This is a genomic window from Leclercia sp. TB492, from assembly GCF_049974505.2.
Lineage (GTDB): Bacteria > Pseudomonadota > Gammaproteobacteria > Enterobacterales > Enterobacteriaceae > Enterobacter > Enterobacter adecarboxylatus_C.
In genome coordinates, this window is sequence record NZ_CM127572.1 from 2,622,434 (window position 1) to 2,849,943 (window position 227,510).

Below are 227,510 nucleotides of genomic sequence, written 5' to 3' on the forward strand. Positions count from 1 at the left end.
TTCTGCCAGGCATCCTGAACCAGCTGTTGCAGGAGCGACACCATATTGGCGTGCTGATCCACCGTGACGTGATCCGCCTTGGTCGCGGCAAAGAGCAGTTTATCGATCACCGGGGAGAACAGACGGCGGAACAGCGTGCGCTGCCCGTAGTGGAAGCTCTGCATCAGTTGGGTAAGCGCGAGACGCATGTCATTGAAGGCCTGCGGGCCGCTGTTAAGCGGCTGCAGGCAATCCACCAGCACGATCTGGCGGTCGAAACGTAAAAAGTGGTTGGTGTAAAACCCCTTCACCACTTTTTCGCAGTAGTAGTTGAAACGCTCGCGCAGCATCCCGGCGTTAGTGTGTTTATCCGCCTGGGCCAACTTCGATTCCCCAAAGGCATCCACGTCCGGCCAGGGGAAGAATTGCAGCGCCGGGGCACCTGCCATATCTCCCGGGAGCACAAAGCGGCCCGGCTGGATAAAGTGCAGCCCCTCTTTTTTGCATTGATGCAGATAATCGGTCCATGCCTCCGAGATGGCCGCCAGCCGGTTTTCGTCGGCGGGTGCCAGCGGATCAAGCCCCTCGCACAGCGTGCGCCAGCGGGCTGACCACTCTGCGCGTTGCCCCTGCAGCAGGCCGGTCATCTGCCGCGACCAGCTGAGGTAATCCTGAGTCAGCATCGGCAGATCGAGCAGCCATTCGCCAGGATAATCGACGATCTCCAGATAGAGGGTGGAAGTCTCTTTAAAGTGGCGCAGCAGCGAATCGTTGGAGCGATAGCGCAGCGCCAGGCGGATCTCGCTCACCCCGCGGGTCGGCGTCGGCCAGGTGGGCGGCGAGCCATACAGCTGGGCCAGCCCTTCATCGTAAGTAAAACGAGGAATGCCAAAATCGCGCTGCGGCACGCGCTTCACGCCAAGCAGGCGCTCTTCGCGCACGGCGCTCAGCAGGGGTAAACGCGCCCCGGCATGCAGATTAAGCAGTTGGTTGACCATTGCCGTGATAAAGGCGGTTTTGCCGCTGCGGCTCAGTCCGGTGACCGCCAGGCGCAAATGACGGTCAACCCCACGATTAACCAGAGAATTGAGTTCATTTTTAAGTCGCTTCATCGCCATCCTGTTCTGCCTGAAGGAATTATTGTTCTGAGAAATATGACATGGGGACAAGGAGAAGGGAATAAAAGTGCCGCAACGGCACGTCCAGCGCTGTGCCGTTGCGGTCTATTTCAGTTTACCGGAAAGACGGTTGGCGAGCTTTTTCAGCATCGGCTCCAGCGCCACCGCAAGCAGCATGCGGACGGGTTTGCGGGCGACAGATTTGATCGCCCACCCCGCCACGCCCGCCGGGCCGTACCGCAGTGCGGTCAGTAAAACCAGCTTCCCTGCAAATTTCAGGCCCGGCTTAACCTGCTGCCCGGCACGTTGCCAGCGTTGATTCATATCAGGTCTCTCAGTTAAAGCTGACGAAAACGGCTTCGCAGCGAGAAGGTATCAGAGGTGACATACCGCTCCATCTCACGCAGGCGTTGTTCACCTGCCGACAGTTGGGCATCCACCGCGTCCAGCAGTTCACTGCTGGTGGGGGCATTTTCATCGCCCATCGCGCTGTCCGGCATCGGATCCAGCACGAAGGATAGAATGATGTAGGCCACCAGGGTAATAAACGCCAGGCCAAAGAAGATGGAGAGCACCGTTACCACGCGCACCAGCTTCACCGGCACGTCGAGGTAGTGCGCCAGCCCGGCGCAGACGCCGCGCACCATCCCCTGCTGGGGGATACGCCACAATTTTTTGTTCAGGTTCAGTCCGGCCATTAACGATCCCTCCAGTTCGGATGTTCCGCATCCAGGATGGCTTCCAGCGCCTGAATACGTTCACGCATTTTATTTGCGTCCTGGGTTAACTGCGCCAGGCGCTGTTGTTCACTTTGCGACAGCTCACTCCGGGAGGAACGGTTGCTGTAATGCAGCCACAGCCAGATCGGCAACACAAACAGCACGAAAATGGTCAGCGGAATGGCAAGAAAAAGCGCGCTCATGTCTACTCCTTGTCTTACGATGAGTGGCGGCGCCAGCCGGCGCCGCAGGTATTATTATTGATTGTCTTGTTTCATTCTGGCTTTCAGCGCGGCCAGTTGCTCGCTGATTTCATCATCGGCTTTCAGATCGGCAAACTGCTGATCCAGGGTCTTCTGTTTGCCAAAGCTGTGGCTTTCTGCTTCGGCTTCCATCTGATCGATACGGCGCTCAAACGACTCGAAACGGGCCATGGCTTCGTCAATCTTGCCGCTATCAAGCTGACGGCGCACGTCGCGTGAAGAGCTGGCGGCCTGGTGACGCAGCGCCAGAGCCTGCTGGCGGGCGCGGGTTTCGCTCAGTTTGTTCTCCAGCTCCGCAATCTCTTTTTTCATGCGGGCCAGGGTTTCGTCCACCAGCGTGACTTCCTGCTCCAGCGTGGCCACGATCTCGGTCAGCTTCTGCTTTTCGATCAGCGCAGAGCGGGCCAGATCGTCTTTGTCTTTACGCAGCGCCAGTTCGGCTTTTTCCTGCCATTCGTTCTGCTGGGCAGTGGCCTGTTCAATGCGGCGTGAGAGCTGCTTCTTCTCAGCCAGCGCACGGGCAGAGGTGGAGCGCACTTCGACCAGCGTATCTTCCATCTCCTGAATCATCAGACGCACCAGCTTCTGCGGATCTTCTGCCTTTTCCAGCAGCGAGTTGATGTTGGCGTTCACGATGTCGGCAAAACGAGAAAAAATACCCATAATTGAATCCTCACATTTTCTGTTATCGGGCTAAGCCCTGCTGCTTAGCTAATACAAATCCCGTGCCAACTTTTTATCTTATTGATTTTACGCAAGGTGATTGCTTTTTCGCCCGTTCCACCCTACTCTCGCTTAGTGAATCACACCAATAAATGGTTAATTTCATCATGGCTGAATTTAAAGATACCTTATTAGGGGAAGCCAACAGCTTTCTCGAAGTGCTGGAGCAGGTTTCAAGGCTGGCACCGCTGAACAAACCGGTGTTGATCATCGGCGAGCGCGGCACCGGGAAAGAGCTGATAGCCAACCGCCTGCACTATTTATCCGGGCGCTGGGACGGGCCTTTCATCTCCCTGAACTGCGCCGCGCTGAATGAAAATCTGCTCGATACCGAACTGTTCGGTCACGAGGCGGGCGCTTTTACCGGGGCGCAACGTCGTCATCCCGGGCGCTTCGAGCGCGCAGACGGCGGCACGCTGTTTCTTGATGAGCTGGCTACCGCCCCGATGCTGGTGCAGGAAAAGCTGCTGCGCGTCATAGAGTATGGCGAGCTGGAGCGCGTGGGCGGCAGTCAGCCGCTACAGGTAAATGTGCGGCTGGTGTGCGCTACCAACGCTAATTTGCCGGAGATGGTGGAGCAGGAGCGGTTTCGCGCCGACCTGCTGGATCGGCTGGCGTTTGACGTCGTCAACCTGCCCCCGCTGCGCGAGCGGCGCAGCGATATTATGCTGCTGGCGGAGCAGTTTGCCATCCAGATGTGTCGTGAGCTGGGGCTACCGCTGTTCCCTGGCTTTAGCCAGCGCGCCCGCGAAACGCTGCTCGATTACCGCTGGCCGGGCAATATCCGTGAGCTGAAGAACGTGGTTGAGCGTTCCGTCTATCGCCACGGCAGCAGCGAAACCGAGCTCGATGAGATTGTGCTCGATCCCTTCAATCGTTCCACACCATCCCCTGTCGCTCAGCCCCACGCCGCGGCTTCGCCCACCCTGCCGCTGGATTTGCGGCAGTTCCAGCAGACGCAGGAAAAGCAGCTGCTGGAGCAGAGCCTGCGGCAGGCAAAATTTAATCAGAAACGCGCGGCTGAGCTGCTGGGTCTTACCTACCATCAACTCAGGGCGTTGCTCAAAAAGCATCAAATGCGCTGACAATATCAGCACTTATCCGCAGACATTTTTACGAAGCAGGTGTAAGTGCGATACACTTTGCAGATCGTCACTAAAAACCTTAAAAATTATGCGTCTGGTTTTCTCGTCCCTGATTGCGCTCGGTCTGTTAAGTAGCCAGGCTTTTGCTGCCCCCGTGCCTGCGGATCGCGCCGATATTCGCGACAGCGGCTTTGTCTACTGCGTCAGTGGGCAGGTCAACACCTTCAACCCGCAAAAAGCGAGCAGCGGCCTGATCGTCGATACCCTCGCCGCGCAGCTGTATGATCGCCTGCTGGATGTCGATCCCTATACCTATCGCCTGGTGCCGGAGCTGGCCGAGAGCTGGGAAGTCTTAGACAACGGCGCGACCTACCGTTTTCGTCTGCGCGATGATGTGAACTTCCAGACCACGCCGTGGTTTAAACCCACCCGCAAACTCAATGCGGATGACGTGGTCTTTACCTTCCAGCGCATTTTTAACCGCGACCATGCGTGGCACTACGTCAACGGCGGCAGCTTCCCCTACTTCGACAGCCTGCAGTTTGCCGATACGGTGAAAAACGTACGCAAGCTGGATAACCGCACGGTGGAGTTCACCCTCGCCCGTCCGGATGCCTCCTTCCTGTGGCATCTGGCAACGCACTATGCGTCGGTGATGTCCTCCGAATATGCCACCCAGCTGACCCTGCAGGACAAACAGGAGCAGATGGACCGCCAGCCGGTGGGCACCGGACCGTTCCAGATCGCAGAATATCGCGCCGGGCAGTATGTGCGCCTGCAACGCCATGAGAAATTCTGGCGCGGCAAACCGCTGATGCCCCAGGTGGTGGTGGATTTAGGCTCCGGCGGAACAGGCCGTTTATCGAAGCTGCTCACCGGCGAGTGCGATGTGCTGGCCTGGCCCGCAGCCAGCCAGCTGACTATACTGCGCGACGATCCGCGTCTGCGCCTGACGCTGCGCCCGGGAATGAACATTGCCTATCTGGCGTTTAATACCAATAAGCCGCCGCTGAACAACCCGGCGGTGCGTCACGCCCTGGCGCTGGCGATCAATAACCAGCGTCTGATGCAGTCCATCTATTACGGTACCGCAGAGACCGCCGCATCAATCCTGCCCCGCGCCTCGTGGGCTTACGATAGCGAGGCTAAAATTACTGAATACAACCCGGATAAATCACGCGAGCAGCTCAAGGCGCTGGGGGCGGAGAACCTCACCCTGCAACTGTGGGTGCCCACCAGCTCCCAGGCATGGAACCCGAGTCCGCTGAAAACCGCCGAGCTGCTGCAGGCCGACCTCGCCCAGGTGGGGGTCAAGGTGGTGATTATCCCGGTGGAAGGCCGTTTTCAGGAGGCGCGCCTGATGGACATGAACCATGATTTAACCCTTGCCGGCTGGGCAACCGACAGTAACGACCCGGACAGTTTCTTCCGGCCGCTGCTGAGCTGCGCGGCGATCGATTCGCAGACCAACTACGCCCACTGGTGCCACCGCGAGTTTGACGACATTCTGCGCAAAGCGCTGTCTACTCAGCAGCTGGCGGCGCGAATCGATGCTTATGATGAAGCGCAAATGATTCTGGCTAAAGAGCTGCCGGTGCTGCCGCTGGCCTCTTCCCTGCGTCTGCAGGCGTACCGTTACGATATTAAAGGCCTGGTGCTCAGTCCGTTTGGTAACGCGTCCTTTGCCGGCGTTTCCCGTGAGAATCAAGAAGAGGTGAAAAAACCGTGATTATTTTTACCTTACGTCGGCTGCTGTTGTTGCTGATCACCCTCTTCTTTCTGACTTTTGTCGGCTTCAGCCTGAGCTATTTCACCCCCCATGCACCGCTGCAGGGAGCCTCTCTGTGGAATGCATGGTGGTTCTGGTTTGAAGGCGTGTTGCACTGGGACTTCGGTGTCTCCAGTATTAACGGCCAGCCGATCGCCGAGCAGCTGAAAGAGGTGTTCCCTGCGACCATGGAGCTGTGCATTCTGGCATTCGGCTTTGCGCTGGTGGTCGGGATCCCGGTCGGGATGCTGGCCGGTATCACCCGCAACAAGTGGCAGGATAAACTTATCAGCGCCATCGCCCTGCTCGGCTTTTCAGTACCGGTATTCTGGCTGGCGCTGTTGCTGACGCTCTTTTTCTCGCTCACGCTTGGCTGGTTGCCGGTGTCCGGGCGTTTCGACCTGCTGTATGCGGTGAAGACGGTCACCGGTTTCGCGATTATTGACGCCTGGCTCTCAGATTCGGTCTGGCGGCATGAGATGATTATCAGCGCCGTGCGCCACATGGTGTTGCCGGTGCTGGCGCTGGCCGTGGCGCCGACGACTGAGGTCATTCGCCTGATGCGCATCAGCACCATTGAGGTGTTTGATCAGAACTATGTTAAAGCCGCTGCCACGCGCGGGCTGTCGCGGCTGACGATTTTACGCCGCCATGTCCTGCATAACGCCCTGCCGCCGGTGATCCCGCGTCTTGGCCTGCAGTTCTCCACCATGTTGACGCTGGCGATGATTACCGAGATGGTCTTTAGCTGGCCGGGTCTGGGGCGCTGGCTGATCAACGCCATCCGCCAGCAGGACTACGCCGCCATCTCCGCTGGGGTGATGGTGATTGGCGCCCTGGTGATTATTGTTAACGTGATATCCGATATTTTGGGCGCTATGGCTAACCCGCTGAAACATAAGGAATGGTATGCCTTACGATAGCGTATACAGTGAAAAGCGCACGCCCGGCGCGTTGCGCACCGCATGGCGTAACTTCTACGGCGACGCCACGGCAATGATCGGCCTGTACGGCTGCGGCGGCCTGGTGCTGCTCTGCATCCTGGGCTCCTGGTTTGCCCCCTACGGCATCGACCAGCAGTTTCTTGGCTATCAGCTGTTACCCCCCTCCTGGTCGCGTTACGGCGAAGTCTCCTTCTTCCTCGGTACCGATGACCTCGGCCGCGATGTTTTAAGCCGCCTGCTGAGCGGCGCGGCACCCACGGTGGGCGGCGCCTTTGTGGTCACCCTGGCGGCCACCCTGTGCGGTCTGGGGCTGGGCATTGTCGCCGGGGCGACCCACGGCCTGCGTTCGGCGGTCACTAACCATATTCTCGATACCCTGCTGTCGATTCCGTCGCTGCTGCTGGCAATCATCGTGGTGGCGTTCTCGGGGCCACACCTGATCCACGCCATGTTTGCGGTGTGGCTGGCGCTGCTGCCGCGCATGGTGCGCTCGGTCTACAGCCTGGTTCACGATGAGCTGGAAAAAGAGTATGTGGTTGCCGCTCGTCTGGATGGCGCCACCACCTTAAACATTCTGTGGTTCGCAGTGCTGCCCAATATCGCCTCCGGGATGGTCACCGAGATCACTCGCGCCCTGTCGATGGCGATCCTCGATATCGCTGCGCTCGGGTTTCTCGATCTGGGCGCGCAGCTCCCTTCTCCGGAATGGGGGGCAATGCTGGGCGACGCGCTGGAGCTAATCTACGTAGCACCCTGGACGGTGATGCTGCCGGGCGCGGCGATCATGATTAGCGTGCTGCTGGTTAACCTGCTTGGCGACGGCATTCGTCGCGCCATTGTGGCGGGGGTGGAATAATGCCGTTACTGGATATTCGCAATCTGACGATTGAATTTAAAACCGGCGAAGGCTGGGTGAAAGCGGTGGATCGGGTCAGCATTACCCTGAGCGAAGGCGAGATCCGCGGCCTGGTGGGCGAGTCGGGTTCGGGCAAGAGCTTAATTGCCAAAGCGATCTGCGGCGTGGCGAAAGATAACTGGCGCGTCACCGCTGACCGCATGCGCTTTGACGATATCGACCTGCTGCGCCTCTCCGTTCGCGAGCGACGCAAGCTGGTAGGCCACAACGTGTCGATGATTTTTCAGGAGCCGCAATCCTGTCTCGATCCGTCGGAACGGGTAGGCAAACAGCTGATGCAGAACATTCCCGCCTGGACCTATAAAGGCCGCTGGTGGCAGCGTTTTGGCTGGCGTAAACGCCGGGCCATCGAGCTGCTGCACCGGGTGGGGATCAAGGATCATAAAGATGCCATGCGCAGCTTCCCCTATGAGCTGACCGACGGCGAGTGTCAGAAAGTGATGATCGCCATTGCGCTCGCCAACCAGCCGCGCCTGCTGATTGCTGACGAACCGACCAACGCGATGGAGCCCACCACCCAGGCGCAAATTTTCCGCCTGCTCACTCGGCTTAACCAGAACAACAACACCACCATTTTGCTGATCAGCCATGACCTGCAGATGCTGAGCAAATGGGCGGATAAGATTGACGTGATGTACTGCGGTCAGACCGTGGAAACCGCCGGTAGCGAGGAGCTGGTGACCATGCCGCATCACCCCTATACCCAGGCGCTGATCCGCGCGATCCCTGATTTCGGCAACTCCATGCCGCATAAAAGCCGCCTCAATACCCTGCCGGGGGCGATCCCGCTGCTGGAACATTTGCCGATCGGCTGTCGCCTCGGGCCGCGCTGCCCGTATGCGCAGCGGAAATGCATTGAAACCCCGCGCCTGGCCGGACCGAGGAACCATTTGTTTGCCTGCCATTTCCCGCTGAACATGGAGAAAGAGTGACATGGTCGAAACCTTGCTGGAAGTGCGCAACCTGAGTAAGACCTTTCGCTACCGTACCGGTTTGTTCCGCCGCCAGACCGTCGAAGCGGTGAAACCGCTGAGCTTTACCCTGCGGGAAAAGCAGACCCTGGCCATCATCGGTGAGAACGGTTCAGGGAAATCGACGCTGGCGAAAATGCTGGCCGGGATGATCGAACCCTCCGATGGTGAAGTATTGATTGACGACCATTTGCTGAAATTTGGTGATTACTCGTTCCGCAGTCAGCGGATCCGCATGATTTTTCAGGATCCGTCGACGTCGCTGAACCCGCGCCAGCGTATCTCGCAGATCCTCGATTTTCCGCTACGTCTGAATACCGATCTTGAGTTTGAAGCGCGGCGTAAGCAGATTATTGAAACCCTGCGAATGGTCGGGCTGCTGCCGGATCACGTCAGTTACTATCCACACATGCTGGCCCCGGGGCAGAAACAGCGTCTCGGCCTTGCCCGCGCGCTGATCCTGCGGCCAAAGGTGATCATCGCTGACGAAGCGCTGGCCTCGCTGGATATGTCGATGCGTTCACAGTTAATCAACCTGATGCTGGAGTTACAGGAGAAACAGGGTATTTCGTATATCTACGTGACCCAGCATCTGGGGATGATGAAGCACATCAGCGATCAGGTGCTGGTGATGCATGAAGGCTCGGTGGTGGAGCGCGGCAGTACCGCATCGGTGCTGGCCTCGCCGCTTCACGATCTGACAAAACGTTTAATTGCCGGCCATTTTGGCGAAGCCTTAACCGCCGATGCCTGGCGAAAAGATCGCTGACCTGCCCCTGTATGGAGTGGTCGGATTAACACTGTACGCGACACATGCTATTATCGCCGCGTTTTAACGACGGTTGTCCAACAGATGACAGCCGCCACAACAATGAATATAAGGATTAGAGCTATGGGTTTTCTTTCCGGTAAGCGCATTCTGGTGACTGGCGTTGCCAGCAAACTGTCCATCGCATACGGTATCGCACAGGCGATGCATCGCGAAGGCGCTGAGCTGGCATTCACCTACCAGAACGACAAGCTGAAAGGCCGCGTAGAAGAGTTTGCCGCGCAGCTGGGTTCCAGCATTATTCTGGAATGCGACGTTGCACAAGATGAAAGCATCGACGGCATGTTCGCTGAGCTGGCAAAAACCTGGCCGAAATTTGACGGTTTCGTTCACTCCATCGGTTTTGCACCGGGCGACCAGCTGGATGGCGACTACGTGAACGCGGTCACCCGTGAAGGCTTCAAAATTGCTCACGACATCAGCTCCTACAGCTTTGTGGCGATGGCAAAATCCTGCCGCACCATGCTGAACCCGGGCGCAGCCCTGCTGACGCTCTCCTACCTGGGTGCTGAGCGCGCTATCCCGAACTACAACGTAATGGGCCTGGCAAAAGCCTCTCTGGAAGCAAACGTGCGCTATATGGCGAACGCGATGGGTCCTGAAGGCGTGCGCGTGAATGGTATCTCTGCGGGTCCAATCCGTACCCTGGCCGCTTCCGGCATCAAAGACTTCCGTAAAATGCTGGCGCATTGCGAAGCGGTTACCCCAATCCGTCGCACCGTCACCATCGAAGACGTGGGTAACTCCGCGGCGTTCCTGTGCTCTGACCTCTCGGCTGGCATCTCCGGCGAAGTGGTTCACGTTGACGGCGGTTTCAACATCGCTGCAATGAACGAGCTGGAAATCAAATAAGTTCGTCACCTTCCCGCTGCGGCGGGAAGGTTTGCCTGCCGTTCCATCCCGTTTTCCTCCTCGTTATTCCGTTCCGCTATTTGTTATCACCTAACAATATTTTTCCGCTTATCCGCCTTACGCCAGGATATTGATCGCCATTTTGAGATCAAGGAACGCACATGGAACAACGCCGTATTTCTGGCAAAGGCCACTGGTATCACGAGACCCAGTCCAGTAGCAGCCCGACGGAAGTCCTGCCTTTGGTTCCCGAAGCCGCACAGGTCGCGGATCGTTTTTTGCTGAACCTCACTTTACCGACAACGCTGCTGGCGGCCTGCGAACGCTGGTTAATCCCGGCCCGGGCGCTGTGTGACCTCTTTTTCCCGCGCGCCGTGCCGGTAAATCGCCTGCGCACGCTCAGCGCGTACGACCGATTCAGCACCGCCCTGACCGTGGCGCAGGTGTGCGGCGTGCAGCGTCTGTGTAATCACTACGCTGCGCTTCTCGCCCCGCTCCCCGGCCCTGACTCCTCTCGTGAAAGTAATCGCCGCCTCGCCCAGATCACCCAGTATGCCCGCCAGCTTGCCAGCTCGCCTGACGTGATCGACGGCAAGGCGCAGCAGGAGCTCGATGAGGTGGGCCTGACGGTGTATGACATCGTGACCATCAACCAGATTATCGGCTTTGTCGGTTTTCAGGCGCGGGTTGTCGCAGTGTTTCAGGCCCTGCTCGGGCACCCTGTCCGCTGGCTACCCGGACACCACATCCCCCCGCATGCCCTGATTGATGATAATGAGCTGAACATGGACGCCTGGGAGTCTGTCGTGCCAGGCGTTGAGCAACGGAACGCCAGCGCGCAGCAGCTGGCATCCCTTGAACGCTGGCAGGCCGAGCCGCTATTGCAGCAGCTTACGCCGGTGCTGTGCCATGAACCGGCGATCCTCGATTACACGGGGGAAATTCTGGTCAGCGGCATCCATAACGCGCAACCAGCCGATGCGCCAGATGAGGCGGTAAAACGCGCCGTAGAACAGCTGGCGCGCTCCCCGGATCGGTTCAGCGCCGCGCAGTTTACCCCGCTGACGGATGAGGGTCTTCCCCCGGCTCAGGCTATCAACCTGCTGACCTGGAGCGCTTTTTGCGGCTGGCTGAACCGTCTGAAAATCGCCATTGGCAGAGGCGAATAACCCTACTCATTACCTAAAGAGCGCTTGCCGTAACAGTGAGATTCGCGTAAAACTGTCAGCCGCTCAATGGCTACGAAAATAGATCACTATGCTCCAGGACAACCCGCTGCTAGCGCAGCTTAAACAGCAACTGCATTCCCAGACGCCACGTGCTGAAGGGGTCGTAAAAGCCACGGAAAAAGGCTTTGGCTTCCTTGAAGTCGATGCACAGAAAAGTTACTTCATTCCGCCTCCGCAGATGAAGAAAGTGATGCACGGCGATCGTATTACTGCCGTGATCCATAGCGAAAAGGATCGTGAATCTGCCGAGCCTGAAGCGTTGATCGAACCGTTCCTGACCCGCTTTGTGGGTAAGGTGCTGCGTAAAGATGACCGTCTGTCCATCATTCCGGACCATCCCCTGCTGAAAGACGCCATCCCTTGCCGCGCCGAGCGCGGGGTCGCACATGATTTTAAAGAAGGTGACTGGGCCGTGGCTGAAATGCGCCGTCACCCTCTCAAGGGCGACCGCGGTTTTTATGCCGAGCTGACCCAGTTTATTACCTTCGGCGACGACCATTTCGTGCCATGGTGGGTCACGCTGGCACGCCATAATCTGGAAAAAGAAGCGCCAGAAGGTGCAGCGACGGAGATGCTGGACGAAGGTCTGACGCGTCGCGATCTCACCGCCCTCAATTTTGTGACCATCGACAGCGCCAGCACCGAAGATATGGACGATGCGCTGTATGTGGAAGAGCAGGCTGACGGCAAGCTGCTGTTAACCGTGGCCATTGCCGATCCTACGGCCTGGATTGCTGAAGGCACGCCGCTGGATGACTCTGCTAAAATTCGCGCCTTCACCAACTATCTGCCGGGCTTCAACATCCCGATGCTTCCGCGCGAATTGTCTGACGACTTGTGCTCACTGCGCGCTAACGAAGTCCGTCCGGTTCTCGCCTGCCGCATGACCATCGCCACCGATGGCACCATCGAAGAGAACATCGAATTCTTTGCAGCCACCATCGAGTCAAAAGCCAAGCTGGTGTATGACGAAGTGTCTGACTGGCTGGAAAATAGCGGTAGCTGGCAGCCTGCAAATGACGCCATTGCTGAACAGATCCGTCTGTTACAGCGCGTCTGCCTGAGCCGCAGCGAGTGGCGTAAGACCCACGCGCTTGTGTTCAAGGATCGCCCTGACTACCGCTTCATTCTCGGTGAAAAAGGTGAAGTGCTGAATATTGTTGCCGAACCGCGTCGCATTGCTAACCGCATTGTTGAAGAGTCGATGATTGCGGCCAACATCTGTGCAGCCCGCGTACTGCGCGACAAACTCGGTTTCGGTATTTATAACGTGCACACCGGCTTCGACCCGGCGAACAGCGAGGCGCTGGCCGCCCTGCTGAAGACTCATGACGTACACGTCGACCCGCAGGAAGTCCTGACGCTGAACGGCTTCTGCAAGCTGCGTCGTGAGCTGGATGCACAGCCGTCCGGCTTCCTCGATAGCCGCATCCGTCGTTTCCAGTCTTTCGCTGAGATCAGCACCGAACCTGGCCCGCATTTTGGCCTGGGTCTGGAAGCCTATGCGACCTGGACATCCCCGATCCGTAAGTATGGCGATATGGTTAACCACCGCCTGCTGAAAGCGATCGTCAAAGGGGAAACCATCGCCCGTCCGCAGGACGAAACCACCGTGCAGATGGCAGAGCGTCGTCGTCTTAACCGCATGGCGGAGCGCGACGTCGGTGACTGGCTGTATGCCCGCTTCCTGAAAGACAAAGCCGGGACTGATGCCCGTTTTGCGGCCGAAATCATCGATATCAGCCGCGGCGGCATGCGTGTTCGTCTGGTGGATAACGGCGCCGTGGCCTTTATTCCGGCCCCGTTCCTGCACGCCGTGCGTGACGAACTGGTTTGCAGCCAGGAAAACGGCACCGTTCAGATTAAAGGTGAAGTGGCCTATAAGGTGACTGAGGTTATCGACGTCACTATCGCTGAAGTACGCATGGAAACACGCAGCGTTATTGCCCGCCCTGCCGTCTGAATGTCGCCTGCTGAAAAGTCGGATCCACCCACGCCGGGTGATCCGACTTTTTTATTACCTCTAAAACCTCATACTCATCATTTTTACGTACCTTTCCCTCCCACAAATTGCAAAAAGCGATCACAATTATTAACGGCGGGCGGGTTCACGTCTTAATGCGCTACAGGAATATTCATTCGTCTGTATCCTTTTTCGCCATTCTCGTTCTAATATAAGAATACTGGGAAAAAACAATAGGTTTAGTTCGGGTTTACCGCCGTTTTATTGCGATTAAACCGACTGGAAATGCACAATCTGTGCAATTAAGTGCGCCTGGGAGAGAGCATGATTGACGATCTGGAGCAAAATTTGCTGTTTCGTTACATGGGCACCCACAGTCCCTGGTGGCGGCTGACGGCGGACAGTAATGCGCTCCATCTTGCGGCCAGTGAAAGCGCAGATACTACACAGGTTGTCGCGTTGACCGATGAACAGGCCAGTCATATTCGCCAGATGACGGTGATCACCTCCAGCATTACCATGACGCTCTCCCTGTACGGTACCGATGTGCCAGTGCACCTGGTAGGCCGCAAAATCAATAAAAAAGAGTGGGCCGGCACCGCCTCCGCCTGGCATGACACCTCCGCTGTCGCCCGCGATCTGGCGCAGGGTCTCTCCTTTGCCGAACAGGTGGTTTCTGAAGCCAACTCGGTCATCGTCATTCTCGATCGGCACGGCAATATTCAACGCTTCAACCGCCTGAGCGAAGAATACACCGGGATGAAAGAGCACGAAGTCATTGGTCAGAACGTTTTTAAGCTGTTTATGAGCCGCAGCGAAGCCGCTGCCTCCCGCCGTAATATCAGCGGTTTTTTCCGTGACGGTAGCTCTTATGAAGTGGAGCGCTGGATCAAAACCCGTAAAGGGCAACGTCTGTTCCTGTTTCGTAATAAATTTGTGCACAGCGGCAGCGGCAAAAACGAAATTTTCCTTATCTGCTCCGGTACGGATATCACTGAAGAGCGTCGTGCCCAGGAGCGGCTCCGGGTACTCGCCAATACCGATACCATTACCGGCCTGCCAAACCGCAATGCCATTCACGATATGATCAGCGAAGCGATCGATAAACGCGGCGACACTCAGGTGGGCGTGGTCTACCTTGACCTCGATAATTTCAAAAAAGTGAATGATGCCTACGGGCATATGTTTGGCGACCAACTTTTACAGGCCGTGGCGCTGGCGATCCTCAGCTGTCTGGAAGATGGCCAGGTACTGGCTCGTCTGGGCGGCGATGAGTTCATCGTGCTGGCCACCGGGACTTCCCAGGGTGCGCTGGAAGCGATGGCGTCGCGGATCCTGACCCGGCTGCGCCAGCCTTTCCGGATTGGTTTGATTGAAGTCTATACCGGCTGCTCGCTGGGCATCTCCCTTGCCCCGCAGCATGGGACCGATCGTGAAAGCGTGATCCGCAATGCCGACACCGCCATGTACACCGCCAAAGAGAACGGACGCGGCACGTTTTGCGTCTTCTCACCGGAGATGAATCAGCGCGTCTTTGAATATCTGTGGCTGGACACTAACCTGCGCAAGGCGCTGGATAATGATCAGCTGGTGATCCACTACCAGCCGAAGATCACCTGGCGAGGTGAGGTCAGAACCCTCGAAGCACTGGTTCGCTGGCAGTCGCCAGAGCGCGGCCTGATTCCGCCGCTGGAGTTTATCTCCTATGCCGAAGAGTCGGGGCTCATCGTGCCGCTGGGCCGTTGGGTGATGCTCGATGTGGTCCGCCAGGTCGCCAAATGGCGCGATAAAGGCATTAATTTACGCGTAGCGGTCAACGTCTCGGCCCGCCAGCTGGCGGATCAGACCATATTCAGCGATCTGAAACAGGCGCTGAAGGATCTCGATTTTGAGTACTGCCCGATAGATGTGGAGCTGACGGAAAGCTGCCTGATTGAAAACGAAGAGCTGGCGCTGTCGGTTATCCAGCAGTTCAGCCAGCTGGGGGCGCAGATCCATCTCGATGACTTCGGCACCGGTTATTCGTCGCTGTCGCAGCTGGCCCGCTTCCCCATCGATGCTATTAAGCTCGATCAGGCCTTTGTCCGGGATATCCATAAGCAGTCGGTATCGCAGTCACTGGTGCGGGCGATTGTTGCCGTCGCCCAGGCGCTGAATTTGCAGGTGATTGCCGAAGGGGTGGAGAGCGCGAAAGAAGACGCCTTTCTGACAAAGAATGGCGTCAACGAACGACAGGGTTTTCTCTTTGCTAAGCCCATGCCCGCTGTCGCATTCGAGCGATGGTTTAAACGATATCAGTCACGCAACGCGCGTTAGCTGGCTTTACGCAGGCCTGATGCGGTGTGGCGGTCCTGGAGCTGAACCAGCCGCTGCATATAGGCCACGTCCTTCTGCTGCAGACAAAATGCAGCATCCACCCAGTCTTCCGTGATATCCATAAGCTCGCTGCGCGGCAGCTGCAACACCCGCTGACGGGCGCGGAGCATGGCTCTGACGCCGTTCATTTTAGGCTGTAACGTGTCGATGAAGGTCCGTGTCGCAACGTAGCCCTGACCGGGTTCGAACAGCACGTCCACCAGCCCCTGCTGCTGATACCACTCTGCGGTGTGTGACTCTCCTTTGTAGATCAGCTCTTCTGCCAGTTTCATGCCTGAACGGCGTGCCACCAGCGAGTAGCCGCCCATGCCGGGAAAGAGATTGAAGGCGATCTCCGGGAAGCCTAAACGCGCATCCCGTTGTGCCAGCAGGAAGTGGTGCGCCAGCGCGGCCTCAAATCCGCCGCCAAGCGCACTGCCCTCCACCATCGACAGGGTGATTGCCCCGGTATCGAAGCCACGCGACGCAGCATGGACACAGTCCACGCACGCGCGGGCATACGCCCGAAGCGCTTCGCGACGTCCATTCTCGATGCACTCAACAAAGAAACGTAGATCGCCGCCGGTGTTGTACATATCTGGCACCAGCGATCCGGTCACCCAAAAATCGACCTCAAACCCGGACTGCCTTACCAGCCAGGACAGGTTCATGATCTCCTCAATCAGGGCATGATTGAAGCATGGGCGTGGCTGAGCTCGCAGCATCATCCACACGGTGCGTCTTTCCTCTTCGTAGTAAGCTGCGAGTTGGGTGAATCGTACAGAATCAGTGAACAGTTTACAGGTAGCCTGATTGATAATTGTCATAGTCTAATTCCTCATAGAAAAAAGCGCCTTGCGCGCAGAATTAGACTAATCCACTACCAAAGTCCTCTGTATAAAGATGTATGAAAATATCACTACTATTAATGTACTTTCGTTAGCACACTTTTTCCCTTCTCTTTTGCCGTTAATTTCTGCATCATTGAATTTATTCACTTTTCATTTAGGGATGAGATTATGTCTGATATCGATGCACTGAAAGTTGCCCAACGTATTGATACTGTGCTGGATATTCTGGTTGCAGGTGATGTGAACTCTGCTCTGCGTAATCTCGAGATATTAAAATCAGAATTACTGACCCAGGCGGGCGCGCAGAAAAACGGCGACGCCGCACAGCCTAAATCGCCGTGGGAAGTTTAAGGGTCGCAGCAGCTCCCGTGGTTATGTCAGTTTTCAACTAACGGCTCAGCCGTTTTAATATGGATGCTATGAATTCCCGACAACAAATAATATTACAGATGGTGATCGACACAGGACGTGTGAGCGTCGTTGATCTGGCTAAAAGTACCGGCGTGTCTGAAGTCACCATCCGCCAGGATCTCAATCTTCTGGAAAAAATGAGCTATCTGCGCCGCGCGCATGGCTATGCCGTGCCGCTCGACAGCGAAGATGTCGAAACGCGCATGATGAACAACTATGCCCTGAAACGTGAACTGGCGGAGTTTGCCGCTTCTCTGGTCAACAACGGCGAAACGGTGTTTATCGAGAACGGCAGCTGTAATGCCCTGCTGGCACGTACCCTGGCCGAGCAGAAAGAGGAAGTCACCATCGTGACGGTGAGCAGCTACATTGCTCATCTTCTGAAAGAGACGCGCAGCGAGGTTATTTTGTTGGGCGGAATCTATCAGAAAAAAAGCGAAAGCATGGTTGGCCCTCTTACACGTCAGTATGTTCAGCAGGTTCATTTCAGCAAGGCCTTTATCGGCATCGATGGCTGGCAACCTGAAACCGGCTTTACCGGGCGGGATATGATGCGTTCAGACGTGGTTAATGCGGTGCTTGAGAAAGGCGGTGAGGCTATTGTGCTGACCGACAGCACCAAATTTGGCGCGGTACATCCCTACACCATGGGCCCGGTCTCCCGCTTCAGCCGGGTTATTACTGACGAAGGCATCAAAGCGGCCCACAGCGAGAAGCTGCAGCACGACGGGCTCATCGTCGATATCGTCAAAAAGCCAGCCTGACTCCCCTCCAACGCCCGGTTCGCCGGGCGTTTACCTGCCCTTTCGCTCTGAGATTATTCTGACGCAGCCTTTAAGACTATTTACCTGTTGGATCAGTGATAAAGACGTAAAATTAATGTTAGCGATATAACAGGAAGTGACTATCACCTGCGTGATTTTGTAACGCCTGCGCGAACAGTTTCATGGAAAACACGCTTAATAGTTTTACACTTAATTAAGCAGAGTTATTTCCGTGGACCACTACTTCAGGAGAATGAGTTATGTCTATTAACAGCAAAAAATTATCCGCTGCTATGCTGGCCGTTACGCTGGCATTGTCCCTGAGCGCATGCTCCGGCATGAGCAGACAAGACCGTAATACCGCGATTGGTGCGGGTGCAGGCGCAATCGGTGGTTCCGTCTTAACTGACGGAAGCACGCTGGGGACCCTGGGTGGTGCCGCAGTGGGTGGTATCATCGGTCATCAGGTTAAATAACTAACCGATTTCCACCGCAGTCATTTGATAATGCCCTTTTGTTTCTGGCGCTATCTCAAAATAAAAATAATAAGCCACGGTCTCGACCGTGGTTTATTTGTTTCTGGCACGCGTCAACCACCCGCTAATTTCACTTTCATCCCTTTTGCTTCCAGCAGGGATTTAATCAGATCCCGCTTGTCGCCCTGGATCTCAATTACGCCATCCTTGACGGCCCCGCCGCAACCGCATTTTTTCTTCAGTTCAGCGGCAATGGCTGCCAGGGTGGCATCGTCAGCATCAATGCCGGTCACCAGGCATACGCCCTTTCCTTTACGCCCGCTGGTCTGGCGTTGAATTCGTACAATGCCGTCGCCTTTCGGACGCTCAGCTACCGCTTTCGGTTCATCTATGCGCCCGGTGTCGGTCGAATAGACCAGGCGACTGTTGTTATCGCGCATTACGCCCCCTTGTGAAGTGATGCGTTGATGGCTTTCAGAGTTTGTGCCGGGTCAGCAGATTGGGTTACCGGACGACCAATAACCATATAGTCTACGCCCGCCGCCAGCGCCTGCTCCGGGGTCATAATGCGGCGCTGGTCGCCGGCATCGCTGCCCTGAGGACGAATACCCGGCGTTACCAGCTTAAAGTCCTGGCCAATAGTGCTTTTGAAGCGCACGGCTTCCTGAGCTGAGCAAACCACCCCGTCCAGCCCGCAGCTGTGCGTCAGGCGCGCCAGACGCTCTGCATGCTCTGCTGGTGACAGTGTCACGCCAAGATCCAGCAGGTCGCTGGACTCCATGCTGGTCAACACGGTAACGGCAATCAGTAACGGCGCGTCTTTGCCAAAGGGCTGGAGAGCTTCACGAGCCGCGGTCATCATCCGCGCACCGCCTGAGGCGTGCACGTTAACCATCCAGACGCCCAGCTCGGCAGCAGCCGCTACCGCATGGGCAGTGGTGTTAGGAATATCGTGGAATTTCAGATCCAGAAAGACATCAAAACCGCGCTGCTGCATGTCACGCACAATTTGCGGGCCAAAGAGCGTAAACATCTCTTTGCCGATTTTCAGGCGGCAGTCGCGCGGGTCAATACAATCAACGAACGCAAGCGCGTTATCGCGATTGTTGTAATCCAGAGCGACAACAACAGGAGATTCAGTAACTGCGCGGGATGAAGAGGGAGCTACAGACGTCATGACCGGACCTTCTCGTCGATGGGCGCCGCATCGGCGCGGGAATGTTAAACGGCGTGCATTCTACCTGTGCATCACGAAAATGAACAGGTTCCATTTTCATTCCTGCCAGACTGCAGCGCGCACCGTTCAGACTGAAAAGGTGCCAAAAGTATGTTGTAACTAAAAAAGGATTTTTTTAAAAATTATTGCCCATCGAGGCCGCGAATCGGCTTAATGGTTGACCAGGCGCGACACGACGGACAGTGCCAGTACAGGGTGTAGGCAGTAAAACCGCACTTCTGGCAGCGATAGCGCGGCTTGCTGCGGATCTGTTCGCCGACCATGTCGCGCAGCACCATCAGGCTCTCTTTGGCGCGCCCCTCTTCCGCATCGTTGAGGTGGTAATCCATCAGCTTGTGGAACACGCGCATAGTGGGATGACGCTGCAGCTGACGGGTAATGTAAATCTGCGCGGTGTCGCTGCCCTCGTGCTCCTGGACGACATCCGCCAGCATCAGCTCGGCATAGGCCCCGGTGTTCTCTTCCACGCAACGGCGCAGGAAGGCCACCCACTCTTCGGCCATATCCAGTTGCTGATAGCAGGTTTGCAGCATCTCCAGGGTTTCGCTGACCAGCTCTTTATCCTGGTCGATGACCCGCAGCAGGCTCTCTACCGCTTTCTGGTAATCGCCTTTCGCCATGTACACGCGCCCCATCATGATAGAGACGCGCGCGCTGCTGCGATCCGCGGCAGCGCCCTTCCGGAGAAGCGCCATGGCTTTGTCCATGTCTTCATTGCCCATCTGCTGCAGGGCGAGTTCGCAATAGAAATGGGCGATTTCTACGCGCTGTTTGTCTTTACCCAGCTTCACCAGACGTTCCGCAACGTCAATCGCTTTCTGCCATTCGCTGGTGGCCTGGTAAATTTGCAGGAGTTGTTGCAGAGCGCTGATGCGAAAATCGGTTTCATCCACCAGCTGATTGAACATCTCTTCGGCGCGATCGTACAACCCTGCCGCCATGTAGTCGCGTCCCAACTGCTGTACGGCCAGCAGACGCTGCTCATAGGTTAATGAGGCGCTTTCCATTAAGGTCTGGTGGATGCGGATGGCGCGATCAACTTCGCCCCGGGAACGGAACAGATTGCCGAGAGTAAGGTGGGCCTCAACGGTGCCGGTATCCTCTTTCAACATCTCAAGGAACAGGTCTACCGCTTTATCCTGTTGATTGCTCAGAAGGAAGTTAACCCCGGCGACATAGTCGCGTGAAAGACGGTTGGCTTCATCCTGTTTTGTTTGTTGCGCACTTCTGCGGCCCATATACCAGCCATAGGCTGCGGCTACAGGCAAAAGCAGAAACAACAACTCCAGCATCTTCGATTATTCCTTCGCTACCGGCACACCTGAACTTACCGGAACGTCGGTCGTGGGCGCAATTTGGTATTCAAGACGTTTAATTTTACGTTCGGCGCGGGCAAGTGAAACCCGAACTTTTAGCCAGAACAGGCCGCAAATAAGCCAGCCGATCGCAAATCCTGCCGCAAAGAGTACCGCCAGCAGGCTGGAAATCCGATATTCGCCTTGCGCCAGCAGATAATTGAACGTTACCTGTTGATCGTTTTGCGCACCTAATGTGACGGAAATGACAAAAATCGCCAACACCAGTAAGAAAATGAGTAAATATTTCACATTACTTCCCGTTATGTGGTTTGAGCGAATAAAGAGTGTTCACCATAGCGTAACCAGCCTTATAAACTACCATTTTCAGGACGGGCGCGAAACGGAAAAAGCATCGCGCCACGACTGGATCTGCGGCTAAATATGAGAATTTCAACCGCAGTCAGCTTTCCTGGTCCCTGTCGGCTATTTCCCGCTTCTCTTCTGCCGGCGGCGTGAGCGGACCACAAACGCGCTGGGCAAGCCAGGTGGCGCAGGTGATCAGCAGCCACGACATCAGAGTGGCAACCACCAGATCCCGCGGCCAGTGCATGCCGAGCAGCAGGCGGCTGCCCATTACCCCCGTCGCCCAAACCAGCAGGAAGGCGATGGTCAGCGTGCGCCGGCGCGGCCACAGCAGCCCTACCCCCAGCAATGCCCAGCTTGCGGCGAACATCGTGTGTCCGGACGGGAAGGCAAATCCGGTCTCTTTTTGCCAGTGTTTCCGTAAAAATGTCGGGACAGCCTGTTGTTCAATAAGCTGTTCTTTCACCAGCTCACCGCGTTCTTTACGCTTTAAATTGTAGAAGTCGTTGACCGGGACATGGTGAGTTTTTTCCAGCCAGACGACAAACGGACGCGGCTCCTGAACCCGATCTTTCACCCAGGATTTAAGCCCCTGGCCGATAAGGATCACGCCGGCAAGAATGGCAAAGAGCATGATGGCGGCCCGCAGACGAAAACGCAGGCACCATAAAAACCAGCCGCATAGCAGCGCGTGCGTAATAATGCCCCAGGGTTGGGTGACCGTCTCCGTGATCCAGAACAGCGCTTTTAACCATCCGCTGTTAGTGCCAGGCTGCCACTGCCAGCCGGATATCCATACAGCCACAGGCATAATAAGCAATATCCCTGCGCCAACCGCCGTACGGCGGGCAATTGAAAGCATGTCGTCTCCTTTTTTCGATAAGCCTCACAATCATAACTGAAAAATGAGAGCTGCGTAAAAATGTCGGATTGTGCGTTTAACGTTCGTTAAGCTGGCGGTGATTAGGTGAACGTGTGGAGCTTGTGGCAAAATAAGACAATACCGACAGCCAAACAGGCAACAGACACAAGGCGTGTCAGCATTTTTTGGAGAATCACATGCAGCTTAAACGTGTGGCAGAAGCCAATCTGCCAACCCCCTGGGGCGATTTCCTGATGGTGGGTTTTGAAGAACTGGCAACCGGGCAGGATCACGTTGCGTTAGTGTTCGGGGATACCTCCGGGCAGACGCCAGTGCTTGCTCGCGTCCATTCCGAGTGTTTGACGGGTGACGCCCTGTTTAGCCTGCGCTGCGATTGTGGTTTTCAACTGGAAGCCGCCCTGTCGCACATCGCGGAAGAAGGCCGCGGCATCCTGCTGTATCACCGCCAGGAGGGGCGTAATATCGGCCTGCTGAACAAGATCCGCGCCTATGCCCTGCAGGATCAGGGATACGATACCGTGGAAGCGAACCATCAGTTAGGCTTTGCAGCAGACGAGCGTGATTTCACCCTGTGCGCCGATATGTTCAAGCTGCTGGGCGTGGATGAAGTGCGTTTGCTGACCAATAACCCGCGTAAGGTCGAGATCCTGACCGAAGCCGGCATCAACATCGTTGAACGTGTGCCGCTGATCGTTGGCCGTAACCCGAACAACGAACACTATCTGGATACCAAAGCGGCGAAGCTTGGACATCTGCTCAGCGAGTAAAAAAAACAGCCCGGCAGCGCAATGCGTGCCGGGCTGGTCAGAGTGTTTTAATTCAGCATATTACGGATCACATAGTGCAGGATACCGTCGTTCTTGTAGTAGGTCAGCTCGGTAGCGGTGTCAATTCGGCAGCGGCAGTCCACCACCTCGGTTTGTCCATCCGCTCGCGTCAGCTTGACCGGCACGGTGGCGCCAGGCGTCAGACTTTGCAGATCCGCAATATCAATGCGCTCCTCCCCGGTCAGCCCCAGCGTTTTACGCGATGTCCCCTGCGGGAACTCCAGCGGTAAAATCCCCATCCCGATCAGGTTTGAACGGTGAATACGTTCAAACGACTCTGCGATCACCACGCGTACGCCAAGCAGTCGTGGCCCTTTTGCTGCCCAGTCACGGCTGGAGCCGGAACCGTACTCTTTCCCGGCGATCACCGCCAGCGGCGTACCTTCCTGCTGATACTTCATGGCAGCATCGTAAATCGAGATCACTTCCGTACCCGGCAGATGTCGGGTCATCCCGCCCTCAACGCCAGGCACCATCTCGTTGCGGATGCGGATATTGGCGAAGGTGCCGCGCATCATCACCTCATGGTTACCGCGACGGGACCCGTAAGAGTTGAAGTCACGTCGCTCCACGCCACGACTCTGCAGATACCGCCCTGCCGGGCTATCCGCTTTAATGCTGCCCGCCGGAGAAATATGGTCGGTGGTGACCGAGTCGCCAAGGATGGCTAACACCCGTGCGCCGTGGATATCTTCCAGCGGTTTAGGCTCCGCCAGCATCTCGTCAAAGAAAGGCGACAGGCGGATGTAGGTGGAATCATCCTGCCAGCTGTAGGTATCCGAGCGCGCCACCTCAATGCTTTTCCACTCCGCCGTGCCTTCGAACACTTCGGCATACTCCTTGCGGAACATGTCGGTGGAGACTTTTTCTACCGCGAGGGCGATCTCCTGCGCTGACGGCCAGATATCTTTCAGATAAACCGGATCCCCTTTGCGGTCGTGCCCCAGCGGCTCGGTCGCGAGGTTAATATTCATATTCCCGGCCAGGGCATAGGCTACCACCAGCGGCGGTGAGGCCAGCCAGTTGGTTTTCACCAGCGGGTGGATACGGCCTTCGAAGTTGCGGTTGCCCGAGAGCACCGCCCCGACCGTCAGATCCCCCTGCTTGATCGCCGTCTCGATAGGTTCCGGTAGCGGCCCGGAGTTACCAATACAGGTGGTACACCCGTAGCCGACCAGGTTGAAACCCAATTCATCCAGGTACGGCGTCAGCCGGGCCTGGGCCAGGTAATCGGAGACCACTTTGGAGCCCGGAGCCAGCGAGGCTTTTACCCACGGCTGGCGTTTCAGGCCAAGGGTAACGGCTTTTTTCGCCAGTAGCCCCGCCGCCATCAGCACGCTGGGGTTTGAGGTGTTGGTACAGGAGGTGATGGCCGCGATCGCTACCGCGCCATCCGGAAGCTGATACTGATGGCCGTTCATGACGTAATCAATGGGTCGACGATCCTTCTGCGCGGTATTGACTTCCAGTTCATTGCTGGCAGCAAACGCCTTCGGCACATCCGCCAGCGCGACCCGATCCTGAGGACGCTTCGGCCCGGCGAGGCTGGCTTCGACCTCGCCCATATCCAGCGCCAGGGTGCTGGTAAACACCGGTTCATCTCCCGGGTTACGCCACATCCCTTGCGCTTTGGCATAGGCCTCAACCAGCTCAACCTGCTCGCTGCTGCGCCCGCTGAGGCGCATATACTCCAGCGTGACGCCGTCTATCGGGAAGAAGCCACAGGTCGCGCCGTATTCCGGCGCCATGTTGGCGATGGTGGCCCGGTCCGCCAGCGGCAATGAGTCGAGCCCGTCACCGTAGAATTCAACAAATTTGCCCACCACCCCGTGCTTACGTAGCATCTGGGTCACGGTGAGCACCAGATCGGTGGCGGTGATGCCTTCACGCAGTTTGCCGGTCAGCTTAAAACCGACCACGTCAGGGATCAGCATCGACACCGGCTGACCGAGCATAGCGGCCTCGGCTTCGATCCCCCCTACCCCCCAGCCCAGCACGCCAAGGCCGTTGATCATGGTGGTGTGCGAGTCGGTGCCGACCAGCGTATCCGGGTAGGCCACCCACTCTTTATCCTGCAGTTCACTCCACACCGCCTTGCCGAGGTATTCGAGATTGACCTGATGGCAGATGCCGGTGCCGGGTGGAACAACGCTGAAGCGGCTGAAGGCCTGCTGGCCCCATTTCAGAAACACATAACGCTCGTGGTTACGCTCCATCTCCAGGCGTACGTTCTCTTCAAACGCCTCATCGTCACCAAAGTGGTCCACGGTCACCGAGTGGTCAATCACCAGATCCACAGGGGAAAGCGGATTCACTTTGGCAGTATCGCCGCCAAGACGTTTGACGGCTTCGCGCATCGCCGCCAGATCGACCACCGCCGGAACGCCGGTAAAGTCCTGCATCAGGACCCTGGCCGGGCGATAGGCTATCTCCCGGTCGGCATGGGCATTTTGCAGCCACCCGGCGAGGGCGTGGATGTCTTCGGAGGTGACAGAGACCTCATCCTGCCAGCGCAGGAGATTTTCCAGTAACACTTTAAGCGACTTGGGTAAACGGTCGATGTCCCCAAGCTCCCTGGCGGCCAGCGGCAGGCTGTAGTAGTGATAGGTTTTGTTCTCGGCCTGCAGTGTGTCCTTACTGGCTTCGCGTAAGGTTAACGACATAAGCTCCTCCTTAATTACCGGGATTGCGATACCCTGACCTTTATCAGGGCCGTAATTAAAGATAACACATCGTCACCGTAACGATTTGATAACTACCCAAATGGACAAATTTGCAGAGAAAAGGAGAGGCCAAAAAGAAAAAGCCCCGCTTGAGCGAGGCTTTATTTTTTAGTGTAGGGAGAGCCAGATAAGCTGGGACCAGAAGAGAATCGACAGAGAGAACGCGGCGATCCACGACCAGTATTTGACTCCGGATATACTATTCATCATTGTGACACCCGTCTTTATTTATTTGTTTACGGCTGAGTCAGGCTCAGTTCGGTATTGCTGAAGTGTATTTATTAAAGAGTACAAAAGCGCACCGGATTATTAATGCACTACGCCTGAGCGGCAGAATTATTGTTTTTTGGCATCGTCTTCTGCGAACGAATCGATGAAGGCTTGCTGCTGCGGCGACAGCGTCCAGGAAGCAGGAACCTGGCTTGTCGCTTCTTTACGGACTTTGCGGCGAGTGTCACGTTGCTGACACATAGGTTTCACTGCTTCACTGCGCCCCTGTACCGTCATAGTTAACCCCAGAATTTCCAGACCAGTAACGCCACCACGAGCCAAAACAGCGTGGAACCGAGAAATACCGCCAGCCAGGCTTTGCGCTTGAGCCCTGGATCCCGTTGCGGCTCATGACTTCCTGACGGCATTGCTAACCTCGTACAATCGACTTTGCTTATCATTTGGCTACCAAACAATTGGTATAAGTAATCATCACTGAGATAAATCCTAAAGAAACTTTAGTTGAAAATCCAGTGAATTTACGAATCCTGTACGGTGAAATATTTAATCTTTTGAGCGGAAATATATAAATGAAACGTGGAGTTTGCGTAGCGGCTATTTATTTTCTATTTTTGTTGGCTTTTTGAGACAGGCGCGGACACAAAGCGCTGTAACCCTATGGTTACTGTGTTAAACGAATGGTTAAAAGAGAAGAATTCTAATTCAGATAAAAAACAGGAATAACGGTATCTTTCCCGCAGGAAAGATACCGCAGGGTATTATTTTTCTGGCAGCTTAATGTCTTTAAACATCGCTTCGATGTCTTCATTAGAACGCAGCGCAACCGCCGTATCCACCACGTCGCGGGTCAAATGTGGCGCGAATCGCTGAATAAAATCATACATATAGCTGCGCAGGAAGGTGCTGCGGCGGAAACCAATTTTGGTGGTGCTGTGGCCGAATACGCCCTGGGTATCCAGGCGGACTAAATCGGGATCGGCTATCGGATCTACCGCCATGCTGGCAATCACCCCTACCCCCAGCCCCAGCCGCACGTAGGTCTTGATCACGTCGGCATCGGTGGCGGTAAAGACGATCCGTGGCGTTAAACCTGCGCGATTGAATGCGGTGTCCAGTTCCGAACGGCCGGTAAAGCCAAAGGTGTAGGTCACTAGCGGATACTGGGCGAGTTCCTCGATCGATACCGAGGTTTTGGCCGCCAGCGGGTGTTCAGGCGTCACCACAATCGAGCGGTTCCAGTGATAGCAAGGCAGCATCACTAAATCGTCGTAAAGATGCAGCGCTTCGGTGGCGATGGCGAAATCTGCATTGCCTTTAGATACTGCTTCGGCAATCTGAGTCGGTGAGCCCTGATGCATATGCAACGAAACGCGAGGATAGCGCTCAATGAAGCCTTTAATCACGCCCGGCAGAGCGTAGCGCGCCTGGGTGTGGGTTGTGGCGATATACAGGGAGCCTTTGTCAGGCCATGTGTGCTCGCCCGCCACGGATTTAATGGCATCGACCTTCGACAGCACTTCGCGGGCAATACGGATAATTTCCTGCCCCGCCGGCGTAACCTGAGTAAGGTGTTTACCGCTGCGGGCGAAAATCTGGATCCCCAGCTCATCTTCAAGCATACGGACCTGCTTACTGATACCGGGTTGCGAGGTATAAAGACCTTCTGCGGTCGAGGAGACGTTAAGGTTGTGGTTGACCACCTCAACGATATAGCGAAGCTGCTGTAGTTTCATGCCGGACCATCCGATTGAGCGCACACGGGCAATCGCTTAAGACGATTTGATAATAAGAAAAGGGTTAACTATAACCACTATATCATTTATATCATTGCTGTATAGCCCGTAACAAAAAATAATAACCCGCCAATAAAAAAGGGCCGGAAGTCCGGCCCTTTCAAAGGTAAGTAACGGTAATTAAGGCTTATTTCTTGCCTTCAACCCATTTTCCGTCAACATAAAATGCTGACCAGCCGGTCGCTTTACCGTCTTTCTCAGAAGCAACATACTGCTGCTTGGTCTTACGGCTAAAACGCACGATCGTCTTATTACCTTCAGGATCCTGCTGTGGCGCATCGGCCAGATAGCGCAGCTTCTCAGCCAGGCGATCGCGGAAGCGGAACAGCTCTTCCACCAGCGGCGCACGGGTTTCACGTGATTTGGGGAAGGTGTTGGCCGCCAGGAAGACGCCCGCCGCACCGTCACGCAGGACGAAGTAAGCGTCGGACTTCTCGCACGGCAGCTCCGGCAACGGCACCGGATCTTCCTTCGGCGGTGCCACTTCACCGTTACGCAGGATCTTACGCGTGTTTTTACAGTCATCGTTGGTGCAGGCCATGTACTTACCAAAACGCCCCATCTTCAGGTGCATTTCAGAACCACATTTTTCACACTCCACGATCGGACCGTCATAGCCTTTAATGCGGAACTCACCCTCTTCGATCTCGTAACCGTCGCAGGTCGGGTTGTTACCGCAGACGTGCAGTTTACGTTTCGGATCGATCAGGTAGCTGTCCATCGCTGTGCCGCACTTATTACAGCGGCGCTTAGCGCGTAATGCGTTAGTTTCCGCATCGTCGCCTTCCAGCACGTTCAGCACTTCGTTTTCCGGCACCAGGTTGATGGTGGTTTTGCAGCGCTCTTTCGGCGACAGGGCATAACCTGAACAGCCGAGGAACACGCCGGTGGTGGCGGTACGGATCCCCATTTTGCGACCGCAGGTCGGACAGTCGATGCTGGTCAGCACCATCTGGTTCGGCTGCATGCCACCCTCTTCAGGGTCTTTTTCCGCTTTTTCCAGCTGGTTTGTGAAGTCGCCGAAGAAGCTGTCAAGTACCTTCTTCCACTCGGCTTCGTGGTTCGCCACCTGGTCAAGACTGTTTTCCATCTGCGCGGTAAAGTCGTAGTTCATCAGATCGCGGAAGTTAGCTTCCAGACGATCGGTGACGATTTCACCCATTTTTTCTGCATAGAAACGGCGGTTTTCCGTACGCACATAGCCGCGATCCTGAATGGTCGAAATGATCGACGCATAGGTAGACGGACGACCAATGCCGCGTTTTTCCAGCTCTTTCACCAGCGAGGCTTCGCTGAAGCGAGCCGGTGGCTTGGTGAAGTGCTGAGCCGGCGTCAGCTCAACCAGGGAAAGTTCATCCCCGGCGTTGACCGCTGGCAGGGTTTTGTCTTCATCACCCTTACGCAGCGCAGGCATTACTTTGGTCCAGCCATCGAAACGCAAAATACGACCACGCGCTTTCAGGCGGAAATCACCCGCACCGACGGTGAGCGTAGTGGAGTCGTATTGCGCAGGCGTCATCTGACAGGCGACAAACTGGCGCCAGATCAGCTGATACAGTTTCTGCGCGTCGGCTTCCATATCCTTCAGGGATTCAGCCAGAACAGCAACGTCAGAAGGACGAATCGCTTCGTGCGCTTCCTGAGAGTTCTCCTTGCTGTTGTACTGGTTGGCGCTCTCCGGCAGATACTTCTTACCAAAGTTATCGCCGATGTAATCACGCACCATGTTGACTGCGTCCTGGCTCAGGTTGGTGGAGTCAGTACGCATGTAGGTAATGTGACCCGCTTCATACAGACGCTGAGCCATCATCATGGTTTTCTTCACGCCGTAACCCAGTCGGGTACTTGCCGCCTGCTGCAGCGTGGAGGTGATAAACGGCGCGCCCGGCTTACTGCTGGTCGGCTTGTCTTCACGATCCAGCACCTGATAGCGGGCTTTCTCCAGCAGCGCGACCGCGGCCATCGTCTGATCGCGGTTTTCAGGGCGGAACGGCTTATCGTTCTGGTGCGACACTTCCAGCGGCAGCGTATCGCCGCCCGGCGTGGTCACGCTGGCGTCAATTTCCCAGAATTCTTCTGGCACAAACGCTTTGATTTCGCGTTCACGTTCAACCACCAGACGCACGGCAACAGACTGGACGCGGCCCGCTGACAGGCCACGGGCAATCTTTTTCCACAGCAGTGGAGAAACCATGTAACCCACGACGCGGTCCATAAAGCGGCGCGCCTGCTGAGCATTAACGCGGTCGATATTCAGCTCGCCCGGCTTTTCAAAGGCCTGACGGATCGCGTTTTTAGTAATTTCGTTAAACACCACGCGGCTGTAGCGGGTGTCATCTCCTCCGATCACTTCCCGCAGGTGCCATGCAATGGCCTCCCCTTCGCGGTCAAGGTCGGTTGCGAGATAGATGTGGTCGGCTTTTTCCGCCAGCTGTTTCAGCTCGGAGACGACTTTCTCTTTACCCGGCAGCACTTCGTACTGTGCCTGCCAGCTATCCCACGGGTTAACACCCATGCGATTTACGAGCGCGCTACGTTCATCCTTTTTAGGCTTTTTGGCCCCTTTGGTGGAGGTAGAGTCGGCGCTCTTCTTGGCTGAGCCACTGGTCGGCAGATCGCGGATATGACCGACGCTGGACTTAACCACGTAGTCACTACCCAGATACTTATTGATCGTTTTGGCTTTTGCCGGGGACTCAACGATAACGAGAGCTTTACCCATATTCACCTTTACCTAATTTGTTTCTTCCAGGAATACGTCGCGTGAGTTCACCTTCCACTGGCGACGAGACATCTATATAACGACGTCATCAGTGGATATCAACCCCCTTTCGGACCAGTCGCCAAAAACGACCTCACCCAGGTGGTTGAGTTTACGGGCTTTTTCTCGCTCCGGTGTGACTGCACGACGAGATTTAGGTCGAATGTCAAGCAAATCTATTGCCAGAATGACGAAAGCGCACACTCTACCTGATAAAATCCGTTACGCAACTTTATTAGCATGCAAAAGCAAATCACGCCAGCGCTGTCCGTCTTACCCTGCATGCCCGAAAACGGGGAAAATTTGCTCCCGGGACCGCGGCGGCGTAGACTAATGTCACTGTTTAAGGAGGGGATAATGCAGCAAACTACCCAACCAATTGACCGCGCAACCTTGCTTGCCGAAGCAAATAAACTCATTCGTGAACATGACGACACTCTGGCAGGGATCGAAGCCACAGGTGTGGAGCAGCGTAATGGCGTGCTGGTCTTCAGCGGCGATTACTTTCTCGATGAGCAGGGGTTACCTACCCCACGCAGCACCGCGGTATTTAACATGTTTAAATACCTGGCCCATGCCCTCTCGGATAAGTATCACCTGGTCGATTGATGCAAAACGCGAGGCACTGGCCTCGCGTTTTTATTTATAGCAGGGGTTTCTGTCCACGCTGCAGCCAGCGTAGCAACAGTCGGTCCGCACTCTCTGCGGCGCTGTTGGTAAACCGGTCCATCAGTTTTTTCCGCCGGGTATAGCGCACGCCGACCAGCTCGCGGCCCTCCATCAGCCCCAGCAGCAGATCGTCGCTGGTGCCCACCTGGTCCACAAGCCCTTTATCCAGCGCCTGAGTGCCGTACCAGTGTTCACCGGTCGCCACCTGCTCGATATCAAGCGAAGGGCGCATCTGCTGCACAAAGCTTTTAAACAGCTGATGGGTGTCATTGAGATCTTCGCGGAATTTCTGTCGACCCTCTTCGGTATTTTCACCCAGCAGCGTCAGGGTGCGCTTGTACTGACCCGCCGTATGCAACTCAACGTCAATGTCTTTGTTTTTCAGGAAACGATTGAAGTTGGGGATCTGCGCCACTACGCCAATCGAACCAATAATAGAGAAAGGTGCGGCGACGATTTTATCGGCCACGCAGGCCATCATATAGCCACCGCTGGCGGCGACCTTATCTACCGCCACCGTCAGCGGGATCTGCTTGTCGCGCAGGCGTTGCAGCTGCGAGGAGGCCAGCCCGTAGCCGTGGACCACCCCACCCGGACTTTCGAGACGCAGGACAACCTGGTCTTCGGGTCTGGCCACTGCCAGCACCGCGGTGATCTCTTCGCGCAGGGAGGTAACCTCATGCGCATCCATGCTGCCTTTAAAATCCAGAACATAGACCCGCGGTTTTGCCGCTTCCGGGCGCTGCTCCAGCTTTGCTTTTTGCTTAGCCGCTTTCGCGTCAAGCTTGTGCTTTTTCTTCTGCGCCTTGTGCCACAGTTTTTGCTGATGCGCGTCGAGCAACGCCACCGACATCTCTTCCTGCATCTCCGTGTACTGCTCGCTTAACCGGGTAATCCGCAACTCGCCGCGCTGACGTTTGCGCTGCGTCAGGTTGACAATCAGAACGGCGATCACCGCAATGGCAATCACCACCGTTGCAATTTTGGCCAGAAATAAACCGTATTCAGAAAGTAATTCCACGCGTCCACCTTGGTTTAACCACTTGTTTTCACACCCAGTGTACAACAGCCTTCGCCAGGCGTCTCGCACCTGACGATACCCTTGCGAGGCGTCTTCAGGAATTTGAATTTCACGGAAAAATATTTGCAAATTGTTAATTTTACAGTGAACTCTCCGGATGACTGATTGATATCCTGTTCACTTTCGGGCATAAAGCCGAAAAGAGAACGCACAGCATGGGCCGCGCCAACGCGCGCCAGAGGAGTGACTTTGCACTATCAACCCAAAAAAGATCTACTGCAAAACCGTATTATTCTGGTCACCGGCGCCAGCGACGGTATTGGCCGTGAGGCGGCGCTGACCTACGCCCGCCACGGCGCACGCGTCATTCTGTTAGGACGTAATGAAGGAAAACTGCACGACGTGGCGCAGGCGATTGCCAGCGAGGGTGGCGCACCGACGCACGAATATACGCTTGACCTGTTAACCTGCACCCCAGAGGAGTGCCAGCAGCTTGCCCGGCGTATCGCCGAGGATTATCCGCGTCTGGACGGGGTATTACATAATGCGGGTTTTCTCGGTGAAGTGCGCCCGATGGACGAGCAAAACCCGGAGATCTGGCAGCAGGTAATGCAGGTGAACGTCAATGGCACCTTTTTCCTCACTCAGGCATTGCTTCCTTTATTACTGCAGTCCGATTCCGGCTCGCTGGTATTCACCTCATCCAGCGTCGGGCGCCAGGGGCGAGCCAACTGGGGCGCCTATGCCGCTTCGAAGTTTGCCACCGAAGGGATGATGCAGGTGCTGGCGGAGGAGTATCAAAGCCGCCACCTGCGCGTAAACTGTATCAACCCCGGCGGCACACGCACCGGCATGCGCGCCAGCGCGTTCCCCACGGAAGATCCGCTTAAACTGAAAACCCCTGCCGACATCATGCCGCTCTATCTGTGGCTGATGGGCGACGACAGTCGCCGCAAAACCGGCATGACCTTTGATGCCCAACCCGGCCGTAAACCAGGAATATCGCAATGAGTGATGAACGTCATCAGCAGCGCCAGCAGCGCCTGAAAGAACAGGTCGACGCCCGCGTTGCCGCAGCTCAGGATGAACGCGGGATTATTATTGTCTTCACCGGCAACGGTAAAGGCAAAACCACTGCGGCCTTTGGTACGGCGACCCGCGCCGTCGGTCACGGACAAAAGGTGGGCGTGATCCAGTTCATCAAAGGAGAGTGGCCGAACGGCGAGCGTAATCTGCTCGAGCCTCACGGGGTGGAGTTTCAGGTAATGGCGACCGGGTTTACCTGGAATACCCAGAACCGCGATACCGACACCGCCGCCTGTCTGGCCGTCTGGGAGCAGGCGAAACGCATGCTGGCGGACCCTGCGCTCAACATGGTGCTGCTGGATGAGATCACCTACATGGTGGCCTACGACTATCTGCCCTTGCAGGAGGTCGTGGATGCGCTGAACAACCGTCCGGCGCACCAGACGGTGATCGTCACCGGGCGCGGCTGTCATCGGGATATTCTGGAGATGGCGGATACGGTCAGCGAGTTACGCCCGGTCAAACACGCCTTTGATGCCGGCGTTAAAGCGCAAATCGGTATCGACTATTAAGAAAAAACCCGGCGATGCCGGGTTTTGTTTTTTAGCCGTTGTTGTTACGGCTGCCAGAGCGACGATTATTGCCGCTGACCTGGCTGTGACGTTTGACCGCCCGGCGGATCTGGTTCGCTTTCATGCGACGACGATCTTTTTCCACCGCCACTTTCGAGGTGGTTTCCGGCGTCAGCTGCACCAGCTCACGCAGGTAGTTGGTCTGGGTTAAATCCAGCTCGGTATAGCCGCCACGCGGAAGCCCTTTCGGCAGCAGGATGTCACCGTAACGCACGCGGATCAGACGGCTAACCTGCACGCCAACGGCTTCCCACAGACGACGCACCTCGCGGTTACGGCCTTCGGTCAGGGTCACGTTGTACCACTGGTTAATGCCCTCACCACCGGTAAACTTGATGGTTTTAAAGGCGGCCGGGCCATCTTCGAGCTGTACGCCGCGGGACAGATCGCGGATTTTGTTCTCGTCAACTTCGCCAAACACGCGAACCGCGTATTCACGCTCCACTTCACGGCTTGGGTGCATCAGACGGTTTGCCAGCTCACCGTCGGTGGTGAACAGCAGCAGACCGCAGGTGTTCACATCCAGACGACCTACAGCGATCCAGCGCGCACCGCGCAGTTTTGGCAGGCGGTCGAACACGGTCGGACGGCCTTCCGGATCGTTACGGGTGCAGAGCTCGCCTTCCGGCTTGTAATAGGCCAGCACGCGGCAGATTTGCTCGGCAGACTCTTTCACCGAGATCAGGTGGCCGTCGATACGAATTTTCAGGCCTGGCACGATTTCCACACGGTCACCCAGGGTGGCGATTTTACCGTCCACACTGACACGACCTGCTTCGATAATGGTTTCGATTTCACGGCGTGAACCGTGGCCGGCGCGGGCCAGCACTTTCTGTAATTTCTCGCTCATTGAGCTTCCTTCAGGTGTCGCCTTCACAGGCGTCTGGGATACTTTCAAAAACAACGAGTTAAGTTTAATTAGACCTTAACTCACTGATCTGCAACTCTTTCATAGCACACATAATGGCGGACAATGTGTCACACCCAGTGATTCATGGCCGCACATACTACATGAATTTTAGACTAAATGATTCAACAAGTTTTGTGCAGCAGCGTTCTGGCATGGATAATCTGAAGCAAACCCATCGGATCGGCTCTCTCGTACAGATGGGGCCGTCAGATTTCGTTATGCTCTAGGGCGTTCATTCCAGGCGTCGGTATGCTGAATGTTGCCATCCACTATGCGCCAGGTGATCTTCTCATATTGGATACTGATGCTTTCTACATGATTCATTTTATCGTTGCCCGACAGTTTAACGTTAGGTACAGCGCTGCTTTATAAAGGTAGGGCGTAGAGCTATCCACTTCCTTTTCAATCATCATGGAGGAGTGCTGGCGCGTACCGGTAATTTTACCGTTGGCACTGTCTACAGGCAGGTTTATCTCGTGGCTTAACCCTATTATCTCTATGCTTCCTTCGCGATCCTCAACGTCAACAGATCCTTTAATATCTGCGCCGCCATCGTCTTTCAGCCACATATAGGGAGGGATTGGCATTTTATTAGCTCCTTAATTTTTTGAGTAACTTCATTGTTAAAATATACATAGGGATTGCTATTAATAGCATTATAGAAAAATCAATATCGGTAAAAGCATCATACATGGCTTCTGCGTCTTCCTTTCCATAGAAAAACAGCGCCCATCTTGTTGCAAAACTTTCATTAATATATAACTCTGCATATGGAAGACTGTGGGCTATACAAATCAACAAAAAGATGAAATAAATAAATTTACCTGTTTTACGCGCAAATTTTTTTAGTATAACCGCCATCGACCACCTCCACCCATCCCCGCGCCATCAAAGACCGCATACAGGGAACCTGTATTAGTGGCGTGCTCATAAGCGCATTACGGATCATCGCAAAGTCAGAATTATTGGCGATGGTTATACAGCCTTTTGAAACTGTACCAGGATGCAGCCGGAAGTTGCCGCGTTTGACACCTTCAATCCATGTGTCATCGTCGATTCCCCAATCATCGCGCCATAATGCAAACCAATCCGATTTGCCAAAGGCGCGTCGACCAAAAAGTCTATTGGCCTCATCGTGTGTTTCCGTTATTTTCTGAGACAAGTAGTTGCCTTCTTTGCGATCAACTATCCAATATTTACCGGGAGGGATGGGCCCTAGTTTTGCAATAGCAGCACAGTTCATATTGTTCCGATATGCTCCTAATCCCGAGTGCGCCATAAACACACCCACGCCGTACAGATTAAAAGGCGCATAGTCTGCCCCGTTCAGAATTAACGTTCCTTGTAACGCCATAGATAATCCGCTTTATCTGTAAATATGTGTTCTATTATCGTACATCCGCATATTCAGACAGGGTGAGACTATTCCGGCAAAAGAATAACTTTCAGATAATAATAAGATTTTTAATACAGAGGGGAAGAAACGAAGCGTTAATATCAGGGCCATTATATCAGCTAATAAAATGGCCCCATAAGAAAGGAAACTACATCATTACAGAAAAGGTTTAACGTCCCCCACCCCTTCACGCAACACAACCGGGGCATCTTCCGTTAAATCGATCACCGTGGTCGGCTGTTGACCGAGATAACCGCCGTGAATAATCAGCTCCACCTGTTTTTCCAGGCGGTCTTTGATCTCATCCGGATCGGATTCGGTAAAGTCGCTACCTGGTAGCATCAGTGAGGTCGAGAGCATCGGCTCGCCCAAGGTCTCCAGCAGCGCCTGAGCAATCGGGTTCGACGGTACGCGCATCCCGATGGTTTTGCGTTTTTCCTGTAGCAGGCGACGCGGCACCTCTTTCGTCCCTTTAAGGATAAAGGTGTAGTTGCCCGGGGTGTTATTTTTAATCAAGCGAAACGCCACGTTATCCACGTAGGAATAGGTCGATAACTCAGAGAGATCGCGGCACATCAGGGTGAAGTTATGCCCGTTGGGGATGTGACGGATCCGGCAAATGCGTTCCATCGCGTTTTTGTCTTCAATCTTACAGCCCAGCGCGTAACCCGAATCGGTTGGATAGACGATAACCCCGCCCTTACGCACGATCTCCACGGCCTGATTAATCAAACGCGGCTGCGGATTGTCAGGATGGATATAAAAAAATTGGCTCATACTTCCCTCTCTTCAATTGGCGTTGGCTGCTCCCAGAGTTGCCACACCGGCTCGACGCCTGCGGGTAACCAGAGCTTGCGTCCCAGCTCGATCCAGGGGCAAGGCTGATGAAAATCAGAACCCTGGGAGCCAAGGAGGCCGTACTGGCGGGCATACTCAGCCAGTTGACTGCGCTCGTTGGGCGCCTGCTGACACTGCGCGACTTCCATCGCGTCCCCGCCGTGTTCGGCAAAGTAGGCCAGCAGACGTTTCAGCCATTTGGCGGAAAGATCGTACCGCCCAGGATGGGCCAGCACCGCCTTACCGCCAGAATGATGAATGACATCAATAGCTTGTTCTATTGTACACCACTGGGGAGGAACGTATCCGGTTTTCCCCCGTGCAAGATATTTTTTAAACACATCCGCAATATTATTTGCCTTCCCGGCCTCAACCAGAAAACGGGCAAAGTGCGCCCGGGTCACCGCGCCGCCTTTGGCCAGACGCAGCGCGCCTTCCCAGGCACCGGGAATATGGGCTTTATCCAGCCTTTCGGCGATCAGTTCTGCGCGCAGCACGCGACGCGCCTTCTGTTCATCCAGAAACGTGCGCATAGCCGGGTTCTCAATATCGATATTCAGCCCGACAATATGGATCTCATGATTTTCCCAGACGGTAGAAATTTCCACACCTGCTATCAGTGTAAGCGGCAATTCACTGCGGGCAATTTCCGCCCGCGCGGCCGCAATGGCCTCGGTGGTATCGTGATCGGTGATTGCCAGCGTACCGACGCGCATCTCATGGGCGCGATGGACAAGATCTTCGGGCGTAAGCAGGCCGTCAGAGGCCTGGGTGTGGCTGTGTAAGTCGTAAATCACTGCGTAATTCGTGTCGCTCAAAGCGGCTCCCGTCACTCATCTTCAATATCTGCGCCGCCATAATAGCGGTATGTGGTGAAATTCTGAAATCCGGGGGTTGACATTACGCCATCGAACTAGTTAACTAGTACGCAAGTTCACTCAACGAGGTATCTGAAAATGACCGCACATTTTACTCTGCATGGCTGGTGGCGCACTTCCTGATTATCGGGCAGTGTCGTACGTCTGCGTCATGCAAACAGATACCTGGCCCGCCACTGAGCGGGCTTTTTTATGAACAGAATAAAGAGAACAACATAATGCAAACAGCCAAACCGACCCTCGAACTGCTGACCCGTGAGGCGGCGTATCGCCACAATCCTACCGCCCTGTTCCATCAGGTCTGCGGCGCGCGCCCTGCCACGCTGCTGCTGGAGTCTGCGGATATCGACAGTAAGGATGACCTGAAAAGCCTGCTGCTGGTCGACAGCGCGCTGCGCATCACCGCCCTGGGCAACACCGTCACCCTGCAGGCGCTCTCTGAAAACGGCGCAGCGCTGCTCTGTTTGCTGGATGACGTGCTGCCGGCAGGCATCGAGAATGAACATCGCCCGGACCAGCGGATCCTGCACTTTCCACCGGTCAGCCAGCTGCTGGACGAAGATGCCCGCCTCTGCTCGCTGTCGGTGTTTGATGCCTTCCGCCTGCTGCAAAATCTGGTGAACGTGCCGGAACACGAGCGCGAAGCGATGTTCTTCGGCGGGCTGTTTGCCTATGACCTGGTCGCCGGTTTCGAGGAGCTGCCGGAGCTTGAACAAGGCAACCGCTGCCCGGACTACTGCTTCTACCTGGCAGAAACCTTACTGGTGATCGACCACCAGAAAAAATACACCCGCATTCAGGCCAGCCTGTTTACGCCGTTACTGGCGGAGAAACAGCGCCTTGAACAGCGTATCGCCCAGCTGCAGGAGCAAATGAATGAAGCCCCACCGGAGCTGCCGGTGCAGCGCGTGGAGCAGATGCATTGTGATGTCAGCCAGACGGACGATGAGTACGGCTTGGTGGTTCGCCAGATGCAGAAAGCGATTCGCGCGGGTGAAATTTTCCAGGTGGTGCCCTCCCGTCGCTTCTCCCTGCCCTGCCCGTCCCCGCTGGCCGCCTACGACGTGCTGAAGAAGAGCAATCCCAGCCCGTACATGTTCTTTATGCAGGATAACGATTTTACGCTGTTCGGCGCTTCGCCGGAGAGCTCCCTGAAGTACGACGCCACCAGCCGCCAGATTGAAATCTATCCGATTGCCGGTACCCGCCCACGCGGTCGTCGCGCCGACGGTTCTCTGGATCGCGATCTCGACAGCCGTATCGAGCTGGAGATGCGCACCGACCAGAAAGAGATGTCCGAGCACCTGATGCTGGTGGATCTGGCGCGTAACGACCTGGCGCGCATCTGCACCCCGGGCAGTCGCTACGTAGCCGACTTAACCAAAGTGGACCGCTACTCCTTCGTGATGCACCTTGTCTCCCGCGTGGTCGGCGAGCTGCGTCAGGATTTGGATGTGCTGCACGCCTACCGCGCCTGCATGAACATGGGCACCCTCAGCGGGGCACCGAAAGTCCGCGCCATGCAGCTTATCGCCCAGGCCGAAGGTCGCCGTCGCGGCAGCTACGGCGGTGCGGTGGGTTACTTCACCGCCCACGGCGATCTGGATACCTGTATCGTGATCCGCTCCGCCTACGTTGAAGAAGGCATCGCCACCGTCCAGGCCGGCGCAGGCATTGTGCTCGACTCGGTTCCGCAGTCTGAAGCTGACGAAACCCGCAATAAGGCCCGCGCGGTACTGCGCGCGATTGCGACCGCCCATCACGCACAGGAGATTTTCTGATGGCTGACATTCTGCTGCTCGATAATATCGACTCATTTACCTATAACCTGGCGGATCAGCTGCGTGCTAACGGTCACAACGTGGTCATTTACCGTAACCATGTCCCGGCCCAGACCTTAATCGACCGTCTGGCCACCATGCAAAACCCGGTGCTGATGCTCTCCCCTGGCCCGGGTGCGCCGAGCGAAGCGGGCTGTATGCCGGAGCTGCTGACCCGTATGCGCGGCAAGCTGCCCATCATCGGCATCTGTCTGGGTCATCAGGCGATTGTTGAGGCCTACGGCGGTTACGTCGGCCAGGCCGGTGAGATCCTGCACGGGAAAGCTTCCAGCATTGAACATGACGGCCAGGCGATGTTTGCCGGGCTGATGAACCCGCTGCCGGTGGCGCGCTATCACTCGCTGGTGGGCAGCAATATCCCGGCGGGCCTGACCATCAATGCCCATTACAACGGGATGGTGATGGCGGTACGTCACGATGCAGACCGGGTGTGCGGCATGCAGTTCCACCCGGAATCCATTCTGACTTCCCAGGGTGCACGCCTGCTGGAACAGACACTCAACTGGGCGCTGCAGAAGCTGGAGCAGACCAACAGCCTGCAGCCGATTCTGGAAAAACTCTATCAGGCGCAGACCCTGAGCCAGCAGGAGAGCCACCAGCTGTTCTCCGCCGTGGTGCGCGGAGAGCTGAAGCCCGAGCAGCTGGCCGCCGCGCTGGTGAGCATGAAAGTGCGCGGCGAGCAGCCGCAGGAGATCGCCGGTGCCGCAACTGCCCTGCTGGAAAATGCCGCCCCCTTCCCGCGCCCGGACTATCTGTTCGCGGATATCGTCGGGACCGGCGGCGACGGCAGCAACAGTATCAATATCTCCACTGCCAGCGCTTTTGTGGCCGCAGCCTGTGGGCTGAAGGTGGCGAAGCACGGCAACCGCAGCGTCTCCAGCCGTTCCGGTTCGTCGGATCTGCTGGCCGCCTTCGGCATCAACCTGGACATGAACGCGGAGAAATCCCGTGATGCGCTGGACGAACTGGGCGTCTGCTTCCTCTTCGCGCCTAAGTATCACACCGGATTCCGTCACGCGATGCCGGTGCGTCAGCAGCTGAAAACCCGCACCCTGTTTAACGTGCTGGGCCCGCTGATCAATCCGGCGCATCCGCCGCTGGCGCTGATTGGTGTCTACAGCCCGGAGCTGGTGCTGCCGATTGCCGAAACCCTGCGCGTGCTCGGTTATCAGCGCGCCGCGGTGGTGCACAGTGGCGGGATGGATGAAGTCTCCCTGCATGCGCCAACGCTGGTGGCAGAGCTGAATAACGGCGAAATCAAAAGCTATCAGCTTGAAGCGGCAGACTTTGGCTTAACGCCGTATCACCAGGAGCAGCTGGCAGGCGGCACCCCGGAAGAAAACCGTGACATTCTGACGCGCCTGTTACAAGGTAAAGGTGAGCCTGCGCATGAGGCCGCTGTGGCCGCTAACGTCGCCATGCTGATGCGTCTGCACGGCGACGAAGATCTCCAGGTCAACGTGCAAAAAGTGATGGATGTGCTGCGCTCTGGCGCAGCCTACGACCGAGTGACCGCACTTGCGGCAAGAGGGTAAACAATGCAGACCGTATTAGCGAAAATCGTTGCCGATAAGGCCATCTGGGTTGAAGCCCGTAAAGAGAAGCAACCGCTCGCCAGTTTCCAGAATGAGGTGGTGCCGAGCAGCCGTCGTTTTTATGACGCCCTGCGGGGTGCGCGCACCGCGTTTATCCTGGAGTGCAAAAAGGCCTCCCCGTCGAAAGGGGTGATCCGCGATGATTTCGACCCGGCACAGATCGCCGCCATCTATAAGCACCACGCTTCGGCCATTTCGGTGCTGACCGATGAGAAATATTTTCAGGGCAGCTTTGATTTTCTGCCGATCGTCAGCGGGATCGCCCCGCAGCCGATTTTGTGCAAAGACTTTATTATCGACCCGTACCAAATCTGGCTGGCGCGCTTTTATCAGGCCGACGCCTGCCTGCTGATGCTCTCGGTGCTGGATGATGAGCAGTACCGTCAGCTTGCCGCGGTGGCGCACAGCCTGAACATGGGCGTGCTGACCGAAGTGAGCAACGAAGAGGAACTGGAGCGCGCCATCGCCCTGGAGGCGAAAGTGGTAGGTATAAATAACCGCGACCTGCGCGATCTCTCTATCGACCTCAACCGTACCCGCCAGCTCGCGCCGCGTCTGGAGGCTGGTGTGACGGTCATCAGCGAGTCCGGCATCAACAGTTATGCCCAGGTCCGCGAGCTGAGCCACTTCGCCAACGGCTTCCTGATTGGTTCGGCGATGATGGAGCAGGCCGATCTCGGCGCGGCGGTGCGTCGCGTCCTGCTGGGTGAGAACAAGGTCTGCGGCCTGACGCGTCCTCAGGATGCCGCTGCGGCCCATGAAGCGGGCGCGATTTACGGCGGGCTGATTTTCGTTGCGTCTTCCCCACGCAACGTCAGCGAAACCCAGGCGCGGGAGGTGATCGCCGCCGCGCCACTGCAATATGTGGGCGTATTCCGCAATGCGGCCATAGAGAATGTGGTAGCCCTTGCTGGTCAGCTTTCGCTCGCTGCCGTTCAGCTGCATGGCAGCGAAGATCAGAACTATATCGATGCCCTGCGTGAAACACTGAACCCGCAGGTGCAAATCTGGAAAGCGCTGAGTGTGGGCGAGACCCTGCCGCCACGCACGCTGCAACATATCGATAAATATGTTCTGGATAATGGCCAGGGCGGAACCGGGCAGCGCTTTGACTGGTCGCTGCTCAACGGCGAGAAGCTGGACAACGTCCTGCTCGCCGGGGGCTTAAGCCCGGATAACTGCGTTGAAGCCGCCAAATCAGGCTGCGCAGGTCTTGATTTCAATTCAGGCGTTGAGTCGCAGCCGGGCATCAAAGATGCTGGCAAGCTGGCTTCGGTGTTCAAAACGCTGCGTGCATATTAAGGAAGAGAAAATGACCACATTATTAAACCCTTACTTTGGCGAATTCGGCGGTATGTATGTGCCGCAGATCCTGATGCCCGCCCTGCGCCAGCTGGAAGAGGCGTTCGTGAGCGCGCAAAAAGATCCGCTCTTCCAGGCTGAATTTACCGACCTGCTGAAAAACTATGCCGGCCGTCCGACGGCCCTGACCAAATGCCGCAACCTGACCGAAGGCACGAACACCACGCTGTATCTGAAGCGTGAAGATCTGCTCCACGGCGGTGCGCATAAGACCAACCAGGTACTGGGTCAGGCCCTGCTGGCAAAACGCATGGGTAAAACCGAAATTATCGCCGAAACCGGTGCCGGCCAGCATGGGGTTGCCTCGGCCCTGGCCAGCGCCCTGCTCGGCCTGAAATGCCGCATCTACATGGGTGCCAAAGACGTTGAGCGTCAGTCGCCGAACGTCTTCCGTATGCGTCTGATGGGCGCGGAAGTGATCCCGGTGCACAGCGGCTCGGCGACTCTGAAAGATGCCTGTAATGAGGCGCTGCGCGACTGGTCCGGTAACTATGAAAATGCCCACTATATGCTGGGTACCGCCGCGGGCCCGCACCCGTTCCCGACCATCGTGCGCGAATTCCAGCGCATGATCGGCGAAGAGACCAAAGCGCAGATCCTTGAAAAAGAGGGACGTCTGCCGGATGCGGTGATCGCCTGCGTGGGCGGCGGCTCTAACGCCATCGGTATGTTTGCCGATTTCATCGACGACACCAGCGTAGGGCTGATTGGCGTTGAGCCTGCCGGTCATGGGATTGAAACTGGCGAGCACGGTGCGCCGCTGAAGCATGGCCGCGTGGGGATCTATTTCGGCATGAAAGCGCCGATGATGCAGACCGACGAAGGGCAGATTGAAGAGTCGTACTCCATCTCTGCCGGGCTGGATTTCCCGTCCGTCGGGCCACAGCATGCGTACCTGAACAGCATCGGTCGCGCCGAGTATGTGTCGATCACCGATGACGAAGCGCTGGAAGCATTCAAAACCCTGTGCCGTAAAGAGGGGATTATCCCGGCGCTGGAGTCCTCTCACGCGCTGGCCCATGCCCTGAAAATGATCAAAGACAACCCGGAAAAAGAGCAGCTGCTGGTGGTGAACCTTTCCGGTCGCGGTGATAAAGACATCTTTACCGTTCACGATATTCTGAAAGCACGAGGGGAAATTTGATGGAACGTTACGATAACGTGTTTGCTGAGCTGAAAGCCCGCAAGGAAGGCGCCTTTGTTCCCTTCGTCACCCTGGGGGATCCGTCTCCTGAGCAGTCGCTGAAAATTATCGACACCCTGATAGAAGCCGGTGCTGATGCGCTGGAGCTGGGCATTCCCTTCTCCGATCCGCTGGCCGATGGCCCGACCATCCAGGCCGCTACGCTGCGCGCCTTCGCCGCAGGCGTGACCCCGACCCAGTGCTTTGAGCTGCTGGCGACGATTCGCCAGAAATACCCGACCATTCCCATCGGCCTGCTGATGTACGCCAACCTGGTGTTTAACCGCGGCATCGACGAGTTCTACGCCGAGTGCGCGCGCGTGGGGGTGGATTCGGTGCTGGTGGCCGATGTGCCGGTCGAAGAGTCAGCCCCGTTCCGCCAGGCGGCGATGCGTCATAACGTCGCGCCAATTTTTATCTGCCCGCCGAACGCCGACGACGAACTGCTGCGCCAGATCGCCTCCCACGGTCGCGGGTATACCTACCTGCTGTCGCGCGCTGGAGTGACGGGTGCGGAGAACAAAGCCGCCCTGCCGCTGCATCATCTGGTGGAGAAGCTGGCGGAGTATAATGCTGCACCGCCGCTGCAGGGCTTTGGCATTTCGGCCCCGGAGCAGGTCTCTGCGGCGCTGGGTGCCGGTGCTGCCGGTGCGATTTCCGGTTCGGCGATCGTGAAAATTATCGAGAACAACGTCAATACGCCTGACAAAATGCTGAGCGAGCTGAAAAGCTTCGCCAGCGCCATGAAAGCGGCGACCCGTCCACAATAACAGTAACGCCGTCTGGTTTTGCCAGACGGCGTCCTGCGTAAATTGATCCCTTCGAGCTTTAGTGCATTTAACGCTGGTCAAATGTGTTTCCCGGCGTATTATCCCCACGTCCTGTAGTTCTTCCTTCTTAAACCTTCTGAGTTCAGAGGCTTATCTATGTCGTGGCAACACTTTAAACAGGCTTATTTAATTAAGTTCTGGTCTCCCGTTCCTGCGGTTATCGCAGCAGGTATTCTCTCCACCTACTATTTCGGCATCACCGGCACCTTCTGGGCCGTGACCGGCGAATTCACCCGCTGGGGCGGTCAGCTCCTCCAGCTGGCGGGGGTTCACACCGAAGAGTGGGGCTACTTTAAACTGATTCACCTTGAAGGGACCCCGCTCACCCGTATCGACGGCATGATGATCATTGGCATGTTCGGGGGCTGTTTTGCCGCGGCGCTGTGGGCCAATAACGTGAAACTGCGCATGCCGCAGAGCCGGATCCGCATCGCCCAGGCGGTTGTCGGGGGTATCATCGCCGGGTTTGGCGCGCGACTGGCGATGGGCTGTAATCTGGCCGCCTTTTTCACCGGCATTCCGCAGTTCTCACTCCACGCCTGGTTCTTTGCCCTGGCCACCGCCGTGGGCTCGTACTTTGGCGCACGCTTTACGCTGCTGCCCCTGTTCCGTATTCCGATCAAAATGCAAAAGGTAAGTTCCGCTTCGCCGCTGACCCAGAAGCCGGATCAGGCCCGCCGCCGCTTTCGCCTCGGGATGCTGGTCTTCTTCGGCATGCTGGCCTGGGCGCTCTGTACCGCGCTGGATCAGCCCAAACTCGGGCTGGCGATGCTGTTCGGCGTCGGCTTTGGCCTGCTGATTGAGCGGGCACAGATCTGTTTTACCTCGGCATTTCGCGACATGTGGATAACCGGACGCACGATGATGGCAAAAGCGATCATCGCCGGGATGGCGGTAAGCGCCATCGGCATTTTCAGCTACGTCCAGCTGGGCGTGGCGCCCAAAATCATGTGGGCAGGCCCGAACGCCATTATCGGCGGGCTGCTGTTTGGCTTCGGTATCGTGCTGGCGGGCGGTTGCGAAACGGGCTGGATGTACCGCGCGGTGGAAGGCCAGGTCCACTACTGGTGGGTCGGTCTGGGTAACGTGCTGGGCTCCACCCTGCTGGCTTACTACTGGGATGATTTTGCGCCAGCGCTGGCGACCAACTGGGACAAGGTCAATCTTCTCAACACCTTTGGTCCGCTCGGCGGGTTGCTGGTGACCTATCTGATGCTGTTAATCGCCTTTTTACTGGTACTGGCGCAGGAGAAACGCTTCTTCCGTCGCGCTGCCGTGAAAACTGAATTACGTGAGGAAGCCGCATGAAAGAGATCGTTCCCGATTACCGCCTCGATATGGTAGGTGAGCCTTGCCCCTACCCGGCTGTCGCTACCCTTGAAGCGATGCCGCAGCTGAAAAAAGGCGAGATCCTCGAGGTGGTGAGCGACTGTCCGCAATCCATCAACAATATTCCACTGGATGCCAAAAACCACGGTTATACGGTGCTGGATATTCAACAGGATGGGCCGACCATCCGTTATTTGATTCAAAAATAATAAGGGGGTGGCGACAGGCCACCCCTTTTTTTAAGTATTAATCCCATTTTCTTCAGGATATCCCCAAGGAGTCTATGCTTTACATTGACTACAAAAGGAGAACGTTATGTCAGACCAAAATCTTGATAATGATGCACAATATGCAGGTGAAAAAGCGAAGAACAAACTGGATGAATTCGCCGGTGCTGCACAGCAGCAGTTTGGCGAGGCCGTTGATTCGCCAAAACATCAGTTGAAGGGTGCCGGGCGTAAATATGCTGCTCAGGCCAGTGACGTTGTTACTGACGTTACCGACGCGGTTAAAAATAATCCCCTTACCGGCCTCATTGCCGCAGGTGCGGTGGGTATTGTCCTCGGCCTGTTGCTGGGTCGTAAATAAATAATGAAGGCCCTGCGGGGCCTTCTTCTTTTCAGAAACGATATCCCGCCGAGAACATAAACACCCACGGGTCCAGACGGGTGCTGATATTCTGCTGCTGATCGCCCGCCTTAAAGCGCACTTCGGTGTCAATGTCCATGTACCAGACCGACATGTTAATCAGCCAGTCGCGGTTGATGAGGTAATCCAACCCTACCTGCCCCGCCGCGCCCCATGAGTCTTTCAGGCTCAGGTCGGAAAGGCCCGCCGCTTTACCCGTGTCGTTAAACTTCTCATCAAAGAAGGTGGTGTAGTTAACCCCGGCGCCAACATAGGGGCGAACCTTACTACCGGCATCGCCGAAATACCACTGGGCCATCAGGGTGGGCGGCAGGTGGTGAACCGTGGCGATATTCCCGGTTGGGCCTGTACCTACCTTGTGGCGAAACGGCGTCGCCGCCAGCAGTTCAACGCCGACGTTGTCGGTAGCCATCCATGTAAAGGTCATCCCAGCCTGGGTATTGTTACTGACGTTAAAGCCGCCCAAACCCAGAACATTGTCCGAGCCTTCCGTCGGACGTACCGTGGCGGACCCCAGGCGGAAAAAGAACTCGCCTGCTTCGTGGGCAACTGCGCCGCCGGATAAACTGCTCAGAATCAGTGCTGCCACCGCTGCTTTTTTCATATCCATTCCCTCGTTATGGTTTTATTGGAGAACGGAATATACCCATAAATGATTACTAAGTGATCTCACTCAGATCACATTAGATTCAGTGATTTAACATTCATTGATCTAAATTAATTTTTTCAACTTCTGGCAAAAATTGGTAGTTAGTGCCTGGATCAATTTTGTCGTTTCAGGCGAATAAAGCGCAGCGCGATATCAACCGCGCAAAATTAGAGCGCCGCATTACGGGCGCTTTACAAAGATATGCTTTTCCATACAAGCCTTGATACTGCCACCGGGCAGTTATCCAGGGTACAATTGCCCGCTAATTAACACCTGCAATACTCAAGGAGAGTGCATGTCTATCACGGCGAAGTCTGTCTACCGTGACACGGGGAATTTCTTCCGCAATCAGTTCATTACCTTTTTACTGATCGCCTTGTTGTGCGCATTAATCACGGTGGTACTTGGTCACGCCTTTTCGCCGAGTGAGGAGCAGATTGCCAGCCTGAGTCAGGGCGATCAGATCGCCAGCAGCGTCGGGCTGTTTGAGATGGTGCAGAATATGACGCCAGAGCAGCAGCAGATCCTGTTGCGCGCCTCTGCCGCGACCACCTTTTCCGGTTTGATTGGCAATGCCATTCTCGCAGGTGGCGTACTCTTAATGATCCAGCTGGTCTCTGCCGGACAACGCGTCAGCGCCCTGCGGGCGATTGGTGCCAGCGCACCGCTGCTGCCAAAACTGTTTATCCTGATCTTTTTAACCACCATGCTGGTGCAATTAGGGATTATGCTGGTTGTGGTGCCGGGGGTGCTGTTAGCGATTGTGCTCGCCTTTGCGCCGATTATGGTGGTGCAGGACAGAATGGGCATTTTTGTCGCCATGCGTAGCAGCATTCGTCTGGCATGGTCTAATATGCGTCTGGTTGCTCCGGCGGTGATGAGCTGGCTGCTGGCTAAAACCTTGCTACTGCTGTTTGCCCCGAACCTGGCCGTACTGACCCCCAACGTCGGCGCTATAGTGGCAAATACGGTGAGCAACCTGATTTCAGCGGTATTGCTCGTCTACTTGTTCCGCCTGTATACGTTAATTCGCCAGTAATTTTTCTGACGGCCCGGGCAACACGCGCGGGCCGTCGCAGATGATGGAATCGAAGAATGAAGCAGTTTCTTGATTTTTTACCCCTGGTTGTCTTTTTTGCCTTCTACAAGCTGTATGACATCTATGCGGCAACCACCGCCCTGATCGTCGCCACCGCGATAGTGCTGATCTACAGCTGGGTGCGCTACCGCAAGGTCGAAAAGATGGCCTTGATCACCTTTGTGCTGGTGGCCTTTTTCGGCGGGTTGACCGTCTTTTTCCACAACGATGAGTTCATCAAGTGGAAAGTGACCGTCATCTACGTGCTGTTTGCCGGTGCCCTGCTGTTCAGCCAGTGGGTGATGAAAAAGCCGCTCATCCAGCGCATGCTGGGTAAAGAGCTGGCCCTGCCGCAGAGCGTCTGGTCGCGCCTGAATATCGCCTGGGCGGTATTCTTTATTCTCTGCGGTCTGGCGAATATCTATATCGCCTTCTGGCTGCCGCAGAATATCTGGGTCAACTTCAAAGTCTTTGGTCTAACCGCCTTAACGCTGATTTTCACCCTGTTGAGCGGTATCTACATCTATCGCCATATGCCGCAGGACGACAAGCAGTAATCCTCCCGCCAGGCTTTAACAGCCTGGCGTTTTCTTCTGTTCTCTCTGGCTGTAAATCATAGTAGCATCCCGCCTGAAGTCCTCCGTAATGAGTAGAGTCCATAATGACAACAACGAACGCCCCACAGGGCGAACTGGTTTTACGCACACTTGCAATGCCCGCCGACACCAATGCGAACGGCGATATTTTTGGCGGCTGGCTGATGTCGCAGATGGATATGGGTGGGGCGATCCTCGCCAAAGAGATTGCGCATGGCCGCGTGGTGACGGTCCGGGTCGATGGCATGACTTTTCTGCGTCCTGTGGCGGTCGGGGATGTCGTCTGCTGTTACGCGCGTTGCGTAAAACGTGGGAATACCTCGGTATCGATCAACATTGAGGTGTGGGTGAAAAAGGTCTCTTCTGAGCCTATCGGCCAGCGTTATAAAGCGACCGAAGCGCTGTTTATTTATGTCGCGGTGGATAACGACGGGAAACCACGTCCTCTGCCGCAGGTCTGACAATCAGGCCAAAAAAAGCCTCCGTCAGGAGGCTTTTTTATTTATTCCATCTGTGCCCCGCCGTTGAGGCGGAAAACGATATTCACGATCAGGCCGCTGCCTGGCTTACCGGTTTCGTAGCGCCATTTGCGCATCGCGGTTTTCACATCCCGTTCAAACATATTCGATGGCTGTGCGGAAAGGATTTGGACATTATCCACCCGCCCGTCTGCGGTCACGTCAAACTTCACGCGAACGCGTCCTTCAATGCGTAACGCCTGCGCCCGCGCCGGATATACCGGCTGATTACGGCTCAGCGCACGCGGGCCGGAAGGGGCCGTGGCGACCGGCTTAGCGGTAGCTGGCGAAGAATTCATCACCGGGCGAGCCGGAGCCGCGTTCGCCACCGGCTGGGTGGTGCGCGGTTCAACCGGGCGCTCTTCACGCTTCGGACGCTCTTCCACCTTTTTCACCGGTTTTGGTTTCGGCTTCGGTTTTGGTTTTGGCTTGGGTTCCGGCTTATGGATCACCACTGGCGCTTCTTTGGGCGGTTCAGGAACGATTTCCGGTTCCGGTTCCGGTTCCGGCTCGGGTTCTGCAACAGGTTCTGGTGGTGGTGCGACCTGCACGGGCTCCAGCTCCGCAGGTGTTACCATGGTCACAGAAATCGGCTGCGCGGGCGCTGGCATTTCAATAACCTGATGTACCGATGTGTAAAGCAGACCCGCCACGACGGCTCCGTGAATACCGACGGACAATAGCGTCGGCCAGGGAAAGCGGCGAGGGAGTTCAAGGGTCATTGAAGTCATAATCGTTTCAGTTAAAAAGCCAGGCCATGATTTTAAATGCAAATAGCAATCATATTCAATAAGCCAGTTAAACTTCGCCTGAATTAACCGTTCAGCTGGCGAAAAAAGGCACGTAGTGAGCAGGGTTTTAACAATGTCGCTATCTTTGCATTGCAGTCCCCTGCACTTTCACATAACGTAATTCACACTTTTATTGGTTTAGGAGCTCCGCCGTGCTTTATGTGATTTTTGCTGCAGATGTTGCTGATTCTCTTGAAAAACGTCTCTCCGTGCGCCCTGCCCATCTTGCGCGCTTACAGCTGCTGCATGACGAAGGCAGATTACTCACCGCAGGGCCGATGCCCGCTGTGGACAGCAACGATCCGGGTGCGGCCGGCTTTACCGGCTCGACGGTGATTGCCGAGTTTGAATCGCTGGAAGCAGCGCAGGCCTGGGCGCAGGACGATCCGTATGTGGCCGCTGGGGTGTACGATAACGTCGTGGTGAAGCCGTTTAAAAAAGTTTTCTAGGATAAAAAAGGCTCCCTATCAGGAGCCTTTTCTCGTTAGTGCAGCGATGCCAGCCGCGCCGCGAAGCCCACAAACAGCAAACCTATCAAGCCATTCCCCAGCTTCGCCAGTTTCTTTTTAGTCTTCAGGTAGCGGGTGACAAACGCCCCGGAGAAAATCAGGAAGCTCATGTAGATAAAGCTGATGACCTCCAGCGTGACCGCGAGGATCATAAAGGCGACACCGGTGTTTTTCGCCTGAACATCAATAAACTGCACAAAGAACGAGACATAAAACAGGATCGCTTTCGGGTTGGTCATACTTAGCACCAGCGAGCGTTTCATGATGGTTTTTGCCGGCTCGATACCACCGGCTTCGCCCTGCTGTTTATGCCGGATCACCGACCAGAGCATCTTGCTGCCCAGCCATAACAGATAGAATGCCCCGAGATAGCGCACGACATTAAACAGTACCGGGGTGGTCTGGATCAGTGCAGCAACCCCGGCCCATGCCAGGAACATCAGCACCGCATCGCCGATAAACACGCCGCTGGCGGCCAGATAGCCCTTTTTCACGCCGTGACCAATACCGGTTTTTAAGACGAATAAGGTATTTGGGCCCGGAACCAGAACGATAAAAATGGCTCCAACAACGTAGGTCCAGAAATTAAGCACACCAAAATCCGCAAACACTTCATCCTCCTTTTCGAAATAGCGAATCTTTAAAAAACATCGGGCACCTCAGAGGGTGCCCTTGTGTCGTTCAGTAATCCTGAACGGCGAACAGCAACGCATTGCGATGACGGTTCATACTGCATTTTCTGATGGCGTGGATACGCATATTACGGCGGGATTGTGCTTCCAGCCAACGCGCTTTGCGACGACCTGTCTGTCGCAACATGCGCCAGCGCCCTACTTCTGTTCTACTGCGCTTCATGTTAACAACTCTTCCCAAAACAGAGCGCTCATTATAGACCCTTGCCTGCGGCAAACCAGCGCTTTTATCTGCCGTTTTTATTTGCCAGAAAAATCCTGACGCGTAAACTCTTAACAATACGCTTTCAAAAGGATTTTTTTATTATGACAACCTTCTACACCGTGGTGAGTTGGCTGCTCATTCTGGGGTACTGGCTGATTATCGCAGGTGTAACATTACGCATCCTGATGAAGCGCAGAGCCGTCCCCTCCGCCATGGCATGGCTGTTGATTATTTTTATCCTCCCGCTGGTTGGCATTATTGCGTATTTATCCTTTGGCGAGCTGCACCTCGGTAAACGCCGGGCGGAACGCGCCCGCGCCATGTGGCCCTCAACGGCAAAATGGCTTAACGACCTGAAATCCTGCAAACATATCTTTGCCGAAGAGAACAGCGACGTCGCCGCCTCCCTGTTTCAGCTCTGCGAGCGCCGCCAGGGCATTGCCGGGGTCAAGGGCAATCAGCTGCAGCTGATGACCACCTCCGATGACGTTATGCATGCTTTGATCCGCGATATTCAGCTGGCGCGGCATAACATTGAGATGGTGTTTTATATCTGGCAGCCGGGTGGCATGGCCGACCAGGTTGCGGAATCCCTGATGGCCGCCGCGCGCCGGGGCATTCACTGCCGTCTGATGCTCGACTCCGCCGGCAGCGTGACGTTTTTCCGCAGCAACTGGGCGTCGATGATGCGCAATGCCGGGGTGGAGGTGGTTGAGGCGTTAAAGGTCAATCTGCTGCGTGTGTTCCTGCGCCGGATGGACCTGCGCCAGCACCGCAAAATGGTGCTGATCGACAACTACATCGCCTATACCGGCAGCATGAATATGGTTGACCCTCGCTTCTTTAAACAGGATGCCGGCGTGGGCCAGTGGGTGGATCTGATGGCGCGTATGGAGGGCCCGGTCGCCACCGCGATGGGGGTTGTCTACTCCTGCGACTGGGAGATCGAAACCGGCAAACGCATTCTGCCTCCGCCCCCGGATGCCAACATCATGCCGTTTGAGCAGGCCAGCGGGCATACCATCCATACCATTGCCTCCGGCCCGGGCTTCCCGGAAGATCTCATTCATCAGGCGCTGCTGACCGCGGCCTATTCCGCCCGCGAATACCTGATCATGACCACCCCCTACTTCGTGCCGAGCGACGATCTGCTGCACGCCATCTGTACCGCCGCCCAGCGTGGAGTCGACGTCAGCATCATCCTGCCGCGCAAGAACGATTCGGTGCTGGTGGGCTGGGCCAGCCGGGCCTTCTTTAGCGAACTGCTGGCCGCCGGGGTGAAGATTTACCAGTTCGAAGGTGGGCTGCTGCACACCAAAAGCGTGCTGGTGGATGGCGAACTTAGCCTGGTGGGGACGGTTAACCTGGATATGCGCAGCCTGTGGCTCAATTTTGAGATCACCCTGGTGATCGATGACGCCGGTTTTGGCGGCGATTTGGCCGCCGTCCAGGACGACTATATCTCCCGCTCCCGCTTGCTGGACGCGCGTTTGTGGGTGAAAAGACCGCTGTGGCAGCGAATTACCGAACGACTGTTTTACTTCTTTAGTCCGTTGCTGTAAAACGTGCCCAACCAACGATGTTAAACAGGTAGTCATCATGGAAATGGATCTGAACAATCGCCTGACCGAAGACGAAACGCTTGAGCAGGCCTACGATATCTTTCTTGAACTGGCCGTCGATAATCTCGACCCGGCAGATGTGATCCTCTTCAATCTACAGTTTGAAGAGCGCGGCGGCGCAGAGCTGTTCGACCCGTCTGAAGACTGGGAAGAGCACGTCGATTATGACCTGAACCCGGACTTCTTCGCTGAGGTGGTGATTGGCCTGGCTGATGAAGATGGCGGTGAGATTAACGACATCTTTGCCCGCGTTCTGCTGTGCCGCGAGAAAGACCATAAGCTGTGCCACATACTTTGGCGTGAATAAAATCTGGCGCGAATAAAAAAGGCTGCGAATGCAGCCTTTTTTAATACCTGTTATCCACTCAGAGCGGGTCGACCTTCAGGCACGAAACCGCATGGCGGAAGCTGCCTTCGAGCACCGGACGTGTTTTAGCGCACTCCGGCCCGGCAATAGGGCAGCGGGTACGGAACACACAGCCCGATGGCGGATTGATCGGCGACGGCAGTTCCCCTTCCAGAAGCTGAATAGTTTTATTCTTCTCCAGATCCGGATCCGGGACCGGCACCGCAGACATCAGGGCTTTGGTATAAGGGTGCAGCGGGTTGTGGTAGACCTCATCGTAGGTGCCCAGCTCTACCGCATGACCCAGATACATCACCAGCACGCGATCGGAGATGTGCTTCACCACCGCCAGATCGTGGGCGATAAAGATCAGCGACAGGCCCATCTCACGCTGCAGTTTTTGCAGCAGGTTAACCACCTGCGCCTGGATCGACACGTCCAGCGCCGAAACCGGTTCGTCACAGATAATCAGTTTCGGCTCGAGGATCAGCGCGCGGGCAATCCCGATACGCTGACACTGACCGCCTGAGAACTCGTGCGGATAGCGGTTGATAAGGTTCGGCAGCAGGCCCACTTTCATCATCATCGCTTTAACGCGGTCACGCACTTCAGTACGTGGCATTTTCGGATGATAGGTGCGCAGCGGCTCGGCGATGATCTCCCCGATGGTCATACGCGGGTTCAGGGATGCCAGCGGATCCTGGAAAATCATCTGAATGTCGCTACGCACGGCGCGCCACTCTTCAGGTTTCATCCCCAGCAGATCTTTGCCCAGCCAGGCCACCTTGCCGTCCGTCGCTTTCACCAGACCAATAATCGCGCGCGCGAAGGTAGATTTGCCGCAGCCCGATTCACCCACCACGCCCAGGGTCTCCCCTTCGTACAGACGCAGGGTGACACCATCCACCGCTTTCAGGGTTTTGGCTGGCTGCCAGAACCACTGCTTGCCATCTTTGATATCAAAGTGGACTTTCAGATCCGCGATTTCGAGCAGGACATTACGTTTTTCGTCAATGACAGTCATACCAGCTCCTCGTACGGCTTAAAGCAGGCACGCAGACGGCCTGGGGCAAACTCTTCCAGCGGTGGCGCGCTGTTGCAGATCTCCATCGCGTGCGGACAACGCGGCTGGAACGGACAGCCTTTCGGCAGACGCAGCAGGTTTGGCGGGTTGCCCGGAATAGTCAGCAGCGACTCCCCTTCCGCATCGAGACGCGGAACGGCGTTCAGCAGGCCGATAGAGTACGGGTGTGCCGGGTTGTAGAACACATCCCGCGCTTTGCCGTACTCCATGGTGCGACCGGCATACATCACCAGCACTTTGTCGCAGATCCCGGCGACCACGCCCAGATCGTGGGTAATCATGATGATCGCCGTATTGAACTCGCGCTTCAGCTCGTTCAGCAGGGTCATGATCTGCGCCTGAACGGTCACGTCCAGCGCGGTGGTCGGTTCATCGGCAATCAGCAGTTTTGGCCGGCACAGCAGGGCCATGGCGATCATCACACGCTGGCGCATCCCGCCGGAAAACTCATGCGGGAACATGCGCATACGCTTACGCGCTTCAGGCATTTTCACCGCATCCAGCATTTTCACCGACTCTTCAAAGGCTTCGGCTTTGCCCAGCCCTTTATGCAGCATCAGCACTTCCATCAGCTGCTCGCCCACCCGCATGTACGGGTTCAGGGAGGTCATCGGATCCTGGAAAATCATCGAGATCTGCTCGGCGCGCAGCTTGTTCAGCTCGTTTTCCGGCAGGTTGAGGATCTGTTTACCGTTAAAGGTGGCAGACCCCCCGATGACGCCATTTTGTGCCAGCAGCCCCATCAGCGCGAAGGCCGTCTGGGATTTACCGGAACCGGATTCACCCACGATCCCCAGCGTCTCACCCGCCCGCAGGCTGAAGTTGAGATCGTTTACCGCGGTGACATCGCCATCCGGCGTTTTAAAGGTGACGCGCAGATCTTTCACATCCAGCAGCGCATTGCCCTGCTGTTGGGTTTGTGGCGCAGATGCCGTTTCAATAATGGTCATGGCGGCGCTCCTTAACGGTCTTTCGGATCGAGGGCATCACGCAGGCCATCGCCGATAAAGTTGAAACAAAACAGTGTCACGACCAGGAAACCTGCCGGGAACAGCAGCAGCCACGGTGATACTTCCATCGAGTTCGCGCCATCGCTGAGCAATGCACCCCAGCTGCTCAGCGGCTCCTGAGTACCCAGACCCAGGAAGCTGAGGAAGGACTCAAACAGGATCATGCTCGGCACCAGCAGGGAGGCATACACCACCACCACGCCCAGCACGTTCGGGACGATATGACGGACCACGATATTGCCGGTAGAGACCCCACCCACCTGCGCCGCTTCGATAAACTCTTTGCGCTTCAGGCTCAGGGTCTGGCCGCGCACGATACGTGCCATGTCCAGCCAGGAGACCATGCCGATAGCAACGAAGATCAGCAGGATGTTCTGACCGAAGAAGGTCACCAGCAGGATCACAAAGAACATGAACGGGAAGGAGTTGAGGATCTCAAGGATACGCATCATCACCGAATCGACTTTACCGCCGAGATAGCCGGACAGCGATCCGTACAGAGTACCCAGAATCACCGCCACGAAGGCCGCGGCAATCCCCACCATCAGCGAGATACGCCCGCCGATGGCCACACGGACCAGCAGGTCACGCCCGGAGGAGTCGGTGCCGAAGTAGTGGCCCGATTCGCTATCCGGTGCGCTGGACATCATGCCCCAGTCGGTATCGAAGTAGGTGAACTGCGACAGCATCGGCGCTAAGGTCACAAACAGGGCGATAATCACCAGCACAATCAGGCTGGCAACCGCCGCGCGGTTGTGCATAAAGCGACGGCGGGCATCCTGCCAGAGACTGCGTCCTTCGACTTCCAGTTTTTCACTGAAGTTTTCCAGCGCCTCGCTATTTTTCTTACTTAACATCATGGCGAGCTCCAGTGTCAGTAGCGGATTTTCGGATCGATGACGGCATACAGCACATCAACAATCGCGTTAAAGAAAATGGTCAGCGCACCGACGAGGATGGTCAGACTCAATACCAGAGAGTAGTCGCGGTTAAGGGCGCCGTTAACGAACAGCTGGCCGATACCAGGCAGACCATAGATGGTCTCGATAACCATTGAACCGGTAATGATACCGACGAACGCTGGGCCTAAATAAGAGAGAACCGGCAATAACGCAGGTTTCAACGCATGACGGAAAATAATCCGGCGCATTGGCAGCCCTTTCGCGCGTGCGGTACGGATGAAGTTGGAGTGCAGGACTTCAATCATCGAACCACGGGTAATACGCGCAATGCTAGCAATATAGGCCAGTGACAGCGCCACCATCGGCAGAATCATGTACTGCAGCGCCCCGCCATTCCAGCCGCCGCCGGGCAACCATTTAAGGGTGATAGCGAATATCATGACCAGCAAGGGTGCGACGACAAAACTCGGTATGACGACCCCGGTCATTGCCACCCCCATTACGGCGTAGTCCCATTTGGTATTTTGATTCAGCGCGGCAATCACGCCCGCCGTGACGCCAAGAATAACGGCCAGTAAAAATGCCGCGGCGCCTAATTTAGCCGAAACGGGGAAGCTGGACGCCACCAGATCGTTTACGGAATAGTCTTTATATTTAAATGACGGTCCAAAATCGCCGTGCGCCAGCTGCTTCAGATAATTGAAATACTGGGTGGAGATCGGATCGTTTAAATGGTATTTCGCTTCGATATTCGCCATGACTTCAGGCGGCAGCGTACGTTCACCGGTAAATGGACTGCCCGGCGCGAGACGCATCATAAAGAAGGAGATCGTTATGAGAATAAAAAGCGTTGGGATCGCTTCAAGACAGCGACGTAGGATAAATTTCAACATTGCCCGTACCTTCTGGCGTGTGCCTATATAGTATTACGATGAGTAGACACCGTGGGGCAGGCATCGCCCGCCCCACTCATTGCCATTAATGCTTGATGATATACAAGTTTTTAACGTAGATATTATCCATCGGGTCTTTACCGGTATAACCACCTACCCACGGTTTCACCAGACGGGCGTTCACGTAGTAGTAAACCGGCACGATCGCAGAGTCTTTATCAAGCTGCTGTTCTGCTTTCGAATACAGCTCAGCGCGCTGCGCTTCGTCCGTGACTTTCAGGGTATCGCCGATCAGCTTATCGAACTCTGCGCTCTTATAGTGCGCGGTGTTGTTCGAGCTGTCGCTCAGCATGGTGTTCAGGAAGGAGGTTGGTTCGTTATAGTCCGCACACCAGCCTGCACGCGCCACATCAAAGGTGCCCTGATGACGGCTGTCCAGGAAGGTTTTCCACTCCTGGTTTTCCAGCTTCACGTTCGCACCCAGGTTTTTCTTCCAGATGGAGGAGACGGCGATAGCCAGTTTTTTATGCAGATCGGAGGTGTTGTACAGCAGGCTAAAGGTCAGCGGCTTGTCGGCGGTATAACCGGCTTCGGCCAGCAGTTTCTTCGCTTCAGCATTACGCTGTTCCTGGGTCATTTTGAACCATTCTGGCTCGGTCAGCTTCGCGCCATCGGTATACGGCGGGGTGTAGCTGTAAGCCGGCAGGTCGCCCTGGTTTTTCACTTTATTCACGATGATATCGCGGTCCAGTGCCAGCTTAAGCGCGGTACGCACGCGAACGTCGGTGAATGGCGCTTTCTGGTTGTTGATTTCGTAGTAATAGGTACACAGATACGGGTCAACGTGAACTTCAGCCGGGATCTCTTTTTTCAGCTTTTGGAACAGTTCGATCGGCATGTTGTTATAGGTCATGTCGATTTCGCCGCTGCGGTAGCGGTTAACGTCAGTCACTTCAGAAGAGATTGGCAGGTAGGTGACCTGATTGATAACGGTTTTCGCGTTATCCCAGTAATTGGTATTACGCTCCAGATCGATACGTTCGTTAACAACCCAGGCTTTCAGCTTGTAGGCGCCGTTGGTAACGATATTGGCAGGCTGGGTCCACTTCTCGCCGAATTTTTCAACCGCTGCTTTTGGAACAGGGGAAACGGACGGGTGAACCAGCAGTTTGTAGAAATACGGGACTGGCTCGCTCAGGGTCACTTCGAAGGTATTGTCATCGATTGCTTTTACGCCGAGGTCGGTAATCGGTTTTTTGCCGGTGATGATGTCATCGATATTGGCGATATGGCCATACTGCAGATAGCTCGCATACGGAGAGGCGGTATTTGGATCCGCCAGGCGCTGCCAGCTATATACGAAATCTTGTGCGGTAACCGGAGAACCGTCAGACCATTTTGCGTCTTTGCGCAGGTGGAAGGTCCAGACTTTAAAGTCTTTGTTTTCCCATTTTTCAGCAACCCCGGCAACCGGGTGACCGTCTACGTCAGTAACCAGCAGACCTTCGAACAGATCGCGGTTAATGTTAGACTCCGGTACACCTTCAATTTTGTGCGGATCCAGAGACTGAACCTCAGCACCGTTGTTACGCACCAGCGTTTGCTTTTCCGCCAGCTGAACCCCAGCAGGTACGTCAGCAGCCATTGCAACGTTGCCCGCGATTAGCGCAGTTAAGATCCCCGCCGCGACCAGACTTTTTTTTGTGATGTTGGACATTGTGTTGATACTCCACTCTTTATAATTACTGGTTTTTTACCAGCCTGTTTAATTCCCCTTTTTTGGGGTTCCCTGACAACGTAGGAGTTTATGCTGCTGTCAGGCGTTTTTACTTCTCGCTATCACCGACTTTACTATTACTAACGGCTCGTCTGGCCGCCTTGCGTCGATTCTTAACAGGCCTCCCCTGTCGAGGCCTGTCTTAATTCTTTTAGATCAGAATCGTTAATGAAAAAGATTCTCATCTAAAAGATTTCTGCGGAAAATATAAGGCCGGAAAGTACCAAATGGCTTTCCCGGGTGCCAATACATTTTGCAAATTTGTTAACCAATTCTCTTTTACGGAAGTTACCGTTAAGTTGTGGGCTACCCTGCCGCGCATCAAAAGCCCAGAAAACCTTCGCTTTTCAATGGGATGTAGAAAGTGTGCTCGACGGTGGCGTCGCAGTGCTGAAGACGAGGCGTTGTTTGTACAAAAAATTAACAACTGTCTATTATTTAGCACATTCATCTAATTCATTCATCAAATTACTAATATCATCTCAGTTATCCCGCAGCAAGCCCCAGAGTATCGTGTGAGTAAAATAACAGTCTTGTTGCGCGGAATGTGACCAGTACGGGGTCGGGGTGGGAGACAAGTGTTTGATATTTAACAAAACAAAATTATTAGTAAAATTTATTATAGTTAAAGCGATTTTCAACTTTCATTATATGATTTGCTGATAATGACAAAAAAAACGGCGCCACTGGCGCCGCGCTTTCATTTGAAATGGTTAACTCAATAAGCCCGGAAATATTGATTTCAGCCCGGTAACAATAAATTCAATCCCCAGCGCCATCAGCAGAAGACCCATAATACGGGTGATAACGTTAATGCCGGTCTGACCAAGCAGCCGCACCAGCCAGGGGGCAATACGGAATACGCCCCAACAGCAGAACGCAAACAGCGCAATGGCAATCGAGAAGCCAATCAGATGCATTAGATTGTGGTAGCGCGTTCCCCAGACGATGGTGGAACTGATGGCACCCGGCCCCGCCATTAAGGGCAACGCCAGCGGCACCACGCCAATACTTTCGCGGATAGCAGTCTCTGATTTTTCTTGTTTGTTTTGTTTGTCTTCACCCAATTTGCCGCTGATCATAGACATCGCGATGGTCACCACCAGGATCCCGCCGGCAATCCGGAACGAATCAATAGAGATGCCAAAAATCTGCAATATAGAGTCGCCAAGATAAAGAGAGGTCAGCAGGATGATCGCAACCGACAGGTTTGCCGTCAGGTTGGTCTTATTTCTGGCAAGCGCGGTCTGGTAGCTGGTCATACTGATAAAGACAGGAATAATGCCCACCGGGTTAACCAGCGCGAACAGACCGATAAAAAACTTAAAATAGGTAGGAAAATCAAAGAGCGATAGGCTCACAGTTAGCTCCGCTGATAAGCAAGACTCAAGATAAAGAGGTGGCAACACCAATAACCGCGCAGAAGATACGCTTTTTGCGCATGCACTTCATCACAATATTGCGAATTATAGTGGTTTGACGCTGTAAAATATTTGTGTACTAAATGCATTCCTGTGGTTCAATTGCTTTTGCAATTATTTAACATCTGATAAAACGCCCCAAAATACCCCTGCTGAAAGGTATCAGCTTATGGATAAATTGATACAGATCATGTTTTCCGTACTCAGAAGTGAGTAATCTTGATTACGCCACCACGGAGATTCAGTATCTGAACGTAGGCTACTGATGGGAGGCTCTTTTAGTAAATCAGGGGAACGATAAAAACGTTAACACCTTGTTTTTATGTAAGTTAAGCAAGTGGCAAAGGCGCTGACTATACTGTTTTCGTGTCGAGCAGCTGATTTACTAAAAGAGTTTAACATTATCAGGAGAGCATTATGGCTGTTACTAATGTCGCAGAGCTTAACGCACTTGTAGAGCGCGTAAAAAAAGCCCAGCGTGAATATGCCAATTTCACCCAAGAACAGGTTGATAAAATCTTCCGCGCCGCCGCTCTGGCTGCTGCAGATGCTCGAATCCCTCTCGCTAAAATGGCCGTTGCCGAATCCGGTATGGGTATCGTTGAAGATAAAGTGATTAAAAACCACTTCGCTTCTGAGTATATCTACAACGCCTATAAAGATGAGAAGACTTGCGGCGTCCTGTCTGAAGATGACACTTTCGGTACCATCACCATTGCAGAACCTATCGGTATCATCTGCGGTATCGTTCCGACAACCAACCCAACTTCTACTGCTATCTTCAAATCGCTCATCAGCCTGAAGACGCGTAACGCAATCATTTTCTCTCCACACCCACGTGCTAAAGATGCGACCAACAAAGCGGCCGATATCGTTCTGCAAGCGGCGATCGCTGCAGGTGCACCGAAAGATCTGATCGGCTGGATCGATCAACCTTCTGTGGAGCTGTCTAACGCACTGATGCACCACCCTGACATTAACCTGATCCTTGCGACCGGTGGTCCAGGCATGGTTAAAGCCGCGTATAGCTCCGGTAAACCGGCTATCGGCGTAGGTGCAGGTAACACCCCGGTTGTTATCGACGAAACCGCCGATATCAAACGTGCTGTTGCATCTGTACTGATGTCTAAAACCTTCGACAACGGCGTTATCTGTGCTTCCGAGCAATCCGTTGTGGTTGTTGACTCCGCATACGATGCCGTTCGCGAACGTTTCGCCAGCCACGGCGGCTACCTGCTGCAGGGCAAAGAGCTGAAAGCCGTTCAGGACATCATCCTGAAAAATGGCGCACTGAACGCCGCCATCGTAGGTCAGCCAGCGTACAAAATCGCTGAACTGGCAGGCTTCACCGTTCCGGCTACCACTAAGATCCTGATTGGTGAAGTGAGTGTCGTTGACGAGAGCGAGCCGTTTGCTCACGAAAAACTGTCTCCAACGCTGGCAATGTACCGCGCGAAAGATTTTGAAGACGCGGTCGTTAAAGCAGAGAAACTGGTTGCCATGGGCGGTATCGGTCATACCTCCTGCCTGTACACCGACCAGGATAACCAGCCTGAACGTGTCGCGCACTTCGGCCAGATGATGAAAACTGCACGTATCCTGATCAACACCCCTGCTTCTCAGGGTGGTATCGGTGACCTGTATAACTTTAAACTCGCGCCTTCCCTGACTCTGGGTTGTGGTTCATGGGGTGGTAACTCCATCTCTGAGAACGTTGGTCCTAAGCACCTGATCAACAAGAAAACCGTTGCTAAGCGAGCTGAAAACATGTTGTGGCATAAACTTCCGAAATCTATCTACTTCCGCCGCGGCTCTCTGCCAATCGCGCTGGATGAAGTGATTACTGATGGCCACAAACGTGCGCTCATCGTGACCGACCGTTTCCTGTTCAACAACGGCTACGCAGACCAGATCACCTCTGTGCTGAAAGCTGCTGGTGTGGAAACTGAAGTGTTCTTCGAAGTAGAAGCTGACCCAACCCTGACCGTTGTTCGCAAAGGTGCAGAGCTGGCAAACTCCTTCAAACCAGACGTGATCATCGCGCTGGGCGGCGGCTCCCCAATGGATGCAGCCAAAATCATGTGGGTCATGTACGAACACCCGGAAACGCACTTCGAAGAGCTGGCGCTGCGCTTTATGGATATCCGTAAACGTATCTACAAGTTCCCGAAAATGGGCGTGAAAGCGAAAATGATCGCCGTCACCACCACTTCCGGTACCGGTTCTGAAGTGACGCCGTTTGCCGTTGTAACCGACGATGCAACCGGTCAGAAATACCCACTGGCAGACTATGCGCTGACCCCGGATATGGCGATTGTTGACGCCAACCTGGTGATGGATATGCCGAAATCACTCTGTGCGTTCGGTGGTCTGGATGCAGTTACTCACGCCCTGGAAGCTTACGTTTCCGTGCTGGCCTCTGAGTTCTCTGACGGCCAGGCTCTGCAGGCGCTTAAACTGCTGAAAGAGAACCTGCCAGCGTCTTACAACGAAGGCTCTAAAAACCCGGTTGCCCGTGAGCGTGTGCACAGTGCTGCCACCATCGCCGGTATCGCGTTTGCTAACGCCTTCCTGGGTGTGTGTCACTCCATGGCGCACAAGCTGGGCTCTCAGTTCCACATTCCTCACGGTCTGGCGAACGCCCTGCTGATTTCTAACGTTATCCGTTACAACGCTAACGACAACCCGACTAAGCAGACCGCATTCAGCCAGTACGACCGTCCGCAGGCTCGTCGTCGCTATGCAGAAATCGCTGACCACCTGGGCCTGAGCGCGCCTGGTGACCGCACTGCTGCGAAGATCGAGAAGCTGCTGGCATGGCTGGATAGCATCAAAGCGGAACTGGGTATTCCTAAGTCTATCCGTGAAGCGGGCGTTCAGGAAGCTGACTTCCTGGCACACGTTGACAAGCTGTCTGAAGATGCCTTTGATGACCAGTGTACAGGTGCGAACCCGCGCTACCCACTGATCGCAGAGCTGAAACAGATCCTGCTGGATACTTACTACGGCCGTGAATACTCTGAAGGCGTAGCGGCATCAGCTGCACCTGCTGTAGACGTCGTAGTCAAAGCGGAAAAGAAAGCGAAGAAAAGCGCTTAATTAATCGCTAAATAAAAAACCCGCTCCGGCGGGTTTTTTTATGTCTGTGCTCCAGGGATAACAGAGAGATGAAATAGCATCGTTAACGACGACAGGCATCCTGAATGGCCGTCAGAGAGCCTACAACCAGCGCTTCTTTATAATGCTTACGGCATACGGAGACATAGCGCTCATTGCCGCCAATCACTACCTGCTCGCCTTCAGCATAGGGTTTGCCAGCCTGATCGAGACGCAGCACCATACTCGCTTTCCGGCCGCAGAAACAGATGGTTTTCAATTCAACCAGTTTATCCGACCAGGCCAGTAAATACTGACTGCCAATAAACAGCTCGCCGCGAAAATCAGTACGCAGGCCATAACAGAGCACTGGAATATCCAGTTCGTCGACCACTTCTGATAACTCATGCACCTGCTGGCGCGTTAAAAACTGGCTCTCATCCACCAGCACACAATGCACAGCCTGAGTAGCAACCTCTGCGCGGATCTCTTCCAGCAGATTGGTTTGTGGGTTATATAGCTTTGCCGGTGACGAGAGACCAATTCGCGAGCTAACCTTTCCGCTACCGAAACGATCGTCAATCTCTGCGGTGTAAACCAGGGTCTGCATCCCGCGCTCCTGGTAATTGTAGGAGGATTGCAGTAATGCGGTCGACTTACCTGCGTTCATTGCTGAATAGTAGAAATACAGTTGTGCCATTGGCCGTTAAACCCTAATCAATGTGTATTATTACCGATGCGCGATTGTACCATATTTTGTCTGGTCTTCCGTGCTACAGCGCGCTTTGTCGGCAGTTCGGGGCATTGTTTCCCTGCCTGGATATACAACAGGCAGCGGCAAAGGCAGGTTAAAACATCAAATGAATAACGGCTTTAAAATCGGTAAGTTCAGGAAAAATCTATTATTTTAATGGACTAACAGAGTCAAAAATGAGGCAGGAATAATTAACTGTTTCAGCGGTCAACCGTGTTTCCAGTACTAATACGAAAGGTTGATATTTATCCTGAGTAACAATAATCGCAGATAAAATTACCCACAAAAAAAGAGTTAGCCGTCAGGTTTACTACACATCTGTTGATAACGTAGCCCTCTTTTCGCCGCTGGAATTTAAGTTAACGATATTAATAATAGTGACAAATATTAGGTGTTTTTTGAATTCCTTACATTCTGACCTATTGCATATATCAATTTATGCCTCTATTATTACTTCAACAAACCCCCCACATTATAAGTTTGAGATTACTACAATGAGCGAAGCACTTAAAATTCTGAACAACATCCGTACTCTTCGTGCCCAGGCGAGAGAATGTACTCTGGAAACGCTTGAAGAAATGCTGGAGAAATTAGAAGTCGTGGTTAATGAGCGTCGTGAAGAAGAAAACGCCGCGGCTGCTGAGATCGAAGAACGTACTCGTAAACTGCAGCAATATCGTGAAATGCTGATCGCTGATGGTATTGATCCAAACGAATTGCTGAACAGCATGGCTGCCGCTAAAACAGGCACCAAAGCTAAACGTGCTGCACGCCCGGCTAAATATAGCTACATCGATGAGAACGGCGAATCTAAAACCTGGACTGGCCAGGGTCGTACTCCAGCTGTTATCAAAAAAGCCATGGACGAGCAAGGTAAACAACTGGACGACTTCCTGATTCAGGAATAAGTTAGCAAGTTATCCGAAAAATCCCGCTTAATGCGGGATTTTTTATGCCTGTATTTTATACGGTGTGACATTCGGTTACATGCTGTCATATAAATTTTAGCCTCTACTATTCCTCTGAGCCCGAGCCCCTTTCAAAAGCGCATAAAAAAACCGGTGTAGCCAGGCTATCACCGGTTTTTGCTTAGCGCATCAGCGCCTGGTTAGTTTTTAATGTCCAGCGTATCTTTCAGCCAGTCTTTAAATTCTTCACCCAGTGACTGGTGGCGAATACCATATTCAACAAAGGCCTGCATGTAACCGAGTTTATTACCGCAGTCATGGCTCTTACCTTTCATATGGTAGGCTTCAACGGTCTCTTTTTCGATCAGCATGTCGATGCCGTCGGTCAGCTGGATTTCATCTCCGGCGCCTGGAGGCGTTTTCGCCAGCAGCGGCCAAATCTCTGCGCTCAGGACATAACGCCCTACCACAGCCAGATTAGATGGCGCTACGTCGGCTTTTGGCTTCTCAACCACGCCCACCATAGGCACGCTGTCGCCCGGGTTCATCTCCACGCCTTTGCAGTCTACAACGCCGTATGCGGTCACATCTTCAACCGGCTCAACCATAATCTGGCTGCTGCCAGTTTCATCGAAACGCTTAATCATTTCTGCCAGGTTATCCTGAGACAGATCGGATTCAAACTCGTCGAGAATAACGTCTGGTAAAATAACCGCCACCGGCTCGTTACCTACAACCGGATGAGCACACAGCACCGCATGGCCCAGACCTTTTGCCAGCCCCTGACGAACCTGCATAATAGTAACGTGCGGCGGGCAAATAGACTGCACTTCCTGCAGAAGCTGACGCTTAACACGTTTTTCCAGCATGGCTTCGAGTTCAAAACTGGTATCGAAATGGTTTTCGATAGAGTTTTTGGATGAATGTGTTACCAGCACAATTTCAGTAATGCCGGCGGCAATACATTCGTTGACCACATACTGGATTAATGGCTTATCAACGAGTGGCAGCATCTCTTTTGGAATTGCCTTCGTTGCTGGCAGCATCCTGGTTCCCAACCCGGCAACCGGGATAACGGCCTTTGTCACTTTCGAATTTACGGCAGCCATTGAAACTCTCCTGAACTGTTCATGTTTTGAACTTTAGTCTGCATTAATAACGCGTTCAGTATATCAGTCGGAGGGTGAAGTCCGGGTCTGAAAAGGACGCGCTACCGCTTAATTAGGATAAATACGAATGATAACTTGCACCGATAGTAGCATTGCCAATGAAACGGCGGTAAAGCTATCTACCGTTTAAATTCCAACTGATTATTCCGTGGACAACATTAAGCGTAACCGCCCTCCTGTTCCCCAAATTTGACATTGCCATGAGGTGCAGCGGTGGCTTATTTGATTGAGATAGGTATTGCCTAAGGTTCCTAACGGAACGCCGTTGCTGACCTGAATATGATGTTCGCCAGTATTAAGCGTGGCATTAAGACCGGCAGAAACCAGAATCAAATTTTTCAGGCCGCTGTGGTAATAACCGACCAGTAACGGAAATTGTCCGGGTAAACTTGCCTGACGCAGCAGCTGGTTAACCTGTTTAAGTAAACTCCCCAACTCTGGCAGGCGTTGTCCCTGATGAGAAAGTTGTTCCTGGAGCAAGCCATTAAACAGGGCGCGTAATAATAACGCAGCCAGCACGCCATTATCCCCCGCCCGGGTAACATCCAGACAATAAAATGCCAGATCGTTATCGGATAACGGGGCGATATCCAGCACCAGTCCAGGTTGATCGGCGGCCATCAGCTGACGGTAATTCACTTTGCACCCGGAGATGTTCTGTTGCACCGGAGGCTGCAATTCCTGTAAAAGCTTTGCCGCCGCAGTGGGGTTATTAACCAGCGCATCCCAGTCCTGAAAGAGTCGCTCTTCTTCTTCTACCCGCGAATTAAACATATTGGGATAGAGGCACGCGAGGACAGTTTCACGCAGGCGATTAAGATCTTTCACCGGCTTGAGCAGGACATCCTGCACCCCCAGACGCAACGCTTTGGCGATGTCGGCCATATTCTCGGTCGCGGAAATAACGAGGATGGGGATCTGGTCCCCCGCGTTACGTAAATGTTCCACCAGCTTCAGGCCGTTCATCCGCGGCATGGCGATATCACAAATCATAAGATCAGGCTTCAGCCCTGCCATTTTTTCCAGGGCGTCGACGCCATCCCCTGCAAGTGCTGTTGTTGCTCCCAGTGATGAAAGCCACGAATCCAGTAGTGAGCGGAAAACAGGCTCGTCTTCAACTATAAGAATTTGTTTCCCGGCTAATGGTTGTGTCATGGTCTCTCCCGGCGCTGACAATAGATCAATAGTGGCATGCTATCGGTACTATCGCCTGTCAGATTTTGCTGAAGTAATCAAAAAAAGCGTGCTCAGGCAGAAGCCCGCACCAAAGGTAATAATTCATCCATTTTCTTTTCGACTGCCTGTGCGCCAGCGGTTATTGCCGCCTCTGCACGATGGAAATCGAGCGTTGAAATTTGTGGACAAAAAGGTTGAATCAATATATCCGGCGGGTCACCCGCCATTCGATTGCGTTTCAGGCGATTTTCCAGCACCTGAATCGAGGTGGTCATAATCTCCATCGCCGTCGGCGCAGCGACCCTTTTACGCGTCGCCACACGGCTCAGACGTCCGCGCAGGCGTTCATGCCAGGCGAGATCGTCAAGTGCACCATCATCCGTTTGGGTATTTACCGGCATCAGGTCCTGCTGCATCAGGTGAGCATCATGCTGGAGATCGACCGCAATCACGATGTCGGCCCCCATCGCGCGGGTCAGTGAAATCGGTACAGGATTAACAACGCCGCCGTCCACCAGCCAGTAGCCATTGTGCGGAACTGGCGCCATCAGGCCCGGCATGCTGCAGGAGGCGCGTACGGCAAGATGGATATCGCCTTCGGTGAACCAGATTTCACGGCCGGTGCTGAGGTTGGTCGCAACCGCACCGAAAGGCATTCGGCAGCTGGAGAATTCGGTCAGGGGCATAACCTGGCGGAAACGGTTGAAGACGCGCTCACCGCGTAATAACCCACCACGTTGCCAGGAGAGATCCATCAGGCGCAGGACGTCCCAGTAGCTAAAGGATCGTACCCAGGTTTCCAGCTCGGGGAGTTTGCCACACGAATAAGCGGCCCCCACCAGAGAACCTATTGAACAGCCTGCGACAATATCAATTTCGATACCTAAACGTTGTAAGGCGTTGATCACACCAATATGTGACCAGCCCCGGGCTGCTCCCGAGCCCAACGCCAGTCCGATTTTAACTTTTCTCATTAGCCCTGTTTAACGTCCCCTGGATTCCTGGCATAGCGTCATTGCAACCGCTCAGTTAACATAGTGCCACCCTGGCGTAATGCGCCATTCATTTTTAGTTTCAGGAAGAGCATCGTGTCTCAACTCTGTCCCTGCGGTAGCGCTCACGAGTATAGCCTATGTTGCCAGCGATATCTTACTGGTGAACAGGTTGCACCGGACCCGGCCTCACTTATGCGGTCCCGATATACCGCTTTTGTGATGCGGGACGCAGACTACCTGGTTAAGACCTGGCACCCATCGTGCCATGCTGTTGATTTTCGTGAGGAGATCGAGGCCGGTTTTGCGAATACGCAATGGGCCGGTCTGACCCAGTACGAAACGGCAGTAGGCAAGGACGAAAACGAGGGGTTTGTCAGTTTTGTTGCCCGCTTTACCGAGCAGGGGAAAGCGGGCGCCATCATCGAACGCTCGCGTTTCTTAAAGGAAGGCGGACGGTGGTACTATATTGACGGTACGCGTCCGCAGTTCGGTCGTAATGACCCCTGCCCCTGTGGTTCAGGTAAAAAATTTAAAAAGTGTTGCGGGCAATAAGGCCTGACGACACCGTTTCAGCAAACATGCAAAGGATTTTCCGGCAATGCAATCAACACAACGCAAAGTGCTGCGCACCATTTGTCCCGACCAGAAAGGGCTGATCGCCCGTATTACCAACATCTGCTATAAGCATGAACTTAACATCGTGCAGAACAACGAGTTTGTTGATCACCGTACCGGCCGCTTCTTTATGCGTACCGAGCTGGAAGGGATTTTCAATGACGTGACGCTGCTGGCCGATCTGGACGGCGCGCTGCCGGAAGGTTCCGTGCGCGAGCTGACTCCCGCCGGTCGTCGCCGTGTGGTGATTCTGGTCACTAAAGAGGCCCACTGTCTGGGCGATCTGCTGATGAAAGCCAACTACGGCGGTCTGGATGTGGAGATCGCCGCGGTCATTGGCAACCACGAGACGCTGCGCACCCTGGTTGAGCGCTTTGATATTCCGTTTGAGCTGGTCAGCCATGAGGGCCACACCCGCGAAGAGCATGACAATTTAATGGCGCAGGCCATCGAAGCGCATAACCCGGATTACGTGGTGCTGGCAAAATACATGCGCGTGCTGACGCCATCCTTCGTCGCGCGGTTCCCGAATAAGATCATCAATATTCACCACTCGTTCCTGCCGGCCTTTATTGGGGCGCGTCCTTATCACCAGGCGTATGAACGCGGCGTGAAGATCATTGGCGCCACGGCGCACTACGTGAATGACAACCTGGATGAAGGCCCAATCATCATGCAGGACGTGATTCATGTCGATCACACCTACACGGCAGAAGATATGATGCGTGCCGGACGCGACGTTGAGAAAAATGTGTTAAGCCGGGCGCTGTATCAGGTGCTGGCGCAGCGTGTCTTTGTGTACGGTAACAGAACGATAATTCTTTAATCCTTTATAAAATGAATTGATTAGCTTTGCGGCTTTATGCATAAAAATCAGGCAAACGATTCAATTTAGCAAAGGAAGTCTTTACAGGGGCGCGTCATTTGATATGATGCGCCCCGCTTCCCGCAAGGAAGCAGGCCAGTAAAAGCATTACCCCGTGGTGGGGTTCCCGAGCGGCCAAAGGGAGCAGACTGTAAATCTGCCGTCATCGACTTCGAAGGTTCGAATCCTTCCCCCACCACCATCTTCAAGCTTTACCTCAAAATGTGAATTGCCCCTGGTGGGGTTCCCGAGCGGCCAAAGGGAGCAGACTGTAAATCTGCCGTCATCGACTTCGAAGGTTCGAATCCTTCCCCCACCACCATCACCTTCACCTTCACCTTCAAAGCATACCGACTCTCAAACAAGCACATTGCCTTATATTCTTCCGATGCAGGGAAGGATGAGAAGCTTCGACCAAGGTTCGATTCGAGCGCAGCGAGAAAGCGTTGCCGCAGGCAACGACCCGAAGGGCGAGGCGCAGCCGAGTTATCCTTCCCCCACCACCATCACATCTCTGAAAAAAACCAAATCAACGGCATTATCCGGCTTCTGCGTACCTGTTTTCCCCGGTGGCGCTGCGCTTACCGGGGCTACAAAACCGAACCGTAGGCCGGGTAAGGCGCAGCCGCCACCCGGCGACATCCAACTACAACGGTGGCAACCGACGGGTGACCGGTGAACTCTTCACAATCGACGTATTGCACTGGGCATGTTCCGCCAGCCCATCCAGCAGCATATCCAGCTGCGCGATCGAGCGCACCACCAGCCTGATGACAAAACAGTCCTCGCCGGTCACTTTGTCGCTTTCAATACACTCCGGCATCGCCTGAATATATTTATCTACCTTATGCAATAACCCCGGCAACGGGCGCACGCGCACCAGCGCTTGCAGGGTATAGCCTAACGCCGCCAGGTTCACCCGGGCGCCGTATCCCTGAACGACGCCCCGCTCCTCCAGCCTTTTTAACCGCTCTGCCGTGCTGGGCGACGTGAGCCCCACCCGACCGCTCAACACCTTCAGCGACATGCGCGCATCCTCCACCAGACAGGCCAGAATCCGGCGGTCGATCTCATCGATAAGGTATTCCATAACTTCCACCTAATTTATAAAAGCAAATCACCCCTACCACCTTAATTCAGCGCTGTAAAACCGGACACGTTTTTTCAACAATAAGGGTATTAATCAGGAGGTGTATGATGCGTGACATTCAACAGGGCGTCTGGCAAATGAGCCTGGCGATGCTGATATCCGGCTCTATCGGCGCTTTTGTTTTACTCTCGGGCTTACCGGTGACGGAAGTGGTGTTCTGGCGCTGTCTGATTGGCGCCATTACGCTGTTTCTCTTTATTCGATTCAGTAAACAGCCTTTCAGCCCGTTAACCAAAGTCACGCTGGCCCTCGCCATTTTTGGCGGCGTCGCGCTGGTGGTGAACTGGCTGCTGCTGTTCGCCGCCTTTGAGCGTATCTCTATCGGCCTGTCGACGGTGGTTTATAACACCCAGCCCTTTATGCTGGTGCTGATGGGCATGCTGCTGGGCGAACGGGTGAGTCTGGTGAAGTGGGGTTGGTTATTCCTCGCCTTTGGCGGCGTGGTTATTCTGCTCTCCAGCGAACTGACCGGCGGGCATGAAGCGGGATGGCTGGCCGGAATCGGCCTGGCGCTGGGCGCAGCTTTCTTCTATGCCCTCACCGCCATCATCACGCGGAAGTTAAAGACTCTCGCGCCGCAGCATATCGCCTTTATTCAGGTCCTGACCGGCGTGGTGATGCTTCTGCCGCTGGCGCATATGCCGACCTTCTCCGCCGATTTCCCGTGGGGGATTTTATTGACGCTGGGTATTGTCCACACCGGGATCATGTATCAGCTGCTCTACAGCGCCATTCAGAAACTCCCTACCCCTGTTATCGGCTCGCTGTCGTTTATCTATCCGGTGGTTGCGCTGATTGTCGATAATCTGGTGTTTGGCCACTCGCTGAGCCTCACTCAGCTGGCCGGTGGGGCCTTGATTCTGCTTGCCGCCGCGGGCAACAACCTGGGTTGGGGCGAAAAAAAACCCCGCCAGAGCGGGGTTCAGATTAAAACAGCGGATTAGCGACGGGCACGCACAATCTGATATCTGCGCGTCAGGTACTCCACCGGCGCGCTCCAGATATGCACCAGACGGGAGAACGGGAACAGCAGGAACAGGGTCATACCCAGCACCAGGTGCACGCGGAAGACAAAGGCCACGCCGTCCAGATGCTCAGACGCACCGCCGTGGAAGGTCACCACCGACTGCGCCCAACCCACCAGCTTCAGCATTTCACTCCCGTCCATGTGTTGTGCGGAGAACGGAATAGTCAGCAGGCCCAGCGCACACTGCACCATCAGCAGGGAGAGGATCAGAATATCCGCCCCGGTAGTGGTGGCGCGCACGCGCGGGCTGAACAGACGACGCTTCAGCAGCATCAGGCCGCCCACCAGGGTCATCACGCCGCAGGCCCCCCCGGCAATCATCGCCATCTTCTGCTTCACGTCCATCGGCAGGAAGGATTCATACATCCAGTGCGGGGTCAGCATGCCCAGGAAGTGGCCGGCAAAGATACCCAGAATCCCGATGTGGAACAGGTTCGACGCCATGTTCATCCCTTTGCGATCCAGCATCTGGCTTGAGGCGGCGCGCCAGGTGTACTGGCCGTAGTCGTAACGCAGCCAGCTACCAATCAGAAATACCGAACCCGCAATGTACGGATAGATATCGAAGAAGAACATATTCAGGAAGTGCATTATTGCTGTCCTCCGTTAGAGATATTCAAATATTGCGGGGCAACGGCACCGGCAAAACGACGCTGGTGAGCAGAGATTTCCGACTCGCCGCAGCTCTGGTCAGCAAAGAACTTCACCTGCTCCTCTTCCCAGACCGCATCCAGCGCCTGCGGGGTGTCATCCCGGGCTTCATCCGCGATTTTCTCCGCCACTTTTTCACTGTCGACCGAGGCGTTGGCCAGCTTCACCAGCAGATCGAACAGCACCGCATAGCGGCTTTCACGCTGCTGAAGACGCGCACCCAGTAACGCCAGGATCGGCGCGATATCCTGCAAACCGCCCAGCGCCTCTTCTTTCGGCAACTGCGCCAGATATTCCAGATACAGCGGGAGGTGATCCGGCAGCTCGCGGCTGTCGAGATGCAAACCGTGCTGCTCGTACTGGGCCATCAGATCGACCATCGCCTGACCGCGATCGCGGGATTCGCCGTGTACATGTTCAAACAGCAGCAGCGACGTGGCACGGCCGCGATCGAACAGCTGGCTGTAGTCAGACTGGGCATCCAGAAGATCGCGCGCCAGCAGGTCGCGGAGGAAAACGCCCAGTGTCTGGGCATCCTCTTTATCCAGGTTTTCCGATGACGCGAGTGCATCGAAGAGTTCCTGTTGATGCTGCACAAGCGCAGCATCCGGGTACTCGAGCAGACGCGAAACAATGACGAGTTCAATCATTGGTGCGGCTCCGTTTTGCTGGTCACATCCATCGCATCGATGCGGCGGCTGTTGAACAGGTTGAATTTGTTGTCTGAACCGTGGCAACCATCGCCGAAGGTAAAGCCACACCCGCTTTTCTCCGGGAAGGCTTCACGCGCCAGCTCACGGTGGCTGCTTGGCACCACGAAACGATCTTCGTAGTTGGCAATTGCCAGGTAACGGTACATCTCCTGGGCCTGGGCTTCGCTCAGACCCACCTCTTCCAGCGCACGGGTATCAATCACGCCGTCAACGGTTTCGGTGCGTTTGAAGTGGCGCATCGCCAGCATGCGTTTCAGGGCCAGCAGTACCGGCTGGGTGTCACCTGCGGTCAGCAGGTTCGCCAGATACTGAACCGGGATACGCAGGCTTTCGACATCCGGCAGGATACCGTTGCTGCCCAGCTCGCCCGCGTCCGCCGCGGACTGAATTGGAGACAGCGGCGGCACGTACCAGACCATTGGCAATGTGCGGTATTCCGGGTGCAGCGGCAGGGCCAGCTTCCAGTCCATCGCCATTTTGTAGACCGGCGACTGCTGCGCCGCGTCGATCACGCTCTGCGGAATCCCGTCTGCCAGCGCCTGAGCGATCACTTTCGGATCGTTCGGATCGAGGAACACGTCCAGCTGACGCTGATAGAGATCTTTCTCGTTCTCGGTGCTCGCCGCGTTCTCAATCGCATCCGCGTCGTACAGCAGCACGCCGAGGTAGCGGATACGGCCTACGCAGCTTTCAGAACAGACGGTCGGCATCCCGGCTTCGATACGCGGGTAGCAGAAGATGCACTTCTCGGACTTACCGCTCTTCCAGTTGAAGTAGATCTTTTTGTACGGGCAGCCGGTGATGCACATACGCCAGCCGCGGCACTTGTCCTGGTCGATCAGCACGATGCCGTCTTCTTCACGCTTGTAGATGGCACCGCTCGGGCAGGTCGCCACGCACGCCGGGTTAAGGCAGTGTTCGCACAGGCGCGGCAGATACATCATGAAGGTGTTTTCGAACTGGCCGTACATCGCCTTCTGCATGTTGTCGAAGTTCTGGTCTTTGGCGCGTTTTTCGAACTCGCCGCCCAGAATCTCTTCCCAGTTTGGCCCGCTGGTGATTTTGTCCATGCGCTGACCGGTGATCAGCGAGCGTGGACGGGCAATCGGCTGGTGTTTACTCTCCGGCGCGTTGTGCAGGTTCTGGTAGTCAAAATCAAACGGCTCGTAGTAATCGTCGATGCCCGGCAGATGCGGGTTTGCGAAGATTTTACCCAGCAGCAACGCGCGGTTACCCATGCGTGGCTGCAGCTTACCGTTGATTTTACGGATCCAGCCGCCCTTCCACTTCTCCTGGTTTTCCCAGTCGGTCGGGAAGCCGGTGCCCGGCTTGCTTTCGACGTTGTTGAACCAGGCGTACTCCATACCTTCCCGGCTGGTCCAGACATTTTTACAGGTGACTGAGCAGGTATGACAGCCGATGCATTTATCCAGATTCAGCACCATGCCGACTTGTGAACGAATTTTCATTTTACGCTCTCCTGTACCTGGTCATTACCTTCGCCGTCTAACCAGTTAATATTCTTCATCTTACGTACCACCACGAACTCATCGCGGTTCGATCCTACGGTGCCGTAGTAGTTAAAGCCGTAGGCCAGCTGCGCATAGCCGCCGATCATGTGGGTCGGTTTCGGCGTAATACGGGTCACGGAGTTGTGGATCCCGCCGCGCTGCTCGGTGATCTCTGAACCCGGCAGGTTAACGATACGTTCCTGGGCGTGGTACATCATGGTCATCCCGGCCGGGACACGCTGGCTCACTACCGCACGCGCCGTCAGGGCACCGTTGCTGTTAAACACTTCGATCCAGTCGTTATCTTCAATACCCAGATCTTTGGCGTCCGCTTCGCTCATCCAGACAATCGGACCACCGCGCGACAGGGTCAGCATCAGCAGGTTGTCGCTGTAGGTGGAGTGGATACCCCACTTCTGGTGCGGCGTCAGGAAGTTCAGCGCCTTCTCAGGGTTTCCGTTGGATTTCGCGCCCATTACGGCTTTTACCGAACGGGTGTCGATTGGCGGACGGTACACCAGCAGACTTTCACCGAAGTCGCGCATCCACTGGTGATCCTGATACAGAGACTGACGACCGGTCAGGGTACGCCATGGGATCAGCTCGTGAACGTTGGTGTAGCCGGCGTTATAGGAGACGTGCTCATCTTCCAGACCAGACCAGGTCGGGCTGGAGATGATTTTGCGCGGCTGGGCCTGAATATCGCGGAAGCGGATTTTCTCTTCCTCTTTATTCGTCGCCAGATGCGTGTGGTCACGGCCGGTAAATTCACTCAGCGCTGCCCAGGCTTTCACGGCCACGTGGCCGTTGGTTTCCGGGGCCAGGGTCAGGATCATCTCTGCCGCATCAATCGCGGTGTTCAGCATTGGCTGACCTTTGGCCGGGCCGTCCGCTTTGGTGTAGTTGAGCTTACGCAGCAGGTCCATTTCGGTCTGGGTGTTCCAGCCAATCCCTTTCCCGCCGTTACCGATTTTTTCCATCAGCGGGCCGATAGAGGTAAAGCGCTCGTAGGTTGCCGGATAGTCACGTTCAACCGGAATGATGTGCGGCGCCGTTACGCCCGGGATCAGGTCACATTCGCCTTTTTTCCAGTCCTTCACGTCCAGCGGCTGCGCCAGTTCGGCAGCGGAATCGTGCTGGATGGGCAGCGTCACTACGTCAGTCTCTTTGCCGAGGTGCCCCACGCAGACTTCGGAGAATTTCTTCGCGATATCTTTGTAGATATCCCAGTCGCTTTTCGATTCCCAGGCCGGGTCAACGGCGGCAGACAGCGGATGAATAAACGGATGCATATCCGAGGTATTCATGTCGTCTTTTTCATACCAGGTGGCGGTTGGCAGCACGATGTCGGAATACAGGCAGGTGCTGGAGAGACGGAAGTCCAGGGTCACCACCAGATCCAGCTTGCCGTCGAGACCGTTGTCTTTCCACTCCACCTCTTCCGGCTTCACGCCGCCCTGCTTGCCGAGATCTTTACCCTGGATACCGTTTTCGGTACCGAGCAGGTATTTCAGCATGTACTCGTGGCCTTTACCGGACGAACCCAGCAGGTTTGAGCGCCAGATAAACAGGTTGCGCGGGTGGTTTTTACCGTTCTCAGGCTGTTCCGCCGCAAAGCGAATCGAGCCCTCTTTCAGGGATTTGACGGTGTAGTCCACCGGCGTCATGCCCGCCTTCTTCGCCTCTTCCGCGATACGCAGCGGGTTGGTTCCCAGCTGAGGTGCAGACGGTAGCCAGCCCATACGCTCTGCGCGCACGTTGAAGTCGATCAGGTGGCCGCTGTAGCGGGATTTATCCGCCATCGGGGAGAGCAGCTCCTGGGCAGTCACCGTCTCGTAGCGCCACTGGCTGGAGTGGTTATAGAAGTAAGAGGTGCTGTTCATGTGACGCGCCGGACGCTGCCAGTCGAGGGCAAACGCCAGCGGCTGCCAGCCGGTCTGCGGACGCAGTTTTTCCTGGCCGACATAGTGTGCCCAGCCGCCGCCGCTCTGACCGACGCAGCCGCAGAAGATCAGCATGTTGATCAGGCCGCGATAGTTCATATCGAGGTGATACCAGTGGTTCAGACCGGCACCGACGATGATCATTGAACGACCGTGAGTCTTGTCGGCGTTATCGGCAAATTCACGTGCGGTACGGATGATGTGCGCCCGTGGTACGCCGGTGATCTGCTCCGCCCATGCCGGGGTGTAAGCTTTTACGTCGTCATAGTGAGTGGCGCAGTTTTCATCATTCAGACCGCGCTCCAGGCCGTAGTTGGCCAGGGTCAGGTCGTAAACGGTGGTCACCAGCGCGGTAGTACCATCGGCCAGCTGCAGGCGTTTCACCGGCAGTTTGTGCATCAGGATGTTCTGCAGCTCAACCTTGTTGAAGTGCTCTGAACCTTCGCCGCCAAAGTACGGGAAGCCGACATCGGCGATCTCGTCCTGGCTGCCCAGCATGCTCAGGCGCAGTTCGGTCTCTTCGCCGGACGTGCCATCGCGCTGCTCAAGGTTCCATTTGCCCTTCTCGCCCCAGCGGAAACCGATAGAGCCGTTCGGCGCAATCATGTCGCCATTGCTGTTGTAGGCAACGGTTTTCCACTCCGGATTATTTTCCTGGCCCAGCGCATCCACCAGGTCGGCGGCACGCAGCATACGACCCGCGGCGTAATAACCGTCACGCTCTTCCAGCATCACCAGCATCGGCATGTCGGTATATTTGCGCACGTAGTCGGTGAAGTACTGGCTTGGCTTGTCGAGGTGGAACTCACGCAGCATCACGTGGCCCATCGCCAGCGCCATCGCGGCATCGGTACCCTGCTTCGGTGCCAGCCACAGGTCGCACAGCTTGGCGATTTCGGCGTAGTCCGGGGTCACGGCAACGGTTTTGGTGCCTTTGTAACGCACTTCGGTAAAGAAGTGGGCGTCCGGGGTACGGGTCTGCGGAACGTTAGAGCCCCAGGCGATGATGTAGCTGGAGTTGTACCAGTCGGCGGATTCTGGCACATCGGTCTGCTCGCCCCAGGTCTGTGGAGACGCAGGCGGCAGGTCGCAGTACCAGTCGTAGAAGCTCAGGCAGGTACCGCCAATCAGGGAGAGATAACGCGCGCCGGACGCATAGGAGACCATCGACATCGCCGGGATCGGCGAGAAGCCCGCGACACGGTCCGGGCCGTAGGTTTTAACGGTATAAACGTTAGAGGCGGCAATCAGCTCATTCACTTCCTGCCAGGAGGAGCGGACAAAACCGCCGCGACCGCGCGCCTGCTTGAAGCTTTTCGCTTTGTCGGCGTCTTCGATAATAGAGGCCCAGGCCTCAACCGGATCGCTGTGCTGCACTTTCGCTTCACGCCACATTTTCATCAGGCGTTTACGCATCAGCGGATATTTCAGGCGGTTAGCGCTGTAGAGATACCAGGAGTAGCTGGCGCCACGCGGGCAGCCACGCGGTTCGTGGTTTGGCATATCCGGGCGGGTGCGCGGGTAGTCGGTCTGCTGCATTTCCCAGGTCACCAGACCGTTTTTCACGAAAATCTTCCAGCTGCATGAGCCGGTGCAGTTTACGCCGTGGGTGGAACGGACAACTTTGTCATGCTGCCAGCGCTGACGGTAACCGTCTTCCCAGTCCCGGTTGGTCTCCAGAACCTGGCCGTGCCCATCGGCAAAAGTTTCACCCTTCTGTTTGAAGTAGCGAAACCGGTCCAAAAATTTGCTCATCGGGTATCTCCTGTGTGGAGCCTGTGGCTCTCTAAATCGACATTGCTGATTTGCAGCGAAGGTAACGCTATGAAAGATGGCGGGAATTGATAACGATCAAGAGGAACGGGGGATGTTTAGAGGGGCTAATTCTCTCCTACCCCTAAAGCGGTACAGAGGAAAACGCATCAAGTTGCTGTTTTATATGTCTATTTGTGATTTATCGTACAAAAGTATGCCTGGAAGTTTTACAGAGTGGTATTAAGGGGTAGAGCGTCCTGATTAGCGATGGCGATCACAGCGGCTGCCCGGCGGCAGAGGGTACCGCCTTTAGTATGTTGTAACTAAATACAGGATAAAAAAAGCGCGGCACCAGGCCGCGCAAACGGATAATCACTTACTTACTTTTTATTAGAATTGCGTCCATATACCAGCCAGGTGACAAACACGCAGACGATATAGAAAACGAGGAACACTTTCATGGCACCCGCCGGAGAGCCGGTCAGATCCAGCGAAATGCCGAACGCTTTAGGGATAAAGAACCCGCCAATCGCGCCAATCGCAGAGATGAAGCCCAGCGCGGCTGCGGTGTCGGTGGCCGCTTCACGCATCGCCTGCTGCTCGTTGCCGCCCTGCGCTTTTACGCGATCCATCGTCAGCTTACGGAAGATCACCGAAATCATCTGGAAGGTGGAAGCACTGCCCAGCCCGGCCGTCAGGAACAGCACCATAAACACCGCGAAGAAGGCGCCAAAATTACCGCCCACGCCGTTTACCGGCAGGGTCATGAACAGCAGGGCGCAGAAGATCGCCATCACCACAAAGTTCACCAGGGTGACGCGGGTACCACCCAGACGGTCGGAGATCATCCCCCCGGTGGAGCGCGCCAGTGCGCCAATGAACGGACCGAAGAAGGCGTAGTGCAGGATCTGCACGTCCGGGAACTGGGTTTTTGACAGCATCGCAAACCCGGCGGAGAAGCCGATAAAGGAGCCGAAGGTCGCCAGATAGAGCAGCGCCATGATCCACAGGTGGGCACGCTTCAGCACCGGCAGCTGTTCGCTGAGGGAGGCTTTCGACGCCGCCAGATCGTTCATGCCGAACCATGCGGCCAGGGTTAAGACCACCAGGAACGGCACCCAGATCCACGCGGCATTCTGCAGGAACAGGTAAGAGCCATCAGCCTGCTCAACGCCCGCACCGCCAAAGGCCGCAAAGATAGAGACCGAAATCGCCAGCGGCGCAATCAGCTGCATCACGCTGACGCCCATGTTGCCCAGACCGCCGTTGATCCCCAGCGCCCCGCCCTGCTTCTGTTTCGGGAAGAAGAAGCTGATGTTGGCCATGCTGGAGGCAAAGTTAGCCCCGGCAAAACCGCACAGCAGGGAGATAATCACAAAGACGCTAAACGGAGTAGAGGTATCCTGTACCGCAAAGCCCAGCCACACGCACGGAATAATCATGATCCCGGTACTGAACGCGGTCCAGCGGCGACCGCCGAACAGCGGCACCATAAAGGCATAAGGCACACGCAGCAGCGCACCGGAGAGTGCCGGCAGCGCCGTTAACATAAACAGCTGGTCGGTGGTAAATTTGAAGCCCACTTTTGGCAGGTTAACCGCGACGGCGCTGAACAACATCCAGACGCAAAACGCCAGCAGCAGGCAGGGAACGGAAATCCAAAGATTACGACTGGCTATACGTTGGCCGCGCTGTTGCCAGAACGCCGGATCTTCCGGACGCCACTCCGTAATAACCGGGCCAGAATCCCTTTCGGGGGTAGTTGAGTGACTCATAGACACCTCTGATTCTTAAAAGATGCTACAAAGATCAGGGTTTTAAGCTGGCGGTAAGTTGATATAAATCAAGGAGAAGGCGGGCAAATTACGCGAAGAAAAGTTGTGCTACTCCCTCGTGAGTAGCGCATTCCGCTAAAAAAGGTGTGGTTTTTCACGGTGCTGCTACTCCCGGCTTACCCCCTCCTCCCATTCGTCCGACAAATGGCAATTAGTAGGTAATCCTTTTTAGGTATGGGTATACTCCAGGGTATGCCTGAGAATAGAGCCCTTGCCGAGTCCAGGCATTGTCAGGAGCCAGACTGCCCTATGTTTAAACGCTGTTTTTCACCGCTGACGCTGATTAATCAACTGGTACTTATTGTCATGCTGTCTACCGCAATCGGGGTGACGGGAATGGCAATTTCCGGCTGGCTGGTTCAGGGCGTACAGGGCAGCGCGCACGCCATTAACAAGGCCGGTTCACTGCGCATGCAGAGCTACCGCCTGCTGGCGGCGATCCCGTTGGAAGCCAAAGACCAGACGTTACTCGATGAAATGAACGCCACGGCGTTCAGCCCGGAACTGCAAAGCGCGGCACAGCGCGATAACCAGCAGGCGCAGCTGAAAGCCCTGCAGGATTACTGGCAAAATCAGCTGGCCCCGGGGCTCCGTCAGGCGCAAAACCCCGACGCGGTCGCCAGTGATGTCTCCGGTTTTGTCAGCCGCCTCGATAATCTGGTCACCGCCTTCGACCGCAGCACTGAACAACGTATTGAGCGGGTGGTACTGATGCAGCGGCTGATGGTGCTGTTTATGGCGCTGCTGCTGATATTCACCATTCTCTGGCTACGCGCCAGGCTGCTGCACCCCTGGCGGCAACTGCTGGCGGTGGCCCGCGCCGTCACCCAGCGCGATTTTACCCAGCGCGCGCACATCAACGGGCGCAACGAAATGGCCATGCTCGGCGAAGCGCTGAACACTATGTCCGGCGAGCTGGCTGAAAGCTACGCGGTGCTGGAACAGCGGGTGCGGGAAAAAACCGCCGGGCTGGAGCAGAAAAACGAGATCCTCTCCTTCCTCTGGCAGGCTAACCGCCGTCTACACTCGCAGGTGCCGATGTGCGAGCGGCTCTCGCCGGTGCTCAACGGGTTGCAGAATCTGACCCTGTTGCACGATATCGAGCTGCGGGTGTATGACCTGGAAGATGAAGAGAATCATCAGGAATTTACCTGTCAGTCAGATATGAGCTGCGATGAAATCGGCTGCCATCTCTGTCCGCGCGGCCTGCCGCCGCTGACCACCAGCGGCACGACCTTGAAGTGGCGGCTGGCGGATAACCTGACGCAGTACGGCATTTTACTGGCGACCCTGCCCGCCGGACGCCATCTGAGCCACGATCAGCAGCAGCTGGTCGACACCCTTGTGGAGCAGCTGACCGCCACCCTGGCGCTCGATCGCCATCAGGAAAAACAGCAGCAGCTGATTGTGATGGAAGAGCGCGCCACCATTGCCCGGGAGCTGCACGACTCCATCGCCCAGTCGCTCTCCTGCATGAAGATGCAGGTCAGCTGTCTGCAGATGCAGGATACCGACCTGCCGGAGAGCAGCAAACAGCTGTTAAGCCAGATCCGCAACGAGCTGAACACCTCCTGGGTGCAGCTGCGTGAACTGCTGACCACCTTCCGCCTGCAGCTGACGGAGCCCGGATTGCGGCCTGCGCTGGAGGCCAGTTGCCAGGAGTTCAGCGCCCGACTCGGCTTTACCGTGTCGCTGGACTACCAGCTGCCGCCGCGGTTTGTGCCCTCGCACCAAGCCATCCATCTGCTGCAGATCGCCCGCGAAGCGTTGAGCAACGCGCTGAAGCATTCCGGAGCGACGGCGGTCTCACTCACCGTGAGCCAACACGATAATCAGGTCAAACTGGTGGTGCGCGACAACGGCTGCGGCATACCGGCAAACGCCGAAAGAAGTAACCACTACGGTCTGATTATTATGCGCGACCGCGCACAAAGTCTGCGTGGAGATTGTCAGGTTCGCCCAGGTGAATCTGGCGGAACGGACGTTATCGTCACTTTTATTCCCGAAAAGCCTCTTTTTACTGCCCAAGGAGAACACCATGTCTAATCAGGAGCCGGCAACAATCCTGTTGATCGACGACCATCCGATGCTGCGCACCGGCGTAAAACAACTTATCAGCATGGCGTCGGATATCACCGTCGTGGGCGAGGCCAGCAACGGGGAACAGGGCATTGAACTGGCCGAGGCTCTCGATCCTGATTTGATCCTGCTCGACCTCAATATGCCCGGCATGAACGGCCTCGAAACCCTGGACAGGCTGCGCGAAAAATCGCTCTCCGGGCGGGTGGTGGTGTTCAGCGTCTCCAACCATGAAGAGGACGTGGTCACCGCCCTGAAACGCGGCGCCGATGGCTACCTGTTAAAAGACATGGAGCCGGAAGAGTTGCTGAAATCCCTGCAGCAGGCGGCGGCCGGTGACATGGTGCTGAGCGAAGCCCTGACCCCGGTGCTGGCGGCCAGCCTGCGCGCCAACCGCGCCACCTCCGACCGCGACGTCAGCCAGCTGACCCCGCGTGAGCGCGATATCCTCAAGCTGATTGCTCAGGGTCTGCCGAACAAGATGATCGCCCGCCGTCTCGATATCACCGAAAGCACGGTCAAAGTGCACGTGAAACATATGCTGAAGAAGATGAAGCTGAAATCACGGGTGGAAGCTGCGGTGTGGGTACATCAGGAACGCATTTTCTGAGTTTACTCGTCCGGCAGCAGCGCCCAGCGCGGATCCTCTTCTGGCAGGGCCAGGAGCGGCTGCGTCAGTGCCAGCGTGATCTCATTGGAAGAGACACGCTGCCCGGCTTTATCTTCCACCACCACCGACAGTTTCCAGCGGTTGCTCGCCCCCTCGCGGTTATCCCACGCCGGCAGAATAATACTCCACCCGTCGCTATCACTGGCCTGCGCCGGTGAGGTCAGGCTCAGCGCCTGGGTATCCCCCTGCCAGTGCAGCGTCCGCACCCCGTGACGGCTGCGAATATCCAGCTTCAGCACCACCGTTTCACCCGGCTTGAGATCCCACGGCGGCGTCGCCAGCCAGACCGACAGCGTTTTCCGCTGGCGGAACTCCAGCACCGGCAGGCTCTCGCGTTCCGGCGGATCGTAACGACTGCCCCGCAGGGATCGGCTGTCCATCACTTCGCTGGCGGAGAGCTGTTTTTTCAGCGGCACCCCGAAGCGATAGTTGAGCTTCAGGCCGAGGTTATTCTGGCTCACCCCGCTCTCCCCCTGCTTGTGGGCGGCGGAGAAGGTCACCAGCGGCACCGGGGTGTAATCGAGCCCCAGATTAACCGCCAGCGGGTTGCGATAGCCGGTACCGGTGTGAAACAGATCGACGTTGTCGCCATAGTATTGTTCAAAACTGACGCTGGTATTGAGGTGATGATAAAACGGCAGCCAGGCTTTGGCGGTGACGTCGTAGCCGCGGGCCATGCGCTGCTCCTCCACCGCCGAGCTGTCACGCCAGCTGGCAAAGGGCTGATAGTAGTTGGCCGACAGGCGCAGGTATTCGCCCCAGGCTTCAGCGCCCAGCCCGGCACGCTGCAGGTTCTCATCCAGCAGATTGTCGTAAAAAGTGTTGTAACCCAGCAGCCATTTGCCCGCCACCCAGCGCTGGCCGATCCCCGCGTTGCTGACCAGGCCGTCTTCCTGCTGGGTGAGCCCAAGCTGGCTCCAGGTCAGGTAGTGATTGTTATCCTGCCAGGGAATAAACCAGCTGCCCTTGCTGCCGGTGAAGCGCCCCTCGTCGTTAACCAGCAGATCGACGCTGGCGTTTCCCCAGGGGGAGAGCCACGATTCGATATGCTGATTGACCTCCTGGCTGACCGCGTCCCGCACCTGGCCGAGGGCGAACTGCCGGGCCTGCTCCTCGGTGGTCAGGCCGTTGTCGGTCATACTGGCCTCACCGAAGGCTTTCGCCATCTCCGCCAGATGCTTTTCACCCTCGCCCGTCGGGGTCGCCATGCCTAAATCCGGCAGGCTGTCGCCGTTATTATCAAAGGGATTTTGCGCCTGCTGGAGAAAGGAATTCGGAGCAGCCTGAACGGCTCCGGCAGAACAGAGGAGGAAAAACAGCCAACGAATGCGGGGAGAAACAACCATCACCGTCGTGAAAGGGCGCCTGTGTTGATGGAAAACAGAGTTAACACCTTAGCGTGATTGAGGAAAAATTTCAGCCCTAAGGGAAATTTCAGGAATATCCTGAAGCTTGATTGCCGGGTGGCGCTGCGCTTACCGACCTGTGGGGCCTGCTTGCCGGGTGGCGCTGCGCTTACCCGGCCTACGGGACGTAGGCCTGATAAGCGTTAGCGCCATCAGGCGTTTACACCCGCACAGGACCCGTAGGCCTGATAAGCGTTAGCGCCATCAGGCATTTACACCCGCACAGGACCCGTAGGCCTGATAAGCGTTAGCGCCATCAGGCTTTTACACCCGCACAGAAAGCATCGCTTTCAGTTCCGGCACGCAGGAGCCGCAGTTGGTGCCGCAGCGCAGTTTTGCCCCCAGCGCCGCCGCGGAGTCGCATCCTTGCGCAATCGCCTCGCGGATCGCGTTTTCACCGATGCTGAAACAGCTGCAGATAATGCGCCCGGGATCAACGCGCTCGCCGGAATGCTGCCCGTTCAGCAGAGCGTGACGTTCGGCCAGCTGTACGGGCGCGATGCGAAACGCCTCTTCGATAAAGCTGTGCGCCAGCGCCGGCAACCCGGTGCCTTGCCAGAATCCCAGCATCAGTGTCCCGTCATGCCAGGCCAGCACGCTGCGGCGATCGCCGGTTTGCGCGATTTGCAGCTGCCAGCCCTGCCCGGTGCAGTAATGCATCAGCCATTCCAGCAGCGGTTTGTCCCCCGCCAGGGTCAGCCGTGTCACCCCGGCCGTCGCCTTGCGCCACCAGTGGACATGCACTGGCAGCGCAAGTTCCTCCCGGCTGTAAAGCTCCCCCTGCCAGGCGGGCTGCCACGGCATCAGCCGCACCGCGGTTTGCTTGCTCTCGGGCTGACCGGAATGGGGATCGCAGCGCCCCTCCACCAGCGCATTGACCTTGCCCTGGCGCGAAAAACAGCTGTTCCAGTGCATCGGGACGAACAGTTCCCCGGCGCGCTGCCCGTCACCGATCCGCGCCCGGGCCACCATCAGCCCGCGCGGGGCGCTGATGCGCGTCAGCTGTCCGTCCTGAACTCCCAGCCGGGCGGCATCCTGGGGGGAAATATCCACCGTCGGCTCGGCGCTGTGCTGCATCAGGCGCGGGACATAGCCGGTGCGGGTCATGGTATGCCACTGGTCGCGGAGTCGACCGCTGTTGAGCAGCAAGGGATAGAGCAGATTCGGCGCGGCGGCGTGCGGCTGTGGGGTGACCGGCACCCGCCGGGCGTGGGTTAACGCTTCCCGGTTAATCGGCCACTGCCAGGGGGTCAGTTGATCCCACTGCGTGCGGGTGAGCTGCGCCAGCGCCGCGAGGTTCAGCTGCCGCTCGCCCTGGTTTTCAAAGGCGGTCAGCGCGGCGTGTTCGGTAAAGATGGCGTGGGGATGATCCCAGGCAAAGGCCGCGCCGTAGCCCAGCTTTTCAGCGAGTCGGGCGATGATCCACCAGTCCGGTTTCGCCTCGCCGGGGGCGGGCAGAAAAGCGCGCTGGCGCGAGATGCGGCGTTCGGAGTTAGTCACCGTCCCCTCTTTCTCTCCCCAGCCGAGCGCCGGAAAGCGAATGTGGGCGAAGCGGCTGGTATCGGTGTCGCGCATCACTTCCGAGATCATCACCAACGGGCAGGCCGCCAGCGCCTGACAGACCGCATGGCTGTCCGGGAGCGACACTGCCGGGTTGGTGCCCATGATCCATACCGCCTTCACCTCGCCGCGGGCAATGGCGTCGAACAGCTCTACCGCCATCAGCCCTGGCGTCTGGGCCAGCCGCTCCGTCCCCCAGAAGCGCGCCACCCGGCTGAGATCGTCCGGCGTGAAGTTCATATGCGCCGCCAGCTGATTCGCCAGCCCGCCGACCTCGCGCCCGCCCATCGCATTGGGCTGACCGGTCAGCGAAAACGGCCCGCAGCCTTCGCGGCCTATTTTGCCGCTCGCCAGGTGGACATTGATAATGGCATTGCACTTGTCGCTGCCGCTGGTGGACTGGTTGATCCCCATGGTGTAGAGCGTCACCGCCCGCGGGGCGGCGATAAACCAGGCGTAAAAGGCAGCGACATGCTCGGGCGGCAGGCCGCAAAACGCCGCCACGCGTTCAGGCGGCCAGTCGCTGGCCTGCGCAGGGTCAATGGCGTTCAGCAGGCCGACAAACAGCCCGGCATCGCTCCCCGGCGTCAGGGCCAGATGCAGGTCGGCAATGTCGCAGGTCGCGGTGCGCCGGGGGTCGATCACCACCACCTTCAGCGCCGGATTATCAATTTTCGCCTGCACCAGGCGCTGATAGAGCACCGGATGGGTCCAGGCGGCGTTGGAGCCCACCAGCACCACCAGGTCGGTATGCTCAACGTCCTCGTAGCTGCACGGAACAATGTCCTCCCCGAAGGCGCGCTTGTAACCCACCACCGCCGAGGACATGCAGAGCCGGGAGTTGGTGTCGATATTGGCCGCCCCGATAAAGCCTTTCATCAGCTTGTTGGCGGCGTAGTAATCCTCGGTCAGCAGCTGGCCGGAGGCATAAAAGGCCACCGCCTGCGGCCCGTAGGTGTCGACGATCGCCTGGAGACGGCTACCCGCCGCCTCCAGCGCCTGCTCCCAGCTCACCGGCCGATCGTCCACCTCCGGATGCAGGAGTCGTCCCGCTAACCCGGTGGTCTCCCCGAGCGACGAACCTTTCACGCACAGCCGTCCAAAGTTGGCCGGATGGCTGTCGTCGCCGCGCACGCTCACCTCGCCGTTGTCGACGCGGGCGATTACGCCGCAGCCCACGCCGCAGTAAGGACAGGTCGTCTGGGTTTCACTCATGAGGCCTCCGCACGCATCACCAGCTCTTCGCTGCCTACCATGACCTGGTCGCCGTCAACCTTCACCGGCCAGGCGCGCACCGCCACTTCGCCGGTGTCGACCTGCCGCCCGTCGCGCAGGCGGATCCGCGTCTTAAACAGCGGGGAGATCACCACCGGCTCCCCCCCGGCATCGCCCAGAATACCGCGCGACAGCACGCTGACGCTGCCGCCCGGCTCCCTGTCCTCCAGGGCGTAGACCGACTTGCCGAAGCGGAACAGCGCAATGGGCTGCTCACCCAGACGGGCACCGATCCCGGCCTGCTCGGGGATCTCCTCCAGGGTACAGACCGCCTGCCAGCGCTTTGATGTCACCGGCGCAGCATCGAGGGTGCGGAACTGCGCCAGCCGACCCGGATCCTGCAGAGTGGTCTGCCATTCGCACTGGTACGTATCCACCACCCGCTGCATCTCCTGCTCCAGCTCGTCGGCAATGCCGAGGCTGTCATCGATGATCACCTCCCGCAGGTACTCCAGCCCGCCCTCGAGGTTATCCCGCCAGGTGCTGGTGCGCTGCAGGCGATCGGCGGTGCGGATGTAGAACATCAGGAAGCGATCGACGTAGCGCAGGAGGGTGACGTCATCGAGATCGCTGGCAAAAAGATCCGCGTGGCGCGGCTTCATCCCACCGTTGCCGCACAGATAGAGGTTCCAGCCCTTGTCGGTGGCGATCACCCCCACGTCCTTGCTCTGGGCTTCGGCGCACTCGCGGGTGCAGCCCGAGACGGCCATCTTGATTTTGTGCGGGGCGCGCAGCCCCTTGTAGCGGTTCTCCAGCGTCACCGCCAGGCCGGTGGAGTCCTGCACGCCGTAGCGGCACCAGGTGGAGCCGACGCAGGATTTCACGGTACGCAGGGATTTGCCGTAGGCGTGGCCGGTTTCAAACCCGGCGTCGATCAGCTGCTGCCAGATCTCCGGGAGCTGCTCCAGCCGGGCACCAAACAGGTCGATGCGCTGTCCGCCGGTGATTTTGCTGTACAGCTGGTAGCGTTTAGCGATCTGGCCGATGGCAATCAGCCCGTCGGCGGTCACCTCCCCGGCGGCCATCCTCGGCACAATCGAGTAAGTGCCGTCTTTCTGGATGTTGGCGAAGTAGCGGTCGTTGGTGTCCTGCAGCGGCAGATGGGCCGGTTTTAGCAGGTATTCGTTCCAGCAGGAGGCCAGCACCGAGCCCACCAGCGGCTTACAGATCTCGCACCCGTGGCCCTGGCCGTAGCGGCTGATGAGCTGGTCAAAAGTGTGGATGCGGTTGACGCGCACCAGGTGGTAGATCTCCTGGCGCGAGTACGCGAAGTGCTCGCAGATATCCTTCTTCACCTCCACGCCCTGGGCCGCCAGCTGGAACTCCATCACCTGCTTCACCAGCGCGCTGCACCCCCCGCAGCCGGTGGCCGCTTTGGTGCACTGTTTTACCGCCCCGATGTCGGTAGCACCGTTGCTCACCGCCTGGCAGATATCGCCCTTGCTGACGTTGTGGCAGGAGCAGATCTGCGCGCTCTCCGGCAGGGCCGCCACGCCAAGCGCTTTCGGGGCGCTGCCCGCCACCGCGGGCAGGATCAGGGTCTCGGGATCCTTCGGCAGGCGGATATCGTTGAGCATCATCTGCACCAGGGTGGCGTATTCGCTGGCATCCCCCACCAGCACCCCGCCGAGCAGGGTTTTGTTGTCGGCGCTGACCACGATCTTCTTGTAGATCTGCTGCGGGCCGTGGGTCCACTGGTAGCTCTGCGCTCCCGGCGTGCGGGCATGGGCATCGCCAAACGAGGCCACGTCCACCCCCAGCAGCTTGAGTTTGGTGCTCATATCCGCCCCGGTGAAGGCGTTCGCCTCCCCGGCCAGCGCGGCGCTCGCCACCCGCGCCATCTGATAGCCCGGGGCCACCAGGCCATAGATTTTCCCCTCCCAGAGGGCGCACTCCCCGATGGCGAAGATGTCCTCGTCAGAGGTGCGGCACTGGTTGTCGATATTGATCCCGCCGCGCTCCCCCAGCACCAGACCGCAGTCCCGGGCCAGCGCATCCTGCGGGCGGATCCCGGCAGAGAAGACCACCATGTCGGTGGCCAGCTCGCTGCCGTCGGCAAAGCGCAGCACCATCCCGTCGTCGGTTGGAGCAATCTCGGTGGTAGCTTTGCTGGTATGCACCCCCACACCGAGGGCTTCGATTTTGCGTCGCAGCATGGCGGCCCCGTCGTTATCCAGCTGCACCGCCATCAGGTTTGGTGCGAACTCCACCACGTGGGTCTCCAGCCCGAGCTGTTTCAGGGCATTGGCCGCCTCCAGCCCCAGCAGCCCGCCGCCAATCACTACCCCAGTGCGGGAGCCTTTGGCATGGGCAGCAATCTGGTCCAGATCGTCAAGGGTGCGGTAGACAAAGCAGCCCGGCAGGTCGCGTCCCGGTACCGGGGGTACAAACGGATAGGATCCGGTCGCCAGCACCAGTTTATCCCAGTGGGTTTCATGTCCACCTGCGGTGCGCACCACCCGGGCGTCGCGATCGATGGCGACAATCTGCTGGGACAGGCGCAGCTCGATGCCGTTATCGGCAAAGAAATCCCCGGCCACCATCGACAGCGAGTCGGCGCTGCGTCCGGCAAAGTATTCCGACAGATGGACGCGGTCATAGGCGGCATAGCGCTCTTCACCGAAGACCACAATCTGGTATTGCTGATGCAAACCGCGGTTCACGCAGTCTTCAAGAAAATGGTGGCCGACCATACCGTGCCCAACCACAATCAGAGTAGGTTTTGTCATCGCGTTTTGTCCTGCAACCTGCGGCTGCGTAGTGAATCGATCGAACAGCCAGTCCGCCTGGGCGGGTTCTGACGTAGCCAGTAAATCGGTGAGGGTGGCCGCGCTGCGACACTCTCCCATCAGCAGCACGCCTGCCAGCGTGCCGTTGCGAACCAGTAAGCGGCGGTAGTGGCGGGTCAGCGGATCCCAGCTGGTCCACACCGCATCATGTTGTTGCGCGGTCACCTCCCCGACGCTGAACAGCTCAACGCCGGTCACCTTCAGGCGCATGCCGTTTTGTATCGGGGTCAAGGGGGTGACGTTTTCCCCGGCCAGACGGGCGGCGAGGATCTCCGCCTGGGCCAGGCACGGGGCCACCAGCCCCCAGGTCTGGCCGTCAATTTCGCAGCACTCGCCGATGGCGCTGATGCCATCCAGGGCGGTGCGCATCTGGTCATCCACCAGAATGCCGCGCCCGCACGGCACGCCGCCTGCCTGCGCCAGGGCGATGTTGGGCGTCACGCCGGTCGCCAGCACCACCCGCGTGGCGGCCAGAGTGCGTCCGCTGCTGAGGGTGACGCTGTCGGCAGCAATCGCCGTCAGGCCGCCGTTAAGCTCGCAGCCGATGCCCCGCTCGCTCAGCGCCTGCTCCAGCAGCAGCCCGGCCTGCTGATCCAGCTGCTGCTCCATCAGCCAGGGGCCACGATGCACTAAAGTGACGTTGTCACCTCTCAGCCGTAACGCCGCAGCGGCTTCCACGCCGAGCACCCCGCCCCCCAACACCACCGCCGGGCCGGGGGTCGCCAGAATGGCGTTGACGTCATCGAGGGTGCGGAAGGTAAAGACGTGCGGCAGACCCACTCCGGGGATCGGCGGCACAAAGGGCTGGGATCCGGTGGCAAACACCAGCTCATCCCACCCCATCAGACGTTTATCGGTGCGCAACATCCGCGCCGCGCCCTCCACCGCCAGCACCCGCTCGCCGCAGAGCACCGTGACGCCGCGCGCACGATACCAGGCGTCATCGTGCAGCTGCGTGGCGGCAGCCTGTTTCTCGCCGCCGAGTACCGGGGAGAGCTGTATGCGGTTGTAGGCCAGTGCCTGCTCGTCACCGATGACCGTGATGACGAAGCGCCCGGGCGCGCGGTCGGTCAACGACTCAATCAGCCGCGTTGCCGCCATACCGTTACCAATGATGACCAGGCGCATAGTGGCGCTCCTCAGGCCGCTTTCGGCTGTTTTTCGTAGAGGAAATGGAGGATCTGCTGACGCATATGGTGATAGCGGCTCTCCTCCGCCAGCTGCACCCGATTACGCGGACGCGGCAGGTCAACGCGCAAAATCTCCCCCACCGTCGCCGCCGGGCCGTTGGTCATCATCAGGACCCGATCCGAGAGCAGCACCGCCTCGTCAACGTCGTGGGTGATCAACACGATGGTGGTGTTCAGCTCCTGCTGAATTTTCATCACCGAATCCTGCAGATGGGCGCGGGTCAGGGCGTCGAGGGCACCGAACGGCTCATCCATCAGCAGCACTTTCGGCTTCATCGCCAGCGCGCGGGCAATGCCGACCCGCTGCTTCATCCCGCCGGAGATCTCCCCCGGACGTTTGTGAATGGCGTGCCCCATCTGGACCCGATCGAGGTTGTGTTCGATCCACTCCCGGCGCTCGGCCTTGCTCATGCTGCGGCGAAACACCTGATCCACCGCCAGGGCCACGTTGTCGAAGCAGGTGAGCCAGGGCAGCAGGGAGTGGTTCTGGAACACCACCGCCCGCTCCGGGCCCGGCCCGGCGATCTCGCGGTTGTCGCAGATCAGCCCGCCTTCGGTGGGCAAGGTGATACCGGCGATCAGGTTCAGCAGCGTCGATTTACCGCAGCCGGAGTGGCCGATCAGGCTGACGGTCTCGCCCTCGTGAATATCAAAAGAGACGTTTTGCAGCGCCAGAAACTCGCCGCTGGCGGTGGAAAAACGCTGGCTGACGGCCTGGACCTGAATTAATGGTTTCATGTGCGCTCCTTATTTTTCCTGCCAGCTGAAACGACGGGCGATCAGCATCAGCCCCTGCTCCAGCAGCAAACCCACCACGCCGATAATGACGATGGCGATGAGAATGTTTTCGACGTTAAGGTTGTTCCACTCGTTCCAGATCCAGAAGCCGATCCCCAGTCCCCCGGTGAGCATCTCGGCGGCGACAATCACCAGCCAGGCGATGCCGATGGAGAGGCGGACCCCGGTCAGGACCGCAGGCAGCACGGCGGGAAACAGAATGCGGCGCATTACCGTCCACTCGGAGAGTTGCAGCACCCGCGCCACGTTGAGGTAATCCTCGGGAATGCGGCGCACCCCTTCGGCGGTGTTGATGACCATCGGCCAGATGGAGCAGATGAAAATGGTCCAGCTGGAGGCGGGCTCCGCCTTCTGGAACAGCAGCAGGCCAATCGGCAGCCAGGCCAGGGGGCTGACCGGGCGCAGCAGCGCGATCAGCGGGTTAAACATGCGCGCCAGAAAGGTAAAGCGGCCGATCATAAAGCCCAGCGGGATCCCCACCAGCGCCGCCAGGCCAAAGCCAATGGCGACGCGCTGCAGCGAGGCCAGCACGTTCCAGCCCACCCCCATGTCGTTCGGCCCGTCGCGGTAGAACGGGTCGGCAAACAGGGTGATGGCCGAATCCAGGGTGCTGAGCGGCGTCGGGAAGCCTTTGCTGTTGATGGCCGCCAGCTGCCAGGCGATGACCAGCAGCCCGAGGCCGAGCAGGGCCGGAATAAGGCGCTGCAGCAGGTCGTTGAACCGGCGGGCAAACGCAGGTGAGCGGCGGCGCACCTGCACCGGCGGCAGGGCAATCACTTCTCCGCTGACCGGCGCGGCGGGTGCCGCTTTGGTGTTAACTTTTTTCATATCAGGCCCCTGTACGGTGAATGGCGAAACGGTTGGCGTAACCCTGCGGATCGGTGCCGTTCCAGACGGTGCCGTCCATCAGGGTGCTGCTGCGCAGCGGTGACGATGGCGCGCGAATACCGCCCACCGCCGTGGCGGCATCCTGCCAGACGTCGGTGCGGTTGATGCGTTGAGCGATGGCGGCGTAGTCCGGGTCGGTTTTCAGCAACCCCCAGCGACGGAACTGGGTTAAGAACCACATCCCGTCGGAGTGCCACGGGTAGCTGACCGCCCCGTCCTCAAAAAAGCGGATCGGATGAGCGTCCTGCCAGCGTTGCCCCACCCCGTTGTCGTACTCACCCAGCATCCGGCCGGTGAGGTACTGCTCTTTGGTGTTGAGCCAGGCGCGACGGGCCAGCAGTCGGGCGGTCTCTTCTTTGTTCTGCGGCGAGGCATCGATCCAGCGCTGGGCCTCCAGCAATGCGCTGACCAGCGCCCGGGCGGTGTTGGGGTGGGCTTCAACCCACTCCCGGCGGGTGCCGAGGATCTTTTCCGGGTGTTCCGGCCAGATGGACTGGGAGGTGGCGGCGGTAAAGCCGATGCGATCGTTGATGGCGCGGGCGTTCCACGGCTCGCCGACGCAGAAGCCGACCATGTTGCCGATGCGCATGTTCATCACCATCTGCGGCGGCGGCACCACTACGGTGCGCACGTCGTCAAAGGGGTTAATGCCCGCGCTGGCCAGCCAGTAGTAGAGCCACATGGCGTGAGTGCCGGTGGGAAAGGTGTGGGCGAAGGTGTAACTGCCCGGCGCCTGTTGGCCGATCAGCTTCTTCAGCCCCTCGCCGTCACGCACGCCCTGCTGGGCCAGATCGCTCGACAGGGTGATCGCCTGTCCGTTCTGGTTGAGGGTCATCAGGTTAGCCATTGGCTTGGGCTTACCGGCGATGCCCAGCTCCAGGCCGTACAGCAGGCCATAGAGAATGTGCGCGGCATCCAGCTCTCCGGCCACCAGCTTGTCGCGCACCGCCGCCCAGCTGGCCTCTTTGGTGGGCACCAGGGTGAAGCCGTATTTTTTATCGAAGCCCTTATACGCCGCGATCGCCAGGGGCGCGCAGTCGGTGAGCGGGATGAAACCTACGCGCACCGTCTCGAGTTCCGGTTTATCGGAGCCTGCAGCCCATGCGCCCTGCATCACGCCCGGCAACATCAGCGCCCCGCCTGCCAGCGCGCTGGCCTGTAAAAAACGCCGCCTTGTCCATTCCACCATGCTCACTCCTGAAAAAAAGCCAAAAAAAAGCGCCCGGCAGTGCCGAAGCACTGCAGGACGCCTTTATCCTGAAGACCGTCGCACCGCCGTTGGCGCGTGGTCTCAAATTGTGATTTAACTAATGCAAAGGGGATGCCAGCTTTTAAGGCCCTGGTTTACGGGCCTTTTCCGCCATCCCGCAGCCAGAACGCACCTCAATCATGCACAGGTTGCCCGCCTGAGGTGCAGCTACTGCTGCCAGAGTGCCTTGACGGTGAGCAGCGCCCGGGCGATATCCACCATCCGCTGGTTCTTGTCCATCGCCATCTTGCGCAGCTGGCACCAGGCCTGCTCCTCGCTCATCTGCTGATGGGTCATCAGCACGCTTTTGGCTTTATCGATCACCTTGCGCTCCTCGAGAGTGTCGCGCATCGAGGCCAGCTGGCGGGAGAGTTGTTCGATCTCCCGCGCCTGCTGGCGCACCAGCGGCAGGAGCGGCTTTTGCGGATAAAGGGCCAGCGGCTCTTCGGAGGATGGCTCCTCCGGCAGGTCGTCGTCGGCCCGGCCAATCAGCGCCTCCACCGCCAGCATCAGATCGGCAATTTGCATCTCTTCCAGGGCGCGCAGGTGTTCGAGACGTTCGGTTTGCAGCGAGAACCAGTGCAGCGCCAGCACGCCTTTATCCGCTGCGGGCTGGCGGGTGCAGGCCAGGCGCCGCAGCTGTTCGGTTTCGGCTCCCGGCACGCTGAGGGTGAAATGGTCGTGCACGCTGGCGGGGGTCAGGGAGAGAAAGACCTCGAAGCAGGCCTGCTGCCCGTCGATGCGGTCCACCAGGGTCTGGCGCATCTCATCGCTGAAAAAGCCCTGGGTAAAGCCGATCGCCCCCAGCGCCCGCTCCTGGCCGACCAGCTCTTTACCCTGCATCAGGCTATAAAGTGCAACAAACCTGCCGGCGAGTTGCGGATCGTCAATGCTGTCGTTGAGCTGGGGTACGATACTGAGCAGGTTGCGCAAGGTGCGGCTGTAGCGCTCCATCGCCACGTCGGCGGGCAGCGTACAGGCGGTGATGACCTCGCGTAATGCGGGCAGCTGTTCCAGGCTCTGCAGGGCGTTCGCCACCCGCTCGCTAAGGGCGCCGCTGGCCATCAGCGGCGTGCCGAGCGCCTGGTGCAGCGCCTGGAGATGTTCGTCCACCAGCGCGCGGCTGGCTTTACATTCGAGGGCATACAGCGTGCCCCGGGAGCAGAGCCAGATGTTGGAAGCTCCGCGTTCGCACTGTAGCATGTGCGCAAGATGACTGATTCGGCTGACAAGCGTGCCCAGCTGCGCCAGTTTGCACAGCTGTTGTTTACGCATCAGCCTGGCGTGCTGAAACCATTCGGTGGCGCCGGTGATGTTCGTCATGCTTTCTCTCCCGGGTCAGTGTTTGACAGAGAGAAGCAATTTTCATGCCTTTTATACCTTTCAGGAGTCAAGATGCAGAAGATCGTGATTGTCGCCAACGGCGCGGCCTATGGCAGTGAATCCCTGTTTAACAGCCTGCGGCTGGCGATTGCCTTGCGCGAGCAGGAGAGCGGGCTGGATCTGCGCCTGTTTTTGATGTCCGACGCGGTGACCGCCGGGCTGCGCGGCCAGAAGCCTGCCGAGGGCTATAACATTCAGCAGATGCTGGAGATCCTCACCGCACAAAACGTGCCGGTGAAGCTGTGCAAGACCTGCACCGACGGCCGCGGTATCAGCGCCCTGCCGCTGATTGAGGGGGTGGAAATCGGCACTCTGGTGGAGCTGGCGCAGTGGACACTATCCGCAGATAAACTATTAACTTTCTAATAATGATTTAACTAAAATATTTTTTTCTTATGAGCGCGGTTCCAGCATCAAGTTTGCCTGCCCGATGCCGATAGGCTTCTTACAACAACACAGCAGGTATTACATTTATGTTCAGGTCAATTCGCGCTCGTATTATTGCGGCGACGGTCGGATGTCTGATCGCCGCGCTCCTTCTGAACACCGTGATTAATTTCCAGGTCACGCGTCAGGACAATCAACAGTCGCAACGCGACATGCTGGCCAGCACCAGCGCCAGCCACAGCCTGGCGATTGGTGACTGGGTCAACAGCAAAACCGCGGTAATCAACTCCCTGCAGAACGTCGCCCTGAGCGACGATCCGGTACCGATGTTCAAACAGCTGGCGCAGGCGGGCGGGTTTATCAACGTCTATGTAGGTTATGCCAGCAAAACCGCGAAGTTCTCCAATCCTGACGGCGTACCTGCCGACTACGATCCCACCATACGTCCCTGGTATCAGCAGGCGGTGAAAGAAGATCGTGCCATCGTCACCGCGCCTTATGTCGATACCGGCACCAAAAAGCTGGTGGTCACCTTTGCCGTGCCGGTGAAAGAGAACGGCGAGCTGAAAGGGGTGCTGGCGGGTGACGTAGCGATGGACAGCGTGATCGCCAACGTGCGCGGTATTCGTCCGACCCCGGCCAGCAGCGGGCTGTTGATTGACAGCGACGGGACGGTGATCGCCGCCAACGACCCTGCCCTGACCCTGAAAGCCTTTACCGATGTCATCAGCGGCGTCGATCTGAATGTCCTCAAGAGCGGTAAGAGCGCCGAAGGCCAGTTCAACGACGCGACCAAAACCTTTGCCGCCACCCCGATTGCCGGCACCCAGTGGCAGCTGATTGTCGCCCTCGACAGCAATGATGCCACCTCCGGGATGCGCACCCTGCTGAAGGCCTCCTCCCTGTCGCTGGTGATCCTGGTGCTGCTCAGCGCCGTCGTGGTTCACTTCGTGATCGCCCGTCTGCTTAAACGCCTGTCGGATATTCGCGATGCGATGCACGCCATCGCCAACGGCACCAACGATCTCTCTCAGCGTCTGCCGGAGAAAGGCGAGGATGAGGTGGCACAGATCGCCCATGCCTTTAACGCCTTCAGCGACAAACTTTCGGTGGTAATGGTACAGCTGCGCGACGCCAGCGCCTCGGTGAAAAACGCCGCCCAGGAGATCGCCGCCGGTAACCAGGATCTCTCTGGCCGCACCGAGCGGGCCGCCTCCAGCCTGCGCGAAACCGCCAGCGCCGTGGAGCAGATCACTGCCTCCGTCGCCCAGTCGACCGAATCGGCCGCCATCGCCAACGAGCAGGCGGGCAAAGCCTCAGAGGCAGCAACCCGCGGCGGCAGCGTCGTCTCCCAGGCGATCACCACCATGCAGTCCATCGAAGCCGCCTCGACTAAAATTGGCGATATCACCAGCGTGATCGACGGTATCGCCTTCCAGACCAATATCCTGGCATTGAATGCCTCGGTTGAAGCCGCGCGTGCAGGTGAACAGGGTCGTGGTTTTGCGGTGGTGGCAGGTGAAGTGCGTAATCTCGCCAGCCGCAGCGCCCAGGCGGCAAAAGAGATCAAAAGCCTGATCGACTCCACCACCGACAGCGTGGCGACCGGTTCACGCTATGTGCATCTGGCGGGACAGAGCATGGATGAGATCGTCACCAGCATCGGCAGTATGTCGGGGATCATGCGGGAGATCACCGTCGCTACCAGCGAGCAGATGAAAGGCATTCAGGAGATCAACCGGGCGGTGACGCATCTGGACAGCATGGTGCAGCAGAACGCCGAACTGGTGGTGCAGTCGGCCGCCGCGGCAAGCGCCCTGCAGGGTCAGGCAGGCGAGCTGGCTGAAACCGCCGGACATTTCCGCATTTAATGTTAATCCGCTGCCTGAAAGCGGTGTAAAGCGGTGTCCGCTGAAAGCTTTCAGGCATATTGTCATTTTTGTTTAAGGGTTATGCCATTTTTTGATCAAAATCAGCACCCCCGACCTTCCCCTTTGGTGTTATGCCATGAGTGAATTGTGAACAACATCACGCTCAGGATTGGCCGCAAGGAGAGCGTTGTTTTGAGATACGGGGTAAAAAATGGCACTGGTAAAAGCAAGTCTGAAGTTGTTTGGCGGGGATACGGTGGTGGTGCGCTGCTCGGAGCGCTGTCATATTCATCTGATGAGTAACAAAGCAGCACGTAAAACGCAGGCGGATATTCTGAGCGTGCAGAACAGGGACAGCGCCTGGCTCACGGTGCCCTACACCGGCACCTGGGAGGTGCTCATCGACAGCCACAGCCAGTCGCTTGAGCACTCCATCAGCTACGTCGCCGCCTGATGAGCAATCGCCCGGTACGCTGCAAAGCCACCGGGCGTTTTTTCAGGCGAAGCTCGCATTCAGCGGGTTATCGGGCTGGGCGCCATCAAGCAAGGCCCGCACGCGCGACACCAGCTCATTCAGACAGTCATCCCGCATGCCCAGCCGCGTCAGCTCCTGATCGAGCGAGAACAGGTACTGCGCGTTAGTGCCGAGCGGGCCGCTGGCCGCCGCAATCAGCGGGGCAATCACCTGCGCCCGGGTATCGGCTTCAAACAGCGGATGGCGCGGATCCATAATGAACACCAGCGCATTGACGGTGCGTCCGTCATCGAGTTCCAGCTTGCACCAGCTCGGCATATAGCAGCCGGTGATCATCTCGCGCTTCCACAGCAGGGCCAGCTCCTCTTCCAGCGTGGTATCCGGCAGGCGATAGGCCACCCCGGTGGTGCGTCCGCCCTCTTTCAGTGCAAGCATGCGCCCCGGCTGGCAGGCGCTACCGCGACCGGCGGTCAGGCGCAGACAGAAGGCGCGGTGCCAGCCCGGCAGGGTTCCGGTTGCCGATTCGACAAACTCCAGCGCCGGGTTCCACATCAGCGAGCCGTAGCCGAAGAGCCACACCGGACCGTTGTCGGGACGGCAGGCAAGCGTTGCTGCCAGCGATGCCGCCCGTTGTTCGGCTGACCACAGAAGCGATTCTTCAATCGCACCAAAGGCCGTTTTACAGTCGGCCTTCATAAGAAAATCACGCGTTAACATAGTGCACCTCCGCCACTGCCTGCTTCCCTGCCCACACTTTTATGAACCTTCCAGGTCTTTTTACTGCTCAATTAGAAAGCAGTACCGTGACGATATGCAATAATTTTGCCGGGTGCAACAGATGGACAGCGCAACCGCCTTAAAAGTCAAAGCGCAGGGTGCAAACTATTAAGCACAGGCAATCAGGCAGGCGCTATTTCTTCTTGTGCCACTTGTCATCATCGCCCTTCTCATAGTCATTCTTCACTGCCGCCCAGGCCACGCGGTGCGCGGTCTCCTCCCGACTGGCATCGCCCCGGCGGTCCTCTTCATCCTTGTATTGATCCCAGGCGCTGTTGAAAGCTTCTTTATAAATATCCTGCGCGTGGGCCGGCAGCACGTGCTGAACATTGTCCGGTAAATCAGTTTTCGATTTGTATGGCATATCAACCCCCTATTTTTAATCAATTAATAAGTGTGGTAGACAATGCCGGAGGCTTCCAGTCAAATTAATAATCGGATAATGATTTTATTTAATTTACTGTTATTAAGGATATATTTAACGGAAATATCTTATTATGTCGTTTTCGACTTAAAATCACCTCGAACCGTAAAATTAAGTAAAATATAATCAGTAACCTGCGGCAATCTGTTAATTTAACGTCCTCTTTTTCTATCTATAATGACAAGCACCTGCAACTCTGGAGAACTACATGACAACCGCACACGAGACGGTGAAAACCCGTCATAAGGAGACCTCTCTCATTTTCCCGGTGCTGGCACTGGCCGTGCTGCTCTTCTGGGGAAGTAGTCAGTCACTGCCAGTGGTTATCGGGATTAATGTCCTGGCACTTGTTGGTATTCTCAGTAGCGCCTTCAGCGTTGTTCGCCATGCCGACGTGCTGGCCCACCGTCTGGGAGAGCCCTACGGCTCGCTGATTTTAAGTCTTTCCGTCGTTATTCTCGAAGTGAGCCTCATTTCCGCACTGATGGCGACCGGTGATGCGGCTCCCACCCTGATGCGTGATACGCTCTACTCCATCATTATGATTGTGACCGGAGGGCTGGTCGGCTTCTCACTGCTGCTGGGCGGACGCAAATTCGCCACCCAGTACATGAATCTGTTTGGTATTAAGCAGTATCTGATCGCCCTCTTCCCGCTGGCGATTATCGTGCTGGTGTTCCCGATGGCGCTGCCGGGCGCTAACTTCACTACCGGCCAGGCCCTGCTGGTGGCGCTGATTTCTGCGGCGATGTACGGCGTTTTCCTTCTCATTCAGACCAAAACGCACCAGAGCCTGTTCGTCTATGAGCACGAAGACGAGAGCGACGACGACGATCCGCACCACGGCAAGCCGTCCGCACACAGCAGCCTGTGGCATACCGTCTGGCTGATCGTGCATCTGATTGCGGTTATCGCGGTCACCAAGATGAATGCGAACCCGCTGGAAACGCTGTTGACCGAGCTGAACGCGCCGGTAGCCTTTACCGGCTTCCTGGTGGCGCTGTTAATCCTCTCCCCGGAAGGGCTGGGAGCGCTGCGTGCGGTGCTGAACAATCAGGTGCAGCGCGCGATGAACCTGTTCTTTGGGTCGGTACTGGCGACCATCTCCCTGACGGTTCCGGTGGTGACGCTGATTGCCTTCATCACCGGCAATGACCTGGTGTTTAGCCTGGGGGCACCGGAGATGATTGTGATGGTGGCGTCGCTGTTGCTGTGCCAGATTTCGTTTTCAACCGGGCGCACCAATGTGCTCAACGGCGCGGCGCATATGGCGTTGTTTGCAGCCTATCTGATGACGATATTTGCGTGATGCGGTAATGCCGGGTGGCGGCTACGCCTTACCCGGCCTACAACTGAACCCGTAGGCCCGCGCAAGCGCAGCGCCGCTGGGCATAAAAAAACCCGCCGAAGCGGGTTTTTTTATTAGTTGCTGGTATCCAGCTCTTCAAAGTTCTTAACCAGGTCGTCAATCGCTTTGATCTGTTTCAGGAACGGCTCCAGCTTATCCAGCGGCAGTGCGGATGGGCCGTCGCATTTCGCGTTGGCTGGATCCGGGTGCGCTTCGATAAACAGACCCGCCAGACCGGTTGCCATACCGGCGCGCGCCAGTTCGGTCACCTGTGCACGACGGCCACCGGAGGCGGCGCCAAACGGGTCGCGGCACTGCAGAGCGTGGGTTACGTCGAAGATCACCGGCGACTGGTTAGAGACGTTCTTCATCACGCTGAAGCCCAGCATGTCGACCACCAGGTTGTCATAACCGAAGTTAGCGCCACGGTCGCACAGGATCACCTGATCGTTACCGCCTTCGATAAACTTGTCGACGATGTTCCCCATCTGGCCAGGGCTTACAAACTGCGGTTTTTTCACGTTGATGACCGCGCCGGTTTTCGCCATCGCTTCAACCAGGTCGGTCTGACGGGCGAGGAACGCCGGCAGCTGGATCACGTCAACAACGTCAGCCACAGGCTGCGCCTGGCTGGCTTCATGCACGTCGGTGATCACTTTCACGCCAAAAGTCTGCTTCAGCTCCTGGAAAATCTTCATCCCCTCTTCCAGGCCGGGGCCACGGTAAGAGTGAATAGAGGAGCGGTTGGCTTTGTCAAAAGAGGCTTTGAACACATACGGGATACCCAGCTTCTGGGTCACGGTCACGTAATGTTCGCAGATACGCATCGCGAGATCGCGGGATTCCAGAACGTTCATGCCGCCGAACAGCACGAACGGCAGGTCGTTCGCCACGTTGATATCGCCAATGCTAACCACTTTTTGTTTCATAGGATCGCCTTATTCAGGGTGAATCGGAGTTAAGATTAATGCAGTGTAATCTGTTTATGCGCGATGGAATTAATCTGCGCGCGGATCATCTCGCTGATCGGATCTTCCGGGCACTGCTCAACGAAATAACTCAAATCCGTCAGCGCGACGTGGTCGCACTCGAGCTGGACGTAGATCAGACCGCGATCGCGGATCTCATACGGGTCTTCCGGGTTAAACTGCAACAGCACCTCGCTGGCACGCAGCGCCAGCTCCATCTGCCGCTCTTCCATCAGCGCCGATTTTAAGGTGTCCAGCAGCTTGCGCACCACTTCAGCGTTATCCGCTTCGTCCAGATCTTCGTTGTACAGTTCGGCCATCGGGCTGATATTGCCCTTCAGCCAGACGTCCAGCGTGTGATCGTCAAGGGTGTCGCCGTTGAACGGGTTAATTAACCACATTTCACCGTCCAGCCACTCGGCGCGCAGCAGCATCTGCGTCGGGAAGATGACCGGCACCAGCGGGATATCCAGGCGGTGCGCCACCCATAATAAAATGGCCCCCAGGGAGACAGCGCTACCCTGACGGTTTTTCAGTACCTGATCGAGCCACAGCGCATCGGAGAGGCGATACACGCCACGCGTGTCGCTAAAGCCCCATTCGCCGTAGAACAGCTCAATCAGTTTCTCCAGTTGCCAGTCCTGCGGGCGCGCCTGACTTATCTCTTCACGCGCCAGACTCACCAGATTCTCCAGCTCGTCGTAGACGTATTGTGAAATGAAATCATCACGGATCATCTCTGATACTTTGATCATTCCATCGCACAACGGCACTTTGTTAAATTCGAAATCGGCCAAGGACTCCATGACTTACCCCAGTAACGGTATTCTTGTGGTGGCGAGTTTAATGATGATGTACAGCACCACCAGCCCCAGCAGAAAGGCGATAAACCCCACCTGCTGGCTGCGCGGACGATGACGTCCCAGCGCAATAAAACCCAAAACGATGTAGATGATAACGCCAAACAGCTTCTCAGTCAGCCATGCGCCGTCATCGGTGAACGGCAGATAGCCAGTCACCCACATCAGCCCCGCGCCCGACACAAAGAGTACGGTGTCGATGCAGTGCGGCAGCACCCGCACCCAGCGGGCGTTAATCAGCTGATTATTGCTGTAACGCCACCAGTAACGCAGCGCGAAAAAGCTGATGGTCAGGGTGACGGCGGTCAGATGCAGGGCGATCAGCACGGAGAAGCTATTCATGGCAGCTTGCCCACGGTCAGACGCTCATTGCTGCCATAATCGCGACAGGTTTCGACGCGTTCAAAACCGGCCTGCAGGAAGAGTGCCCGCACCGCTTCGCCCTGCGTCCAGCCGTGTTCCAGCAGAAGCCAGCCGCCGCTCACCAGATGCTGACGGGACTGAGTAATGATATGGCTGAGATCGGCCAGGCCATGATCGGCAGCGACCAGCGCGCTGCGCGGCTCGAAGCGCACATCGCCTTCAGCGAGATGCGGATCGGCTTCATCGATGTAGGGCGGGTTGCTGACGATGGTCTCAAACTGCCGATCGTCGAGCGCGGTGAACCAGCTGCTGTGCAGCACCGTGACGTTTGGCAGCGCCAGACGCGCAAGATTACGCTGTGCCAGCGCCACCGCATCGGGCATGACATCCACGGCGGTGACCTGACAATCCGGGCGCTCACTGGCCAGCGCCAGAGCGATGGCCCCGGTGCCGGTGCCTAAATCCAGAATGCGCGCGGGCGTGGCGGGCAGTCTCGCCAGTGCCTGCTCCACCAGACACTCGGTGTCGGGACGGGGGATAAGGGTCGCCGCGGAGACATACAGCGGCAGCGACCAGAACTCACGCTCACCCACCAGGTGGGCCACCGGCTCGCCGGCCTTGCGGCGGGCCAGGAGGTCGTCAAGCTGAGCCTGCTGATCGGCATTAAGCTGCGTTTCGCCAAAGGCGAGAATATACGTGCGTGCTTTGCCCGTCACATGCTCCAGCAGGATCTCCGCATCGCGACGGGGGCTCTCACCGCCCGCCAGCCCGCTAATCGCCTGCTGTAGCCAGTGCTGGAAATCCATTAATCCTGCTCTGCCAGCGCCGCCAGCTGATCGGCCTGGTACTCCTGCACGATAGGTTCGATCAGGGAATCCAGCTTGCCTTCCATGGTCTCATCCAGACGGTAGAGGGTCAGGTTGATGCGGTGATCGGTCACGCGGCCCTGCGGGAAGTTGTAGGTACGGTTGCGATCGCTGCGATCGCCGCTGCCCAGCAGGTTGCGACGGGTAGAGGCTTCGGCCTGCTGGCGTTTTGCCATCTCTGCCGCATGAATACGCGCCCCCAGCACCGACAGCGCTTTGGCTTTGTTTTTGTGCTGGGAACGCTCGTCCTGGCACTCAACCACAATGCCGGTTGGCAGGTGGGTAATACGGATCGCGGAATCGGTGGTGTTAACGTGCTGACCGCCGGCTCCGGAGGAGCGGAAGGTGTCGATACGCAGATCCGCCGGGTTGATGTCCGGCAGTTCGGCTTCCGGCAGCTCAGGCATCACCGCCACGGTGCAGGCGGAGGTGTGGATACGCCCCTGTGATTCGGTGGCCGGTACGCGCTGCACGCGGTGACCGCCGGATTCAAACTTCAGGCGACCGTATACGCCGTCACCGCTGATTTTAGCGATGACCTCTTTATAGCCGCCATGTTCGCCTTCGTTGGCGCTCATGATCTCCACGCGCCAGCGGCGGGATTCGGCATAGCGGCTGTACATGCGGAACAGATCCCCGGCAAACAGGGCCGCTTCATCCCCGCCGGTTCCGGCGCGGACTTCTACAAAGGCGTTGCGTTCATCGTCCGGATCTTTCGGCAGCAGCAGCACCTGCAGCTGTTGCTCCATCTCTTCCGCGCGGACTTTGGCGTCCTGCAACTCTTCCTGCGCCATCTCGCGCATTTCCGGATCGTCGAGCATCATCTGCGCGGTTTCGATATCTTCCTGAACCTGTTGCCAGTCGGTAAAGCATTTTGAAACATCGCTTAATTGCGCGTATTCACGCGACAGGGCGCGAAAACGTTCCTGGTCGGCAATGGTTGCGGCATCGCCAAGCAGCGCCTGAACTTCTTCATGGCGCTCGTGCAATGCTTCCAGTTTGGCGACGATAGAGGGCTTCATAGGCGTAAGTGCACCTTATAATAATAAAATGGGTATGGCGCGCTATTCCAGCCCGAGGCTGTCGCGCAGAATGTTCAGGCGTTCGTCGTCCCCGTCACGGGCGGCCTGTTGAAGTGATTTGGTTGGGGCATGGATCAGGCGATTGGTCAGTTTCCATGCCAGTTCCTGCATGATGACCTGCGGATCGCCGCCCTGCTCGAGGGCCGCCATCGCTTTGGCAGTCAGTTCATTACGGACCTGTTCCGCCTGACCGCGGTACTCGCGAATGGTCTCGCTGACGCTTTGCGCGCGCAGCCAGGCCATAAATTCGCTGGTTTCCTGCTCAACGATCGTTTCCGCCTGTACCGCTGCCGCTTTACGCTGGGCAAGGTTGTGCGAAATGATGCTTTGCAGATCGTCTACGCTGTACAGATAGGCATTCGCCAGCTTGCCGACGTCGGGCTCGACATCGCGCGGAACGGCGATATCCACCAGCAGCATCGGCTGATTACGGCGGGACTTCAGAGCGCGCTCCACCATGCCTTTACCGATGATCGGCAGCGGGCTGGCGGTGGAGCTGATGATGATATCCGCTTCGCTCAGACGGGCGTCGATGTCGCTGAGGGCGATCACTTCTGCCCCCACTTCATCCGCCAGCACCTGAGCGCGTTCGCGGGTGCGGTTGGCGATCATCATCTTTTTAACTTTGTGTTCACGCAGATGGCGCGCCACCAGCTCGATGGTTTCGCCCGCGCCCACCAGCAGCACAGAGACCGTGGAGAGCGATTCAAAGATTTGTCGCGCCAGGGTACAGGCGGCGAAAGCAACCGAAACGGCACTGGCGCCAATGTCGGTTTCGGTTCGCACTCGCTTGGCGACGGAGAAGGATTTCTGGAACATGCGTTCCAGCTCGCTGGCCTTAAGGTGGCCTTTTTGCGAATCGGCAAAGGCTTTTTTCACCTGACCGAGGATCTGCGGCTCGCCCAGCACCAGCGAATCGAGCCCGCTGGCCACGCGCATCAAATGGCTGACCGCATCGTTATCCTGATGCCAGTACAGGCTGTTGCGCAGCTCTTCTTCGTTCAGGTTGTGGTACTCGCATAACCAGCGGACCAGCGCTTCGTGCAGGTTGTCCTGCTCTTCAACGCTGAGATAGAGCTCAGTACGGTTGCACGTTGACAACACCACGCCCCCCTGCACCATCGGCTGGGCAAGCAGACTGTCCAGCGCCTGGTCGAGCGTGTCCGGCGAAAACGTCACACGTTCTCGCAGTGATACCGGGGCTGTTTTGTGGTTAATACCGAGTGCTAAAAGGGTCATATGAGCGGGAGTAGTACCAGCGTTAATAAGGTTAGCAGGCCGCATCATACAGGATGCGCGAGATCAATAAAAGAGACTGCACCCTTTCGGAGTAATAGGTTATTAGTTGTTATTAACCGTTAATTTGATGATTTAGGACAACTTGAGCGTAGACGCTCCCGCTACCGGGCGCTAGCATTAAGAACTATAACTGCCACGTATCTCAAGGATTTGTCCTCATTATGACCAGACTGATTCGCCTGCTGCCCCTGGCCGCGCTGGTGCTGACCGCATGTTCCATTACGCCGCCTAAAGGGCCAGGTAAAAGCCCGGACTCACCGCAGTGGCGCCAGCATCAACAGGAAGTGCGCACATTAAGCCAATATCAGACCCGCGGCGCCTTTGCTTATCTGTCGGATCAGCAGAAGGTCTACGCCCGCTTCTTCTGGCAGCAAACCGGCCAGGATCGCTATCGCCTGCTGCTGCTGAACCCGCTTGGCAGCACGGAGATGGAGCTGATTGCCCAGCCTGGCAGCGCCCAGGTCACCGACAATAAAGGGCAGAAATATACCGGTACCGATGCCGAAGAGATGATCGGCAAGCTGACCGGGATGCCGATTCCGATCACCAGCCTGCGCCAGTGGATCCTCGGCCTGCCGGGCGACGCCACCGACTATAAGCTCGACGACCAGTATCGCCTGAGCGAGGTGAACTACAGCCAGAACGGCAAAACCTGGAAAGTGGTGTACGGCGGCTACGACAGCAACAGCAAACCGGCCCTGCCGTCCAGCCTGGAACTGACCGAAGGCAGCCAGCGCATCAAGCTGAAAATGGATAACTGGATTGTCAAATGATGACCCACTGGCCTTCGCCCGCAAAACTGAACCTGTTTTTATACATTACCGGCCAGCGTGCTGACGGGTATCACACCCTGCAGACGCTGTTTCAGTTTGTTGACTATGGCGACACGATTTCCATTGAACTGCGTCAGGACGGAGAAATCTGTCTGCTGACGCCGGTCGAAGGCGTGGCCGATGAGGATAACCTGATCGTGCGCGCCGCCCGTCTGCTGATGCGCGCCGCGCAACAATCCGGACGTCTGCCAGCGGGCAGCGGCGCGGATATCAGCGTTGAGAAACGGCTGCCGATGGGCGGCGGGCTCGGCGGCGGATCATCTAACGCCGCCACCGTGCTGGTGGTGCTCAACCACCTGTGGGGCTGCGCTCTCACGGTGGATGAACTGGCCGCGCTCGGGCTGACGCTCGGGGCCGACGTGCCGGTGTTTGTCCGCGGACATGCGGCCTTTGCTGAAGGGGTGGGCGAGATCCTCTCCCCGGCAGAACCCGCGGAAAAATGGTATCTGGTGGCCCACCCGGGGGTCAGCATTCCGACCCCGGTTATCTTTAAAGATCCGGACCTTCCGCGCGATACGCCAATAAGGTCAATAGAAACGTTATTAAACTGTGAATTCAGCAACGATTGCGAGGATATCGCAAGAAAACGTTTTCGCGAGGTTGATGTCGCGCTTTCCTGGCTGTTAGAATACGCGCCGTCGCGCCTGACTGGCACAGGGGCCTGTGTCTTTGCTGAATTTGATACGGAATCCGCTGCACGTCAGGTGCTCGAGCTGGCTCCAGAGTGGCTGCATGGTTTCGTAGCGCGTGGTATGAACATCTCCCCGCTGCAGCAGGCCATTCTGGCGCAATCTGAGTTTCGGTGACAACGTCACCCTGTTCCAGACGTTGCATCGCGCTCTTTAATACACCGCCTGGATAGCATTCGCCTGGCCCGCACAGTTTACGGCGAACTATCCACCACTGGACGCATGCCTGAGGTTCTTCTCGTGCCTGATATGAAGCTTTTTGCTGGTAACGCCACCCCGGAACTAGCACAACGTATTGCCAACCGCCTGTACACTTCTCTTGGCGACGCCGCCGTAGGTCGCTTTAGCGATGGCGAAGTCAGCGTACAAATTAACGAAAATGTACGCGGTGGTGATATTTTCATCATCCAGTCCACCTGTGCTCCAACTAACGATAACCTGATGGAACTGGTTGTCATGGTCGATGCCCTGCGCCGTGCTTCCGCTGGCCGTATCACTGCTGTTATTCCTTACTTTGGTTATGCCCGTCAGGACCGTCGCGTCCGTTCCGCACGTGTGCCAATTACCGCTAAAGTTGTTGCTGACTTCCTCTCCAGTGTTGGCGTTGACCGCGTTCTGACGGTTGACCTGCATGCCGAGCAGATCCAGGGCTTCTTTGACGTTCCGGTTGATAACGTATTCGGCAGCCCAATCCTGCTGGAAGACATGCTGCAGCTGAACCTGGACAACCCGATTGTGGTTTCTCCGGACATCGGCGGCGTGGTTCGCGCACGCGCTATCGCCAAACTGCTTAACGATACCGACATGGCGATCATCGACAAACGTCGTCCACGCGCTAACGTTTCTCAGGTGATGCATATCATCGGTGACGTCGCTGGCCGTGACTGCGTGCTGGTTGACGACATGATCGACACCGGCGGCACTCTGTGCAAAGCCGCCGAAGCGCTGAAAGAGCGTGGTGCAAAACGCGTATTCGCTTACGCAACTCACCCGATCTTCTCCGGCAATGCAGTGAACAACCTGCGCAACTCCGTCATTGATGAAGTTGTGGTGTGTGACACCATCCCACTGAGCGACGAAATCAAAGCGCTGCCAAACGTGCGTACTTTGACCCTGTCCGGGATGCTGGCCGAAGCGATTCGTCGTATCAGCAACGAAGAATCCATCTCTGCAATGTTCGAACACTAATCGGACGCAGTCTGAAAACCCGCTACGGCGGGTTTTTTTGTCTGTGGTATTTATTTGTATGATTAATGCCTCCTTCACCTGCCATTGATATGACAGATGATGCGCACATGGATGATGATTGTGAAAAACGCTTCCTCTCATGTTCTGCCCTTCCGCGCCCTCATCGACGCCTGCTGGAAAGAGAAATACACCCTGTCACGCTTTACCCGTGACCTGATTGCCGGGATCACCGTTGGTATCATTGCCATTCCGCTGGCGATGGCGCTGGCGATTGGCAGCGGCGTGGCACCGCAATACGGCCTGTACACCGCTGCCGTCGCCGGGATTGTCATCGCCCTGACCGGCGGGTCGCGCTTCAGCGTCTCCGGACCGACCGCCGCCTTTGTGGTGATCCTCTATCCGGTTTCCCAGCAGTTTGGCCTCGCCGGGTTGCTGGTGGCGACCCTGATGTCCGGGGTATTTTTGATTTTGTTCGGCCTGGCGCGTTTTGGCAGGCTGATTGAGTACATTCCACTTTCCGTGACCCTGGGCTTTACCTCCGGGATCGGCATCACCATCGGTACCATGCAGATCAAGGATTTCCTCGGCCTGCAGATGGCCCACGTGCCGGAGCATTACCTGCAAAAAGTGGGGGCGCTCATCATGGCGCTGCCGACAGCAAACCTGGGCGATGCGGCGATCGGCGTGGTAACGCTGGGCACGCTGATCCTCTGGCCGCGACTGGGCATCCGCCTGCCGGGACATCTGCCCGCCCTGCTGCTGGGTTGTGCGGTTATGGGGGTAGTTAATCTGCTGGGCGGACACGTCGCCACCATCGGCTCGCAGTTCCACTATGTGCTGGCAGATGGCTCGCAGGGTAACGGTGTCCCGCAGCTTCTGCCGCAGCTAGTGCTGCCGTGGAATATGCCCGGCTCCAGCTTCACCCTGAGCTGGGACTCTCTGCGCGCCCTGCTGCCTGCCGCCTTTTCGATGGCGATGCTGGGGGCGATTGAGTCCCTGCTCTGCGCGGTCGTACTGGACGGCATGACCGGCACCAAACATAAAGCCAACAGCGAGCTGGTCGGCCAGGGGCTGGGCAATATCATCGCGCCGTTCTTCGGCGGGATCACCGCCACTGCAGCCATCGCCCGCTCGGCGGCGAACGTGCGCGCCGGCGCAACCTCCCCGGTCTCGGCGGTGATCCACTCGATACTGGTGATCCTCGCCCTGCTGGTGCTGGCTCCCCTGCTCTCGTGGCTGCCGCTGTCGGCGATGGCGGCCCTGCTGCTGATGGTGGCATGGAACATGAGCGAGGCGCATAAAGTGGTGAACCTGCTGCGCCGCGCGCCGAAGGACGACATCATCGTGATGCTCATCTGCATGTCGCTGACCGTGCTCTTTGACATGGTAATTGCGATAAGCGTCGGGATTGTGCTGGCCTCGCTGCTGTTTATGCGCCGCATTGCCCGTATGACCCGCCTGGCGACGGTCAACGTGACGGTGCCTGACGACGTGCTGGTATTGCGGGTGATCGGCCCACTGTTCTTTGCCGCCGCCGAGGGCCTGTTCAGCGATCTCGAGTCGCGCATCGCGGGGAAACGAATTGTGGTACTGAAATGGGATGCGGTTCCGGTACTGGATGCGGGCGGGCTGGACGCTTTCCAGCGGTTTGTGCAACGCCTGCCGGAAGGCTGTGAACTGCGGGTGAGCAATCTCGAGTTCCAGCCCCTGCGCACCATGGCGCGCGCAGGGGTGCAACCCATTGCCGGTCGTCTGGCGTTCTATCCGAACCGCGAGGCAGCGTTAGCGGATCTGTGACATCCGCCGCTGCATCATGATGCCAATCGCCTGCTGGAGCCACTCAAGCACAGCAGGCGTCATCCAGGTACCCTTCATCAGATGCGGCTCCTGCTGCATCGCCTGGCGGAATTTTTGCTGCGTCACTGGGTCAGTTCCGGCGTAAGACTGGAACAGCGCCAGCCAGTTTTCGGCCAGCTGTTGCGCGGCGTCGGATGCCGGATCTAACGCCTCCGACCGTGCCCGGTGCAGCTTCGCTACCAGCGGTGGCCACTCCATCATGCGATCAAAATAGTGCGCCCGGGTGAAGGCCATCTCCTCCGGCGTGAGATAGTTTTCCCAGATGATGAGCTTTGATTCGGCAAACGCCCGCGTAATGTAATCCGTCATCTCCGCCGTGATGCCCGTTTGTTCGCGCATCTGCGGCTCAACGCTGTGCATCTCGTTGAGACGGTTGAGAAACTCCGGTTTGCCCGCCGTATCCTGCTCGAGGCGAACCATCCAACGCGTAGCCAGATCCCTCGCCCGGGGATCGGAAACCGTAACGTCGTTCTCCAGCAGGTTTTTCACCTCCACAACCAGAGCGGCCCAGATATCCGCCAGCGCCTCCTTGTGTTGCGCAAACGGTAACTGCTGCAACTCGTCTTTGCTAAACCAGCGATCGTACATATTCATCAACTCCAGAGTCTGTAGCCAGGACTCCAGATCGAGATCCTCATGGGCATCGAGCCCGGTGCGCAACGCCACAAGCCGGTCGCGCAGCGTGGTGATGCTGCGCACCTGCTTGTCCAGCAGGTGGATTTGCGCCTCGAGCAGTTCCGATAGCGAGAGTGAATCTTTCTCCAGAAAGTCCCTGATTTCAGCAAGTTCCAGCCCTGCCTTTGCCAGCGCCTGAATCATATGCAGACGCTGAACATCGGCCAGATTGTAGAGCCGGTACCCTGCCGCGCTTCTGGCAGAAGGCAGCAACAACCCTGTTTGCTCATAATGGTGCAAGGTGCGCACGGTGATCCCGGCGCGTTTCGCCAGTTCCCCGACCTGAATTAACATAACGGCTCCTTCTTGTGCCAGTGGCGTCACTCTGGAGCCTTACGTTACGTGAGGGTCAATAGATGATGCAAAAAAAAACGACTCCAGAGGGAGCCGTTTCGGTATTCATTGGGTTCGCACATTAACTGTGCTTATGCTGATCGCGACGGCAGCGCTTATCGTAGTGGCGCACCCACCAGTATCTGTCGCAGACCTGCTCATGACCGCTGACGCGGGCACCCGCCAGCCACAATACAGCACCCAGAAAGATGCTCAGCACCGCACCATGTGCAAAATATTGCGGCAGGTCAAGTTGCGGCAGCTGGTTTAAAATGGAATAACCGACGCCAACAACCATGACCACCAATCCCAACCCCATTAGCACGTTACCGAGTAACGAAGCGTTGCTGCGTTTCATATGTCACCTCCGGAACTTTTGGGTTGCAGGGAAATAATCTCCCTAATCCTTGTGTGTAAAGTATAGACAACACCCCTTTTGCTGATTGCGTGAGGGATCACATTTACGCACATCGGAGCAACAAAACTTTACAAATAAGCCTTTGAGTAGCATGAAATTCTAATGGTTCAGAGACGGTATTATTCTGATTCACCGTGACGGCGCGCAGAATTTTGTCAAGCGACGCGGCAGACAGTACACTACGCGCCAGACTTAGCACTTTCAGGAACCAAAACGTGACGATTAAACTGATTGTCGGCCTGGCCAACCCCGGCGCGGAATATGCGGCCACCCGCCACAATGCGGGCGCCTGGTATGTTGATCTGCTGGCCGAGCGGTTGCGCGCTCCCCTGCGCGAGGAACCGAAATTCTTCGGCTATACCTCACGCGTGAATCTGGCCGGAGCCGATGTGCGTCTGCTGGTGCCGACCACGTTTATGAACTTAAGCGGCAAAGCCGTTGCCGCGCTGGCGACCTTCTACCGTATTAACCCGGATGAGATCCTGGTGGCCCACGACGAGCTGGATCTGCCGCCGGGCGTGGCGAAATTCAAACTCGGCGGCGGTCATGGCGGGCATAACGGCTTAAAAGACATCATCAGCAAACTGGGCAATAACCCCAATTTTCACCGTTTGCGCGTCGGTATTGGTCATCCGGGCGATAAAAACAAAGTTGTCGGCTTTGTCCTCGGTAAACCCCCGGCTTCAGAACAGAAGCTGATCGACGAGGCGGTAGACGAAGCGGTGCGTTGCACTGAAATCTGGCTGCAGGATGGCTTAACCAAGGCCACCAACCGTCTGCACGCTTTCAAAGCGCAATAACCGGCGCGAGACGCCTTTTTTGCCCCGCAGGCTGCGGGTTACGTGTATAATAGGCAAAGTTATTTACTTTTCTTCGACTCGTTAATGTTAACGTGTTGAATATCAAGATATTAAGGTGATTCAGAAATGGGATTCAAATGCGGTATCGTTGGTCTGCCTAACGTTGGCAAATCCACCCTGTTTAACGCGCTGACTAAAGCGGGCATCGAAGCAGCTAACTTCCCGTTCTGCACCATCGAGCCAAACACCGGTGTCGTGCCAATGCCCGATCCGCGTCTGGACCAGCTGGCTGAGATCGTTAAGCCGCAGCGCATTCTGCCAACCACCATGGAGTTCGTGGACATCGCTGGTCTGGTTAAAGGCGCATCCAAAGGTGAAGGCCTGGGCAACCAGTTCCTGACCAACATCCGTGAAACCGAAGCCATCGGTCACGTGGTGCGTTGCTTTGAAAACGACAACATCATCCACGTGAACAACAAAGTGGATCCCGCTGACGATATCGAAGTCATCAACACCGAGCTGGCGCTGTCTGACCTCGACACCTGCGAGCGCGCCCTGCACCGCGTGCAGAAGAAAGCCAAAGGCGGCGACAAAGACGCGAAAGCGGAACAGGCTGCGCTGGAAAAATGTCTGCCACAGCTGGAAAACGCCGGCATGCTGCGCGCGCTGAAAAACCTGACCGAAGAAGACAAAGCGGCGATCAAATACCTGAGCTTCCTGACCCTGAAGCCAACCATGTACATCGCTAACGTCAATGAAGACGGTTTCGAAAACAACCCATACCTCGACAAAGTGCGCGAAATCGCGGCGGCCGAAGGCTCTGTGGTTGTGGCTGTCTGTGCTGCGGTGGAATCTGATATCGCCGAGTTGGACGATGCCGACCGTGAAGAGTTCATGGCCGAGCTGGGTCTGGAAGAGCCAGGTCTGAACCGTGTGATCCGCGCCGGTTACGAACTGCTGAACCTGCAAACTTACTTCACCGCTGGCGTGAAAGAAGTGCGTGCATGGACTATCCCTGTTGGCGCGACCGCTCCTCAGGCTGCGGGTAAGATCCACACCGACTTCGAGAAGGGCTTTATCCGTGCGCAGACAATCGCGTTTGAAGACTTCATCACCTATAAGGGTGAGCAAGGCGCAAAAGAAGCCGGTAAGATGCGTGCTGAAGGGAAAGATTACATCGTTAAAGATGGCGATGTGATGAACTTCCTGTTTAACGTTTAATGGATAGAATGCTTTTATAGTTGCGTTAACAATGTATTGCATGCCCGCTGGCATAGTACAGCGAGTCAAATAATTAAAAAAACCATCTGGAAACAGATGGTTTTTTACTTTACCAGTCAGGTTTTAATTTACTGGTAACCTTTAACTTTATTGCATAATAGATAACATCTGGAGCTAACAACCTGGCTTTACCCAAGGTTATCTGCGAAAGATTATTTTAGCTAAGTCTTAACCAGACTGCTTCTTGTTCCAAAGCTTTACCCGTTGTTTGCATAAAATGAATAATTTGCTTTACGGGTATTTCAAAGTTATCTGAGCCAATATGTGATTGCATAGCCCTGAACTCGCGTTGAGTATCCTGCCAAAGTAATTCACAACCGAATTGAGATATGAGCTTTTGCCAATCGGGCATCAACCACATACGTACGGTACTGCCTAGCTTTGCTTTGATGCGAGCATAATTCAGTAAGCCCACGCCATCATAATCCGGGAAAAACCAGATCTCGGGGGCCCTCTGATAATGAGATAGCCAGTTAATGACACTATTAGGTAGCTGACCGCTGTAATAAGCTACGCTACATGGATCTTTTGAAGGAAGCCAGTCCAGTCGATCGAACAACATTTGGTTCTCCACCAGCCATAGTGGATAAGGTGTGTGCCACGAATTTCCTTGTTGAATGGCCAATGCAGCCGCGCCAAACTGATCTGTGCTATCACGTAAGTTAAGCGTCTGATTATCATCATTCTGCCAACTGACTTGCCCCGCTCCTGCTTTTAACAATAGATAAGAAATACGATGGCTATGCGCCGCACTTTTACTATTGCGTGTAGTTGCAATATTACGGGTTCGGGCAGGCAGAGTGAGGTCGACTTCATTTCTATCTACCGGAACCAACTGCCGCCATTGCTGTTCCACCACAATCGGTAAAGTTACTTCAAAAATAACCCCATTGCCCCTGGGTTTCATTAAAACACTGCCAGTTACCTGACCAAAACTTTCAAGAGCTCGCCGCTGACCAGGTGTTAACTGTGAACCCTGAAGCCCATTTCCCGTGGACTGCCGAAGCTTACCAAGTGCAGCAATAAGTGCCCGGCTCATGAGTTCAGCTCCCGGTGTGAGAAAATCTGCCAGTTTTTCCGATTAATATGATTTTTTCCCCCTCTGTGATAGATAGGCACACAGTAACGAGCAGTAATCAAGGGCGCAGGAGAAGCGCAAATCAGCGCGAAACCGAACTGCTCAGCAATATCAATTAAGCTTTTCTGATTACGTGAATCCAGAGCTAATGCTTCATCTAAATAACATACCGTGCGGATTTTTTTTACTTTATGTTGCATTAAATAAAGCATCGCAAGCCCAGTGACTAATTTGGCCATTAAGACAGTGCCGTGTGATGCGGCGCTGTCTATATCCTCAAAAGATTCTTCTGATAAGTCCTGCTTACCAATAACAAATTCAAGACAAAACAGATCTTCTACTCTCAATCCTTGCTGCCTGTTACCCACCTCAAAGAGATATTTTTTGGCACGATCCATGTCATCGTTGTCAAGGATGCTTTGCTGATTAAATAAGTCAAAATTCTCACCGCTATCCACTTGCGCTGCGGTACTGAGCAGCACATCAATAGCTTTGACTAGTTCAATATCGTCGCGTGCTTCAATTTTAAATACTTTTAGATCCGACAACTGACGTTGACTAATTAGCCGGTTGAAGTCGCGCATCCTCCCTTTAAACGCCTCCAGCCCTTGCTTGAGCTGCTTGAGACTGGCCACTACGCTTATCACCGCACTGCGTGCACGCTTCTCGAGTGCTTCCTTCTCTTTTGGCAATATCTGATGAAAATCGAGGATTTTTGTCCACTCCGCATCATCCCCTTCGCTGAACTGGAACTTAGTAAGACCGCCGCTATGTAACGATTGTAATCCAGCCTGTAGCGCATTATGCAATTCCTGCAACTGTCTACAGTCCGCCTGATAGTTCTGCAAACGCTCATCTAACTCCTCCAGTTTCCATGCGGATTCGCCAAACCAGGGATGATGAGGTAGTTCTTTCAAATTACTGAATATTCGGCCCTGATCTACACGACTGTTTCGTTCCGATTCAATCCGTTTGTGTTTCCAGGTAAGTTGATTTTGTTCCTGAATAAGCACATCAATTTTATTCTGTACCTTTTCCCCATAAGCTTGCGATTCTTCTAATTGAGCCTTAAGAAACTCCAGTTCCTTGTTGATTTGTTTTATCTGCGTGGCGCGATCGGTACTACCTGTCAGTAGCTGTTGCCAGATGTCATACTCCGCCAAATCTTGTTCCAGTTGCTTCTTATCCAATTCAAGTTTCTGCTTATACGCTTCGGCTTCATACCATTTTTCAGCAACCTTAAGCTGCTCATTCAGGCTGGCTATTTCTCTCTCCATATCGCTGATCCGCTCATCCAGCTCTGCTTCACTCTTTTGAAAAAACTGGGGGTCAAGACCCGCCAGATTCACTCGCAAACCGGGCAGCTCAATAACATCTTCAGGACTGTGCGCCAGGTTCTGTTGTAAGCGTACAATATCCAGCTCAAACGATTCGGGCCCTAAACTCATGACCCCGCGTTGTAATAATCTATTCAGCTGCGATAACACATGATGGGATAAATGATCCGACAACTGCCGATATAAATTGTTAGCCAATGTCTCCTTTTGCGTTCTCAGGTTCTGGCACTCACCATGCCTGTGCTCCAAATCGAGCCTGATGGCTTTCACGCCCCGACTCTTAGCCTGCCCCAGCAAGGTGATCTGTTGTTCAAGCCGCTCCTGAGAAGCAATGAGCTGCGTGGAGAGTTGTTCTCTGCCAGCATATAAAGCAAATCGCTGCCCCAGTTCTTCTTGCCGTTTGTTTTGCCTGATAAGCACATCAAGCTCCTGGAGCTTTGTATTCTCCTTAAGAATAAAATCTTTATAGCGATTGTGCTGTTGTCCCTTTTCTTCCTTACTCTGACGCACATTTTCCGCCAACTCATCAATCCTGTGTTGGTAATACGTTTGCCACTGCTGTAAACACGCTTCTATTCGTGGACGCCAGGCGACAATCTTGCCTCTTAGAGTCAGACGGGACTCAACCTGCTCAGCCAGCGTCTCAATCTGTTTAGATTGAGCCAAAGCGGCGTGGTACTGTTCCCTCTCCTTATTTACCTCACTAAAAGCCTTTTCCCACTCCTGCCTGAAATCAATGGAAGCATCAGTCAGATCACGCTTGAATATTTCAAGAAGATATTTTTTAACATGCGCAGAAGTGAGTTTGTCTAAACGCAGAGTTTGGGTGAGTACCCGACGATAGGCTTCAGCATCGGACTGATACTCAAGATGGAACAGCGTAAGATCGGGCTCGCTATCTGAGCGTTTTTTTCTGCTGCCATAGAGAGCATCACGAAATTCGCTGGGTTGTTTGTAGAGCGTGACCAACCTCTGGCGGCTGGCCAGATGAGTCACCAGCTGCGGCTCCGCCACCAGGCTGCCATCATCTAAACGATAATCATCAAGTTCCAATTCACCTTTATAGGCAAAATATTGGTAATCATGACTGACGCCTTTGCCTACGCATCCTAACACTATGGTACCCGTCTGTGGCAGGCAGGCTTGTAAAAGAATATAAGAGCTATTATTGGGGAAGTAAAACCGCCGTGATTTCTCACGATCGTAGGCACCAAAATCCATTGCCCGTTGATCTATAATCAAGAGAAACTGTAGCGCATTAATGAGGCTTGTTTTCCCGGTGTTATTCGGTGCGATAAGTGAGACTGATGCATCAAGAGGGAGTTCCGCTCGCTGATAGCCTGCACTTCCCAACAGAACTAAACGCTCAAACCCATACTTGATCATACATATTCCTCCTCATCCTCAGGCTGGTCATTTCCTTTCGCCGTTAACTGCTCAAGGGTATCGTCATTTAAAGACATCAAGGTTTCAAAGTGTTCCAGATAGCGATTAACGGCGGGAAGTAATTGCCAGTATCCGCTATGTGGCATAACAAAACCTAACCTGGTGGCACTTTCTAACACAGCGATAAGCTTCTCAGGATCGAGGCTTTCAGCTTCTAATAATTCCTGATGGTGCTCATATGCTTTAGTTAGTAATTCTTTATCAACACGCCAGTCCCCAAAGCGTGACAAAGGCTGCCCCGTATCAGCCTGTATATTGAACAAACACATAAATAACAGAGCGATCTGGCTGCTGGTTTTATTAACGGAATTGTTTGCTTCATCAGTATGGAACCAGGCGTAACCTCGCTGAGAAATCCGCAGATTAAATCCCAGCGCAGAAAACAGCGACTGATATATTTCCGACTCACGCTCCAACTCCGCCCAAAGAGCAGGCTCGGCTACTCGGTTAAGATGTTTACCACTGTGAAACCAGCGAAACAATTCACTCAACGCTGTCAGTGATTGCAAATGAGAGACAAAAGCATTCATGATGGTTCTATCCGATGAGGGTAATATTGGACCTGAATTTCATGCAGGTCAGTTTCGATACATTCTCTGTGGAATGTCGCTTTCAAGTCCGGCTCTCTGATTAACTCGTGATATAGCCGTATCAAAGTAGCATCACTATATTCACCATAGTGTTGCTGCAACCAGATCAGTAAGTTTTCCACTGGTATGCTTGATAAAAGATGGAGCCTTACTGCTTCTCCATCTACTGCGTCAACCAAAGCATCATCAAATTCAACTTCGTCCGGGAATGCAATTAACTGGGGTTTGTAGGCAAGGGCTTCAGCCATAAGTTGCCGAATCTCATAACCCGCAGCCGCTCTTCTCGGGCGCGCCAGTCGCCAGACCGGTAATCCTTCAGTGGTTTGACGTGAGGAAAGTCCCCTCGTCAGTCCCCGCTTGCGTACTTGCCCAAGCAGGTAGCTAATCGCAGCCGACAAACTATTGTGTTCTCTTAGTTCCTCCCGCAAAGGTAATAACGTACTGGCACATTGCTGTGCCACGATCCGTCCCAGCCGCTGCAATTCTTTGGCTTGATAAGCAACATGCCGAAGTTGCAGATGATGAGAATAAAGCCCGCCCTGGATATTTATTGTTTCAACAGCCTTATCAAGCACTTTTTCTGCTTGTTCCAGATAGACATAAAAGGTGCCTGAAATCCCGGCGTCCATCATTTCGTTCATCGGTTCAATATATTGTTCATAAGCCTCTAATACCGCGCGATAGCGATACTGAATAGGCTGAGCGGAATCACCAGACTTCGCTTGCTCGGCCAAATCCATGATGGCATGCCGATCAACCTCCAGTTGCAGAGTTATTTGTCGAAACAACTCAGACAAACGCGCTGCCCCTTGACGAATAAGTTCATAATTAAATGGGGATAAGCCTTCTGAAGTCTGCATAATCGCCTGCTTAATTCCCTCCACTCTGGCTTTTAGCACCGACGACAAGCCTAACTCATGTTCGCGAGTCAGATTTCTGACGAACTCAAGCACTACAGGATTTATCTGCAATGACGATGTACGATCTAAATGTTGAACTACGTCGTTTTTACATAAATCATGTAACACCTCCGAAGCCTTACTGAATTCGCCATCAGGAGCGCAATGAAGTTTTCTAATAATTCCAGTAATGGTCTCTTCTTCAAAGGTTACCCATTCCCGAGACAGGCGGGTCAACGCTTCAATAACCTCCCAATGTTTGTAAAGCTGGAGTATTAACCCCTTAGGTGTCGCCATTTTATTTATCCTGTCAGTGTGACAAAATCCTTCTTATACGATAAAGCTCAGATGCAAATTCTTCTTTGGAAACAGTTACAACCAGGTCAGTATATGTAGATCGAATAGTCATGCCGATACTGGTTACATACACATGTCGCATTTTGGAGCATATATGACCCACAAGGAGCTAACCTGGGATCAGACTCTTCGCTTTCATCTGCTGGAAATTGTTCTACAGTGGGAGGGACGTCTTACTACCAATCACCTGTGTACCGCTTTTAACATAGGCCGCCATCAGGCATCGCGTGATATCAATCTCTACATAAAACACTACTCACCCAAGGGAGTGATCTACGATAAGAGCCTGAAGGGATATAAGCCTACCGCTTATTTTGTACCCCGCTTTAGCGAGGGTAAGGTTGATGAGTATTTGATGCTGCTGCATCGGGAGAAACAGTACCAGCGCCAGCACGCTGCTGGGGTATTGAGCCTACCGCTGATGGATCTACGTTACGGTCATATTGAGACAATGGATGTACCCAACAGGCATATAGATCCTGTCATCGTACGTGGTCTTATGCAGGCTGCCCGGAGCCAGATGCGCGTGGATGTTGACTATGTCTCACTGAGTTCAGCAGAAAAGAGCGGCCGCAATATTGTTCCTCATACTCTGGTTTATGACGGTATTCGCTGGCATGTGCGGGCGTACTGTGAAAAAAAACGAGAGTTTCTGGACTTTGTTATGAGTCGTTTCAGGGGAGAACCTGAGCTACTGGATATCTCTCCCTATGGCCGCGCTCAGGATCTTGAGTGGAATGCGCATGTCACGGCAGAGGTTATTCCTAATCCTTATCTGGGGGCAGAGCAACGGTCAATTATTGCCAGTGACTATGCGATGAAAGATGATAAGTTGCTGATCAAAAACAGAATCCCATTAATGCACTATACACTGGAGCGGATGCAGGTGAGCTACAACGGTGAGCACAAGGACCACCCTCTTCTTCATCCTCTGGTGTTGAATAACCGGGATGAGCTTATCGAGCAAGGATGTATTTTCAAACTTAAAAGCGCAGATATAGTCAGAACATAGGCCTGAACCCAGGTTGTGATCAGAAACAACGGCGTCAGTTGTTTACGCCTGAGCAACTGATGCAATTTCAGGAAATTATTTAACAATACTTCCTGGGTCAACAACAGATCCAAACCCTGGGCGTGGATCTGTTGTGATAACGTAGGCAAATCAGATTATTAATTTCCCGCTAAAAACACCTCAACGCCGAACGCTGGCAGCGGGTAGTGGTACCCGTTAAGCACGTCGCCATTCAGTAACGGTTTCAGCGCCCGGCTTTCTTCCGTCAGATCCAGCGTAACGGCCTGGTCACCATAGTTCTGCACGAAAATGTAGGTCCTCTCCCCGCTTTGTCTTGCCGTGGCGACCACCCCCTCCGGCAGCTGCATCGCCGTGCTGGCGGTCACGCCATGTTGATACGCAATCATCTGGTAAAAATCCTGCAGGAAATCGCTTCCGGTTCTTGCCGCCAGATAATACGCCTGCCCTTTGCCCCAGGCATTACGGGTTACCGCGGGCCTTCCGGCGTAGAAATCATCCTGATAAACACCAAGTACCTCTGCCGTTTCCGCGTGAATAAGATCGCAGAGTTCCCGACATTCGTACCCATGCTCCGGACTGCTCCACCCTGATGACGTCATGCTGATATGATTGGTTTCGCTATCGTACAGAGCGTCAATCTCTTCCGACCAGATACCCAATACGTCGCGCAACGGTCCCGGGAAACCGGTTGTGAAGCACAGGTCATCCGGATTGACGATCCCCGTCCAGTAGGTCGCAATAAAAATGCCTCCTGCCGCGACAAACTGATTAACGCGTGTGGCAAAGGCTTCATCCACCATATAGAGCATCGGGGCGATGATGACCCGGTAGGCGCTGAGATCTGACTGCTGAGACACGATATCCACCGGGATACTCTGCTGCCAAAGCGCCTGATAATGCTTCTGCACTGTCTCTTCAAACTTAATGCCACAGTTGCGAGGCCCGGCAGCGTCGTTTACTGCCCAGCGATTATCCCAGTCATAGACTATCGCCACTTCAGCCTGGTAATCCGCTCCCGCCGCAGGTGCCAGTTTTTCCAGGGCTGCACCGACCTGCTTTACGTCCTGCCCGACGCGGGTATTGAGATGACCGACGTGATCTACCACTGCGCCGTGTAATTTTTCGACCGAACCGCGGCTTTTTCGCCACTGAAAATACTGCACCGAGTCAGACCCATGGGCCAACGCCTGCAGAGCCGAAAGCAGGTGCATTCCCGGCCGTTTCAGCTTGCTGACCGCCTGCCAGTTGGTGGTGCCGGGGGTGGACTCCATCAGCAGGAACGGCAGACCCGGTTTCAGGCTTCGCATCAGATCAAACGTAAAGGCCGTGTACGCGGCGACCTCCTGCTGCTGTCGGGGTTTGTGCCACTCCGGATAACTGTCCCAGGAGATAAAATCCACCTCCTGCGCCAGACGCCAGTAGTCGTAATCGCTGAATACGCCATGGAAGTTAGTGGTCGCGGGCAACGCAGGATTAAAGGCTTTCACCGCCTGTATTTCATGGCGGCAAAAGAGCGCGACCTGCTCGCTCACAAAACGTCGCCAGTCGAGATTCAGCCCATGAACGGACTGTTCACCCAGCGGCCCCGGCGAATGGATCTGGCTCCAGCTTGAATATTCGTGACTCCAGAATGCACTCCACCAGCGCTCATTCAGGTTCTTTAAGGTCTGGTACTTCTGCTTCAGCCAGTCGCGGAAGGCCTGCTGGCAAATATCACAGTGGCACTCGCCGCCATACTCATTAGAGATATGCCAGGCCAGAACTGCCGGGTGGTTCGCATAGCGTCTGGCAAGCTGCTGATTAATATTCCCTGTCAGCCGTAAATATTCCGGGGAAGAAACACAATGATTATGCCGCTCTCCATGCAGGTTCCTGGTCTGGTCTTTATTGGTCCGCAATACCTCCGGATATTTTTCTGATACCCATGCCGGCCTTGCCCCACTCGGAGTTGCCAGAAAAACAAAAATCCCGTTGGCATACAGTCTGTCCAGAACCGCATCCAGCCACTCAAACTGGTATTCACCTTCGGCGGGCTCCAGTGTAGACCAGCTGAATATCCCCACCGACATCACGTTGCATTTCGTCTCTTTCATCAGGGCAATATCTTTCTCAAGAATATCGGGCTGACTGAGCCACTGGTCAGGATTATAATCCGCACCGTGTAAGAAATTGAGTTGCGTAAATAACTTGCTCATAACCACCTCCCTTATGCTAAAGATTCTCTCTCTTGAGAAAGAGCAATAACTTTGTCTTTTTTGTTCCTCAGAGAGAACACCGAGAACAGCGTAAAGAGTCCTGAAATAACGCCAAGAATGATATAGGTATTGGCAAACCCAATGGTGTCATATAAATGGCCGACCACCGGGGAGTAGATCGTCGTGGCGATGGACGCCGCAAACAGCACCAGTAAATAGATCGTGGATGATAATTTATGGTCAAAATTCTGCGCAATAAACTTAAAGACAGAGATCAGGATTAAAGGTTTTTCTATGGCGTGCATCATCTTCACCGCAGCGATCCATACCGGACCCAGCGGAACCGCAGAGCCCAGAATACGCACCGACATAATGGTTCCGGCAATCACCAGCGCCCACTTCGCGCCGACACGGTTAACAAACCACGGCATCAGCCCAAGGAATAAGGTCTCGCCGCACACCTGAATCGACGCCAGGGTGCCGTACCATTTATTCCCTTCGTCAACGCTTGGGAACTGTAAAGAGAAGTACTGTGCGAACTGTTGATCGTAGGTGTCATAGATTTGCGTGACGAACAACGTAAAAATAATCAGCATCCAGAACTGCTTGTCTTTCATCAATTCAAAAACATGCCCCGCTTTTAATGACGAGGTCATTTTTTCTTCTTCCAGCGTGACCGTGATTTTCGTCAGCATAAAGCACACAGCCGCTAACACGATGGCAATGCTGGCCAGCCAAAATGAGAGATTTGGATTATCGTTAATATTACGCCCGACAATATACGCCGCAGCTGCCCATCCCAAAGAGCCCCACATTCTCACCCGTCCATATTCGAAAGAATAACGGCGCGATATTTTGTCGATATAGGAATCAATAACGCCACACCCGGAGTTAAAAATCACCCCCAGATAAATCCCGCCCAGAATCGCACCCAACCAGAAGGAGCTGACCAGCAAAGGCGCATAAATATAAATAAAGAAGGGTCCGACCGGCAGTAGCAGCGCAATAATTAAAAAGATGAGCGATTTTTTAGTGCCGAATTTATCAGAGATAAAACCGAAGAACGGCTGCATGGTTAGCGCAATAAAGGCATTTATGGCATACAACCACCCTGTTTTCGTCGCGCTGATCCCAAGATGTTGCGTCGTCCAGATAACAAAAAAGGCCATCGTCGAGGACCAGGCAAACAGATAGAGAAAATCGAAAATACTTAAAAGGATGTAGTTCCTTTTACCGGTAACCATATTTTTCTTCCTCATCAAGGAACAGGGTTGTTGCTTCGCTGAGCGTGCAGCGAATAGCGTTCTTTTGGGTCACGTTGGAACGGCTGGGCCAGGATAACTGTCCGCAGCCTGAAAATGTATGACGTTCACATCAATATGTTACATACAATACCTGACAAAAGTCGCAAACAACCCCCGCTGATGAAAACTGCAACCACCATCACAGAACACAATTTTTTAAGCGTAAAAAGGTGAGCAAGATCGCTAAATCCCAACATGTGAACGTATGACATTTTGATATAATGTTGCCTTCAGACTGCGGAGAAACGCGTATTTTTAGCCACGTGAAACAAAGGATCGAGGGTGAATAAAAACAGAAATGCGACGCTGGAAGATGTTGCTCGCCAGGCGGGCGTCTCCTACCAGACCGTCTCCCGGGTGCTCAATAAATCTGTGAATGTCGCCGAGAAAACGCGGATTCGCGTTGAGCAGGCGATTGAGGATCTGCGCTACGTTCCTAACCGTCTGGCGCAACAGCTGGTCGGGAAACGCACCCAGGCGCTGGGATTAATCACCACCTCCCTGGCGCTACACGCGCCGTCGCAAATCGCCGCATCGGTGAAAAAACATGCCCGTGAAGCGGGGTACCAGGTATTGATATCCATGATTGATGAGCGCGACGCCACGGCGATCCAGCAGTCGATCAACGACTTTAAATCCCAGTTTATCGAAAAAATCCTGATTAACGTCCCGCTGGAGACGCCCCTCGCCCGGGAGCTGGCGGAACACAACGCCGATGTGACCTGCCTGTTTCTCGACGTCGCCCCGGACAGCGACGTGTTTCACGTTATCTTCGACCCGGCTAACGGTACCCAGGAGAGCGTTAAGCGCTTATGTGACCAGGGGCATAACGACATCGCGCTGATGCCGGGTCCGCAGAATTCTGTTGCGGCAAAATTGCGCCTGGAAAACTGGTTAAGCAGCCTGGCCGCATTTGGCAAAATGCCCGCGGCGATCATCTATGGTACCTGGGATGCCCAAAGCGGTCACGACGGTGTACAACAGCTTATCGACAATAAGATAGAGTTTAGCGCCCTGTTAGTGGGTAACGACCAGATGGCGCTGGGCGCATTGAGCGCATTGAACAAAGCCGGCATCGCGGTACCCCGCCAGGTTTCCATTATTGGCTATGATGACAGTTATGAAAGCGCCTTCTTCATCCCTTCCCTTACCACGGTGCGCCTCGATTTAGACGCGCAGGGAAAGGAGGCGGTAGCCAGAGTGCTCGCAGCAGCACCGGAAAGCGCTCCCGACAGTTGCATTCTGCCTGCGGAATTTATTTTGCGTGATTCGATTGCGGTAAATTAAAAGGGATAACAAAGCCGCGCAAGCGGCTGTCCTCCTGAATGAATCACCGCGCTGGCTCCGCAAACCCTCTCCGGTACGCCGCAGGCGTGGTCGACAGCTGATTGCGGAAGTGATGGCGCATGGTCGCTACGCTGCCAAATCCCACCTGTTCAGCAATCCGCTCTATCGACAGCTGGGTGTTCTCCAGTAGATCCTGGCTACGAGTCAGGCGGGCATGAAGCAACCACTGGGCAGGCGTTTTGCCGGTGGTCGCCGCAAAACGGCGCAGAAAGGTACGGGGACTCATGCCGACAAATTTCGCCAGCGAATCGACGCTGTGCGGAGCGGCAAGGTTTTCAAGCAGGTAATCAAAGAGCGCGCCAAGCCGGTGGCCCTCATAGGCGACCGGTACCGCCTGCTGGATAAACTGCGCCTGGCCGCCATCACGATGCGGCGACACCACCAGCCGACGCGCCACCTGGTTAGCCGCCACGCTGCCATAATCCCGGCGCACCAGATGCAGACACAGGTCGATACCCGCGGCGCTGCCGGCGGAGGTCAGCACATCACCGCTGTCGATATACAGTACGTCAGGGGTCACCTGAATGGCGGGATAACGCTGCTGCAGCAGGTCGGTGTAACGCCAGTGGGTGGTGGCCTGACGATTATCGAGCAACCCTGCGGCGGCCAGCACAAAGACGCCAGAACAAATAGATAAAATTCTCGCCCCACGCTGATGGGCGGCGACGAGCTGCTCACACAGCGCGGCGGGTACCGGGACATCGGCGCCCCGCCAGCCAGGAATGATAATGGTCCCGGCCTCCGCCAGCAGCTCCAGCCCGCCGTCGACCACCAGCCGGATGCCGCCCGTAGCGCGCAGCTCCCCCGGCTCGACACTCGCCACCGCAAAGCGATACCAGTGATCCCCCATTTCAGGGCGGGCAAGGCCAAAAATTTCCACAGCGATGCCGAATTCAAACGTACACAAGCCGTCATAGGCCAGCGCAACCACCAGAGGATTTTTCATCACCGCACTCAGGGTATTTTTGTCATGATCTCGATGGTATATGGCATTTCTGCCAGCTGTCAAAACCGCGCTGCCGCCGTAGAGTAAAGTCTCAATTCTGGAGGAAATTATGAGCTATGTGACTGATTACCCTGCCGCGGCGGCAGAAAACGCGGTGAACCATTTTTTACAGCGACTGAGCGTGGAGACAGATTGTGCCGATGTCTGGAGTGCCTTCAAAGAGGGGGATACCGATTTTGTGTTGCTGCACGTGGTGGGCAGCCCGGAGATCTTTGCCCGACGCCATATTCCGGGCGCCCTGCATCTGCCCCATCGGGAGATCACCGCCCAGCGGATGGCGGAATGGCCAGCGGATACCCTGTTTGTGGTCTACTGCGCCGGGCCGCACTGCAACGGTGCCGATCGCGCGGCGCTGAAGCTGGCGCAGCTGGGTCGCCCGGTGAAAATTATGATTGGTGGCATGACCGGGTGGGCCGACGAAGGTTTTGCTTTTAACGACCGGTAAAACAACAGCGACCCCGTATCATCTATGGGGTCGCTGGCACTCCCCTTACCTGCCCGTCGCCGGATAGATGGTCTGCTCCGGCAGCACCCGGCGATCAAAACGTCTGAACGCATAGTACAGCGCCGCCGTACAGAACCAGCCGATGATCCACGACACGTCATTGTCGGCGAAGATCCACGTCAGGGAGCCGTGATAGAGCGGGTTTTCAATGAACGGCAGCTGGATCAGGACACCAACGGTATACACGCTAATCCCAAACATATTCCAGTATCCGTAGCGTTCACGCGGATCGAACAGCGCCGGAATATCCACCGCTTTACGGGAAATAATAAAGTAGTCGGTCAGGCTGATGGCGCTCCACGGCACGAAGAACGCCAGCAGGAACAGCAGGAAATGGGTGAAGTGTTTCAGGAATGCCGGTTCGCTGAGCAGTGCAATCACGCAGGAGATAGCCACCATCAGCACCACAAAGATCACCCGGCTTCTCTGGCTCAGCGTGGTCTGGTTGCGAAAACCCGACACGATGGTGGTCAACGACATAAAGCTGCCGTAGGCGTTCAGGGTGGTGAAGGTGATTTTGCCGAAGCAGATCGCAAAATAGATCACCATCGCCATCGCCTCGCTTTTGCCCAGCCCGACAATGTAGCTCACTTCATGCCCCTTGAAAGCGCTGCCGGCAATCGCTGCGGTGATCACCCCGAGGGTCATCGAGGCCTGGGTGCCCAGCACCGTGCCGCTGAAGACGGAGAAGAAGGTTTTCACCCCGGAGACGTCTCGCGGCAGATAGCGCGAGTAGTCCGACACGTAGGGGCAAAAGGCGATCTGCCAGGATGAAGAGAGCGACACCGCCAGCAGGAACATCGGCATCGAGAAGTGGTTGTTCTGCGCAATCGCCCCCAGATCGCTGGACATCAGCAGGGCGATAAACAGGTACACAAACGCCAGTACGCCCACCACGCTCGCCACCTTGCCGAGCTTGTGGATCACGCGATAGCCCAGCACCGCGATCACGATAATGATCGCGCTGAACAGGATCATCCCCGCCACGTTCGATACCGACAGCAGTTTCGCCATCGCCTGTCCGGCCAGCACCGTTCCGCTGGCGGAGAAGCCAACGTACATCACGCATACCAGCACCAGCGGGATCACCGCCCCCAACACGCCAAACTGAGCGCGGCTGATGATCATCTGCGGCAGGCCCAGACGTGGCCCCTGCAGGGCGTGGAATGACATCACCGTCGCCCCGAGCACCTGCCCCACCAGCAGACCAATGATGGACCACACCACATCGCCGCCCAGCACCACCGCCAGCGCGCCGGTCACAATGGCCGTGATCTGCAGGTTGCCGCCAAACCACAGCGTGAACTGACTGAAGGGGTGACCATGACGTTCATTATCCGGGATGTAATCGATGGAGCGCGTTTCCGACAACCGCGTCCCGTTTTTCTTTGACTGCGTTTCTGAAGACGAAAAAGACGACATAGCTTCCTCTCTGAATGGATAATGAATGACCGCCAGACACCCTGCCTGCGTCAGGGCAACGCCACATGACAGATCATGTATATACAACCATTGACATCTGCCGACACGAATCTGATGATGGATTTGTGAACTGAACTGTGAATAATTTGTAATTATTTTGAAAATTATCTGTAGCACATATGAATCATTAACCACCACAATCAGGGTCAGACGGACATGATTACCCCCTTTACGCTTGCTTCCCTGCCGGTCACCCCGTGGAAAAACGGGGCGGGCGAAACCCGGGAAATCGTCAGTATTCCCTCGGCGGATGCCCCCTTTCTGTGGCGAGCCAGCATCGCTACGCTCGGCCAGGATGGACCTTTCTCCCTCTTCCCCGGTGTCGACCGGGTGATTATGCTGCTCGGCGGTTCCGGGCTGTGGCTGCGCGGCGACGACCTGCTGCACCGCCTTGAGCCCGGCGTGCCCTGGGCCTTTCCTGGCGAGTGGCCGCTTGCCAGCGAGGGTGTCACCGGGCCGGGCCTGGATTTTAACGTCATGACCCAGCGCAGCCGGGCCCGCGCGCAGGTGACGATCGCAAGCCACGCCCTGCGACCCGGGGCGGAGGGCATCGCATATGTGCTGAACGGTCACTGGCAGTTAGCCGGAAATCATTGTTCGCCTGCCAGCGGGATCTGGTGGCAGGGGGAGACGCCGGGCGAGCTTGTGCCACACTCAGAGGAGGCGTCGCTGCTGCTGGCGGAGATCCGCCGTCATGATGAGAGAACAGACAGGAGTGCAGATGAGTAACAACAGACGAGCGGTTCCCGGGATCCGCCATTACGCCGGGCCGGCGGGCGGCTGGGGAGCCTTAAAAGCCACGGCCATTGCCGTGCGCACGCAGATGGATGCCTTTGACGCCCCTGCGACCCTGCTGCGCACCAACCAGCCCGACGGCTTTGATTGCCCTGGCTGCGCCTGGCCCGACAAAGAGCACAAGTCCACCTTTCAGTTTTGCGAGAACGGCGCCAAGGCGGTGACCTGGGAAGCGACCACGAAGCGCGTTACTCCTGAATTTTTCGCGGCGCACACCGTCAGCACCCTGTGGGCGAAAAGCGATTTTGAGCTGGAGGGCTATGGCCGTCTGACCCATCCCATGAAGTACGCTCCGCAGAGCGACACCTTTCGCCCGGTAGAGTGGGACGAGGCCTTTACCCGTATCGGGGAGGTGCTGCGCAGCCTGGCGCCGAATCAGGTGGAGTTTTACACCTCCGGGCGCGCCTCGAACGAAGCCGCGTTCCTGTATCAGCTGTTTGCCCGCGAACTGGGCACCAATAACTTCCCCGACTGCTCCAACATGTGCCATCAGGCCACCAGCGTCGGTCTGCCCCGCTCCATCGGCATTGGTAAAGGCACCGTCTCGCTGGAGGATTTTGACCACACCGAGCTGGTGATCTCCATCGGCCATAACCCGGGCACTAACCACCCGCGGATGATGGGTACCCTGCACGAGCTTGCCCGCCGTGGCGTGCCGATTATCGTCTTTAACCCGCTGCGCGAAACCGCCCTTGAGCGCTTCGCCGATCCGCAAAGCGTCCGCGAGATGGCGACGTACAGCGCCACCGATATCGCCTCAACCTACTATCAGGTGAAAGCCGGGGGTGACGCCGCCGCGTTAAAGGGGATCTCCAAACACTTGCTGGTGCTGGACGCGCTGGATCGCGACTTTATCGCCACCCAGACCCAGGGGTTCGCGGAGTTTGCCGCCGACATCGCCGCCACTACCTGGGAGGCCATCGAACGCGAGTCCGGGCTCAGCCGCGCCGATCTGGAGAACGTGGCGCAGATCTACGCCAAATCCCACGCCACCATCATCACCTACGGCATGGGGATCACCCAGCACAACAAGGGCACCGCCAACGTGCGCCTGATTGCCGACCTGCTGTTGCTGCGCGGCAATATCGGCAAGCCCGGAGCAGGTATTTGCCCGCTGCGCGGCCACTCCAACGTGCAGGGTAACCGCACGGTGGGGATCACCGAAAAACCGACCACCGCCTTCCTCAACCGGCTGGGCGAGGTGTTTGGCTTTACGCCGCCGGCCGCCCAAGGCCACGACGCGGTGCAGGCCGCCCAGGCGATGATCGACGGCGAGGCCAAAGCGCTGCTCTGCCTCGGGGGCAATTTTGCCGTAGCGATGCCCGATCATGACAAGGCTTTCCCGGCGTTAAAAAGCCTCGATCTCAGCGTGCATGTTGCCACCAAGCTGAACCGCACCCACCTGCTTGTCGGCAAAGAGACGTATCTGCTGCCCTGCCTCGGGCGCACCGAGCTGGACATACAGCGCAGCGGCCAGCAGTCGATCACCGTGGAAGATTCCATGTCGATGGAGCATGCCTCCAGCGGGAAGCTGAAACCGGCCTCGCCGTGGCTGCGCTCGGAGCCGGCCATTGTCGCCGGGATAGCCCACGCCACCCTGACGAACAGTAAAACCGACTGGCTGGCGCTGGTGGCCGATTACGATCGCATCCGCGACCGGATCGAACAGACTCTTCCCGGCTTTGAGAACTTCAATGAACGGATCCGTATTCCCGGCGGATTCCGCATGCCGCTGCCGCCTACCGAGCGCGTCTGGCCTACCGCCAGCGGCAAGGCGATGTTCTCCCTGTTTGACGGCGTAACGGAGAACAGCCCGGGGGAAGGTGAAAACGTGCTGCGCCTGGTCACCCTGCGCAGTCACGACCAGTACAACACCACCATCTACGCCCTGGACGATCGCTATCGTGGGGTGTTTGGTCGCCGCGACGTGTTGTTTATGAATGAAGAGGATATGCAGCAGCTGGGGCTGGAGCATGGCGACCGGGTGGATATCACCACCGCCCTGCCCGACAGTCGGCAGCGCCTCGACGACATCACCCTGGTGGCCTACAGCATTGCGCCGGGCACGGTGGCTGCCTACTACCCGGAGGCTAACGTGCTGGTTCCGCTCAATTATCTTGATAAGGAGAGCGGCACGCCATCGTATAAATCGGTGCCGGTACGTATCACCCTGCGTTCAAAAGAGATGAGGACGCTATAGCGCGCCATGCGCATTAATCAGGCAAAGGTGTCTTCGCGTAGACAGATTGTCTTATTTGGTTCATGCTAAGACTATATCAGTCACGCTGAGCTGAGGGAGCGATCACATGACGAAGCACCTGAACCTTAACTCTGAAGCCCGCGGCGATCGCGATCTCATCGCCATCAGAGCTGCAATGAACATTCTGGATAAATGGGGCTGCACGACAGAGCAACAGCAGAACATTCTGCAACTCTCCAGAGCGGCGCTCTACAAATACCGCCAGAAAGAGACGAAGACGGCCTCGCTGACTCACGATCAGTTAACCCGGATCAGCTACCTGCTGAATATGCACTCGGCGCTGCGGATCGTGTTCAGCAACCCCGAGAACGTCTACGGGTTTATGTCCATGGCAAATCACAATGCTTACTTCAATGGGGCAACGCCATTGTCCCTGATTGAGGGGGGGGAGTTCGGCAACCTGCATGAAGTCGCCAAGCGGGTTGATGTTCTGCGCGGAGGCCTGTCCGGATGATCCATCCTGAGATCCCCAGAACGGCACAAACTCCCATCAAAGGCTACCGCCTGCTCCATACCAAGTACCCTGCCATTTACGTGTTCGAGGACGTTGCCACCCCGGAAGAGTTTGACGTTCTCTATGACATCCAGAAATTAACCAATCCACGCCTGTCGCAGGAAGTGGGAAATCTGGCGCTACTGCCTCGCGAGGAGTGGGTGCTGGGGATCCGCGGCGCACATTATGCAATGGCGGCCTTCACCCATATCAACCCCGACGGCAGCCGCTTCTCGAATGGCGATTTTGGCGTCTACTATCTCGGGAACAGCCAGGAAACGGCGCTGGCCGAAGTGGTCTATCATTGCCAGCGCTACTGGCAGAACGTGCCTGAACTGAAGTTCGAAAGGTTCGAGTATCGTTGTCTGGAGACGGAGCTGAGCGGCTCGTCCTTTGCCGATATCTCCGGCCTGCCGGATACGCACCCCTGGTACCATCCAACGGACTACCGCGCACCGCAACAGCTGGGCGCAAGCCTGCGCGTCGCGGGTGAGACCGGCATAACATACCGCTCGGTTCGCCACCGGGAAGGTATTTGCTGGGCACTGCTAACCCCGAAACCTATCACCAGCATTATTCAGACCTCCCTGCACCAAATCATCTGGGACAAAGGCATGGTCAGCGTCGGGCTGGTGACGCCTACGTAAGAGCAATATTCAGGCATTATCACCATCTAAAAGCGAAGTGCCGTAAGAGTTGTCGATAGTGCAGAGCCAACGGTCATTTTCCAGGCGGAAGACATAGGTTGCCCGACGCGTTATCTCAGCGGTTCCACCCAGTTCATCCGGATAAAAAAGCTGGGTTTCCATGATCACCAGCGCATCTCCGCCGCCTTCGATGATCTGCATTTCGCCCTGTTTGACGATGAGCCGATCCTGAAAATAGTCCGAGATAGAGATAAACGCGCTGCGGATATTGTTTTTGCCCTTAACGATCGTACCGGGCTTAACCACCAGCACGGCGTCTTCAGCGTAATACTCCATCAACGAATCGAAATCTTTGGCTGTGATCGCCCTGTCACAGGCCTTAATGATCTGGCGAAGCGGATGTTCGTTCATGTGCTTTTCTCCTGGTGAGTGGCTGCCTGTATTCACTCTATCATCAGACGGCGCAATGTGTAGGCCGGGCAAGCGAAGCGCCCCCGGCATGCCTTTACTATTCAAAGATTAATGCGCCAATAAATACCCCGCCGCGCAAAACGCCACTACCCCGGCAATGACCGTGGCAAATAACCCGCGGGTCAGAATGCCCACCAGCGTGGCAAAACCCGCCGCCAGCAGCGAAATGCTGATCCCGGAATCGGTCATCGCAGGCTTGCTCAACAGTTCAGCGGCGACCAGGGCGGCCATGATGGCGGTGGGGATAAAGCTCAGCCACTGTAATAGCACATCCGGCAGACGGAAGCGGGACAGCAATAACACCGGCACGGTACGCATCAGGGCGGTGACCAGCGCCGAGGCGAGAATGGTCAGCAGAATATGTCGTTCCATCTTATTTTCCTTTCCGGGTGCGTAACAGCAGCGTCGCCAGGGTCGCGGCAAGGGAGGCGGCCACAATCACCACCAGACTGAGCGAGCCATTCCCGGCAGTTAACAGCGTAATGACCACCGCGACAGCGATATTGATGGTTTCGAGTACCTTTCTGCGGCTGGCGAACCACATCATCAGGATCAGGCCGATAAACATCGACACCAGGCTAAAGCCCAGCCCCTCCATCAGCGATGCAGGCAGCGTGGTCGCCAGCCAGGCACCGGTCACGCAGGCGATGATCCAGTTCAGCCAGGCAGTCACGTTCAGGCCCAGCATCCAGGCATAGCTGATGTTGCCCTGTGGGCTGGCGCGCTGAACCGCCACGCCAAAGGTTTCGTCCGTCAGCAGCAGCCCGCTGACCACTTTTTGCAGCGTGGTGTAGTCGCGAAAAAAGACGCTCATGGAGGAGCTCATCAGCAGGTAGCGCAGGTTCACCAGCAGCACGCTCAGCACCACGGATGCCATTTCGGCTCCCGCCGCCCACAGAGAGTAAAACAGAAACTGCGCCGACCCGGCGTAGAGGGCACTGGCCAGCAGGGCAATTTGTCCGGTGGTAAAACCCGAGAGCGTGCCGATCGCCCCGGCGGCAAAGCCAATGCTCCAGTAGCCCGCAATGGTCGGGATACAGGCGGCAATACCGGCCCGAAATTCGCCCGTCGCGGACGCGGGGTGCCCGGTATTTATCTTCGTTAACATTATTGCTTCCCTTGTATTGCTTAGTGCGATAACTATCTTAAGAATCAACACCAAAAGCCAGAGTAAAAATGAGATCTGGTTTGTAGGCCGGGCAAGCGAAGCGCCCCCGGCATTGCTCCACCCCGCCACGATGCGCACTATTTCAGACACTCAGTTTTAACGCGCGAAACACCGCCATCACCATGCCAATGATAATAATGGCGATCAGGATGCTGACAGAGCGCATGACCGCCTGAATCGGCTCGGTCAGCCACAACGACTCCTGGATATAAACGATGATCCAGGCCACGGTAAACTGCCGACCAAAATAACTGATGGACGGCTTTCCCTGTTGCAGGTGACACCCCAGCCATAACCCCGCGACCAGCGTGGCGATATAAACCGGGGGATAATGGTGCATGACGGGTAAAAGGATCAAACTCAGTAATGTAGCGGCCATGCAGCCGTATAAACGTTGCTGCATTCGCTGGCTGACCTGCTGCTGTACGGGCTGAGTCGAGGCCGGAAGAATAAAGACCGCCAGCACGGAAACCATCGCCTGCCAGAATCCCGTCAGCTGGAAAACAAGCAGTATCGGCGTCACCAGTAACAAGGTGATCCCGGCCTGCAGGGGCAACAGCGGTCGGCGGGGCGGCTCAGGGTGACTATTTTGCTGCGGCGTTGCAACCTGTCTGCAACGGTTCAACGGGTAAAAGAGTACAGCAATCGCAATACAGACTGCACAACCCAGCACCACCTCTTCGATGCGGTTAAACGTAAAACGTAGCAGATGGCGCAACTCACTGTTCTTCTGCGCTTCCGCCATCACCATCATGGATGTGACCGCCCCCAGTACCCAGGAGTATGACCAGCGGGAGACGTCCGCCCGCCATACCGCCAAGCCCCCGACAATTGCGCAGAACAGGACCAGAAACGCCGCGTCCTGGATGAGATAGGTGCTAAGCAGGAGTGCCAGCACACCGCCAAGTACCGTCCCCGTCACCCGGTTGAAAGCCCGGACCGTCGAGGCCTTGACTGACGTATTCATGACCGCGTAGCTACTGAGTGCTGCCCAGCCAGGGTAATCAAAACCCGCCAGATCGGACAACAGCACCGACACCAGCACGGCAGCGATAACCTGAATCGCGAATATCTCTTTCAGCGTTACTGCGACCAGACGATTTAGCCACTGTTTGAGTTGAGCGGTCGGTGAATGAAAGCTGATGTTCACGATCTTCTCCCTCTTTTTATTTGGCTAAAAGGGAGTGTAGTTAGCCGCGCAGGGCAAGCAAATCACCCGGTATGACCTTTCTGGAAGGCGCCTCGCAAAGCCTTAAGCAACCTTATGTAATTCGGGGTGAACTCTTTTTTTCAGAGGTTCGGCGTCATAGAGTGACGGCGTTGCGGCACATCCGCAATCGGGCCCAGGAACCCGTACTTTCACGCCACGGCAATATTTTTGTCGCGACAGCGCTCATCCCTTTAAAATCACGGTGGCGCTGGCGGAGCAGCCGCAAGGCTGGCCGTTTTCTTTGTGGGCGGTATTCCTACCTCCGTCAGCGCTACCACTTCGCTGCGCCGCGCTGATGAGCATGTTGCTTGAAACTGACGATAGCGAAACATGTACTGCGCTCTGTGAACGTCTGCTGCATGGTCTCCCCCAGCTGCGGGAACTCTGTGATGCCGACCTGCCGCCGTACCTGGTCGCGCAATTAATCGTGGGGTGAGAAAGCCACCTCCTGCGTACCGGAGTGCTGGCAGGAAACGGCATTACAGGTGGACTATGCGCAGGCGTTAACGCAGGCGCTGCTGAACGTCAGGATAGATAACCCGGTCACAAAGACCGGGTTTGTGCTGGTTATAGGTGCCTTTCTCTCATCCTGGTGACAGTGAAAATCAATAGTGTTTTGATTATTACTGACGCAGTGAGAACGGATAAAATGAATAAATCATTCCACGCCTGCTCGGTAATAAATCCAAACCGTTCGCTGAAGCGCTTGAAAAAATACACTTCAGGCAAGAGCAGGTAAAATTCTCAAAAAATCACGAGAAATGACAGGAACTGAATAAGCCATAGCCCTGCTTGTTTCGCTGGCATCATCGTTAATACACTTTAATAGTGTCGTAATCGGAAATCGTTACTGTAGAAATTGCAAAGCACATTTAACGAGTGTCCATGTAATAAAAGCAAGCATATATAACACCCTTATCATTGACATTCCTGATAATGGTTTAATTTTGTATGTTACTCTTTAGAGTAATACGTAAAAATAACAACCTGAGGTTTCATTGACAATAGTATGAAAAAAGAGACTAATTCGGAAGCTAAAATTATCGGAATTTACTTTGCTTAATGTTATTTTATCACTAAACCTTTTGGAGGATACCTCGGACCAATGTAAGGAAACAAGGTGATTTATGGCATTACATGGAAAACTGCTTCTGAACGGAGCTGATTATGCGCCCTTCAATTTGTATGGTGTTGGCGTATTTATGGCGCACTCAGGGAAAGGCGTATATCGAAACAAAGGTGCTTGTGGGGCAATTCCAAATGACGGCCCATTGCCACCGGGTAAATACTGGATTGTTGAACGTGGCTCGGGTGGTGCTGGATCATGGATTAAAGCAAAATCTCAGGATCTGGTTAACAGGGCTTTTTACGGCGCAGAATTTGATCGTGATGAATGGTTTGCCCTTTATCGGGATGACTGGGGTATTGATGATGGCACATGGGTTAATGGCGTAAAGCGTGGATTATTCCGTCTTCATCCAGGGACGATTTCTGAAGGCTGCATTACAATAGCTCATAATTCTGATTATGCCCTTATCCGAAACGCATTATTAAATACTTCGCCTGTACAGGTTCCCTGTCAGCGTTCTCTCATGGCTCTGGGTTGGGTTGAGGTGATAAATACCTATGGCAATACTTGTCCGTAGAGCGTTAAAAATCGCATTTTACCTTTTTGTTTCGGTGTGTGTAGGCCGTACGCTGGGGAGTCCTGAAATATGGATGAATCATAGCGTCGCTCAATGGATTGGACACTTATTATATGGACCTGGAGAAATAGGCGCAGATAATTTCCATGACCTTTACTTTTTTATCACGATAATGACAGTTTTCCCGATAACAACCGTTATCTATATTTTGACAATGAAGTTAATCAAAAGAGTAAGGAGTTTGTAAAATGCCAATCCCTCCCTATTTATGGCTAAAGGACGACGGCGGTGCTGACATTAAAGGTTCTGTTGATGTTAAGGACCGTGAAGGAAGTATAGAGATAATCGGAATGAGTCACGGGATTAACCTGCCTGTAGATAGTGCTAATGGCAAAATCACAGGTACACGCCAACACTCTTCTGTGAGGTTAGAAAAAGAGGTTGATAGCGCTACGCCTTATCTCTACAAGGCCGCAGCGACTGGTCAAACCCTTAAAAGTGCCGAGCTTCGTTTCTACCATATCAACGACGCAGGACAAGAAGTCTGTTATTACACTGTATTAATGGAAAATGTGAAAGTAACAGGAGTCAATTGCGGTGTTCCAAACGTGAAACTCTCCGGTAACGATAAAATGAATCATATTGAGAGCATAAGCTTACAATACGAAAAAATCACCTGGCGCATTGTAGACGGAAACATCATGTTTACCGACGCATGGAATGAGCGCCCGACGGCGTAAACAAAGAGGGCGCATTGCGCCCTCTGTTTTTCGTATTATTTAGTGAAGAAAAATCGTCCGGCCTGATAGGTTGCCGTGCCAACTTTAGACATTTAAGCACCGTGGAGGTTGACCATTGTGCTGACCGCTATCCAGTCCCGGCCCTTACAACCCTAAACAATCACTCCTTAACCCGCGCCCGCTTCCCTCTCTGCTCTTCATTACTTTCAGCAGTTTCCACCAGCGTAAAACTAAAATTCACCTCCGTATGCTCCCCGTCAAGATCCCGCTGTTTAGCTACGGCACTGTCCGTAATCTTCACCGGATCCGCAATCAGCTCCGCCCTCGTCGCAAAGGCAAAGTCATCCCACAGATACTCATCCCCGTTCAGGTTGATCTGCGTGGTCAGGTGCTTATACCCCGGTGCCGACACAAAGAAGTGCACGTGCGCCGGGCGGTTACCGTGGCGGCCAATGGCTGTCAGCAGCTTCTGGGTCGGGCCATCCGGCGGACAGCCGTAGCCGCACGGCACGATGCTGCGCACCGCATAGCGGCCATCTTCACCGGTACGGATGCGGCGGCGCAGGTTATATTCGCTCTGGGACTGGTCGAAGAACGAGTAGCCGCCGAGGGTGTTGGCGTGCCAGATATCGACAATCGCGCCCGCCACCGGCTTACCCTGCAGATCGGTCACCTGGCCCTGCAGCCACATGGTTTCCGCCTGCTCCTTGCCGTCGTCCATGCGGGCAAAGCCATCGCTCAGCGGCGCATTCGCCACGTACAGCGGGCCTTCGATGGTGCGCGGGGTTCCCTGGTTCTCGCCGGATGCCGCTTCTTTCTCGTCGGCACGCATATCCAGGTAGTGCTCCAGGCCCAGGCCAGCCGCCAGCAGCGCCGCCTCCTGGCGACCGCCCAGCTCGTTGAGGTAGTTCACCGCCACCCAGAACTCTTCGTCGGTGACGTCGAACTGCTTAATGGTTTTGCACAGGTCGCTCAGCAGCTGGTGCATGATGTTTTTCAGACGATCGTTACCGCCGGTGGCGTTTAAGCCGCTGCTGATCGCCAGTAAGGATTCCAGTTCGGTTTGATGTGCAGGATTCACGGACATTGCATCTTCCTCTTTGTAGGGTTCAGTTTGTTGTTATGTCGACGACTACTGTTCGTTATGAATGGAGGACGGATGCATGCACAGAGGCTGCACGCTGATGTCCATCCAGGGGTAGAGCGGCAGCGCGGTCAGGATGTCGTGCAGCTCCTGGTTGTCCGCCACGTCAAAAATGCTGACGTTGGCGTACTGCCCGACCACGCGCCAGATGTGCGGCCATTTGCCCTCCCGCTGTAAGCGCTGGGAGTAGGCTTTCTCTTTCGCTTTGATCGCTTCAACCTCTGCCGAAGGCAGCGACGACGGGATGTTGACCGTCATTTCCACTTTAAAAAGCATCGCGTTTTCCTTTTATTGACGTGCGTAATGGCGCAGCTTGTCTTCATCGATTTCAACGCCTAACCCCGGCCCCTGCGGTAACGTCACCTCTCCCTGGCTGAATTCCAGCGGACGTACCACGATGTCTTCCTTCAACAGCAGTGGGCCGAACATCTCGGTGCCCCACCGCATCTTTACCGTCGACCAGGCGTGCAGCGAGGCCAGGGTGCCGAGCGTCCCTTCCAGCATGGTGCCGCCGTACAGCGCCACGCCCGCCGCCTGCGCCACGTGCGCCAGCTTCAGGGCCTGCGCCGGGCCGCCCGCTTTGGCGATCTTCAGGGCATACGCGCCGGTAAAGCCGCCGCTTGCAAGGGCGTAGCCGTCATGGCTGGTTGCCACCGCTTCGTCGGCGAGGATCGGTACCGCGAAACGCTGGCTGAGAGTGATAAGCCCCTGTCGATCCCAGAGCGGGATCGGCTGTTCCACCAGGTCGATCCCGCCGTCCTGCAGCCGGGTCATCCCTTTGATGGCGGTGGTCAGATCCCAGGCCTGGTTAACGTCGACCCGCACGCTCACCTCATCCCCCAGCGCGGCTTTGATCGCCAGGGCGTGTCGAATGTCCACATCCAGCCCGCGGGCGCCAATCTTCAGCTTGAAGGTGTTGTGCCGCCCTTCCGCCAGCAGGCGTTTACCCTCTTCAATGTCTTTTTGCGTGTCGCCGCTCGCCAGGGTCCACAGCACCGGCAGGCGTTGCGTCAATGCCCCGCCCAGCAGGGAGCTCACCGGCAGACCCAGCGCTTTACCCTGGGCATCGAGAAACGCGGTTTCGAGGGCGGATTTAGCGAAGGTGTTGCCCTTCACGCTGGCGTTCATCTTCTCCGCCAGGTCGGCCACGCCGTGGAACGACTGGCCGCAAAGGAGTGGGGCCAGATAGGTTTCAATGGCGGATTTGATCGCCTCCGGGCTTTCGGCGCCGTAGCTCAGGCCGCCGATGGTGGTGGCTTCGCCCCAGCCGGTGATGCCGTTCGCGCACTCCATGCGGACAATGGTCAGCGTCTGGCAGCCCATGGTCGCCATCGACAGCTGGTGCGGGCGAATGATCGGGATATCCACCAGCCAGCAGGCCAGGGATTCAATGGTGATGGTCATGTACATCTCCTGCGGTTAAAAAGGTCACGACGTGGTGGTTGAACCCGGATGGGCAGGCCACGTTCGACAGGTGTGAGGCGGGCAAGGCGACGCATTCGGTCTGCTTCGCCTGGGCCGCGAGCCACTCCGCGTCCTGCGGGGTAGTGACCGGATCTTCAGCACCGGCAATCACCAGCATCGGGCGCAGCATGGCGGCGACCTCATCGCGCAGATCCGCCGTTGCCAGCGCTTCGCAGCAGGCGGCATAGCCTTCGGTTGGGGTATTGGCGAGATCGTCGATCAGCAGCTGGACCATCCCGGGGTTCTGCTGGCGATACGCCGGAGTAAACCAGCGCTCCGCCGCGGTGCTGGCGACCGGGGCCATCCCCTGCTGGCGCACGGTGGCCGCACGCTGCAACCAGCCTCTGGACTCGCCGATTTTTGCCGCGGTATTGGCGACCACGATGCGCGGGAAGCGCGATGGAGCATGGCGGTTGAGCCACATCCCGGTCATCCCGCCAAGGGAGATGCCGCAGAAGAAGGCGCGCTCAATATCCAGATGATCCAGCAGGGCAATCACGTCCTGCCCCAGCGAATCGAGGGTGATGCCCCCTGCCGACGCTGGGGAGCGACCGTGCCCGTGCGTGTTGTAGCGCAGCACGCGAAAATGGCGGGTAAAGTCGGCCATCTGCCCCTGCCACATCTGCCAGGTGGTGCCCAGCGAGTTAGAGAGCACCAGCACCGGGGCCTCTTCCGGGCCATCGAGGCGATATTCCAGATCCATTTACGCCTCCTCGGTTTCGGCGTTGAGGGCAAAGGTCAGCGCCACCGGGGTGACGGACTGGAGATACTCCGCCGTCACGTCGCCAAACAGCTCGCGTACCAGGATGCCCTGCGCAGTGATATCCATCACCGCCATATCGGTGTAGATCCGGTCGATGCAGGCCATCCCGGTCAGCGGATAGGTGCAGACCTGGACGATTTTGCACTCGCCCTGACGGGTCAGATGCTCGGTCATCACATAGACGCGCTTCGCGCCAATCGCCAGATCCATCGCCCCGCCGACGGCGGGAATGGAGGACGGTTCGCCGGTGCTCCAGTTGGCCAGGTCGCCGCGCTCGGAGACCTGATAGGCCCCCAGCACGCAGATATCGAGGTGGCCGCCGCGCATCATCATGAAGGAGTCGCCGTGGTGGAAATAGCAGCCGCCCTGAAGCAGGGTCACCGGCTGTTTCCCGGCGTTAATCAGCTCCGGATCTTCTTCTCCCGGCGCAGGCGCAGGCCCCATGCCGAGAATGCCGTTTTCGCTGTGCAGGAAGATCTCGCGATCCGCCGGGAGGTAGTTGGCGATCCGGGTCGGCAGGCCAATGCCGAGGTTCACGTAGGCCCCTTCCGGGATGTCCCGCGCAATGCGCTCGGCCAGCTGTTGATGGGTCAGTTTATTCACGGGATCTCCTTATGCCGTCTGCGGCAGGCGAACGGGTGCGACCGTCACCACGCGTTGAACAAAAATCCCCGGCGTCACCACCGCTTCCGGGTCGAGTTCGCCGAGGGCGACCATCTCGCTCACCTGGGCAATGGTGCAGCTGGCTGCCGCAGCCATGATCGGCCCGAAGTTGCGCCCGGTTTTGTCATACACCAGGTTGCCCCAGCGGTCGGCCTTCAGGGCTTTGATCAGGGCGAAATCGGCTTTGAGCGGGTACTCGAGGACATAATCTTTGCCGTCGATGTGACGAGTCTCTTTGCCCGCCGCCAGCTCTGTGCCAAATCCGGTGGGGGTGAAAATTGCCCCCAGGCCGCTGCCGCCCGCCTGAATGCGTGCCGCAAGGTTACCCTGCGGCACCAGTTCCAGCGCCACGTCGCCCCGGCGGTAGAGGTCGTCAAACACCCAGGAGTCGGTCTGGCGCGGGAAGGAGCAGATCACCTTCTTCACGCAGCCGGCCTTCAGCAGCGCCGCCAGGCCATAATCGCCGTTCCCGGCGTTGTTGCTGATCAGGGTCAGATCCCGCGGCTGGCGGCGGATCAGGGCATCCAGCAGTTCGGCGGGCTGCCCGGCCGCGCCAAATCCGCCCACCATCACCACCGCGCCGTCGAAAATGTCCGCCACAGCGGCATCGGCGGCGGCAATCCGTTTATCAATCATTTGCTTACCTCGTTGTTTTTATTCGTGGACGGCAGACTGCGCAGGGCGAACCACGCCAGCAACGCATAGGCCATCAGCAGCAGGGAGACCGGCCAGGAGGCGTCAAAATGCATCAGCAGCGCCACCGCCAGCATCGGTCCCAGACCGCCGGAGAAGATCGAGCCCACCTCATGCCCCAGCGCCAGGCCGGAGTAGCGCACGCGCACCGGGAACAGGTCGCTCATGATGCAGGGCTGAGTGCCGATCATCGCCCCGTGGCAGAACGGCAGGCCGAGCAGCATCGCCACCATGATCCAGCCGTAGTCCCCGGTGGAGAGCAGCCAGAAGAACGGGAAGGCCATCACCAGCAGGCCGATGACGCCGATGTAGTAGACCGGCTTCAGGCCGATGCGATCCGAGAGCGCGCCCCAGAACAGGATCGAGAAGAACTCCACCAGCATCGCCAGGGTCACGGCGCTGATGATCTCCCCGGTGCCAATGCCGATGTGTTTGGCGTAGACCACCGAGAAGGTAAAGAAGATATAGGAGGCCCCGTTCTCCGGCAGACGCAGGGCGATGGCCTGGAGCAGCGCCTTCGGGTGCTCGCGGATCAGCACCATCAGCGGGATCTTCTCGTGCTTCGCCTCCGGTTTTGCCTGGCTGAAAGCCTTGCTCTCGCGGATGTTTTTGCGGATATAGACCCCGACCAGGAAAATCACGATGCTGAGCAGGAAAGGCACGCGCCAGCCCCAGCTCATCAGGTCGTCTTCCGGCAGCTTCTGCACCAGATAAAAGGCGAAGGCGGAGAGGACAAACCCGCCGGACACCCCCATCTGGCTCCAGGCAGTAAAGTAGCCGCGACGCGACGCCGGGGCGTTCTCGCTCAACATCAGCACCCCGCCGCCCCACTCGCCGCCGGACGCCACGCCCTGTAAAAAGCGCAGGGTGATGAGCGAAATTGGCGCCCAGATGCCAATCTGGGCATAGACCGGCAGCAGGCCGATCACAAAGGTGGTGGCTCCCATCAGGGTCAGGGTCATGATCAGCGTCATCTTGCGGCTGTAACGATCCCCGATATGGCCGAAAACGATCCCGCCCAGCGGACGGGCAAGGAAACCCACCGCAAAGCCGGAGAAGGCCAGCAGCGTGCCCTGCATCGGGTCGCCGCCGACCGGGAAGAACAGCGGCCCGAAGACCAGCGCCGCGGCGGTGCCGTAGAGGAAGAAGTCATACCATTCCAGGGCATTGCCCAGCACCGAAGCGATCACCAGCTTGCGCAGCTGTCCGGCATCCTGTGCGCCCGCAGCCGGGGCAGCAGTTGTTTGAGTCTCAACATGGCTCATCCGCGTTACCTTTTATTGTGGGTGTTACGCTTCCAGGTCATGCCCGACGGCATGGTAGCGACGGTTAAAGTAAACGAGGCCGCGCGGCGTTTCGCTGATGCGTATCGCCTGCACCTGGCAGTAGAAAACCGAGTGGCTGCCCACTTCATGGCAGGTGTCGATCAGGCAGTCGAAGCTGGCGACGGATGAGCTGAGCACCGGTGCGCCGCTGGCCAGCACCTGCCAGGAGTCATACGCAAAGCGCTGCTCGGATCGCAGGCTGGCGTTGGCGAACACCCCGGAGAGATCCTGATGGTCGCTGGAGAGCACGTTGACGCAGAGGGCCCCGTTCTGCCTGAAGGGCGCGTGGGCAAAGGAGTTGCGGTTCATGCAGACCAGCAGCGTCGGCGGCGAGTCCGTAACGCTGCACACGGCGGAGGCGGTAAAGCCAAACTTGCCCGCCGGGCCGTCGGTGGTGATCACCGAGACCGCACTTCCCAGCTGTGCCATCGCATTACGAAATTCGGTTTGCAGTGTCATAAGGGTTTCCTCACAGATCGATAACTAAACGGGCACTTTTCGCCCGGGAACAACACAACAAAAGCTGGTCGCCGTCGGCTTTCTCTTCGTCGGTCAGGTAGCTGTCGCGATGGTCCGGCTCGCCCTCCAGCACGTCGGTCAGGCAGCTGCCGCAGATCCCCTGTTTGCAGGAGACGCACACCTTCAGCCCGGCAAGCGCCAGCGCCTCGACGATGGTCTGGTTCTCCAGCACCTGCACGGTGATGCCGCTGGCTGCCGCGAAGACTTCGAATGCCGCGCCGCCGGTTTCGACTTCGGCGCTGAAACACTCCAGATGCACCTGTTCCGGGCAGTAACCCAGGGCCGCGGCCTGTTCAGTAACGGCATCCATCAGCCGCGTCGGGCCGCAGGTGTAGACGTGGGTATTGGCCGGAACGTCGGTCAGCACTGCCGCCAGGTTCAGCCGCCGGGTGTCGCTGAAGTGCAGCTGAACGCGGTCGGCCCAGGCCGCCTGCTCCAGCTGCGTTATAAAGGCCGCCCCGTCGCGCGTTCGGGCGCAGTAGTGCAGGCTGAAGGAGCGCCCGCTGGCGTGTAGCTCGGCGGCCATCGCCAGCATCGGGGTGATGCCAATCCCTCCGCCAATCAGCAGGCTGTGACTGGCTGACGCATCCAGCGCAAACAGGTTGCGCGGTTCGCTGACCGGGATCCGATCCCCCACGTTGAGGGCGTGGGCGGCAAGGGAGCCCCCCTGGGATTGGGTATCTTTCAGAATGCCGAGCTGGTAGTGCTGGCGATCCTCAGGGTCGCCGCACAGGGAGTACGGACGCACCAGGTCGTCTGCCAGATGCAGATCGATATGCGCCCCCGCGCTGAAGGCCGGGAGGTCGATACCCTCACCATGCGCCAGCGTCAGCAGGACCACCTCGCCCTGCAACTCCCGCCTGATAACCTGTAATGTCAGCATGTTGACTCCTTAACGCATAAACAGACCGCCGTTGATGTCCCAGGTCGCCCCGGTGACAAACGACGCCTGTTCGGATGCCAGCAAGGCCACGGCCTGGGCGACAAACTCTGCTTCCCCTAGCTGGCCCACCGGGATCGTTTGCAGCAGCCCGGGCATCTTCTCTTCCGGCACCAGGGCGTGAACCATGGGCAGATCCAGCGGGCCCGGGGCGATGGCATTGACCGTTACGCCGGATTTGCTCAGCTCGCGGGCAAAGATTTTGGTCAGGGTCAGAATGCCGCCCTTCGAGGCCGCGTAGTGGGCCCCGGAGGCAGTGCCGCCGTTCTGCCCGGCCAGCGAGGCCAGATTAATGATGCGACCGTAGCCGCGGGTGGCGAAGTAGCGCCCAAAGGTCTGACAGCCGACAAAGGTGCCGCGCAGGTTGGTGGCGATCACCCGGTCGAACTCCTCGACGTCAATCTCCATCACCGGGGTGGCGAGGGTCAGGGCAGCATTGTTGACCAGCACCTCCAGGCTGCCGAAGCGTTCAACGCTGGCCTCCAGCGCCTGCGTAAAATCCTGCGGCTGGCAGATATCCAGCCCCAGCGCCAGCACCCTGCCCTGACCGTCATCGAGCCGATCTGCGGCCTCCCGGGCGCGATCCACATCGACATCGGTCAGCACCACCTGATAACCCTGCTTCAGCAGATGAGCGGCAATGGCGTTGCCCAGACCGGCGGCGGCGCCGGTCACTAATACGGTTTGCGTCATGGACGGTTCCTCAGAGGATGTAGCCGATGCTGTGCAGCACATCGTCGCTGTTAACCAGGCGGATCACCTTCTGCGTAATCAGCAACCTGCCCTCCTGCGGCTTGAGGTGCCAGGTGATGTCCGCCGCGTAGTGGCGGCTGTGGCCTTTGCGGTGCTCCCACAGGGATTGCGCCCCGCGCACCACGATCAGATCCTCGCTGGACTCCAGCAGGCGGAAGCGCGACAGGGTGCGCAGCGTTCTGGCCCGCGGCGTAGTGGAGATTGACTCCCCGCTGTAGAGGCGCTTCACCCGGCGCTCGCGCATGTGGTGATCGTCGCAGGCGTAGTTAAGGGTGTTTTTGAAATCGTTCTCGTTCGGGTCGATCGGCACCACGTACAGGCCGTCGCGCTGCCACAGAGCCAGCCAGGCGTTGAACTCGCCCTGGTCCAGCAGATCGCCTTCGAGGTTAATTACGGACATCGCCGCAAACAGCACAGAATCTGGCGTCATCATTTTTCGCTCTCCGTCATTAACTTTTTCCACTGCTGGTAGGCCGCACGCATCCCGGTTTCGGCGCTGACGTCGCTGCGCAGGCCGTCGTCAGTGCGGTACTCCCCGGCCAGGCCGCGATTAAGCATGATCCACAGGTCTTCTCCCGCGGTGGCCCCGCGCTGGACGCGTTCCCAGGCCTCGGAGTCATCCGGGGTGCCAAAGCCCATCGGGCCCTGGAAGTGTTCGTGCAGACGCAGACGCGCCTGGTTGGCAATCTCCGGCCCGCCGTCCATGGTGATCACCGCGTGGTGAATCTCGGTTTCCATCACCGAGATCGGCTGCAGAACGCGGAAGAAGGCCATCGAGCAGGCAATGTTCGGGAACAGGTTGAGGTTGAAGCCAGAGCCGCCCACCGCCCGCACGATGCGGCGGACCTGCTCTTCGTCGTGCTCTTTGCGCAGTTCGTCCGCCAGCCCGATAAAGCGTTCCGGGATCGGCGCATCGAGGTTGGCTTCCAGATCCACCAGCTCGGGGATCATCACCATCACGCTGTGGCCGTTGCCGAGATCTTCGACATAGCCGCTGCCGTCCACAAAATTGAGCATCTCTTCGGTCTGCTTATCGACCGAACTGAGGAAGGAGCGGTGCACCACCGGGAAGTGGTAGCCGTCGGTGGTGTTCTCCAGCTGGATCTTCCAGTTGCCCGGGAAGCGGAAGCGGTGCGCAGGCCCGGTCTTGACCGGGTAGCCCGCCCCCTGCTTCATAAACAGATCCATCCACTTCTTCGCCGCGCCGAGGAAATCCTCCAGGGGTTCGATCTGCTCGTTAAAAGTGGCGAACACCATGCCCGCGTACTGCTCGGTACGCAGCGACACCAGCCCCAGTTCGTTTTTCTCCAGCTGGTCGGCGTAGCTTTCCGGGTGCGGCACGCCGCGCAGGCTGCCGTCGAGGGCGTAGCCCCAGCCGTGGTACGGGCAGACGAAGCTGTTGGTTTTGCCGGTGCGGTGTTCGCAGACGGTGGCCGCGCGGTGTCGGCAGCGGTTCAGCAGAGTGTGGATGGTGCCTTTGCGGTCGCGCACCACAATCACCGGCTGGGTGCCGATCTCGGTGGTTTTAAAGCTGCCGGTCTCCGGGATCTCGCTGACGTGCGCCACCCAGACCCAGGTTTTCGTGAAAATACGGTCCAGCTCCAGCTGGAACAGCTCGTCTGAGGTATAGAGCGAGGTGTGGACGCGGTCCGCCTTCACCAGGGCCGCAATCTCTTCTCTGGTCGGGACGGGCTGCGCCGTGGTATCGATATTTTTGACATTGATGATGTGGTCACACTGCATAATCTGTCTCCTGCTCGTCGTCGGGGTTCTAATTGTTGTCGGGTACCGGGAGCGCATCCGCCGCCTGCCAGTGGCTTACCGGCCTGCTGAACAGGTTGCGGGTGGTAAAATGGTGGATGGTCATCTCCCCCGCCTCGCGACGGAAAATAATCTGCAACTCGGCCGCGTTCAGGTGCGCGCCGCCAGCGGTAAAGGCGGAGGTTTGCAGCATCAGCCAACGGCCGTGCAGCTCGCCGTCGGCATCCTGATACAGGGCTTCGGAACAGAGAAAGTGGGCATTGAGGGCGAAGTGCGCCGGGTGGCGGACGTAGCTCGCCATCATCGCCTCAATCGCCGCACGCCCCTGATGCCTGCCCAGCCGGGTGGCGTAGGGCTCCCCCACCCCTTCCCAGCAGGCGTCTGCGCTGAACAGCGCCCCGATGGCCTGTACCGTCTCCATGCTGTCCAGCCGATCGCACAGCCGCATGTAGTTGCTGATACAGACCCGGGCTGCCTGCTGATCCTCAAGCTGCTGTAAACGCAGCGCATCCTGTGGGCTCATGATGGGCTCCGTTACTGAATGATCAGTTCACGCCCGACGCGGGCTTCGATCTTGCAGTACTTCCACAGCTTGCTCTCGCCGTCGCCCACCGGGGTGGTGCGGAACAGGTTGCAGGCGGCCACCACGCTGTCGAGGTTGTCGGCATCGGCCAGCACGTAGGTGGTCCACGGGGAGGTCGTAGACGGGCCAACCATCAGACGGTCGTCGTCCATGTTGCCGATCACCCGGATGCCCTGGGTTTCGTCGATGCCTTTCATCATCACGCCGAACGCGCCCCACACCTGTTTGGCTTCCGCCGGGGTGGCATCAAAGAAGTTCTGGTTCACGCCGATGCAAAACAGCACGCGTAAGGTTGTTGTCTGGCTCATCTGTTGCTCCTTTCGTCAAAATTACAAATAACCCGGCAGAGGCTGGCCACCGAAATAGACCGTACCGGCGTTGAGATAAGAGAGGTCGCCCATAAAGGCGTGCTGGGTGATCACCATGGTGTCGCGCACGTAGCGTTGCAGCGGACTTTTCATGGTGATGCCGCCCATGCCGTTCAGCGCCAGCGCCTGGCGGGTGACCTCGGCGGCCACGCGGGTGACGTGGGTAGAGGAGAGCCGCAGGGCGTTGATCTGCTCGCTGACGGGCTCATCCCCGGCGAGAATGCACTGCCAGACATCGTCGATGGCGTCGTAGAACCAGGCCCGGGCGGAGCGCAGTTCCGCTTCGCAGCGGGCAATCTGCATCTGGGCCTGCGGGCGGTCGGCCAGCCGTGGGGCACCGGTCACTGACTGCTGACGATGGGCTATGGCATAGATTTCATTCAGGGCGGCGCGGGCCACGCCGAGCGCCACCACCGAGAGCACCTGAGTGGCGAGAGACAGCACCGGATAGCGATAGAGCGCCCCGTCGAGGTTAAGGGCGCCGCCGCGCACGAAGGTCCACTCCTGGGGCACAAAGGCATTGTTAACCACCAGATCGTGGCTGCCGGTTCCGGCCAGGCCGACGGTGTTCCACACCGGGTCGATCTGCACGCAATCACGCGGCAGAACCGCCATCCGCGGCAGAGGTTCGCCGCTTTCCGGCAGGATGCCGACGCCAAACACCGAGGCGCCCATGCTGCCGCTGGCAAAGCCCCAGCGTCCGCTGACCCGATAGCCGCCGTCGGCCAGCACCGCCTTCTGCGGCGGGAAGATACCGCCAGCGAAGACCACGTCCGGGCCGTCGCGGTAGAGCGCTTTCAGGGTGTCCTTTGGCAACGCCCCGAGATAAAACGGGCTCATGCCGAAGCTGGCGACCCAGCCTGCAGAGCCATCGGCGGTGGCGATCTGCTCGATCAGCTCACAGAACTGCGCCGGAGAGCACTCCTCGCCGCCATAGATTTTGGGGACCAGCGCGCGGTAGACGCCGACCTGCTTAAACCGGGCGATGATGTCGTCAGAGATATAACGCTGCTGCTCAAAATCGGCGCTGCGGGCCGCAACGTCATTCAGCAGTGGAACGAGCTCCTCACGAACATGAATGGCTGACATAGCTTCCTCCCGAAAAGAGTGTGCGGCCCGCAGAGAGACGAGCGCTGCCGCAATGAGTGGTACTCACTGAGTTATTGTTAAAACCGGGCGCGGTAAAACGGGATGGTTAGCGGCGTCGTCGTTCAGCCAGCCATTCGGCGGCCTGGATCAGCAGGCCCTCCTGCCCTTTGGCGGCGATCAGCTGCAACGCCACCGGACGGCCACCAAGCGTGCCCGCAGGCAGGGTCAGCGCCGGATGGCCGCTGAGGTTGAACGGGCGCACCAGCCGGGTGAGGTTGACCACGCTCAGCGGGTCTTTCGCCTCGTCCAGGGTCGGGGGCAGTTCCGGCAGGGTTGCCAGCGCCAGCAGCGGGGTTTTCGCCAGCCGGGCATCGACCTGGGCGGTGAATGCCCGGCGGATATCTTCAGCGCCATTCAGGGCGTCGGTATCAATGCTGGCTCCGGCGCGAATGCGGGTTGCCACGTCGGCAGACACTCTGTCGTCGCTCAGTAAGGGGTTAAAGGCCTGCCAGTTTTCGCAGCTGATGAGGGTCAGCCCGGCGCGATGAGCATCGCCCAGCAGGGGGAGATCAACCTGCTGCGGGCGCAGGTCCCACTGCGCGAGGAAATTCAGCAGCAGCGCGTCTATGTCGCTCGTGGCCGTCGGGATAAAGCCCATCGCGGGCAGCGTGGTCACGGGCGCGTCGACCGGAAGGGCAAGACGGGTCAGCACCTGGCGCAGGACGCTGCTGCTGCGGGCAAAGATGCCCACGCAGTCCAGCGAGCTGTGAGCGGGCATCACCCCTGCCCGGCTAAGCCGGCCGTAGGTGGGTTTTAAGCCGAGGATCCCGCAGCAGGCGGCGGGCATCCGCACCGAGCCGCCGGTATCGGTGCCGAGGGCGAAATCCACCCCTCCGGCAGCCACCACCGCGGCCGAGCCGCTGGAGGAGCCGCCGGGTATCAGGTCAGGGAAACGCGGGTTAACCGGCGTGCCGCCCCAGGGGTTGATCCCGGTGACGCCAAACGCCAGCTCATGCAGGGTGGTTTTTCCGGTCAGGACGCAGCCCTGTCCGAGCAGGGTCGCCACCACCTCGGCATGCTGTTCCGCCGCCGGGTTGGCCGCCAGTGCGGGACAGCCGGCGCGGGTCGGGAAGCCTGCGATGTCGAGGGTGTCTTTCACCGCGAAGCTGAGGTCGCCCTCGCCGAGGGTAAACCGTGCTACGTAACCATTGCTCTCAGTAACAGGCTGCATAATTCGCACCTTAGACAGAAAAAACGAATCATATTCGGGCGGGGCAGTCTTCGCTGCGATTCGACCCACGTGAACTCAGGTCAATGATGGAATATTTAGATGAATATTCAAGTAATTTTTCACGTTAATTTTACGTAAAAATAACATGGAAACATTTTTATAACACTTGCAGGCGAGTGGGGTATGATGATGATTAATAACAATTAAAACTGCACGGAAATGAAAAAAAAGCCGCGCTGGGACTCCGCGCGGCTTTTTATTAACTCATTGTTTTAAATTAGATTATCTGAAATTTTTAAGGCTGTCACAAATCCGCAATTCTCTCTGCGGCCGCTTCAAAGCTCGTTCAGGTTATCGAGTACCTTCGCCAGCGAGAGGTTCATTTTTTCCATTTGGGCGGCGGTCATCCCTTTAAAACCCTTCTCAAAAACCTTGCTGGTAAGGCGGTGCGCCTCGGCCACTTTTTCACGTCCGGCATCGGTGAGCATCACCTCGGTCACCCTGGCGTCCTGCACGCTGCTGGCGGTGGTCACCAGGCCGTCATCACGCAGGCGACCAACAATTTTGGTGACGGTCGGCATCTTGGTCATCGCATATTCGGAGATCTGCGAGATGCTGGCCTTACCGTACTGCTCGGTAATCATCAGCACCCGAAAGCGGGAAACATCGAGCTGCACCTTTTTCAGTGTGATTTCCATAACTTGCGTGTAGCGCGCATAGACATTAACGATCCAGTAGAACGGGAACTCTTCGCGATGAAAAGAGGAGCCGGTGTCTGACGATGGTGTGGTTTGACTCATGAAATGACGTTCCAGAAGTGATGCAATGGCCGCAATTATACCCGCTATTGTCCGCCCGCTATAGCCTCTTCACGCCCGGCAATGCCTTCTCTTATTACCTGCGCGCCACGAAAGCCGATCGATATCGCAATATGATTCGAAAACGCTACGTGATTAACAATTGCGTATCATTTTTCAAACATAACATTGACGTTTATGTGTGCGATTTCCTATACGTTAGCGCACGTGTTCAGGTTGCACGAAACAACAATACCTATAACCGCAATGTGGAGCTTTTCATGAACGAGAGTCCATCGCTGGAACAGACACGCGCTGACGTGCTGGCTCCACCTTCGCCTGCTGACGTCACGCTCGATCCGCGTCAACAGCGGGTGATCAAAAAGTTATTCCGCAGGCTAATCACTTTTTTGTTCATCCTGTTCGTCTTCTCGTATCTGGATCGCATCAACATCGGCTTTGCCGGGCTGACGATGGGCAAAGATCTGGGCCTCACCAGCACCATGTTTGGCCTGGCGACCACCCTGTTTTACGTGATGTATGTGATCTGCGGGATCCCCAGCAACGTGATGCTGAGTATCGTGGGCGCCCGGCGCTGGATCGCCATTCTGATGGTGGTCTGGGGGATTGCATCCACCGCCACCATGTTCGCCACCGGCCCTGGTAGCCTGTATGTGCTGCGTATGCTGGTTGGGATCGCCGAAGCCGGCTTCCTGCCGGGCCTGCTGCTCTATTTAACCTTCTGGTTCCCGGCGCACTACCGCGCCCGCGCTAACGCCCTGTTTATGATTGCCATGCCGGTGACGATGGCGCTGGGCTCGCTGGCCTCGGGGTACATTCTGAACCTCGATGGGGTGATGAACCTGAAGGGCTGGCAGTGGCTGTTCCTGCTGGAAGGCTTCCCGTCAGTGATTCTGGGCTTCGTGGTCTGGTTCTGGCTGGACGATAGCCCGGACAAAGCCCGCTGGCTGACCCAGGATGACAAGGCCTGCCTGAAGGAGATGCTGGAGGCGGATCGCCTGAATGCTGAGAGCACCCAGCAGCGGGAGCGGGCCGCGCTGGCGCCGAAACAGGGCAGCCTGATGCGGGAGCTGTTCACCCCGACCATCATGCTCTACACCCTCGCCTACTTCTGCCTGACCAACACCCTGAGCGCCCTCAGCGTCTGGACGCCGCTGATCCTGCGCAGCATCAGCGAGGAGAGCAGCAACGTGACCATCGGGATCCTGAGCGCCATCCCGCAGGTCTGTACCATAGTAGCGATGGTCTGGTGGAGTAAACGTTCCGATAAGCGCAACGAGCGTAAAGTTCACACCCTGCTGCCGTACCTGTTTGCCGCCGCAGGCTGGATCCTTACCGCCACCAGCAGCGATCCGATGCTGCAGTTCACCGGGATTGTGATGGCCTCTTCCGGTGCCTTTGCGGCGATGGTGATCTTCTGGACGACGCCGGACCGTTCTATTTCGCTGCGCGCCCGGGCCCTGGGGATTGCGGTGATCAACGCCACCGGGATGACCGGCGCCGCGCTGGGGCCGCTGCTGATGGGCTGGATGAAGGATGTCACCGGCAACTTCAACGCCGGGATCTTTATGGTGGCTGGTTTCCTGGTGCTGGGCGCGGTGGTGATTTCGTTGATTCCAATGAAAAATACCGCGCAGCAGTAGTGGCATCGCCGGGTGGCGGCTACGCCTTACCCGGCCTACGGTTTTTGTAGGCCCGGCAAGCGCAGCGCCGCCGGGCATGCAAACTTACTCCGCCGCGACCGGTTTCACCCGTACCCCGGCAAACACCATCACCATCGCCGCGACCAGAAGCACGCCGCTGGCGGTGAATACCCCGCTCGCGCCGTTGAGATCGAACACCGCCCCGCCCCCTGCCGCACCGGCGCCGATCGCCAGCTGGATCGCGGCGACCATGAGTCCGCCCGCGCTTTCAGCCTCGTCAGTGACGGTGGTCGCCAGCCAGGTTGACCAGCCCACCGGTACCAGACCGAAGGCGAAGCCCCACAGGCTCACCAGCAGGCCGTCGACCAGCGCCAGATGCCCAAAGGCTACCATCAGCAACGCCAGGATCCCCATCGCGAACGGCACCAGCGCCAGGGTAAGGCGCAGGTTGCGCGCCAGCAGATGCCCGGCAATAGAGGTGCCGACGAAGTTTGCCACGCCAAAGCCAAGCAGGATCAGGGAAATGGTTTCCACGCTCGCCTGCCCCACCGTCTCGAGGAACGGACGCAAATAGGTAAAGAAGGCGAAATGGCCGCTGAAGATCAGAATAGTCGCCAGCAGGCCACCGATCATCCCCGGACGACGCAGAACCCGCCACAGCGTGCTGAGGCTACCGCTGTTCTCCGGGCGCATCGACGGCAGTACCCACAGCTGCCACAGCAGGGCCAGCGCGCTGGGCACCACGCAGAGGATAAAGACGTTTCGCCAGCCGATCAGGCTGCCGAGATAGCTACCCAGCGGCGCGGCCACCACGGTGGCAATCGACACCCCGGAGAAGATAATGGCCAGCGCCTTTGGCACGTCGCTGGCGGGCACGAGGCGCATCGCGGTGGCGGTGGACATTGCCCAGAAGCCGCCAATCGCCACGCCGAGCAGCAAGCGGCCCATCAGCAGGACGTGCAGCGTCGGCGCGAAGGCGACCATCAGGCTGGAGATAATTTGCAGGACCGAGAAGAACATCAACACCCAGCGGCGGTCGATGCTTTTGGTGGCGGAGGTGATCAGCAGGCCGGTGACCAGCGCCACCAGCGCGGTGGCGGTCACTGACTGCCCGGCCACCCCTTCGCTGACGCCGAGACTGGCAGCCATGGGCGTCAGCAGGCTGGCAGGCAGAAACTCGGCGACAATCAGGCCGAATACCCCCAGCCCCAGCGACCAGACCGCGCGCCAGGCGGGTCTGGCCGGGGCGCTGGTCTCATTTGCGGCGATGGATGAATGCATGTGTACTACTCCCGTCAGGAAAATGTGATGTATGTCGCAAAGCATAGGCAGTTCACCGCGGACGATCTATGACATATAATCTCCACTTATTGATTATTCGTCCGGGAATCGAGAAATGACGCTCCAGTCGCCTGATTTGATCAGTGAGTTACTGCGCGGAATGCGCCTGTCGGGGGTGAAATACCGCCGGATTGAGGCCAGCATGCCCTTTGGCGTGGCCTTCAGCGCGGCCGCGGGAAAAGCCCAGTTCCACTTTATCAGCCGCGGTCCGGCGATCTTGCGGATGCACAGCGGAGCGCGCTTCGCGCTGAACAGCGGCGACGCGGTGTTTATCCCCAACGGCGATGCTCATGCCCTGCTCTCCGGAGACGACGCGACGGTGACCCCGGTCTCGGCCTTTCCCAGCGAGCCGATCTGCAACAGCGTCTGCGATATCCACTGCGAGCCCTGCCCGGACAGCGACAACGTGGTGATATTCAGCGGGTGTATGAATTTCGATCTCGGCGGGATGCAGCCGCTGATCAAGGCGATGCCGGAGGTGATGATGGTCAGCCGTTTGATGACCACCTGGCCGGAGATCCATCCTCTGCTGGAGGCGATGGAGCGCGAGTCGATGACCCGTCAGGTGGGATTTGCCGGGATCCTCGCCCGGCTGGCGGACGTGGTGGCGGCGCTGATTGTGCGCGGCTGGGTCGAGGCCGGGTGCGGAAAAGCCACCGGCTGGATCCAGGTGCTGCGCGATCCGCGCCTCAGCCGGGCGATCTACGCCATGCACCAGCAGCCGGGAGTTAACTGGAGCGTGGCGGAGCTGGCAAAAGAGGCAGGAACGTCGCGGTCGGTGTTTGCCGAGCGGTTTCTCTCGGCTACCGGCACGACCCCGGCGAAATACCTCACCGAGCTGCGGATGCGGCTGGCGATCCAGTATATCGGCCAGGAGAATCAGGCGATTGAGACCGTGGCCCTGCGCCTCGGCTACGGCTCGCTGGCGGCCTTCAGCCGGGCGTTTAAGCGGATTGTCGGCCAGTCGCCGGGGGCATTACGCGAAGCCGGCCAGACCCCACAGGAGATCTGACCGGTTCGATTAGCGGTTAAAGCCAGCTCTGCTGCGACGGTGTGCCTTCGCTGCGCTCCTCGCGGGGCAGTTCGATGGTGAGCGTGGAGAGATGTTTTGACCACAGATCGGCCACCCATTTCACGCCGCGCGCGGTAAAGCGCGCCTGAGACCAGGTGTGCTGGTTTTCGCCCACGCCGCTGTGCAGCGTAAAATAGCCTGCGTCGATATGGTGCTGCGGCGGCACCAGATTGCCGCCGACGCGCTGCATGATATTGCGCTCCAGCAGGAACTCGCGGAACTGCGGCTCTTTTGCCTTGAGCATCTTACAGAGCTGACGAAAACCCATCGCCTCTTTCACTCTGACGAACTGGTCAAAAAACACCGCCTTTGGAGCCCAGAGCGCAAGCTGCTCCTCCGCCCGGTGGCATTTTTCATACTGCTCGGCCCAGGCGCGTGCCGCCGCCGCCGGGTTGGTAAAGTCCGGGATATTGGCGTTTCTCTCACGCTCCTGCCAGCGATCCAGCATGGCAGCCGTGAAGCCCGGGGAGATGCGTGAAACCGTCAGCAGGGAGTCGCGTTTGTTCAGCAAAAACTCCTGCCGCGTTTCACCTTCGCGCTCGTACAGACTGGCCGTTACCGGCTGCGAAAGACGCTGCGCTGTTTCCAGACTCTTCACCATGCGCTTCACCTCGGTATGGGCAATGCCGGTCATTTTTGCGATCTCACGGCTGCTGATGGTGGCAAGCTGGTTGTTGGACTGGAAATTTTGAACAGGAATTACCATAGGTTTCACCCCTCACTCATACATTACTCGGGTAATTTGCTCTAATAGTATACAAATACCTGTTCAAATATCCAGTATAATTTTTAAGCGTATCCCCGCAAAAGCAGGCCACGCCTAAGTTCCGGTAATCAGGACGGTTTTGGCTGCGTCGCCAGACTTTCCAGCTCCCGCGCATCATGGCTACAGAAAAAAGTGATGTCGTGGGCATGGGTGCAGGAGAGCTCGCGCAGCCGCTGCTGGTTGCGCCGCCGGGCATCGTTGTCCATTGCCATCATCCACTGGTAAAAGCGCAGCCCGGGGGTACAGTGGCGCTGCGGCTGGCGCATCTCATCCCGGTAAAACCAGGCATCGCCGCCGTGGAGCAGCCACCCCTGCGGCTGCTGGATGGCAATCCCGGCGTGCCCCGGCGTGTGCCCGGCCAGCGGCACCAGCAGGATCTCCGGCGGCAGTCCGTTCAGGGCCGTTACCGCGTCGAAGCCAAACCAGCGCTCGCCCTGCACCTGATAGCCCTCCCAGCCAGAGGTGGCGCTCCACTGCCCGGGGCGATAGCGCTCCCGCTGCAGCCAGCTGTGGCGCTGCTGGGCGGTGTCGATCTCCTGCTGCATTAAGTGGATGCGCGCGTGGGGGAAATCGGTCAGCCCGCCCGCATGATCGAAATCCAGGTGCGTCAGAATAATATGGCGGACGTCCGCCACGCTGAAGCCCAGCGCCTCGACCCGGGCGCGGGCCGTGAGCGACTCCCGGCGCTGGATGTTATTCAGCACCCGGAAAAAGCCCGACAGCCTGGCGGGCTCGCGCACGTCCCCCTGGCCGAAGCCGGTATCCACCAGCACCAGCCCGTCGCGCTCGGTTTCGATCAGCAGGCAGTGGCAGACCAGGTGCGCATGCAGCCCCTTGCTGAAACCGTCGTAAAACGCGCCGCCCAGCGGGCACATGCACCCGCAGTTAAGGTGATGGATCTTCATATCGCCTCCTCATCAAGGTGATTGCGTCTGCTGATTCTGCTCTGACGTGCCAAAATGCGTAGTGTCGCCGTGACCGTGTTCACCGCTGCCCTGCACGCGCCGGAGCTGGATGACCTCGCCCTGCTGCCAGGCATTGGCGCCCTTCGCCACCGGGTGGGCAACGATATCGGCACGCTGGCGTTTAATCTCCTGCGTATCGATCCCCAGACGCCGATCGCGATCCGCCAGCAGCGCCGGGTCGAGCTGCCCTTCCCCGGTAAAGCCCATCATCAGGGCCGGGATGCCGAGCGGCAGGGTTTTGTCGCGATCCGTATGCCAGGTGTGCCAGGTTTTGCCGTAGGTGTTGACGATTTTGCTCATCAGCGCCTTGTCCGCCACCGCCGGCAGGCCGGGGGCCACCAGGCTGCCCGATTTCACTTCGTACTGATGGCTGTGCCAGAGCTTTTTCTCCTCCGGCGGCAGGGTATTAAACAGGCGCTCGCTGATGATGTACTCGACGCCCATCAGCCGGGCATCCTTCGTATTACCGTCATAAATAACCGCCTGCATCACGTCTTCATTGAGCACCGTCACGTAGTGATGGGCCTCCATCTGTCCGTTTTTATCCCCGCTGTAAAAATGAAAGCCGTCGAGATACGCGCTGATGGCCTCCACCGGCGGGCGGGACTGAATCACCTGGGCGCCCGTTTCCAGGGTGCGCATTTTGGCGGAGGTGCTTTCACCGGGGATGGGGGCCTGCGGCGGTGAGTTGTTTGCCCCGCAGCCGACAAGAAGCAGGATGGCTGGAACGATCAAAGGTAAAGATTTCATTGGCACTCCCTTTCACTTAGCCTGGTTATGAAGGTAGTGCAGATGTGGGGATTGTTCCGGCATATATGTGAAAAAACAGCGGCTTCGCTCCGATCCATCCGCAACGGTAAATTGTCTGGATATGCGCAAAATGCGCTATCCGACACGCGAAATGGCTAAGATTCGTCTAAGGTTTTCAGGTGATTGATGACAGCGGCCACGCTGCCCAGCGAACTTAGGAGAACAACCATGATGAGACCTCAACGCCCCGCCACACTGCGGCTGGCGATTGGCGGCATCCTGCTTGGGATCACCGCCTTCAGCTATGCGGACGACTCGTCCAGCGCCCAGAAACAATCCCCGGACATTTTGTTCGGGCCGCTGTTCAACGACGTGCAAAGCGCCAAACTCTTCCCCGATCAAAAAACCTTTGCCGATGCCGTACCGAAAAACGATCCCCAGGCGATCCTTGCCGATTACCACATGCAGCGCAAACAGTCCGGCTTCGACCTGCGTCACTTTGTTGACATGAACTTTACCCTGCCGACGGAAAAGGAAAAGTACGTTCCGCCTGCCGGACAGAGCCTGCGCGCGCATATCGACGGCCTGTGGCCGGTGCTGACGCGCACCACCTCCAGCGCCGGGAAGTGGGATTCGCTGCTGCCGCTGCCGAAACCTTACGTGGTGCCGGGCGGGCGTTTCCGCGAGATCTACTACTGGGACAGCTACTTCACCATGCTGGGTCTGGCCGAGAGCGGCCACTGGGACAAAGTCGCCGATATGGTGGCGAACTTCGCTTATGAGCTGGATAGCTGGGGCCACATTCCTAACGGTAACCGCAGCTACTACCTGAGCCGCTCCCAGCCGCCGTTCTTCTCGCTGATGGTTGAACTACTGGCCACGCACGACAGCGAGGCGCTGAAAAAATACCGTCCGCAGATGGAAAAAGAGTACGCCTACTGGATGGAAGGGGTGGATGCCCTCCAGCCGGGTCAGGCCAGCCAGCGGGTGGTGAAGCTGGACGATGGTGCCGTGCTGAACCGCTACTGGGACAATCGCGATACCCCACGCCCGGAATCCTGGCTGGATGATATCAACACGGCGAAAAAATACCCCAACCGCCCGGCGACCGAGATCTACCGCGATCTGCGTTCCGCCGCCGCCTCCGGCTGGGACTTTAGCTCACGCTGGATGGACGATCCGCAGCAGCTGGGGACGATCCGCACCACCAGCATCGTGCCGGTGGATCTGAATGCCCTGATGTTCAAGATGGAAAAACTGCTGGCGAAGGCCAGTCAGGACGGCGGGGACAGCGCGGCGGCCAGCCGTTACGAGGGTCTGGCAGCCGATCGCCAGAAAGCGATGGAGCGCTATCTGTGGAACGACAAACAGGGCTGGTATGCAGATTACGATCTGAAAACCAAACAGGTGCGCGATCAGCTGACCGCCGCGGCGCTGTTCCCGCTGTACGTGCAGGCAGCCTCGCAGGAGCGTGCGGACAAAACGGCCACGGCCGCCGAGGCCCAGCTGCTGAAAGCCGGCGGGATCGCGACGACCAACGTCAACAGCGGCCAGCAGTGGGATGCGCCAAACGGCTGGGCACCGCTGCAGTGGGTCGCCACCGAAGGCCTGCAGAACTACGGGCATAAAAAAGTGGCGATGGACGTTACCTGGCGCTTCCTTACCAACGTCCAGCACACCTACGATCGCGAGCAGAAGCTGGTGGAGAAATATGATGTGTCCACCACCGGTACGGGCGGCGGTGGCGGCGAATATCCGTTGCAGGACGGCTTTGGCTGGACTAACGGCGTAACGCTGAAGATGCTGGATCTGGTTTGCCCGCAGGCCAACCCTTGCGACAAACTGCCAGCCCAGCAGCCTGCGGCTAATGATGAACCGGCGGCCACCACCCCAGTGGCGACCGGTAATCAACCAGCAGCCACTCCCGCACCGGCCACCAGTAACCAACCTGCGGCAACAAGCGATCAACCCTCGGTAACGACGCCACCGGCGACCAGCGGCAACGCCACGTCGCAGCCAGCCGCTAACGATGAACCGGCGGAAACGCAGAAGAGTGTCGGGCAGTAAGGTGTCGTAGGCCGGGTAAGGCGTAGCCGCCACCCGGCGATGTGGCCCCGGTGCGGCCTGCTGCCCGGCGGCGCTACGCTTGCAGGGCCTACAAGGTCAAAGGCAGGGCGTAGGCCGGGTAAGGCGCAGCCGCCACCCGGCGATGTTGCAGGGAAAACCGCACAAAAAAACGGCTCTTACAAAAGAGCCGTTTTTACGTGTGTCAGGCGCGTCGTACCATCCTGTAAACCAGTAGCACGAGAATAGCGCCCACCACGGCGACCAGAAAACTTTGCAGGTTAAATCCGGATACATTGCCGCCGATGCCAAACATCGTTGCCAGCCAGCCGCCGACAACCGCACCTACGACCCCAAGGATACAGGTCACAATAAAACCGCCACCATCCCGTCCCGGCATGATGAATTTTGCGATAACACCAGCAATCAGACCAAATACAATCCAGGCGATAATACCCATAGTGATGCCCTCTTGCAGAGTTAAGCTTGCGCAGAACACCCGCCCGCGCAAGTCATATAAGTATAGGCAATAGCCGGAAAACCATATTGAGGACACTGACTTAATTGCGGCTGTGGCGAAAAAAATAATTGCTGGTTTGTATTAAGTTCCGCCGTTGCCTGCCGATAACGCAACCACAGACTGTCATTTATCGAGGAGCCCTGGGGCGTGAGTAATTACAGTGAGCAGTTCCTGAAAACTAATCCGCTGGCTGTATTAGGGGTATTACGCGATCTGCAAAAACAGAATGTTCCCGTGCGTATCAGCTGGGGGAACAACCAGTTCATCAGCAAAATTCTGGATGCAACGCCAGAGCGGCTGGTAATGGATTTAGGCAGCCAGGAGTACGAAAACCGTGCGGTGCTGCGCGCAGAAACCATCACCGTGGCCGCCGACACCCAGGGGGCGAAAGTGGAGTTCGAGCTGCCGCGGCTGGAACAGGGAACCTGGCAGGGGCTGCCCGCCTTTATCACCTCGCTGCCGGCATCGGTATGGTGTATCCAGCGACGAGAGTATTTCCGCATCAATGCTCCGCTGCATCCGGCCTACTTCTGTAAAGCCAAAATGCCGGACAAGAGCGTGATCCGTTTTCGCCTGCACGATCTCTCCCTGGGCGGCATGGGGGCATTGATGGATAGCGCTAAACCCGACGCTCTGGTCGAAGGGATGCGCTTCTCGCAAATCGAACTGGATATGGGCGGTTGGGGTCGTTTCTTCTTCGATGCGCAGCTGATCACGGTGAGCGAACGTAAGGTGGTGGACAGCAAAAACGAAACCATCACCACGCCGCGTCTGAGCTTCCGTTTTCTCAATGTCGGGCCAGGCCCGGAGCGGGAACTGCAGCGGATTATCTACTCGCTCGAGCGTGAAGCGCGGGAGCGCGCCAACAAGGTGCGTTAATCGCGGCCGGGCAGCGCGTGGCGGCCCGGCAACGGATTACATGGCGTCCATCGCCTTTTGCACCTTCCAGATATAGCGCGGCGCCTGCGGAGCGGGGTGATTGTTGACAACGTGCTCAAAGAACTCGTCTTTGTCCAGGTCGTTGATCTCGGCAATCGCCTTTTTGCGATCCGAGGAGAAGGTGCGCAGCAGCGCGCCTGCCCCGTTAACGTAGGAAACCACCAGCGCATACTGCATCACTTCCGGGTCCTCAATTCCCTGCAGGATCCCGTGCTCCAGAATACTCAGATAGGCAGTACCCATCGAAATATTGCGCTCCGGGTTCTTCAGCTCGCTGGTGGATGGCTGTCCGCTCCAGCCCATATGGCGGTAGACTTCCCGCCCTGCGGTGGAGGCTTTCAGCTGCATCAGGCCCACCGCGTTCGATTTACTGACCAGATTCGGGTTCCCGCCCGACTCAACCGCAATGATGGCGGTCACCAGACGCGGGCTGACGCCCCAGGCAGCACCGGCTTTTTCAGTGATCGGCATCCACTGCATCGCCCGTTTCACCGGGACTTCCGGGTTCCATTCCTGTTTTTTGTAATCCTGCTTTGAACTACAGCCTGCAAGCAACACAATCAAAAAAGCAAACCATCTCAATTTCACGTCATCTGTCCTTATGGTCATTCATCGCTGTTACCCTATCCTCCGCTTGATGAAGGACGCGCTCAGGCGGCATGATATATACATTTAGATTTATAAGTCAGCAAGGAAATGCCATGTCTCAGTTTCATCTCATCGCACCATCAGGTTACTGCATTAATCAGGAAGCGGCCCACCGGGGCGTTGCGCGTTTACTGGACGACGGGCATCAGGTGCAAAATCAGATAATTATACCCCGCCGTCAGCAGCGATTTGCCGGAACCGAGGCGCAGCGCCTGAGCGACATAAACGCCCTCGCTCGCCTGCCGGGTGCCAACCAGATTGTACTGGCGGTGCGCGGGGGGTACGGCGCCAGCCGCTTGCTGGAGCAGATCGACTGGCAGGGGCTGGCCGAACGCCAGCAGCAGGACCCGCTGCTGATTTGCGGCCACAGCGATTTCACCGTCATCCAGCTCGGCCTGCTGGCGTTGCATAACGTCATCACCTTCAGCGGCCCGATGCTGGCGGGCAACTTTGGCGCACCAGAGCTGAACGCTTTTACGCTGGATCACTTCTGGCGCGCGCTGCAAAACAGCACTTATTCCGTGGAGTGGCAGGGCGAGGGCCCGGCGTGTGAACGCGCAGGCCAGCTGTGGGGCGGCAATCTGGCGATGGTCGTGTCGCTGATCGGCACCCGCTGGCTGCCCGCCATTGAGAACGGCATTCTGGTGCTGGAAGATATCAACGAGCACCCGTTCCGCGTTGAGCGCATGCTGCTGCAGCTGCATCACGCGGGCATTCTCGACCGTCAGCAGGCGATTGTGCTCGGCAGTTTTAGCGGCGCGACTGCCAATGATTACGATGCCGGCTACGATCTGGCGACCATGATCGATTATCTGCGCGCCCGGGTGTCGGTGCCGATTATCAGCGGGCTCGATTTCGGCCACGAACAGAAGACCGTCACTCTGCCGCTGGGTGCGCAGGCTACGCTTGTTCATGCCGCAGGTAAGACCTGTTTAACCCTGAGCGGACATCCGGTGATTAAGGCATAAAAAAAGCCCCTTAAGCGCCGGATTAGCACGCTGTAAGGGGCATTAATATGTTAGGGTTTTAATAACAGTCATCGCGTCACGCAGGGAGTACGCACACATTGGATGCCGCAGCAATAATCAGTCTTTTTATCCTGGGTTCAGTTCTTGTAACCTGCAGTATATTATTGAGTTCGTTTTCTTCTCGTCTCGGCATCCCCATTCTGGTTATTTTCCTCGCCATCGGCATGCTGGCGGGCGTTGATGGCGTCGGGGGGATCCCCTTCGATAACTACCCCTTTGCCTACATGATCAGTAACCTCGCGCTGGCGGTGATCCTACTGGATGGCGGGATGCGCACCCAGGCCAGCTCGTTTCGCGTGGCGCTGGGGCCGGCCCTGTCGCTGGCGACGGTCGGGGTGCTCATCACCTCCGGCCTGACCGGGATGATGGCAGCGTGGCTGTTTAAGCTGGATATCATGGAAGGCCTGCTGATTGGCGCCATTGTCGGCTCGACCGATGCCGCGGCGGTCTTCTCGCTTCTGGGCGGCAAAGGGCTGAACGAACGTGTCGGCTCGACGCTGGAGATTGAGTCCGGCAGCAACGACCCGATGGCGGTGTTTCTTACCATCACCCTGATTGAGATGATCCAGCAGCATGAAACCAGCCTGAGCTGGATGTTCGCCTGGCACATCATTCAGCAGTTTGGCCTCGGGATCATCATTGGCCTCGCCGGCGGCTACCTGCTGCAACAGATGATCAACCGTATCTCACTGCCTGCCGGGCTCTACCCGCTGCTGGCGCTGAGCGGCGGGATTTTGATTTTCGCTCTCACCACCGCGATGGACGGCAGCGGCATTCTGGCGGTCTACCTGTGTGGCTTCCTCCTCGGGAACCGGCCGATCCGCAACCGCTTTGGCATTCTGCAGAACTTTGACGGCCTCGCCTGGCTGGCGCAAATCGGCATGTTCCTGGTGCTGGGGCTGCTGGTGACGCCGTCGGATCTGCTGCCGATTGCCATTCCGGCGCTGCTGCTGTCGATATGGATGATCTTCTTTGCCCGTCCGCTGTCGGTGTTTGCCGGCCTGCTGCCGTTTAAGGGATTTAACCTGCGCGAGCGGGTGTTTATCAGCTGGGTGGGGCTGCGCGGCGCGGTCCCTATCATCCTCGCGGTGTTCCCGATGATGGCCGGGCTGGACAACGCCCGCCTGTTCTTCAACGTGGCCTTCTTCGTGGTGCTGGTGTCGCTGCTGTTCCAGGGGACTTCCCTGTCGTGGGCAGCGAAAAAGGCCAAAGTGGTGATCCCGCCGGTGGGCTGGCCGGTCTCACGCGTGGGGCTGGATCTGCATCCGGAGAATCCGTGGGAACAGTTTGTCTACCAGCTCAGCGCCGACAAGTGGTGCGTGGGGGCTTCGCTGCGGGATCTGCATATGCCTGAAGAGACGCGCATTGCTGCCCTGTTCCGCGATAATGCCCTGCTGCACCCGACCGGGAGCACCCGGCTGCGCGAGGGGGATATTCTCTGCGTGATTGGCCGCGAGCGCGACCTCCCTGCCCTCGGTAAGCTGTTCAGCCAGTCACCGCCGGTGGCGCTGGATCAGCGCTTCTTTGGGGATTTTATTCTCGAAGCCAGCGCCAAATTTGCCGACGTGGCGTTGATCTACGGCCTGGATGAAGGGCTGGAGTATCGGGATAACCAGCAGACCCTGGGCGAAATTATCCAGAAGCTGCTCGGTGCCGCGCCGGTCGTGGGTGATCAGGTGGAGTTTGCCGGGATGATCTGGACGGTGGCGGAGAAAGAAGATAACAGGGTGCGGAAAGTGGGCGTGCGCGTGGCGGAGGATATCGAGGAGTAGGCCGGGTAAGCGTAAGCGCCACCCGGCGTTTGGCTCCGGCGTTCATGCCGGGTGGCGGCTACGCCTTACCCGGCCTACAACGACTTTACACCGTAATGACGGGCACCCGCGGGGCTAACGCGGTTAACAACTCGTACCCTATTGTGCCCGCCGCGGCGGCAACATCATCCACTTTCACCTCATTCCCCCACAGCTCAACCGGCGTGCCGATCCCGGCCTGCGGGCAGGGGGTGAGATCGATCGCCAGCATATCCATCGACACGGTGCCCACCGTGCCGGTGCGCACGCCGTCCACCCAGACCGGGGTACCGGAAGGGGCAATGCGCGGATAGCCGTCGGCATAGCCCCCGGCGACAATGCCGATGCGCTGCTCGCCCGAGGCACGATAGCGGCTGCCGTAGCCCACGGTATCCCCCGCTTTCAGGGTCTGGACGCCAATGATTTCACTGCGCAGGGTCATCACCGGCTTCAGGCCGCTGTTGGCGATATCCTGCCACTGGCCGGAAGGTGACGCGCCGTAGAGAATAATCCCCGGTCGCACCCAGTCAAAATGCGCTTCCGGGTGCCAGAGGGTCGCCGCTGAGTTAGAGAGCGACCGCGGACAGTTCAGCCCTTCCGCCGCCTGTTCAATGCGCATCATCGGCTCCGTGATGCCGTCCGGTTTTTCTGCATCGGCAAAATGGGCCATCAGCGTCATTTCGCCGACGTTTTTCACCGCCCGCAGCTGCTGCCAGACGCTGTGAACCCGATCCGGCTGGAAACCGAGACGGTTCATGCCGCTGTTCACTTTCAGGTAGATATCGAGCGGAGCGTGCAGCTTTGCATTCTGCAACGCCTTGACCTGCCAGTTGCTGTGCACGCTGGTGGTCAGGCGGTACTTATCAAACAGCGGCAGTTCATCGCTGTTAAAGAAGCCTTCGAGCATCAGGATCGGCCCTTTCCAGCCGCGCTCGCGCAGCAGGATCGCCTCTTCCAGATTCAGCATCGCAAAGCCATCGGTCGCGCTTAATGCGCTCCAGATGCGATCCAGACCGTGGCCGTAAGCATTGGCTTTGACCACCGCCCAGACCCGGGAAGCTGGCGCAGCGCGACGGACAATGTGCAGGTTATCTTTCAGGGCCTGCAGATCCAGCTGAGCCACAACAGGACGGGACATGACGACTCCTTGTTAGTTATGCGCGCCGTGTAAATGCTGTGGACGTGACGGAGTGAACCCCGGACGGTAGCGCGCGACGCTTAAATCATCAAACGGAATAGCCGGTGTGCGCCCGGAGATCAAATCACTGAGCAACTGCCCTGAACCGCAGGCCATCGTCCAGCCCAGCGTGCCGTGTCCGGTGTTGAGCCACAGGTTCTTAAACGGGGTGCGGCCCACCACCGGCGTACCGTCCGGGGTCATCGGGCGCAGCCCGGTCCAGAAGGTCGCCTGTTCGATATAACCGCCCCGCGGGAAGAGGTCGCCCACGACCATCTCCAGCGTTTCCCGACGCGGCTGCAGCAGCTCGGTGTTAAAGCCGACGATTTCCGCCATTCCTCCCACGCGGATCCGATTGTCAAAACGGGTGATCGCGATTTTGTATGTTTCATCAAGGATAGTTGAAACCGGGGCCCCGCTGTCCTCTTTCACCGGGATCGTCAGCGAGTAACCCTTCAGCGGGTAGACCGGAATATCGACGATGCCCTTCAGCATCGCCGTGGAGTAAGAGCCGAAGGCCATCACGTAGGCGTCGGCTTTTACCACCTCTTCGCCGCACAGCACGCCGTAGATATTCTCCCCTTCGTACAGCAGCTTATCGACTGAGGTGTTGTAGCGGAATTTGACCCCCGCCTGTTCGGCCATCTGGGCCAGATTCTGGGTGAAGAGCTGGCAGTCGCCGGTTTCGTCATTGGGCAGACGCAGGCCGCCGGTGAGCTTGTGGGCAACATCCGCCAGCGCCGGTTCGACCTGCGCCAGCTGGCTGGCTTCCAGCAGCTGATACGGCACCCCGGCATCCTCAAGAACGGCGATATCGCGGGTGGCGTTTTCGTACTGCTGGGCGGTGCGGAACAGCTGCAGCGTGCCCCCCTGGCGGCCTTCATACTGAATGCCGGTGGTGGCGCGCAGCGCTTTCAGGCAGTCGCGGCTGTACTCCGCCAGACGCACCATCCGCCCTTTGTTTTCCATATAGTGTGAGGTGTCGCAGTTGCGCAGCATCTGCCACATCCACTTGAGCTGAAACTGGGTGCCGTCGAGACTGATCGCCAGCGGCGCATGGCGCTGGAACATCCATTTAATCGCCTTCAGCGGCACACCCGGGGCCGCCCAGGGCGCCGCATAGCCCGGAGAAATTTGCCCGGCATTGGCGGCGCTGGTCTCCAGCGCCGGACCCGGCTCACGATCGATGACGGTCACGTCGTGCCCGGCCTGACTCAGGTACCAGGCGCTGGTTACGCCAACGACGCCACTTCCCAGTATGACAACACGCATAGCCACTCCCTTAATAAGCAAAAGAACAATCTTCTGATTACATATTGATAACCCAGCCGAAAATATTATTCAACATAGGCCTTTTTTATGGTGACTTACCTCACACCTTCCCCTGCTGACGGGGGTGGCGTGGTTTTGGCATCTCCTGCTGCGCGGCATTTTTAACCAGCATATTATTCTGAGAGGCACCCCTTTTTCGTCATGTGGAAAACGGGAAATCGCAAAGAAAAAAATAGCGTGCCAGCACGCTTTTGAATGGCGTGTTCTATGCTTGAAAAGAGGTTCTCCAGACAGAGAGAGCTACCAACAATGAGGGCGCGCTAATGGCTACTATTGATTCCATGAATAAGGACACCACACGTCTGAGCGATGGACCCGACTGGACATTCGAGCTGCTGGACACCTATCTGGCGGAAATTGACCGGGTGGCGAAACTCTACCGTCTGGATGCCTATCCCCATCAGATTGAAGTCATTACCTCCGAACAGATGATGGACGCTTACTCCAGCGTCGGGATGCCCATTAACTATACCCACTGGTCGTTTGGCAAAAAATTCATTGAAACCGAACGGCTGTATAAACACGGTCAGCAGGGGCTGGCGTATGAGATCGTTATCAACTCCAACCCCTGCATTGCCTACCTGATGGAAGAGAACACTATCACCATGCAGGCGCTGGTGATGGCCCACGCCTGCTACGGACATAACTCGTTTTTCAAAAATAACTACCTGTTCCGCAGCTGGACCGATGCCAGTTCGATTGTCGACTACCTGATCTTTGCCCGTAACTACATCACCCAGTGCGAAGAGCGCTACGGCGTGGATGAGGTCGAAAAACTGCTGGACTCCTGCCATGCGCTGATGAACTACGGCGTGGATCGCTACAAACGTCCGCAGAAGATCTCCCTGCAGGAGGAGAAAGCCCGGCAGAAAAGCCGCGAAGAGTATCTGCAAAGCCAGGTGAATACGCTGTGGCGTACCCTGCCGAAACGTGAAGAAGAGAAAACGGTTGTGGAAGCGCGCCGCTACCCTTCCGAGCCGCAGGAGAACCTGCTCTACTTTATGGAGAAGAACGCCCCGCTGCTGGAGCCGTGGCAGCGTGAGATCCTGCGCATCGTGCGTAAGGTGAGCCAGTACTTCTATCCGCAAAAACAGACTCAGGTGATGAACGAAGGCTGGGCGACCTTCTGGCACTACACCATCCTTAACCACCTGTATGACGAAGGCAAAGTGACAGAACGCTTTATGCTGGAGTTCCTGCACAGCCACACCAACGTGGTGTTCCAGCCGCCTTACAACAGCCCGTGGTACAGCGGCATTAACCCGTATGCGCTGGGCTTTGCCATGTTCCAGGACATCAAGCGTATCTGTCAGAACCCGACGGAAGAGGATAAATACTGGTTCCCGGATATCGCCGGGTCCGACTGGCTGGAGACGCTCCATTTCGCGATGCGCGACTTTAAGGATGAGAGCTTTATCAGCCAGTTCCTGTCGCCGAAGGTGATGCGTGATTTCCGCCTGTTTACGGTGCTGGATGACGATCACAACAACTACCTGGAGATTTCGGCGATCCACAATGAAGAGGGGTATCGTGAGATCCGCTCCCGCCTCTCGGCCCAGTACAACCTAAGCAATCTGGAGCCGAACATTCAGGTCTGGAATGTGGATCTGCGCGGGGATCGCTCCCTGACGCTGCGCTATATTCCGCACAACCGCGCGCCGCTGGATAAAGGGCGCAAGGAAGTGCTGAAGCATGTGCACCGCCTGTGGGGCTTTGACATTATGCTTGAGCAGCAGAACGAAGACGGCAGCGTGGAGCTGCTGGAACGTTGCCCGGTGAAAGGCAATATGTTGTAGTTCGGTGCGGCCTGTTTTGCCGGGTGGCGGCTACGCCTTACCCGGCCTACGAAATCCAGACATCGGGCGAAAAAAAACCTCTCAAGCGAGAGGTTTTTTATTTTAGCGCCCCTGAATCACCAGGTCGCCCGGCAGGGACTTCTGCATCCGGTGCCAGATCTCGCCGCTGTCACGACCGTAGCGACGCACGGTTTCGTACACCTGATCGTGCAATCCTTCAGAGCACAGCTCACTCAGCTTATGGTAGAAGCCGAGCGCCAGGCTCCGGGCTTCCGGGTTGGCGAAGTAGTGACGACCGATTCGGGTATAGAGCCCTTTCATGCCGTTGAGGATCAGGCCGTAGATCGGGTTGCCGGAGGCAAAAGCCAGGCCGCGGAAGACGTTGTAATCCAGCAGGGCGAAGGCATCGGCGTGATCTTCCACGGCGGTAGCACGGGCCAGCACTTCCAGCGCCTTATCCGGATGCTGGCGAAACGCCGTACGGATAAAGATGGTGGCGATGTTGGTACGCACTGAGAGCAGATTATCGATCAGCTGCGGTACGCTCTCGTGATCGAGGCGCGCCAGCGTTTCGAGAATATTCAGGCCCGACGTTTCCCAGAAGTTATTCACTTTGGTCGGTTTGCCGTGTTGGATCGTCAGCCAGCCATCGCGGGCCAGTCGCTGCAACACTTCACGTAAGGTGGTACGTGTGACGCCAATCAGTTCAGAGAGTTCGCGTTCTGCGGGAAGTATCGAGCCAGGGGGGAATCGGTTATTCCAGATGCTCTCGATAATGTACTCTTCCGCGAAACCCGCCGGGCTTTGCGCCTTTATGACCATAGTGAGTTTTCCATTAACTGCTTTTTACAAAATTCACTCATCATACCAGAGGCAGGCAGAGGCAGATAGCGCAGCGAGGCGAGAAAAAAGGGATCGCCGTTTTATTTTTATCATTTAAAAGTCAGGCCTGACGCCCCCTCCATGTGTCAGTTTGCGTATACTTAAAACGTAATTATGTGACGGGCAAGGAAATCTGTTGTGGAAATGTCTTATAGCCGCGCCTTCTGGCGCAATTTTTTAGGCCAGTCGCCTGACTGGTACAAACTGACCCTTATTATTTTTCTGGTTATCAATCCTCTTATCTTTCTCGTGAGCCCGTTTGCCGCAGGCTGGTTACTGGTGGCCGAGTTCATCTTTACCCTGGCGATGGCGCTGAAATGTTATCCCCTGCTGCCGGGCGGCCTGCTGGCCTTTGAGGCGGTGGCGATCGGCATGACCAGCGCAGAGCATGTGAAAGAGGAGCTGGCGTCGAATCTGGAAGTGCTCCTGCTGCTGATGTTTATGGTGGCCGGGATCTACTTTATGAAGCAGCTACTGCTGTTTATCTTCACCCGCCTGCTGCTGAGTATCCCCTCGAAAACGATGCTGTCGCTGGCCTTCTGCATCGCGGCCGCTTTTTTATCGGCCTTCCTCGATGCCCTGACGGTGGTGGCGGTGGTGATCAGCGTCGCCGTCGGCTTCTACGGGATCTATCACCGGGTGGCCTCCGCCCAGCCGGAAGATAACCTGCATGATGACAGCAAGGTTGATAACAAACAGCGCGAGGTGCTGGAGCAGTTTCGCGCCTTCCTGCGCAGCCTGATGATGCACGCCGGCGTGGGCACCGCGCTGGGTGGGGTGATGACCATGGTCGGCGAGCCGCAGAACCTGATCATCGCCAAAGCCGTGGGCTGGAACTTTACCGAGTTTTTCCTGCGGGTGGCCCCGGTCAGCGTGCCGGTGCTGGTGTGCGGCCTGCTGACCTGCTGGCTGGTGGAGAAATTCAGATGGTTTGGTTACGGCACCCTGCTCCCGACTCAGGTTCGCGAAGTATTGCAGCGTTACGATGATGAGAGCCGCAGCCAGCGGACCCGTCAACAGAAGCTGGCGTTGATTTTTCAGGGGATGATTGGCGTCTGGCTGATTATCGCCCTGGCATTTCATCTGGCGGAGGTGGGGTTGATTGGCCTGTCGGTGATCATCCTGGCGACCTCCTTTACCGGCGTGACGGACGAGCACGCTATCGGCAAAGCCTTTACCGAAGCGCTGCCCTTTACTGCCCTGCTGGCGGTCTTTTTCGCAGTGGTGGCGGTAATAGTCGACCAGCAGCTGTTTGCGCCGATCATCCGCTACGTGCTACAGGCCGAGCAAGATGCCCAGCTGTCGCTCTTCTATCTGTTTAACGGCCTGCTGTCGGCTATCTCCGACAACGTGTTTGTCGGCTCGGTCTATATCAATGAGGCCAAAACCGCGCTACAGAGCGGGGCGATAAATCAGCAACAGTTTGAACTGCTGGCGGTGGCGATCAACACCGGGACCAACCTGCCCTCCGTCGCCACGCCAAACGGCCAGGCGGCGTTCCTGTTCCTGCTCACCTCGGCGCTGGCGCCGCTGATAAGACTCTCTTATGGCCGGATGGTGTGGATGGCTCTGCCCTATACGGTGGTATTAACCTGCATCGGTTTGTTGTGCGTCAAAATTACCCTCATTCCTTTTACCCAATGGATGTTACAGACGGGTATACTGGCGACGCATTAAGTGAGTCAGCCGGGTAATTTATTACCCGGCTGCACTGACGAATGATAAATATCCGATTACGTTATATTTTGCGTGCCGAGGCTGGCGCGCAAATTGTTTTCGTTTACACTGCGCTTTCTATACCTGTTCCAGGGAAATGATTATGTTGAAATTTTTGAACCAGTGCTCGCGTGGACGCGGAGCGTGGTTGCTGTTGGCCCTGACCGCCTTCGCGCTCGAAATGGTGGCATTGTGGTTCCAGCATGTGATGTTGCTGAAGCCCTGTGTGTTGTGTATCTATGAACGCAGCGCGCTGTTTGGCGTGATGGGCGCAGGCCTGGTCGGCGCCATCGCGCCGAAAAGCCCGCTGCGCTACGGCGCGATTGCCATCTGGCTCTACAGCGCCGGAAAAGGCCTGCAGCTTGCCTGGGAGCACACCATGATCCAGCTGCATCCGTCGCCGTTTCAGACCTGCGATTTTGCCGCCCGCTTCCCGAGCTGGCTGCCGCTGGATAAGTGGCTGCCGCAGGTATTCGTGGCAAGCGGTGACTGCTCCGTGCGTCAGTGGGAGTTCCTGACCCTTGAGATGCCGCAGTGGCTGGTGGGCATTTTCGCCGCCTATCTGGTCGTGGCACTGCTGGTGCTGATTGCCCAGCCGTTTAAACCGAAAAAACGCGATCTGTTTGGGCGCTAATGCCCGGCGGCGCTTCGCTTGCGCGGGCCTACGGTGTTGTAGGCCGGGTAAGCGCAGCGCCACCCGGCAATAAAAAACCCGCCTCGGCGGGTTTTTTATTATGCGCGGTTTGGGTGATTCATAATATGGTCTTCCCAGTCGCGCACCTCTGATTCCCGCACCGCAATGTGGCGCACAGAAATTCGCTCGCCGTGCATCGCCGCTTTGGAACCGGCCAGCAGCGGGTGCCACTTCGGCAGGTCTTTCCCTTCCGCCAGCAGACGATAGGCGCAGGTCGGCGGCAGCCATTCAAAGGTCGGCAGGTTATCGCGGGTCAGCTTGATGCAGTCCGGCTCTAGCTCGAAGCGGCGCTCGTAGTTTCGGCACTGGCAGGTTTTGATGTTCAGCTGATTGCAGGCGACGTTGGTGAAATAGATTTCGTCCGAGTCCTCATCCATCAGCTTATGCAGACAGCACTGCCCGCAGCCATCGCACAGCGATTCCCACTCGGCGTCGGTCATGTTGTCGAGAGTTTTGCTTTGCCAGAAAGGGATTTCGCTCATAAGGATGTCCACACGTCAAAATAAAGCGCACCTTATAACCAGTCTGGCACCTCGATGCAAGTTTTGCCGCCCAAAAGGGGCGGCAAGCGGGGATTACAGCACGCGGGTTTTCAGCGACAGGCCGTTAACGGCCACTTCCAGCTCGTCGCCGCCGGAGAGTGGACCCACCCCTTCCGGGGTGCCGGTGAGGATCACATCGCCCGGTTTGAGGGTGAAATAACGACTCATATAGGCAATCAGCGGCACAATCTTATGGATCATGTCGGCGGTGGTGCCCTGCTGACGCACCTCGCCGTTCACCTTCAGGCTCAGGGTGGTGTTCTGCGGATCGTCCTGAAACTCCGACACCGGGACAAATCCGGAGATCGGGCACGAGTTATCAAAGCCTTTGGCTTTTTCCCACGGCTGGCCCGCTTTCTTCATTTTGCCCTGCACATCGCGCAGGGTCAGATCCAGCGCCACACCATAACCGGCAATCGCCTTCTGCACATGATCTTCAGAAGCCTGACGCAGCGTGGCGCCGATCAGCACCGCCAGCTCCACTTCGTGGTGAACCGAGCCAAGCCTCTGGGGTAATGCCAGCGGCTGGCGGATATCACAGAGCGCCGTTTCCGGTTTAATGAACAGCACCGGCTCGTCCGGAATCGCGCTTCCCATTTCCTGAATATGCTTTGCGTAATTACTTCCTACGCAGACGACTTTACTTACCGGATAATCCAGTAAGGCTCCTTGCCAGTTATGATGTTGATACATATACGTCCCCTGAACGGTTAATGTGACGCTGACAGATAATTCTTAAACTATTTTTTCCCCTGCGCCTCGAGATGCTGTTTGAGTAAATTCTCTTGCGGTGGAGGGAGTTGTAAATAATAGCCCTGTTCGGTCAATGCGGTTTTTACTTTTTCCAGATCGGCGTTGCTCAGCTGCTTACGCCCGTCGAGGGGCATGAGCATCACCAGCTGCGGCTTACCGAAGCTTTTCAGCAGTGCCTCAGGCACGCGGGAGAAATCGTCCTTTTTTTCGACATACAGGTAGGTCTGGTCGCGCTGGGTACTTCTGTAGATCACACAAAACATATATTTACTCTGAATTAAGCGGGAGGGTGACTTGCCTCAATATAATTGTGACTATAACATGCCTGATACTCTTCGGAATATCACGGCGCGCACGTCGTGGTAAAAGCAAATTGAGTAAGGCCAGGATGTCAAACACGCCCATCGAGCTTAAAGGCAGTAGCTTCACCTTATCAGTGGTTCATTTGCATGAAGCAAAACCCGAGGTTATTCGTCAGGCGTTAGAAGACAAAATCGCCCAGGCGCCCGCATTTCTGAAACATGCGCCCGTGGTCATCAACGTAAGCGGCCTCGAAGCGCCGGTTAACTGGCACCATTTGCAGCAGGCGGTCACCGCCACCGGCCTGCGAATTGTGGGCATCAGCGGCTGCAAAGACGCTGAACTGAAAGCCGAAATCGATCGGGCGGGTCTTCCGCTGCTGAACGAAGGCAAAGATAAAGCCCCACGCGCAGAGCCCCCTGCCCCACCTGAAGTCCCTGTTACTCCTGTCACAAAAACGCGATTGATTGATCTGCCGGTGCGTTCCGGTCAGCGCATTTATGCGCCAAACTGTGACCTGATTGTGACCAACCACGTCAGCGCGGGGGCGGAGCTGATTGCGGATGGCAATATCCATATTTATGGCTCAATGCGAGGCCGCGCGCTGGCGGGTGCCAGCGGCGATCGCGATGCGCAAATTTTTTGTACCCACCTGGAGGCGGAGCTGGTCTCCATCGCAGGTGTTTACTGGCTGAGTGATAACATCCCGGCCGAATTTTCTGGCAAAGCGGCACGTCTGCGCCTGGCAGACAACGCTTTGACCGTTCAACCGTTGAATTGATCCCTTTTTAACAAGGAATTTCTATGGCACGCATTATTGTTGTTACTTCGGGTAAAGGAGGCGTTGGCAAGACCACCTCCAGCGCGGCCATCGCTACTGGTTTGGCCCAGAAGGGAAAGAAAACCGTCGTTATTGATTTCGATATCGGCCTGCGTAACCTTGACCTGATTATGGGTTGTGAACGCCGCGTGGTGTACGATTTTGTGAACGTGATTCAGGGTGACGCCACGCTGAATCAGGCGATGATTAAAGATAAACGTACCGACAACCTTTATATTCTTCCCGCTTCGCAGACGCGCGACAAGGATGCGCTGACCCGTGAAGGCGTGGAAAAAGTGCTCGATGAGCTGAAAAAAATGGAGTTCGATTTCGTGGTCTGCGATTCACCGGCGGGCATCGAAACCGGCGCGCTGATGGCGCTCTACTTCGCCGATGAAGCCATCATCACCACCAACCCGGAAGTGTCGTCCGTGCGCGACTCCGACCGTATTTTAGGGATCCTCGCCTCGAAATCCCGCCGTGCGGAAAATGGCGAAGAACCGATTAAAGAGCACCTGTTGCTGACCCGTTATAATCCGGGTCGTGTCAATAAAGGTGATATGCTGAGTATGGAAGACGTGCTGGAGATCCTGCGCATCAAACTGGTTGGCGTCATCCCGGAAGATCAATCCGTGCTGCGCGCGTCTAACCAGGGTGAACCGGTTATCCTCGACGCTAACGCAGACGCTGGTAAAGCGTATGCGGACACGGTAGATCGTCTGCTCGGAGAAGAACGTCCTTTCCGCTTCATAGAAGAAGAGAAGAAAGGTTTCCTCAAACGCCTGTTCGGAGGATAAGTTATGGCATTACTGGACTTTTTTCTCTCGCGGAAAAAAAGCACCGCTAACATCGCAAAAGAGCGTCTGCAGATCATCGTGGCAGAACGCCGCCGCAGCGACGCGGAACCGCACTATCTGCCGCAGCTGCGTAAAGACATTCTGGAAGTGATCTGCAAGTATGTGCAGATTGACCCGGAAATGGTGACCGTACAGCTGGAGCAAAAGGACGGGGATATCTCGATTCTGGAGCTCAACGTGACCCTGCCGGAAGCGGAAGAGTCGCGTTCTTAACCGTAGCCCTGGCAAGCATTGCGCTGTCGGGGAGATTGCCGGGCGGCACGGTGTTTGCCCGGCCTACGGATTTGTAGCCCCGGCAAGCATCGCGCCGCCGGGGGTTACAGAGCCCAGTTACTGCGGATATTCTTCCAGCAACGCATTCAGGCGATCGGCCATCAGTTCCCCGCGCCAGCCTGCTATCAATTCCGGCGTACCGTTCTGCGGTTTCAGCTTCCAGTGCGCATTCAGCAGCTGGTTGATCTGACGACGTGAGGCCAGCAGCTCGGCGCTGACTTTACTTTCCGCCGCCACTTCCTGCACCAGGGCTTTGATCGCCTTAAACGCTTTGCGATAACCCGGCATATCCATCAGGTTTAACAGCGGCTGCGGCAATGCCTCTTCCGGCAACGCCTGCGCCTTCTCCACCAGCGCCAGCAGGGTTTTACCGTGGAAGCGGATCTCGGAACCGGAAAGCCCGATGCTGTCCAGCTCGCCCAGGCTACCCGGCATGTAACGCGCCACGGCCCACAGATGCTCTTCACGCACCACAAAGTTCACCGCCAGATCGCGCTCGCGCGCCTTACGCAGACGCCAGTCGGCCAGCAGCTGCAGACAGGCCAGCTGGCGGGTGCGCAGCTGCCAGGCGTTGCTGATGTCGCGCCACGCCTCTTTCGGATCGGTGATCTCCTGACGACGCAGCTGCGTCATCCGGCACTCATTCAGGGCGGCAGGTAGCCAGCCGGAGGCTTCGGCCTCTTTCATCAGCTGACCGGCGATCGGCAGCAGGTAGAACACATCCGCCGCCGCGTAGTCGAGCTGGCGTTCCGTCAGCGGGCGCGCCAGCCAGTCGGTGCGGGACTCGCTCTTGTCGATCGCCAGCCCGGTGTACTCTTCCACCATGGCGGCAAAGCCCCAGGACAGCGGACGACCGGCAAAGGCGGCGAGGATCTGGGTGTCGATCAGCGGCTCCGGCATGATGCCGAAGGTATTGAGGAAAACTTCCAGATCTTCACTGCCGGCATGCAGATATTTGGTGATGGCGGTATTCAGCAGCAACTCGCGCATCGGCGCCCAGTCGGTGATCCCCAGCGGGTCGATAAGCGACACATTTTTTCCGTCATACATCTGGATCAGACCCAGCTGCGGGTAATAGGTGCGGGTCCGCACAAACTCGGTATCCAGCGCAATGGCGGGTGCGTCACGGGTGACATCGCACAGCGAAGCCAGCTCGTCGTTGGTGGTGATCATCTGGTAATTCAAATCATATTCTCTTTGGTTTGCGCCCATAAAAAAACGCCGGCATGGCCAGCGTCTTTGGGTGACTAACACGAAGCTCAGGCTTTATTGTCTACTTTGGCGCGCGCTTCGTCACGTAATTCTCGTCGTAATATCTTCCCGACGTTCGATTTGGGCAGTTCGTCGCGAAACTCCACCAGTTTCGGCACTTTGTAGCCGGTCAGCTGGCGACGGCAGAAGGTGATCAGCGCCTCTTCACTCAGGGACGGATCTTTTTTCACCACAAAGATTTTCACCGTTTCACCGCTGCTGCCCGCCGGAACACCTACCGCAGCCACTTCCAGCACGCCGTTGTGCTGCATCACCACGTCTTCGATCTCGTTCGGATAGACGTTGAACCCGGAGACCAGGATCATGTCTTTCTTGCGATCGACGATGCGCAGGAAACCTTCGTCATCCATCACCGCGATATCCCCGGTGTGCAGCCAGCCGTCCTTGATGATTTCATCGGTAGCATCCGGACGCTGCCAGTAGCCCAGCATCACCTGCGGCCCTTTCACGCACAGTTCACCCGGTTCACCATGCGCCACTTCGTTATCTTCATCATCCACCAGTTTGGCTTCGGTGGAGGGCACCGGCAGGCCGATGCTGCCGCTGTGGTAGTCGATATCGTGCGGGTTCACGCTCACCAGCGGGGCGCACTCGGTCAGGCCATAGCCCTCCAGCAGATACTGCCCGGTAAGTTTGACCCAACGCTCGGCCACCGCCTGCTGCACCGGCATCCCACCGCCCGCCGACAGATGCAGGGTGGAGAAGTCGAGCTGCTGGAACTCTTTGTTATTCAACAGCGCGTTAAACAGGGTGTTCACCCCGGTCATGGCGGTGAAAGGATATTTCGCCAGCTCTTTGACCAGCCCCGGAATATCGCGCGGGTTGGTGATCAGCACATTCTGCCCGCCAAGCTCGATAAACAGCAGGCAGTTCATGGTCAGGGCGAAGATGTGATAGAGCGGCAGCGCGGTGATCACCAGCTCTTTGCCACGATGCAGCAGCGGCCCGTAGGTGGCGTTCACCTGCTCGAGGTTCGCCAGCATGTTGCGGTGGGTCAGCATCGCCCCTTTCGCCACCCCGGTGGTCCCCCCGGTGTACTGCAGGAAGGCCAGATCCTGCGGCACCAGTTCCGGTTTCACGTACTGCATGCGGTAGCCGTTGTGCAGCGCCCGGCGGAAGGAGATGGCGTCCGGCAGATGATATTTAGGCACCAGACGTTTGACATACTTGACGACGAAGTTCACCAGCGTCCCTTTGGCGGTGGAGAGCTGATCGCCCATCCGCGTCAGAATGACGTGTTTCACCTGGGTTTTGTCGACCACTTTCTCGAGGGTGTGCGCGAAGTTCGAGACAATCACAATTGCCGCTGCGCCGCTGTCGTTCAGCTGATGCTCCAGCTCGCGCGGGGTATACAGCGGGTTAACGTTAACCACGATCATCCCGGCGCGCAGAATGCCAAACAGCGCCACCGGATATTGCAGCAGGTTCGGCATCATCAGCGCGACCCGGTCACCTTTTTTCAGACCTAAACCCTGTTGCAGGTAGGCCGCAAACGCCCGGCTGCGCTCTTCCAGCTTACGGAAGGTCATCACCTCACCCATGTTCACAAACGCAGGCTGATCGGCGTAGCGCGTCACGGAGTTTTCAAACAGTTCAACCAGGGATTGATAACGGTCAGGATTGATCTCTGCAGGCACATCCGCAGGATAACGGTTAAGCCAAACCTTCTTCACTACATCACCTCTGAAATGCGTGTTCGTCGTCATCACAGCCCCGGTTAATAAACAAGTCGTTAACATAATATTAACTCAGCGTACCAGTTTATTAATTGTCCGGATTTAAGGTTGCGAAGCGCGTCACTATTTATTTTTGTTATAGCGATAAAAAAAACGAAACAGCGGCAGGGCCGCTGTTTCTTCTTCAGTCATAACAGATATTTACTCTGTTACCACCGTCCGAACCTGAGCCGGTCCGGGACCATAACCTGGCCAGCCGCCATAGCCGTAGCCATATCCATAGCGCCACGGATGCGGGCCCCAGTACCAGGGATCGATAGGCTGCGGCGGCATCACTACCTGCTGCACTACCCGCCAGCGTTTATAGCCGTTGGCCTGTAGGGTCATAAATTTATACGGCGTATTACCAATTTTGCCCTGCTCCGCGCCGGTGATGGTGCCGACGACGGTGACCAGCTGGCCACGGAAGTCTACCGGGTCGAGGAAACCGTTCACATCGGCATAGATGCGCCCGCGTGAGGCTTCACCCAACATCGGCCGCGCGCCGCTGTCCAGCGGAACGGTGGCAATTTCCAGACGGGTTTTCCCCTGCTGGTTCATCACCTCCACCACTTTGCCGCCAAAGCGTGCTTCCTGGCCGACGTACAGTTCCGGGGCGTTCATCACCCGGACCAGATCCTGCTGCGGCGTCGGGCTGCTGCCCTTGATCGCATCAGGGACAGAGACACATCCTGTTAATGCCAGGGCCAGCGCCCCGACGGTCAGCAGACGAACGACATATTTTTGAACCGCCATGATGCGACTCCTTTTTCTCAGGCTCTGATACTGAGATTCACTCCCGGCCCGGAAGTTTCTTCCACGCTACGGTGTTTCGCAAATAAACCGGCTCGGCCTTCTCGACCGCCACGGTGTTTCCTGCGGCCAGCAGCTGACGGGCGATAGGCAGCATATCTTCGGCGGCAGGCAGTAGCACCTTGCCGTCCACCAGGGTCAGACCGCTGTCGTTTGCCATCGCAGGCCACGCCGGCCAGCCGGTCCCGACGGTCGCCCACTCACCGGAAAGCTGCTTCATGCGCTCGCCTGCCGCTTCCGGCGTGAGCACGGCTTCGCTCTCTTCACCGTGCCAGACGCCCTGCTCATCGCGGGTGTACTCCGCCCAGTAGACTTCGCCCATCCGGGCGTCAATGGCGGCCAGCACGCGGGTGGCACCGGTGTTGCGCCAGGCACCCTCAGCCATGGTGGCGAGGGTCGAAACGCCAATCATCGGCAGTTCGGCGCCCAGCGCCAGCCCCTGAGCAATGCCAATACCGATGCGCACGCCGGTAAAGCTGCCGGGGCCGCGGCCATAAGCCAGAGCATCGAGGTTATTCAGGGAGGTGTTGCCCTCGGTGAGGATCATCTTCACCAAAGGCAGGATACGTTGGGTATGTTCCCGGGGGCACTCTTCGAAATGAGCACAGAGTTTACCGTCGTTCCACAGGGCAACAGAGCAGGCCTCTGTGGCGGTATCAATAGCCAGAATTCGCATGTGTTGTCGCGCTCTCGCAAGGGTCAGTCACAAAAAGGCGCGCATTTTAACACACCCGTCAGCAAATTACTCCGACTGAGACGCCGCCAGGAAGCGCACCGCGCGATCGATATCCCGGGTGCGTGGTGCCGGCGGCAGGCTGGCGATAAAGGTGGCCCCGTACGGACGCATCACCAGACGGTTATCGCAGATCACCAGCACCCCGCGATCGTCCACGTCACGGATCAGACGGCCCACGCCCTGTTTGAGGGTGATGACCGCGTCAGGGAGCTGCACCTCGTCGAAGGGATCCCCACCGCGCAGGCGGCAATCTTCCATCCGCGCCTTCAGCAGCGGATCGTCCGGCGAAGTGAAGGGCAGCTTGTCGATGATCACCAGCGACAGGGCGTCGCCGCGCACGTCCACCCCTTCCCAGAAGCTGCTGGTCGCCACCAGCAGGGCATTCCCCGCGGTGACAAACTGCTGCAGAAGCTGGCCTTTGCTGGTTTCACCCTGCAACAGCACCGGCAGGGTCATGGTGGCGCGGAACTGCTCCGCCAGATCGCGCATCATGGCGTGGGAGGTGCAGAGCATAAAGCAGCGGCCGTTGTTGGCCTCGATCATCGGCTTGAGCATGGCCGCCAGATGACGGGCGGCGCCGGGCTGATTGGGCAGCGGCAGATTACGCGGGACGCAGAGCAGCGCCTGGGTGGCATAATCAAACGGGCTCGGCAACAGCAGGGATTTGGCATCTGCGATACCAAGACGTTCGGTGAAGTGGTGCAGATCGTCGTTTACCGACAGCGTGGCGGAGGTAAAAATCCAGCTGCCCGGCTTCTGCGCCATCACTTCCTGGAACTTATCGGCCACGGTGAGCGGCGTCAGCGCGAGGGTAAAATGGCGCGAGTTGCATTCGTACCAGTAGCTGTAGCCTGGCTGGTTAAACGCCTTCAGCCGTTTCAGGCGGGCGCGGTACAGGGTGGCGCGCTCGAAGGCGGCATCCAGCAGCGCCGAGCGCCCCAGGGAGAGCTTCGCCACGTCGTAGCAGAGCTCAAGGGCATCATCGAGCAGCAGCAGCGCGCGCTGGATATGCTGATCGGCAAGCAGTTCGCGCAGATTGCCGCGATAGCCTGGCTCCCCGAGCTGCATGCGGAAATCCTGCGTGCTTTGCGCCAGTCGGTCGGCGCACTTCTGCAGCTGCTGGGTATCTTTCAGTTCAGTGCGGTAAGCGATGGTAAAATCTTTCGCCAGGTCCAGCAGCTGACGGCTGGAGAGGGACTGGCCGAAGTACTGGCTGGCGATATCCGGGAGCTGATGGGCTTCATCGAAGATCAGGACGTCGGCCTCGGGGATCAGCTCGCCAAAGCCGCTCTCTTTCACCACCATATCCGCCAGGAACAGGTGGTGGTTGACCACCACTACGTCGGCATCCATCGCCGTTTTACGCGCTTTGACCACGAAACAGTCTTTGTACAGCGGGCAGTCGCTGCCGAGGCAGTTGTCGTTAGTGCTGGTGACCAGCGGCCAGGCGGCGGAGTCTTCGGCCACGCTGGCGCAGGTGCTGATATCCCCGTCGAGGGTCTGGTTGGCCCAGCTGCGCAGGATGATCACGTCGCTGAGGGTCTGTACCGGCAGATCGCCCCCCGCCAGCACCTGCTGTTCGAGACGTTCAATACAGAGGTAGTTGGAGCGCCCTTTCAGCAGGGCCAGACGGCCTTTATATTTCAGGGCCTTAGCTACGGTGGGCAGATCGCGGCTGTAGAGCTGATCCTGCAACGCCTTTGAGCCGGTGGAGATGATCACTTTCTTTTTGGCGCGCAGCGCGGGCGCGAGGTAGGCATAGGTTTTACCGGTGCCGGTACCCGCTTCCACCACCAGCGGCTGGGCGCTGTCGATCGCATCGGCCACCGCGTGCGCCATCTGACGCTGCGGCTCGCGCGGCTTAAAGCCGGGAATTGCCTTTGCTAACTGTCCGTCTGCTGCGAAATCGTCTGCCACTCTGCCCCCTGTATTTTTGCACAGGGGATTATGTCAGGCCGCTCGCCCTGGCGCCAGTCGAGAGTGACGCAGGCAAAACAATATGGCAGTCTTGCCTGCTGAAACAGACACTCACGAGGAAACGTATATGACAATTGTGCGCATTGATGCCGAAGCCCGCTGGTCAGATGTAGTGATCCACAACCAGACCCTGTACTACACCGGCGTACCGGCGAATCTCGACGCCGACGCGTATGAGCAGACCGCCAATACCCTGGCGCAGATCGACGCGGTGCTGGAAAAACAGGGCAGCGACAAGTCCCGCATTCTGGATGCGACTATCTTCCTGGCTAATAAAGACGATTTTGCGGCGATGAACAAAGCCTGGGATGAGTGGGTGGTGGCAGGTCACGCGCCTGTACGCTGCACGGTACAGGCGGCGCTGATGAAACCGCAGTATAAGGTTGAAATTAAGATTATCGCCGCGGTGTAAGGGCGTTACTCTTCTTCATCCTCATCTTCAAAACGCGCCACGATCCGCTCGCCGGTATGGGTGGCGCGCAGCTCTTCTGCCACCTGGGAAATAGCCTGTCCGCTGCTCATCCCCTGGGACATCAGCTCCTGAATACGCTCGACGGCCTTTTGCTGCTGGTCGTGGCTCAGTGAAGGTAAACCTGCAAACATCGTCAACTCCTGCTAAATTATCAGCGCTAATTATTTCACGCTGCCCGGTAGTCTACCACCCATGAACCCGTTATCCCCCACTGTTTTGACATTACCCTGGCGTCCTGACGCCGCAGAATTCTGGTTTGCGCCAATAAGCCATCTGCCGTGGGCGATGCTGCTGCACTCCGGTCATGCGGATCATCCTTACAGCCGCTTTGACATTCTGGTGGCCGACCCGCGCACCACGCTGGTGACCCACGGGGTGGATACGCTGATCGACGGGGTTCACTCTGACGCCTGCCCGCTGAGTCTGCTTCAGCAGGCCATTGATGAGATGGGCCTGCCCTGCACGCCGGACCCGGACCTGCCCTTCCAGGGCGGCGCGCTGGGGTTGTTCGGCTACGACCTCGGCCGCCGCTTTGAGCAGCTGCCGGAACGGGCCGGGCGCGATATCACCCTGGCGGACATGGCCGTGGGTCTTTACGACTGGGCGATCCTGGTCGATCATCACCGCCAGCAGGTGTCGCTGGTCTGTCATGGCGATGCTGAAGCCCGCCTGGCGTGGCTTGAATCGCAACGCGCGCCCGCGAATGTGCCCGCGTTCCGGCTGACCTCCGGCTGGCAGGCCAATATGACCGCGGCGGAGTATCATGAAAAATTCGATCGTGTGCAGGCGTTTCTGCACAGCGGCGACTGCTATCAGGTCAATCTGGCCCAGCGTTTCCAGGCCCGCTATGAAGGGGACGAATGGCAGGCCTTTACCCGACTGAATGCGAGCAACCGCGCTCCGTTCAGCGCCTTTTTGCGCCTCGACGAGGGGGCGATCCTCAGCCTGTCGCCGGAGCGTTTTATCCATCTGGCGGATGGCACTATCCAGACCCGCCCGATCAAAGGCACCCTGCCACGCCTCGCGGATGCGGATGCCGATCGCCAGCAGGCGGAGAAGCTCGCCGCCTCGCCGAAAGACAGAGCCGAAAACCTGATGATTGTCGATCTGATGCGCAACGACATTGGCCGGGTAGCGGAGCCGGGGAGCGTGCGGGTGCCGGAGCTGTTCGTGGTTGAGCCTTTCCCGGCCGTGCATCACCTGGTGAGCACCATTACCGCCCGGCTGCCGCCAGCGCAGACCGCGTGCGATCTGCTGCGCGCCGCCTTCCCGGGCGGCTCGATCACCGGCGCGCCAAAAGTGCGGGCAATGGAGATCATCGACGAGCTGGAGCCCCATCGTCGTAACGCCTGGTGCGGCAGCATCGGCTATCTCAGCCTGTGCGGCGGCATGGACACCAGCATCACTATTCGCACCCTGACGGCGGTGGCCGGGCAGATCTACTGTTCCGCAGGCGGCGGGATCGTGGCTGACAGCCAGGCCGCGGCGGAATATCAGGAAACCTTTGATAAAGTGAATCGTATTCTGCAACAACTGGAGCGCTAACTGGTGAATACCCACGACCTGACCCTCGACAATTTTTTATCGCGTTTTCAGCTTCTGCGCCCGCAGGTGAACAGCACGTCGCTGAACCAGCGTCAGGCGGCGGTATTGATCCCGGTGGTGCGCCGGGAGCAGCCGGGCCTGCTGTTGACCCGGCGCTCGGCGAAGCTGCGCAAGCATGCCGGTCAGGTGGCCTTTCCCGGCGGCGCGGTGGACAGCACCGACGCCTCGTTAATTGCCGCCGCCCTGCGTGAAGCCGAGGAAGAGGTGGCTATCCCGCCGCACAAGGTCGAGGTGATTGGCGTCCTGCCGCCGGTAGACAGCGTGACCGGTTTTCAGGTGACCCCGGTAGTGGGCATTATCCCGCCGGATCTGCACTATCACGCCAGCGAAGACGAAGTGGAGTCGGTGTTCGAAATGCCGCTGGCGGAAGCCCTGCGTCTGGGCCGTTATCATCCACTCGATATTCATCGTCGTGGCCACGATCATCGGGTGTGGTTATCCTGGTATGAGCATTATTTTGTCTGGGGCATGACGGCAGGAATTATTCGTGAGCTGGCGCTGCAGATCGGCCTGAAACCTTGACTATACTTTACATTCGCCCTTTTTTTGTACCTTTGCGATCCGCCTCCCGCTATTAGTTTATCCCGCCTCAGGCATTAGTTTAATTCATGTGAATAGTTGAGCTGACGGCGGGCTTCCCTCTTACACTATGCGAAGTTATTACATCGTTACTGGAAACCCGGTAACCCTGTCAGGAGTGTTAAAGTGATTAGTATATTCGACATGTTCAAAGTGGGGATTGGTCCCTCTTCTTCCCACACTGTAGGGCCGATGAAGGCCGGTAAACAGTTCGTCGATGACCTGGTCGAAAAAGGATTACTGGACAGCATTACCCGCGTGGCCGTGGACGTTTACGGTTCACTGTCGTTAACGGGTAAAGGCCACCACACCGATATCGCCATTATTATGGGTCTGGCTGGAAATATGCCGGACACCGTAGATATTGACGCCATTCCGGCGTTTATCCGCGACGTGGAAACGCGCGGTCGTCTGCTGCTGGCGAATGGCCGGCAGGAAGTGGACTTCCCACAGGACGACGGCATGCGTTTTCGCAGCGACAACCTCTCGTTGCATGAAAATGGGATGCAGATCCACGCCTTCAGCGGCGACAAAGTGGTCTACAGCAAAACCTATTACTCCATCGGCGGCGGCTTTATTGTCGACGAAGAGCATTTCGGCCAGGACGCGACGGGCGACGTGAACGTGCCTTACCCGTTCAAGTCAGCGAAAGAGATGCTGGATTACTGCCACGAGACCGGCCTGTCCCTCTCCGGCATGGTGATGCAGAACGAACTGGCGCTGCACAGCAAGAAAGAGATTGAAGACTATTTTGCTAACGTCTGGCAGACCATGCGCGCCTGTATCGATCGCGGCATCAATACCGAAGGCGTGTTGCCGGGCCCGCTGCGCGTACCGCGTCGCGCCTCTGCCCTGCGCCGGATGCTGGTCACCACCGACAAATATTCCAACGATCCGATGAACGTCATCGACTGGGTGAACATGTTTGCCCTGGCGGTAAACGAAGAGAACGCCGCCGGTGGCCGCGTGGTAACGGCTCCCACCAACGGTGCCTGCGGTATCGTTCCGGCGGTACTGGCCTACTACGATCACTTTATCGAATCGGTGAGCCCGGATATCTATATTCGCTACTTCCTCGCCGCGGGCGCGGTGGGCGCGCTCTATAAGATGAACGCCTCCATCTCCGGTGCAGAAGTGGGATGTCAGGGTGAAGTGGGCGTGGCCTGCTCAATGGCGGCGGCCGGTCTGGCAGAGCTGCTGGGCGCCAGCCCGGAACAGGTGTGCGTGGCTGCGGAGATTGGCATGGAGCATAACCTCGGTCTGACCTGCGACCCGGTTGCAGGCCAGGTACAGGTACCTTGTATCGAACGTAACGCCATTGCTTCGGTGAAAGCGATCAACGCCTCGCGGATGGCGATGCGCCGCACCAGCGAACCGCGCGTTTCGCTGGATAAGGTGATCGAAACCATGTATGAAACCGGCAAAGACATGAACGCCAAATACCGTGAGACCTCCCGCGGCGGCCTGGCCATCAAGGTGCAGTGCGACTAATCCTCTGACGGCGCCACTGCGACTTTTGTCTTTCATACCTCCTTCGCCCATCTGATACGGATGGGCGAATTTTATGCACTTTTCTCGTTACCTGAAATAATGCCCACTACACTACCTGAGTTGCCACGGGCATCCGCGTGGCTCTTCGGGTGGCCGTGGCATGCAAACAGCTCACAGGATAATTAAAAATTATCGCCGCAAACGGATCATCGTCTGCCTGGTGCTGTCACTTTCCACTCTTGTTTGCACGCTAATTATCGGCTTTATTTCGCAGCGCAATTTAAATCAGCAGTCTACCGCCGCCTTCGTATCGCATGCTGTCGAGACGCTGGATAAGATCCTCCAGCCGCTGGAGACCGGGCGCGACGTGGTACAGCCGCTGATCGGCCTGCCCTGCGTGGAGGTTAATTTCTTATTGCGCAAACAGGCCGCTTCCCTGCAAACCGTACGCTCGATTGGCCTGATTAAGGACGGTATCCTCTACTGCTCCAGCATGTTCGGTAACCGCGACATTCCCATCAGCCAGCTCCAGCCCCGGCTGCCCGCGTCTCAGCCTTTATTGCTTCTCACCTCCGACCACGCCCTGCTGAAAGGCAGCCCGGTGCTTATCCAGTGGTATCCGGTGCCCGGCCAGAGCGACGACGGGGTGATGGAGATTGTGAATATCGATCTCATTGCCAGGCTACTTCTGGAGCCCCAGCTGCCGATCATCAACGACGTTAATCTTAGCGTGGGCGGTAAACATCTGAACCATGAGCGCCAGCTCTCAGACGCGCTGGTATTTGACAGTGACGAAACGGTGTATCAGCAGGCCTCCGGCAATTTCCCGTTCACCATTACCGTTAACGGCCCTGGCCCGACGGATCTGGCGCTGAAAAACCTCCCGTCGCAGCTGCCGCTGGCGGTGATATTCACCATGCTGGTGGGCTATATCGCCTGGCTTGCCACCGCCAGTCGCATGAGCTTCACCCGGGAGATTAATTACGGGCTTGCTGCCGGGGAGTTTGAGCTGTTTTGCCAGCCGCTGATCGATGCCAAAAAACAGGATTGCGTCGGGGTTGAGATCCTTCTGCGCTGGAATAATCCGCGGCAGGGATGGATCGCCCCGGATATTTTTATCCCGCTGGCGGAGGAGCATAACCTGATTGTCCCCCTGACCCGCTACGTGCTGATCGAAACCGTCAGCCAGCTGGCAATATTTCCGCCCGCGCCGGGATTTCATATTGGCATCAACGTGGCGGCCAAACATTTTCGCGACGGGGTGCTTCTCCACGATCTGAATCACGTCTGGTTCAGCGCCGCCCCCCCGCAGCAGCTGGTGATAGAGCTCACCGAGCGCGATACCCTGCTGGAGATGGATTACAACATCGTGGAGGCACTGCATCAGAAAGGGGTCAAGCTGGCGATCGATGATTTCGGCACCGGCAACAGCTCGCTGTCGTGGCTGGAGAAACTCAATCCGGAAGTGTTGAAAATTGATAAATCCTTCACCGCCGCGATTGGCACCGATGCCGTTAACTCGACGGTGACGGATATTATTATTGCCCTGGCCCAGCGTCTGAACATTGAGCTGGTGGCCGAAGGGGTGGAAACCTGCGACCAGGCGAAGCATCTTCGCCTGCACGGTGTCGAAATTCTGCAGGGGTTCCTGTATGCGCGGCCCATGCCGCTGCGGGATTTCCCGCAGTGGCTGGCGGAGAGTTCACCTCCGCCACCCCCTCACAGCGGGAACATGATGCCGTCACTACCCTGATTACTCTTCTTCGTCGTGGGCAGACTGCTCTTTAACAATACGCACCAGGTCAACGCGGTAATCATTGGCGGTCACGATCGTGATCTTCAGCGGCGGTAATTCAAGCACATCACCGCTACGCGGGATCTGACCGTTAACGGCGATCACCAGACCGGCTACCGTCGCGATATCATCGTCGTGATTGGTCAGATGTTCCAGACCGAGCGTATGTTGCAGCGCATGCAGGTCGGTGGTGCCTTTTACCAGCCAGCCGTCACCATCATTGATGATTTCCGGCGTTTCGTCGGCATCCGGGAACTCACCGGCAATGGCTTCCAGTACGTCCAGCGGCGTCACCAGGCCCTGCACCACGCCAAACTCGTTGGTCACGATAACAAAGCTACCCCGGGCACGGCGCAGCACGCCAAGCAGGTTGATCGGGTCGAGGGTTTCCGGCACCACGATGGCAGGCGACGCAGCAGCGATAGCTTCCACATTGGCACCCTCTTCCAGCGCCACCAGCATCTCTTTGGCACGCACAATGCCGATGATCTCATCCAGCTCACCGCGACAGACCGGGAACAGGCTGTGCGGGGAGGAGAGCAGCTGCTGGCGGATTTCTTCCACGCTCAGGCTGGCATCGACCCAGCTGATCTCGCCGCGCGGGGTCATGATCCCGCGCAGGGAGCGCGAGGCCAGCGACAGCACGCCGTTGATCATATAACGCTCTTCTTCCACAAAGGCACCTTCGGGTACCGGCACCGGAGCATGGTTGTCGCTGTCCTGCTGCGCTTTGGCTTCACGACGGCCGCCCATCAGACGCAGAATCGCATCAGCGGTACGGGCACGTAGCGGCTGGTTCGACTGCTGGCGAATAAAGTTGCGGCGGGCAATCTGGTTAAACATCTCTATAATGATCGAGAAACCAATTGCAGCGTACAGATAGCCTTTCGGAATATGGAAGCCGAAACCTTCTGCCACCAGGCTCAGACCAATCATCAGCAGGAAGCTCAGACAGAGCACCACCACGGTCGGATGCTGGTTGACGAATCGTGTCAACGGCTTCGAGGCGAGCAACATCACCGCCATCGCAATGACCACGGCGGCCATCATCACCGGCAGATGGTTCACCATGCCGACAGCGGTAATCACCGCGTCGAGGGAGAAGACGGCGTCCAGCACCACAATTTGCAGAACCACCACCCAGAAGCTGGCGTAGCCTTTACCGTGTCCGTCGTCATGCTGGCGATTTTCCAGCCGTTCATGGAGTTCGGTTGTGGCCTTGAAGAGCAGGAATATACCCCCCAGCAGCATGATCAGGTCACGCCCTGAGAAGGTGAAATCGAATGCGGTGAACAGCGGTTGCGTCAGCGTCACCATCCAGGAGATGACCGACAGCAGCGCAAGACGCATGATCAGCGCCAGTGAGAGGCCGATTAGGCGTGCTTTATCCCGTTGTTTAGGCGGAAGTTTGTCCGCAAGGATGGCAATAAACACCAGGTTATCGATGCCGAGTACGATCTCAAGCACCACCAGCGTGAGCAATCCCACCCAGATCTGCGGGTCCATTAAGAATTCCATGACAAGCTCCTGCTAAAGGAATGGCAAAACGGCGCCGCGATAGATTCGGGCGAAGCGGTAAAAGGCGTAAACAGTGAGTGGCGCGAATCGCCGGTAAGGCTGGCCAGAATTGGCCGGGTGTGTGACTGGCGTCGGTGACGGTCCATACAGTGGGCTGCTGCCCAATACTCCTGACAAGTAAACGGACGCTAAACATATCAGAGACATGGGCTTTATGGCAAAGATTTACTTTCCTTTGCAAACAGATGTTTCAGCGCTTTTTTTGATCACAGAAATATCTCATTGGCTTAGGCTAAATTACGGATCTTCATCACATAAATTATTTTTTCACTGTCTAAAATAAATCGCGTAAGACTGAGTGAGTTGAACTCTAACCCTTATCTGAATCGATTCGTTCTTTCGAAGAAGATCACTAATGTCCTGACGCGTTTTGGGCATTAACGATAATAAAAGGAGGTAGCAAGTGACTATTGCTATTGTTATAGGCACACATGGTTGGGCTGCAGAGCAGTTACTTAAAACCGCAGAAATGCTTTTAGGCGAACAGGAAAACGTCGGCTGGATCGATTTCGTTCCCGGTGAAAACGCCGAGACACTGATAGAGAAATACACGGCTCAACTGTCCAGACTGGACACCAGCAGCGGCGTATTGTTCCTTGTTGACACATGGGGTGGCAGCCCGTTTAACGCCGCCAGCCGCATTGTGGTCGATAAAGAGCAGCATGAGGTGGTCGCCGGGGTCAATATTCCGATGCTGGTTGAAACCCTGATGGCACGCGACGACAACCCGAGCTTTGACGAGCTGGTTGCGTTGGCGGTTGAAACCGGTCGCGAAGGCGTGAAAGCGCTGAAAGCGAAACCGGTCGAAGTCGCGAAACCCGCGCCGGTTGCCGCAGCCGCTGCTAAACCCGCCGCCCCGCTTAAGCCTATGGGCCCGAACGATTACATGCAGATTGGCCTTGCCCGTATCGACGACCGTCTGATCCATGGTCAGGTCGCGACGCGCTGGACCAAAGAAACCAACGTCCAGCGCATCATCGTGGTCAGCGATGAAGTGGCCGCCGATACGGTCCGTAAAACCCTCCTTACCCAGGTGGCCCCACCGGGCGTAACCGCCCACGTGGTAGACGTCGCCAAAATGATCCGCGTTTATAACAACCCAAAATATGCGGGCGAACGCATCATGCTGCTGTTTACCAATCCGACAGACGTGGAACGCGTTGTCGAAGGCGGCGTGAACATCAAGTCCGTCAACATTGGGGGTATGGCGTTCCGCCAGGGTAAAACTCAGGTGAACAACGCGATTTCAGTCGATGAGAAGGATATTGAAGCCTTTAACAAGCTGAATGCACGCGGCATTGAACTGGAGGCCCGTAAGGTTTCCACCGACCAGAAACTGAAAATGATGGATTTGATCGGCAAAGTCGGGAAATAACCCCGCGCTGATTTTTCACATAAAGCTTATGTCATAGGAGAAGTACAATGGAGATTACCACTCTTCAGATTGTGCTGGTGTTCATCGTCGCTTGTATAGCGGGTATGGAATCCGTACTTGATGAATTTCAGTTTCACCGTCCGCTGGTTGCCTGTACGTTAATCGGCGCCGTTCTCGGGGATATGAAAACCGGTATCATCATCGGTGGTACCCTGGAAATGATCGCCCTCGGCTGGATGAACATCGGTGCTGCGGTTGCACCGGATGCGGCGCTCGCCTCCATTATCTCTACCGTGCTGGTTATCGCCGGCCATCAAAATATCGGTGCCGGTATCGCGCTGGCTATCCCGCTGGCGGCTGCGGGCCAGGTTCTGACCATTATCGTGCGTACCATTACCGTTGCCTTCCAGCATGCGGCTGATAAGGCGGCGGAGAATGGCAACCTGACGGCGCTATCGTGGCTCCACGTCTCGTCCCTGTTCCTGCAGGCGATGCGTATTGCTATCCCGGCGGTTATCGTGGCAATTTCTGTCGGCACCAGCGAAGTCCAGAGCATGCTGAACGCCATTCCAGAGGTCGTTACCGGTGGTCTGAACATCGCCGGCGGCATGATCGTGGTGGTTGGTTATGCGATGGTCATTAACATGATGCGCGCAGGCTACCTGATGCCGTTCTTCTACCTCGGCTTTGTTACCGCGGCATTTACCAACTTCAACCTGGTAGCACTGGGCGTGATTGGTGCGGTCATGGCTATCCTCTACATCCAGCTGAGCCCGAAATATAACCGCGTAGCCGGTGGTGCACAGGTTGCTGGTAATAACGATCTCGATAACGAACTGGACTAGCAGGTGAGCGACATGGTTGATATGACTAAAACTACCCCTCAGAAAAAACTGACTCCAGGGGATATTCGTGGCGTGTTCATCCGTTCAAACCTGTTCCAGGGTTCATGGAACTTCGAACGTATGCAGGCGCTGGGCTTCTGCTTCTCAATGGTACCGGCGATCAAACGTCTGTACCCGGAAAATAACGAAGCGCGTCGCCAGGCGATTAAGCGTCACCTGGAATTCTTCAACACCCACCCTTACGTTGCGGCCCCGGTACTGGGCGTTACGCTGGCGATGGAGGAGCAGCGTGCGAACGGTGCCGAAATCGACGATGGCGCTATTAACGGTATCAAAGTCGGTCTGATGGGACCGCTGGCAGGTGTCGGTGACCCGATCTTCTGGGGTACTGTGCGTCCGGTCTTCGCGGCGCTGGGTGCAGGTATCGCCATGAGCGGCAGCCTGCTCGGTCCTCTGCTGTTCTTTATCCTGTTTAACGTGGTGCGTCTGGCGACCCGTTACTACGGCGTCGCTTACGGCTACCGTAAGGGCGTGGATATCGTTCAGGATATGGGCGGCGGCTTCCTGCAGAAACTGACTGAGGGGGCGTCAATCCTCGGCCTGTTTGTGATGGGGGCGCTGGTAAACAAGTGGACGCACGTCAACATCCCGCTGGTGGTGTCAACCATCACCGGCCAGGATGGTCAGACTCGCGTAACCACCGTGCAAACCATCCTTGACCAGCTGATGCCGGGCCTGGTGCCGCTGCTGTTGACCTTCGCCTGTATGTGGCTGCTGCGTAAGAAAGTGAATGCGCTGTGGATTATCGTCGGCTTCTTCGTTATCGGTATCGTGGGTTACGCTATCGGTCTGCTGGGTCTGTAAGTTTTTACTGAATACACCGGGGGCATGTATGCCCCCGTTTTTTTATCCGGAGGATGAATGACGGTCACGGACATCGTACTGGTTGTCTTTATTGTTGCCCTTCTGGCGTATGCCATCTACGACGAATTGATCATGCCGCGCCGCAACGGCCCTACCTTGCTCACTATCCCCCTGCTGCGTCGCGGTCGCGTCGATGCCGTGATCTTCGCCGGCCTGCTGATGATCCTGATTTATAACAACGTCATGAGCCAGGGTGCGTTATTAACCACATGGTTATTATGTGCCCTGGCATTAATGGCGTTTTATCTGTTCTGGATGCGGGTGCCAAAAATAATCTTCAAATCCAGTGGATTCTTTTTCGCCAATGTCTGGATAGAATATAACCGTATTAAAGAGATGAATTTATCGGAAGACGGCGTATTGGTGATGCAACTGGAACAGCGACGCCTGCTTATCCGGGTGAAGAATATTGACGACCTGGAGAAGATATACAAATTACTCGTTAAAACTCAGTAAGATAAAATAATAGCACTGGCTATATTTTGACAAAAAAATTATCCTGTCATATAGCCAAAGCTATATTTTCTGGGTGAATACACGCCATATTATTAACGTTATTTTCACATCAAAATCTAAATGAAAATCGTTATCAACCAGCCGGGAGAATAATACTTTCCGGTTGTTGTTTTAACTTCTCAAAATATGTTAAGGTTGCGCCCGTCGTTGGGGAGTAGCCGATTTCCGGTATGCCGGAAATGTACGTGTCAACATACTCGTTGCAAAACGTGGCACGTACGGATTGTTTCTGCGTCAGGCAGACCAATCAGGCGAGACCATAGACGCATCAACTGCTGTTTACTGGGGGCAGTGATGTGTCATATGGATATCCCGGTCTGGACGCGCTGATGAACCTCTCTGCAACACTTCTTCTGGCCTTTGGTATGTCTATGGATGCATTTGCTGCTTCCATGGGAAAAGGCGCCACGCTCCAAAAACCTAAATTCTCTGAAGCCCTGCGTACCGGTCTGATCTTTGGTGCTATCGAAACCCTGACGCCGCTAATTGGCTGGGGTCTGGGGATGCTCGCCAGCCAGTTCGTGCTGGAGTGGAATCACTGGATCGCCTTTATCCTGCTGACTTTCCTCGGCGGACGTATGGTTATTGAAGGCATTCGTAATGACGTTGATGAAGATGAGCCCGTTCACCGCCACGGCTTCTGGCTGCTGGTGACCACGGCGATCGCCACCAGCCTTGATGCGATGGCCGTCGGCGTGGGGCTGGCGTTCCTGCAGGTGAACATTATCGCTACCGCGCTGGCGATTGGCTGCGCGACCTTAATCATGTCCACCCTGGGGATGATGATCGGCCGGTTTATCGGCCCGCTGTTAGGGAAACGCGCCGAGATCCTCGGCGGTATTGTGTTAATCGGTATCGGCGCTCAAATTATGTGGAGCCACTTCGCCGGTTAAGCGACGCGCTGCCAGCAGTGGATGCTAAAATCTGTCTGGCAGCTGAATAGTGCCTGTTTTGCCAGCGTCTCCCACACCTCCGGTTTTGCCCGCCACGCAAAAGGCGTCATCTGCAACAGCGCCACCGCTTCTGTTCCGCTCAGGGACATATTATAGGCCAGGGACTGCTCCTCCCGGAGCGCAAAGCCTGCCAGCTGCTCCGAATGCGGGGCATGCAGCAGAACCTCGCTGTAAATCAGCCCCTTCAGCTCCATCAGGTGACGCGGACCTGGCGTGACGGTGATAACCCAGCCTCCCTCTTTCACCACTCGGGCCAACTCTTCGCCTTTGCAGGGAGCGTAGATGCGGATCACCGCATCCATGCTGCTCTCTTCAAACGGCAGACGGTGGCTGGACGCCACGCAAAAGGTCACCTGCGAATAGCGTTTGGCTGCGGCACGGATGGCGGATTTAGAGACATCCAGCCCAAAGGTTGCGGCGCCCTTTTTCTGGGCAGTATCGGCAAAGGCGGCGGTGTAATATCCTTCTCCACAGCCGATATCGAGGATCGATGTCGCCCCTTCAGGCAATAACGCTGCCAGCTTACCGGCGACCTCGTCGCGCAGGGGCTGATAATGGCCGGCATCGAGAAAGGCTCTGCGGGCCTGCATCATCTCCGCACTGTCGCCCGGATCCCGGGAACGCTTATGCTGCACCGGGAGCAGATTGACATAGCCCTCTTTCGCCATATCGTACCGATGCCCCTGCGGGCAGGCGTAACTTTTATCCGTGTGCGCCAGAGGCGCGTGGCAAAGAGGACAGCAGAATGTCATGGTAACTCCGGGCAATCATAAAGGGCGAAAGTGTACCGCTAATCGCCCCGCTATAAAACGGCCTTAACGCATTACGATGAGATGGCTGGAATCGGCCGGTAAGCCATCCGGCTTGATGTTTTCGATACGCAGCACGTCACCCATAATCTGGCTGAACACCGGTGCCGAGACCGCCCCGCCGTAGTAGGCCCCATTTTGCGGATCGTTGATCACCACCGCGAGGGCAAACACCGGACGGCTGGCCGGCGCGACGCCGGCGGTATAGGCCACATATTTATCAACATAGTTGCCGCCGTCATCGATTTTCTTCGCGGTGCCGGTTTTCACTGCCACCCGGTAATCACGTACCGCCGCTTTGACCCCGCCGCCGCCGGGCAGCGCCACGCTCTCCATCATATGCTCTACCTCCTGCACAATCGGAGCGGGCATCACCTGGGTGCCGATGACCGGCGGGTCAATGCGGGTGATAGAGAGCGGACGCTCCAGACCATAGCTGCCAATGGTGGCGTAGACGTGAGCCAGCTGAAGCGGAGTGACCATCAGGCCATAGCCAAACGCAAAGGTAGCGCGATCGAGCTGGCTCCAGAATTTACGCTCGGGCAGCAGGCCGCTGCTCTCCCCGGTTAACCCGAGGCCGGTGGAGCGGCCAAAGCCAAACCCGTGATAGGTATCCAGCAGCCGCTGGATCGGCATCGCCAGCGAGAGGCGGGACACGCCGGTGTCGCTCGATTTTTGCAGGATGCCGGTCAGCGTCAGCTCCGGGTAGTAACCGACGTCGCGAATGCGGTGCCCGGCCAGGGTGTAGGGATGGGTGTCGATGACGCTGTCCGGCTGCACCAGCCCTTGCTGCAGCGCGGTCATCAACACCAGCGGCTTGACGGTAGAGCCCGGCTCAAAGGTATCGCTGATAGCGCGATTACGAAAATCATTCAGCGTGGCGCCGTCACGGTTATTGGGATTGAAGTCCGGGAAGCTGGCCATCGCCAGAATCTCGCCGGTCTGAATGTTGATCAGCACCGCGGCCCCCGACTCCGCTTTGTTCCATGCCACAGCGTTGTCCAGCGCATCTTCCGTAATAGTCTGTAGCCGCTCATCAATGCTCAGCTGGATATTGTGCGCCGGCACGGGCGGGACCTCGGTAATATTCTCAATCACATGCCCGTAGCGATCTTCGCGCACTCGGCGCAGGCCGGGTTTGCCGGTGAGCTGCGCATTAAAGCTTTTCTCGATCCCTTCGATGCCCTGCCCGTCAATATTGGTAAAGCCAATCAGGTTAGCCGCCACGTGTCCGGCCGGGTAAAAACGTCGTGACTCATCCCGCAGGCTGATACCCGGTAGATGGAGTTTGTCGATCCACTGGGCCTGAGCGGGATCGACCTGGCGGGCCAGATAGATAAAACGCCCCTGCGGATTACTGTTGATCCGCGCGGCAAGGTTGGTGAGCGACAGATGCAGGGCGCTGGCTAACGCCTGCCAGCGATCGTCAAACCCGACACCGCCTTTCGCCAGCACCGTTTTCGGATCGGCCCACACCGCCTGCACCGGCACGCTCACCGCCAGCGGCCGCCCTTCCCTGTCGACAATCATCCCTCGCGGGGCGTTAATAGCCACCTCACGCAGCGAGCGCATATCCTCCTGCTTGACCAGCGGATCCGGTTTTACAATCTGCAGCCAGGCGACGCGCCCCAGCAGGAAAACCAGGCTGCCAAGAATGGCCAGGCAGAGAAGGGCAAAACGTAACGGGGTGAAGTTTGCTGCGGGATTGACGGGTTTCTTTTTCACCAGGGCTCCAGGGCTGAATAACAACGCCCTGATTTAACGGCAAATTTGCACCCTGAGGGGGAAAACAATGCTAATACTCTCGCAGCTTTGCAACAAATTGCAAACAGAGACGCAGGTGGTAACACTTTGAAAAAAATGCATTAAAAAGCCCCGCATACGCGAGGCTTTATCTCTGCAACTGAAACGTCGGAACGCTTCAGATTAGGCAGGGGTTCGATCAGATAGCGGTTACGTTAACAGCAGCCGGACCTTTCTGGCCGTCCTGAATTTCGAACTCAACGTTCTGGCCTTCAGCCAGAGTTTTGAAGCCGTTACCCTGGATTGCAGAGAAGTGTACGAACACATCTTTGCTGCCGTCAGCAGGAGTAATGAAACCAAAACCTTTAGACTCGTTGAACCACTTAACTTGACCTTTAATCTTTGCCATTTGCAAAATTCCTTAGAATGTTTTCTTAGCCCGCGGGCATTCACTGAGATAAAACTGAGACATTACTGCATGAGGCACTAATATAAGGTTCGGCAGAGAAGCGGTATTCAACGACAACGTGTTTACTCAGGACTTCTTTACTGAAAATGCCACACATAAACAGAACTGTACCTCGTTTGACCCAAACCGTGTTATCACACACAACTTAAATAATGGCAAGCCATTTTTAAACGTGTCTCGATCAGCCGCACAAATTCAGGGACTGATTTGCCACAATCTGCACAGTAATGCACTTACGTGTATACATAGCCCGTCTGTTGCTCGATCAGTAACCGTCAGGGTAGACGCTGTTATCAAAGACTTTTTTAACTTAGACCAAGAACTTCATATCGTCCAGCAAGCGTGGCCGATTTCGTGCGGCGGTTATTTCCTTTAGAACAATTGGTAAGAAGTTATGCTGATTTAAGCGTAACGGCAGGCATTTGTTTCCTTGAAAAAAAAACACTTCGGGTCGCTTCGCTTGTTTAACTTATATACACCGCAACGCTGATTGTTGCCATGCACCAAAATAATGATATTTTTATGAACCTGCATCAAAAAAAGGCAATCAAAACGTTTCGATTAAAATAAAATATGACATGCGTCGGTTTAATACGGAATAAGTGCTAACTGAACAGAGAATAGTTTATATGGATAAATATTGACCAATGCGTAGAGACTGAAAGTTAGCCACCGGCAGCGATAAATCATTCAGGGCCAAAGAGAGTTCTTTTACAGGCTCATCCAGCGATTCATCGGCCAGCTCAAACACCCCCCAGTGGATCGGGATCGCCGTCGGCATCCCCAGTTGTTGCCAGAGCGCTACCGCCGCCTGCGGATCCATATGATGAACAGACATGAACCAACGTGGTGCATACGCGCCAACGGGTATCGCAATGGTATCCAGTTTTCCCAGCCGCTGCTGAATGGTCAGTAACTCCGGCGTATAGCCGGTATCGCCACTGAACCAGAAGCGCTGGTTTTGCCCCTCAAAGACCCAGCCACACCAGAGCGAGCGGTTGCGATCCCACAGGGTGCGCATACTCCAGTGCTGCGCCGGGACGGCGGTGAACCCCAACCCTTCGAAGGTATAGCTTTGCCACCAGTCCAGCTCGACGACCTGCTTTGCCCCACGCCGGCGGCACCACTCCCCCAGGCCTAACGGCACGAAAATGGTCAGCTGCGGAAAACGCCGCAGAAGCTGGCGGAAGGTGGCGGAATCCAGATGATCAAAGTGGTTATGGGAAATGACCAGTGCATTAAGGGGTGGAAGCGCCGCGACGCTCATCACCGGGGGCGTTTTTCTGATCGGCCCGGCAAAGGGTACCGGGGAGGCGCGACGGGAAAACGCCGGATCGGTGAGAATGTATTTCCCGTTCAGGCGCAGCAGCAGGCTGGCATGTCCCAGCCACCAGACGCCGTCTTCTTCAAGGGTATTGAGTGTGACAGGTTGCCACCACTGGCGGATAAACTGGTCGTAGCCCTGTTCGGGCGGTTTCGGCAGACCGGCGGCCTTTCGTTCTTTCTGCCAGCGTTCGACATCGCCGGGTTGGTGCTCAGCTCCATCGGTGTTGCGAAAACCCTGCGGGGTATGATGCGCGAGGGAGGCGTTATACCAGGGATTGCTCCAGGCCATACTCACCTCCCCTGACTGGTTAGCGTTCGGCTACCAGACGAATAAAGTCATCGTCCTGGCTGTTAGCCGTCTCTTCTGCCGCTTTTGGTGCTACTTTCTCTTCCGGTTCATTGGCTTCGCACAGGCGGCGCAGCAGCGCGTTCTGGCGTTTTTGCAAATCAACTAATGTTTCCAGCAGCTCGATTTGCTCATTGGTACGGGAGCTTGCTCGGTTGACGAAAAACCACAGCACCAGACCCACGATCAGCAATATTCCCGAAATCGCCAGAGATGCCACACTAAGCATCCCGGAATTCACTAACTCACCCATTTCACCCCCCAATAAAAACGCTCATTCTAGCACTCGCGTTACGGAAGGAAATCATTTGCGATAAAAATGCCTGTTACCAGGGGATAAACTTATTGATAGAACAAATACCGCTAAAAAACTGTACATCCTGGTCACACATCACATTGATAGTCTGCGTCCAGAGCAACACACAGGCCACCAGTACCAGCACCAGAATTACCCAGCGTATTTTTTTCACTCCACTCTCCGTCCCATAACTGCCTGATGCCAGGTTATCATGCGCAACTTAAACCATGCCTAACTGTAACGTGAAGACGAGCTTTTCGGAATCATAGGCTTGTTCACGCGACTTTATCGGTTACGCTAGACGGCAGTCATTAAAAAAAATGAGGCAATAATGCGCTTTTTTATTCGCACACTGATTGTTATAGCACTGGTCTGGACAGGTTTACTGCTCGCAGGCTACGGCGTGCTGACGGGCAGTAAAGAGAACGCTGGCGGACTGGGTATTCAGTGTCAGTACCTCACCGCACGCGGCTTCAGCACGGCGCAGTATATTCATTCTGACAGCGGAATTATTGGACTCTCCCGCTGCCCGCTGCTGCGAAAGAGCGAGACAGTAGTCGATAACGGCTGATCCCATCCATAAAAAACGCTGCCATCAGGCAGCGTTTTTTTATGCAGGAACAACTCAGAACGGATAGTCGTTATAACCCATCTGCTCAGAGATCTTCCGCGCCGCCGTGTGCAGCATTTCCACGTATTCGTGCAGATGCTCTTCAGAGAAACGCAGCGTCGGGAAGGAGATACTCAGGCCTGCAATCACCACGCCGAAGCGATCAAATACCGGTACGCCGATGCAGCGCAAGCCCTCTTCCTGCTCCTGGTTATCTTCGCCATAACCCTGCTCACGCACCTTATCCAGCACCGCTAACAGTTCATCGGTGGTGGTGATGGTACGTTCAGTGCTGCGTTTGTACTCGACGTTCTCGAGGATCTGCTTCACTTCTTCACGGTCGCGCCACGCCAGAAGGACTTTACCGATGGCGGTACTGTACAGCGGGTTGCGGCGGCCAATGCGTGAATACATGCGCAGGTTATACATGGAGTCGATCTTATGGATGTAGACAATGCTGTCTTCATCCAGCGCACCCAGGTGCACCGTCTCTTTCGTCAGACGAGAGAGTTCACGCATCTGAATATCCGCGCTACGGATCAGATCGACATTCTGCAGCGCGCGTGCGCCCAGTTCGAATAACTTCAGAGTCAGGGAGTACTTTTCAGACTCGCCTTCCTGTGCAACATAACCCAGTGATTTCATGGTCTGCAAAAAGCGGTAAACGGTGCTTTTTGACATCATCACACGCTGGGACAGCTCAGTAATACCAATTTCGCGCTCTTCGCCAAGCGCCTGCAGGATGCCGAACACCTTTAACACAGAAGAAACAGAATCTGGCTGTTTATCCAAATCCGCGATTGCCATTAATCACCTCAACGCAAGTGTTTTATAAAATTTAGAACCGGTTTTTATTATAAATTCGCGACCGCATTGCTGCAATCAATCCTGGCTAACCTGGTTACAAATCTGCGACATATAACCGAAATAACAGTGATAATATCGTTACCCTGTTAATAATAACCTGTATTGCTCATTCATTCTCATGACAAAAATCCTCACAGATGGCCTGCCGTTACCGCAGCGCTATGGTGCCATTGCGACCATTATTATCGGTATTTCCATGGCGGTGCTGGATGGTGCCATCGCCAACGTTGCCCTGCCGACCATCGCCAGCGACCTGAATGCCTCGCCTGCCAGTTCGATCTGGATCGTCAACGCCTACCAGATAGCGATTGTCATCTCGCTACTCTCGTTCTCTTTCCTCGGAGACATGTTTGGCTACCGCCGGGTCTATCAGTGCGGACTGGTGGTTTTTACCCTGACCTCCCTGTTCTGCGCCCTTTCAGACACATTGCACACCCTGACGCTGGCGCGCATCGTTCAGGGGTTTGGCGGCGCGGCGCTGATGAGCGTCAATACCGCGCTGATTCGTCTTATCTACCCGCAGCGGCATCTGGGACGAGGGATGGGCATTAACTCCTTTATTGTCGCCGTCTCCTCGGCGGCAGGCCCGACAATTGCGGCGGCGATCCTCTCGGTAGCCTCCTGGCAGTGGCTGTTCCTGATCAATGTCCCGCTGGGGATCGTGGCGCTGCTGTTCGCCCTGCGCTACTTGCCCGCCAACGGCCCGAAAAGCAGTATGCCTAAATTCGATCTGCCGAGCGCGGTGATGAACGCCCTCACCTTTGGCCTGCTGATCACCGCCCTCAGCGGTTTCGCCCAGGGACAGTCGCTGACGTTAATTGCCGGCGAAGTTGTGGCGCTGCTGGTAGTCGGCTTCTTCTTCGTGCGGCGTCAGCTGGCCCTGCCGGTACCATTACTGCCGGTGGATCTGCTGCGTATTCCGCTCTTTTCACTCTCTATCGGTACGTCAATATGCTCCTTCTGCGCGCAGATGCTGGCCCTGGTTTCTCTGCCCTTCTTCCTGCAGAGCGTGATTGGTCGCTCGGAAGTAGAAACGGGTCTGCTGTTAACCCCATGGCCGCTGGCCACGATGGTGATGGCGCCGCTGGCAGGCTATCTGATTGAACGGGTGCATGCGGGCTTACTGGGGGCGCTGGGGCTGGTGATAATGGCGGTCGGTCTTTTCGCCCTCGCCCTGCTGCCGGCGGCACCGCACGATCTGGATATTATCTGGCGGATGATGCTGTGCGGGGCGGGCTTTGGTCTGTTCCAGTCGCCAAATAACCATACCATTATTACCGCCGCCCCTCGCCATCGCAGCGGCGGCGCCAGCGGCATGCTGGGTACCGCCCGCCTGCTGGGACAAAGTACCGGGGCGGCGCTGGTGGCCTTGATGTTTAACCTGGCCGGGCAAAGCGGGACCCATCTGGCGCTGCTGACCGCCGGCACGCTGGCCACCGTCGCGGCCATTATCAGCGGGCTAAGGGTGACGCAGCCACGTTCGCAGGCATAAAAAAAGCGCGTCCGGGGACGCGCTTTTTTATTTCCGACCCGAAACCGTTATTTCAGGTACTCGCCGCTACGCAGCGCTTCGATACGCTTGTCCAGCGGCGGGTGGGACATGAACAGTTCGCTCAGCGATTTCGATTTACCGTTGATGCAGAACGCCATCATGCTGGAAGCTTCCTGCGGCTCGTAGCTGGTCTTCAGACGCTGCAGCGCGGCAATCATCTTCTCGCGACCTACCAGTTTGGCTGAGCCGGCATCCGCATGGAACTCACGGTGACGGGAGAACCACATGGTGATAATGCTCGCCAGGATACCAAACACCAGTTCCAGCACCATTGAGACCGCAAAGTAAATCAGCGGGTTGCCGTTACTCGCCTCGCCTTCCTCCCGATCGCCGCCCATAAAGCCTGCGGCAATCTGCGCGATAATACGCGAGATAAAGATAACAAAGGTGTTCACTACACCCTGAACCAGGGTCATGGTCACCATATCGCCGTTGGCAATGTGGCTGATCTCATGGGCGATAACCGCCTCGGCTTCGTCACGGCTCATGTTCTGCAACAGGCCGGTACTGACCGCAACCAGAGACGCGTCGCGACGCGCGCCGGTGGCGAAGGCGTTGATGTCCGGCGCGTGATAGATCGCGACCTGCGGCATAGCAATACCCGCCTGGCGGGCCTGGTTGGCAACGGTGGTCATCAACCACTGTTCCATGTCGTTACGCGGTTGCTCAATAACCTCGCCGCCCACGGACTTGAGCGCCATCCACTTGGACATCAGCAGCGAGACAAAGGAGCCACCGAAACCAAACAGCAGCGCCATGATTAACAAGCCCTGAACGCTACTCGACTGAATTCCTGTCAGGCTGAGCACCAGCCCGAAGACCACCATGACCGCAAGGTTGGTGAGCAGGAAGAGCGCGATTCGCATCATAATATTCTTTTAACCTCAGTTTAACAAAACGCACTATGCGATTACCCACATCGTATGGGTATTCCGCATATTTTCAAGGATTGCAGCGGCGTAAGTCACCAGAAAGACACAACTTTACACAATGAAATGACTGCCTGACGGCTGGATGCGGTTAACAAAAAAACAGGCACAATTTCTTGTGCCTGTCAGGGGAGATTATTTCGCCGGGGCGGGATTCCCGGCAGGATGATCTTTTTCCAGTTGCGCCAGGTCAATGGCGATCTTCACCGTCTCATCAAGATACGGATCGGGCTCCTGGTAATCCTTCGGCAGGTCGTCCAGTTTTTTGAGGAGAGGCTTGCCTTCACGTTTAAAGCGGTCATTGATACGCGCCAGACGTGTTGCATCATCCTCTTCGTTCTCTTTCAGACGCTGAGCGTAGTTCAGAGAGACGGTATTGCGTTTCGCTTTCAGGGCGTTGAAACGGGCAATATCCTTCACGATGTACTGGAACTCAGGATCTTTGGCGATGCGATCGTCGTGCTGCTTCAACAGCGCCGGACCAAACTGAGTCATATCGCCCGACTTCACGTAGGTAGCAGCGTTAACGCTATCCCACGGCAGCGCGTTATCTTCGAACTTCTCGCCGGTTTCCGTCTCTTCAGTGCCAGTCGGCATGATGATATCCGGGGTCACGCCTTTACGCTGGGTACTGCCGCCATTCACGCGATAGAACTTCTGAATGGTGTACTGTACCGAGCCCAGCGCCGGCCATTCCGGACGCAGCATCTGATCGTAAATGCGGTTCAGGGAACGATACTGCTGCACCGTGCCTTTCCCGAAGGTCGGTTCGCCAACAATCAGTGCGCGGCTGTAGTCCTGCATTGCAGCGGCAAAGATCTCCGATGCCGACGCACTGAAGCGATCGACCAGCACCACCAGCGGGCCTTTATAGTAAACAACGCCATCGGTATCGGCATCTTCACGCACTTTACCGTTGTTGTCGCGTACCTGTACCACCGGGCCGGACGGGATAAACAGACCCGAAAGCGAAACCGCTTCGGTCAGGGCGCCGCCGCCGTTGGTACGCAGATCGATAATGACGCTCTTAACGTTTTGTTTTTCAAGCTTCTGCAGCTGAACCTTGACGTCGTCCGTCAGGCCCACATAGAAGCCAGGAATATCGAGCACGCCGACTTTGTCTTTACCCACGGTTTTTACCGACATCTTCACCGCGCGATCTTCCAGACGGATACGCTCGCGGGTCAGGGTAACGATACGGGTCTTGGTGCCTTTACCGGCAGGCAGGATTTCCAGACGGACCTTGCTGCCTTTTGGCCCTTTGATCAGAGCAACGACATCATCCAGACGCCAGCCGATCACATCGACCATGTTCTGGCCAACCTGGCCGACACCCACAATGCGATCGCCTACGCTAATCGCCTTGCTTTTGGCAGCCGGGCCCCCGGCAACCATGGAGTTGATGACGGTGTAATCGTCGTCCATCTGCAGCACCGCACCGATCCCTTCAAGGGAGAGGCTCATTTCGGTGTTGAACTGCTCGGTGTTGCGCGGAGAGAGATAGTTGGTGTGTGGATCGATTTCGTGCGCGAAGGCGGTCATCGCCAGCGAGAACACATCTTCACTGTTGGTCTGCGCCAGGCGACGAATGGCAAATTTGTAGCGGCGGGTCAGCGTTTCGCGGATCTCTTTCTCATCTTTACCGGTGAGTTTGAGGCTCAGCTCGTCGTACTTCACTTTGCTGTCCCACAGGGCATTCAGCTCGGCTTCATCTTTCGGCCACGGCGACTTACTGCGGTCAAGATTAAAGGTGTCGTTACCCGTGAAGTCCATCGGACGTTCAAGCACCTTAAGCGCGTACTGATAGCGCTCGAAACGGCGTTTCTGCGACAGGTTATACAGATCGTAGAACAGGTCCAGCTTGCCGCTGCGTAACTCGTCACCCACCTCAGACTGCTTTTTGGCAAACTGTTCGACATCGCTGGCCAGCAGGACGTTGTGACTGTAGTCCAGCAGGTTCAGATAGCGGTCGAAAATTTTTGTCGAAAAGGCCTGGTCAAGGTCGAACTGACGATAGTGCGAACGGGTGAAGCGCGAGGTAACGCGCTCACTGACCGTTGCGTGCTGGGTCTCTTCCTTCAAAATCGGAATTTGATCGACACGCGTAATCTCGTCCACAGCGAAGGCGTGGCCTGTTATCGCAAACAGGCCAGCCAGCGCGGTGAGCTTAAAAAATGTGTTCATGCCGGGCTTGGCCTCCGTTTTAGAACAACAAGTGTTCTGCGCGTACAATCATTGACAGACCAGAAGTCAGCTGTACACGAACGCCATCTTTGGTGATTTCCAGTACGGTGGCATCCATAGCATTGTTACCCGCTTTCACCTTCAGAGACTGACCAACGCTCAGGACGCTAATGTCAGAAACCGGAGTGTGGCGCGGCTCTTCACGAGGCGCACGCGGGGCTTTTGCCGCCGGTTGCTCAGCACGTGGCTTACGCTCGGTGTTCTCTTTGCGACGCGGTGCAGGACGTGGCTTGCGTTCACGGCGAGGGGCTTCTTCCTGGCCATTGGCCGCGGCAGCTTCGCGCTTCTTCGCCTGCTGTTCAGCACGCTGAGCCTGAACTCGCGCTTTGGCTTCTTCGAGCTGCTTACGGGCGTGCTCAACGTGCTGCTCATCCAGCACACCGCAAGGGTTGCCGTCGAGATCCACACGCGTTGCGCCCGCTTTGATACCGTACAGGTAACGCCAGCTCGAAGTATAAAGACGTAAGGCGGAGCGGAGTTGGGTTTTGCTGAGGTTCATCTCACCTTCAACACGCTCTACCAGATCCTGAAAAATACCAATTTTCAGGGGACGAGCTTCGCCTTCGGCACTAAAACATTGAGGAAAACGTTCGGCCAAAAACGCGATAACTTCTTTACTGCTATTCAACTTAGGTTGATTTTCCATGAAATTTCCTGATTACAACGGACGTTGCCGACAAGCCGCAGGCATGAACAGGCGTCATTATAATGACGCCATCGGTAAATGCTACGTTATCCGTTGATTATCCTGCGACGCTCGCAAAGAATTTATGATAATCGGTCGCGGCGAGGACGTTTTCAAGGTTCGCCACCAGCTCGCGCAGCCCCTGCTCATCCTCGTGGGTAAAGCGGTTGAAGACCGTGCTGTCGATATCCAGTACACCAATAATCTGATTATTCACTTTCAGAGGAAGTACGATTTCAGCATTGCTGGCGCTGTCGCAGGCGATATGCCCGTCGAACGCGTGGACATCATCAACACGCTGCACCTGGTCCTGCGCCACCGCGGTACCACACACGCCGCGCCCGACCGGAATACGTACGCAGGCCAGTTTGCCCTGGAAGGGTCCCAGCACCAGCGTCTCGCCTTCCAGCAGATAGAAACCGGCCCAGTTCACATCAGACAGACGTTCGAAAAGCAACGCGCTGGTATTCGCCAGCGTGGCTAAAAAACTGGTTTCACCTGCCATCAATGCCTGAAAGTCACGGTTCAAATCCGCGTAGAATTCTGTTTTGTTCATTATTCAATCACTTGGTTGTCTTACAAAATTACAGCATAGCCTATTAAAATACGCATTATTTACGTTCATGCTCAAGATGAATCCATTCATGAGTTAAGATAACTATTAACTATCCTTTTTTAGCGCGACCGATGGCTCTTAAAACACCGAAAATAACACCGGCGAAAAAGATTACTGTGCATGCGGTTGGCGATGCGCTGCCCCGTGCACATTATCAGCGTTGTCCGCAATGCGATACGCTTTTTACGTTGCCAAAGATGAAATCATACCAAAGTGCTTTCTGCCCGCGCTGCAACGCAAAAATCCGCGATGGCCGCGACTGGTCCCTGACGCGACTGGCCGCGATGGCCGTCACCATGTTGCTGCTGATGCCCTTTGCCTGGAGCGAACCGCTGCTCAGTTTACACCTGCTGGGTGTGCGTATTGACGCCAACCTGCTGGAGGGGATCTGGCAGATGACACGCCAGGGCGATCCCCTCACCGCCTCGATGGTACTGTTCTGCACCGTCGGCGCGCCGGTAGTGCTGGTGGCCGCCATCGCCTACCTGTGGTTTGGCAATATTCTGGGGATGAACCTGCGCCCGGTGCTTCTGATGCTCGAGAGGCTTAAGGAGTGGGTGATGCTGGATATCTACCTGGTGGGGATCGTCGTGGCGTCAATCAAGGTGCAGGATTACGCCTGGCTGCAGCCCGGCAGTGGTCTGTTCGCCTTTATCGCGCTGGTGATCCTCAGCATTCTCACAATGATCCACCTGAACGTGGAGCAGCTCTGGGAGCGGTTTTACCCCCAGCGCCCTGCCACCCGCTACCACACCGATTTGCGGGTCTGTCTGGGCTGTCACTATACCGGGCTACCCGACGCGCGCGGTCGCTGCCCGCGCTGCCATATTCCGCTGCGCCTGCGCCGCCATAACAGTCTGCAAAAATGCTGGGCGGCGCTGATCGCCTCGCTAATACTGCTGTTACCGGCTAACCTGCTGCCCATCTCGGTGATTTACGTCAACGGTGCACGCCAGGAAGATACCATTATGTCGGGCATCGTCTCGCTGGCGCAGAGCAACATCGCCGTCGCGGCCGTGGTGTTCATCGCCAGTATTCTTGTGCCCTTTACCAAAGTCGTGGTGATGTTTACCCTGCTCGTCAGCATTCATTTTAAATGTGAACAGGGGCTAAGAACCCGCATACTGCTGTTGCGTTTCGTTACCTGGATTGGCCGCTGGTCAATGCTGGATCTGTTTGTTATTTCGTTGATGATGTCGCTGATCAATCGCGATCAGCTCCTTGCTTTTACTATGGGACCCGCGGCGCTCTATTTCGGTACTGCGGTGATATTGACTATTCTTGCAGTGGAATGGCTGGATAGCCGCTTACTTTGGGATGCACATGAGTCAGGAAACGCCAGCTTCGCCGACTGAAGCGCGAGTTAAAACAAAACGTCGTATTTCGCCTTTCTGGTTACTGCCGGTTATCGCTCTGATGATCGCCGGCTGGTTAATCTGGACCAGTTATGAAGATCGCGGCAATACCATTACCATTGATTTCCAGAGCGCCGACGGTATCGTTGCGGGCCGTACGCCCGTGCGTTTCCAGGGGGTTGAGGTGGGCACCGTCCAGGATATTTCTCTGGACAAGAACCTGAATAAAATTGAGGTTCGCGCCAGCATCAAGTCCGATATGAAAGACGCCCTGCGGGAAGAGACGCAGTTCTGGCTGGTGACGCCAAAAGCCTCGCTGGCGGGCGTTTCCGGGCTGGATGCGCTGGTCGGCGGCAACTACATCGGCATGATGCCGGGCAAAGGGGAGCCAAAGGATCACTTTACCGCCCTGGATACGCAGCCGAAGTACCGGCTCAACAACGGCGATCTGATGATTCATCTCCACGCCCCGGATCTGGGCTCACTGAACAGCGGGTCGCTGGTCTATTTCCGCAAGATCCCCGTGGGCCGGGTCTACGACTACGCCATCACCCCCAATAAGCAGGGGGTGACCATCGACGTGCTGATTGAACGACGCTTCACCTCGCTGGTGAAAAAAGGGAGCCGCTTCTGGAACGTCTCTGGCGTCGATGCCGACCTGAGCCTGAGCGGGGCCAAAGTGAAGCTGGAAAGCCTCGCGGCGCTGGTGAATGGTGCCATCGCCTTCGATTCGCCGGAAGGCTCCGAGCCCGCCACACAGGAAGATGATTTCGGCCTGTACAAAGATCTGGCCCACAGCCAGCGCGGCGTGATCGTCAAGCTCACCCTCCCCTCTGCGGATGGCCTCAAGGCCGACTCCACGCCGCTGATGTATCAGGGGCTACAGGTAGGTCAGCTCACCAAAATGACGCTGAATCCTGGCGGCCTGGTGACCGGTGAGATGACCGTTGATCCCAGCGTGGTCGATCTGCTGCGGGAAAAAACGCGTATCGAAATGCGCAGCCCTAAGCTGTCCCTCAGCAACCCCAGCGTCAGCAGCCTGCTCACCGGCAGTACCTTTGAGCTGATCCCCGGCGGCGGCGAACCGGTCAACCAGTTTACTATCGCCCCTGCCGATAAGGCGCTGTTACAAAAACCAGGTGTCCTGACCGTAAGCCTTAGCGCGCCGGAAAGCTACGGTATCGACGCCGGTCAGCCGCTGATTCTGCACGGCGTGCAGATTGGTCAGGTGCTTGAGCGGTCGTTAACCAGCAAAGGGGTTACCTTTGAGGTGGCGATCGATCCGCAGTACCGCGAGCTGGTGCATGGCGACAGCAAATTCGTGGTCAACAGCCGGGTGGATGTCAAAGTCGGGCTCGACGGGGTCGAGTTCCTGGCGGCCAGCGCCAGCGAGTGGATCAGCGGCGGGATCCGTATCCTGCCGGGTGAGAAAGGCGCCATGCGCGACAGCTACCCGCTGTATGCCAACCTGGACAAAGCCCTCGAAAACAGCCTGAGCGATCTGCCGACCACCACCCTCACGCTGGTAGCCGACACCCTGCCGGACGTGCAGGCGGGCTCGGTGGTGCTGTATCGCAAATTCGAAGTGGGTGAGGTGATCCTCGTGCGCCCGCGCGCAAATGCCTTTGATATCGAACTGCATATCAAACCGGAGTACCGCAAACTGCTGACCAGCAACAGCGTGTTCTGGGCCGAAGGCGGGGCCAAGGTGCAGCTTAACGGCAGCGGTCTGACGGTGCAGGCCTCCCCACTCTCCCGTGCCCTGCGTGGCGCCATCAGCTTTGACAACCTTAGCGGCGCCAGCGCCAGCCAGCGTAAGGGTGACAAGCGGATCCTCTATCCGTCTGAAACTGCCGCCCGCGCGGTGGGCGGTCAGATCACCCTGCACGCCTTTGATGCCGGCAAGCTCGCGGAAGGGATGCCGGTGCGCTATCTGGGGATTGATATTGGTCAGGTCCAGAGCCTGAAGCTGATTACCGCCCGCAATGAAGTGCAGGCCACGGCGGTGCTGTATCCGGAATATGTCGATAACTTCGCCCGCGCCGGAACGCGTTTCTCGGTGATCACACCGCAGATTTCCGCCGCGGGGGTGGAGCATCTGGATACTATCCTCCAGCCCTATATCAACGTCGAGCCCGGACAGGGCAAACCGCGCCGCGATTTTGAGTTGCAGGAAGCGACCATCACCGACTCACGCTATCTCGATGGCCTGAGCATTGTGGTGGAAGTGCCGGATGCGGCATCGCTCGATATCGGTACGCCGGTGCTGTTCCGCGGAATGGAAGTGGGCACGGTCACTGGCCTGACGTTGGGGACGCTTTCCGACAGGGTGATGGTGGCCCTGCGCATCAGCGATCGTTATCAGCATCTGGTGCGGAACAACTCGGTCTTCTGGCTGGCCTCCGGCTACTCGCTCGATTTCGGTCTGACCGGCGGGGTAGTGAAAACCGGGACCTTTAATCAGTTTATCCGTGGGGGGATCGCCTTCGCGACGCCACCGGGCACGCCGCTGGCACCGAAATCCCAGCCCGGCAAGCACTTCCTGTTGCAGGAGAGCGAGCCGAAAGAGTGGCGCACCTGGGGAACCGCCCTGCCACGTTAATGCCTGCGCTCCGGTGTCAACCCACCGGAGCCTTTGTGGTACACTGCGCGCCTCTTTTTACTCCCTGTGGTGCGCTCGTGTCTCAACGTCCCGTCTATCTGCCAGATGAATTTCTGGCGCAAATGCGCCAGGCTCTGCCTGACTCTCTCGCTCTCGATGCGTTTATCGCCGCCTGCCAGCGCCCGCTGCGCCGCAGCCTGCGCGTCAATACCCTGAAAATCAGCGTGGCGGATTTCCTCACCCTGGTCGCGCCGTACGGCTGGCAACTGACGCCGGTTCCGTGGTGCGAAGAGGGATTCTGGATCGAACGTGACGACGAGGAAGCCCTGCCGCTGGGCAGTACCGCCGAGCACCTGAGCGGGCTGTTTTACATTCAGGAAGCCAGCTCCATGCTGCCGGTTGCCGCACTCTTTGCTAACGACAATACGCCATCCCGCGTGATGGACGTGGCGGCAGCCCCGGGCTCCAAAACTACCCAAATCGCCGCGCGGATGAATAATCAGGGGGCGATCCTCGCCAATGAGTTTTCCGCCAGCCGCGTTAAGGTGCTGCATGCCAATATTAGCCGCTGCGGGATCAGCAACGTGGCGTTAACCCATTTTGATGGCCGCGTGTTTGGCGCTGCGCTACCGGAAGCCTTTGATGCGATCCTGCTGGACGCCCCCTGCTCCGGCGAAGGGGTGGTGCGCAAAGATCCCGATGCGCTGAAGAACTGGTCCGTGGCCAGCAATCTGGAGATCGCCGCCACCCAGCGCGAGCTGATCGACAGCGCCTTCCATGCCCTGCGTCCTGGCGGCACCCTTGTGTACTCCACCTGCACCCTCAACCGCGACGAGAACGAGACGGTCTGCCTGTGGTTAAAAGAGCAGTATCCCGACGCCGTGGAGTTTCTGCCGCTGAACGACCTGTTCGCCAGCGCCAGTGAATGCGTCACGCCGGAGGGCTTCCTGCACGTCTTCCCGCACATCTACGACTGCGAAGGCTTCTTCGTGGCGCGGCTGCGCAAAACGGCCGCTGTCGCCCCGCTGCCAGCCCCTAAATTCAAGGTCGGCAATTTCCCGTTTACGCCGCTAAAAACTCGTGAAGCCGCGCAGATCGCCGCTGCGGCAAACCAGGCCGGTCTGCACTGGGGCGACAACCTGCGCCTGTGGCAGCGCGACAAAGAGGTGTGGTTATTCCCGACGGAGATTGAGCCGCTGATCGGTAAAGTGCGTTTCTCCCGTCTCGGCATCCGCCTGGCCGAAACCCACAACAAAGGTTACCGCTGGCAGCATGAAGCGGTGATCGCCCTGGCCAGTCAGGACAACGCCTTTGCCTTAACCCAGCAGGAAGCGGAAGAGTGGTATCGCGGCCGCGACGTCTGGCCGCAGGCGACCCCTGCCGGAGATGATGCGGTGGTGACATACCAAGGCTTCCCCATCGGTCTGGCGAAAAAAGTGGGCTCACGTCTGAAGAATAGCTACCCGCGCGAGCTGGTTCGCGATGGTCGTTTGTTTACCGGTAACGGTGACGCGGGCTAAAAAAAGGCACTTTTTTACTGGCGCTTTTGCTCTCCATTGACCAGGCTGAAAAGTGGGCGACTATACTGGTCGTACCAGACCACAGCGAGATTCTGGAGAGCATTATGACGAAAACCAATGTGCGCATTGGCGCATTCGAAATCGATGATGCCGAGTTAAACGGCGATACGCAGGGCGAACGAACGTTAACCATCCCCTGCAAGTCTGACCCTGACCTGTGCATGCAGCTCGATGCCTGGGATGCAGATACCAGCGTCCCGGCACTCCTCGATGGCGAACACTCCGTACTATACCGTGAGCATTACGATCAAGGTTCCGATGCCTGGATCATGCGCCTTGCATGATTTGGAGAGAACCCGCCCGCAGGCGGGTTATTTGTCAGCGTATTTTCCCCTTCCCTGAATCATCCCCTACAATATTAATACGATAGTGAATGCTAAGGGGCATGATGTACGCACTGGTTCTGTTTATCTGTTATCTGGACGCGGGTTGCGAAGACCTGGTCGTGGACGTTTATCGCACCGAACTGCAGTGCGAGGCTTCGATGGACGATCAGCGGATCCGTCACGGCGGCTGCTATCCGGTCGAAGACTTTATCGACGGCTTCTGGCGTCCGGCTCAGGAGTATGCCGACCTCTAATCACTGTAGCTGCGCCAGAGTCAACGACCCGCCAAACACCGCCCCGGTATCGATATAGTGCAGGTTCTGGCAATCAAACCGCTGACTTAGCGGCGTATGGCCAAACCAGAAGTGATCGGCCCCGGCGATCCCCTCCTCATGACCGTTCATTAGAGCCCGCAGGCGATCCCTGTCCCACAGAATGCGCTGCTTCGCGACCGGTTTATCCCATTCATACTGCGATGACGGGTAATCGGCATGGGCAATCACGTTCACGCCGTTGGCGCAGGTGATTTCGATAATCCACGGCAGCGTTTCGCAGCGCCTGAACAGGTCGAGAGCCTGCTGCTGGTCGCCCTTTAATTCGGCAAACCAGACGCCGCCGTTCATCAACCACAGCCCGAAGCTCTTATTATGCAGGGCATCCAGCGCCATCTGCTCATGATTGCCGCGCACCGCATAAAACCAGTTTTCATTTAATAACTGCAGGCATTTGACGCTGTCCGGCCCGCGGTCGATAAGATCGCCGACGCAAATAAGTAAATCCTCATACGGATTAAAATGCCGCTGCTTTATTTCATCCATAAGCAGTTGATAACAGCCGTGAAGATCGCTTACCACCCAGACGTGTCGCCAGTTGTGACCATCAAGTTTTAGATACATAGCGCCTCCTCAGGATCAGTATAGCCCCTGCGGAATGGAGCACTGGTGAGGAGAGGAAGGCACCCTGTTTAATAACCTCAATCGTTATTAAACGAAGCGGAAATAAAGGTTTAGCAACGGTTAAATGATTATCCGATGACCTTTAAGATAATTGCAGAATTATAAAGAGGTCTTCATCGTGTCAAATACTATCCTGCCTGCTGAGGTGCCATACGCGCACCGTTCTTCCGTGATTCTCGCCCTGACGAAAGGCGATCTTACGCCCGGGCCGCTGTGGCAAAAACGCGATTACCGGCTGAAATTTTTCCTGCGCACCCTGCTGTTCTGGTCTTCGACCACCCGCATGCTGGAGACGATCGCCCGTCGCGATGATTTCTCAACCTTGCTGAAGGCACAGCCAACGCTGCCGGTGAAAACCCAGCGCCAGTACCTCACCCGCGGGCTGACGGCCGGTGAGCGCGCGGCGGCGATCCTGCACCACTACGCCTGGATTGATGCGCTACCGGATAGTAGCCTGGCGCATCTTTTTACCAGCCCGTCGCCGCTTCCGCTGCTGCAGTTCGCCACCAAAGAGGACGCCTGCTATACGATCTACGCCACTTCCGCGGTGAAGGCCGAGCGCGAGGGCGAAACCACTCTCTGGTTACGCGCCGGGGATAATACCCTGCTGGCAAGTCTGACATTCAGCGTCATCGGAGAGAACGGGCGCAGCGCACTGGTGATTGGCGGCCTGCAGGGGCCACGCCGTGATGTCGGCCGGGAGACGATTAAAAACGCCACACGGGCCTGTTATGGCCTGTTTCCGAAACGTATTCTGCTGGAAGCCGTCTTCAACCTGGCGAAGCAGTCAAATATCAGCGCCATTTACGGCGTCAGCGATGAGGGCCATGTTTTTCGCGCCCTGCGTTACCGTCTGAGCAAAGGGCGCCATCTGCACGCCAGCTACGATGAATTCTGGGCGTCACTGGGCGGTAAGCAGGACAATGCCTTCCGCTGGGCCCTGCCAGCCGGCATGGAACGCAAATCACTGGAGAGCATTGCCAGTAAAAAACGCGCCGAATACCGTCGTCGCTTTCAGCTGCTGGATGAGATTGAGCAGGCCATCCGCGTCCGGTTTTGCCGCTAATATCTGCTTTCATCGGTGACAGGCAAAAATTTAACACAAGCGCTAAAAAGCGCTGGACTTCCGCCGGGCGTAGTGTGGTATGGTTTAAGGAATAACAGAGGATGTTGCCCAACTGTTAAAGTCCGCAACAGGAAAATGCGTTTACTTTCAACAGATAAAAAGAGACCGAATACGATTCCTGTATTCGGTCCAGGGAAATGGCTCTTGGGAGAGAGCCGTGCGCTAAAAGTTGGCATTAATGCAGGCTAAGTCGCCTTGCACTTTAAGAATAGATGACGACGCCAGGTTTTCCAGTCCGCAGCAAAAGTGGCCTGAAAAAAAGCGTTAGCCTGTCCTTAAACACAAAAACCGCAATGCTTCCGAAGAGAAGCCTGCGGTTTTTTTATTGGAAGCGGGAAGCTAGCAGAGCGTATTGGCGCGCTCAATAAACGGCGCCAGACTCATCTTCTGCCCTGGGTTAGCCGGGTCATCAACCTGGATAATAGAAATCGGCTGGCCGTTGCTCTTACCGCTGTCGACCTGCTGCTGCGCCACGTCGTTCAGGGGATACTGCACCAGCGTGCTTGGGTTGATGGCATACAGCGCATGGCCCGGACGGCAGGTCAGCATCACCTCTTCCCGGTTAAACGCCCATTTATCTTTACCCACTTCAAACCGGCTAACAGTGATCACCTGCGGTGCCGCCAGCGCCGTGCCGGAACAGGCCAGCAATAAGAGAGAAAGTACTGTTTTTTTCATTGTGTTCCACCTCGTCAGAAGGGTTCCCAGGTCGCGAACAGGCTGACTGCCGCCAGAACCAGCGCCCCCAGCACAACCTCAGTCTGCGTCATCCTGATAAAATAACGTTGCTCACGTCCGTCGCCAGAACGAAATCGCGGCACCAGAACATACCGATTCACTAGGGCAATTACCACCATCATTGCCACCAGCGCACATTTCAACAACAGCAGCCGTCCCCATGCCGAGTGCCACGGCGCTACCCAGCCCTGGATCAGCAGGGTATTGATCGCCCCGGTGAGTACCACCCCGGCGACGGCCAGATGACCATAGCGCGAGAAGCGCATCATGGTATAGATGGCGGCCTCCCGCCAGCGTCCGCGCGACAGGCGCAGGCAAAAGAGCAGCGGCAATAAGCCGCCCAGCCAGACGGCCGTACACAGCAGATGCAGGCCATGATTGCTGCGCTGCACCCTCCCCAGAATGCCCTCATGCATCGCCGCATGCCCGACGCCCGCCAGCAGGATAAACTGCGCGGCGGTAAACAGCAGGATCAGCGGAACGGCTTTTCGCGGTTCCAGCCAGGCAATCAAGAAGGTCATCAGGGCCAGGATAATCTGCCATAGCCAGATCCGGCCAAACTGGGTGGTGAGTACTGCAAGCCAGGTTGGCGCGCTAATAACATCCTGCCAGCCATCGCCCATCATCCCGCCCTGTAGCGCCAGCATCATCACTGCTGAGAGCAGGGCAACAGAAGCGATCGCTTTTTGCTGGCGACGAAAACGGCGCGCCAGCAGACGCCGCAGCGAGACAGGTGCCAGCCAGGCGCCGTAAAGGGCGTTGCCGAAAAGCACCATCAGGGCGGAAAAATGGACAAAACGCAGCGTAACGTAGCAGAACGCCAGCATTTTACTTCACGCTAAAACGGTAGCTACCCTGGGTTTTGTGACCATCCACGGAGACCACATGCCAGTCCACCCGGTAGGTGCCTGCCGTCAGCGGAGAGTTTAATGGCACGATCAGCTGGGTCGGGTCCTTCTCATTGCGTTTTACCGCACCGGTTTCAGCGGGCTGCTGTTTATCATCCGTGACGGAAACCCCGCTAAACCGCGGCTCGATCCCCTCGGAGAAGTTGAGCGTTAATGCCTGGGGCGCCGCGTCAACGGCGGCATCAGCCGCGGGGTATTGATGCTGCAAATGGGCATGAGCAAAGACAACCGGCGTCGTCAACGTAGTCAATAACAGAGTCAGCGTGCAGAGAGCACGGGAAAGGGGTATCGCCATCACATACATTCCTTTTTGTTATGCCTGATTGTCAGAGGATAACTCTGTATAATGATCCAGTCGAGGATCATCCTGCCCGGGCTTGTCAATGCGCCGCCGTTTGGGTAACGTTGGCCCGCAAATGAAGGAGACCCTTATGAAGACTAATCTCGCCACCCTCCCCCAGGAGGAGATGGACAAAGTGAATGTAGATTTGGCCGCTGCGGGCGTAGCTTTTAAAGAGCGCTATAACATGCCGGTTATCGCTGAGGTGGTAGAGCGGGAACAACCGGCGCACCTGCGCGACTGGTTCCGCGAGCGACTGATTGCGCATCGATTAACCTCTGTTAACCTCTCGCGCCTGCCGTGGGAGCCGAAAGTTAAGTAACCTTACCCGCTGTTACAGTTCCTTACACAGATTATGCCAGGATAAAAATCCCTGATTCATTCAGGGGCTTTATGAATCTCTGCGACTCCGTGCATAAGGAAATCACGATGTCTCACTGGACTATTGCGGCTGCTCAGTACCAGCCGACCCATCACTGCGTGGACGACCACGTATCACACCATCTGCGTTTTATCACCGCCGCCGCACGCCAGCAGTGCAATTTGCTGCTCTTTCCGGAACTCTCGTTAACCGGCCCGGTCTTACCAGACAGCCAACTCCCTGCCCCACCTGCTCGCCAGCAGCTCGCGCCGCTGCATGAGGCCGTGAAGGCGTGTAACCTCTCGGTTATTGCCGGGATCACGGTGGACGATAACGGCCAGCGTCAGCGTGGGCTGGCGTGGTTTAGCCCGGAACGGCCCCAGGCCATTCTCTACCCGCATGGTGCAGGTGCCTGTCTGGAGAGTCGACACAGCAGCGGCCTGTCTCTTGTCGATGCTCACGCCGAGCCGCCCAATATCACCCCCAACGCCACGCTGTTTACCCGCGGCATGGCGGTGAGTGAAGCTGAAAGGCCCGCCTCCTTTGCACAGTGGCAGCGTTTTGCCCATCGCTACGGGATTGCGGTGCTGGTGGCCAATCACGACGGCGGTAGCGCCCTGTGGGATGCGCGCGGGCAGTTAATCCTTCGCGCCGATTCCGGCGAGCTGTTATTAACGGGTCGCTATGTAGAGCAGAGTTGGCAAGGTGAGATCATTCCATTACGCTAAACCTTTTACGGCCAGGAGAGAGCCATGCTACGTGTCATCGACACCGAAACCTGCGATCTGCAGGGAGGGATTGTGGAAGTGGCGTCTGTCGATGTTGTGAACGGGCAGATCGTCAACCCATGCAGCCACCTGGTGCGTCCGGATCGCCCCATCAGCCCGCAGGCGATGGCGATTCACCGCATCACCGAGGCGATGGTGGCCGACAAACCCTGGATTGAAGAGGTGATCCCGCACTATCACGGCAGCCAGTGGTATGTGGCGCATAACGCCAGCTTCGATCGCCGCGTTCTGCCCGAGATGCCGGGAGAATGGATCTGTACCATGAAGCTGGCCCGGCGCGTATGGCCGGGGATCAAATACAGCAATATGGCGCTCTATAAGTCGCGCAAACTCAGCGTCAGGACGCCGGAAGGGCTGCATCATCACCGCGCCCTGTACGACTGCTATATTACCGCCGCGTTGCTGATTGATATCATGAACACCACCGGCTGGACCCCTGATGAGATGGCCGACATCACCGGGCGACCGGCGCTGTTGACCACCTTTACCTTCGGTAAATATCGCGGGAAAGCGGTAGCGGAGGTGGCAGACAAAGATCCGGGCTATCTGCGCTGGCTGTATAACAACCTCGACAGAATGAGCCCCGAGCTGCGCCTCACCCTGAAGCACTATCTGGGCGGATCCTGATCCGCCTCTCCAGACCGGGCGGTCAGTGTCTCCTGCGCCAGGCCGACGATAAACGCATACTCCAGCGCCACCCCTTCATAGGATTTAAAGCGCCCGGATTTCCCGCCGTGTCCGGCATCCATGTCGGTACAGAGCAGCAATAAATTATCGTCGGTCTTCATCTCACGCAGTTTCGCCACCCACTTCGCGGGCTCCCAGTACTGCACCTGGGAGTCATGCAGGCCGGTGGTGACCAGCATGTGCGGATAGGCCTTCGCCTCCACATTGTCATAAGGGCTGTAGGCTTTCATGTAGCGGTAGTAGGTCGGATCCTGCGGGTTGCCCCACTCCTCATACTCTCCAATGGTCAACGGGATGGACTCGTCGAGCATGGTGGTCAGCACATCGACAAAGGGCACCTGCGCCACCACGCCTTTAAACAGCCCCGGGCGTTCGTTGATCACGGTACCCATCAGCATGCCGCCCGCGCTGCCCCCCATCGCGAAGCACTGTTTCCTGTCGCCATACCCCAGCTCCAGCAGCCCATCGCAGACATCGAGATAGTCGTTGAAGGTGTTTTTCTTTTTCAGGAATTTGCCGTCCTCATACCACTTCTGCCCCAGCTCGCCGCCGCCGCGAATATGGGCGATAGCAAAGACGAAGCCCCGGTCGAGCAGGCTTAAGCGGCTGCTGCTGAAATCGGCGTCGATGCTGGAACCATAAGAACCGTAGCCGTAGATGAGGATCGGGTTTTTGCCCTTGCGGAAATGGTGCTTATGGTAGACCAGCGAAACCGGCACTTCGGTGCCGTCGCGAGCTACAATCCAGACGTGCTCACTGCGGTAGAGTTCAGCATTAAAGCCTTTGACCTCGGCCTGCTTCAGCACCTTGCGCTGCCCGGTGTCCATATCCAGCTCGAACAGGGTATCGGGAGTGGTCATGGAGGAGTAACCGTAGCGCAGGCGCGACGTTTCCGGCTCCGGGTTATAGCCAATCCAGGTTACGTAGGCGGGATCGTCGAAGGCGATACCGATCACCTCCCGGGTTTTGCGGTTTATCTGCCGCAGGCTGGTCAGCCCGCGCTGGCGCTCTTCCACCACCAGCCAGTCGGTAAAGAGGGTAAAGCCTTCAAGCATCACCTGCTCGCGCGGCGGGATCAGCACTTCCCATTTGCGTTCGTCGCGCACTTTGGTTTTGTAAAGGCCAAAGTTTTTGCCCTCCCGGTTGGAGCGCAGATAGAAGGTGTGCTGGAAGTGGTCGAGACTGTACTCGTGATCCTTGCGGCGCGGCATAAAGCACAGCGGCTGGGCGTCCGGCAGTTCGGCATCCAGCAGCAGCACCTCGGTAGTGGTGGCGCTGGCGAGGAAGATAATCACGTAGTGTTTCGACGTGGTCTTGTGCAGGCTGACGTAAAAGGTTTCGTCTTTCTCCTCATAAACCAGCTCGTCGCTGGTGGACGCGGTGCCTACCGTATGCCGCCAGACCTGAAAAGGGTGCAGCGTGGTGGCATGCTTTTTGATGTAATAGACGGTCTCCGAGTCGTTGGCCCAGATAAAATCGGGGGAGACGTTGTCGAGCATCTCGGGATACCAGTTCCCGGACTCCAGATTGCGGAACCGTAAGCCGTACTGCCGTCGGGAGAGGTAGTCTTCGGCCAGGGCCATAATGGCGTTATCCGGCGACACCGCCATGCCGCCCAGGGTATAAAACTCGCTGTGCGACGCCCGCTGGTTGGCATCCAGCAGCGTTTCCCACTCCTCCCACTCGGCGCAGAGCACCGACTGCCGCTGATAGATGGCGTATTCGTTACCGGGCTCATAGACGTGTCGGTATCGATAGCCGTTGCGACTCCAGGGCGCCGAGACGTCACGCTGCGGAACGCGCTCTACCATTTCGTTAAGCAGACGGTCCTGCAGCGCCTGCTGCGTCGACATGACCCTGCGGCCATAGTCATTTTCATCGTGGAGGTAATCCAGCACCTCCGGCTGTGAGCGGGTATCGTCGCGCAACCAGTAATAGTTGTCGATACGCGTGTCACCGTGCGCGGTGAGAGCGTGCGGTATGCGTTGGGCTTTAGGTGGCATGTCAGTATGATTCTTTTACGTTTAACACCCTATAAGGTTGGCAAAACATGCGCACGATGCAAGCGAAACGGGATACCCGGGGGTAAAAAGTTAGCCGGGGAGCGCCTGTTTTTGCTGACGAATATCCTGCTCAATGCCTTCCCGTACCTCGGTCGGGATTTTCAGCGCATCGCCCAGCGCATTGAGATAGCTGCGCTCCATAAAGTGATCGATATCGATCGCCGCGCAGCTCAGGAAATAGAGCTCCAACGCTTCCTCTTCATTTTTTATCCCCTGCGCCAGTCGTTGGGGATCCAGCGGCTGCTCAATGGCCTGAGCCACCAGCGCCCTGCCCTGCTCCTCCACGCCCGCTTCCCGCAGCTGCTGTTCAATAGCGGCGCGCTCTCGATCGTCAATGTGCCCGTCGCTCTTCGCCGCAAAGACCAGCGCCAGGATCAGCCTTTCGCTGCGCACATCCAGCGCCGAGGCCTGCTGACCAAACTGCGGTTCACCCTGATGGGCAGAACGCACCTTGTCCTTGTACTTATTCCATAGCACGGTGCCGGCAATGGCCCCGCCGCCCGCCAGTAGGGCCCCGGTGCCGTATTTCGCCAACAGCTTACGCGAGGATTTATTCGCTACCAGCAGTCCGGCAAGGCCGCCAAGCGCCCCTGGCGCCAGCATTTTGCTCAGCCCTTCTCCCGAGGATGACCCCGCTTTCTGCCCCAGCAGCGACTGTAATTGATTCAACCAGTTTGACATGATTTCCCTCACTTAACGGTGCATGAATCTCACAGCCTAAGCGAGGGGATGTCAGGAAATGTCTGCGGCGACAAAAGAAGCGAAAATTCACTTTTTCGCTGACAGGTACTGCGCGCTGCCCGCTTTACAGTCCACCTTCACCTGATAATGGATATCGGTGTTTTTGCCCCGCACCGTCAGCGGAACGGTCCAGCGATCTTTTTCACCCTTCACCTCCTTCGGGTTGATCCACGCCACCGGGTCGGCCATCCCCAGCGTCTTTTGATCGTCCGCCCAGCGCACGATGCGGTTTTGCAGATAGTCCCGCTTCACGCTGGCGGCAATCCCCTCGGCATCCTGACCTTCACAGGTCGGAAACTTCACGGTTTTCTCATCGGCGGCCTGCGCCGTCAGGCTGGCACCCAGCAGCGCCAGCGCCATCACGACCCCTGTTTTGTTCATCACGATCTCCTGTATTGGCTCCCCAAAAGCATGGTCGAAAAATATGACGATGCAAATAACCGCCTGTCGGCACGGCGGATTTTCGCGAAGCAAGACAGACGCAAACGTTTTCGTTTATACTGCGCGCAACTTTTTCAGGGGGATGATTATGACTCGTTTAGGAACTGCGCTGCGCCCGGCAGCGACGCGCGTAATGTTGCTCGGATCCGGTGAACTGGGCAAAGAAGTGGCCATCGAGTGCCAGCGCTTAGGGATTGAAGTGATCGCCGTCGATCGCTATGCCGATGCCCCGGCCATGCACGTTGCCCATCGCTCGCACGTCATTAATATGCTCGATGGCGACGCCCTGCGCGCGGTGATTGCCGCAGAAAAACCGCACTTCGTGGTGCCGGAAATCGAAGCCATCGCCACCGATACCCTGCTGGCGCTGGAAGCCGAAGGCCAGCACGTGGTGCCCTGTGCCCGCGCCGCGAAGCTGACCATGAACCGGGAAGGTATTCGCCGCCTGGCCGCGGAAGAGCTGGCTTTGCCTACCTCCCGCTACCGTTTTGCCGATAGCAAGAGCGATTTTCTGCAGGCGGTGAACGACATTGGCTACCCGTGCATCATTAAGCCGGTGATGAGCTCCTCCGGCAAAGGACAGAGCTTTGTGCGCAGCGCCGACCAGCTGGATCAGGCCTGGGATTACGCCCAACAGGGGGGCCGCGCCGGTGCCGGCCGGGTCATCGTTGAGGGGGTGGTGCAGTTTGATTTTGAGATTACCCTCCTGACCGTCAGCGCCGTCGATGGGGTGCACTTCTGCGATCCGATTGGCCATCGTCAGGAAGATGGCGACTACCGTGAATCCTGGCAGCCGCAGCGGATGAGCCCGCTGGCCCGGGCGCGCGCCGAGGAGATCTCCCGCAAAGTGGTGCTGGCCCTGGGCGGCCATGGGCTGTTTGGCGTCGAGCTGTTCGTCTGTGGCGACGAGGTAATTTTCAGCGAAGTATCCCCACGTCCGCACGATACCGGCATGGTGACCCTGATCTCGCAGGACCTCTCCGAGTTTGCCCTGCACGTCCGTGCCTTCCTCGGCCTGCCGGTAGGTGGCGTGCGTCAGTATGGTCCCGCGGCATCGGCGGTGATCCTGCCCCAGCTGACCAGCCAGAACGTCACCTTTGATAACGTTGATGCCGCAGTGGGCGCGGGCCTGCAGCTGCGTCTGTTCGGTAAGCCAGAAATCGAAGGTTCGCGTCGCTTAGGCGTGGCGCTGGCAACGGGCGAAGATGTGGAAACCGCAATAGAGCGGGCGAAACAGGCCGCCGCCAGCGTGCAGGTAGCAGGATAAAAAAACGGGCCACCAGGCCCGTTTTTTTAGACATTTGATGTTTATCGTAGGCCGGGTAAGCGCAGCGCCTCCCGGCAAAAAACGCGCACAATACCTAAATCTTACTGCTGCGCGCCTTCAACCGCTTCGCGCGCCAGCTTAGTGATGCGATCCCAGTCGCCCGCTTCCAGCGCATCCGCCGGAACCAGCCAGGAGCCGCCGATGCACAGCACGCTTTTCAGCGCCAGGTAGTCACGGTAGTTCGCCGGGGAGATGCCGCCAGTCGGACAGAAACGCACGTTGGCGAACGGACCTGCGATAGCCTGCAGCGCTTTGGTGCCGCCGTTGGCTTCCGCCGGGAAGAATTTGAACTCTTTCAGGCCGTAGTCCAGACCCAGCATCAGCTCAGATACGGTGCTGATGCCCGGGATCAGTGGAATGGAGCCTTCGGTTGCCGCTTTCAGCAGCGGCTCGGTCAGACCCGGGCTGATGGCGAACTGCGCACCGGCTTCGGTGACTTCAGCCAGCTGCTGAGGGTTCAGTACGGTACCTGCGCCGATGATGGCTTCCGGCACTTCTTTGGCGATGGCGCGAATCGCATCCATTGCACAGGCGGTACGCAGGGTCACTTCCAGGACGCGAACGCCACCGGCAACCAGCGCTTTCGCCATCGGCACAGCGTGTTCCAGCTTGTTAACCACGATCACCGGCACTACCGGGCCAGTTTTCAGGATTGCTTCTGCACTTGTATTCCAGTTTTTCATCAGAGTTTTTCTCTCGCCAGATCGATAATTCTTGTCGTCTTAAAACGTAATACAGGTCGCGCCCTGCTCTGCGCCCGAGAGGTTCTCGCGCAGCGCACTGAACATTTCGCGCCCCGTGCCCACGCGCGATGCGCTCAGGTCAGGAATATGTGGCTTACGTGCGGCAAGTACCGCCTCATCCACCAGTAAGGTCAACTCGCCGGTCTGACCGTTAACGCGGATGATGTCGCCATCGTACACTTTTGCCAGCAATCCACCGTCGTAAGCTTCCGGGGTGACATGGATGGCAGAAGGCACTTTACCTGATGCGCCGGAGAGGCGTCCATCGGTTACTAACGCAATTTTGAAACAGCGGTCCAATAATACACCAAGTGGCGGCATTAGTTTATGTAATTCTGGCATGCCGTTCGCTTTTGGTCCCTGATGACGGACCACAACCACGCAATCTTTGTCCAGCAGACCGGCTTCAAATGCCGGCAGCACGTCATGCTGACTCTCGAACACAATCGCCGGGGCTTCAATAACCTGGTTTTCCACCGGCACCGCAGAGGTCTTCATTACCGCCCGACCCAGGTTGCCGTTCAGCACTTTGGTGCCGCCGTGGTGAGAGAATGGCTTGTCGAAGGTGGCGATCACGCTCTCATCCAGCGAAGCCTGAGCCCCTTCACGCCAGTCCAGCTCGCCATCGTTCAGCCACGGCTCCAGGGTGTAACGCTGCAGGCCAAAACCGGCCACCGTGTTGACGTCTTCATGCAGCAGACCGCCCTTCATCAGCTCGCGCATCAGCACCGGTACGCCGCCCGCCGCCTGGAAGTGGTTAATGTCTGCCGGGCCGTTCGGGTAGAGACGGGTCATCAGCGGCACCGCTTCAGACAGATCGGAGAAATCGTCCCAGTTGATGAGAATGCCCGCAGCACGGGCCATCGCCACCATGTGCATGGTGTGGTTGGTGGAGCCGCCGGTCGCCAGCAGAGCCACGATACCGTTGACCACCACTTTTTCATCAACCATTTTACCGAGCGGCATCCACTCGTTGCCGTTACCGGTCAGGCGGGTCACCTGCCGCGCCGCTGCGGCGGTCAGGGCTTCACGCAGCGGTGCATCCGGGTGGACAAACGACGAGCCCGGCAGCTGCATTCCCATAAATTCCACCACCATCTGGTTGGTGTTGGCGGTACCGTAAAACGTACAGGTGCCCGGCGCGTGATAGGACGCCGCTTCCGACTCCAGCAACGCCATGCGATCCACTTTGCCTTCGGCATACAGCTGGCGAATGCGCACTTTCTCTTTATTAGCCAGACCGCTGGCCATCGGGCCTGACGGCACGAAGAGGGCAGGAAGATGACCGAACGACAGGGCCGCCATCGCCAGCCCCGGAACAATCTTGTCGCACACGCCGAGGTACAGCGCGCCATCAAACATGTTATGCGACAGGCCGACCGCGGCGGACATGGCGATCACTTCCCGGCTCAGCAGCGAGAGTTCCATCCCGTCCTGACCCTGGGTCACGCCGTCGCACATCGCAGGCACCCCGCCCGCGACCTGGCCCACGGCATTGGCCTGGTGCAGCGCTTTCCGAATGATGTCCGGGTAGGTCTCATACGGCTGATGCGCCGAGAGCATGTCGTTGTAGGAGGTGATGATGCCGATATTGTTACGCAGCATGCTTTTCAGCGAGGCTTTATCTTCTGGCTGGCAGGCGGCAAAACCATGCGCCAGGTTACCGCAGGC

The 227,510-nt window shown here is 56.9% G+C and carries 220 protein-coding genes, 2 tRNA genes, 1 other RNA gene, 6 pseudogenes, 1 riboswitch and 1 other annotated feature (2 of these 231 running past the window's edge); of the genes and pseudogenes, 97 read left to right on the forward strand and 132 right to left on the reverse strand.

What is annotated here, in order from left to right; genetic code table 11:
• The 5 genes from ACP4QI_RS12360 to pspA form a co-directional block, all read right to left on the reverse strand.
• Positions 1–1,091 carry the 5' portion of a YcjX family GTP-binding protein gene (locus tag ACP4QI_RS12360; protein ID WP_156263947.1) on the reverse strand. The gene continues 307 nt to the left of window position 1, outside the view, so the window shows 1,091 of its 1,398 coding nt (coding positions 1–1,091); it begins with the start codon at positions 1,089–1,091; its stop codon lies off the left edge, out of view.
• A 111-nt stretch (positions 1,092–1,202) separates the two neighbouring features.
• Complete coding sequence (pspD, locus tag ACP4QI_RS12365) at positions 1,203–1,421, reverse strand: phage shock protein PspD (protein WP_142489783.1); 219 nt, start codon at positions 1,419–1,421, stop codon at positions 1,203–1,205.
• A gap of 14 nt (positions 1,422–1,435) precedes the next feature.
• A complete protein-coding gene (pspC, locus tag ACP4QI_RS12370; RefSeq protein WP_142489784.1) occupies positions 1,436–1,795 on the reverse strand; it encodes an envelope stress response membrane protein PspC in 360 nt (119 codons plus the stop codon).
• Complete coding sequence (gene pspB / locus ACP4QI_RS12375; protein ID WP_106993128.1) at positions 1,795–2,019, reverse strand: envelope stress response membrane protein PspB; 225 nt, start codon at positions 2,017–2,019, stop codon at positions 1,795–1,797. The genes pspC and pspB overlap by 1 nt, the downstream gene beginning before the upstream one ends.
• Positions 2,020–2,073: 54 nt before the next feature.
• The gene (gene pspA, locus ACP4QI_RS12380; protein WP_231312189.1) at positions 2,074–2,742 is read right to left on the reverse strand and encodes a phage shock protein PspA; all 669 of its coding nucleotides are present in this window, start codon (positions 2,740–2,742) and stop codon (positions 2,074–2,076) included.
• A 167-nt stretch (positions 2,743–2,909) separates the two neighbouring features.
• Here pspA and pspF point away from each other — a divergent pair, with 167 nt between their 5' ends.
• The 10 genes from pspF (at position 2,910) to pdeR (ending at position 15,675) form a co-directional block, all read left to right on the forward strand.
• Positions 2,910–3,887 (forward strand): phage shock protein operon transcriptional activator, encoded by a 978-nt coding sequence (gene pspF / locus ACP4QI_RS12385; RefSeq protein WP_426495374.1) that lies wholly within the window; start codon positions 2,910–2,912, stop codon positions 3,885–3,887.
• An 88-nt stretch (positions 3,888–3,975) separates the two neighbouring features.
• Positions 3,976–5,616 carry an ABC transporter substrate-binding protein SapA gene (sapA, locus tag ACP4QI_RS12390; protein WP_142489788.1) on the forward strand — a complete coding sequence of 547 codons (1,641 nt, stop codon included), beginning with the start codon at positions 3,976–3,978 and terminating at the stop codon, positions 5,614–5,616.
• A complete protein-coding gene (gene sapB, locus ACP4QI_RS12395; RefSeq protein WP_142489789.1) occupies positions 5,613–6,578 on the forward strand; it encodes a putrescine export ABC transporter permease SapB in 966 nt (321 codons plus the stop codon). The genes sapA and sapB overlap by 4 nt, the downstream gene beginning before the upstream one ends.
• The gene (gene sapC, locus ACP4QI_RS12400) at positions 6,565–7,455 is read left to right on the forward strand and encodes a putrescine export ABC transporter permease SapC (RefSeq protein WP_142489790.1); all 891 of its coding nucleotides are present in this window, start codon (positions 6,565–6,567) and stop codon (positions 7,453–7,455) included. The genes sapB and sapC overlap by 14 nt, the downstream gene beginning before the upstream one ends.
• Positions 7,455–8,447, forward strand: a complete 993-nt coding sequence (gene sapD / locus ACP4QI_RS12405; protein WP_231312186.1) for a putrescine export ABC transporter ATP-binding protein SapD — start codon at positions 7,455–7,457, stop codon at positions 8,445–8,447. The genes sapC and sapD overlap by 1 nt, the downstream gene beginning before the upstream one ends.
• 1 nt (position 8,448) lies before the next feature.
• Positions 8,449–9,255, forward strand: a complete 807-nt coding sequence (gene sapF / locus ACP4QI_RS12410; protein WP_142489792.1) for a putrescine export ABC transporter ATP-binding protein SapF — start codon at positions 8,449–8,451, stop codon at positions 9,253–9,255.
• 123 nt (positions 9,256–9,378) lie between these two features.
• Entirely contained in the window at positions 9,379–10,167 is a 789-nt protein-coding gene (gene fabI / locus ACP4QI_RS12415) for an enoyl-ACP reductase FabI (protein ID WP_142489793.1), read from the forward strand.
• Between the two features lie 161 nt (positions 10,168–10,328).
• Positions 10,329–11,336: a CMD domain-containing protein gene (locus ACP4QI_RS12420; RefSeq protein WP_426495373.1), complete on the forward strand. Its 1,008-nt coding sequence runs from the start codon at positions 10,329–10,331 to the stop codon at positions 11,334–11,336.
• A gap of 88 nt (positions 11,337–11,424) precedes the next feature.
• Positions 11,425–13,359, forward strand: a complete 1,935-nt coding sequence (locus ACP4QI_RS12425; protein ID WP_156263950.1) for an exoribonuclease II — start codon at positions 11,425–11,427, stop codon at positions 13,357–13,359.
• Between the two features lie 324 nt (positions 13,360–13,683).
• Positions 13,684–15,675, forward strand: coding sequence for a cyclic di-GMP phosphodiesterase (gene pdeR / locus ACP4QI_RS12430; RefSeq protein WP_285128841.1), 1,992 nt, complete (start codon positions 13,684–13,686; stop codon positions 15,673–15,675).
• Here the strand turns inward: pdeR and ACP4QI_RS12435 are convergent.
• On the reverse strand, positions 15,672–16,541 hold the full coding sequence (locus tag ACP4QI_RS12435) for a crotonase/enoyl-CoA hydratase family protein (protein WP_142489797.1): 870 nt from the start codon (positions 16,539–16,541) through the stop codon (positions 15,672–15,674). The two genes, pdeR and ACP4QI_RS12435, sit on opposite strands and share 4 nt — an antisense overlap.
• Before the next feature lie 192 nt (positions 16,542–16,733).
• Here ACP4QI_RS12435 and yciZ point away from each other — a divergent pair, with 192 nt between their 5' ends.
• The 3 genes from yciZ (at position 16,734) to osmB (ending at position 18,216) form a co-directional block, all read left to right on the forward strand.
• The gene (gene yciZ, locus ACP4QI_RS12440) at positions 16,734–16,916 is read left to right on the forward strand and encodes a protein YciZ/DeoL (protein ID WP_106993141.1); all 183 of its coding nucleotides are present in this window, start codon (positions 16,734–16,736) and stop codon (positions 16,914–16,916) included.
• 68 nt (positions 16,917–16,984) lie between these two features.
• On the forward strand, positions 16,985–17,740 hold the full coding sequence (gene yciT / locus ACP4QI_RS12445) for a DNA-binding transcriptional regulator YciT (protein WP_142489798.1): 756 nt from the start codon (positions 16,985–16,987) through the stop codon (positions 17,738–17,740).
• 260 nt (positions 17,741–18,000) lie between these two features.
• Positions 18,001–18,216 carry an osmotically-inducible lipoprotein OsmB gene (osmB, locus tag ACP4QI_RS12450; protein WP_106993143.1) on the forward strand — a complete coding sequence of 72 codons (216 nt, stop codon included), beginning with the start codon at positions 18,001–18,003 and terminating at the stop codon, positions 18,214–18,216.
• A 113-nt stretch (positions 18,217–18,329) separates the two neighbouring features.
• On the opposite strand, the gene yciH is transcribed toward osmB, so the two are convergent.
• The 5 genes from yciH to pgpB all read right to left on the reverse strand — a co-directional run bounded on the left by yciH (position 18,330) and on the right by pgpB (position 21,976).
• A complete protein-coding gene (gene yciH / locus ACP4QI_RS12455) occupies positions 18,330–18,656 on the reverse strand; it encodes a stress response translation initiation inhibitor YciH (protein WP_142489799.1) in 327 nt (108 codons plus the stop codon).
• On the reverse strand, positions 18,656–19,393 hold the full coding sequence (pyrF, locus tag ACP4QI_RS12460; RefSeq protein ID WP_426495372.1) for an orotidine-5'-phosphate decarboxylase: 738 nt from the start codon (positions 19,391–19,393) through the stop codon (positions 18,656–18,658). The genes yciH and pyrF overlap by 1 nt, the downstream gene beginning before the upstream one ends.
• Positions 19,394–19,575: 182 nt before the next feature.
• A complete protein-coding gene (gene lapB, locus ACP4QI_RS12465) occupies positions 19,576–20,745 on the reverse strand; it encodes a lipopolysaccharide assembly protein LapB (RefSeq protein WP_426495371.1) in 1,170 nt (389 codons plus the stop codon).
• A gap of 6 nt (positions 20,746–20,751) precedes the next feature.
• Positions 20,752–21,060, reverse strand: coding sequence for a LapA family protein (locus ACP4QI_RS12470; protein ID WP_106993147.1), 309 nt, complete (start codon positions 21,058–21,060; stop codon positions 20,752–20,754).
• Between the two features lie 151 nt (positions 21,061–21,211).
• Entirely contained in the window at positions 21,212–21,976 is a 765-nt protein-coding gene (pgpB, locus tag ACP4QI_RS12475) for a phosphatidylglycerophosphatase B (protein ID WP_426495370.1), read from the reverse strand.
• 197 nt (positions 21,977–22,173) lie between these two features.
• Here pgpB and ribA point away from each other — a divergent pair, with 197 nt between their 5' ends.
• Positions 22,174–22,764 carry a GTP cyclohydrolase II gene (gene ribA, locus ACP4QI_RS12480; protein WP_106993149.1) on the forward strand — a complete coding sequence of 197 codons (591 nt, stop codon included), beginning with the start codon at positions 22,174–22,176 and terminating at the stop codon, positions 22,762–22,764.
• A gap of 47 nt (positions 22,765–22,811) precedes the next feature.
• On the opposite strand, the gene acnA is transcribed toward ribA, so the two are convergent.
• From acnA to topA, 6 genes are all read right to left on the reverse strand, one after another.
• On the reverse strand, positions 22,812–25,487 hold the full coding sequence (gene acnA / locus ACP4QI_RS12485) for an aconitate hydratase AcnA (protein WP_285129503.1): 2,676 nt from the start codon (positions 25,485–25,487) through the stop codon (positions 22,812–22,814).
• 168 nt (positions 25,488–25,655) lie between these two features.
• Positions 25,656–25,757: a small membrane protein YmiC gene (ymiC, locus tag ACP4QI_RS12490; RefSeq protein ID WP_426495369.1), complete on the reverse strand. Its 102-nt coding sequence runs from the start codon at positions 25,755–25,757 to the stop codon at positions 25,656–25,658.
• Positions 25,758–25,883: 126 nt separating this feature from the next.
• Positions 25,884–26,018 (reverse strand): hypothetical protein, encoded by a 135-nt coding sequence (locus ACP4QI_RS12495; protein WP_426495368.1) that lies wholly within the window; start codon positions 26,016–26,018, stop codon positions 25,884–25,886.
• A gap of 38 nt (positions 26,019–26,056) precedes the next feature.
• Entirely contained in the window at positions 26,057–26,218 is a 162-nt protein-coding gene (locus ACP4QI_RS12500) for a YmiA family putative membrane protein (protein ID WP_426495367.1), read from the reverse strand.
• Between the two features lie 318 nt (positions 26,219–26,536).
• Complete coding sequence (cysB, locus tag ACP4QI_RS12505) at positions 26,537–27,511, reverse strand: HTH-type transcriptional regulator CysB (protein ID WP_106993152.1); 975 nt, start codon at positions 27,509–27,511, stop codon at positions 26,537–26,539.
• Positions 27,512–27,698: 187 nt separating this feature from the next.
• The gene (topA, locus tag ACP4QI_RS12510; protein WP_231312180.1) at positions 27,699–30,293 is read right to left on the reverse strand and encodes a type I DNA topoisomerase; all 2,595 of its coding nucleotides are present in this window, start codon (positions 30,291–30,293) and stop codon (positions 27,699–27,701) included.
• Positions 30,294–30,689: 396 nt separating this feature from the next.
• On the opposite strand from topA, the gene ACP4QI_RS12515 reads away from it, so the two are divergent.
• Positions 30,690–30,941 (forward strand): YciN family protein, encoded by a 252-nt coding sequence (locus ACP4QI_RS12515; RefSeq protein ID WP_142489806.1) that lies wholly within the window; start codon positions 30,690–30,692, stop codon positions 30,939–30,941.
• 34 nt (positions 30,942–30,975) lie between these two features.
• Here ACP4QI_RS12515 and sohB read toward each other — a convergent pair whose 3' ends face one another.
• Positions 30,976–32,022 (reverse strand): protease SohB, encoded by a 1,047-nt coding sequence (sohB, locus tag ACP4QI_RS12520; RefSeq protein ID WP_426495366.1) that lies wholly within the window; start codon positions 32,020–32,022, stop codon positions 30,976–30,978.
• Positions 32,023–32,271: 249 nt separating this feature from the next.
• Here sohB and ACP4QI_RS12525 point away from each other — a divergent pair, with 249 nt between their 5' ends.
• Together ACP4QI_RS12525 and cobO are read left to right on the forward strand one after the other, a co-directional pair.
• Positions 32,272–33,033 carry a YciK family oxidoreductase gene (locus tag ACP4QI_RS12525; RefSeq protein WP_426495365.1) on the forward strand — a complete coding sequence of 254 codons (762 nt, stop codon included), beginning with the start codon at positions 32,272–32,274 and terminating at the stop codon, positions 33,031–33,033.
• Complete coding sequence (gene cobO, locus ACP4QI_RS12530) at positions 33,030–33,620, forward strand: cob(I)yrinic acid a,c-diamide adenosyltransferase (protein ID WP_426495364.1); 591 nt, start codon at positions 33,030–33,032, stop codon at positions 33,618–33,620. Before ACP4QI_RS12525 ends, cobO begins: the two co-directional genes overlap by 4 nt.
• Positions 33,621–33,651: 31 nt before the next feature.
• On the opposite strand, the gene rluB is transcribed toward cobO, so the two are convergent.
• From rluB to rnm, 6 genes and pseudogenes are all read right to left on the reverse strand, one after another.
• Positions 33,652–34,530: a 23S rRNA pseudouridine(2605) synthase RluB gene (rluB, locus tag ACP4QI_RS12535; protein WP_333849307.1), complete on the reverse strand. Its 879-nt coding sequence runs from the start codon at positions 34,528–34,530 to the stop codon at positions 33,652–33,654.
• 276 nt (positions 34,531–34,806) lie between these two features.
• Positions 34,807–35,177 (reverse strand): annotated as a pseudogene (locus tag ACP4QI_RS12540) (Hcp family type VI secretion system effector).
• Between the two features lie 4 nt (positions 35,178–35,181).
• On the reverse strand, positions 35,182–35,451 hold the full coding sequence (locus ACP4QI_RS12545) for a hypothetical protein (RefSeq protein ID WP_142489812.1): 270 nt from the start codon (positions 35,449–35,451) through the stop codon (positions 35,182–35,184).
• Positions 35,420–35,944, reverse strand: a complete 525-nt coding sequence (locus tag ACP4QI_RS12550) for a DUF2778 domain-containing protein (RefSeq protein WP_426495363.1) — start codon at positions 35,942–35,944, stop codon at positions 35,420–35,422. The genes ACP4QI_RS12545 and ACP4QI_RS12550 overlap by 32 nt, the downstream gene beginning before the upstream one ends.
• A gap of 198 nt (positions 35,945–36,142) precedes the next feature.
• Positions 36,143–36,763: an L-threonylcarbamoyladenylate synthase gene (locus ACP4QI_RS12555; protein ID WP_142489813.1), complete on the reverse strand. Its 621-nt coding sequence runs from the start codon at positions 36,761–36,763 to the stop codon at positions 36,143–36,145.
• Positions 36,760–37,656, reverse strand: a complete 897-nt coding sequence (rnm, locus tag ACP4QI_RS12560) for an RNase RNM (protein ID WP_231312161.1) — start codon at positions 37,654–37,656, stop codon at positions 36,760–36,762. Before rnm ends, ACP4QI_RS12555 begins: the two co-directional genes overlap by 4 nt.
• Positions 37,657–37,779: 123 nt before the next feature.
• Between rnm and trpL the strand changes: the two genes are divergently transcribed.
• The 9 genes from trpL (at position 37,780) to ACP4QI_RS12605 (ending at position 46,429) form a co-directional block, all read left to right on the forward strand.
• On the forward strand, positions 37,780–37,824 hold the full coding sequence (gene trpL, locus ACP4QI_RS12565; protein WP_106993556.1) for a trp operon leader peptide: 45 nt from the start codon (positions 37,780–37,782) through the stop codon (positions 37,822–37,824).
• Positions 37,801–37,895 (forward strand) — a sequence feature (Trp leader region). It overlaps the preceding gene by 24 nt.
• Positions 37,896–37,919: 24 nt before the next feature.
• Positions 37,920–39,482, forward strand: a complete 1,563-nt coding sequence (locus ACP4QI_RS12570; RefSeq protein ID WP_426495362.1) for an anthranilate synthase component 1 — start codon at positions 37,920–37,922, stop codon at positions 39,480–39,482.
• On the forward strand, positions 39,482–41,077 hold the full coding sequence (gene trpD / locus ACP4QI_RS12575; protein WP_142489816.1) for a bifunctional anthranilate synthase glutamate amidotransferase component TrpG/anthranilate phosphoribosyltransferase TrpD: 1,596 nt from the start codon (positions 39,482–39,484) through the stop codon (positions 41,075–41,077). The genes ACP4QI_RS12570 and trpD overlap by 1 nt, the downstream gene beginning before the upstream one ends.
• Positions 41,078–41,080: 3 nt before the next feature.
• Entirely contained in the window at positions 41,081–42,439 is a 1,359-nt protein-coding gene (gene trpCF / locus ACP4QI_RS12580) for a bifunctional indole-3-glycerol-phosphate synthase TrpC/phosphoribosylanthranilate isomerase TrpF (RefSeq protein ID WP_426495361.1), read from the forward strand.
• Positions 42,440–42,449: 10 nt separating this feature from the next.
• Positions 42,450–43,643 carry a tryptophan synthase subunit beta gene (gene trpB, locus ACP4QI_RS12585; RefSeq protein WP_231312159.1) on the forward strand — a complete coding sequence of 398 codons (1,194 nt, stop codon included), beginning with the start codon at positions 42,450–42,452 and terminating at the stop codon, positions 43,641–43,643.
• Positions 43,643–44,452, forward strand: a complete 810-nt coding sequence (gene trpA, locus ACP4QI_RS12590; protein ID WP_142489819.1) for a tryptophan synthase subunit alpha — start codon at positions 43,643–43,645, stop codon at positions 44,450–44,452. Before trpB ends, trpA begins: the two co-directional genes overlap by 1 nt.
• Before the next feature lie 156 nt (positions 44,453–44,608).
• Positions 44,609–45,820 carry a selenium metabolism membrane protein YedE/FdhT gene (gene yedE / locus ACP4QI_RS12595; protein WP_231312158.1) on the forward strand — a complete coding sequence of 404 codons (1,212 nt, stop codon included), beginning with the start codon at positions 44,609–44,611 and terminating at the stop codon, positions 45,818–45,820.
• Positions 45,817–46,050: a sulfurtransferase-like selenium metabolism protein YedF gene (yedF, locus tag ACP4QI_RS12600; protein WP_039030671.1), complete on the forward strand. Its 234-nt coding sequence runs from the start codon at positions 45,817–45,819 to the stop codon at positions 46,048–46,050. Before yedE ends, yedF begins: the two co-directional genes overlap by 4 nt.
• Before the next feature lie 106 nt (positions 46,051–46,156).
• Positions 46,157–46,429 (forward strand): DUF883 family protein, encoded by a 273-nt coding sequence (locus ACP4QI_RS12605; protein ID WP_103179906.1) that lies wholly within the window; start codon positions 46,157–46,159, stop codon positions 46,427–46,429.
• A gap of 31 nt (positions 46,430–46,460) precedes the next feature.
• Here ACP4QI_RS12605 and ompW read toward each other — a convergent pair whose 3' ends face one another.
• Positions 46,461–47,093: an outer membrane protein OmpW gene (ompW, locus tag ACP4QI_RS12610; RefSeq protein ID WP_156263967.1), complete on the reverse strand. Its 633-nt coding sequence runs from the start codon at positions 47,091–47,093 to the stop codon at positions 46,461–46,463.
• 225 nt (positions 47,094–47,318) lie between these two features.
• Between ompW and ACP4QI_RS12615 the strand changes: the two are divergent.
• The 4 genes and pseudogenes from ACP4QI_RS12615 to yciA all read left to right on the forward strand — a co-directional run.
• Positions 47,319–47,408: pseudogene (locus ACP4QI_RS12615) on the forward strand (YkgJ family cysteine cluster protein); the annotation flags it as partial.
• 25 nt (positions 47,409–47,433) lie between these two features.
• Positions 47,434–48,177, forward strand: coding sequence for a YciC family protein (locus ACP4QI_RS12620; RefSeq protein WP_142489822.1), 744 nt, complete (start codon positions 47,434–47,436; stop codon positions 48,175–48,177).
• A 56-nt stretch (positions 48,178–48,233) separates the two neighbouring features.
• Positions 48,234–48,773 (forward strand): septation protein A, encoded by a 540-nt coding sequence (locus ACP4QI_RS12625; protein ID WP_142489823.1) that lies wholly within the window; start codon positions 48,234–48,236, stop codon positions 48,771–48,773.
• A 104-nt stretch (positions 48,774–48,877) separates the two neighbouring features.
• Positions 48,878–49,273 carry an acyl-CoA thioester hydrolase YciA gene (gene yciA, locus ACP4QI_RS12630; protein ID WP_142489824.1) on the forward strand — a complete coding sequence of 132 codons (396 nt, stop codon included), beginning with the start codon at positions 48,878–48,880 and terminating at the stop codon, positions 49,271–49,273.
• A 41-nt stretch (positions 49,274–49,314) separates the two neighbouring features.
• Here the strand turns inward: yciA and tonB are convergent, their stop codons facing one another.
• Positions 49,315–50,052, reverse strand: coding sequence for a TonB system transport protein TonB (gene tonB, locus ACP4QI_RS12635; RefSeq protein ID WP_426495392.1), 738 nt, complete (start codon positions 50,050–50,052; stop codon positions 49,315–49,317).
• A gap of 221 nt (positions 50,053–50,273) precedes the next feature.
• Between tonB and ACP4QI_RS12640 the strand changes: the two genes are divergently transcribed.
• Positions 50,274–50,570 carry a YciI family protein gene (locus tag ACP4QI_RS12640; RefSeq protein ID WP_032611245.1) on the forward strand — a complete coding sequence of 99 codons (297 nt, stop codon included), beginning with the start codon at positions 50,274–50,276 and terminating at the stop codon, positions 50,568–50,570.
• Between the two features lie 35 nt (positions 50,571–50,605).
• On the opposite strand, the gene leuE is transcribed toward ACP4QI_RS12640, so the two are convergent.
• Both leuE and ACP4QI_RS12650 read right to left on the reverse strand, forming a co-directional pair.
• The gene (gene leuE / locus ACP4QI_RS12645; protein ID WP_285128831.1) at positions 50,606–51,241 is read right to left on the reverse strand and encodes a leucine efflux protein LeuE; all 636 of its coding nucleotides are present in this window, start codon (positions 51,239–51,241) and stop codon (positions 50,606–50,608) included.
• 70 nt (positions 51,242–51,311) lie between these two features.
• Positions 51,312–51,485 carry a YciY family protein gene (locus ACP4QI_RS12650; RefSeq protein ID WP_098946243.1) on the reverse strand — a complete coding sequence of 58 codons (174 nt, stop codon included), beginning with the start codon at positions 51,483–51,485 and terminating at the stop codon, positions 51,312–51,314.
• 143 nt (positions 51,486–51,628) lie between these two features.
• Between ACP4QI_RS12650 and cls the strand changes: the two genes are divergently transcribed.
• Both cls and ACP4QI_RS12660 read left to right on the forward strand, forming a co-directional pair.
• Positions 51,629–53,089, forward strand: coding sequence for a cardiolipin synthase (gene cls / locus ACP4QI_RS12655; protein WP_142489826.1), 1,461 nt, complete (start codon positions 51,629–51,631; stop codon positions 53,087–53,089).
• Between the two features lie 37 nt (positions 53,090–53,126).
• The gene (locus ACP4QI_RS12660; RefSeq protein WP_142489827.1) at positions 53,127–53,456 is read left to right on the forward strand and encodes an HI1450 family dsDNA-mimic protein; all 330 of its coding nucleotides are present in this window, start codon (positions 53,127–53,129) and stop codon (positions 53,454–53,456) included.
• A gap of 58 nt (positions 53,457–53,514) precedes the next feature.
• On the opposite strand, the gene oppF is transcribed toward ACP4QI_RS12660, so the two are convergent.
• The 6 genes from oppF to ACP4QI_RS12690 all read right to left on the reverse strand — a co-directional run bounded on the left by oppF (position 53,515) and on the right by ACP4QI_RS12690 (position 60,522).
• Positions 53,515–54,519 carry a murein tripeptide/oligopeptide ABC transporter ATP-binding protein OppF gene (oppF, locus tag ACP4QI_RS12665; RefSeq protein ID WP_142489828.1) on the reverse strand — a complete coding sequence of 335 codons (1,005 nt, stop codon included), beginning with the start codon at positions 54,517–54,519 and terminating at the stop codon, positions 53,515–53,517.
• Positions 54,516–55,529, reverse strand: a complete 1,014-nt coding sequence (locus tag ACP4QI_RS12670; RefSeq protein WP_142489829.1) for an ABC transporter ATP-binding protein — start codon at positions 55,527–55,529, stop codon at positions 54,516–54,518. The genes oppF and ACP4QI_RS12670 overlap by 4 nt, the downstream gene beginning before the upstream one ends.
• An 11-nt stretch (positions 55,530–55,540) precedes the next feature.
• Positions 55,541–56,449 carry an oligopeptide ABC transporter permease OppC gene (gene oppC / locus ACP4QI_RS12675; RefSeq protein ID WP_142489830.1) on the reverse strand — a complete coding sequence of 303 codons (909 nt, stop codon included), beginning with the start codon at positions 56,447–56,449 and terminating at the stop codon, positions 55,541–55,543.
• Between the two features lie 14 nt (positions 56,450–56,463).
• A complete protein-coding gene (gene oppB / locus ACP4QI_RS12680; protein ID WP_032611266.1) occupies positions 56,464–57,384 on the reverse strand; it encodes an oligopeptide ABC transporter permease OppB in 921 nt (306 codons plus the stop codon).
• A gap of 85 nt (positions 57,385–57,469) precedes the next feature.
• On the reverse strand, positions 57,470–59,101 hold the full coding sequence (gene oppA, locus ACP4QI_RS12685) for an oligopeptide ABC transporter substrate-binding protein OppA (RefSeq protein ID WP_142489831.1): 1,632 nt from the start codon (positions 59,099–59,101) through the stop codon (positions 57,470–57,472).
• Positions 59,102–59,874: 773 nt separating this feature from the next.
• A complete protein-coding gene (locus ACP4QI_RS12690) occupies positions 59,875–60,522 on the reverse strand; it encodes a YchE family NAAT transporter (protein ID WP_106993184.1) in 648 nt (215 codons plus the stop codon).
• A 477-nt stretch (positions 60,523–60,999) separates the two neighbouring features.
• Between ACP4QI_RS12690 and adhE the strand changes: the two genes are divergently transcribed.
• Complete coding sequence (adhE, locus tag ACP4QI_RS12695) at positions 61,000–63,681, forward strand: bifunctional acetaldehyde-CoA/alcohol dehydrogenase (protein WP_156263972.1); 2,682 nt, start codon at positions 61,000–61,002, stop codon at positions 63,679–63,681.
• 82 nt (positions 63,682–63,763) lie between these two features.
• Here the strand turns inward: adhE and tdk are convergent, their stop codons facing one another.
• Positions 63,764–64,378 (reverse strand): thymidine kinase, encoded by a 615-nt coding sequence (gene tdk / locus ACP4QI_RS12700; protein ID WP_285111319.1) that lies wholly within the window; start codon positions 64,376–64,378, stop codon positions 63,764–63,766.
• 548 nt (positions 64,379–64,926) lie between these two features.
• Between tdk and hns the strand changes: the two genes are divergently transcribed.
• Positions 64,927–65,340: a histone-like nucleoid-structuring protein H-NS gene (hns, locus tag ACP4QI_RS12705; RefSeq protein ID WP_039030686.1), complete on the forward strand. Its 414-nt coding sequence runs from the start codon at positions 64,927–64,929 to the stop codon at positions 65,338–65,340.
• A gap of 200 nt (positions 65,341–65,540) precedes the next feature.
• On the opposite strand, the gene galU is transcribed toward hns, so the two are convergent.
• The 3 genes from galU to rssA all read right to left on the reverse strand — a co-directional run bounded on the left by galU (position 65,541) and on the right by rssA (position 68,659).
• Positions 65,541–66,449: a UTP--glucose-1-phosphate uridylyltransferase GalU gene (gene galU / locus ACP4QI_RS12710; protein ID WP_142489834.1), complete on the reverse strand. Its 909-nt coding sequence runs from the start codon at positions 66,447–66,449 to the stop codon at positions 65,541–65,543.
• A gap of 201 nt (positions 66,450–66,650) precedes the next feature.
• Positions 66,651–67,664 carry a two-component system response regulator RssB gene (gene rssB / locus ACP4QI_RS12715; RefSeq protein ID WP_142490111.1) on the reverse strand — a complete coding sequence of 338 codons (1,014 nt, stop codon included), beginning with the start codon at positions 67,662–67,664 and terminating at the stop codon, positions 66,651–66,653.
• A gap of 92 nt (positions 67,665–67,756) precedes the next feature.
• On the reverse strand, positions 67,757–68,659 hold the full coding sequence (gene rssA / locus ACP4QI_RS12720) for a patatin-like phospholipase RssA (RefSeq protein WP_142489835.1): 903 nt from the start codon (positions 68,657–68,659) through the stop codon (positions 67,757–67,759).
• Between the two features lie 114 nt (positions 68,660–68,773).
• On the opposite strand from rssA, the gene ACP4QI_RS12725 reads away from it, so the two are divergent.
• From ACP4QI_RS12725 to ACP4QI_RS12745, 5 genes are all read left to right on the forward strand, one after another.
• Complete coding sequence (locus ACP4QI_RS12725; protein WP_285111318.1) at positions 68,774–69,232, forward strand: YchJ family protein; 459 nt, start codon at positions 68,774–68,776, stop codon at positions 69,230–69,232.
• 46 nt (positions 69,233–69,278) lie between these two features.
• Positions 69,279–70,121, forward strand: a complete 843-nt coding sequence (gene purU / locus ACP4QI_RS12730) for a formyltetrahydrofolate deformylase (protein WP_142489837.1) — start codon at positions 69,279–69,281, stop codon at positions 70,119–70,121.
• Positions 70,122–70,277: 156 nt separating this feature from the next.
• A tRNA-Tyr gene (locus ACP4QI_RS12735) sits at positions 70,278–70,362 on the forward strand.
• Positions 70,363–70,397: 35 nt separating this feature from the next.
• A tRNA-Tyr gene (locus tag ACP4QI_RS12740) sits at positions 70,398–70,482 on the forward strand.
• Positions 70,483–70,539: 57 nt separating this feature from the next.
• A non-coding RNA gene (locus ACP4QI_RS12745) (RtT sRNA) lies at positions 70,540–70,666 on the forward strand.
• A 140-nt stretch (positions 70,667–70,806) separates the two neighbouring features.
• Here ACP4QI_RS12745 and ACP4QI_RS12750 read toward each other — a convergent pair.
• A complete protein-coding gene (locus ACP4QI_RS12750; RefSeq protein ID WP_142489838.1) occupies positions 70,807–71,250 on the reverse strand; it encodes an Lrp/AsnC family transcriptional regulator in 444 nt (147 codons plus the stop codon).
• Positions 71,251–71,357: 107 nt separating this feature from the next.
• Between ACP4QI_RS12750 and ACP4QI_RS12755 the strand changes: the two genes are divergently transcribed.
• Complete coding sequence (locus ACP4QI_RS12755) at positions 71,358–72,254, forward strand: DMT family transporter (RefSeq protein ID WP_426495391.1); 897 nt, start codon at positions 71,358–71,360, stop codon at positions 72,252–72,254.
• On the opposite strand, the gene narI is transcribed toward ACP4QI_RS12755, so the two are convergent.
• The 5 genes from narI to ACP4QI_RS12780 all read right to left on the reverse strand — a co-directional run bounded on the left by narI (position 72,251) and on the right by ACP4QI_RS12780 (position 80,685).
• Positions 72,251–72,928 carry a respiratory nitrate reductase subunit gamma gene (gene narI / locus ACP4QI_RS12760; RefSeq protein WP_106993195.1) on the reverse strand — a complete coding sequence of 226 codons (678 nt, stop codon included), beginning with the start codon at positions 72,926–72,928 and terminating at the stop codon, positions 72,251–72,253. The genes ACP4QI_RS12755 and narI overlap by 4 nt on opposite strands.
• A complete protein-coding gene (gene narJ, locus ACP4QI_RS12765) occupies positions 72,928–73,638 on the reverse strand; it encodes a nitrate reductase molybdenum cofactor assembly chaperone (RefSeq protein WP_231312151.1) in 711 nt (236 codons plus the stop codon). Before narJ ends, narI begins: the two co-directional genes overlap by 1 nt.
• Positions 73,635–75,170: a nitrate reductase subunit beta gene (gene narH / locus ACP4QI_RS12770; RefSeq protein WP_142489840.1), complete on the reverse strand. Its 1,536-nt coding sequence runs from the start codon at positions 75,168–75,170 to the stop codon at positions 73,635–73,637. Before narH ends, narJ begins: the two co-directional genes overlap by 4 nt.
• Positions 75,167–78,910: a nitrate reductase subunit alpha gene (locus tag ACP4QI_RS12775; protein ID WP_142489841.1), complete on the reverse strand. Its 3,744-nt coding sequence runs from the start codon at positions 78,908–78,910 to the stop codon at positions 75,167–75,169. The genes narH and ACP4QI_RS12775 overlap by 4 nt, the downstream gene beginning before the upstream one ends.
• A 380-nt stretch (positions 78,911–79,290) precedes the next feature.
• Entirely contained in the window at positions 79,291–80,685 is a 1,395-nt protein-coding gene (locus ACP4QI_RS12780; protein ID WP_142489842.1) for a NarK family nitrate/nitrite MFS transporter, read from the reverse strand.
• 309 nt (positions 80,686–80,994) lie between these two features.
• Here ACP4QI_RS12780 and narX point away from each other — a divergent pair, with 309 nt between their 5' ends.
• Both narX and narL read left to right on the forward strand, forming a co-directional pair.
• Positions 80,995–82,791, forward strand: a complete 1,797-nt coding sequence (gene narX, locus ACP4QI_RS12785) for a nitrate/nitrite two-component system sensor histidine kinase NarX (RefSeq protein WP_426495360.1) — start codon at positions 80,995–80,997, stop codon at positions 82,789–82,791.
• The gene (gene narL / locus ACP4QI_RS12790; RefSeq protein ID WP_142489844.1) at positions 82,784–83,434 is read left to right on the forward strand and encodes a two-component system response regulator NarL; all 651 of its coding nucleotides are present in this window, start codon (positions 82,784–82,786) and stop codon (positions 83,432–83,434) included. The genes narX and narL overlap by 8 nt, the downstream gene beginning before the upstream one ends.
• A 2-nt stretch (positions 83,435–83,436) precedes the next feature.
• Here narL and ACP4QI_RS12795 read toward each other — a convergent pair whose 3' ends face one another.
• The 7 genes from ACP4QI_RS12795 to nasR form a co-directional block, all read right to left on the reverse strand.
• Positions 83,437–84,840: a YchO/YchP family invasin gene (locus tag ACP4QI_RS12795; protein ID WP_142489845.1), complete on the reverse strand. Its 1,404-nt coding sequence runs from the start codon at positions 84,838–84,840 to the stop codon at positions 83,437–83,439.
• Positions 84,841–85,164: 324 nt separating this feature from the next.
• Entirely contained in the window at positions 85,165–87,675 is a 2,511-nt protein-coding gene (locus ACP4QI_RS12800; protein WP_426495359.1) for a nitrate reductase, read from the reverse strand.
• Positions 87,672–91,652 carry a nitrite reductase large subunit NirB gene (gene nirB / locus ACP4QI_RS12805; RefSeq protein WP_426495358.1) on the reverse strand — a complete coding sequence of 1,327 codons (3,981 nt, stop codon included), beginning with the start codon at positions 91,650–91,652 and terminating at the stop codon, positions 87,672–87,674. Before nirB ends, ACP4QI_RS12800 begins: the two co-directional genes overlap by 4 nt.
• An 11-nt stretch (positions 91,653–91,663) precedes the next feature.
• Entirely contained in the window at positions 91,664–92,452 is a 789-nt protein-coding gene (locus tag ACP4QI_RS12810) for an ABC transporter ATP-binding protein (protein ID WP_225758598.1), read from the reverse strand.
• A 9-nt stretch (positions 92,453–92,461) separates the two neighbouring features.
• On the reverse strand, positions 92,462–93,340 hold the full coding sequence (gene ntrB, locus ACP4QI_RS12815) for a nitrate ABC transporter permease (protein ID WP_142489849.1): 879 nt from the start codon (positions 93,338–93,340) through the stop codon (positions 92,462–92,464).
• Position 93,341: 1 nt separating this feature from the next.
• The gene (locus tag ACP4QI_RS12820) at positions 93,342–94,589 is read right to left on the reverse strand and encodes a CmpA/NrtA family ABC transporter substrate-binding protein (RefSeq protein ID WP_285128826.1); all 1,248 of its coding nucleotides are present in this window, start codon (positions 94,587–94,589) and stop codon (positions 93,342–93,344) included.
• Positions 94,590–94,817: 228 nt separating this feature from the next.
• On the reverse strand, positions 94,818–95,972 hold the full coding sequence (nasR, locus tag ACP4QI_RS12825; protein WP_285128825.1) for a nitrate regulatory protein NasR: 1,155 nt from the start codon (positions 95,970–95,972) through the stop codon (positions 94,818–94,820).
• A 72-nt stretch (positions 95,973–96,044) separates the two neighbouring features.
• On the opposite strand from nasR, the gene ychN reads away from it, so the two are divergent.
• The 3 genes from ychN to ACP4QI_RS12840 all read left to right on the forward strand — a co-directional run bounded on the left by ychN (position 96,045) and on the right by ACP4QI_RS12840 (position 98,744).
• The gene (gene ychN / locus ACP4QI_RS12830) at positions 96,045–96,398 is read left to right on the forward strand and encodes a DsrE/F sulfur relay family protein YchN (RefSeq protein ID WP_285128824.1); all 354 of its coding nucleotides are present in this window, start codon (positions 96,045–96,047) and stop codon (positions 96,396–96,398) included.
• 107 nt (positions 96,399–96,505) lie between these two features.
• Positions 96,506–98,290: a methyl-accepting chemotaxis protein gene (locus ACP4QI_RS12835; protein ID WP_285128823.1), complete on the forward strand. Its 1,785-nt coding sequence runs from the start codon at positions 96,506–96,508 to the stop codon at positions 98,288–98,290.
• Positions 98,291–98,501: 211 nt separating this feature from the next.
• The gene (locus tag ACP4QI_RS12840) at positions 98,502–98,744 is read left to right on the forward strand and encodes a DUF1883 domain-containing protein (protein WP_142489854.1); all 243 of its coding nucleotides are present in this window, start codon (positions 98,502–98,504) and stop codon (positions 98,742–98,744) included.
• A 42-nt stretch (positions 98,745–98,786) separates the two neighbouring features.
• On the opposite strand, the gene ACP4QI_RS12845 is transcribed toward ACP4QI_RS12840, so the two are convergent.
• On the reverse strand, positions 98,787–99,482 hold the full coding sequence (locus ACP4QI_RS12845) for a gamma-glutamylcyclotransferase (RefSeq protein WP_156263984.1): 696 nt from the start codon (positions 99,480–99,482) through the stop codon (positions 98,787–98,789).
• 193 nt (positions 99,483–99,675) lie between these two features.
• A complete protein-coding gene (gene chaB / locus ACP4QI_RS12850; protein ID WP_142489856.1) occupies positions 99,676–99,906 on the reverse strand; it encodes a putative cation transport regulator ChaB in 231 nt (76 codons plus the stop codon).
• Between the two features lie 268 nt (positions 99,907–100,174).
• On the opposite strand from chaB, the gene chaA reads away from it, so the two are divergent.
• On the forward strand, positions 100,175–101,275 hold the full coding sequence (gene chaA, locus ACP4QI_RS12855; protein ID WP_142489857.1) for a sodium-potassium/proton antiporter ChaA: 1,101 nt from the start codon (positions 100,175–100,177) through the stop codon (positions 101,273–101,275).
• Between the two features lie 113 nt (positions 101,276–101,388).
• On the opposite strand, the gene kdsA is transcribed toward chaA, so the two are convergent.
• From kdsA to hemA, 6 genes are read right to left on the reverse strand one after another with little or no spacing between them, the layout of a single operon-like run.
• On the reverse strand, positions 101,389–102,243 hold the full coding sequence (gene kdsA / locus ACP4QI_RS12860) for a 3-deoxy-8-phosphooctulonate synthase (protein WP_142489858.1): 855 nt from the start codon (positions 102,241–102,243) through the stop codon (positions 101,389–101,391).
• Between the two features lie 35 nt (positions 102,244–102,278).
• Positions 102,279–103,088, reverse strand: coding sequence for an invasion regulator SirB1 (sirB1, locus tag ACP4QI_RS12865; RefSeq protein WP_142489859.1), 810 nt, complete (start codon positions 103,086–103,088; stop codon positions 102,279–102,281).
• 3 nt (positions 103,089–103,091) lie between these two features.
• A complete protein-coding gene (gene sirB2, locus ACP4QI_RS12870) occupies positions 103,092–103,484 on the reverse strand; it encodes an invasion regulator SirB2 (protein WP_142489860.1) in 393 nt (130 codons plus the stop codon).
• Positions 103,481–104,311: a peptide chain release factor N(5)-glutamine methyltransferase gene (gene prmC, locus ACP4QI_RS12875; protein ID WP_285128822.1), complete on the reverse strand. Its 831-nt coding sequence runs from the start codon at positions 104,309–104,311 to the stop codon at positions 103,481–103,483. The genes sirB2 and prmC overlap by 4 nt, the downstream gene beginning before the upstream one ends.
• Complete coding sequence (gene prfA, locus ACP4QI_RS12880) at positions 104,311–105,393, reverse strand: peptide chain release factor 1 (RefSeq protein WP_106993217.1); 1,083 nt, start codon at positions 105,391–105,393, stop codon at positions 104,311–104,313. The genes prmC and prfA overlap by 1 nt, the downstream gene beginning before the upstream one ends.
• A gap of 42 nt (positions 105,394–105,435) precedes the next feature.
• Positions 105,436–106,692 (reverse strand): glutamyl-tRNA reductase, encoded by a 1,257-nt coding sequence (gene hemA / locus ACP4QI_RS12885; RefSeq protein WP_142489862.1) that lies wholly within the window; start codon positions 106,690–106,692, stop codon positions 105,436–105,438.
• A 221-nt stretch (positions 106,693–106,913) separates the two neighbouring features.
• Between hemA and lolB the strand changes: the two genes are divergently transcribed.
• From lolB to dauA, 4 genes are all read left to right on the forward strand, one after another.
• On the forward strand, positions 106,914–107,525 hold the full coding sequence (gene lolB, locus ACP4QI_RS12890) for a lipoprotein insertase outer membrane protein LolB (protein ID WP_142489863.1): 612 nt from the start codon (positions 106,914–106,916) through the stop codon (positions 107,523–107,525).
• Positions 107,522–108,391 carry a 4-(cytidine 5'-diphospho)-2-C-methyl-D-erythritol kinase gene (gene ispE / locus ACP4QI_RS12895; RefSeq protein WP_426495355.1) on the forward strand — a complete coding sequence of 290 codons (870 nt, stop codon included), beginning with the start codon at positions 107,522–107,524 and terminating at the stop codon, positions 108,389–108,391. Before lolB ends, ispE begins: the two co-directional genes overlap by 4 nt.
• Before the next feature lie 123 nt (positions 108,392–108,514).
• A complete protein-coding gene (gene prs, locus ACP4QI_RS12900) occupies positions 108,515–109,462 on the forward strand; it encodes a ribose-phosphate diphosphokinase (RefSeq protein ID WP_003856663.1) in 948 nt (315 codons plus the stop codon).
• A 120-nt stretch (positions 109,463–109,582) separates the two neighbouring features.
• Positions 109,583–111,259, forward strand: a complete 1,677-nt coding sequence (dauA, locus tag ACP4QI_RS12905; protein ID WP_426495354.1) for a C4-dicarboxylic acid transporter DauA — start codon at positions 109,583–109,585, stop codon at positions 111,257–111,259.
• On the opposite strand, the gene ACP4QI_RS12910 is transcribed toward dauA, so the two are convergent.
• On the reverse strand, positions 111,245–112,288 hold the full coding sequence (locus ACP4QI_RS12910) for a MerR family transcriptional regulator (RefSeq protein ID WP_426495353.1): 1,044 nt from the start codon (positions 112,286–112,288) through the stop codon (positions 111,245–111,247). The two genes, dauA and ACP4QI_RS12910, sit on opposite strands and share 15 nt — an antisense overlap.
• Positions 112,289–112,409: 121 nt before the next feature.
• Positions 112,410–112,685: a stress-induced protein YchH gene (ychH, locus tag ACP4QI_RS12915; RefSeq protein ID WP_142489866.1), complete on the reverse strand. Its 276-nt coding sequence runs from the start codon at positions 112,683–112,685 to the stop codon at positions 112,410–112,412.
• A gap of 275 nt (positions 112,686–112,960) precedes the next feature.
• Here ychH and pth point away from each other — a divergent pair, with 275 nt between their 5' ends.
• Positions 112,961–113,545 carry an aminoacyl-tRNA hydrolase gene (gene pth / locus ACP4QI_RS12920; RefSeq protein ID WP_156263988.1) on the forward strand — a complete coding sequence of 195 codons (585 nt, stop codon included), beginning with the start codon at positions 112,961–112,963 and terminating at the stop codon, positions 113,543–113,545.
• 126 nt (positions 113,546–113,671) lie between these two features.
• Positions 113,672–114,766 (forward strand): redox-regulated ATPase YchF, encoded by a 1,095-nt coding sequence (gene ychF / locus ACP4QI_RS12925; protein ID WP_032611353.1) that lies wholly within the window; start codon positions 113,672–113,674, stop codon positions 114,764–114,766.
• Positions 114,767–114,983: 217 nt separating this feature from the next.
• On the opposite strand, the gene ACP4QI_RS12930 is transcribed toward ychF, so the two are convergent.
• Genes ACP4QI_RS12930 through ACP4QI_RS12945 form a run of 4 tightly spaced genes read right to left on the reverse strand, consistent with a single transcriptional unit; the run spans position 114,984 to position 120,473 of the window.
• Entirely contained in the window at positions 114,984–115,865 is an 882-nt protein-coding gene (locus ACP4QI_RS12930; protein ID WP_285128818.1) for a hypothetical protein, read from the reverse strand.
• A complete protein-coding gene (locus ACP4QI_RS12935) occupies positions 115,862–118,627 on the reverse strand; it encodes a hypothetical protein (RefSeq protein ID WP_426495352.1) in 2,766 nt (921 codons plus the stop codon). Before ACP4QI_RS12935 ends, ACP4QI_RS12930 begins: the two co-directional genes overlap by 4 nt.
• Positions 118,624–119,217 (reverse strand): condensin complex protein MksE, encoded by a 594-nt coding sequence (locus ACP4QI_RS12940; protein ID WP_285125851.1) that lies wholly within the window; start codon positions 119,215–119,217, stop codon positions 118,624–118,626. Before ACP4QI_RS12940 ends, ACP4QI_RS12935 begins: the two co-directional genes overlap by 4 nt.
• Positions 119,214–120,473, reverse strand: coding sequence for a hypothetical protein (locus ACP4QI_RS12945; protein WP_285125852.1), 1,260 nt, complete (start codon positions 120,471–120,473; stop codon positions 119,214–119,216). Before ACP4QI_RS12945 ends, ACP4QI_RS12940 begins: the two co-directional genes overlap by 4 nt.
• Before the next feature lie 154 nt (positions 120,474–120,627).
• On the opposite strand from ACP4QI_RS12945, the gene ACP4QI_RS12950 reads away from it, so the two are divergent.
• On the forward strand, positions 120,628–121,545 hold the full coding sequence (locus ACP4QI_RS12950) for a WYL domain-containing protein (RefSeq protein ID WP_285125853.1): 918 nt from the start codon (positions 120,628–120,630) through the stop codon (positions 121,543–121,545).
• A gap of 158 nt (positions 121,546–121,703) precedes the next feature.
• Here the strand turns inward: ACP4QI_RS12950 and ACP4QI_RS12955 are convergent, their stop codons facing one another.
• Complete coding sequence (locus tag ACP4QI_RS12955) at positions 121,704–123,761, reverse strand: beta-galactosidase (RefSeq protein WP_426495351.1); 2,058 nt, start codon at positions 123,759–123,761, stop codon at positions 121,704–121,706.
• Positions 123,762–123,772: 11 nt separating this feature from the next.
• Positions 123,773–125,005, reverse strand: coding sequence for an oligosaccharide MFS transporter (locus tag ACP4QI_RS12960; protein WP_285129486.1), 1,233 nt, complete (start codon positions 125,003–125,005; stop codon positions 123,773–123,775).
• 342 nt (positions 125,006–125,347) lie between these two features.
• Here ACP4QI_RS12960 and ACP4QI_RS12965 point away from each other — a divergent pair.
• Positions 125,348–126,337, forward strand: a pseudogene (locus ACP4QI_RS12965) (LacI family DNA-binding transcriptional regulator); the annotation flags it as partial.
• 58 nt (positions 126,338–126,395) lie between these two features.
• On the opposite strand, the gene ftrA reads toward ACP4QI_RS12965, so the two are convergent.
• Positions 126,396–127,358: a transcriptional regulator FtrA gene (gene ftrA, locus ACP4QI_RS12970; RefSeq protein WP_426495350.1), complete on the reverse strand. Its 963-nt coding sequence runs from the start codon at positions 127,356–127,358 to the stop codon at positions 126,396–126,398.
• Positions 127,359–127,467: 109 nt separating this feature from the next.
• Between ftrA and ACP4QI_RS12975 the strand changes: the two genes are divergently transcribed.
• Entirely contained in the window at positions 127,468–127,863 is a 396-nt protein-coding gene (locus ACP4QI_RS12975) for a rhodanese-like domain-containing protein (protein WP_142489871.1), read from the forward strand.
• A 45-nt stretch (positions 127,864–127,908) separates the two neighbouring features.
• Here ACP4QI_RS12975 and ACP4QI_RS12980 read toward each other — a convergent pair whose 3' ends face one another.
• A complete protein-coding gene (locus ACP4QI_RS12980) occupies positions 127,909–129,294 on the reverse strand; it encodes a purine-cytosine permease family protein (protein WP_426495390.1) in 1,386 nt (461 codons plus the stop codon).
• Positions 129,295–129,561: 267 nt separating this feature from the next.
• Between ACP4QI_RS12980 and ACP4QI_RS12985 the strand changes: the two genes are divergently transcribed.
• The 4 genes from ACP4QI_RS12985 (at position 129,562) to ACP4QI_RS13000 (ending at position 133,600) form a co-directional block, all read left to right on the forward strand.
• A complete protein-coding gene (locus ACP4QI_RS12985; protein ID WP_156263994.1) occupies positions 129,562–130,134 on the forward strand; it encodes a HutD/Ves family protein in 573 nt (190 codons plus the stop codon).
• Positions 130,127–132,400, forward strand: coding sequence for an FdhF/YdeP family oxidoreductase (locus ACP4QI_RS12990; protein ID WP_426495349.1), 2,274 nt, complete (start codon positions 130,127–130,129; stop codon positions 132,398–132,400). Before ACP4QI_RS12985 ends, ACP4QI_RS12990 begins: the two co-directional genes overlap by 8 nt.
• Before the next feature lie 106 nt (positions 132,401–132,506).
• Entirely contained in the window at positions 132,507–132,914 is a 408-nt protein-coding gene (locus tag ACP4QI_RS12995; protein ID WP_156263996.1) for an MbcA/ParS/Xre antitoxin family protein, read from the forward strand.
• A complete protein-coding gene (locus tag ACP4QI_RS13000) occupies positions 132,911–133,600 on the forward strand; it encodes an RES family NAD+ phosphorylase (RefSeq protein ID WP_156263997.1) in 690 nt (229 codons plus the stop codon). Before ACP4QI_RS12995 ends, ACP4QI_RS13000 begins: the two co-directional genes overlap by 4 nt.
• A gap of 9 nt (positions 133,601–133,609) precedes the next feature.
• On the opposite strand, the gene ACP4QI_RS13005 is transcribed toward ACP4QI_RS13000, so the two are convergent.
• The 4 genes from ACP4QI_RS13005 to ACP4QI_RS13020 form a co-directional block, all read right to left on the reverse strand.
• Positions 133,610–134,011, reverse strand: a complete 402-nt coding sequence (locus ACP4QI_RS13005; protein WP_142489877.1) for a YybH family protein — start codon at positions 134,009–134,011, stop codon at positions 133,610–133,612.
• Positions 134,012–134,119: 108 nt separating this feature from the next.
• A complete protein-coding gene (locus ACP4QI_RS13010; protein WP_142489878.1) occupies positions 134,120–134,443 on the reverse strand; it encodes an AzlD domain-containing protein in 324 nt (107 codons plus the stop codon).
• A 1-nt stretch (position 134,444) separates the two neighbouring features.
• Positions 134,445–135,179: an AzlC family ABC transporter permease gene (locus ACP4QI_RS13015; protein WP_142489879.1), complete on the reverse strand. Its 735-nt coding sequence runs from the start codon at positions 135,177–135,179 to the stop codon at positions 134,445–134,447.
• 142 nt (positions 135,180–135,321) lie between these two features.
• Positions 135,322–136,389, reverse strand: a complete 1,068-nt coding sequence (locus ACP4QI_RS13020; protein ID WP_426495348.1) for an FUSC family protein — start codon at positions 136,387–136,389, stop codon at positions 135,322–135,324.
• Between the two features lie 361 nt (positions 136,390–136,750).
• Between ACP4QI_RS13020 and ACP4QI_RS13025 the strand changes: the two genes are divergently transcribed.
• The 3 genes from ACP4QI_RS13025 to ACP4QI_RS13035 all read left to right on the forward strand — a co-directional run bounded on the left by ACP4QI_RS13025 (position 136,751) and on the right by ACP4QI_RS13035 (position 138,835).
• Complete coding sequence (locus ACP4QI_RS13025; RefSeq protein WP_426495347.1) at positions 136,751–136,885, forward strand: hypothetical protein; 135 nt, start codon at positions 136,751–136,753, stop codon at positions 136,883–136,885.
• Between the two features lie 691 nt (positions 136,886–137,576).
• Positions 137,577–138,095, forward strand: a complete 519-nt coding sequence (locus ACP4QI_RS13030) for a DUF2778 domain-containing protein (RefSeq protein WP_262660797.1) — start codon at positions 137,577–137,579, stop codon at positions 138,093–138,095.
• A gap of 248 nt (positions 138,096–138,343) precedes the next feature.
• The gene (locus tag ACP4QI_RS13035; protein ID WP_426495346.1) at positions 138,344–138,835 is read left to right on the forward strand and encodes an Hcp family type VI secretion system effector; all 492 of its coding nucleotides are present in this window, start codon (positions 138,344–138,346) and stop codon (positions 138,833–138,835) included.
• Between the two features lie 160 nt (positions 138,836–138,995).
• Here the strand turns inward: ACP4QI_RS13035 and catA are convergent, their stop codons facing one another.
• From catA to ACP4QI_RS13120, 17 genes are all read right to left on the reverse strand, one after another.
• Positions 138,996–139,922: a catechol 1,2-dioxygenase gene (gene catA, locus ACP4QI_RS13040; RefSeq protein WP_285111297.1), complete on the reverse strand. Its 927-nt coding sequence runs from the start codon at positions 139,920–139,922 to the stop codon at positions 138,996–138,998.
• A 45-nt stretch (positions 139,923–139,967) separates the two neighbouring features.
• On the reverse strand, positions 139,968–140,255 hold the full coding sequence (gene catC / locus ACP4QI_RS13045) for a muconolactone Delta-isomerase (protein ID WP_231312129.1): 288 nt from the start codon (positions 140,253–140,255) through the stop codon (positions 139,968–139,970).
• 12 nt (positions 140,256–140,267) lie between these two features.
• Positions 140,268–141,383, reverse strand: a complete 1,116-nt coding sequence (locus ACP4QI_RS13050) for a muconate cycloisomerase family protein (protein WP_426495345.1) — start codon at positions 141,381–141,383, stop codon at positions 140,268–140,270.
• Positions 141,367–142,146, reverse strand: coding sequence for a 3-oxoadipate enol-lactonase (pcaD, locus tag ACP4QI_RS13055; RefSeq protein ID WP_426495344.1), 780 nt, complete (start codon positions 142,144–142,146; stop codon positions 141,367–141,369). Before pcaD ends, ACP4QI_RS13050 begins: the two co-directional genes overlap by 17 nt.
• Positions 142,147–142,809: a 3-oxoacid CoA-transferase subunit B gene (locus ACP4QI_RS13060; protein ID WP_426495343.1), complete on the reverse strand. Its 663-nt coding sequence runs from the start codon at positions 142,807–142,809 to the stop codon at positions 142,147–142,149.
• Positions 142,810–142,818: 9 nt separating this feature from the next.
• On the reverse strand, positions 142,819–143,505 hold the full coding sequence (locus tag ACP4QI_RS13065) for a 3-oxoacid CoA-transferase subunit A (RefSeq protein ID WP_426495342.1): 687 nt from the start codon (positions 143,503–143,505) through the stop codon (positions 142,819–142,821).
• Complete coding sequence (locus ACP4QI_RS13070) at positions 143,502–144,827, reverse strand: MFS transporter (RefSeq protein ID WP_426495341.1); 1,326 nt, start codon at positions 144,825–144,827, stop codon at positions 143,502–143,504. Before ACP4QI_RS13070 ends, ACP4QI_RS13065 begins: the two co-directional genes overlap by 4 nt.
• Before the next feature lie 24 nt (positions 144,828–144,851).
• Positions 144,852–145,346: a flavin reductase gene (locus ACP4QI_RS13075; RefSeq protein WP_142489892.1), complete on the reverse strand. Its 495-nt coding sequence runs from the start codon at positions 145,344–145,346 to the stop codon at positions 144,852–144,854.
• A gap of 10 nt (positions 145,347–145,356) precedes the next feature.
• On the reverse strand, positions 145,357–146,289 hold the full coding sequence (locus ACP4QI_RS13080) for a PDR/VanB family oxidoreductase (RefSeq protein ID WP_426495340.1): 933 nt from the start codon (positions 146,287–146,289) through the stop codon (positions 145,357–145,359).
• Between the two features lie 9 nt (positions 146,290–146,298).
• A complete protein-coding gene (locus ACP4QI_RS13085; protein ID WP_285129358.1) occupies positions 146,299–147,039 on the reverse strand; it encodes an SDR family NAD(P)-dependent oxidoreductase in 741 nt (246 codons plus the stop codon).
• A gap of 10 nt (positions 147,040–147,049) precedes the next feature.
• Positions 147,050–147,529, reverse strand: coding sequence for an aromatic-ring-hydroxylating dioxygenase subunit beta (locus ACP4QI_RS13090; RefSeq protein ID WP_426495389.1), 480 nt, complete (start codon positions 147,527–147,529; stop codon positions 147,050–147,052).
• Complete coding sequence (locus ACP4QI_RS13095; RefSeq protein WP_426495339.1) at positions 147,529–148,842, reverse strand: aromatic ring-hydroxylating oxygenase subunit alpha; 1,314 nt, start codon at positions 148,840–148,842, stop codon at positions 147,529–147,531. The genes ACP4QI_RS13090 and ACP4QI_RS13095 overlap by 1 nt, the downstream gene beginning before the upstream one ends.
• Before the next feature lie 28 nt (positions 148,843–148,870).
• Positions 148,871–149,383, reverse strand: coding sequence for a nuclear transport factor 2 family protein (locus ACP4QI_RS13100; RefSeq protein ID WP_426495338.1), 513 nt, complete (start codon positions 149,381–149,383; stop codon positions 148,871–148,873).
• 11 nt (positions 149,384–149,394) lie between these two features.
• A complete protein-coding gene (locus ACP4QI_RS13105) occupies positions 149,395–149,751 on the reverse strand; it encodes an IacB protein (RefSeq protein WP_142489897.1) in 357 nt (118 codons plus the stop codon).
• Between the two features lie 21 nt (positions 149,752–149,772).
• The gene (locus ACP4QI_RS13110) at positions 149,773–150,900 is read right to left on the reverse strand and encodes an acyl-CoA dehydrogenase family protein (RefSeq protein WP_426495337.1); all 1,128 of its coding nucleotides are present in this window, start codon (positions 150,898–150,900) and stop codon (positions 149,773–149,775) included.
• 106 nt (positions 150,901–151,006) lie between these two features.
• Positions 151,007–152,131 carry an amidase gene (locus ACP4QI_RS13115; protein WP_426495336.1) on the reverse strand — a complete coding sequence of 375 codons (1,125 nt, stop codon included), beginning with the start codon at positions 152,129–152,131 and terminating at the stop codon, positions 151,007–151,009.
• A gap of 335 nt (positions 152,132–152,466) precedes the next feature.
• Entirely contained in the window at positions 152,467–152,931 is a 465-nt protein-coding gene (locus ACP4QI_RS13120) for a MarR family winged helix-turn-helix transcriptional regulator (RefSeq protein WP_156264015.1), read from the reverse strand.
• A gap of 278 nt (positions 152,932–153,209) precedes the next feature.
• Here ACP4QI_RS13120 and hpaX point away from each other — a divergent pair, with 278 nt between their 5' ends.
• Entirely contained in the window at positions 153,210–154,592 is a 1,383-nt protein-coding gene (gene hpaX, locus ACP4QI_RS13125) for a 4-hydroxyphenylacetate permease (RefSeq protein WP_142489901.1), read from the forward strand.
• Between the two features lie 84 nt (positions 154,593–154,676).
• On the opposite strand, the gene ACP4QI_RS13130 is transcribed toward hpaX, so the two are convergent.
• Positions 154,677–155,873, reverse strand: coding sequence for an MFS transporter (locus ACP4QI_RS13130; protein ID WP_426495335.1), 1,197 nt, complete (start codon positions 155,871–155,873; stop codon positions 154,677–154,679).
• 115 nt (positions 155,874–155,988) lie between these two features.
• Between ACP4QI_RS13130 and ACP4QI_RS13135 the strand changes: the two genes are divergently transcribed.
• Positions 155,989–156,945, forward strand: coding sequence for a cupin domain-containing protein (locus ACP4QI_RS13135; RefSeq protein ID WP_426495334.1), 957 nt, complete (start codon positions 155,989–155,991; stop codon positions 156,943–156,945).
• A gap of 16 nt (positions 156,946–156,961) precedes the next feature.
• Here ACP4QI_RS13135 and ACP4QI_RS13140 read toward each other — a convergent pair whose 3' ends face one another.
• The 3 genes from ACP4QI_RS13140 to ACP4QI_RS13150 form a co-directional block, all read right to left on the reverse strand.
• Positions 156,962–157,711: a phage antirepressor KilAC domain-containing protein gene (locus tag ACP4QI_RS13140; RefSeq protein ID WP_142489904.1), complete on the reverse strand. Its 750-nt coding sequence runs from the start codon at positions 157,709–157,711 to the stop codon at positions 156,962–156,964.
• 128 nt (positions 157,712–157,839) lie between these two features.
• Positions 157,840–158,676 carry an MBL fold metallo-hydrolase gene (locus ACP4QI_RS13145; protein WP_285111285.1) on the reverse strand — a complete coding sequence of 279 codons (837 nt, stop codon included), beginning with the start codon at positions 158,674–158,676 and terminating at the stop codon, positions 157,840–157,842.
• Positions 158,677–158,688: 12 nt separating this feature from the next.
• Positions 158,689–159,486, reverse strand: a complete 798-nt coding sequence (locus ACP4QI_RS13150) for an OBAP family protein (protein ID WP_156264019.1) — start codon at positions 159,484–159,486, stop codon at positions 158,689–158,691.
• 228 nt (positions 159,487–159,714) lie between these two features.
• Here ACP4QI_RS13150 and treA point away from each other — a divergent pair, with 228 nt between their 5' ends.
• Positions 159,715–161,553 (forward strand): alpha,alpha-trehalase, encoded by a 1,839-nt coding sequence (gene treA, locus ACP4QI_RS13155; RefSeq protein WP_426495333.1) that lies wholly within the window; start codon positions 159,715–159,717, stop codon positions 161,551–161,553.
• 202 nt (positions 161,554–161,755) lie between these two features.
• Here treA and ACP4QI_RS13160 read toward each other — a convergent pair whose 3' ends face one another.
• Entirely contained in the window at positions 161,756–162,010 is a 255-nt protein-coding gene (locus tag ACP4QI_RS13160) for a GlsB/YeaQ/YmgE family stress response membrane protein (protein ID WP_142489908.1), read from the reverse strand.
• Between the two features lie 207 nt (positions 162,011–162,217).
• On the opposite strand from ACP4QI_RS13160, the gene ycgR reads away from it, so the two are divergent.
• Positions 162,218–162,949 (forward strand): flagellar brake protein YcgR, encoded by a 732-nt coding sequence (ycgR, locus tag ACP4QI_RS13165; RefSeq protein ID WP_142489909.1) that lies wholly within the window; start codon positions 162,218–162,220, stop codon positions 162,947–162,949.
• A gap of 36 nt (positions 162,950–162,985) precedes the next feature.
• On the opposite strand, the gene emtA is transcribed toward ycgR, so the two are convergent.
• Positions 162,986–163,597: a membrane-bound lytic murein transglycosylase EmtA gene (gene emtA, locus ACP4QI_RS13170; protein ID WP_142489910.1), complete on the reverse strand. Its 612-nt coding sequence runs from the start codon at positions 163,595–163,597 to the stop codon at positions 162,986–162,988.
• A gap of 113 nt (positions 163,598–163,710) precedes the next feature.
• On the opposite strand from emtA, the gene ldcA reads away from it, so the two are divergent.
• Positions 163,711–164,625, forward strand: a complete 915-nt coding sequence (ldcA, locus tag ACP4QI_RS13175; RefSeq protein ID WP_142489911.1) for a muramoyltetrapeptide carboxypeptidase — start codon at positions 163,711–163,713, stop codon at positions 164,623–164,625.
• A gap of 98 nt (positions 164,626–164,723) precedes the next feature.
• Positions 164,724–166,388 (forward strand): annotated as a pseudogene (locus tag ACP4QI_RS13180) (potassium/proton antiporter); the annotation flags it as partial.
• On the opposite strand, the pseudogene ACP4QI_RS13185 reads toward ACP4QI_RS13180, so the two are convergent.
• The 3 genes and pseudogenes from ACP4QI_RS13185 to ACP4QI_RS13195 all read right to left on the reverse strand — a co-directional run.
• A pseudogene (locus ACP4QI_RS13185) lies at positions 166,389–166,445 on the reverse strand (hypothetical protein); the annotation flags it as partial. It lies immediately after the preceding pseudogene.
• 97 nt (positions 166,446–166,542) lie between these two features.
• Entirely contained in the window at positions 166,543–167,613 is a 1,071-nt protein-coding gene (dadX, locus tag ACP4QI_RS13190; RefSeq protein WP_142489913.1) for a catabolic alanine racemase DadX, read from the reverse strand.
• 12 nt (positions 167,614–167,625) lie between these two features.
• Positions 167,626–168,924 carry a D-amino acid dehydrogenase gene (locus ACP4QI_RS13195; protein ID WP_426495332.1) on the reverse strand — a complete coding sequence of 433 codons (1,299 nt, stop codon included), beginning with the start codon at positions 168,922–168,924 and terminating at the stop codon, positions 167,626–167,628.
• Between the two features lie 323 nt (positions 168,925–169,247).
• Between ACP4QI_RS13195 and ACP4QI_RS13200 the strand changes: the two genes are divergently transcribed.
• Entirely contained in the window at positions 169,248–170,780 is a 1,533-nt protein-coding gene (locus ACP4QI_RS13200) for a SpoVR family protein (RefSeq protein WP_156264025.1), read from the forward strand.
• Positions 170,781–170,882: 102 nt separating this feature from the next.
• Here the strand turns inward: ACP4QI_RS13200 and fadR are convergent, their stop codons facing one another.
• Positions 170,883–171,602: a fatty acid metabolism transcriptional regulator FadR gene (gene fadR, locus ACP4QI_RS13205; protein ID WP_142489916.1), complete on the reverse strand. Its 720-nt coding sequence runs from the start codon at positions 171,600–171,602 to the stop codon at positions 170,883–170,885.
• A gap of 198 nt (positions 171,603–171,800) precedes the next feature.
• Here fadR and nhaB point away from each other — a divergent pair, with 198 nt between their 5' ends.
• Together nhaB and dsbB are read left to right on the forward strand one after the other, a co-directional pair.
• Entirely contained in the window at positions 171,801–173,339 is a 1,539-nt protein-coding gene (nhaB, locus tag ACP4QI_RS13210) for a sodium/proton antiporter NhaB (protein ID WP_285127988.1), read from the forward strand.
• Between the two features lie 142 nt (positions 173,340–173,481).
• Positions 173,482–174,012, forward strand: a complete 531-nt coding sequence (gene dsbB / locus ACP4QI_RS13215; RefSeq protein WP_142489918.1) for a disulfide bond formation protein DsbB — start codon at positions 173,482–173,484, stop codon at positions 174,010–174,012.
• A gap of 98 nt (positions 174,013–174,110) precedes the next feature.
• Here dsbB and ACP4QI_RS13220 read toward each other — a convergent pair whose 3' ends face one another.
• The 3 genes from ACP4QI_RS13220 to ACP4QI_RS13230 all read right to left on the reverse strand — a co-directional run bounded on the left by ACP4QI_RS13220 (position 174,111) and on the right by ACP4QI_RS13230 (position 175,630).
• Complete coding sequence (locus tag ACP4QI_RS13220; RefSeq protein ID WP_142489919.1) at positions 174,111–174,554, reverse strand: YcgN family cysteine cluster protein; 444 nt, start codon at positions 174,552–174,554, stop codon at positions 174,111–174,113.
• A gap of 93 nt (positions 174,555–174,647) precedes the next feature.
• The gene (locus ACP4QI_RS13225; protein WP_426495331.1) at positions 174,648–175,307 is read right to left on the reverse strand and encodes a fumarylacetoacetate hydrolase family protein; all 660 of its coding nucleotides are present in this window, start codon (positions 175,305–175,307) and stop codon (positions 174,648–174,650) included.
• 47 nt (positions 175,308–175,354) lie between these two features.
• Positions 175,355–175,630, reverse strand: coding sequence for a YcgL domain-containing protein (locus ACP4QI_RS13230; protein WP_142489921.1), 276 nt, complete (start codon positions 175,628–175,630; stop codon positions 175,355–175,357).
• Between the two features lie 125 nt (positions 175,631–175,755).
• On the opposite strand from ACP4QI_RS13230, the gene minC reads away from it, so the two are divergent.
• From minC to minE, 3 genes are read left to right on the forward strand one after another with little or no spacing between them, the layout of a single operon-like run.
• Complete coding sequence (gene minC, locus ACP4QI_RS13235) at positions 175,756–176,448, forward strand: septum site-determining protein MinC (RefSeq protein WP_142489922.1); 693 nt, start codon at positions 175,756–175,758, stop codon at positions 176,446–176,448.
• A gap of 23 nt (positions 176,449–176,471) precedes the next feature.
• A complete protein-coding gene (minD, locus tag ACP4QI_RS13240) occupies positions 176,472–177,284 on the forward strand; it encodes a septum site-determining protein MinD (RefSeq protein ID WP_142489923.1) in 813 nt (270 codons plus the stop codon).
• A 3-nt stretch (positions 177,285–177,287) separates the two neighbouring features.
• Positions 177,288–177,557, forward strand: coding sequence for a cell division topological specificity factor MinE (minE, locus tag ACP4QI_RS13245; RefSeq protein ID WP_032611475.1), 270 nt, complete (start codon positions 177,288–177,290; stop codon positions 177,555–177,557).
• Between the two features lie 117 nt (positions 177,558–177,674).
• Here the strand turns inward: minE and rnd are convergent, their stop codons facing one another.
• From rnd to ACP4QI_RS13270, 5 genes are all read right to left on the reverse strand, one after another.
• Entirely contained in the window at positions 177,675–178,802 is a 1,128-nt protein-coding gene (gene rnd, locus ACP4QI_RS13250; RefSeq protein ID WP_426495330.1) for a ribonuclease D, read from the reverse strand.
• Between the two features lie 74 nt (positions 178,803–178,876).
• Positions 178,877–180,562 carry a long-chain-fatty-acid--CoA ligase FadD gene (gene fadD, locus ACP4QI_RS13255; RefSeq protein ID WP_142489925.1) on the reverse strand — a complete coding sequence of 562 codons (1,686 nt, stop codon included), beginning with the start codon at positions 180,560–180,562 and terminating at the stop codon, positions 178,877–178,879.
• A gap of 204 nt (positions 180,563–180,766) precedes the next feature.
• Positions 180,767–181,360: a Slp family lipoprotein gene (locus ACP4QI_RS13260; RefSeq protein WP_142489926.1), complete on the reverse strand. Its 594-nt coding sequence runs from the start codon at positions 181,358–181,360 to the stop codon at positions 180,767–180,769.
• A gap of 37 nt (positions 181,361–181,397) precedes the next feature.
• On the reverse strand, positions 181,398–182,093 hold the full coding sequence (tsaB, locus tag ACP4QI_RS13265) for a tRNA (adenosine(37)-N6)-threonylcarbamoyltransferase complex dimerization subunit type 1 TsaB (protein WP_142489927.1): 696 nt from the start codon (positions 182,091–182,093) through the stop codon (positions 181,398–181,400).
• 66 nt (positions 182,094–182,159) lie between these two features.
• Entirely contained in the window at positions 182,160–184,070 is a 1,911-nt protein-coding gene (locus ACP4QI_RS13270) for an ATP-dependent DNA helicase (RefSeq protein ID WP_426495329.1), read from the reverse strand.
• A gap of 127 nt (positions 184,071–184,197) precedes the next feature.
• Between ACP4QI_RS13270 and ACP4QI_RS13275 the strand changes: the two genes are divergently transcribed.
• Positions 184,198–184,542: a RidA family protein gene (locus ACP4QI_RS13275; RefSeq protein WP_142489929.1), complete on the forward strand. Its 345-nt coding sequence runs from the start codon at positions 184,198–184,200 to the stop codon at positions 184,540–184,542.
• A 5-nt stretch (positions 184,543–184,547) separates the two neighbouring features.
• Here the strand turns inward: ACP4QI_RS13275 and ACP4QI_RS13280 are convergent, their stop codons facing one another.
• Complete coding sequence (locus tag ACP4QI_RS13280; RefSeq protein WP_142489930.1) at positions 184,548–184,733, reverse strand: YoaH family protein; 186 nt, start codon at positions 184,731–184,733, stop codon at positions 184,548–184,550.
• Positions 184,734–184,794: 61 nt separating this feature from the next.
• Between ACP4QI_RS13280 and pabB the strand changes: the two genes are divergently transcribed.
• From pabB to ACP4QI_RS13300, 4 genes are all read left to right on the forward strand, one after another.
• Positions 184,795–186,147, forward strand: coding sequence for an aminodeoxychorismate synthase component 1 (gene pabB, locus ACP4QI_RS13285; protein WP_285127994.1), 1,353 nt, complete (start codon positions 184,795–184,797; stop codon positions 186,145–186,147).
• A gap of 3 nt (positions 186,148–186,150) precedes the next feature.
• A complete protein-coding gene (locus tag ACP4QI_RS13290) occupies positions 186,151–186,729 on the forward strand; it encodes a CoA pyrophosphatase (protein ID WP_142489932.1) in 579 nt (192 codons plus the stop codon).
• A gap of 183 nt (positions 186,730–186,912) precedes the next feature.
• Positions 186,913–188,277 carry an L-serine ammonia-lyase gene (gene sdaA, locus ACP4QI_RS13295; protein ID WP_142489933.1) on the forward strand — a complete coding sequence of 455 codons (1,365 nt, stop codon included), beginning with the start codon at positions 186,913–186,915 and terminating at the stop codon, positions 188,275–188,277.
• Between the two features lie 160 nt (positions 188,278–188,437).
• A complete protein-coding gene (locus ACP4QI_RS13300; RefSeq protein ID WP_142489934.1) occupies positions 188,438–190,030 on the forward strand; it encodes an EAL domain-containing protein in 1,593 nt (530 codons plus the stop codon).
• On the opposite strand, the gene yoaE is transcribed toward ACP4QI_RS13300, so the two are convergent.
• Together yoaE and ACP4QI_RS13310 are read right to left on the reverse strand one after the other, a co-directional pair.
• A complete protein-coding gene (gene yoaE, locus ACP4QI_RS13305; protein WP_142489935.1) occupies positions 190,031–191,590 on the reverse strand; it encodes a CNNM family cation transport protein YoaE in 1,560 nt (519 codons plus the stop codon). It lies immediately after the preceding gene.
• Positions 191,578–191,736: a protein YoaL gene (locus ACP4QI_RS13310; protein WP_374049295.1), complete on the reverse strand. Its 159-nt coding sequence runs from the start codon at positions 191,734–191,736 to the stop codon at positions 191,578–191,580. Before ACP4QI_RS13310 ends, yoaE begins: the two co-directional genes overlap by 13 nt.
• Before the next feature lie 317 nt (positions 191,737–192,053).
• On the opposite strand from ACP4QI_RS13310, the gene manX reads away from it, so the two are divergent.
• The 5 genes from manX to mntP all read left to right on the forward strand — a co-directional run bounded on the left by manX (position 192,054) and on the right by mntP (position 196,203).
• Complete coding sequence (gene manX / locus ACP4QI_RS13315; protein WP_142489936.1) at positions 192,054–193,025, forward strand: PTS mannose transporter subunit IIAB; 972 nt, start codon at positions 192,054–192,056, stop codon at positions 193,023–193,025.
• Positions 193,026–193,072: 47 nt separating this feature from the next.
• Positions 193,073–193,870, forward strand: a complete 798-nt coding sequence (locus ACP4QI_RS13320; protein WP_142489937.1) for a PTS mannose/fructose/sorbose transporter subunit IIC — start codon at positions 193,073–193,075, stop codon at positions 193,868–193,870.
• 12 nt (positions 193,871–193,882) lie between these two features.
• Entirely contained in the window at positions 193,883–194,734 is an 852-nt protein-coding gene (locus ACP4QI_RS13325) for a PTS mannose transporter subunit IID (RefSeq protein ID WP_039030789.1), read from the forward strand.
• Between the two features lie 57 nt (positions 194,735–194,791).
• On the forward strand, positions 194,792–195,250 hold the full coding sequence (locus ACP4QI_RS13330) for a DUF986 family protein (RefSeq protein ID WP_156264034.1): 459 nt from the start codon (positions 194,792–194,794) through the stop codon (positions 195,248–195,250).
• 197 nt (positions 195,251–195,447) lie between these two features.
• Positions 195,448–195,638: riboswitch (yybP-ykoY riboswitch) on the forward strand.
• Position 195,639: 1 nt separating this feature from the next.
• The gene (mntP, locus tag ACP4QI_RS13335) at positions 195,640–196,203 is read left to right on the forward strand and encodes a manganese efflux pump MntP (RefSeq protein ID WP_426495388.1); all 564 of its coding nucleotides are present in this window, start codon (positions 195,640–195,642) and stop codon (positions 196,201–196,203) included.
• Here the strand turns inward: mntP and rlmA are convergent.
• From rlmA to mgrB, 7 genes and pseudogenes are all read right to left on the reverse strand, one after another.
• Positions 196,200–197,015: a 23S rRNA (guanine(745)-N(1))-methyltransferase gene (gene rlmA, locus ACP4QI_RS13340; RefSeq protein ID WP_426495328.1), complete on the reverse strand. Its 816-nt coding sequence runs from the start codon at positions 197,013–197,015 to the stop codon at positions 196,200–196,202. The genes mntP and rlmA overlap by 4 nt on opposite strands.
• A gap of 63 nt (positions 197,016–197,078) precedes the next feature.
• Entirely contained in the window at positions 197,079–198,797 is a 1,719-nt protein-coding gene (gene ftsI, locus ACP4QI_RS13345; RefSeq protein WP_426495327.1) for a peptidoglycan glycosyltransferase FtsI, read from the reverse strand.
• Between the two features lie 217 nt (positions 198,798–199,014).
• Positions 199,015–199,224, reverse strand: a complete 210-nt coding sequence (gene cspE / locus ACP4QI_RS13350) for a transcription antiterminator/RNA stability regulator CspE (RefSeq protein ID WP_001062678.1) — start codon at positions 199,222–199,224, stop codon at positions 199,015–199,017.
• A gap of 12 nt (positions 199,225–199,236) precedes the next feature.
• Positions 199,237–199,381, reverse strand: a pseudogene (locus ACP4QI_RS13355) (DUF2627 domain-containing protein).
• 528 nt (positions 199,382–199,909) lie between these two features.
• Positions 199,910–200,899 (reverse strand): MBL fold metallo-hydrolase, encoded by a 990-nt coding sequence (locus ACP4QI_RS13360; RefSeq protein WP_426495326.1) that lies wholly within the window; start codon positions 200,897–200,899, stop codon positions 199,910–199,912.
• Positions 200,900–200,918: 19 nt separating this feature from the next.
• Complete coding sequence (locus ACP4QI_RS13365; RefSeq protein WP_156264038.1) at positions 200,919–201,209, reverse strand: YebO family protein; 291 nt, start codon at positions 201,207–201,209, stop codon at positions 200,919–200,921.
• 73 nt (positions 201,210–201,282) lie between these two features.
• Positions 201,283–201,426, reverse strand: coding sequence for a PhoP/PhoQ regulator MgrB (mgrB, locus tag ACP4QI_RS13370; protein ID WP_103180034.1), 144 nt, complete (start codon positions 201,424–201,426; stop codon positions 201,283–201,285).
• A 159-nt stretch (positions 201,427–201,585) separates the two neighbouring features.
• Between mgrB and ACP4QI_RS13375 the strand changes: the two genes are divergently transcribed.
• Positions 201,586–201,825 (forward strand): YobH family protein, encoded by a 240-nt coding sequence (locus tag ACP4QI_RS13375; RefSeq protein WP_142489943.1) that lies wholly within the window; start codon positions 201,586–201,588, stop codon positions 201,823–201,825.
• A 54-nt stretch (positions 201,826–201,879) separates the two neighbouring features.
• On the opposite strand, the gene kdgR is transcribed toward ACP4QI_RS13375, so the two are convergent.
• On the reverse strand, positions 201,880–202,671 hold the full coding sequence (gene kdgR, locus ACP4QI_RS13380) for a DNA-binding transcriptional regulator KdgR (protein ID WP_106993296.1): 792 nt from the start codon (positions 202,669–202,671) through the stop codon (positions 201,880–201,882).
• Between the two features lie 178 nt (positions 202,672–202,849).
• Here kdgR and ACP4QI_RS13385 point away from each other — a divergent pair, with 178 nt between their 5' ends.
• Positions 202,850–204,223 (forward strand): MFS transporter, encoded by a 1,374-nt coding sequence (locus ACP4QI_RS13385; protein WP_307762032.1) that lies wholly within the window; start codon positions 202,850–202,852, stop codon positions 204,221–204,223.
• Positions 204,224–204,270: 47 nt separating this feature from the next.
• On the opposite strand, the gene htpX is transcribed toward ACP4QI_RS13385, so the two are convergent.
• The 4 genes from htpX to ACP4QI_RS13405 all read right to left on the reverse strand — a co-directional run bounded on the left by htpX (position 204,271) and on the right by ACP4QI_RS13405 (position 208,697).
• Positions 204,271–205,152, reverse strand: coding sequence for a protease HtpX (gene htpX / locus ACP4QI_RS13390; protein ID WP_142489945.1), 882 nt, complete (start codon positions 205,150–205,152; stop codon positions 204,271–204,273).
• 195 nt (positions 205,153–205,347) lie between these two features.
• Entirely contained in the window at positions 205,348–207,396 is a 2,049-nt protein-coding gene (prc, locus tag ACP4QI_RS13395) for a carboxy terminal-processing peptidase (RefSeq protein ID WP_426495325.1), read from the reverse strand.
• 19 nt (positions 207,397–207,415) lie between these two features.
• Complete coding sequence (gene proQ / locus ACP4QI_RS13400; RefSeq protein WP_142489947.1) at positions 207,416–208,102, reverse strand: RNA chaperone ProQ; 687 nt, start codon at positions 208,100–208,102, stop codon at positions 207,416–207,418.
• 97 nt (positions 208,103–208,199) lie between these two features.
• Complete coding sequence (locus ACP4QI_RS13405) at positions 208,200–208,697, reverse strand: GAF domain-containing protein (protein ID WP_142489948.1); 498 nt, start codon at positions 208,695–208,697, stop codon at positions 208,200–208,202.
• Positions 208,698–208,828: 131 nt separating this feature from the next.
• Here ACP4QI_RS13405 and yebS point away from each other — a divergent pair, with 131 nt between their 5' ends.
• From yebS to ACP4QI_RS13430, 5 genes are all read left to right on the forward strand, one after another.
• Positions 208,829–210,112, forward strand: coding sequence for a membrane integrity lipid transport subunit YebS (gene yebS, locus ACP4QI_RS13410; protein WP_426495324.1), 1,284 nt, complete (start codon positions 208,829–208,831; stop codon positions 210,110–210,112).
• Entirely contained in the window at positions 210,081–212,714 is a 2,634-nt protein-coding gene (locus ACP4QI_RS13415) for a PqiB family protein (protein WP_142489950.1), read from the forward strand. Before yebS ends, ACP4QI_RS13415 begins: the two co-directional genes overlap by 32 nt.
• Positions 212,715–212,791: 77 nt before the next feature.
• Positions 212,792–214,234, forward strand: coding sequence for a 16S rRNA (cytosine(1407)-C(5))-methyltransferase RsmF (rsmF, locus tag ACP4QI_RS13420; RefSeq protein WP_426495323.1), 1,443 nt, complete (start codon positions 212,792–212,794; stop codon positions 214,232–214,234).
• Positions 214,235–214,338: 104 nt separating this feature from the next.
• Positions 214,339–214,578 (forward strand): YebV family protein, encoded by a 240-nt coding sequence (locus ACP4QI_RS13425; RefSeq protein ID WP_032611546.1) that lies wholly within the window; start codon positions 214,339–214,341, stop codon positions 214,576–214,578.
• A gap of 104 nt (positions 214,579–214,682) precedes the next feature.
• The gene (locus ACP4QI_RS13430; protein ID WP_142489952.1) at positions 214,683–214,874 is read left to right on the forward strand and encodes a YdfD/YebW family protein; all 192 of its coding nucleotides are present in this window, start codon (positions 214,683–214,685) and stop codon (positions 214,872–214,874) included.
• On the opposite strand, the gene pphA is transcribed toward ACP4QI_RS13430, so the two are convergent.
• The gene (gene pphA, locus ACP4QI_RS13435) at positions 214,875–215,516 is read right to left on the reverse strand and encodes a protein-serine/threonine phosphatase (RefSeq protein WP_156264043.1); all 642 of its coding nucleotides are present in this window, start codon (positions 215,514–215,516) and stop codon (positions 214,875–214,877) included. It lies immediately after the preceding gene.
• Between the two features lie 178 nt (positions 215,517–215,694).
• Here pphA and ACP4QI_RS13440 point away from each other — a divergent pair, with 178 nt between their 5' ends.
• Positions 215,695–216,642 carry a VirK/YbjX family protein gene (locus ACP4QI_RS13440; RefSeq protein WP_426495322.1) on the forward strand — a complete coding sequence of 316 codons (948 nt, stop codon included), beginning with the start codon at positions 215,695–215,697 and terminating at the stop codon, positions 216,640–216,642.
• A 399-nt stretch (positions 216,643–217,041) separates the two neighbouring features.
• On the opposite strand, the gene ACP4QI_RS13445 is transcribed toward ACP4QI_RS13440, so the two are convergent.
• Genes ACP4QI_RS13445 through yobA form a run of 3 tightly spaced genes read right to left on the reverse strand, consistent with a single transcriptional unit; the run spans position 217,042 to position 218,643 of the window.
• Positions 217,042–217,380, reverse strand: a complete 339-nt coding sequence (locus ACP4QI_RS13445; protein WP_142489955.1) for a YebY family protein — start codon at positions 217,378–217,380, stop codon at positions 217,042–217,044.
• Between the two features lie 14 nt (positions 217,381–217,394).
• A complete protein-coding gene (gene copD, locus ACP4QI_RS13450; protein ID WP_426495321.1) occupies positions 217,395–218,267 on the reverse strand; it encodes a copper homeostasis membrane protein CopD in 873 nt (290 codons plus the stop codon).
• A 1-nt stretch (position 218,268) separates the two neighbouring features.
• Entirely contained in the window at positions 218,269–218,643 is a 375-nt protein-coding gene (gene yobA, locus ACP4QI_RS13455; protein ID WP_142489957.1) for a CopC domain-containing protein YobA, read from the reverse strand.
• A 136-nt stretch (positions 218,644–218,779) separates the two neighbouring features.
• On the opposite strand from yobA, the gene ACP4QI_RS13460 reads away from it, so the two are divergent.
• The 3 genes from ACP4QI_RS13460 to exoX all read left to right on the forward strand — a co-directional run bounded on the left by ACP4QI_RS13460 (position 218,780) and on the right by exoX (position 220,464).
• Complete coding sequence (locus ACP4QI_RS13460; protein ID WP_142489958.1) at positions 218,780–219,010, forward strand: DNA polymerase III subunit theta; 231 nt, start codon at positions 218,780–218,782, stop codon at positions 219,008–219,010.
• A 107-nt stretch (positions 219,011–219,117) separates the two neighbouring features.
• A complete protein-coding gene (locus ACP4QI_RS13465; RefSeq protein ID WP_285130930.1) occupies positions 219,118–219,777 on the forward strand; it encodes a nitrilase-related carbon-nitrogen hydrolase in 660 nt (219 codons plus the stop codon).
• A gap of 24 nt (positions 219,778–219,801) precedes the next feature.
• Positions 219,802–220,464 (forward strand): exodeoxyribonuclease X, encoded by a 663-nt coding sequence (exoX, locus tag ACP4QI_RS13470; protein ID WP_142489960.1) that lies wholly within the window; start codon positions 219,802–219,804, stop codon positions 220,462–220,464.
• Here exoX and ptrB read toward each other — a convergent pair.
• The 3 genes from ptrB to yebF all read right to left on the reverse strand — a co-directional run bounded on the left by ptrB (position 220,446) and on the right by yebF (position 223,709).
• Positions 220,446–222,527 carry an oligopeptidase B gene (gene ptrB / locus ACP4QI_RS13475; protein ID WP_142489961.1) on the reverse strand — a complete coding sequence of 694 codons (2,082 nt, stop codon included), beginning with the start codon at positions 222,525–222,527 and terminating at the stop codon, positions 220,446–220,448. The genes exoX and ptrB overlap by 19 nt on opposite strands.
• Before the next feature lie 90 nt (positions 222,528–222,617).
• On the reverse strand, positions 222,618–223,268 hold the full coding sequence (locus tag ACP4QI_RS13480; protein ID WP_285128020.1) for a tellurite resistance TerB family protein: 651 nt from the start codon (positions 223,266–223,268) through the stop codon (positions 222,618–222,620).
• Positions 223,269–223,355: 87 nt separating this feature from the next.
• Complete coding sequence (gene yebF, locus ACP4QI_RS13485) at positions 223,356–223,709, reverse strand: protein YebF (protein WP_285128022.1); 354 nt, start codon at positions 223,707–223,709, stop codon at positions 223,356–223,358.
• Between the two features lie 148 nt (positions 223,710–223,857).
• Between yebF and purT the strand changes: the two genes are divergently transcribed.
• On the forward strand, positions 223,858–225,036 hold the full coding sequence (gene purT / locus ACP4QI_RS13490) for a formate-dependent phosphoribosylglycinamide formyltransferase (RefSeq protein WP_231312088.1): 1,179 nt from the start codon (positions 223,858–223,860) through the stop codon (positions 225,034–225,036).
• A gap of 101 nt (positions 225,037–225,137) precedes the next feature.
• Here purT and ACP4QI_RS13495 read toward each other — a convergent pair whose 3' ends face one another.
• Together ACP4QI_RS13495 and edd are read right to left on the reverse strand one after the other, a co-directional pair.
• Complete coding sequence (locus ACP4QI_RS13495) at positions 225,138–225,779, reverse strand: bifunctional 4-hydroxy-2-oxoglutarate aldolase/2-dehydro-3-deoxy-phosphogluconate aldolase (RefSeq protein ID WP_059307637.1); 642 nt, start codon at positions 225,777–225,779, stop codon at positions 225,138–225,140.
• 39 nt (positions 225,780–225,818) lie between these two features.
• Positions 225,819–227,510: the 3' portion of a phosphogluconate dehydratase gene (edd, locus tag ACP4QI_RS13500; RefSeq protein ID WP_156264053.1), read on the reverse strand. 120 nt of this gene lie beyond the right edge of the window; the window shows 1,692 of its 1,812 coding nt (coding positions 121–1,812); the start codon falls outside the window, past its right edge; it ends in the stop codon at positions 225,819–225,821.

Coding starts and splice junctions, on each gene's coding strand:
- ACP4QI_RS12910 (WP_426495353.1), bottom strand. CDS start 112,288: ATGTTAATTCAGGTCGGGGAACTGGCGAAACGCGCCGGGATCACCGTG.
- narX (WP_426495360.1), top strand. CDS start 80,995: ATGTTTAAACGCTGTTTTTCACCGCTGACGCTGATTAATCAACTGGTA.
- yciZ (WP_106993141.1), top strand. CDS start 16,734: ATGTCTGATATCGATGCACTGAAAGTTGCCCAACGTATTGATACTGTG.
- narH (WP_142489840.1), bottom strand. CDS start 75,170: ATGAAAATTCGTTCACAAGTCGGCATGGTGCTGAATCTGGATAAATGC.
- purT (WP_231312088.1), top strand. CDS start 223,858: ATGACTCGTTTAGGAACTGCGCTGCGCCCGGCAGCGACGCGCGTAATG.
- ACP4QI_RS12500 (WP_426495367.1), bottom strand. CDS start 26,218: ATGATAAGCAAAGTCGATTGTACGAGGTTAGCAATGCCGTCAGGAAGT.
- ACP4QI_RS13405 (WP_142489948.1), bottom strand. CDS start 208,697: ATGAACAAAACAGAATTCTACGCGGATTTGAACCGTGACTTTCAGGCA.
- sapD (WP_231312186.1), top strand. CDS start 7,455: ATGCCGTTACTGGATATTCGCAATCTGACGATTGAATTTAAAACCGGC.
- osmB (WP_106993143.1), top strand. CDS start 18,001: ATGTCTATTAACAGCAAAAAATTATCCGCTGCTATGCTGGCCGTTACG.
- catC (WP_231312129.1), bottom strand. CDS start 140,255: ATGCTTTTTAAAGTGGAAATGACGGTCAACATCCCGTCGTCGCTGCCT.
- ACP4QI_RS12945 (WP_285125852.1), bottom strand. CDS start 120,473: ATGGCGACACCTAAGGGGTTAATACTCCAGCTTTACAAACATTGGGAG.
- ACP4QI_RS12620 (WP_142489822.1), top strand. CDS start 47,434: ATGTCTATCACGGCGAAGTCTGTCTACCGTGACACGGGGAATTTCTTC.
- catA (WP_285111297.1), bottom strand. CDS start 139,922: ATGTCCGTGAATCCTGCACATCAAACCGAACTGGAATCCTTACTGGCG.
- ACP4QI_RS12955 (WP_426495351.1), bottom strand. CDS start 123,761: ATGAGCAAGTTATTTACGCAACTCAATTTCTTACACGGTGCGGATTAT.
- ACP4QI_RS12990 (WP_426495349.1), top strand. CDS start 130,127: ATGAGTAACAACAGACGAGCGGTTCCCGGGATCCGCCATTACGCCGGG.
- ACP4QI_RS13460 (WP_142489958.1), top strand. CDS start 218,780: ATGAAGACTAATCTCGCCACCCTCCCCCAGGAGGAGATGGACAAAGTG.
- sapA (WP_142489788.1), top strand. CDS start 3,976: ATGCGTCTGGTTTTCTCGTCCCTGATTGCGCTCGGTCTGTTAAGTAGC.
- rssB (WP_142490111.1), bottom strand. CDS start 67,664: ATGACACAACCATTAGCCGGGAAACAAATTCTTATAGTTGAAGACGAG.
- ACP4QI_RS12625 (WP_142489823.1), top strand. CDS start 48,234: ATGAAGCAGTTTCTTGATTTTTTACCCCTGGTTGTCTTTTTTGCCTTC.
- ACP4QI_RS12995 (WP_156263996.1), top strand. CDS start 132,507: ATGACGAAGCACCTGAACCTTAACTCTGAAGCCCGCGGCGATCGCGAT.
- yedE (WP_231312158.1), top strand. CDS start 44,609: ATGTCGTGGCAACACTTTAAACAGGCTTATTTAATTAAGTTCTGGTCT.
- yciA (WP_142489824.1), top strand. CDS start 48,878: ATGACAACAACGAACGCCCCACAGGGCGAACTGGTTTTACGCACACTT.
- ACP4QI_RS13050 (WP_426495345.1), bottom strand. CDS start 141,383: ATGACCATCACCATTGAATCCCTGGCCTGCTGGCTGGTGGATATCCCG.
- ACP4QI_RS13375 (WP_142489943.1), top strand. CDS start 201,586: ATGCGCTTTTTTATTCGCACACTGATTGTTATAGCACTGGTCTGGACA.
- ribA (WP_106993149.1), top strand. CDS start 22,174: ATGCAGCTTAAACGTGTGGCAGAAGCCAATCTGCCAACCCCCTGGGGC.
- ispE (WP_426495355.1), top strand. CDS start 107,522: ATGATGACCCACTGGCCTTCGCCCGCAAAACTGAACCTGTTTTTATAC.
- ldcA (WP_142489911.1), top strand. CDS start 163,711: ATGTCTCAGTTTCATCTCATCGCACCATCAGGTTACTGCATTAATCAG.
- ACP4QI_RS13030 (WP_262660797.1), top strand. CDS start 137,577: ATGGCATTACATGGAAAACTGCTTCTGAACGGAGCTGATTATGCGCCC.
- ACP4QI_RS12835 (WP_285128823.1), top strand. CDS start 96,506: ATGTTCAGGTCAATTCGCGCTCGTATTATTGCGGCGACGGTCGGATGT.
- htpX (WP_142489945.1), bottom strand. CDS start 205,152: ATGATGCGAATCGCGCTCTTCCTGCTCACCAACCTTGCGGTCATGGTG.
- yebS (WP_426495324.1), top strand. CDS start 208,829: ATGGCTCTTAAAACACCGAAAATAACACCGGCGAAAAAGATTACTGTG.
- hpaX (WP_142489901.1), top strand. CDS start 153,210: ATGAACGAGAGTCCATCGCTGGAACAGACACGCGCTGACGTGCTGGCT.
- yoaE (WP_142489935.1), bottom strand. CDS start 191,590: ATGGAATTCTTAATGGACCCGCAGATCTGGGTGGGATTGCTCACGCTG.
- yedF (WP_039030671.1), top strand. CDS start 45,817: ATGAAAGAGATCGTTCCCGATTACCGCCTCGATATGGTAGGTGAGCCT.
- ACP4QI_RS13115 (WP_426495336.1), bottom strand. CDS start 152,131: ATGCAGCCTGTTACTGAGAGCAATGGTTACGTAGCACGGTTTACCCTC.
- ACP4QI_RS13225 (WP_426495331.1), bottom strand. CDS start 175,307: ATGTATCAACATCATAACTGGCAAGGAGCCTTACTGGATTATCCGGTA.
- pspB (WP_106993128.1), bottom strand. CDS start 2,019: ATGAGCGCGCTTTTTCTTGCCATTCCGCTGACCATTTTCGTGCTGTTT.
- cysB (WP_106993152.1), bottom strand. CDS start 27,511: ATGAAACTACAGCAGCTTCGCTATATCGTTGAGGTGGTCAACCACAAC.
- rlmA (WP_426495328.1), bottom strand. CDS start 197,015: ATGACATTCTGCTGTCCTCTTTGCCACGCGCCTCTGGCGCACACGGAT.
- prfA (WP_106993217.1), bottom strand. CDS start 105,393: ATGAAGCCCTCTATCGTCGCCAAACTGGAAGCATTGCACGAGCGCCAT.
- yciT (WP_142489798.1), top strand. CDS start 16,985: ATGAATTCCCGACAACAAATAATATTACAGATGGTGATCGACACAGGA.
- cls (WP_142489826.1), top strand. CDS start 51,629: ATGACAACCTTCTACACCGTGGTGAGTTGGCTGCTCATTCTGGGGTAC.
- pdeR (WP_285128841.1), top strand. CDS start 13,684: ATGATTGACGATCTGGAGCAAAATTTGCTGTTTCGTTACATGGGCACC.
- ychN (WP_285128824.1), top strand. CDS start 96,045: ATGCAGAAGATCGTGATTGTCGCCAACGGCGCGGCCTATGGCAGTGAA.
- ACP4QI_RS12495 (WP_426495368.1), bottom strand. CDS start 26,018: ATGTGTCAGCAACGTGACACTCGCCGCAAAGTCCGTAAAGAAGCGACA.
- ACP4QI_RS12755 (WP_426495391.1), top strand. CDS start 71,358: ATGCGTGACATTCAACAGGGCGTCTGGCAAATGAGCCTGGCGATGCTG.
- tonB (WP_426495392.1), bottom strand. CDS start 50,052: ATGACCCTTGAACTCCCTCGCCGCTTTCCCTGGCCGACGCTATTGTCC.
- ychF (WP_032611353.1), top strand. CDS start 113,672: ATGGGATTCAAATGCGGTATCGTTGGTCTGCCTAACGTTGGCAAATCC.
- ACP4QI_RS13495 (WP_059307637.1), bottom strand. CDS start 225,779: ATGAAAAACTGGAATACAAGTGCAGAAGCAATCCTGAAAACTGGCCCG.
- ACP4QI_RS12605 (WP_103179906.1), top strand. CDS start 46,157: ATGTCAGACCAAAATCTTGATAATGATGCACAATATGCAGGTGAAAAA.
- pcaD (WP_426495344.1), bottom strand. CDS start 142,146: ATGGATCTGGAATATCGCCTCGATGGCCCGGAAGAGGCCCCGGTGCTG.
- ACP4QI_RS13275 (WP_142489929.1), top strand. CDS start 184,198: ATGACAATTGTGCGCATTGATGCCGAAGCCCGCTGGTCAGATGTAGTG.
- ACP4QI_RS12750 (WP_142489838.1), bottom strand. CDS start 71,250: ATGGAATACCTTATCGATGAGATCGACCGCCGGATTCTGGCCTGTCTG.
- oppA (WP_142489831.1), bottom strand. CDS start 59,101: ATGTCCAACATCACAAAAAAAAGTCTGGTCGCGGCGGGGATCTTAACT.
- narL (WP_142489844.1), top strand. CDS start 82,784: ATGTCTAATCAGGAGCCGGCAACAATCCTGTTGATCGACGACCATCCG.
- sirB1 (WP_142489859.1), bottom strand. CDS start 103,088: ATGGAGTCCTTGGCCGATTTCGAATTTAACAAAGTGCCGTTGTGCGAT.
- kdsA (WP_142489858.1), bottom strand. CDS start 102,243: ATGAAACAAAAAGTGGTTAGCATTGGCGATATCAACGTGGCGAACGAC.
- ACP4QI_RS13150 (WP_156264019.1), bottom strand. CDS start 159,486: ATGAAATCTTTACCTTTGATCGTTCCAGCCATCCTGCTTCTTGTCGGC.
- acnA (WP_285129503.1), bottom strand. CDS start 25,487: ATGTCGTTAACCTTACGCGAAGCCAGTAAGGACACACTGCAGGCCGAG.
- treA (WP_426495333.1), top strand. CDS start 159,715: ATGATGAGACCTCAACGCCCCGCCACACTGCGGCTGGCGATTGGCGGC.
- ACP4QI_RS13425 (WP_032611546.1), top strand. CDS start 214,339: ATGACGAAAACCAATGTGCGCATTGGCGCATTCGAAATCGATGATGCC.
- ACP4QI_RS12930 (WP_285128818.1), bottom strand. CDS start 115,865: ATGAGCCGGGCACTTATTGCTGCACTTGGTAAGCTTCGGCAGTCCACG.
- copD (WP_426495321.1), bottom strand. CDS start 218,267: ATGCTGGCGTTCTGCTACGTTACGCTGCGTTTTGTCCATTTTTCCGCC.
- minE (WP_032611475.1), top strand. CDS start 177,288: ATGGCATTACTGGACTTTTTTCTCTCGCGGAAAAAAAGCACCGCTAAC.
- ACP4QI_RS12435 (WP_142489797.1), bottom strand. CDS start 16,541: ATGACAATTATCAATCAGGCTACCTGTAAACTGTTCACTGATTCTGTA.
- ACP4QI_RS13385 (WP_307762032.1), top strand. CDS start 202,850: ATGACAAAAATCCTCACAGATGGCCTGCCGTTACCGCAGCGCTATGGT.
- minD (WP_142489923.1), top strand. CDS start 176,472: ATGGCACGCATTATTGTTGTTACTTCGGGTAAAGGAGGCGTTGGCAAG.
- ACP4QI_RS13085 (WP_285129358.1), bottom strand. CDS start 147,039: ATGACGCAAACCGTATTAGTGACCGGCGCCGCCGCCGGTCTGGGCAAC.
- pabB (WP_285127994.1), top strand. CDS start 184,795: ATGAACCCGTTATCCCCCACTGTTTTGACATTACCCTGGCGTCCTGAC.
- ACP4QI_RS13000 (WP_156263997.1), top strand. CDS start 132,911: ATGATCCATCCTGAGATCCCCAGAACGGCACAAACTCCCATCAAAGGC.
- ACP4QI_RS13365 (WP_156264038.1), bottom strand. CDS start 201,209: ATGGGTGAGTTAGTGAATTCCGGGATGCTTAGTGTGGCATCTCTGGCG.
- ACP4QI_RS13100 (WP_426495338.1), bottom strand. CDS start 149,383: ATGAGCCCACAGGATGCGCTGCGTTTACAGCAGCTTGAGGATCAGCAG.
- ACP4QI_RS13415 (WP_142489950.1), top strand. CDS start 210,081: ATGAGTCAGGAAACGCCAGCTTCGCCGACTGAAGCGCGAGTTAAAACA.
- ACP4QI_RS13140 (WP_142489904.1), bottom strand. CDS start 157,711: ATGGTAATTCCTGTTCAAAATTTCCAGTCCAACAACCAGCTTGCCACC.
- ACP4QI_RS13130 (WP_426495335.1), bottom strand. CDS start 155,873: ATGCATTCATCCATCGCCGCAAATGAGACCAGCGCCCCGGCCAGACCC.
- prc (WP_426495325.1), bottom strand. CDS start 207,396: ATGAACACATTTTTTAAGCTCACCGCGCTGGCTGGCCTGTTTGCGATA.
- tdk (WP_285111319.1), bottom strand. CDS start 64,378: ATGGCACAACTGTATTTCTACTATTCAGCAATGAACGCAGGTAAGTCG.
- ACP4QI_RS13280 (WP_142489930.1), bottom strand. CDS start 184,733: ATGTTTGCAGGTTTACCTTCACTGAGCCACGACCAGCAGCAAAAGGCC.
- ACP4QI_RS13480 (WP_285128020.1), bottom strand. CDS start 223,268: ATGTCAAACTGGTTGAATCAATTACAGTCGCTGCTGGGGCAGAAAGCG.
- yciH (WP_142489799.1), bottom strand. CDS start 18,656: ATGCGCGATAACAACAGTCGCCTGGTCTATTCGACCGACACCGGGCGC.
- ACP4QI_RS12960 (WP_285129486.1), bottom strand. CDS start 125,005: ATGGTTACCGGTAAAAGGAACTACATCCTTTTAAGTATTTTCGATTTT.
- ptrB (WP_142489961.1), bottom strand. CDS start 222,527: ATGCCACCTAAAGCCCAACGCATACCGCACGCTCTCACCGCGCACGGT.
- galU (WP_142489834.1), bottom strand. CDS start 66,449: ATGGCTGCCGTAAATTCGAAAGTGACAAAGGCCGTTATCCCGGTTGCC.
- ymiC (WP_426495369.1), bottom strand. CDS start 25,757: ATGATGAATAGTATATCCGGAGTCAAATACTGGTCGTGGATCGCCGCG.
- trpA (WP_142489819.1), top strand. CDS start 43,643: ATGGAACGTTACGATAACGTGTTTGCTGAGCTGAAAGCCCGCAAGGAA.
- ftrA (WP_426495350.1), bottom strand. CDS start 127,358: ATGAAAAATCCTCTGGTGGTTGCGCTGGCCTATGACGGCTTGTGTACG.
- yebF (WP_285128022.1), bottom strand. CDS start 223,709: ATGAACAAAACAGGGGTCGTGATGGCGCTGGCGCTGCTGGGTGCCAGC.
- trpCF (WP_426495361.1), top strand. CDS start 41,081: ATGCAGACCGTATTAGCGAAAATCGTTGCCGATAAGGCCATCTGGGTT.
- pspF (WP_426495374.1), top strand. CDS start 2,910: ATGGCTGAATTTAAAGATACCTTATTAGGGGAAGCCAACAGCTTTCTC.
- ACP4QI_RS13445 (WP_142489955.1), bottom strand. CDS start 217,380: ATGAAAAAAACAGTACTTTCTCTCTTATTGCTGGCCTGTTCCGGCACG.
- dsbB (WP_142489918.1), top strand. CDS start 173,482: ATGTTGAAATTTTTGAACCAGTGCTCGCGTGGACGCGGAGCGTGGTTG.
- nirB (WP_426495358.1), bottom strand. CDS start 91,652: ATGCGCCTGGTCATCATTGGTAACGGTATGGCGGCAACGCGGCTGATT.
- ompW (WP_156263967.1), bottom strand. CDS start 47,093: ATGAAAAAAGCAGCGGTGGCAGCACTGATTCTGAGCAGTTTATCCGGC.
- ACP4QI_RS13300 (WP_142489934.1), top strand. CDS start 188,438: ATGCAAACAGCTCACAGGATAATTAAAAATTATCGCCGCAAACGGATC.
- ACP4QI_RS12845 (WP_156263984.1), bottom strand. CDS start 99,482: ATGTTAACGCGTGATTTTCTTATGAAGGCCGACTGTAAAACGGCCTTT.
- chaA (WP_142489857.1), top strand. CDS start 100,175: ATGACAACCGCACACGAGACGGTGAAAACCCGTCATAAGGAGACCTCT.
- pyrF (WP_426495372.1), bottom strand. CDS start 19,393: ATGACGTCTGTAGCTCCCTCTTCATCCCGCGCAGTTACTGAATCTCCT.
- exoX (WP_142489960.1), top strand. CDS start 219,802: ATGCTACGTGTCATCGACACCGAAACCTGCGATCTGCAGGGAGGGATT.
- oppC (WP_142489830.1), bottom strand. CDS start 56,449: ATGATGTTAAGTAAGAAAAATAGCGAGGCGCTGGAAAACTTCAGTGAA.
- yobA (WP_142489957.1), bottom strand. CDS start 218,643: ATGGCGATACCCCTTTCCCGTGCTCTCTGCACGCTGACTCTGTTATTG.
- ACP4QI_RS13360 (WP_426495326.1), bottom strand. CDS start 200,899: ATGGCCTGGAGCAATCCCTGGTATAACGCCTCCCTCGCGCATCATACC.
- ACP4QI_RS13195 (WP_426495332.1), bottom strand. CDS start 168,924: ATGCGTGTTGTCATACTGGGAAGTGGCGTCGTTGGCGTAACCAGCGCC.
- ACP4QI_RS12950 (WP_285125853.1), top strand. CDS start 120,628: ATGACCCACAAGGAGCTAACCTGGGATCAGACTCTTCGCTTTCATCTG.
- ACP4QI_RS13330 (WP_156264034.1), top strand. CDS start 194,792: ATGACGGTCACGGACATCGTACTGGTTGTCTTTATTGTTGCCCTTCTG.
- dadX (WP_142489913.1), bottom strand. CDS start 167,613: ATGTCCCGTCCTGTTGTGGCTCAGCTGGATCTGCAGGCCCTGAAAGAT.
- kdgR (WP_106993296.1), bottom strand. CDS start 202,671: ATGGCAATCGCGGATTTGGATAAACAGCCAGATTCTGTTTCTTCTGTG.
- ACP4QI_RS13325 (WP_039030789.1), top strand. CDS start 193,883: ATGGTTGATATGACTAAAACTACCCCTCAGAAAAAACTGACTCCAGGG.
- lapB (WP_426495371.1), bottom strand. CDS start 20,745: ATGCTGGAGTTGTTGTTTCTGCTTTTGCCTGTAGCCGCAGCCTATGGC.
- ACP4QI_RS13230 (WP_142489921.1), bottom strand. CDS start 175,630: ATGTTTTGTGTGATCTACAGAAGTACCCAGCGCGACCAGACCTACCTG.
- nasR (WP_285128825.1), bottom strand. CDS start 95,972: ATGACGAACATCACCGGCGCCACCGAATGGTTTCAGCACGCCAGGCTG.
- ACP4QI_RS12660 (WP_142489827.1), top strand. CDS start 53,127: ATGGAAATGGATCTGAACAATCGCCTGACCGAAGACGAAACGCTTGAG.
- oppF (WP_142489828.1), bottom strand. CDS start 54,519: ATGACTGTCATTGACGAAAAACGTAATGTCCTGCTCGAAATCGCGGAT.
- ACP4QI_RS13160 (WP_142489908.1), bottom strand. CDS start 162,010: ATGGGTATTATCGCCTGGATTGTATTTGGTCTGATTGCTGGTGTTATC.
- ACP4QI_RS13065 (WP_426495342.1), bottom strand. CDS start 143,505: ATGATTGATAAACGGATTGCCGCCGCCGATGCCGCTGTGGCGGACATT.
- sapF (WP_142489792.1), top strand. CDS start 8,449: ATGGTCGAAACCTTGCTGGAAGTGCGCAACCTGAGTAAGACCTTTCGC.
- cobO (WP_426495364.1), top strand. CDS start 33,030: ATGAGTGATGAACGTCATCAGCAGCGCCAGCAGCGCCTGAAAGAACAG.
- ACP4QI_RS12555 (WP_142489813.1), bottom strand. CDS start 36,763: ATGAGCCAATTTTTTTATATCCATCCTGACAATCCGCAGCCGCGTTTG.
- ACP4QI_RS13075 (WP_142489892.1), bottom strand. CDS start 145,346: ATGACACTGCAAACCGAATTTCGTAATGCGATGGCACAGCTGGGAAGT.
- topA (WP_231312180.1), bottom strand. CDS start 30,293: ATGGGTAAAGCTCTCGTTATCGTTGAGTCCCCGGCAAAAGCCAAAACG.
- ACP4QI_RS13465 (WP_285130930.1), top strand. CDS start 219,118: ATGTCTCACTGGACTATTGCGGCTGCTCAGTACCAGCCGACCCATCAC.
- ACP4QI_RS12550 (WP_426495363.1), bottom strand. CDS start 35,944: ATGGCGTTACAAGGAACGTTAATTCTGAACGGGGCAGACTATGCGCCT.
- ACP4QI_RS12650 (WP_098946243.1), bottom strand. CDS start 51,485: ATGAAGCGCAGTAGAACAGAAGTAGGGCGCTGGCGCATGTTGCGACAG.
- ACP4QI_RS12975 (WP_142489871.1), top strand. CDS start 127,468: ATGAGCTATGTGACTGATTACCCTGCCGCGGCGGCAGAAAACGCGGTG.
- sapC (WP_142489790.1), top strand. CDS start 6,565: ATGCCTTACGATAGCGTATACAGTGAAAAGCGCACGCCCGGCGCGTTG.
- prmC (WP_285128822.1), bottom strand. CDS start 104,311: ATGGATTTCCAGCACTGGCTACAGCAGGCGATTAGCGGGCTGGCGGGC.
- ACP4QI_RS12780 (WP_142489842.1), bottom strand. CDS start 80,685: ATGAGTCACTCAACTACCCCCGAAAGGGATTCTGGCCCGGTTATTACG.
- pphA (WP_156264043.1), bottom strand. CDS start 215,516: ATGTATCTAAAACTTGATGGTCACAACTGGCGACACGTCTGGGTGGTA.
- mntP (WP_426495388.1), top strand. CDS start 195,640: ATGAACCTCTCTGCAACACTTCTTCTGGCCTTTGGTATGTCTATGGAT.
- ACP4QI_RS12570 (WP_426495362.1), top strand. CDS start 37,920: ATGCAAACAGCCAAACCGACCCTCGAACTGCTGACCCGTGAGGCGGCG.
- ACP4QI_RS12545 (WP_142489812.1), bottom strand. CDS start 35,451: ATGGCGGTTATACTAAAAAAATTTGCGCGTAAAACAGGTAAATTTATT.
- hemA (WP_142489862.1), bottom strand. CDS start 106,692: ATGACCCTTTTAGCACTCGGTATTAACCACAAAACAGCCCCGGTATCA.
- purU (WP_142489837.1), top strand. CDS start 69,279: ATGCAATCAACACAACGCAAAGTGCTGCGCACCATTTGTCCCGACCAG.
- pspD (WP_142489783.1), bottom strand. CDS start 1,421: ATGAATCAACGCTGGCAACGTGCCGGGCAGCAGGTTAAGCCGGGCCTG.
- ACP4QI_RS13200 (WP_156264025.1), top strand. CDS start 169,248: ATGGCTACTATTGATTCCATGAATAAGGACACCACACGTCTGAGCGAT.
- ACP4QI_RS13105 (WP_142489897.1), bottom strand. CDS start 149,751: ATGAGCCAGACAACAACCTTACGCGTGCTGTTTTGCATCGGCGTGAAC.
- ACP4QI_RS12795 (WP_142489845.1), bottom strand. CDS start 84,840: ATGGTTGTTTCTCCCCGCATTCGTTGGCTGTTTTTCCTCCTCTGTTCT.
- oppB (WP_032611266.1), bottom strand. CDS start 57,384: ATGTTGAAATTTATCCTACGTCGCTGTCTTGAAGCGATCCCAACGCTT.
- tsaB (WP_142489927.1), bottom strand. CDS start 182,093: ATGCGAATTCTGGCTATTGATACCGCCACAGAGGCCTGCTCTGTTGCC.
- ACP4QI_RS13015 (WP_142489879.1), bottom strand. CDS start 135,179: ATGTTAACGAAGATAAATACCGGGCACCCCGCGTCCGCGACGGGCGAA.
- narJ (WP_231312151.1), bottom strand. CDS start 73,638: ATGATTGAACTCGTCATTGTTTCGCGTCTGCTCGAGTACCCGGATGCT.
- ACP4QI_RS13070 (WP_426495341.1), bottom strand. CDS start 144,827: ATGAGCCATGTTGAGACTCAAACAACTGCTGCCCCGGCTGCGGGCGCA.
- pgpB (WP_426495370.1), bottom strand. CDS start 21,976: ATGCTTTCAATTGCCCGCCGTACGGCGGTTGGCGCAGGGATATTGCTT.
- narI (WP_106993195.1), bottom strand. CDS start 72,928: ATGCACTTCCTGAATATGTTCTTCTTCGATATCTATCCGTACATTGCG.
- ychH (WP_142489866.1), bottom strand. CDS start 112,685: ATGAAACGCAGCAACGCTTCGTTACTCGGTAACGTGCTAATGGGGTTG.
- chaB (WP_142489856.1), bottom strand. CDS start 99,906: ATGCCATACAAATCGAAAACTGATTTACCGGACAATGTTCAGCACGTG.
- trpD (WP_142489816.1), top strand. CDS start 39,482: ATGGCTGACATTCTGCTGCTCGATAATATCGACTCATTTACCTATAAC.
- ACP4QI_RS13025 (WP_426495347.1), top strand. CDS start 136,751: ATGTTGCTTGAAACTGACGATAGCGAAACATGTACTGCGCTCTGTGAA.
- hns (WP_039030686.1), top strand. CDS start 64,927: ATGAGCGAAGCACTTAAAATTCTGAACAACATCCGTACTCTTCGTGCC.
- ACP4QI_RS12940 (WP_285125851.1), bottom strand. CDS start 119,217: ATGAATGCTTTTGTCTCTCATTTGCAATCACTGACAGCGTTGAGTGAA.
- ACP4QI_RS12420 (WP_426495373.1), top strand. CDS start 10,329: ATGGAACAACGCCGTATTTCTGGCAAAGGCCACTGGTATCACGAGACC.
- fabI (WP_142489793.1), top strand. CDS start 9,379: ATGGGTTTTCTTTCCGGTAAGCGCATTCTGGTGACTGGCGTTGCCAGC.
- lolB (WP_142489863.1), top strand. CDS start 106,914: ATGACCAGACTGATTCGCCTGCTGCCCCTGGCCGCGCTGGTGCTGACC.
- ACP4QI_RS12935 (WP_426495352.1), bottom strand. CDS start 118,627: ATGATCAAGTATGGGTTTGAGCGTTTAGTTCTGTTGGGAAGTGCAGGC.
- ACP4QI_RS12810 (WP_225758598.1), bottom strand. CDS start 92,452: ATGAAACCATTAATTCAGGTCCAGGCCGTCAGCCAGCGTTTTTCCACC.
- rluB (WP_333849307.1), bottom strand. CDS start 34,530: ATGAGCGAGAAATTACAGAAAGTGCTGGCCCGCGCCGGCCACGGTTCA.
- proQ (WP_142489947.1), bottom strand. CDS start 208,102: ATGGAAAATCAACCTAAGTTGAATAGCAGTAAAGAAGTTATCGCGTTT.
- ACP4QI_RS13120 (WP_156264015.1), bottom strand. CDS start 152,931: ATGAGTCAAACCACACCATCGTCAGACACCGGCTCCTCTTTTCATCGC.
- fadR (WP_142489916.1), bottom strand. CDS start 171,602: ATGGTCATAAAGGCGCAAAGCCCGGCGGGTTTCGCGGAAGAGTACATT.
- ACP4QI_RS13320 (WP_142489937.1), top strand. CDS start 193,073: ATGGAGATTACCACTCTTCAGATTGTGCTGGTGTTCATCGTCGCTTGT.
- ACP4QI_RS12840 (WP_142489854.1), top strand. CDS start 98,502: ATGGCACTGGTAAAAGCAAGTCTGAAGTTGTTTGGCGGGGATACGGTG.
- ACP4QI_RS13430 (WP_142489952.1), top strand. CDS start 214,683: ATGTACGCACTGGTTCTGTTTATCTGTTATCTGGACGCGGGTTGCGAA.
- ACP4QI_RS13090 (WP_426495389.1), bottom strand. CDS start 147,529: ATGACGCCAGATTCTGTGCTGTTTGCGGCGATGTCCGTAATTAACCTC.
- ACP4QI_RS13260 (WP_142489926.1), bottom strand. CDS start 181,360: ATGGCGGTTCAAAAATATGTCGTTCGTCTGCTGACCGTCGGGGCGCTG.
- ACP4QI_RS13310 (WP_374049295.1), bottom strand. CDS start 191,736: ATGGACCGTCACCGACGCCAGTCACACACCCGGCCAATTCTGGCCAGC.
- ACP4QI_RS13110 (WP_426495337.1), bottom strand. CDS start 150,900: ATGTCAGCCATTCATGTTCGTGAGGAGCTCGTTCCACTGCTGAATGAC.
- minC (WP_142489922.1), top strand. CDS start 175,756: ATGTCAAACACGCCCATCGAGCTTAAAGGCAGTAGCTTCACCTTATCA.
- ACP4QI_RS12775 (WP_142489841.1), bottom strand. CDS start 78,910: ATGAGCAAATTTTTGGACCGGTTTCGCTACTTCAAACAGAAGGGTGAA.
- ACP4QI_RS13145 (WP_285111285.1), bottom strand. CDS start 158,676: ATGAAGATCCATCACCTTAACTGCGGGTGCATGTGCCCGCTGGGCGGC.
- trpB (WP_231312159.1), top strand. CDS start 42,450: ATGACCACATTATTAAACCCTTACTTTGGCGAATTCGGCGGTATGTAT.
- ACP4QI_RS13010 (WP_142489878.1), bottom strand. CDS start 134,443: ATGGAACGACATATTCTGCTGACCATTCTCGCCTCGGCGCTGGTCACC.
- ACP4QI_RS12985 (WP_156263994.1), top strand. CDS start 129,562: ATGATTACCCCCTTTACGCTTGCTTCCCTGCCGGTCACCCCGTGGAAA.
- ACP4QI_RS13005 (WP_142489877.1), bottom strand. CDS start 134,011: ATGAACGAACATCCGCTTCGCCAGATCATTAAGGCCTGTGACAGGGCG.
- pspC (WP_142489784.1), bottom strand. CDS start 1,795: ATGGCCGGACTGAACCTGAACAAAAAATTGTGGCGTATCCCCCAGCAG.
- ACP4QI_RS13220 (WP_142489919.1), bottom strand. CDS start 174,554: ATGAGCGAAATCCCTTTCTGGCAAAGCAAAACTCTCGACAACATGACC.
- pspA (WP_231312189.1), bottom strand. CDS start 2,742: ATGGGTATTTTTTCTCGTTTTGCCGACATCGTGAACGCCAACATCAAC.
- ACP4QI_RS12515 (WP_142489806.1), top strand. CDS start 30,690: ATGCAGCAAACTACCCAACCAATTGACCGCGCAACCTTGCTTGCCGAA.
- rssA (WP_142489835.1), bottom strand. CDS start 68,659: ATGAGAAAAGTTAAAATCGGACTGGCGTTGGGCTCGGGAGCAGCCCGG.
- ACP4QI_RS13095 (WP_426495339.1), bottom strand. CDS start 148,842: ATGCAGTGTGACCACATCATCAATGTCAAAAATATCGATACCACGGCG.
- ACP4QI_RS12425 (WP_156263950.1), top strand. CDS start 11,425: ATGCTCCAGGACAACCCGCTGCTAGCGCAGCTTAAACAGCAACTGCAT.
- sirB2 (WP_142489860.1), bottom strand. CDS start 103,484: ATGAATAGCTTCTCCGTGCTGATCGCCCTGCATCTGACCGCCGTCACC.
- ACP4QI_RS12670 (WP_142489829.1), bottom strand. CDS start 55,529: ATGACCATTATTGAAACGGCATCTGCGCCACAAACCCAACAGCAGGGC.
- cspE (WP_001062678.1), bottom strand. CDS start 199,224: ATGGCAAAGATTAAAGGTCAAGTTAAGTGGTTCAACGAGTCTAAAGGT.
- adhE (WP_156263972.1), top strand. CDS start 61,000: ATGGCTGTTACTAATGTCGCAGAGCTTAACGCACTTGTAGAGCGCGTA.
- ntrB (WP_142489849.1), bottom strand. CDS start 93,340: ATGAAAAAAGTTAACACCAAAGCGGCACCCGCCGCGCCGGTCAGCGGA.
- ACP4QI_RS12820 (WP_285128826.1), bottom strand. CDS start 94,589: ATGGTGGAATGGACAAGGCGGCGTTTTTTACAGGCCAGCGCGCTGGCA.
- ACP4QI_RS13035 (WP_426495346.1), top strand. CDS start 138,344: ATGCCAATCCCTCCCTATTTATGGCTAAAGGACGACGGCGGTGCTGAC.
- ACP4QI_RS13135 (WP_426495334.1), top strand. CDS start 155,989: ATGACGCTCCAGTCGCCTGATTTGATCAGTGAGTTACTGCGCGGAATG.
- ACP4QI_RS13080 (WP_426495340.1), bottom strand. CDS start 146,289: ATGCTGACATTACAGGTTATCAGGCGGGAGTTGCAGGGCGAGGTGGTC.
- ACP4QI_RS12800 (WP_426495359.1), bottom strand. CDS start 87,675: ATGAGTGAAACCCAGACGACCTGTCCTTACTGCGGCGTGGGCTGCGGC.